The organism is Bacillus sp. NPDC057893, assembly GCF_042796455.1.
Taxonomy (GTDB): domain Bacteria; phylum Bacillota; class Bacilli; order Bacillales; family Bacillaceae_G; genus Bacillus_A.
The window spans coordinates 1,169,165-1,399,850 of record NZ_JBHVNG010000001.1; the positions used below are offsets into that span (position 1 = coordinate 1,169,165).

A 230,686-nucleotide genomic window follows, 5' to 3' on the forward strand; every position below is an offset into this window, starting at 1 on the left:
ATTGAGGTCCAGTGGCACCGGTAGCGCCTGTGTTACCCTGAGCGCCTGTATTGCCTTGAGGTCCAGTAGCGCCGGTAGCGCCCGTGTTACCTTGAGCCCCTGTATTACCTTGAGGTCCAGTAGCACCGGTAGCGCCTGTGTTACCCTGAGCGCCTGTATTGCCTTGAGGTCCAGTGGCACCGGTAGCGCCTGTGTTACCCTGAGCGCCTGTATTGCCTTGAGGTCCAGTAGCGCCGGTAGCGCCCGTGTTACCTTGAGGCCCAGTAGCGCCAGTAGCACCCGTGTTGCCTCGAGGTCCAATAGCGCCGGTAGCACCTGTATTACCCTGAGCACCTGTATTACCCTGAGCGCCCGTGTTACCTTGAGGTCCAGTAGCGCCCGTGTTGCCTCGAGGTCCAGTGGCACCAGTAGCGCCCGTGTTACCTTGAGCGCCTGTATTGCCTTGAGGTCCAGTAGCGCCTTGAGCGCCCGTGTTACCTTGAGCGCCTGTATTACCTTGAGGTCCAGTAGCACCGGTAGCGCCTGTGTTACCCTGAGCACCTGTATTGCCTTGAGGTCCAGTAGCGCCGGTAGCGCCCGTGTTACCTTGAGCGCCTGTATTGCCTTGAGGTCCAGTAGCGCCCGTGTTGCCTCGAGGTCCAATAGCGCCGGTAGCACCTGTATTACCCTGAGTGCCCGTATTACCTTGAGGTCCAGTGGCACCGGTAGCGCCCGTGTTACCTTGAGCGCCTGTATTACCTTGAGGTCCAGTGGCACCGGTAGCGCCCGTGTTACCTTGAGCGCCTGTATTACCTTGAGGTCCAGTAGCGCCCGTGTTGCCTCGAGGTCCAGTGGCACCAGTAGCACCAGTGGCCCCCGTGTTACCTTGAGCACCTGTATTACCTTGAGGTCCAGTGACCCCAGTAGCGCCCGTATTACCTCGAGGTCCAGTAGCACCGGTAGCGCCCGTGTTACCTTGAGGTCCGGTAACACCCGTATTACCTCGAGGTCCAGTAGTGCCCGTCGCACCCGTAGCTCCAGCTGGTCCAGTAGGTCCTGTAGGCCCTCTGCCGAACGAAGCTGAATTAACTAGAGTAGTTTGTAACTCTGCAATTAATTTAAGGAGTTCTTGGAGTGTACAATGATCGATTCGGAATAACTTTGTGATGTAAAGTAAATAATTAATTAAAATTTGGAGTTCAACAAATACAGCATCCGGTACGAAGGTTGGATTTTTTAATGTAGTTATTAAGTTTTTTATAATAGCTAATCCTTGCGCTTTCAGGGAGGAAGTAGCGTCTAGCGAACAGATGAATTTACTTAGTAGGTTTAAAGTATCAATTAGATCTTCGATGTTTTTAGGAGATGGATTGGCGAAAAGTTTTGGGATTATTTTAATTAAATCGTTAATAATCGCTCGAAATGTTCTAATTTGTGCTTTAGAAATTGGGATGGATGGTGTGTTTGAGATTCGTCCGGCGCTACTTGGAAAGCATGGTTTGGAGAACTTGTTTTGACTGTCGTCATAACGAGACATTAAATCTCTCCTTTCTAATGAGAATGTGAATGAAACTCATCATAGTAGATGCAAAAATTAGTTAAATGGTCATAGTAAAATTTTTTGTTTAAAGAAAAAATAGAAAAAACGCCTTACAATAAGGCGTTTTTTCTATTTTCTGCGTATTTATAATATCGTTTTAGTGAAATTTTTGATTTGAATCCAGCTAGTTTTATAATTTCTGATTCCGGCGTTTCTTTTTTTATTAAGTTTAAAATATAGGTGTTACGAAAGTGTTGTCCTGAGATTCCTTTGCGTAAATTCGCTCTTGCTACTTCAAGGCGGATCATTTTTTGGATAGCGATTTCTGTTAGTGCTTTTGGTGCGTCGTTTTCGTATACCCATCTGTATGTTCCGCGGTTAAAATCGAATGCAACAAACAATGGGTCATTACTATGGTATTTAGGACGAACTGGTTCTGGAATACTTTTATAATATGTGTACAGTTGTTTTTTGTCTTCGGTTGCTAATGTGATTGTTCTTTCTACGCCTGCGGTTGCTGGAATAGAAAGTGTATTAGTTTCGAAATGAACGTGATGCATAGCTAGTGCTGTAAGTTCCTGTAAGGATAGTCCGTAATCGATTAATAGACTTAAAATAGAAATATTACGATCCATTAATAACGGACGAACAGGACGTTGTTTTTCTGAAAGTCCTTCTAATGAAGTGACTATATGCTTTAATCTTTTTTCTTCATCGGATGAAATGAAATCTTCATTACGCAATGAACGGTTTGGTTGAATAGTAATTTCCATATTCTTTAATGGATTTGGAATGTTAAGAAAATGATGCATTCTATTTAATACAATAAATACGCGATGCATTGTTTTCTCAGAGTAGTGTCGATTCTTTTTTAAGTCTGAAAAGTAATCTTCATAGTCTTTTGTACAAAGTGTTGCCCATATATTACTGGAAGGGAGCTTTTTGTTTTTTTCTAACCAATGTCCAAAATCTTCAATGTCATAAACGTAACGTTTAATGGTTGAAGACTTTCGGCCTTTATTCAATAAAAAAATAGAAAAGGCTTGTATTGTATCATGGAATTCCGTTGTTTCCATAGTCCCACCACCTTAATTATTTCTTATATTATAGCAAACTTTTCTGAAAATAGGCATTTGCAAGAGGGACTGGAATAATAATATTTGGTGAGTGGATAAAATGAGGTGATTGTATGGAACAATCGATGCGTAAGAAAAATAACAATCAAATTAATATTGTATTAAACCATCGAAAAAAAATTTCGTTACCGGCATCAGAAAATCAAACGGTAATTTCAAGTGAAACCACTACTAAACATGAGATGTTGCAGAGAATTGAAGAAGAGATGGGAAAACTTGTTGGGATGGATGATATAAAAAAGATAATAAAAGAAATTTATGCTTGGATTTATGTAAATAAAAAAAGGCAAGAGGTGGGGTTGAAGTCTGAGAAGCAAGTGCTTCACATGTTATTTAGGGGGAATCCCGGTACTGGGAAGACAACCGTTGCTAGAATGATAGGAAAATTGTTGTTTGAGATGAATATTTTATCGAAGGGGCATTTAGTTGAAGCTGAACGTGCTGATCTTGTAGGTGAGTATATCGGTCATACAGCGCAAAAGACGAGAGATTTAATAAAGAAGGCTATGGGAGGGATTTTATTTATTGATGAAGCGTATTCATTAGCGCGGGGTGGAGAGAAGGATTTTGGGAAGGAAGCTATTGATACACTTGTGAAGCATATGGAAGATAAGCAGCACGGTTTTGTATTAATTTTAGCTGGATATTCAAGAGAGATGAATCATTTTCTTTCATTAAATCCAGGATTACAATCTCGTTTTCCATTTATTATTGAATTTGCGGATTACTCGGTAAATCAGTTGTTGGAAATTGGAAAGAGAATGTATGAAGAGCGTGAATACCAGTTATCAAAGGAAGCTGAGTGGAAATTTAGAGATCATTTACATGCTGTAAAGTATTCGTCGCAAATTACATCGTTTAGTAATGGGCGGTACGTACGGAATATTGTTGAAAAATCAATTCGCACACAGGCTATGCGGTTGTTGCAAGAAGATACGTATGATAAGTATGATTTAATTGGAATATCAAGTGTTGATTTAATGTTGGAAGAGGAGACGCACAGTACATAAACTGTGCGTCTGTTTTTTGTGCATAAGTTCGTTTATTCTTTTTTTTCTTTTTCTTGGTGAGATTTATGGAAGCGTTCCATTTTAGCGCTCTTTTCGTGTGCTGAATTAGGATCGTGTCCAAATTGGTTTACTGAGCTTTTTTGAGCGCCTTTGTTAACATGGTTTGTCATTGGTATTCACCTCGCTTTAAAAATTAGTATAAACATTATGTAAAGAAAAACTCGTTAGAAAAGAAAAACCTCTTTACGATATGTAAAGAGGTTAGAGTGTTATTTATGCATTGAACGTTCCTTTGTATCGATACGTCTATGCGGTAAATGCCATTTGTAATGAATAGAAATCATGCGGAAGCAAACAATTAAAATGAATAAGGTGTATAGAGCCCAATCGCTAACGATAATTTTAGCGCCAATTAAGAAACCTGCTAAAATCGTCCAAAACGCATATACTTCAGCTCGGAGGACAAGAGGTTTTCTGCGAGCTAAAAGGTCGCGGATAATACCGCCGCCGATGCCTGTTAAAACAGCAGCTACGATTGTAGCGCTAATTGGTAAATCTAGTTTTTGAGCATAGAGTGCTCCTTGTACAGCGAATGCTGATAAACCGATGGCGTCCGTGATGTTTTCCCATTTTTTCCACTGTCTAATTAATTTATTTGGAAAAAGAAAAATAATCGTCATTGATAATAGTGCGATTTGGAATAACATGTCTTGTTGCCAAAATGCGACGATTGGATAACCGATTAATAAATTACGAAGGGCACCTCCCCCAAATGCGGTTGCCATTCCTAAAATATATACCCCGAAAATATCATAATCTTCTTCCATTGCAACAATGGCTCCGCTTAGTGCGAAGGCGATTGTGCCTATGATGCTAAAAATCTCCCATGCCATGAATTTTCTCCCCCGCTAACTAGATGAAATATGCTTCCTCTGCTATTATATTAGAAGGTTTAAATTTCGAAAAGGATGAGTGAACATATTTGATGGAAGAAAAAGAAAAAGTCATATTAGTTGGCTGTCAATTGTCGCAAGATGATGATGAAAAATTTATGCATTCCATGAAAGAGCTTGTATCGCTAGCAAAGACTGCGCGAGCGGAAGTGTTAGTATCAACGACGCAAAAGCGCCCGAAGTTTCATCCTGCGACTTATATAGGAAAAGGTAAACTTGAAGAGCTTACGCTGTTAACTGAAGAATTAGAACCAGCTGTTATTATTTTTAACAACGAGTTAACACCAAGCCAAATTCGGAATTTATCTTCAGTATTAGATGCGAGAGTGATTGACCGAACGCAGTTAATACTAGATATCTTTGCGCAACGTGCGAAATCGAGAGAGGGTAAGCTTCAAGTAGAGCTAGCTCAGTTGCAATATACAATGCCGCGCCTTATGGGGCAAGGTTTGTCTTTATCACGTCTTGGTGGTGGAATTGGTACGAGAGGACCGGGAGAGACGAAGCTCGAAACGGACCGTCGTCATATTCGATCACGTATTGATGAAATAAAGAAGCAACTTGCGGTTGTTGTAGAACATCGAAAAAGATATCGTGAGAGAAGGAAAGATAATAAAGTGTTTCAAGTTGCGTTAATTGGGTATACAAATGCAGGGAAATCGACGCTATTTAATAGATTGACGGAAGCTGATACGTTTGAAGAAAACTTATTGTTTGCAACGCTAGATCCGACAACCAGAAAGATGCCGTTACCTTGTGGTTATACAGTATTGCTAACTGATACAGTTGGTTTTATACAAGATTTACCTACGTCATTAATTGCTGCTTTTCGTTCAACACTAGAAGAAGCTGGGGAAGCGGATGTTATTTTACATGTTGTCGATTCAGCAGATCCTAATTATGTAGGGCATGAGCAGACAGTAAAACAATTATTGTCAGACCTTGAAATTAATCATATTCCTATTATTACGTTATATAATAAAAAAGATAAATTGCATCAAAACTTCATTCCATTTCCGAAAAGTGATTTCTTAATGACTAGTGCTTTTGAAGAAAGTGATTTACTGCGTATAAAAGAAGCGATAGAAATGAAGATGAAGGAAGAAATGGATGATTATCAAGTGGAAATCCCTCCGGGTGAAGGTAGGTTGTTAACGCTTTTAAAGACGGAAACGTTATTAACTAAAATGGAGTTTCTAGAAGATAAATTTGTATATGATTGTACAGGATATATATTTGCTCATTCATCGCTTAATGGGCAATTAAAGAGATTTTTAGTGGAAGAAGGAGAAAATAATAATGTTTGATCGTTTGAAAAATGGAGAAAAAATTGCTCCAATCGTAAAAGAAGTAGAAAGTCAAATTATAGAAGTGCATAAACGTGTGGATGAAGTAATTGAGAGTAATCAATTTCGTGTGCTAGAAAGTTTTCGTAAACATAAAATTAGTGATTCGCATTTTATTCCGACGACAGGTTATGGGTATGATGATATTGGTCGTGACACGTTAGAGAAAGTGTATGCGGATGTATTTGGAGCGGAAGCGGGTCTTGTTCGTCCTCAAATTATTTCGGGTACTCATGCAATTTCAACAGCTTTATTTGGTGTTTTACGTCCGGGAGATGAGTTACTATACATAACGGGGAAACCGTATGATACGTTAGAAGAAATCGTTGGTGTGCGCGGAAAAGGTGTAGGCTCATTTAAAGAATATAATATTGGTTATAACGCAGTTCCGTTAACTGAAGAGGGATTTGTGGACTTTGAAGCTGTTGCAGCTGCGATCCGTAGTAACACGAAGATGATTGGTATTCAACGTTCAAAAGGATATGCTACTCGTCCGTCGTTTACAGTTTCACAAATTAAAGAGATGATTGCGTTTGTTAAAGAAATTAAACCTGATGTTGTTGTATTTGTAGATAACTGCTATGGCGAGTTTATTGAAGAACAAGAGCCGTGTCATGTTGGTGCGGACTTAATGGCAGGTTCTCTTATTAAGAATCCTGGCGGGGGAATTGTTAAAACGGGTGGTTACATTGTCGGTAAAGAACAGTATGTTGAAGCGTGTGCATATCGTCTAACATCTCCAGGGATTGGTGCGGAAGCAGGGGCATCTTTATACAGTCTGCAAGAAATGTATCAAGGTTTCTTCTTAGCGCCGCATGTTGCGGGTCAAGCGCTGAAAGGTGCTATTTTTACGGCGGCATTTTTAGAGAAATTAGGGATGAATACATCACCGGCATGGAATGCACCAAGAACGGATTTAATTCAATCTGTTCAATTTGACGATAAAGATCGTATGATTGCATTCTGTCAAGCGATTCAATATGCATCTCCAATTAATTCTCATTTCACTCCGTATGCAAACTATATGCCAGGTTATGAGGATGATGTAATTATGGCTGCGGGGACATTTATTCAAGGTGCAAGTATCGAATTGTCGGCTGATGGCCCAATTCGTCCGCCTTATGTTGCTTACGTACAAGGTGGGTTAACTTATTCGCATGTAAAGATTGCGATTTGTTCTGCGATTGATGCGTTAATTGAAAAAAATCTATTAACAATTTCTTAAAGGGAAGCTGTCGATTTCGGCAGCTTTTTTCGTGTGAAAGCAATGATTTGTGCCATTAGAAAAAAGAGTGGAAAAATTTATAGAAAATCATGTAAGAAAAGCTAACATCTATTGACACTAAACATAACATGGTATAAAATGAGAAACAGTTAAGGCGAAGGAGGAACTGAAGTGATGAAAGAAGATAGACGTTCTGCTCCGCTGTTTCCTATTGGTATTGTAATGGATTTAACACAATTATCTGCACGTCAAATTCGCTACTATGAAGAGCATAATCTTATTTTTCCAACTCGTACAAAAGGGAATCGTAGATTATTTTCATTTAACGATGTAGATAAATTGTTGGAAATTAAAGATTTGTTAGATCAAGGCTTAAATATGGCCGGAATTAAACAAGTATTGCAAATGAAAGAAAATCAAACAGAAGCAGTGAAAGTAAAAGAAGAAACGAAAGAAATTTCAAAATCCGAGCTTCGCAAAATTCTTCGAGATGAACTACAACATACAGGTAGATTTAATCGGACTTCATTGCGACAAGGTGACATTTCAAGGTTTTTTCACTAAAGATAGCTGATTCTGAAGGTGTTTAGAGGGACTAAGGAGGAATTTATAATGGCTAGGTACACAAAAGAAGATATTTTCCGTTTGGCGAAAGAAGAGAATGTAAAGTATATCCGTCTGCAATTTACGGACCTTTTAGGGGTAATTAAAAACGTAGAAATTCCAGTGAGCCAATTAACAAAAGCTCTTGATAACAAAATGATGTTTGATGGATCTTCTATTGAAGGTTTCGTACGTATTGAAGAATCTGATATGTATTTATATCCGGATTTAGATACTTGGGTAATTTTCCCTTGGACAGCTGAAAAAGGTAAAGTAGCTCGTTTAATCTGTGATATTTACAATGCTGATGGTACTCCATTTGATGGCGACCCACGTAACAACTTAAAGCGTGTGTTAAAAGAAATGGAAGCATTAGGATTCTCAGATTTCAATCTTGGACCAGAGCCAGAATTCTTCCTATTTAAAGTTGATGAAAAAGGAAATCCAACACTGGAATTAAACGATAACGGTGGATACTTCGACCTTGCGCCGATGGATCTAGGGGAAAACTGTCGTCGTGATATCGTTCTTGAACTTGAAGAAATGGGCTTTGAAATTGAAGCATCTCACCATGAGGTTGCGCCAGGTCAACATGAAATTGACTTTAAATATGCAAATGCAATTCGCTCATGTGATGACATTCAAACATTCAAGCTTGTTGTAAGAACGATTGCTCGTAAACATGGTTTACACGCAACATTTATGCCGAAACCATTATACGGTGTGAACGGTTCAGGTATGCACTGTAACTTATCATTATTTAAAAATGGTGAGAACGTATTCTTCGATCAAAACGGTGATTTACAATTAAGTGATGATGCTCGTCACTTCATCGCAGGTATTTTAAAACATGCGCCGGCATTTACAGCGGTAGCAAACCCAACTGTAAACTCTTACAAACGTTTAGTACCTGGATATGAAGCTCCATGTTACGTAGCATGGTCTGCACAAAATCGTAGTCCATTAGTACGTATCCCTGCATCTCGTGGTATTAGTACACGCGTAGAAGTACGTAGTGTTGACCCAGCTGCAAACCCGTATTTAGTAATGGCTACATTATTAGCAGCAGGTCTTGATGGAATTAAAAACAAATTAACTCCACCAGCTGCAGTAGACCGTAACATCTACGTAATGACGAAAGAAGAGCGCGAAGAAGCAGGTATCGTTGATTTACCAGCAACATTAGCGCAAGCGTTAGTTACGTTACAATCTAATGAAATCGTATGTGGTGCACTAGGAGAGCATTTACTTGAGCACTTCATCGAAGCAAAAGAAATTGAGTGGGATATTTTCCGCACGCAAGTTCACCAATGGGAACGCGATCAATATATGTCTCTATACTAAGAGAGAAAAAAGCCCTGATACTACGGTATCAGGGCTTTTTCGTCATTTATCTACAATAAATTATAGCGAATGCTGTCGCATTTTTAGAGGTGTCAACAAGAGGTAATTTAGTAAAAATAATTTCTGTTGACTCGTTCTATATAAAGAACTAAAATGGCATTAACTAGAAATGTTTGTATATTTAAAACAATAAAAATATTATTTTTTCTTGATGTTTTGATGTCAATTTCAAGCTCATTGGTTTTAAATGAGGAGGGAAGTTATGGATAAGGAAATAAATTTAAAAAATCTATTTACTATCATACGGAAAAGAATTTGGATACTTCTATTATTTACAACTCTCACAACAGTAGCAGGAGCGATGTATAGTATATATGTAAAAACTCCATTGTATGCCTCCTCAGCAAGAGTTATTGTCCAAGCTAATGCTGAAACGATGAATACATTGAAAGCAATGGTAAATGAGCCTGTAATATTAGAAAAAGTAGGCGCTGAATTGAATATTAATAGATCTGCAAGTGCATTAAGTGGGCAAATCAGTACAGAAAGTGTACAAGGATCTCAAATAATAAGGATTAATGTCATAGATACTGATCCTGTACTTGCACACAAAATTGCAAATACTACTGCAGCTGTATATAAGAAAGAAGTAGCTAATATATTGAATTTTAATAATGTGAGTATATTACCAGAAGATCCAGTTCAAAAACATTCGATTCCTATTAATATAAATCATATTAAGACGATAATGATTGGATTCCTTATAGGTATGGTACTAAGTATCGGTTTTATTTTTTTACTGGATTCTCTTGATGAGACAATTAAAACGGAACGACGCATTGAGCAATTATTAGATATCTCTGTTTTAGGTGGAATTTCGAAAATGAATAAGAAAAATAAGAAAGACAAATATGGTGAAAAGAATACTGTGTTATTGAGGGAGGAAACGGAGTGGATTACAAAAATAGACGAAAAACAAATAAAGTTAAAGGAGAAAGTATAATTGCTTATACCGCTCCAAGATCAAAAATTTCGGAGCAGTATCGTTCGATTCGAACAAACCTTCAATTATCTTCGTCTATTCATAAAAGTAGAACTATAGTTATTACTTCTCCAAGGTATGGTGAAGGGAAATCAACTATTACAGTTAATTTAGCAGCTTCGATAGCACAAAAAGGTGAAAAAGTATTGGTAATAGATGCAAATTTGCGAACACCAATCATTCATGAAATGTTTGGAGTGGAAAATACAATCGGATTAACTGATATATTGAACGGAAAAACAACTTTAGAGGGTGCTGTGAAAAAAACAGAGATGGAAAGCCTGGATGTATTAACTAGCGGACCGATACCATTCAATCCATCTGAAGTGCTTAGTTCGAGTGCCATGGATATGTTAGTTCAAAAGGCGATGGGACAGTACGACATCATATTATTTGATTCTTCTCCTGTATTAGAAGTAACAGATACAAGTGTCTTAGTTGATAAGTGTGAAGGAGTATTATTAGTGATTCGTTATAATCGTACTGTGAACGAAGATGCGCTTGAAACGAAAAGAGCGTTAAGTTTTACGAAAAGTAGAATATTGGGTGCAATTTTGAATGGGAAAGTATAAATGTAATTTAGAATGTTTAATGTAAGCTTTGTATATAAAAATGTTCGTTATAAAGAAAATTCAATAGAACTGTGATGTGGTGATGTCTCCTGACCACTATCAATGGAGGCACTCGATTATGCTGTGGGTTGTGAAAACAACCTTAGATGCGCGTCATCAAGAGTGTAATGTGAGGGAGGGTTAGATGCCCATTTTTATTAAAGTTTGTAGCTATGTGCTTTTCGTAAAGAGTATATAGTTAGAAACTTTAATTTTATAATAAATTTGGAAGAGTTATGTAAGGACTTAATTAAAGGAGGAAGTAATATGACGTATCGACGGAGGATATCGCTATTGCTTTTACTGGATTCACTGATTGTATTAGGTGCTATTTTTTTTAGTTATTTCTTTGTAAATGCTAGCTTCAGTGTTATCACTTTATCATCAGTTATTAGCTCTATTACTTTATTAGTAAGTCATCATATGTTTGCTTTTCTTTATAAGTTGTATAAAAAAACTTGGGAATATGCAAGTATAGGAGAGTTACTCATTATATGCAAAGTGGTTACATTTTCTATCATTACTACAGCAGTTGTGCAACAAATAATAATGCCAAAAATGTATTTTCGGTTGCTAGTTGTAACTTGGATGATTCATATTTTATTAATTGGTGGTTCGCGTTTTATATGGAGAATGTATAGAGATACTTATTATGTAAAAAAGGGTGATAAAAAAAGAACTTTAATTGTTGGTGCTGGTTCAGCAGGGACAATGGTTGCAAGACAGTTGTTAAAGAATAGTGCTGCCGAATTAATGCCAGTCGCATTTATGGATGATAATGTAAAAAAACATAATCTTGATATTTGGGGGATTCCAGTAATTGGTGGTATTAATCAAATTGAGTACGTTGTTAAAAATCTGAATATTGAAATAATAATTTTGGCAATTCCTTCATTAAACAAAAGAGAGCAAAATGTTATTTTGAAAAGATGTTTAAAAACAGAAGTGAAAACTCAAATTCTTCCGATGTTAGAAGACTTAGTAACAGGTAAAGTTTCGGTGAATGAATTTAGGGATGTTCAAGTAGAAGACTTATTAGGGCGTGATACCGTAGAACTTGATGTGGGTATTATTTCAGATTATATAACTGACAAAGTTATTTTAGTTACTGGTGCAGGAGGTTCGATTGGTTCGGAAATTTGTAGACAAATTGCAAAATTCAGGCCGAAAAAGTTGATTTTACTAGGGCATGGGGAGAACAGTATTTATTCTATAGAAATGGAATTAAACAGAAAATATGGAGATATGAAAGGCACGTTTATCCCTGAAATCGCAGATATACAAGATGAAAAGAAGATGCAATTAATTATGAGCAAACATCTTCCAAACGTTGTATATCATGCAGCTGCACATAAACATGTACCACTAATGGAGAATAATCCTGAAGAGGCTGTTAAAAATAATGTGATTGGGACTATGAATATAGCAGAGGCAGCGAGAGCACATGGAGTGGGAACGTTTGTCATGATTTCTTCGGATAAAGCAGTGAATCCGACAAGTGTTATGGGAGCAACGAAAAAATTGGCGGAGATGGTTATTCAAAATAAAGATAAATTAAGTCATACAAAATTTGTTACTGTACGCTTTGGGAATGTCCTAGGAAGTAGAGGGAGTGTAATACCTTTATTTAAGAAGCAAATTCAAAATGGTGGACCAGTTACAGTTACTCATCCTGATATGGTTCGGTATTTTATGACAATCCCGGAAGCATCAAGACTCGTAGTGCAAGCTGGTTCTTTAGCTAAAGGTGGAGAGATTTTTGTTTTAGACATGGGAGAACCAGTGAAAATTGTCGATCTTGCCAAAAATCTAATTCGATTATCAGGAAATTCTGTAGATGAAATAGGAATAGAATTTACTGGTATACGTCCAGGGGAGAAACTTTTTGAAGAATTACTAAAAGAAGATGAAATGAATGAAAAGCAAATTCACCCAAGGATTTACGTAGGACAAGAAATGAATGTTCGTATAGAAGAGGTAGAAGAATTTGTCTCTATATATGAAGATTTGAATGAAGCGGAATTGCGAGATAGATTATTATATTTAGTTAATCATCGCAAGCCATTGAAAATATTAATTCCAGTATCAGGATAATGGTGTGGGAGCTTAATAAGAATAAAATAAGATGGGTGCGTGGGAATGATGTCTAAAAAAGTTCTGTTTTGTGCAACTGTGGATTATCATTTTAAAGCTTTTCATTTACCATATTTGAAATGGTTTGCAGACCAAGGATGGGAAGTACATGTTGCAGCGAATGGGAATATACATCTTCCGTACGTAACTCAAAAATATAATATTCCTATTCAAAGATCACCTCTTAGCATACAAAACCTCCACGCATATAAAAAACTAAAATCAATTATTCATCAAAATAAATATAATATCATTCATTGTCATACGCCTATGGGAGGAGTAATTGCTCGTTTAGCTGCTCGAAAAGCCAGGCAGCAAGGAACGAAAGTCGTATATACAGCACATGGATTTCATTTTTGTAAAGGATCACCATTCATAAATTGGCTTCTATACTATCCGATTGAAAGAAGTTTAGCTACTACTACGGATTGTCTCATAACAATTAATCAAGAAGATTACAATTTAGCCGTAAGACATCGATTTCAGGTGAAAAATATTAAACTTGTTCATGGTGTAGGAGTAGATATAGAACGATATGTTCCTGTTACTGAAAATGAAAAAGAGCAATTAAGGCTTAAAAATGGTTATAAGACAAAAGATTTTTTAATGTTTTATGCTGCCGAATTTAATAAGAACAAAAACCAAAACTTCTTAATTCAATCATTGGCGCAGTTGAAAAATGAAATTCCGCATGCAAAGCTTCTACTTGCTGGCGAAGGACCGTTAAAGGAAGAGTGCAAAAAAATAGCGACTCAACTAGGCGTGAGTAATATGGTTCACTTTCTTGGTTATAGAAATGATATAGCCTCTTTGTTGCAGCTGTGTGACTTAGCTGTTGCATCGAGTTACCGGGAAGGTTTACCAGTTAATATTATGGAAGCTATGGCTTGTGGACTTCCGGTTATAGCTACTGACAATCGGGGACATAGGGAGCTAATTATTAGTAATAAAAATGGTTGGATTATAGATCGTGATGATATAAAGACGATGTCTGAAAGAATAAATTCTATTTCTAAAAATACTAAATTACAAGCTCAGTTTGGACAGTGTGGACGTACTATTATTACGAATGAATATTCAGTTAATGAAGTATTGAAAGAGAAACAAGAAATTTATACAACATATATGGATGAAATGGAGGATTTAAATTGGGCACTCCATTGAGAGTATTACATGTAGTCGTAAATATGAATAGAGGCGGAGCCGAAACTTTAATTATGAATTTGTATCGTAATATAGACCGCTCAAAAGTACAATTTGATTTTTTAACTTGTAAAGAGGGAGTATTTGATGAAGAAATAGTAAAGTTAGGCGGAAAAGTTCATAGAATTCCATATGTTACAGATGTTGGTCATAGAGGATATATACAAGCGCTGGATACTTTTTTTTCCTCTCATCAAGAATATAGAATTGTACATTCACACATGGACAAAATGAGTGGATTTGTACTTCGTTCAGCTAAGAAAGCAAGGGTGCCAGTTAGGATTGCGCATAGTCATAGTACAAGTAGTGAGGGTGGGATTATAGCAAAAATGTATAAATGGTATGCAGGAGCATTTATTGCGCCGTGTGCAACACATTTTTTTGCATGTTCAATAGCTGCAGCACAATGGTTGTTTACTAATAGAGCAAGGGCAACTGAGATTTTTAAAAATGGAATTGAATGTGATAAATTTGCATTTTCTGCAGAAATTAGAGAGCGAGTAAGAAAAGAATTGAAACTTCATGAGGATGCTTTTGTGATTGGACATGTTGGAAGATTTGCATATCCAAAAAATCATACTTTTCTAATAGATATTTTTGCTCAATTAATAGAATCTCGACCGAGATCTATTCTTTTGTTAGTGGGAGATGGACCACTTCGGGTAGAAATGGAGAAGAAAGTAGAGAAACTAAATTTAACAGATAGGGTTAAATTTTTAGGAGTACGTAGTGATATTAATTGTTTATTACAAGCATTTGATACGTTTATATTTCCATCTATTTATGAAGGTTTGCCAGTTACTCTTATTGAAGCGCAAGGGGCGGGTTTACCGTGTATTATATCAGACACTATTACGCAAGATGTAGATTTGGGTTTGAATTTAGTTGAACAGTGTTCTTTGTTAGATGTAAGAGAGTGGATAGGGAAATTACAAAGTATAGCGGATAGGAAGATATCGCGGAGCATTGCACAATTTGCGTTAGCTGAAAAAGGATACGATATAAAAAATATTACTGGGTTCACTCAAAAATTTTATGTTGCAGTATCGAGGTGAGAAATTTGAAAAAACTAACGGTTTTTACCCCTACATATAATAGAGCGTATTGTCTTCAGGGGTGTTATGAAAGCTTGAAGCAGCAAACGTGTAAAGATTTTATATGGCTTATTATAGATGATGGATCTGATGATAATACAAAGGAGTTAGTGCATTCTTGGATTTCTGAAGATTACATAGACATCCGGTATTATTGGCAACCAAATCAAGGGATGCATGGTGCCCATAATACAGCTTATGAAATGATTGATACAGAACTCAATGTATGTATTGATTCAGATGATTCAATGCCCAGTGATGCCGTAGAGAAAATCATTAATTTTTGGAATAAAAATGGAAATGAACAGGTAAGTGGGATAATCGCTCTTGATTTATATAAAGATGAGAAAGTAATTGGTTCAAAGTTACCATTACATCTTAACCGTTCTACACTTTTTAATCTCTACAATAGACATGGTGTAACTGGAGATAAGAAATTAGTATATCGTACAGAACTAACAAAGAAGTATCCATATCCGATTTTTAAAAATGAGAAGTATGTAGGTTTGGCATATAAATATTATATGTTGGATCAGAAATATGAGATGTTACTGATGAATGAAGCTCTTTGCTATGTTGAATATCTGTCTGACGGTTCTTCGATGAATATGTTAAATCAGTATCGTAAGAATCCAAAAGGTTTTGCTTTTTATCGTAAGGAACTGATGAAGCTACCATTTACAAATAGGTTATTTAAATATAGGCAAGCTGTACATTATGTATCAAGTAGCTTTATGGTAAGAAATATAAGATTTATAAAAGAGTCACCATGCAAAGTGCTTACACTTTGCGCACTGCCATTTGGAGTTATCCTTTATAGTTATATAACAGTAAAAACAAGAGTGAAAGCAAATATATAGAAATCTATTTGGTAGTTAAATGAGAGGGAATAACAATGACTATACTTTGGATGAATCTTTTTATAGTATTCATACTCGCATTTTTTGCAAGGTATTTTGCTATGCCGGTAACTACAGGAATTGTGATGTTAAAGCCGAATCGATTATTGATTTTAATGGCTACTACCTCTCTTGTATTAATATCTGGTTTTAGAAATAATATTGGTGATACGTATTTTTATATGCATGCTTTTAAAGTTACTGATTTCAATTGGGGGTATATTCAAAGTAGTAAGGATGTTGGGTTTAGTATTTTACAAATGATATTAAAAGTGTATACGGATGATCCCCAATTTCTAATTTTTATAACAGCGTTAATAACAAATATATTAATAGTAGCAGTTCTATATAAATATTCAAAAATGATTGAGTTAAGTTTATATGTATATATAGCATCGGGGATGTACTTAGTTTCAATGAATGGAGTGAGACAGTATTTAACAGCAGCTATTATTTTTGCTGCAACAAAATATATTTTAGATGGGAATTGGAAAAAATATTTTTTAATAGTTCTATTTGCATCTACTTTTCATCAAAGTGCTCTTGTATTGATTCCTATTTATTTTGTAGTCCGAAGAAAAGCTTGGTCGACAATAACATTTATACTACTATTTTTTGCGGTGCTTATTGTAATAGGATTTAATCAATTTGCAGAAGTTTTCTTTGCAACTATAGGGGATACACAATATGGTCACTATAAGGATTTTCAAGAAGGTGGGGCTAATATTCTTAGGGTTGCGGTAGATGCAACACCACTCATCCTCGCTTTTATTGGAAGGCATAGATTACGAGAGATTTTTCCGGAGAGTGATTATATCGTAAATATGGCGTTATTAGGTCTAGTTTTTATGATTATCTCAACTCAAAATTGGATTTTTGCAAGGTTCTCTATATATTTTGGATTATACCATTTGATATTGATATCGTGGGTTATAAAGTTATTTATTGAAAAAGATCAAAAGTTAATTTACTATGCAGTAATATTATGTTACTTTATTTATTTTGTATATGAACATGTTATTACTTTAGGGATAGTTTATAAGAGTAATTTTTGGGGATAAAATGTATATTTGAAAATCATTCTTAGATGGGAGTAATTTTCAATGTGTAAACTAGAACGACCTAAAAGGGTGTTGCATATCGTTAGTGCGATGGACCGAGGTGGTGCAGAGGCGTTGCTAATGAATGTATATAGGAATGTAGATAGAGAAAAGGTACAATTTGATTTTGTTTCCCATAAAAGTGAAGAATGTGATTATGATAAGGAAATAATTGCATTGGGTGGGAAAATATATCGAATATCTAGCTTAGGACAGGCAGGCCCTCTTTCGTACATTAAAGAGCTTGTTAAGGTAATGTCTAGTAATCAATATGTGGCAGCACATGCACATACTGATTACCAAGGGGGATTTGTTGCTGTTGCTGCCAAAATAGCTGGTATAAAAATAAGAGTTTGTCATTCACATAGTAATAATTGGCCGATAGGATCAGGGATGAAAGGGAAAGTTTTGTTGTTTTTTTTACGAACACTTATTGCTTATGCTGGAACAAATTATTGTGCGTGCAGTGTTGAAGCTGCACGCTTTTTATTTAATGAAAATATTGGTAATACAAAGGTAAAGATAGTGAAAAATGCAATAGATACTAATCAATTTGTTAATGTAGATATACAGGATAGTAATAAAGTAAGAGAAGAATTCAACATACCAGTTGGAGCGAAGGTGATAGGTCATATTGGTCGTTTTTCTGAATCTAAAAATCATATTTTTATGTTAAAGGTGTTCAAAGAGGTATTAAAGTCTGATTCGAAATTTATGCTTGTTTTAGTAGGAGATGGTCCGTTACAGGATTCTATTGAGTTAGAAGCAAAAAGTTTAGGTATCTATGAAAAAATTAGATTTTTGGGGGTAAGAAAAGATATTCCAAGAATTATAAGGATGTTTGATGTTTTTCTTTTTCCATCTTTATTCGAGGGATTCGGTATTGTGGCATTAGAAGCACAATGTGCGGGGGTACCATGCGTAGTAGCAAATACAATAACTAAAAATGTCGATATGGGTTTAGGAATAATATCATTTATTAGTTTAGATGAAAAACTGGAAATATGGTCTGCAGAAATTCATGGAGCTTTATTAAAAGAAAAATTGAATACACAAATAGTAGTTAATAAGATTTCGGAATTAGGTTTTGATATTAAGAATAATATTCCAGATTGGTTAGCATTATATGGAGTAGAGTATAGGGAGTCATAATTAATTGTAAGTATTTATATACGATGAAGGCAAGGCTATTATTATAAAACTTTACAATAAATTGGGTGAGGGATTAGAAAATGAAAAAGAAAAAAATTCTCATTACATCATTTGATATGGCAATTGGTGGAGTAGAAAGAAGTTTAATCGGTTTATTGAATACAATCGATTATAGCAAATATGATGTAGATTTGATGTTATTTAAACACGAAGGAGAGTTTCTTTTTTTGTTGCCTAAAATGCCTAATTTGTTAAAGGAAGTAAAACAATATACTACTTTTAGAAAATCTATCAAGCAAATATTGCAAGAAGGACAAATTACAATTGGATTGACAAGAACCTTGGGGAGAATTTTAGGTGATGCACATGGGAGATATGTAAAAAGTGAAGAAGCTGGATACCTTGTTATTCAATATGGTTGGAGAATAACGTTACCCTTTATACCGAAATTGGAAGAGGAGTATGATGTAGCAATTAGTTTTTTATGGCCACATTATTTTATTGGAGATAAAGTTCGAGCGAAAAGAAAAATTGGTTGGATCCATACGGATTATTCAAATATAAAACTTAATACAGACATGGAGTATAAAATGTGGAGCAAGATGGATAATATCGTAGCGGTTTCAGAAGGATGTAGAGATTCATTTCTTAGTAGTTTACCAAATGTGAATAAAAAGGTTGAAATTATAGAAAATATACTATCTCCTGAGTTCGTGCGTGAGCAAGCTTATCAAGAAGATATTACCGAAGAAATACAGGTGAAATCAGGAAAAGTAAAGCTTGTTACGGTAGGACGGTTATCGTATGCAAAAGGAATAGATCTTGCTATGTATGCATTAAGAGATTTAATAGATCAGGGATATGATATTGAATGGTATGTAGTTGGTTATGGAGCACAAGAAGCTGAACTTAGGAAGTTATTAGCTGAACTTAATCTGGAAAAAAGATTTTTTTTACTGGGTAAAAAAACAAATCCTTATCCATATATAAAAGCATGTGATATATATGTGCAACCGTCTAGGTATGAGGGGAAAGCTGTAACAGTTCGTGAAGCGCAAATTATTGGAAAGCCAGTACTTATTACTAATTTTTCAACTGCTAATAGTCAGGTGCGGGATGGGGTCGATGGAATAGTAACTGAGATGGGGATAAATGGGATAGCTAATGGAATAAAGAAACTTATTGGTGATAAAGAGCTGAGGGAAAAACTGGCGGAAAATACGCTTAAAGGTGAATACGGAAATCGTAATGAAATTGATAAATTATATGCATTATTTTCATAAAGCTAGAATCAATAAATGATGTTTAATATTTTGAGCGCAATAAAAACACTTTAGGGTAGTGATAGTTATGAAAAAAAAAGTTTTATTCGTCATAGATTCGTTACAAAGTGGAGGAGCAGAAAAAAGTTTAGTTTCTTTACTTTCTTTATTGGATTATGAAAAATATGAAGTGGATTTGTTAATGTTTTCTGCTAGTGGATTGTATTTGCCATTACTTCCAAAGCAGGTAAACGTATTAGATGTACCGATAGTTATTAAAAAGCAGGCGGAGAAATTTAAAAATTTAATTAAACATAAATACTTTAAAGAGTTATTTCTTAGAATTGGAGCTTCGATATCTCTTAGAAATCCATACATAAATAATAATTTACATGCAGCTCAAATAGTTTGGAGATGGGTGTCTAAAGGGATGGATAATTTAAAGGGGAAATATGATGTTGCCATAGCTTATAGTCAAGGAATGCCGACATATTTTGTGGCGAATAAGGTTTACGCAAGTAAAAAAATTGCCTGGGTGAATACAGATTATAGGTTAGCTGCATATAATAAAGATTTTGATTTGAACTATTATGAGGAATTTAATGAAATAGTAGCCGTGTCCGATGTTTGTAAGGAAGTATTGATTCAAGAAATTCCTAAAATAGAGTCAAGGATCCAGGTTGTATATGATATTATATCGCCGACTCTAATTAAATCGATGGCAAATGAGGGGCAGGGGTTTAGTGATCAGTTTGAGGGATTACGAATATTAACTATTGGTAGGTTAGTGTATGAAAAAGGGTATGAACTGGCCGTAGAAGCTTGTTATAAATTAAAGCAAAAAGGGTATAAATTTAAGTGGTATGTAATAGGAGAAGGGAATCTTCAAAATAAACTCGAGGAGATGATAAGTAAATATAATTTACACGATACTTTTATACTATTGGGTACTCACAAGAATCCATACCCTTTTATAAAACAAAGTGATATATATGTACAACCGTCAAGGTATGAAGGATATGGATTAGCGATAGCAGAGGCTAGAATATTTCAAAAACCTATAGTAGTAACTGATTTTATAACCGTTCATAACCAAATTAAAAATAGGGAAAATGGCTTAATAGTGAAGATGAATTCGGAAGAAGTGTACGAAGGGATAGAAGAAATTATAGAGGACAATTTACTGAAGAAATATTTGTGTGAGAACTTAAAGAATGAGCAGGTTGGAACGGAAGGGGAACTTAAGAAGGTGTATGCCTTATTAGAAAAATATTAACCTGAGTAAATCTAAGAATCCAAAGCTTATTAATAAGAGCGGGAAAGTGAATCTTTAATCAATGAAGATTGTATTCTATTAAATAGTAGGATAAGGTGATTCGGAGGAAATATGAAGAAGAAAATTATATTTATGGTTATAAATATGAATATAGGCGGTACGGAGAAGGCTTTGCTGAATATGGTTGCAGAAATTCCAAAAGATAAGTATGATATAACAATTTTGATGTTAGAAGAAAAAGGGGATTTTTTGGAGTTTATCCCAGATGAGATACATGTAGAATATTTAACAAATTACGGGGAAATAAAAGAGGTATTAAATAAACCACCACGAGTCGTTATAAGCAGTTTTATTAGACAAGGAAAAGTTATAAAAGCTGTTCAAACAACTTTTTTGTATTTAGTATCAAAAATTATGAAAGAAAGGAGTGTTATTTTTAGATATTGTTTGCGTAATTACACTGTTATAAACAACAACTATGATATTGCAGTTGCTTATGCCGGACCTATGGATTTTATAAGTTATTTTGTTGCAAATAAAATAGAAGCTAGACGAAAGGTTCAATGGATACATTTCGATATTGAAAAGATATATTTTAACAAATACTTTGTAAGTAAAGTATATAAAAAGTTCCAGCATATTTTTGTAGTTTCTGATTTAGGAAGGGAAAAACTTACTCAAACGATGCCAGAATTAATTAATAAGACAGAAACTTTTTTAAACATTATTTCACCTGACATGATAGTAAAGATGGCAAATGAAGGAATCGGATTTTTGGATGATTTTGATGGAGTAAGGGTTCTTACTGTTGGTAGATTGAGTGTAGAAAAAGGACAGGATTTAACAATATCGGTATTAGCTAAGCTTAAAAAAGCTGGCTATAATGTTAGATGGTATTGTATAGGAGATGGAAAGGAAAAAGGAATGTATGAAAAACTCGTAGAAAATTATGGTATTCAAAGTGACTATATATTTTTAGGGGCAATGTCAAATCCATATCCTTTTATGAAGCAATGTGATATATATGTACAACCATCTCGTTATGAGGGATACTGCATAACACTCGCAGAAGCTAGATGCTTTAACAATCCGATTATTAGTACAAATTTTACAGGAGCGAGTGAACAAATAAATCATAACCATAATGGATTAATAGTTCAATTTGACGAGCAGCAAATGTATGATTCTATTGTACAAATATTAGGTGATAAACTGTTGGAAGGACGGTTGAGAAAAAATATAGAAAAAGAAATGGTAGATACGAGGGATGAGTTGGAAAAGTTATATAGAATAGCAGATTCTAGTGTGTAACCTGTTTCATACGGTATTGTTATTATTCTTTTTATAGTATTTCAGGAATATGGAACGTTAGTCGCTATGAATTGTTTTGCGTGCGAAAACATCTTGGAGAGGATGTTTTTTATTTTGCCATAAAATATTTTGATGGTAGAAGGAGATAGTTATGAAAAGAGTGCTATTTATGATAAGTAGTATGAATATAGGCGGTGTAGAAAAATCACTTCTTTCTTTGTTATCTGTTATACCAAAAGAAAAGTATGATGTTACGGTATTGATGTTGGAGAAGAAAGGGGGATTTTTAAAACAATTACCAAGCTGGGTAAAGATAGAAGAAGCAGCTTGGTTTGAAAGTATAAAACCTAAAATTATGCAACCACCAAAGAAAACGATTAAAGAGTACTTTAAAAATAAAAGATATATTAAGGCTTTAAATTTTTTACTATCTTATGTGGTATCTAAAAAATTAAAGGATAGATATGTTTTCTATAAAGAGATTTTTAAAGACATTCCACATAATAAGAATAAATATGATATTGCAATAGCATATCAAGGACCTACAGACATAATTGATTATTATGTAGTAAATAAAGTAACTTCAGAAAAGAAGATTTCTTGGGTACATTTTGATGTTTTTCAACATCAAATTAATACCAAATTATATGAAAAATTATACGATGAGCTAGATAATATATTTGTAGTTTCTAAAGAAGCGCAAAAACATTTAATAGAGAAGTTTCCTATAGTTAAAAGTAAGACAAGTGTCTTTTTTAATATTGTACTTCCGGATTTAATAAACGAAATGGCAAAAGAAAAAATAGAATTTGATAATGGATATAAAGGTATGAAGATAGTAACAGTAGGTAGACTTTCAAAAGAAAAAGGTCAAGACCTTGCAATTAAAGTTTTATCAATGTTACGTAAAGACGGATACGATGTAAGGTGGTACTGTATCGGGGAAGGGGAAAATAGAGCGTATTATGAGACGTTAATAGGTAAGTATAATTTGAAACAGGATTTTCTATTATTAGGATCAGCAAAAAATCCGTATCCATATGTAAATCAATCAGATATATATGTTCAAACTTCTAGACATGAAGGATATTGTCTCACCTTAGCTGAGGCAAAATGTTTAAAAAAACCTATTGTAACAACTAATTTTACTGGAGCATATGAACAAATAAAAAATGGGCATAATGGTTTTATCGTCGAATGGAATGAGGAAGATTTGTATAACAAAATTAAGTATCTTTTAGATCAAAAGATAATACGTAAAAAAATAACGACGAATTTGTTGACGGAAGAATTAAATAATATAGAAAATATTGATAGAGTTTTTGGATGAATTTAAATGAAGGGAGTCAATTATGAATCCTAAAATTAGTATTATAGTACCGGTATACAAGGTTGAACGATACATTCATAAATGTATTGATTCTATATTGGCGCAAACGTTTGAAGATTTTGAATTAATACTTGTTGATGACGGTTCTCCTGATACTTGCGGAGAAATATGTGATAGATATGCAGATAAAGATATGCGGATTAAAGTAATTCATAAAGAGAACGGTGGATTATCTTCTGCGAGAAATGCCGGATTAGAAAATGCAAAGGGAGATTATATAGGGTTTGTGGATAGTGATGATTGGATAGAACCAGATATGTATGAATTATTATATGGTATGTGTGTTGAACAAGGATGTGATATAGCTATTTGTAGTAGTCAAATCCATTACAGTAATAGAATTGTAACTTCAAGTAACCATCCATTTATTATTCACGATAGAAATACTGCAATGAAGACGATGTTAGAAGGGAAATTGTATGATGAAGTCGTTTGGACTAAACTATTTAAAAGAAATTTATTGGAGGATATTAAATTTCCAGTAGGTATGTCATATGAAGATACAGCATTTACGTATAAAGTCATTCATAAGTGTAAAAAAGTATGTTTCATAGGAGAACCTAAATATCATTATATAAAGCGTGATAATAGCATGATGGATCGGGCTGTAAAAGAGCTTAAAATTGACTCAGTCTTAATTTATGATGAAATGTGTAAATTTATGGAGCGATATTATAAGGAGTTATATAGCTTAGTTATATTAAAACTAGGAAATTGTTCGATGGTAGTTTTAAATTTAATATCAATGAGCGGAAGGTTTAATGAACATAAGGTTAAATATTATAAGGTTATTGGTATATTGAATAATTATTTTTATAAAACGATGAGTTTAAAAGAGTATGGGAAAAGTGTAAAGTTCTTATTGTTTGCGACTAAGCTGCATCCATTATTGTATAAATTTTTAATAAACAATTTTGCAAAAAGGGGACAGGTATGAAGAAGTCATTGTTAAAGTTATATTATTTATATATTGGAACGAAGAATAAGGTAACCATTCAATATAACAGGATGATTACCGTGAAAAGGCAGCCTCCAACAGTGAAAACTCTTGATGAAACGCTTGACTATATTATAGGTAATAATTGTTCAGTAAGTAGATTTGGTGATGGTGAATTCGCTCTTATAAATGGAGAAAGTTTAATCTTTCAGCCGTATTCAAAAGAATTAAAGGATAGACTGGATGAAATTATTAAGAGTAATAAGGTGGGGCATTTAGTTTGTATTCCGAATATTTTTAAAGATTTAAATTGGTGCACTGAAAAATCAAGAGTATATTGGAAAAGATATTTAGAGTTAAATCGTAGCAGAATTTATAAGAGTATAAGTATGAATAAAGAATATTATGATGCATTAGTTACAAGGTTATATATAGACCATCAAGATAAGAGTATGGCTGGAATTCGCTTTGATAAAATAAAAGATGTTTGGGATGATAGAGAAGTAATTGTTATTGAAGGGGTGCAAAGTAGATTAGGGGTAGGAAACGATTTTTTTAAAAATGTTAAAACAATTGATAGGATAATATGCCCATCGAAAAATGCTTTTGCGAAGTATAGAGAAATTTTAGAGATAGCAAAGAACCAAAAAAAATCTAAATTAATATTAATTGCACTAGGTCCAACAGCTACGGTATTAGCGTATGATTTATCTTCTTATGGATATCAAACTTTAGATATTGGTCATATCGATGTTGAATATGAATGGTTTTTGAAGAAAGTAACAGAAAAACAGCCTATAAAAAATAAGTATATTGGTGAAGTAGATAATGGAACTAATGTGAATGCAATTAGTGACTTAAAGTATGAGAGTGAAATTATTGCCAGGGTAATATAATTTGATTATTTTGAATTTTTCGAAGAGATATAGTTGATGAAGGGGATTAATCATGCGAACGATGCATTCAATCAAGAACATATCAATAAGTATATTTTCTCAAATAGTTATTGTTATTCTGGGATTTATATCGAGGAAAGTTTTTTTAGATAGTTTAGGAATAGAGTATTTGGGAATAGATGGTTTATTAATTAATGTTTTATCCATGTTAGCGTTAATTGAGGCTGGTATAGGAGCAAGTATAGTATACAATTTGTACAAACCTTTGGCAGAAAATAATCAGCATAAAGTTATAGCCCTTGTTCAATTATATAAAAAAATCTATCAGATTTTGGCAATAATTATTCTAGCGATAAGTGCTATGATATATCCGTTTTTAAGCTATTTAATGAAAGATGGGGAGTCTATATCAAATGTCGCGATAATCTATTCAATATTTGTAGCAAAAAATGTAGTCACATATTTAAATGCTCATAAGAGGTCTTTAATAAATGCGGATCAAAGGGGATATATATTAGCTAGGATGGATCTCATATTCCAAGTGCTAACTACTTTGTTCAAAATATTCATACTTCTTCATACACAAAATTATATATTGTATTTAATTATAGAATTGAGCATATATACAGTTCAAAATGTGGTAAATGGTAGGATCGTGAATAAGAACTATCCTTATATAAACACAAAAAAGAAGTATTCTATAGATAAAGATACGAAAGAAAATCTAATTATAAATGTAAAGGCGATGTTTTTGCATAATATTGGAGGATATATTGTATTTGGCACGGATAATATATTGATTTCTTCTTTTTTAGGTCTTGCTACGGTCGGGATATATTCGAACTATACAATGATAATAAATCAATTATCCGCCTTAGTAAATCCTATATTAAATGGTATTGAAGCAAGTGTAGGAAATTTAATTGCAACTGAGAATAATGACAAAAATTATTCCATATTTAAAGTGACTTATCTAGTGAATTTTTGGATCTTTTCTTTTTGTACCATATTTTTATTTAATCTGTTAGAGCCATTTATAGGGTGGTGGCTTGATAAGAAGTATTTATTAAATAACATAGTTTTTGTAGTGATACTAATAAATTTTTATTTAACAGGGATGCGGACGGCGATAGCTATTTTTAAAAATAAAGCGGGATTATTTGTACAAGATAAGTATATTCCGTTAGTTGAAGCGTTAATCAATTTAAGTTTATCCATTGTATTAGTTAAAATTTTTGGATTGGTAGGTATATTCATAGGCACGGCGATAAGTACAATTGCTACTGTACTTTGGATTCAGCCTTATATTGTATATAAAAATCTTTTTAAGAAATCGGTTTTGAATTATTTTAAAACATATGTATTTTATATATTTTTAACTATAGTTACAGGTTTCATTACTACGAGTATATGTAATTATTTTATAGAAGGAGGTACTTTTATTTCGTTAGTCGGAAAGGGTGTAATTTGCTTATTAGTACCAAATGTAATATACGTTTTAGTTTTTTATAAAAGTACAGAATTTAAATATATAAGGAACATCTTTAGTATGATGTTATCAAAATTTAAAAAGGGACGGGATGTTGCTTAGGTGAAAAAATAAGTATAGATATTATATTGTTTTTAATTAGAAAACGTGAAGAATTAGCCCTAACATAATATTTATATAATGCATAGTATTCTATTAAAGGGATACGTATTTAAGCGGAATATAAAATATTTATCCCCATGTATGGATGTGAGTTGAGATTTTTTAAATAGAGGTCAACTTATATCTTAGATGGAGGTTATATATACCATGGCAAAATTTCAAGTGACATGTGTTTTGAAAGGGAATCTTCCTGTGCTAAGCGAGGGAGAATTTTGTTTTTGTATAGATACCTGTGAGTTATTTATTGGGACGAAAAAAGGAAATATTAAAGTTTCAACAGAGAATAAATTTGAGAGTTTAGTGAGGAAAATCAAAGATAATACATTAGGGGGACTCTATAACCTTAAGTCAAATAAATCACTGATTGGAGAAACAGAATCTGTTAATTTGGTTTCGGGGACTTATTTTCTTGAGTTAGAGAGATGGAATGTTAAAAATGATGGAACGGACGCTGATAATACTTCTAAAGGGATTAATAATGCATTATTATGGGCATCTCAACAAGGGTTTATAGAAGTTGTTTTACCTATGGGAATATATTTAATTGATGAGAATACACCAATTGAACCACAAAGTTTTATGACCTTAAATTTAGGTGGAGCAACTTTGAAAATAAGAGATAATGGATTAGTTAAATATGCAATCGTAAGATATCAAAGAAATCAAAAGTTTTCTCGGATTACAAATGGAAGGATTGAAGGTGATAAAGATACACATGATTATACAACGATTCCTCATACGCATGAATGGGGATATGGAATTGAAGTAGGAAATACGACTCCTATTGAGGGGAGTAATATTAGTTATATTTCGATAGATAATATGGAAATCTTAAATTGTACTGGCGACGGTATAGCGATGGAAAGTACATGGGGACAAATTGGAGAATATGATTTTGCTGGTACATTTGAAGTGGGTGGTATCAGTGATGTCGATGGTACACCAATAGTAGATACTAATAAAATTAGATCGAGCATAAAAATAGATTTGCATCATGAGAGCATTACAAAATGGGGATATTTCGGATTATATGGCGATGGGTATGGTGGAATTGGTTCGGAAATTAATACAGAATTATATGATGTGTTATTTTATAAGGCTGATAATATTTTTGTAGCTGCTACGAAAAGGATAATGTTTTTCGAAGAAGTGAATGTTCCGCAAGGCGCAGATTATGCGAAAATTGTCCTTCATCAAAGTACGATACCTTCGAAAGATGGTTGTAAAATAACCGTTAGAATTCCAGAGTTTGCTAGAAATATATTTGTTGAAAGATGTAGAATACATCATTGTAGAAGACTTGGAATAAGTGTATCTGGAGCAAAATATATTCACATTAGAGATTGTGAAATCTATCAAATGAAAGGTACGGCACCTCAAGGAGCAATAGATATTGAAGATGGATATCGGTTAAATCAATATATAAACATTGAACGTAATAATATATATGATAATCAGGGATATAACATTGTCGTAGTTGGTGGTAGATACATTAATATCATTCAAAATAAATTAATGAATAATTCATTAGTAGTAGGCCAGAATGTAGAGAAAGTTATCATAAATCATAATCACTTAAGAGAAGTAAGTTGTGTTTTAGGTGGGGAAGTAACTTTTGTGAATAATCAAGTGTATGCTACTCGAGTCATAATAGATCAAGGAGATAAAGAAGCGCTTATTGGTAACTGTATTTTCCATAATAGCGCGTTGGTAATGGGAAGAGATAAAGCATATTGCATTCAAGTCAACCAGTGTGAATTTTTTAGTGATCAAGATTTATTTCATTCATTTTCACAGTTAGGTTCAATAATTGGTTTCTCAACAGAACCACAAACTATATCGGATTGTGTTATTAAAGGAAGCGCTGTGGAGGGTACAAGTTTGACAGGTGTATCACCTGGTGTGAAAAATGGATGGAGATTAAGTAATGTTTCTTTTATAGATACGAAACATCCGCAAGGAATCATTGCAAATTTACCACCAGGAGTATATACAGGATGTAATTTTGAGAACAGCGGTACAATATCATTTGCTACAAAAACTCCTCAAGCAGAATATGAGTTTAATGGATGCTCATTTAGTTGGGATGCTTATAATCTGTTTATAGTTGAATCTTCTCAAACGGTAGCCATGCTAAAAGTAAAAAATAGTACTTTTAGAGGGGGAAGATGGGGCTCGGCATTCTTTTTCTGGGACATTGGAGGGAGAATAGAATTTATTAATAATGTATTTGAATACCCTAATTCGGAATCGACAGATAGTATAATTAACTTTTGGAATGAAACGTTTACAAGTGAGTATATGTTAATAGAAAATAATATATTTAGGTCAAATAAGAGTATGATAGGCGTAAATGTAAATCAGATTTCGTCTTCAATTACTTTAATCTTTAAAGATAATATTGTGGACACAGTAGTTATAAAGTTAAGGGATGAGCACATTAAGAAAGATAATTATATTAATGGTGTCTTTGATCCGTATTTTTATAGTGTAACTGAACCGACTGGGGGATTCTTCAGAGTCGGACAAATAATTAAAAATTCGAATCCAGTTGCTGGAGGGTATATAGGTTGGATTTGTCTAAATGAAGGGAATGCTAATAATACAATTTGGGAAAAGGATATAGTATATAAAATGAATGATGTTGTAAATGTTAACGGTAAAGTTTATAAGTGTAAAGTGATGAGCACTAATGGAGTAGCAGAACCTTCACAAGTAGACAGTAGTGCAGAATGGGAATATTTAAGTGAGTTAGCTGTGTTTAAATTATTTGGTAGGATAGCAGAATAGGGAATAATAGTAATGATGGATTGGTATAATTAAACAAAACAAGGGATAACTAAATTTAGTTACCCCTTGTTTTGTTTAATTGTATATAAAGTTTTAAGAGTTAATTAGCGTTAGGAGTATTAAATGTAAATAAATAAGTAAGTAAGGAGGATAGTACATGAAAAGAATTTTTGATGTATGTATTTCTTTATTATTATTATTTGTATGTTTGCTTCCTATTCTTGTAGTAGCAATCTTAGTTAGGCTGAAATTAGGGTCCCCTATACTATTTAGACAACAGCGTCCAGGACTACATGGAAAACCGTTTAATCTTTATAAGTTTCGAACTATGTTGGATAAGAGGGATAGTAATGGGGAATTACTTCCAGATCAAAATAGGCTGACTATTTTTGGGGAAGTCCTTAGAAAATATAGTTTTGATGAGTTACCACAGCTTATAAATGTTGTAAGGGGCGATTTAAGTTTAGTAGGACCACGACCATTATTGATGGAATACTTACCCCTATATTCTAGTAAACAGGCTAAAAGGCATAATGTAAAACCAGGAATTACGGGATGGGCACAAATAAATGGAAGGAATTCGATTACTTGGGAAGAAAAGTTTGAATTAGATGTATGGTATGTAGAGAAGCGTTCTTTTTTATTAGATTTGAAAATAATTGTACTTACAATAACAAAAGTACTTAAAACAGAGGGGATAAATCATGTTGGACATGTAACAATGGAGCCGTTTACTGGAGGGAAAATAGAAATAAAGGGGGAGGGGAAATGAAAATTTTGATAATAGGCCGTGGTGGGCATAGTAAGGTTGTGAAGGATATAATTTTATCAAATGAAGGGTATGAAATAGTCGGTTATTTAGATGATTTGTATACAGGTATAAATATTATAGATAATCTATATTTTGGAGCAATTGAAGATGCACAGGAAATTATTAAAAATTTTAATGATATAAATCTTGTTATTGCTATAGGGAATAATAAAGTGAGAAAAATAATTTTCAGAAGATTAAATCAACCGATTGACATATATGCTACATTAATTCATAAAACGGCCATTATAAGTCCTCAAGCTCGTGTAGGAAACGGAACGGTAATTATGCCGAATGTGGTTGTTAATGCTGATACTATCATCGGTAACCATACGATAATCAATACAGGTTCAATAATTGAACATGATAATATAATTGATGATTTTGTTCATATTTCACCACATGCTACACTTACAGGTTCTATCACTATAGAAGAGGGGGCTCATATAGGTGCCTCAGCTACTATAATTCCAGGTGTTAAAATTGGTAAGTGGTCTATCGTTGGAGCAGGCTCTGTTGTCATAAATGATTTTCCATCTAATTGTACTGCTGTTGGCATTCCTGCAAAAGTTATTAATGTAGTAAATTAAGAGGGGGATGAAGAATCGTGATAAAAAGTAAGGATAAAATATATCTTTCTTCACCACATATGAGTGGGAATGAACAAAAATATATTCAAAATGCGTTTGATACAAATTGGATTGCTCCTCTTGGACCAAATGTTGATGGATTTGAAAGAGAACTTGCATCTTTTGTAGGAGTTAATGGTGGAGCTGCAGTAAGTTCGGGAACGGCTGCTATTCATTTGGCGTTGCAATTATTAGATGTTCAAAAGGGAGATACTGTATTTTGTTCAAGTTTTACTTTTGTAGCGAGTGCGAATCCGATTGTTTATTTGGGAGCTACACCAGTTTTTATTGATTCAGAACGAGATACATGGAATATGTCACCGCAAGCGTTGGAGCATGCATTGCATGATGCGGATAAAGAAGGGGAATTACCAAAGGCCGTTATCGTTGTTCATTTGTATGGACAAAGTGCTAAAATTGATGAGATTCTTTTGTTATGTAATAAGTATAATGTTCCTATAATAGAAGATGCAGCAGAATCTCTAGGATCTACATATAAAGGAAAAGCAAGCGGTACATTCGGGAGGTTTGGGGTTTATTCATTTAACGGAAATAAAATCATTACAACTTCGGGTGGTGGAATGCTTGTATCTGATGATGTGGAAGCATTAGAGAAAGCGAGGTTTTTAGCGACTCAAGCAAGAGAGCCAGCACCTCATTACCAGCATAGTCAAATAGGTTACAATTATAGAATGAGTAATATATTAGCTGGCGTTGGGAGAGGGCAATTAGAAGTGTTAGAAGATAGAGTGAGGGCTAGAAGGCGTATATTTAATCGGTATTATGAAGAGTTATCTCACATACCGGGATTTTATTTTATGCCGGAATTAGAAAATACTCACTCGAATCGCTGGCTTACAACAATGATGATTGATGAAAAGGCATCTGGTATCTCTATTGAAAAATTATTGACAACCTTAGCTGAAGAGAATATTGAAGCGCGTCCTACATGGAAGCCACTGCATATGCAGCCACTTTTTAAAGAAAGTAAGTATTATTCTCATCAGAAAGATAATGATGTATCTAAAAGATTATTTGAACAGGGGGTTTGTCTTCCATCGGGTTCCAATATGATGGATGAGGATCACCGGAGAGTTATTCAGGCTATTATAAATATTATATAACATGGAATAATTCACAGAGAAACAAGTACGTTGATGTTCATTATAATGAACATCAACATTGTCTATTTGGTGTATATTTCCATTGATATATTGACGAAAAAGTAATGTGATGATAATTTTAATGTATCTATATCTATTTTGATAGGGAAGTTAGAGTGTGTGCTTGATTGGGAGTTAAAATGTATGTTTTTGTTCTTTAAAAAGAATTCGGTCAAGGGAGAAAAGTTGTATTAAATAAAAAGAACCTTTGCGGTAACTTGTTGTATAAGGGGTGGGGAAAATGAGTGCTATAACAGGTATTATTCATTTTAATGAAGAAACTATATCGATTCAGCATGGCACACAGTTAATGAGTTATTTACAAAAGTACCCTGCTGATGATATTCAAATATGGCATAAAGAAAATGTTTTTCTAGGATGTCACGCACAGTGGATCACACCAGAATCTGTTGGTGAACAATTACCCTTTTATAATTACGAAAAGCAACTGGCAATTACAGCAGATGCTATTATTGATAATCGTAATGAGTTATTTGAAAAATTACAAGTGGATTATGCAGATAGAAAAAACATGACAGATAGTGAGTTGATTTTACTCTCTTATCAGAAGTGGGGGGAAGCGGCTCCAAAATATTTGGTAGGCGATTTTGCCTTTATGATTTGGGATGAGAAAAAACAAACCCTTTTTGGAGCCAGAGATTTTTCGGGAAGCCGAACCCTTTATTTTTATCGTGGTGAGGAAAAGTTTGCTTTTTGCACTATTATAAATCCGTTATTTACTCTACCATATGTTGAGAAAAAATTGAATGAGCAGTGGATTGCTGAATTTTTAGCTATACCTGTAAATTTCGAATCAGTAGATTCACAGCAAACAGTTTATAAATATATAGAACAGGTGCCTCCATCACACACTATTTCGGTAAAGAATGGCAAAGTTAATTTTTCGCGATACTATACACCAACTACTGGGAAAATGCTTAATTTAAAATCAAATGAAGAGTATGAAGAGGCATTTCGAGATGTGTATCAAAGTGCAGTGAAGGCACGTTTAAGAACACATCACAAAGTAGGAGCTCATTTGAGCGGAGGGCTAGACTCTGGTTCTGTCGTTAGCTTTGCTGCAAAAGATTTACGTGCTGAAAATAAAAAATTACATACGTTTAGTTATGTCCCAGTAGAAGGATTTGTAGATTGGACACACAAAGGTAGGATAGCCGACGAAAGACCATTTATTCAATCAACTGTAAAGCATGTAGGGAATATACAGGATTATTATTTAGAACTGCCGGAGAGAAGCCCACTATCGGAAATTGATGATTGGCTGGAAACAATGGAGATGCCATATAAATTTTTTGAGAATACTTTTTGGTTGAGTGGAGTTTATGAAAAAGCATCTCAACATGGAATAGGGGTACTCCTTAGTGGTCAAAGAGGTAATTGGACAGTATCGTGGGGGCCTATTTTAGATTATCAGGCAATGTTGTTAAAAAAGCTACATTGGATGCGTTTTTATCGTGAACTATATTTATATAGTAGAAATCTAGGAGTGAAAAAATCACGTGTTTTTGAAGTGGTAAAAAGAAAGGCATTTCCATTTTTGCATCAGTTACTTTCTTCAGAGGAACAAGATGTTTTTCCTAGGATAATCAATCCGGAATTTGCAAAAAAAATGAATGTTTTTGATAGACTCAAAGAACAGGATATTGATATAACAGGTACCTCTATCTCAAATGCATATGACATGAAAAGAGAACAGTTTGAAAAAACATATTATTGGAGCATAAATGGAACGTATGAAACGAAACTATCGTTACGTTATGCTTTATGGGATCGTGATCCTACAAATGACTTACGGATTGTCCAATTTTGTTTATCAGTCCCGGAAGAACAGTATGTTCAAAATGGTGTAGATCGATCTCTTATCCGGAGAGCCACAAAAAATTTACTTCCTGATAAAGTACGATTAAATCAACGGGTTCGGGGTGTTCAAGGTGCAGATGGTGTTTACCGTATGGCTCCTTTTTGGAATGAATTCATTGAGGAAGTTGAAGAACTTAGTGTAGATCCAATAATCTCTGAATTTCTAAATGTAGAGGTAATTAAGAAAGCTATCTCGAAAATCTGTAAAGAACCTCGACCAGAGTATGCATTTGATCTAGATTTTAGAGTTTTAATGCGCAGCATAATCTTCTATCGATTTATAAAAAAATCAATATGAAAGGAGGTGATATGTATGAAAAAGGAATGGAAACAACCTGTATTAGAAGTACTAAATATTAATATGACTATGGCGGGGCCTGGACATAAATATCCTGACTCGATTCAACCTGATCCAGATGATCCGGTGAAGTATAGTTAAGTCACTGGAAAATAAAGCTCTTATATAACTTTGTTATATAAGAGCTTTCAAAAAATTGACAATGTGGGGTGAATAGGATGATCAATTCTATGGAGAATGTGTTATACAAAGCCTTCGGGTTAAAAATAGTAAGTGAAATCCCATTACCCGAATTGTCTCAGCTGAATGAAAAGAAAGAAATGGCGGATGTTCAAATTGAAATAACGGATTTATCTGAACGATGGGATAAATATAGCGAAGAACAGCAAAAAACAATTGTAGTGGAAGATGATGTAGTGATGTTTCATGTTCCTCAGACTGCAATATTTTCTGTCCAAGCGGGCGAGAAAATTACTTTTCTACCTATGCCAGGGGCGGAAGAAAATAAAATACGACTATATATTCTGGGGACTTGTATGGGTGCACTTTTGATGCAACGCAAAGTACTTCCGTTGCATGGAAGTGTAATGGCTATAGATGGAAAAGCATATGCTTTAATTGGTGATTCAGGGGCTGGAAAATCAACTTTAGCCTCGGCTTTTTTGAGTAAAGGATATCAACTTTTAAGTGATGATATAGTTGCTGTGTCTCTTTTATGTAAGAATACCCCGATAGTGGATCCGTCTTACCCACAACAAAAATTATGGAAAGAAAGTTTAGATGAGTTTGGAATGGAAAAAGAGCAATTTAGCTCTTTGTTCGAAAGGGAAACGAAGTATGCTGTTCCTGTTAATTCTCAATTTTTTCCCGATCCATTACCTCTTGCTGGTGTTATTGAATTAGTAAAAACGCAGGGAGAAGATATTGAGATGACCCGTATTGAAGGTCTCACACGCTTGTGTAAATTATACCAACATACTTTTAGGAATTCTTTGATTTCTAAATTAGGATTGATGGAATGGCATTTTGAAACTTCATCTAATATTGCAAGTGGAATGGAAATGTTTCAATTAAGACGCCCGGCTTCGAGATTTACAGCTCATGAGCTTGTGCAAGTTATTTTAAATACTATACAGAAAGGGAGTATGGCTGATGGTTGTTCATTCGAGAAAAATATCATTAGAACATAATGTTGTACAGAGTGAAGGTAATATAGTAAGCGATATGGATGGAGAAAAAGTTATGTTAAATGTCCAAAAAGGAAATTATTATAACTTAGGTGAAATAGGCGGAGAAATATGGGAGCTTATTGAAAAGCCGATAATAATTAATCAGCTTGTTACTATGTTAGTATCTAACTATGATATTGAACGAAAAGATTGTGAAGAGCAAGTTCTTTCCTTTTTAGAGTGTTTGTTTCAAGAAGGTTTAATTCAAATAAAAGACCACCCTAATAAGTAGATTCATAACTTTAAGAGAATTGTTAGGGAGGGATTAATGAATATTGTGAAAAGGTTAAGGATATTTTTATCATTGAACACAAAAACAAAATTTTTACTTTTTGAGGCTTTTATTTTCTTAGGGTGGGCACGTGTACTAAAAAGTAGTACATTTTCCAAAGTTGCACCTTCTTTAGGAGATTACATGAACGAAACATCATTTACTCACATTCAGCCAAACTGGGATACACTAAATAAGGTGTCCGAAGCTATTTCTGTTATGAGTCGTTATACTTTTTGGGAAAGTCAGTGCCTTGTTAAAGCTATAGCTGGGATGAAAATGCTCGAAAAACGTCATATTGATAGTACTCTTTATTTAGGAACCGCTAAGGATAATAATGGGGAATTAATTGCGCATGCATGGTTACGTAGCGGTTCTTTTTATGTTACTGGATCAGAGGGGATGGAGAAGTTTACTGTCGTTGGATCATTTGCAAAGAGGTTAAGTGAGGACACTATTAAAGGAGAATAAAATGAGGAATGATTTTGATCTTGATGTAGAGTTCATGTCTAAGGAATTGAAATTTCTTTTTGCAATTTTGAAGTTACAAGATGACGAAACACTGCAAACTTACAGTAGGGAATGGTTTGCAGATATTGATTGGGAAGTTTTTCTTGAGCAAGCTATGCATCATCGTGTTTATCCGGTGATTTATCAAAAACTTAAACAGGTAGATGAGGAACGAATTCCTTCACATGTTGTACAAACTTTAAATAGAAAATATAAAAATAATACATTTCAAATGCTTTATTTAAGTGCTGAAATGGAACGAATGAATAAACTTTTTAATGAAAATGAGATTCGTACGATGTTTCTAAAAGGGCCTGTACTATCTCAGGACTTATATGGAGATATTTCTTTGCGAACATCCTGCGATTTGGACGTTCTCATTCCTATTCAAAATTTAGAAAAAGTAGAAAAACTACTTTTAGAGCAGGGGTATGTAAAAGATGATTATATTCAAACGATATTAAGTGATTGGAAATGGAGGCATCACCATATAACATTTTTCCATCCAACAAGGCGGATCAAACTTGAAATTCATTGGAGGTTAAATCCCGGACCGGGTAAGGAACCTGGGTTTGAAGAGCTTTGGAAGCGAAAGAGAAAAAGTACACTTACGAGTAATTCGGTATATATGTTAGGAAAGGAAGACTTATTTTTATTTCTTGTATCTCATGGTGCCAGACATGGTTGGTCCAGGTTACGTTGGTTAGTAGACATAAAAAAAATTGTCAATCAAGATCTTAACTGGAATGAGATTCATAAATTAATGAGAAAATACCAAATACTTCATTTAGGAGGACAAGCATTAATTTTGGCATCACAATTGCTAGGTACACGACTAAATGAAAGAATGACGGAATTAGTAGCTAAAAAACATTCGAAGCAGCTAGCACAAGAAGCACTGTTTTATTTCGAGAAAATGATAAACTTGCATTCTGAACCTGTTCCTGAAGAAGTACTTGCTTATCATAGTAGACATTTATTTTCACTGATGTCTAATCAGCAAAAAATTATATTTATTTTGAGCCAACTTTATCCTTATCCAATTGATGCAAAAACATTACCGTTACCTAAATCTCTTCATTTTTTATATTTTCCTTTACGTCCGTTTCTATGTCTTTGGAGGAAAACAAAGGAGCTTGCTTTGTTATAGGGGGAACATCGATGAATCATATTATATATTTTATGAAGAAATTATATTCTTCTGCAGGGAAAATTCTGTATGTGAATTTGTTTGGTATGGTTTTAATAAGTTTACTTGAAGGGATAGGTATTATTTTATTAATTCCTATGATAAGTATGACTGGAATAATCAATGTAGGTGAGGAGACTGCTTTTATTGCACCTGTCTATAGATTTTTACAGGATTTCCCTAAAACAATAAGTCTAATTTCTATTTTAGGTATATATATACTAATAGTGTTAGGTCAAAATCTACTACAAAGAAACATAACGCTAAGGGATGCGAGAACGCAACAAGCTTTTGTACGAGAATTAAGAATAGAAACATATAGTATGATTCTAAAAGCGAAGTGGAGTTTTTTTTTAGAGAAAAGGAAAACAAATCTAATAAATATATTAACTACAGAATTAGCTCGCGTAAGTTATGGGGTTAATTTAATTTTACAATTGTTAGCTGCTATTCTGTTTACATTCATACAGGTGGGGATTGCGTTTTTATTATCTCCCCAAATAACTATATTTGTTTTGGTCTTTGGCTTATTATTCTTGGTAGCTTCTCGTGTTTTTATAAAAAAAGCACGAATACTAGGCGGTAAGACCTCAAAATTGGCACAAGGCTATCTTTCTGGTATAACAGATCATTTTAATGGAATTAAAGATATAAAGAGTAATACTTTGGAAGCATCACGTTTAGATTGGTTACAATCTATAACAGGAAAGATGAGTAACGAACAAATGGAGTATATGAGAATAAGATCGAACTCTCAATTGTTTTATAAAGTTTCAATGGCTATTTTAATTGCATTTTTTATATTATTATCAGTAAGTATATTTAAAGCTCAACCGGCCCAATTACTATTAATCATACTCATTTTTTCGAGACTATGGCCACGATTCATGACAATTCAGTCAAATTTAGAACAGCTTGCTGCGAGTATTCCTGCTTTTAAGTCATTATGGGAATTACAAGAGGAATGTAATGAAGCGATTGAAATGCAGGATATACATCAGCAAAAACATATAAAGCCGATTTGTATAGAACAGGGTATTGAATGTAAGGATATTTATTTTCGGTATAATAAGAAGGAGCATTTGTATGCACTTCAAAATATTAATGTGCAAATACCAATCAATAGTATGACGGCTATTGTGGGACATTCGGGAGCTGGGAAGAGTACATTAATCGATGTTTTAATGGGATTGATTCAACCAGAGAAAGGTCAAGTATTAATAGATGGAACTCCTCTTACAAGTGAAAATTTATTGTCATTGAGACGGGCTATTAGTTATGTGCCACAAGATCCTTTCTTATTTAATGCAAGCATAAGAGAAAATTTATTGATGATTGAGCCGAATGCGAGTGAAGAACAAATTTGGACTGCATTAGATTTTGCGGTGGCAGCTGAATTTGTACGAATACTTCCAAAAGGGCTTGATACTCTAATTGGAGATCGTGGAGTGAGACTTTCAGGTGGTGAACGTCAACGACTTGTACTAGCTCGAGCTATTTTAAGACAACCATCCATTTTAGTATTAGATGAAGCTACGAGTGCATTAGATACTGAAAATGAGGTAAAGATCCAATCAGCAATAGAAAGATTGAAAGGAACGATGACTATTGTTGTTATTGCGCATCGGTTATCTACGATCCGTAATGCAGATCAAGTTATTGTTTTAGGAAAAGGTGAAATTGTTCAAAAAGGTGAATTTAATCAATTGGCTAAAGAGAGAAAAGGTGTGTTTCGAAATTTATTGGGCTCACAAATGGAAGTTGGTTCTTAGAGGAGCAAGAGTGAATGAAATCGTGTATGAATGTAATTCGAATTGAATAAAAGCCCGAATAATGATCAGCTACAACAGGATCTTATTAGGGCTTTTATTTGTGCTATTTCTAAATTTTAGGAATAAATATAGTTTAGTACCTTGCAATAAATAGTACCAAGTGGTATATTGTGGATATAACAGGTACCGTGTATTGAACAGTACTGAAATAAGAAAGGGGGATTGTCCTTGAACGTTCAGTTTAAAAAAGGTGTGTTAGAACTGTGTGTATTGGCGCTTGTAAAACGTAAGGATTGTTATGGTTATGAACTTGTTCAGCAAATTTCAAATAAATTTTTAATATCGGAAGGTTCTGTATATCCGCTATTACGTCGTTTAACGAAAGAGGAATATTTTCAAACATATTTAAAAGAATCCACGGAAGGACCGCCCCGTAAATATTATCAACTAACAGAGCAAGGGGAGACGCAACTTACGTTATTAGTAACAGAGTGGCGTGATTTTTCTAAAGGTGTTCAAGAAATTATTGAAGGGGTGGAATGGGATGAGTAAAGAACAGTTTCTCAAAGAATTATCAAGTCATCTTAGAAAGTTACCAGAAGAAGAGCGACAAGATATTTTATTTGATTATGAAGAGCACTTTCAGTTTGGGATGGAAGAGGGGAAAACTGAATCAGAAATAATAAAGGGGCTTGGTTCTCCGAAAGTAATTGCGAAAGACTTGCTTGCTTTGTATCGCTTTGATGAGATGAAAAAAGATCCATCAACTTCGAATGTAACAAGAGCTGTCCTGGCAGCGGTTGGACTTAGTTTGTTTAATTTTATTATTGTGTTAGGCCCATTAATTGCAATTATAGCTTTTATATTTTCCTTTTGGGTCGGTGGTATTGCTAGTGTAGTGACACCATTTTTCGTTATTGTAAAAGTATTTATGGGTACTTTTATTTGGTTGGATCTTTTCGTTAGTATAACGTTTGTCGGAGTAGGTTTGTTGTTATGTATTGTAGCTTATTATAGTACGAAGTGGTTTAAAAGATTATGTGTACGCTATGTAGTGTGGAACTTCAAAATGATAAAAGGGGAGTAGATGATGAAAAAAATATTATTAGTAGCTATCGCTTGTATCATTATTGGAGTAATAGGGATTTCACAAACATATGAAAAAGCAGTACAAACTGCAGAAAAAGGAGATAAAGAGGACGTAATTAAAAACGAATCGCTAAAAAATGTAGAAGTTAAGTTAGATGCTGGAGATATTGTTGTCCAAAAATCTCCTGATTCCTCTTTTTATGTAAAGCAAACAGGTGACGTAAGTAAACAGGAGATTCGTATTGCTGAAGATGGTGATACATTAAAAGTCATAGGGGAAATAGAAAAAGGTGTTTCATTTGATTTTTCATTTTACAATTTCGGATTTCAAACGCCTAGATTGACTATATTAGTACCTGAACGTTCTTATCAAGAGATAAAAGTAAATTCATCCGCTGGACAAATAGAAATAAGTAATGTGAAAAGTGACCGCGTAAGTGTTGAAACACTCGCCGGAGAAGTGGATTTGAAACATGTAACAGCAAAGAGTGTGGAGGGGTCTACAAAAGCTGGTGAGGTGAATTTTAAAAAAGTAATAGGGAAAGTAACAGCAAAAACGGCTAGTGGGGATATAGATATTATTGATCATGATTCTAAATATGATTTAGAGGCAAGTTCAACTGCTGGAGATGTAGATATTACTTTATTGGAAAAACCACAAGATGCAGTTATAACTGGGCAAACCGCTGCTGGGGACGTGACAATTTTTAATGAAGAAAATAAAAATATAAAGATTGGTAATGGTAGTAAAAAGATTAGCGGTAAAACTGCTGCTGGAGATGTTACTATTGAAACGCATTCTTTTGAATGAACGGAAATCTATCAAAATATAAAAAGAAGATAATTACCTATATAAATAAGGGAATTATCTTCTTTTTATTATTTTTAATGTAAATCACGATATACGCCAATTACTTTTCCGATAACTGACACTTGTTTTAAAATAATAGGTTCTAGTGAAGAGTTTTCCGGTTGTAGACGGAAATAATCTTTTTCTTTATAGAAACGTTTAACAGTTGCTTCGTTATCTTCTGTTAAAGCAACTACAATTTCACCGTTGTTTGCAGACTGTTGTTGGCGAACAACAACTAAATCACCATCAAAGATACCAGCTTCAATCATGCTATCTCCAGAAATGCGTAACATAAACACTTGATCTGCTCCAGCAACGATACTTGCTGGAAGTGGGAAGTGATCTTCTACACTTTCGACTGCTGTAATCGGTAAACCGGCAGTAACTTTTCCGACGATTGGAACTTGAATAACTGACTGTGTTTCTATTCGGTTGTTACCTAAAATTTCAATTGCGCGTGGTTTTGTTGGGTCGCGTCGAATATATCCTTTTTCTTCTAGTCGTGATAAATGTCCGTGCACTGTAGAACTAGAAGCAAGGCCGACTGCTTGACCGATTTCACGTACGGAAGGTGGATATCCTTTTTCTTGTACTTTTAGCTTAATAAAGTCGAGAATGTCTTGCTGGCGTTTCGTTAACTTTTCCATGTTTTCTAACACCTCGTTTTCTTTCATTTTTCTTATTATTAAGTATAACATGCGAAAAAACATTCTACAAACATAAGTTCGAACGAAAGGCAAATTTATGATACACTATAAGGAAGATATAGTGAGAAAGAAGGGTTCAAAATGAATGCAATTATTTATGCACGTGTGAGCACAACAAAAGAAGAACAGGAAACATCATTATTGCGTCAAAAAGATGAATTATTGCATTTAGCTGAGCGCTATCAAATGGATGTTACAAAGGTAATTGAGGAGCAGGCTAGCGGTTATACAATTGAACGTGATGGCATATTAGAAGTGCTAGATACAATTCGAGATGAACAAGTTGATGTACTACTTATACAAGATGAAACGCGTCTTGGTAGAGGAAATGCAAAGATTGCGTTAATGCATTGTTTACATAAAGAGGGGATAAAAGTTTATACGCACACGCATAGTGGTGAATTACAGCTTTCAGATTCTGATTCGATGGTGCTAAATATAATTGGGATCGTTGAAGAGTATCAAAGAAAGATCCACAATTTAAAAATTAAACGTGGCATGCAAAGAGCAGTGGAGAAAGGATTTCGTCCAGAGAATAATTTGAAAAATCGTCATTTAAGCGTAGGACGTGAGAAAAAAGAAGTGCCAATTGAGGAAATTGTACGTTTGCGCCGGAATGAATTAACTTTTGAAGAAATTGCAGCAACACTTCGTGGTTTTGGTCATGATGTTTCAAAAGCAACTGTACATCGAAGGTATGTAGAATATACAAAGCAATTGCTTGATAAAGAGGACTAACTATTGTATGATAATAATCAGTTTTGAGTAGAAGGGGGATTCGAGATGCCAAGTCAAGAACTCATTGAACGCATTAACTTCTTAGCGAAAAAAGCAAAAGCTGAAGGCTTAACTGAAGAAGAACAACGTGAGCGCCAATCGCTACGTGAACAATATTTAAAAGGATTTCGTCAAAATATGTTAAACGAATTAAAAGGAATTAAAGTCGTTAACGAAGAAGGAACGGATGTTACACCGGCGAAATTAAAAGCTTTAAAAAAGCAAGATAATGCAAAATTAAATTAAAAGATGGGCATAGCCCATCTTTTTTTATTTGTTAAATTCGTTATTTAATAACTTTCCAGTTGTGATTGACTGTTGCTTCTATCCTTTTGTGCTTCAATATATAGTTAGCGATAAGTTCAGACATATCTGTTGGTATGTCTTTTACTACTAGATTATTTTGAAACATAAAGAAGTTCCCTCCGCCACTTGCGCGATAATTATTCATAACAACGTCATATTCTTCATTTATATTAAGGGGAGCGCCTTTATACTGTAAAGATTCTACTCTCTCGCCAATTGGTTTTGAAATGTTTAATACGTACGAAATCCCTTCCCACATATCGTAATTATAGTGTTGCGGCTTTGGTTCTATGTAGGTAGGGGTTACGATGATGGATCCATCTGCTTTTAATGTGAAATAAGAAGCAGAGAGTTCGAGAGCATCTTTTATATCCGCTCCGGTTATTCTAATTACTTTTAATGTATTTGGATAAATATAATTAGAAACGATGTCACGCATTGTTACATGTTTCGGGAAACCTGGAGATGTATTATGGAACAAACTTGTGCAAGAAATTGAAACATTAGCTATATCCATCTGTATTTTATTTATGAATTCAATAAAAGGATGGTCTTGCAAACGAGTTTGCATAGCATCTGAAATTTGCATGTCCCCATAGATTAGTCCAATAGGTTGATCAAGCCAATTTTGTGTTTTCTCTTCATAATCGGCAACCAAGGAAAGAACATCTTGGTCTGCCGCAATTCCTTGTACGGGCAATAACTCTGAATAACTCTCTTTTTTTACCCATTTTTGTTCTGTTTTTTCGAATGTTACTGTTACTTTTCCGACTGAGTGTCCATTGCATCCGGTCTGTAAAATTGTTACACCATTAATCACGGTGTGAGCGATTTCTCGGTGTTGGTGGCCTGTTAGTAAAATATCTATGCCTTCAATTTCATGGCACATTGAATATCCTTGGTTTTCACCTGTTAAAACTTCAGTCGGTACCCCAGTTTGTAAATCGCGTTCAAATCCCCCGTGATAGGCTACGACTAGTAAATCTGGTTTCTCATGTTTACGGATGTAAGAAACCCATTTTTTTGTTGTTTCAAATGCATCTTCAAATTGTAAATCTTTAATATGATGTGCTTGTTCCCAATGGGGGATGTAATGCGTTGTCACCCCTAAAATAGCAATTTTTATATTTGATTCAATATGTTTTATTATATATGGTTTCCCGAAATAAGGTTCTTTTCTGTTTTTATCTAAAATGTTTGCTGATAGATAAGGGAAATTTGCAGTAGCCACAGCATTATTTAATATATCCATTCCATAATTAAATTCATGATTTCCGATAATTGCAATGTCATACTCTAAGTAGTTGGCTAATAAGGACATTGGGTTTTCCATATCTTTTTCGTATGTAGCGTAATGATAAGTAAATGGTGTTCCTTGAATGAAGTCCCCGTTATCAATTAAAAGAACGTTTGTGTTTTGAGAACGTTCTTTTTTTATAAGAGTGGAAATCTTAGCTAAACCAATGTCTGCTTGGGAGTTATCTTGGTAGTGAATTGGATAAACAGTACCATGTATATCGCTTGTTAATAAGATGTTTAAAGTTACAATTTGATTTTGATTCAATATCATTCACCTTTTCTATTGTTATCTGCTAATTAAGCATATCAAATATATGAAGAGAATTTTAATGTGAATGTATAGAATGTGTAAAGATTCTGTAAATAGGGAATTATTCGTGAAAATGTGTGATATATTTCTTCATGTTTACGGAAGGTTATTTTATAACAACAAAAATGGAGGCATTAATATGTTGAAAAAAGTTTTTGTAATGAGTACAACAGTTGTACTAGCAGCGGGATTATTAAGTGGCTGTGGAACGAAGGAATCAAGTGCAAGTAAAAATGAAGATACGAAAAAAGGTTATGTACCGAAGACTTTAAATGTTCAATTTGTTCCTTCTCAAAATGCAGATACGTTAGAGGCGAAGGCAAAACCGTTGGAAAAGCTATTAAGTGATAAATTAAATATGCCGGTAAAAGTTAGTATTTCAACGAATTACAATACAATTGTAGAAGCGATGGCATCTAAGCAAGTAGATGTAGGCTTTTTACCTCCAACAGCGTATGTGTTAGCGCATGAGAAAAAGGCTGCAAATGTAATTTTACAGGCACAACGTTTTGGTGTAGATGATGAGACAGGAGCTCCTACAAAAGATTTAGTAGACTTTTATAAATCTGAGTTTGTTGTTAAGAAAGATTCTAATATTAACAGTGTAAAAGATTTAAAAGGTAAAAAAATTGGTTATCAAGATGTAACATCGTCAGCGGGGTATGTATGGCCTGCGGCTGTATTGTTAAAAGAGGGAATTGATCCGTTGAAAGATGTGAAACCTGTTACATTAAAAGGTCATGATCAGTCACTTATTGCTCTTTTAAATGGTGATGTAGATGCAGCTGTTGTATTCCAAGATGCTCGTAATATTGTAAAAAAAGATTATCCTAATATATTCGATCAAACGAAAATAGTGAAATTTACGGAGAAAATTCCAAACGATACGATTTCTGTACGTTCTGATTTAGATGCAGAGTGGAGCAAGAAATTACAGGATGCTTTCATTGAAATAGGAAAGAATGAGGAAGGGCACAAAATCATTAAAGAAGTATACTCACATGAAGGATACGTTAAATCTGATGATAGTAAATTTGATATCGTTCGTGAATACGGAAAGAAAGTAAAAACGCAATAATACATATGGAAATGGCAGCTAACTGGAAGGGGTGTAGTTTCAGTTAGTTTGCCGTTTTGAATACATAGAAGGTAGGTAAGATGTGTGATAGAGTTTCGAAATGTCTCCAAAGTGTATCCGAATGGTACAAAAGGATTGAATAATATAAACTTGAAAATTCGAAAAGGTGAGTTTGTTGTAATGGTAGGGTTATCCGGGGCTGGAAAGTCTACACTTCTCAGATCGGTAAATCGCCTTCATGAGATTACGGAAGGTGAAATCATAATAGAAGGTGAGTCTATTACTGCCGCAAAAGGAAAAGGGTTACGACGTATGCGCCGAGATATTGGTATGATTTTTCAAAGCTTTAACCTTGTAAAGCGGTCAACGGTATTGAAGAATGTATTAGCTGGACGTGTTGGGTATCATTCGACACTGCGTACAACGTTAGGTCTATTTCCAAAAGAGGATTTGGAGCTTGCATTTCAGGCGTTAAAAAGAGTGAATATTTTAGAGAAAGCATATGAACGAGCTGATGAATTGTCAGGAGGACAACAGCAACGTGTATCAATAGCGAGAGCATTGGCGCAAGAAGCGAAAATTATATTGGCAGATGAACCTGTTGCATCGTTAGATCCACTCACAACAAAGCAAGTGATGGATGACTTGAAAAAAATTAACGAAGATTTTGGAATTACGACAATTGTAAACTTGCATTCTATTGATTTAGCTAGGCAATATGCTACTCGTATTATTGGATTACATGCAGGTGAAATTGTCTTTGATGGATTGGTAGAAGAGGCAACGGATGAAAAATTTGCTGAAATTTATGGGGAAGTAGCTCAGAAAAGCGAATTATTAGAGGTGGCAGCCAAATGAAAGACGTGACGATATACTCGAAATCGATACCCAAGCCGCCGAGTAAATTGAAACATATGTTAACGGCTATTCTAGTTATTTTACTTTTGTGGGGAAGTAGTGTGCAGGTCGACGCATCATTTGCAAAACTAGTAGTTGGTTTTCCTAATATGATGGATTTGCTGAAAGAGATGGTGCCGCCAGATTGGAGCTATTTTCAAGTTATTACAACAGCAATGTTAGATACAATGCGCATGGCAATTATTGGGACGACTTTAGGAGCGATTTTAGCTATTCCAATTGCACTACTTGCGGCAAGTAATGTGTTTACTAGCGCATTTTTGTACAGTTCAGCTCGATTGATTTTAAATTTTATCCGGACAATACCAGATTTATTATTAGCGGCAATTTTCGTAGCTATTTTTGGAATAGGACCACTTCCAGGTATTTTGGCGCTTACTTTTTTCTCGATTGGACTCGTGGCGAAATTGTTGTATGAGTCAATTGAATCAATTGACCCAGGTCCATTAGAAGCGATGACAGCGGTAGGAGCGAATAAGGTGCAATGGATTGTTTATGGGGTAATTCCGCAAGTAAAAGCGCACTTTGTCTCCTATGTCCTTTATACATTTGAGGTGAATGTGCGTGCAGCAGCTGTTCTAGGCTTAGTAGGAGCGGGTGGTATTGGATTATATTATGATCGTACACTTGGATTTTTACAATATCAACAAACTGCTTCTATTATTATTTATACTCTTGTTGTTGTATTGCTAATTGATTATGTAAGTACATTGTTGCGGGAGAAATTATAATGAGTAAAACGACGATAATCGTACCGAAACCGAAGAAACCGAGTGTATATCGCTGGATTATTTTTATAGCACTTACAGTTATATATGTATGGGCCTTTTCAGGAGTCCCGCTAGAGGGAATAAAGGATACAGCGGGAGAAATTACAAAAGCAATTATGACAGGCGTACTGAACCCAGATTGGTCCTATGTATCTTTACCAGATGGTGAAGATTTATTACATGGTTTAATTGATACGTTGGCAATTGCGATATTAGGTACATTTATTTCTGCCTTTTTATCTGTTCCATTTGCTTTTTGGGCGGCAACGAATATGAGTAGTGGAAAATTAACTTCAGTAACTGGGAAATTTGTACTTAGTTTTGTTCGTACATTTCCTGAATTAGTTATGGCCCTTTTATTTATAAAAGCTGTCGGTCCAGGCTCTTTCGCCGGAGTTTTAGCTTTAGGATTACACTCTATCGGAATGTTAGGGAAACTATATTCGGAAGGAATTGAGAATATAGACAAGGGACCGACGGAAGCGTTAATCGCAACAGGTGCAAATCGGTTTCAAATACTTTGGTATGCAGTATTACCACAAGTGTTACCGGATTTTCTATCGTATACGTTATACAGATTCGAAATTAATGTACGATCCGCTGCGATTTTAGGTGTTATTGGAGCAGGTGGTATTGGTACTCCATTAATTTTTGCACTGAGTTCACGGAATTGGTCCCGCGTGGGAATTATTTTATTAGGCATCATTTTAATGGTAATTATAATTGATTTTATTTCAAGTTCGATTCGAAAACGGATTGTTTAACGAATTTTAAAAGCATCTAATTCAGATGCTTTTTTTGTATTTTTTTAGTGTTTATCAAAAAATTCGGTATAGAAGAAGTTCATATATTTGTATAAATATACAGATAATTCCCTTTCTTTTTAAAATAAAAATAATAAAAAAGTATGTCATATTGAATACCCATACATTCCCGTAATCACTGTTTTTTTTATGAAAAATCAAAAAAACATCAACATATTTGTCGATACATGTTGTATAATCTTGCGTGGGAAGCTATCATATAAATGTATAAAACGTTTACTAACATACGCGAAGGGAAGAATAGCATGTCACATTCAATCGAACAACTTTCTATCAACACGATTCGCACATTATCCATTGATGCGATTGAAAAAGCAAACTCTGGTCACCCAGGAATGCCAATGGGTGCAGCACCAATGGCTTATACAGTATGGACTCAATTTATGAAACACAATCCAAATAACCCAACGTGGTTTAACCGCGATCGTTTCGTATTATCTGCAGGTCATGGTTCAATGTTACTATACAGCCTACTTCATCTATCTGGTTATGACTTAACAATGGATGATTTAAAGAACTTCCGTCAATGGGGAAGCAAAACTCCAGGACATCCTGAGTATGGTCACACAGCAGGTGTAGACGCAACAACTGGTCCACTTGGACAAGGGATTGCAACAGCTGTTGGTATGGCGATGGCTGAAAGACATTTAGCAGCAAAGTATAATCGTGATGCGTACAATGTAGTAGATCATCATACATACGCTATTTGTGGTGATGGCGATTTAATGGAAGGCGTTTCTGCTGAAGCATCTTCATTAGCTGCTCATTTACAATTAGGTCGTCTTGTTGTGCTTTACGATTCAAACGATATTTCATTAGATGGCGATTTAAATCGCTCATTCTCTGAAAGTGTAGAAGATCGTTACAAAGCATACGGCTGGCAAGTAATCCGTGTTGAGGATGGAAACGATATTGAAGCAATTGCAAAAGCAATTGAAGAAGCGAAAGCTGACGAAAAACGCCCAACGCTAATTGAAGTAAGAACGACAATTGGTTTCGGTTCTCCAAACAAATCAGGAAAATCAGCTTCACACGGTTCTCCACTTGGTGTAGACGAAACAAAATTAACGAAAGAAGCATACGCTTGGACTGCTGAACAAGATTTCCATGTAGCAGAAGAAGTATATGACAACTTCCGTAAAACGGTACAAGATGCTGGTGAGACTGCACAAGCTGCATGGAACACGATGCTCGGTGAATATGCACAAGCATATCCAGAATTAGCAAACGAGCTGCAAGCAGCAATGAATGGTCTTCTTCCAGAAGGTTGGGAACAAAGCTTACCAACTTATGAATTAGGATCAAAAGCAGCAACACGTAATTCTTCAGGTGCTGTAATTAATGCTATTGCAGAGTCTGTACCATCATTCTTTGGTGGATCAGCTGACCTTGCTGGTTCTAACAAAACATACATGAATAACGAAAAAGACTTCACAAGAGCTGATTACAGCGGTAAAAACATTTGGTACGGTGTTCGTGAGTTTGCGATGGGTGCAGCAATGAACGGTATTGCACTACATGGCGGTTTAAAAACTTACGGTGGTACGTTCTTCGTATTCTCTGACTACTTACGTCCAGCAATTCGTCTTGCAGCATTAATGCAATTGCCTGTAACGTATGTATTTACACACGACAGTATCGCTGTTGGTGAAGATGGTCCAACGCATGAGCCGGTTGAACAATTAGCAGCACTTCGTGCAATGCCAAACGTTTCTGTTATTCGTCCAGCTGACGGTAACGAATCTGTTGCAGCTTGGAGATTAGCTTTAGAATCTACAAAAACACCAACTGCATTAGTGTTAACTCGTCAAGATCTTCCGACATTAGAAGGTGCAAAAGACGATACTTATGAAAAAGTAGCAAAAGGTGCATATGTAGTTTCTGCAAGCAAGAAAGAAACGGCTGATGTAATCCTACTTGCAACTGGATCTGAAGTAAGCTTAGCAATCGAAGCGCAAAAAGCTTTAGCAGCAGACGGCGTTGATGCAGCTGTTGTTAGCATGCCATCTATGGATCGCTTTGAAGCTCAAACTGCTGAGTACAAAGAATCTGTACTACCAAAAGTAGTAACGAAACGTTTCGCAATTGAAATGGGTGCTACATTCGGATGGCACCGTTACGTAGGTCTTGATGGAGATGTACTAGGTATCGACACATTCGGTGCTTCTGCTCCTGGTGAGAAGATTATGGAAGAGTATGGATTTACTGTAGAGAACGTTGTTCGCAAAGTAAAAGAAATGCTTTAATGATTTTAGAAAAATCTCTCCAGCATGGGGAGATTTTTCTATGTAATTGAGTTTTTTCGACAGGAAAAGTTTTTTCTCTCTCCGTAGTCAGACAATCATTGCAAATTTTCTCTTATATAATGTAGGGAAAAGGTTGTCCAGATCGGGAGGGAAAAAATGAAAACGTATGAATTGTATTTAATTCAAGAGGATATTGCGAAAGCTTACTTTGGTCGTGAATATTTGTTTTTTGATTTATTTGCTCGATTTTCAGAATCTGGGTCCCTTTCGGAAAAGAAAGTGTTATATAAGCAAATGATATATATTACGATGCCAATACAAGTAATGAAAATTCATCATAAATTAGAACAGGCTTTGCGTGTTCTTGGCAAATATGAAAGAACAAATCATACTCATACGCTTTATACAGGAGCCGAATACGGAGAAATAATGGTGAAACCACAATATATTCGAATGAATACTTCTGGAAATGTATCCATGGAAACAACTTTCTTTGAGGTGCTTAGAAAGTGTGAGTTAACATTTTTCGCGATGGATTATGAAAATAAAAAGTACGGTTGGTTAAATCCTCTCAAACAAGTACGAACATATGTATAAAAAATGTCGAATAGTATCTTGTCTTATTGAAAAGGTTTTAGTACACTGTAAGGTAGACAACATGAAGGAGGAAAAGATATGCCAATGTGGTTAGGTATTCTAGTGGGCGTAGTAGCACTAGTAGCAGGCGTGGCGTTAGGATTTTTCATTGCCCGCAAATATATGATGAATTACTTACAAAAAAATCCACCAATTAACGAACAAATGTTAAAAATGATGATGATGCAAATGGGACAAAAACCTTCCCAAAAGAAAATCAATCAAATGATGAGCGCGATGAACAAGCAACAAACAAAATAAGCGCAAAAGGGCACTCTTACCGAGTGTCCTTTTCTTTTGGATATAAAAGATATTCAAAACTTTTAAAAATTCTGCATTTTTGATAAACTGAAAATATCGCTCATTTTAAGGGAGGAGGATAAATATGAAAGTGTTTTTTAATTTAGCTTGGTTTTTTAAACAAGAAAAACGAGCGTACATAATCGGAATTATTATGTTATTTGGTGTCGCGCTTCTTGAACTTGTAGCGCCAAGGGTGCTAGGAATTGTAGTAGATGAAATTAATAATGGAACATTAACATCTGAAAAATTGTTGAACTGGGTTATTCTATTAGTAGTTGTAGGAATTACGATGTATATATTACGTTACTTATGGCGTATTATGATTTTTGGATCTTCTTTAAAACTAGCTCGTCAATTGCGAAAGAATTTATATGAACATTTTACAAAGATGAGCCCATCCTTTTATCAATCACGTCGTACGGGCGACTTGATGGCACATGCGACAAATGATATTCAGGCGATTCAACAAACTGCTGGGTCAGGTGTGTTAACACTCGTTGATTCATTAGCTGTTGGAGGATGTGTACTCGTAGCGATGGGGTTTACAATTAGCTGGAAGTTAACGTTATTAAGTTTAATTCCGATGCCAATTGTAGCTATTTCTACAAATTATTATGGAACTTTACTGCATAGAAGATTTCATAAAGCACAGCAATCGTTTTCTGAAATCAATGATAAAGTACAAGAAAGTATGAGTGGGATGAAGGTAATTCGCTCACTTGGACAAGAGAAAGAGGATTTACAATCGTTTCGGAAGAAATCGGAAGATGTCGTACATAAAAATATGCTAGTCGCACGTATTGACTCGTTATTCGATCCAACGATTGCCCTAATTGTCGGATTTTCATTTTTAATCGCAATTTGTTACGGATCATTATTAGTTGTACGGGGTGAATTAACTGTAGGAGAATTAGTAACATTTACAACATACTTAGGGACTCTTGTATGGCCAATGTTAGCTTTTGGATGGCTATTTAATATTATGGAGCGTGGACGTGCTTCGTATGATCGTGTGGAGAAAATACTTTCACAAACTTCGGATGTAGTGAATAAGGAAAATGCTATACATGCTATAGCAAGTGGTGATGTTTCGTTTTCAGTTGATTCGTTTTCTTATAAAAAGAATGAACTATTAAACTTAAAAGATATTTACTTTAACTTAAGAAAAGGTGAAACGTTAGGAATTGTAGGGCGTACCGGTGCAGGGAAGACGACGTTATTAAAATGTTTAATTCGCGAGTATGACCACTTTAATGGTGAATTAAAAGTTGGTGAGCGGGATATTCGAGATGTAACACTTCACGGTGTACGCTCTGCAATTTCATACGTACCGCAAGATCATTTTTTATTTTCAGCGAGTATTGGGGAGAACATTGCTTTTGGAAAGGCCGATGCTACATATAAAGAAATTAGCAGGGCTGCTGAGATTGCTTGTATTCATAATGATATTATTCAATTTTCGGAAGGATATGACACGGTAGTAGGTGAAAGAGGAGTTTCGCTATCAGGAGGCCAAAAACAGCGGATTTCAATTGCACGTGCGTTATTAACGAATGCTGAAATTTTAATTTTAGATGATTGTTTATCAGCTGTAGATGCAAAAACAGAAGAAACTATATTAACTGCATTGAAACGAGAAAGAGCAGAAAAAACGACGATTATTACTGCGCATCGTTTAAGTGCGATTCAGCATGCAAATCTTATTCTTGTTATTGATGAGGGTAAGATTATGCAACGAGGAACACATGAACAACTAATGAACGAAAATGGTTGGTATAAAGAAATGTATGAAAGCCAGCAGTTAGAGGAACTGGTAGAGAAAGGAGGCGTATGATGGCTGAGAAAAAGCAGAGTGATTTAAGGAGATTGCTTTCTTATATGAGACCATATAAAGGGTTATTAGCGTTAGCATTTTTATTTCTAGTTGGTGCAACTGTAGCTGAAATGATGGGTCCTTTTTTAATTAAACAATTTCTTGATGAACACTTAGTACCACGTAACTTTGAACAATCAGCACTTGTTACTCTATTTGTAGTGTATATTATTGCTCACTTATTAAAAGTATTATTTACGTATTTAGACTTATTGTACTTTCAAAATATCGCTTTTAAGATTGTTCAAGATATGCGAGTTGAAGTGTATGAACATGTTCAAAAGTTATCATTAAGTTTTTTTGATCGTACGCCGATTGGTACGCTCGTATCTCGTATAACGAATGATACGGAAGCGATTAAGGATTTTTATGTTAGTGTACTATCAACATTCGTGAAAAATGTAGTCTTTTTAGTGGGAATTTTAGTAGCGATGTTTTTACTAGATGTAAAATTAGCGCTATTTTCTCTCATATTAATTCCAATTATGTTTGCGATTATGGTACTGTATCGCCGGAAAAGTGCAGCTTTTTATTTAGAGGTACGTAATCAACTAAGTGTATTAAATGCAAAGTTAAATGAGTCCATTCAAGGGATGAATATTGTTCAAGTGTTCCGGCAAGAAAAGCGGATGAGAAAAGAGTTTGAAGAAGTCAACAATAAGCATTATAGTGCTGGACGTCGTACATTGAAATTAGATGCATTACTTTTACGTCCAGCAACAGATCTTGTTCATATTGTAGCAATTGCGTTAGTTCTTGGTTTATTTGGAATTGACGCTTTAAAGAGTCCTGTCGAAGTAGGGGTTTTATATGCTTTCGTTAACTATATTCACCGCTTCTTTCAGCCGGTAAACGAGATGATGATGAAACTATCTTTCTTCCAACAAGCGCTCGTTTCATCATCGCGTGTATTTTATTTAATGGATGATAAAGATTTAGCTCCTGTTCAAATGGGGAGTGAAAATCCACGAGTAGTTAACGGGGAAATTCAGTTTAAAGATGTTACTTTTTCATATGATGGAAAGCGTGACGTTTTAAAAAATGTATCTTTTCACGTAAAACCAGGGCAAACGGTTGCTTTCGTCGGACACACTGGTAGTGGTAAGAGTACAATTATGAATTTATTAATGAGATTTTACAATATTAGATCAGGTAATATTGTAATAGACGGAGTGGGTTTAGAGAAGTTTGAAGAACAAGAAATTCGAAAGAAAATTGGTCTTGTGCTGCAAGATGCATTTTTATTTGCTGGAAATGTAAAGCAAAATATTCGTATGTATAATGAAGAGATAACGGATGAAGAGATAGAAGAAGCAGCGCGATTTGTGCAAGCGAATACGTTTATTGAAAAATTATCGGAGCAGTATGATACAGAAGTTGTCGAGAGAGGAGCTGCGTTTTCTAGTGGTCAAAGGCAATTAATTGCTTTTGCTAGAACGATAGCAACTAATCCGAAAGTATTAGTGTTAGATGAAGCGACGGCAAATATTGATACAGAAACAGAGGAGGCTATCCAAACGGCATTGCAGCAAATGCGAAAAGGTAGAACAACGATAGCGATTGCACACAGATTGTCTACAATCCAAGATGCGGACCAAATATTTGTTATGCATGAAGGGGAAATCAGAGAAAGAGGAACACATCAAGAGTTACTTAGTGAACAAGGACTTTACTACAATATGTACTTACTACAAAATAAAGGGAGTTTGCAAAAGGCCTTGTAATTACAAGGCCTTTTTTGAGGTGTTAAAAGTGTATTAATGGAGTTTCTGGTGGACGGTGTAGTTTCAATTCCACTTTCTTCTTAAACATTTCAACAAAATAAATATAGTAGAACTTTATTACTATAGTATAAACGTCGTGTCCGCTAACTGAAGTTATACATATTGTATACGGAATAAAAAAATTGATAGGAGCTTTTATATGCAAAATAGATCCAGTTCAAATGTTACGTTTATCGATGTGTCTCATTGGGAAGGAAACATTGATTGGAATGCTGTGAAGTCATCTGGCATTCCAGCGGCGTATGCAAAAGCGACGGAAGGTGTGAACTATATTGACCCTACTTTCGTTCAAAATGTACAAGCTGCGAGAAATGCGAATGTATTAATCGGTGCATATCATTTTGCGCACCCAGAACAAAATGATGCAATTTCAGAAGCGAAATGTTTTGTGAATATATTACAGAGTAATCAGACGGACTTAATTCCTGTTTTAGATTTAGAATCGCCAACGGATAGTAGCAATAGTAGTTTAACGGGTGCGACTATATCAAATTGGGCAAGAAGTTTCGTAAATTATGTGAAACAAGCTACTGGGAAAAGTGTAATGTTATATACAGGAGTTTGGTATATTAATGAATTTGGAATTAACGGGTTAAGTGACATTCCACTATGGATTTCCAGATATTCTAGTATACCACCTGCTGATGCTGGTGGATGGACAGAGTGGACGGCATGGCAGTACACAGATTCTGGTCAAATTTCAGGTGTAGGAAATTGTGATGTATCAGCAGCTGTTTCATTAGAAGCTTTACAAGGAAATGGAGCAAGTGGTGGAGGTAATGTTCCCACGCCTAATAATGCGACTCCAGTATACGGAGTTGCTGTAATTAATGGAGATAATGTGAATTTACGAAGTGGACCATCTTTACAGTCTAGTGTAATTCGCCAATTGAATCGTGGCGAATCATATGAAGTTTGGGGAGAACAAGATGGATGGCTCTGTTTAGGGACAAATCAGTGGGTATATAATGATTCAAGTTATATTCAGTATAAACATTATGTGGCAACTATTACTGGCGATAATGTGAATCTGCGAGACGCTCCATCATTAAACGGGAATGTTATAAGACAGTTACATCATGGTGAATCATATCGAGTATGGAGTAAGCAAGATGGATGGCTTTGCTTAGGGACAAATCAATGGGTATATAATGATTCAAGTTATATTCAATATGGTGTGCAATAAAGTGAAAATTTAATTGATGGGGATTGTCCACACTGATTATTGGACAATTGGCCAGTACCAAGTGTTTTTTACCAGCAGTCTAACTATAAAAAGGTATCTTACTTGAGGTGCCTTTTTATAAAAAATATATAATTTTTACAAAGTGTATATTAAAAGCATAGTATAATATAATCGATATATTTATAAAAAAAATCGGAAATGAAATAAAGGAGTAATAATATGGAGTATGTGCTAATAGGTGGGATTTTAATATTATTAGCTGTAGTGTTTGTACTGTTTTATAAAAATAAACAGTTAGAATCAGAGAGTCAGCAAGTAGAGTTTGAAAAGAAACAAGCGATTGAAACGTATGAAGATGAGATTGCAGCTACGATTACAGAGCATAAAGAACAACAGGATACTTTAAAGAATATGGAACAGAAAAAATATAATGATTTACAAGTGAATACAGCTAGAGAACTTGAAAATATGCGTATGATGAAAAATCAATTGGCTGTTCAACATAGTAAAGAACGTAGTGAAATGCAAGATAAACATAGTAACGAAATACATATGTTTCAAAATTTAATTGCGGATTTACGAGAATATACCAAAAATGGTGCTGAAGTGAATGCGCATGAAACATTACATTATATGAAGCGAGGTTTCGTTGAGCAAGGAATCATACTAGAAGAAGAGTTTCATATTATACCGAACGTTTTTATGATACGCAATAAATATAGAGATAAACGTGACATAAACGATAATCGAATCCATCACCTCATCTTATGTAAAGCTGGCATGTATTTACTTGAGACGAAAGAATGGACAGGGAAATTAATCCATGGCCTAACGAGAGAAAATGCGGGTGTATATTCATTTATGATTGATGAAATCGGCAAGTATCAACATGAAATTGAAAAAGAAGAGACATTTGAATTTATTACGGATGGAACTTCATTAACTTTGCAAGTAAGAAATGAAGGGAATCCAGCATATAAAGCGAAAAAATTAGCTCAAACTGTGTATGATTATTTGGAAGAAATACAAGTAGATATTGTAAAGGGAAAAGTAAAACCGGTTGTATATTTTGAAAATGAGAGTGGCAAAGAAGTTATTGATCTTTCTAATGAAAAATTGCCGAGATTAAAAGATAGAGAGCAAATTGTAACGTTTTTCAGAAATGAAATTTTAACAGGTAAAGTAATATATACAGCACAAGAACTACAAAAGATTAGAGATATAATTGGCCAGATGAATTATGTTACGAAGTGAAAAATAAAGTAAAACTTTAATCAGCAGGGCTTTATGGGCAAACGGACTCCTACCCTGTACAGCCGAATTTTGAGGTGGGGTCTAACTGCCCGCAAATAGTGGGATAAAGTAGGTGCTATTTGGATGGAGAAAGGTAAAAGCGCTATATTGTGGGGAATGTTGTACGCTTATTTTTGTTTGTATATATTAATGTACATTGCGTTTATTTTCGTTATTGATATGGTTCATGTGTCATTGAGTGTAATGAGTATTTTTGTGGTAGTAATGCCGTTTATTTTATTAGTTATTATTCAAAAGTCTATCCTACATGTTTCTGCAAGACGTAATAAAGATAAGAAACAACTGTTCACTGTAATAATGGTGGGTCTCATTCCATTGGTAGTATGCACAATACAATTAAGTGCAAATAAATACATTTCAAACTTTAATCAGGAACGATGGTTAAAGTTTGAAGATAAACGGGTACATATGGTAGATGACCTAATGCAAGAACATAAATTAATAGGGAAATCAAACGAGGAAATTACAAAATTATTAGGGGCTCCTACAGAAACAAGAAGTTTGGAAGAGGGAATTACCACTTTGTACTATCTTGGGAATGAACGTGGTTTCATTTCTATAGATAGTGAATGTCTTGTTTTGCAATTTGATAGAGATGGTAGGGTTATAGAATATAAGGTGCAACGAGATTGAAATAGTGAGAGGAAGAAGCTATACCTTTTATAGCTTCTTTTCCATATTCCAATATAGAAAAAGTAGGCAAATAGTAGTCATTCCTATCCATACGAATGGGGTAGAGTTTGTTATATTGTAAAGGGTTATTTAGTTTAGAGGTTTGCTAAACAGGCGGTTCAACGTGTTTATGGGTTAGGTATTGTAAAAGGGAATGAGAATAATGAGTTTATGCCAAAAGGTTTTGCAACACGTGGGGAATCGGCAGCATTTATTAATAGAATGTTAAAAGTAATAGAGAGTAAATAATGGAAAGGCATTCGCTTTGGCGAGTGCTTTTTTATTTTTCAATATGTTATAGAAAGGGGATGTGAATTTTGACTGGAATAAGGAATGAAAGCGGAGGTGATGCATATATTTAGATGCATTGGGTAGTTTTTTATAATTTTGTATAAAATGAAAAGGAGGTAAGACGGTGAAAGCGATACCGACTGATGTCCTGAGTAAGGAATTGATGGAAAGAGAAGGGGTTATATCTATTACAGTGAAGGAATTTGAAAAGATAGAAGTGGCCGGGGTTGTTGTCTCTGGACCAGCTGTAATTTTGATTAATCAAGATTAAGTACATATTATCAATATAGAAAAATAGTAAAAGCATCCGTTTAGGGTGCTTTTTGTTTGTATAGAAGTGTGCATATGATAGATAATTGGGGTATTGGAGGGGAGTATGTGGCAATTATTATAACAATGTTATTAATGGGAGTTTTATTAGGATTTGTCGGAGCAGGAGGAGCAGGATTTATCATCGGGATACTCACCCTGGTATTCCATATCCCTATTCATGTTGCGCTTGCAACATCTTTAACTGCTATGGCATTTACAACATTATCTGGAGTAGTAAGTCATTACCGAGAAGGGAATGTTGTGTTTGTAATAGGTGGGATTGTTGGGGGATTTGGAGCAATTGGTTCCTTTATTGGTTCAAAGTTTGGTTCGCTAATACCAGCGCATCTTCTGCACTGGTTTACAGCGGGTATGTTATTTTTATCTGCAATTTTTATGTTTATTCGATTGATTATGTTCCAAAACAGGGAGCAGCCGTCTTTAAAAGAGGAAAAAGAACTTACGAAAGATAACTTGATTAAATGTATATGTCTCGGATTGGTTACTGGAATTTTAGCTGGTTCGTTTGGGATTGGTTCAGCACCCTTTATCCAACTCGGGTTAATGGTTCTATTAGGTTTAACGATCCGTCAATCTGTAGGGACGACAATGCTCGTTATATTACCAATCGCAATTGGAGGTGGGCTTGGATATAGTTCGGAAGGGTATTTAGATTATGTATTATTAGTACAAGTTTTAATCGGGACAATGTTAGGCGCATATATAGGAGCTAAGTTTACAAATTATGCACCTCGCATGCTTCTAAGGTTTTCGATGATTATGACACCAATATTAGCTGGATGTATGTTGTTAGTAGATTAAAGAGAATATATAGAAGCATATTAATATATTTTACGAATGAATTATGTAAGTAATTCATATTTCTCATATAAAAAGATTTGCTTTAATATAATGAGTGTAAAGTTCGAGTATTCGAAGTATTACTTGAATTATATCCCTATCCCTTTTCTAAAAAATGCGAACAAGTTTTGCCCTATTCTATTCAATAGTTTATTGTATAGAAATATATTGTTCGATGACCATTATGGAACGCACATAATGGGTAAATCCCGATCCTTAAAGAGGATGCCCCTAATCTTCATGTGAAAATATGATCGGATAAGAAAGCTGGCCAATTTATGGTCAGCTTTCTTTTTGTTCAAAGAGTAATTCTTCTTTAATTTCTGTTTGCAATAATAAAGTTTTTCCGAAACGACGTTTACATTCAGCCCGTACTTTTTGAATGGCTAGTAGCTGAGAAGTAGCGGGCACTGTGACAATTGCTTGTCGAGGTTTCCGATTTTCTTCACAAAAAATACATTCCACAACATATTTAGAAATCATAATTTCATCCTTTCGGTTTGAATTTCTAAGAAGGGACTGCTCATGAAGTTGATGTAATCTTTCGTCATCGTTTTACTTTTCTCCTCTTTTTTCAAGGATAAATATAAAGAAAGATAGAAAGTTAGTATGGGGGAGATAGGATGAAAAGATGGATTGGTACGGCAGCTATATGTATGAATGAAAAGAATGAGTTTCTAATGGTATTACAAGGAAAAGTAAATGAAGAGAAGCGATGGTCTGTGCCGAGCGGAGGACAAGAAGAGGGAGAAGAGCTTGAAGAGTGTTGTGTTCGTGAAGTATGGGAAGAAACGGGTTATGAAGTAGAAGTTATAGACAAGCTATGTGAAAAAAAGGGGATAACATATGGGGTACCAGTTCATGTGTATTACTATGTTGTGAAGTTAATAGGTGGTAACATGGAAATACAAGACCCTGATGAGTTAATACATGAAATAGATTGGAAAGGAATAGATGAAGTGAAAAAATTATCTTTATCGTTTTTGGAAGATTATGAGCTATTATATAAATATGCAAATAAAAAAGAAAGTGTTTAAACACTTTCTTTTTTATTGTATCCAAGATAAGAAAAGCGGAACGATAACTAAACTAGCTCCAGCTGTTAAAAGCATTGATAAACTTGCAATTGTACCTTCTACAGGACCGATTTCAAATGCTTTTGATGTTCCGGTTCCATTCGCGCTAGTACCTAGCATTATACCTTTTGCGAGCGCTGTTTTAATACGGCATATGCGTATGAGCGTAGGACCGAGTAATGCTCCAGTTAAGGCAGTTAATACGACGAAAACGGCTGTTAATTGTGACATGCCGCCAATCATTTCTGAAATAGCCATTGCAATAGGTGTTGTTACAATGTGCGGTGCTAAGCTTTGTTCTATTGTAGAGTCAATTTGAAAAAAATCAGCTAATAGTGCGGAAGTAATAACCGATAGAAATGAACCAACAATGACATTAATTAAAATGGCCGTTCCATGTTTTTTTAATAAATTAAAGTGTTTATAGATTGGCCATGCGAAAGCAACTGTAGCAGGTTTTAATAATTCTGTTAGCCAATGACTACCAGATTCGTAGGTTTCGTATGGTGTATCTAATCCAAGTAATAAAGCAATTAAAATGATTGGGCATACAAGAAGGGGAGAAAGCAAACTCCAATTCCAGCGTTGATACATTTTTTTAGATACCCAATATGTGAATAGTGTTAATAGTAAACAAAGAAAGTCGATCATTGTGATGATCCTTTCCGCTTTAATAGCAATTCTGTTAAAAGTCCTGTTACGAGAGTGACACAAAGTGTACTAATCACGATAATTAAAATGAGATCGATTCCATATTGTGATAATGTATCTTTGTAACGAATGACAGCGACTGCAGAAGGGATGAAAAATAAAATAAGTTCTTTTAATAAAAAGTCTGCACCGTCTTGTATCCATTCTTTTTTCACTATGTTAAATTTTAATGAGATTAATAATAAAAAAATACCGATTATACTTCCTGGAACTGGGAGGTGTGCCTGTTTTGCAATCCATTCACCTGTCCAAGCGAAACAAAATAATAATAAAATTTGTCCGCTTAACTTCCACCATTTCATACAGTAACCACCTCTTTGTTTTTTACATAAAAATTGTAAAAAATAATTCGCAATTTCTACTATACGTTCATTCGAAATATTTGTCTAATATATAAATTATATGTTATTAATATATTAGATGTATTAATCGAAAATGAAAAGGGTGTCCAAAATGGAATTACGGCATTTGCAATATTTTGTTGTAGTGGCAGAGGAATTGCACTTTGGACGAGCAGCTGCTCGTTTACAAATGACACAACCCCCGCTTAGTCAACAAATTCAGCAATTAGAAAAAGAAATGGAAGTTATGTTATTTTCAAGAACGAAGAGAAAGGTTGAATTAACAGAAGCTGGAGAAATGTTTTTAAAAGAAGTAAAAAAAGCGTTTGAACAAATTGAAAAAGCAGTAGAAGTCGCACAAAGTGCTCAAAGGGGAGAAGTGGGATCACTTTCAATTGGTTTTGTAGGTGCGGCGATATATGATATTTTACCGTCAATCGTCAGGGAGTATAGAAAGAAATTTCCAAGAGTGTCTGTTGCATTACATGAATTGTCAACACCGGATCAGGTGCATGCACTTCATGATAATCGAATTGATATTGGATTTTTACGTCCGCCAATTCCAACGCAATTACTTGAGTTAGAACCAATTCAAAAACTTTCGTGTACGTTATGCTTACCGAAGGCGCATCCACTTGCTGAAAAGGACGAAATACATATCGAAGATTTAAGGGATGAACCGTTCGTATTTATTACGAGACCAGTATGGCCAGCGTTATACGATACAATTTTATCGCTTTGCCGCGATGTTGGTTTTAGTCCGCACATTGTACAAGAAGCAACGGAGTATCAAACTGTCATGGGGCTTGTAGCAGCAGGTATTGGAATTACAGTAATACCTGTATCCGCAAATAAATTGTATAAAACAGAAGTTGTATATAAAGAGTTATGTGATTCTAATTTTGTTGCAGAAATGTCAGTGGCTTATAAAAAAATGAATAACAATCCAGAATTGTTAGAGTTTTTGAAAATTGCAAGAGAGAAAAAAAGGATTGAAGTGGAAGATGCGAAGGCTGAATAGTTGATGAAGTTACAAGGCAGTCATGATAATTAAGTTATATAAAGATTCACCTCATTAAAAAAAAAACGGAAATGCAACTAAAGTGCATTTCCGTTTTTTTTATGCTAAAGAGGTAAATGTGCTTGGTTTCTAGGACTAAAGGCTTAGAAAAGATTCCGATTGAAGTGCGATGTTTAAAATGTCATATTTTTATACACTAGTAGTATAGAATACGTATGTTATGAAGTAAGGTAGGGGAAGGGATCTATGTCTTTATGTCGGTTAGCGAGAAAAAATATACAAACATTTGCTACCAAAAGGTTAAAACAATTTACGTGGATTGCTATGAATACAATGATTTGTTTTTTTATGATATCATTCCGATTCAATGAAGCTGTAATAAGTAAAGCGGGATATACACTTATATTTGTAAAGTGGTTTTATGCTATGTTTCTATTTGGAGTTTTTGTATGTATTTTCATTACTTATAAAATGACATCCTCTTTTTTACAGGTAAGAAGAGAGGAGTTTAAATCGTATGAAGTAGTGAATATGACGAGAAAAGGAATGTTATGTTTATTGTGTTATGAGCAATTATTAATTTACGGAGGAGCTTTCGTTTTCGGATTAATTCATGGTATGTTATTTTTGAAATTATTTATTATTATTTTTATGAAAACAGTAGGAATCCAAGGAGTAACAAATGCACCGATTACGACGTATGCGATAATGGTAACAGCAGTTGTTATGATAACCGTCATTATAATATCAATGTGGCAATGTTGTAGGTTTATACAAAGGTTAAAGGGTGAAAGGTCATATGAAACAAGGAGAAAGGCATGAGAAATCATGTCTTTTTCTTCGTTTTACACATATTATTAATCATGATACAGTGGGAAGAACTGAAAAAAAGAGTTAAGAAGAAAGGTTGTATGGAATGATAAATGAGCAAGCGATCGTAAAAGTTGATCGATTAACAAAGCGAATTGGTTCAAAGACGTTAGTAGAAAATATTAGTTTTGAAGTGGAAAAAGGTGAAGTAGTTGGCTTATTAGGACCAAATGGTGCTGGAAAAACGACATTAATGCGAATGATGGTCGGAATGATTCGTATGACAGAAGGAGAAGTATGGATTGATGGTCAATCTGTAAAACAGCAATTTGAAAAAACTGCTGCGAAAATTGGCGCTGTAATTGAGACACCAGAATTTTATCCTTTCTTAAGCGGCTATGAAAATTTAACATATTTCGGACGAATGAATGGCAATGTGACTGAAGAGCGTATCGATGAAGTTGTGCAACTATTAGGAATGGGACAAGTGATTGACCGTAAAGTAAAAGCATATTCACTCGGTATGAGACAACGTTTAGGAATTGCTCAAGCACTTATACATAATCCAGATGTATTAATACTAGACGAACCAACGAACGGATTAGATCCTAGTGGTATACATGAAATGCGGATGTACATAAAGAAAATTGCACATGAACAAGGAAAAGCTGTTCTTGTCTCTAGTCACTTACTCTCAGAAGTTGAATTAATGTGTGACAGGGTTATTATTATTCAGCATGGAGAATATGTCGCAACACAAAATATTCAAAGTGATAAAAAGGAAGAAACAGAAGAAATACATATACGTGTAGATGATGCGAATAAAGCGGCAGAGGTTTTAGAATACGATGTTTTAGTAAAAGAAAATGAATTAATTATAAACGTGAAAGATAAAGAAATTCCGAATATTCTGCGTATATTGATGGAGAAAAATATTCAAGTTTATCGTGTTTATGAGGAAAGAAAAACGCTAGAAGAGCAGTTTTTAGAATTAACAGGGGGAAAAGATATTGTTTAATTTAGTTTATAACGAGCTGTATAAAATATTTAAGCGAAAGCGAACGATTATTCCTTTTGCAGTTATTGCGGTATTAATTATTGGATTAGGATGGGTTACGGTAAAGTATTTAGAGCCAGAAACAAAAGGGTGGAAAGCGGATTATACAGAACGAACTGTAGAAATTGAGAAAAAGCTCGGCATGAAAAAAGAGGATATTTTAACAGAAAAGTCAGGAGACGAGCTTGTAAAGGAATACCAGCTTAAAATGAAGCATTTAGATACGAATACAGCGCCAGCAAGTAGTTCTCCACTTTCTTTCATGAGAGATACTGGTTTTATTGTTTTTCCTATTTTACTTCCATTTATTCTCGTATATGCGAGTACAATTTTTGCGAATGAATATAGCTGGGGAACATATAAATTTTTAACGATTCGTCCAGCGAGTCGATTTAAAATATTAACAGCAAAATTTTTAGCAATCGTTATATTTGCAGCGTTATTGTTTATATTTAATATGATTTTTTCCGTATTATGTGGGCTGATTATTTATAAATTCCAACAACCAGCTTGGACTGAATTTGTCGTTCAAAATGGAAATATAATAAAACAAAATATTTTCGTAGAAGCAAGTAAATATTATATTTTATCTTGGTTACCAACTCTTGTGTATGCTGCATTTGCCTTTATGATTTCCATCTTAACTAGATCGAGCGGAGGTGCAATCGGGATTTCTCTATTTCTCGCTTTATCAGGGGGAATAGCGCTAATTCCGGCATCAAGATATGAATGGGCGAAATATTTATTACCAGCGAATACAGATTTATATGGGCTGTTAAAGGGTGGAAGCTTTATTGATGGAGTAACATTCCCATTTGCTTCTTGTATGCTTCTTTTATACTTAGCTGTATTTTTAGGGGTTTCCTATACTGTATTTATAAAACGAGATTTAACAGCATAAGCAAAAGCCGTTAAGGGTAACTTAACGGCTTTTTGCTTGTAATAGTTGATGAATAGTTTCTTCGGCTAATAAGGCGAAATAAGCCGCGCTAATAGGCAATGCTTTTTCATCTACTGTAAAAGCTGGATGATGCCATTCATGTGTACCACTTGTTCCCATAAAGACGAATGAACCTGGTATTTCTTGTTGGTAAAAAGAAAAATCTTCTCCTGCCATTGATGGTGTAGGAGAGATAACGTTTAGATTCATTTTCTCTGCAATCTGAATAGAAAGATCAGTGAGTACTTTATCGTTTTGAACAGCAGGAGGACCTGGGTAAAATCGAAATTCTGTTTTTACACCTAGTGCATCAGAAACGCCTTTAATGATACGTTCCATTAATGCCGGAATCTTTTCACGTGTTTCAGCTTGGAATGTACGAACAGTTCCTTCTAATGTAGCTTTTTCAGGAATAACGTTCCATGTATTCCCTGAATGAATGTTTGTTACACTTACGACAGCGTTATGAGAAGAACTAATATTTCGGCTTACAATTGTTTGAAGTGCCATAACGATTTGAGATGATGCAACGATAGGGTCGACGCCGGCATCAGGCACAGCTGCATGTGTCCCAACACCATGAATTTCAATTTCAAATCGATCTACTCCAGCCATTAGTGGACCGTCTTTAATACCGATTGTACCTACTGGTAAATCGGGCTTATTATGCATACCAAACACGGCTTGTACATTCTTTAAATGCCCAGCTTCAACAACTTTACATGCTCCGTTTCCACTTTCTTCAGCAGCTTGGAATATAAAGCGAACAGTTCCGTTAAGTGAAGCTTCTTTTTCTTTTAATAAGTAAGCCGCACCCAACATAGCAGCTGTATGAAAATCATGCCCACAAGCATGCATTTTACCTTGTATTTTTGAAGTGTATGGAAGGTCTGTTTCTTCCTGTATAGGAAGGGCATCGATATCAGCACGAAGCGCTACAATCGGTCCGTTGTTATTACCAGAAATTTCAGCGATAATTCCTGTTTCTAAATTAGAATCAATAATAGTAATGTTAGCTTCTTCTAACCAATTTTTTATCGCTTTTGTCGTTTCAAATTCTTCGTATGATAGTTCTGGGTATTCGTGTAAATGTCGACGAATAGAAATAAGTTTTTCTGTTAATTGATTTGGAATGGATGCCACTTATTATGCCCTCTTTCTTAAGTGAAGTATTTATATTAATTATACAATAATAAAAGAGAGGATTCTCAAATGAAAATCCTCTCTCGTTTATGCTGCCACTTTTTTATGAGTATGTTGTTTTTTATAACGTCCACGCATTGCGTATGCAATTTGCGGGATTGCGATACCGATTAAAATAAGTGATACACCGAACCATTGTGAAGATAGTACAGCTTCTTTTAAAACGAATACAGACATAATTGTTGTAACTGGTAGTTCGGCTGCACCAAGAATAGTCGCTAATCCAGACCCGATTTTTGGAATGCCAATTGTAAAGGCAATAGACGGAATAACGATACTAAATATTCCTAATCCTAAGCCATATTTCCAAAGCCCTTGAGAAATGGCACCGTTCATAATAAATGTTGGCGGGAATACGAGCATTACTAAAGTTAAAGCACCAGCCATTAAAAGAACACCGCGCGGTAATGAAGGCACTTCAACAGCAACTTTTCCGCTCACGAAAATGTATGTTGCGAATGTAACGGCAGATAATAAACCTAAAATGATTCCAGTCGTATCGAAATCACCTGCTGATTTTTCTATTAAACCACTTGATAAAAATGTACCTACAAGTAAGAAAATAACCGAAATAACTTTTTCTCTTGAAGGTAATGTTTTCGTTGCGACTGCTTCAATGATAATCCCAACCCAAACGAACTGGAATAAAAGTATAATTGCAATAGAAGCTGGTACAGTTTTTAATGAAGCGTAATAAAAAATTCCAGTGAAGCTTGCCGATGTTCCTGCAACGAATAAAATTAAGGCTTGTTTTAATGGAACACGGTGTCTAGAAAATAGAAGTGTAATAGTAAGCAAAATAATCCAACCGAACAAATATTGGCTACCAATTACCTCTCCAAGTGAAAATCCTTCTGCATAAGCAAGTTTAACGAAAATAGCTAAAATCCCATAACTACACGCTCCTAATAAAACTAAAAGAGAATAACGAAGCATGAAAAATTCCTCCCATCTATATGAAATTGTTCCGTAACGGACATATATAACTAGAGGGAAGTATACAAAATTAAAAATAAAGGGTCAACTGAAAGAAAAGTGCGACATTTTATAGAATAATAATAAAAGTATGATATTTATGCATAATCTTGAAATTAATAATAATTAAAGTATTGTAAAATCAGCGTTGCATTGTATAAAGACAGCATTTGAAAAAAATATTTTTTCAGGTCGATATGTGTGAAGTTAATTGTAATGTGCTAAGTATTTGAGAAACTGTGAAACCTTTGTTATGTTAGTAACAACTAGAAAGAGCTTCATAATTCAATTGAGATTGTTCTATATAATAGAAGGAAATAAAAACGTTGTATTAGAAACTGTTTGAAAGGGTAGTTTTTCTTATTATCACGTTGTTAAAGTGAGTTCACGAATTGTTCATAGTATTTTTATGTGTTTTTGCTACAATATGTAAGGAGAGGAGTGGAATTATGCAAGATATTAGTATTTTTTTAGCGTTTGGCGCCGGGTTTTTATCATTTATTTCCCCATGTTGCTTACCGCTTTATCCGGCATTTTTATCGTACATAACAGGTATGTCGGTTTCTGAATTGAAAGAAGAAAATGCAATGCTTCGCAAAAGAAGTATGATACATACAGCGTTTTTCTTACTTGGATTTTCAATTATATTTATTGCAATTGGATTTGGTACTAGTTTTATCGGAGGAATCTTTACAGATTATAAAGATTTAATTAGACAGTTAGGTGGTATATTTATCATCGTGTTCGGTCTTATTATTGTCGGTGTATTTAAGCCGAAGTTTCTAATGCAAGATCGTAAATTTACTTTCAAAAACCGTCCGAGTGGTTATTTTGGTTCAGTTTTAATTGGATTGGCATTTGCTGCAGGGTGGACACCATGTACTGGACCTATTTTAGTGTCTGTAATTGGATTAGCTGCAACAAATCCAGAATCGGCAATGATTTATATGATTGCTTACATACTTGGATTTGCGATTCCCTTTTTCGTACTTTCATTCTTTATTACGAAAATGTCTTGGATTAAAAGAAATAGTATGGCGTTCATGAAAGTCGGAGGATACATTATGATTGTTATGGGTATCTTCTTATACTTTAATTGGATGACGAAAATTATCGTATATTTCTCAAGTTTATTTGGTGGTTTTACCGGTTTTTAGTATTATTCTGTGAAAATGTTGGAAATACTAACGGAAAAGCATATAATGAAAGTATATTTTGCATATAGCCACAAAAAAGGATGAGAAAATATGAACATAGTTCTTTTATCAAGTATCGTTGCTGTTTGTATGGCTGTCGGTGCGATGTTTATTCGTTTAAAAGCAGCTAAGAAACCCGCAACATTGAAAAAAATTATACTTCCACCATTTTTTATGAGCACGGGAGCATTGATGTATGTTTTTCCTGAATTCCGATTAACTCCAGCAGAAATGTTAGAAGCTATTGGCGTTGGTTTGTTTTTCTCTATTTTTCTTATTAAAACATCTAAATTTGAAATTAGAGGGCAAGAAATTTATTTGAAGCGTTCAAAAGCATTTGTTTTTATATTAATTGGATTACTTGTAGTGCGAATTGTATTTAAAACATACTTAAGCCAATCTCTTGATTTAGGACAACTTAGTGGCATGTTCTTCTTACTTGCGTTTGCGATGATTGTGTCATGGAGAATTGCGATGTACCGTTCCTTTACGAAATTACAGAAGGAAATGGAAAAAGAAGACGGTTTTTATAATGAAAAAGATATGAAACTAACTTAAAACTGTATATGTATAAAATAAAAAGACAGCGTCAAAGACGCTGTCTTTTTATTGGTATTGTTAACATCTTCTGTCCCAACCACGACGTATAAAACGTTTACCATTGATGTTAACTTGTTGAAAATAGGGGAAAAAATGAAGATTATTTTGCAAGTAAAGTTTTATAATTCGAATAATCAATTTCTTTTTCTTGCAATTTTTTAACTAAAAATTTATGATCGCGCTTCGGTGTGGCAACGATATATCCTTGTATAATTAAATCTTGTGTAATTTTTGAAGCGTTTTCCTTTATTGCAAGTTCCCCAATTTTACCAGCAATTTTTGATTTAGCAACATCACGAAATAGTTCAGGAACAGGGCTTACGAGTTCTTCTAATAATTGTTTCTGCTCGTTATCCCATAAGTGTCGTGTTTGATCAATGTAGTGTGCTTCCCAATCTAAAATAGACATACCGTCTTCTTTTGGTAATCGTTTTAAAAATTTTCTGAACATAAAGTATCCACCGATAGACATAAGCCCTAATAAAATGACAGTCCATAATACAATGAACCAACTGAACCATCCTTCGAGCAAGCGTACCCCCCCTTAATGATTGTGGTTTTCTTTTATTCATATTATAAACAGTGAGATTCATAGAAAGCAAGAACGCTTGGTCAATTTGACCAAGCGTTGTAGTTTAAACGAAGTATAGTTGTTCAACACGTAAAATATCATTTTCATCTTCTACATATTCAATGATAAGAGTGCCAACTTTACGATCTTTATCTTCAGTTGTGAAAATAGAGTAAGAAGTAAAACGTTTTGTTGATAGGCCGCTTATATGTGTAGGTAAAGAAATGTAGTCGTTATCGCGGAAGAATTCCATCAGTTCAATATCTTCAAATTCTTTTCGGTCAACTTGTTTATTTGTATAGCGGCGTTGAAGTTGTTTTAACGATGCATTCCAAGAAATTGCTTTTGTGTCGTATACCATTGTTCTATCCCCTTACTGTATGTAATTATTAAGAACATACGTTCCGTGTTAGTATACTCTTTTTATAAGAAAAGTGGAAGCAAAAAATAATGTAAGCTTGGAAACCCAAGCTTACATAAAAAATGCGTTCATAATCATCTCTATTTTTCATTATAAGTCAGATGGGAATAGGAAACAAGATGGTAAGTATTTCGTTGATAGTTTTAAAAATTCTGTATATTATAAAAGTAACTTACAATAGTGAAAAGGAATGATCGGTATGACTTACATAGTTTCACTTCAAGGACCGATGGCAAGTGGGAAAACGACATTAGCAAAAAGATTAGAGAAGAGAGGACATTCGATTATATATGAAAACCCTTATCCAATTGTAGAAAAGCGGAAAGAATTACATTTGGATATTTACACAAAAGACGGGTTTATTACAAATCAAAAAATGTTTATTGAAGCAAAAATAAAAGAGTTTCAAAATGTAAAGGAATCGATTGTTATTTTTGATCGTGGACCAGAAGATATTGAATTTTATACAATTTTTTATCCGAAACTTATTGGGGAAGATTGGGATATAGAAATAGGATTGAAAGAAGAACTATATAAATTAAGAGAGTGCCGTTCGGATGCAATTTTTTATTTAGATGTTTCGAAAGAGAGTTTGTATGATAGAAAAAATAATGATAGGGCAAGAAATCGTAGTACATTTGAGGAACAATTTAAATTAGTAGAAACTGAAAAAGAATGGTATAAACAATTTCCTGTAGCTTATGTGGACACAAATACATTATCAGTGAACGAATTAGAAATATATTTTATGGAATGGTTAAGGGGGAAAGGAATATGAAAAAAATACTTTTATTCGTATACCCAACATTTGCAGAGTTTGAAATTACGGTAGCAACGGCAATGTTGAAAAATGAATATGAAATCATTACAGCGGGAGTGACGAAGGAAACTGTTATAAGTGAAACTGGCTTGCGAGTACAGCCGCACATAGAATTAAATGAAACTTGTGTAGAAGAATATGAAGGAATTATTATTCCGGGTGGAGATGCAATACATATGAAAGAGGCAGAATTGCTCTTCTCAGTTATTCGTCAATTTTCTGAGAAAGAAAAATTAGTGGCAGCGATTTGTGCCGGACCGTATGCGTTAGCAAGAGCAGGTTTATTAAAAGAAATTTCTTATACAGCGACCATAGATTATCAAAAATTAGATTGTTTCACAGTAGAAAATTTTGTGTATACAGAAGTTGTACAACACTCAAATATTATTACGGCACAAGGACATGCATTTGTGCCATTTGGAATAGCAATTGCTTCTTATTTTGGAGTAGCGAACGAACATAATATAAATTTTTATAGTGGTAAGGGTAATGTGGTAATGGAGAAGCTTTTACCTGAAAACGTGTAAAAGCTAGCATTTGCTAGCTTTTTTCTTTTTTACATCGATAAATCGCTAACGTTTTCGGATCGCGCCATATACCGTTGTGAAGTGATAATTCACTTTCTATCTCTTCTTTTAGCCATTCCTTCATTTCGGTGTGAAGATATATATTATCAGGTATATTTAGTGACGGAAACATGCTAGAAATATAGTTTACAATCGGAGTAGCATGATGGAAAACGAGTGCATTATGAATAATTGTTTCTTCAACAGTTGGAAAAACAGATTGTAATAGTTCTTTTCCATTTTCTAAACAAAATGGAGAAGCTGCCGGTGATGTTTTTGGTAAATCAAATGCGACTAACATTTTGTTACACATTTCATCCATACGAGGTAATGAAACTTTAGAATTTGTTGTAGCTAAAAGGGCGCCGCCAGGACGAATTATCTTATGGAATCCTTGAATAGTTTTTTCGACATCTTTCATGTGGTATAACATATGCCTTGCGATTACCCAATCATAACAATTAGCTTCGAAAGGAAGTTTACTAGCATCACCGAGTTTCCATTCAATCATATTATTCGTTATAGCAGCTTCAGAAAGCATAGTTTCCGATTGATCAAAACCGGTTAGATATCCTTTATGACCATTAGTTTGCAAAAGGGAAAGAAATTTTCCGTTAGCACACCCGACCTCTAATATTTTTTCTTCTCCTTGAAGTTGTAAATGTTCAATGACGACTTCATCTATATTCACTTGTTTTTCTTCGTAATGTTTATGCGTATCGATACGTGTTTGTAAATGGTCACTAACGTTGTATTGGCGTTTTACATCATTCATTTTTTCACATTCCACCTTTATGCAAAATTGCTGAATCGCATGTGTTAATACGTCTGTTTTATTTAAACCTTCGTAATGGAGTGCTGATTCAAATCTTTCAAGAAATTTTTCTTCAATTCGAAAATGAATATCTTTTCGCTTCGCCACTGAAATCTCGCCCCTTTGCATCTGTTAGTGAGACTATAGCACGTCTGAAAAAAATCTGTAAATAAATTGTGTACACAAGTATGAGAGGGATAAAAAATTACTTGAATAATATTTTAAACTATTGACGATTTAACCGTTTTCATATATTCTTAAATTAAGTAATATTCAAATAATTCAAAAGAAATGAGAGAGTCACATGCTTCTTCAAGGAACACATCGAATTGGTCGTATGGCCATGCTGTTGGCACTTGCGGATGAGAATGAAAGTCCCGTATTATCTATTCCAAAAGGTTGGAAATATTGTACTGGGAAAGTTGGTTCTATGAATTCGCAAAAAGTAGTAGCAGCAATGGAAACAGCGGCTAAGAGCAACCGAGTTATTGAAACAGATGTTTACAGAGAAACACATGCACTTTATCATGCAATTATGGAAGCTTTGTACGGAGTGACGAGAGGTCAAATTCAGTTAGCAGACGTTCTTCGTACAGTAGGACTTCGCTTTGCGATTGTGCGCGGTACACCATACGACGGAAAAAAAGAAGGCGAATGGGTTGCTGTTGCACTTTATGGAACGATTGGTGCACCTGTAAAAGGATCTGAGCATGAGGCGATTGGTTTAGGAATTAATCACATATGATTTGCCCATAGTCTATTAGTTAGAAGGGGGCCTTATTTTTTAGGACAGAAGTCTGTCTTAAAAAGATAAGGTCCCCTTTTGCCTTTATAAGGAGGAAAAAGAATGATTACGTTAACAGGACACACATTGACAGTTGAAGAAATGAAGAGGTTGTTACTTGAAGGTGAAGGTGTAACAGCTTGTCCAACTAGTATGCAAAAGGTAGCAGAATGCCGCGAAGTAGTTGAAAAAATCGTAGAAGACGGAAAAGTTGTTTACGGTATTACAACTGGATTTGGAAAGTTTAGTGATGTGCTTATTCAAAAAGATGATGTAAAGGCACTTCAGCATAATCTAATTCAGTCACATGCGTGCGGAATAGGCGATCCATTCCCGGAAGAGGTATCACGCGGTATGTTAATTTTACGAGCTAACACGATGTTAAAAGGAGTATCGGGTGTTAGACCGCTTGTTGTAAATATGCTTCTTGAGTTTGTAAATCGTAAAATTCATCCAGTCGTTCCGCAACAAGGATCACTAGGAGCGAGCGGTGATTTAGCACCTTTATCTCATCTTGCTCTCGTTTTATTAGGGGAAGGTGAAGTGTTCTACAAAGGAAAACGAGTTCACGCGATGGTCGCTCTTACAGAAGAAGGACTTGAACCTATTGAACTTGAAGCAAAAGAAGGTCTTGCGTTAATCAATGGTACACAGGCGATGACAGCGCAAGGAGTTCTTTCTTATATAGAAGCTGAAGCAACGGCTTATCAATCTGAATTAATCGCTTCTATGACAATTGAGGGATTGCGCGGCATTATTGATGCATTTGATGAAAATGTTCATAAAGCGCGTGGTTATAAAGAGCAAGTCGAAGTGGCAAGCAGAATTCGTGATATTCTTCATGATAGTAAACTTGTGACAAAACAAGGAGAACTTCGTGTACAAGATGCATATTCACTTCGTTGTATCCCGCAAGTTCACGGTGCTTCTTGGCAAGTTTTAAATTATGTGAAAGAAAAATTAGAAATTGAAATGAATGCAGCAACAGATAATCCACTTATTTTTGATGGCGGGGAAAAAGTAATTTCTGGTGGTAATTTCCACGGACAACCAATTGCATTTGCAATGGACTTCTTAAAAGTAGGAATGGCGGAGCTTGCAAATATTTCAGAGCGCCGTATTGAACGCCTAGTAAATCCGCAATTAAATGATTTACCACCATTTTTAAGTCCAGAACCAGGACTTCAGTCAGGTGCAATGATTATGCAATATGCAGCGGCATCACTTGTTTCTGAAAATAAAACGTTAGCACATCCGGCGAGTGTAGATTCAATTCCATCGTCAGCTAACCAAGAAGATCACGTAAGTATGGGAACAATCGCTTCACGTCATGCGCATCAAATTATTCAAAATGCAAGACGCGTTCTTGCAATTGAGATGATTTGTGCGATGCAAGCAGCAGAATATCGCGGGATTGAAAACATGAGTACAGTTACGAAGGGCTTCTATCATCAAGGTCGTCAGCAAGTGCCTTCTATTACAAATGACCGTATATTCTCAACGGATATCGAAAATATCACGCATTGGTTAAAAACGAACTATTCAATAAAGGAAAGATTGGATGTAAATGCAGCACTATAAAACGAGAAAAGGGAGAGATTGAAATGGAAAAAGTACAACAAACAATTCGTGCGGCAAGAGGTACTGAGTTACAAACGAAAGGATGGGTTCAAGAAGCTGCACTTCGAATGTTAATGAACAATTTAGACCCTGAAGTAGCTGAAAAACCAGAAGAATTAGTTGTATACGGAGGAATTGGCCGTGCAGCTCGTAATTGGGAAAGCTACCATGCGATTGTTGATTCATTAAAAACGTTAGAAAGCGATGAAACGTTACTTGTTCAATCAGGAAAACCAGTTGCAATTTTTAAATCACATGAAGATGCACCTCGCGTTCTTTTAGCAAACTCAAACTTAGTACCAAAATGGGCGAACTGGGATCACTTCCGTGAACTAGAGAAAAAAGGTCTTATGATGTACGGACAAATGACAGCTGGTAGCTGGATTTATATTGGAACACAAGGGATTTTACAAGGAACATATGAAACATTTGGTGAAGCGGCACGCCAGCATTTCGATGGTTCATTAAAGGGCACAGTAACACTTACTGCTGGTTTAGGTGGCATGGGTGGCGCACAACCTCTTGCTGTAACGATGAACGGCGGTGTTGTAATTGCTATTGATGTAGATAAGCGTAGTATCGATCGTCGTATTGAAAAGAGATATTGTGATAAGTATACAGAATCATTAGAAGAAGCACTGGCTATTGCAAACGAGTATAAAGAGAAGAAAGAGCCTATTTCAATTGGATTATTAGGTAATGCAGCAGAAATTTTACCTGAGTTAGTAAACCGTAATATTATCCCTGACTTAGTTACGGATCAAACTTCTGCACATGATCCATTAAACGGCTATATTCCAGTAGGTTACACAGTAGAAGAAGCATCGAAGCTTCGTGAAGAAGATCCAGAACGTTACGTACAATTATCAAAAGAAAGTATGAAAAAACATGTAGAAGCAATGCTTGCAATGCAAGAAAAAGGTGCGATTACATTTGATTATGGAAATAACATTCGCCAAGTTGCTTTCGATGAAGGATTAAAAAATGCTTTCGATTTCCCAGGATTCGTTCCAGCATTTATCCGTCCATTATTCTGTGAAGGAAAAGGACCATTCCGCTGGGTAGCACTTTCTGGTGATCCAGAAGATATTTATAAAACAGACGAAGTTATTTTACGCGAGTTTGCGGATAATGAGCATTTATGTAATTGGATTCGTATGGCACGTCAGCAAGTTGAGTTCCAAGGTCTTCCATCACGCATTTGTTGGCTTGGTTATGGCGAGCGTGCAAAATTTGGCCGCATTATTAATGAAATGGTGGCTAATGGTGAATTATCAGCACCGATCGTTATCGGCCGTGACCATTTAGATTGCGGATCAGTAGCATCTCCAAACCGTGAAACAGAATCTATGAAAGACGGCAGTGATGCAGTAGCAGACTGGCCAATTTTAAATGCATTAATCAACAGTGTAAACGGTGCAAGCTGGGTGTCTGTTCACCACGGTGGTGGCGTTGGTATGGGTTATTCACTTCACGCTGGAATGGTTATCGTTGCAGATGGAACAGAAGCAGCGGCAAAACGTATTGAACGCGTATTAACTTCTGACCCTGGTATGGGTGTTGTTCGTCACGTTGATGCAGGCTATGACTTAGCGGTTCAAACTGCGAAAGAAAAAGGCGTTAACATTCCAATGATGAAATAAGGAGGAAGAAACATGCTGGACACTTTACTAATAAATATTGGTCAATTACTAACAATGGATCAAGAAGATGGCTTGTTAAGACGGGAAGCGATGAACACGCTTCCTGTTATTGAAAACGGTGCGGTTGGAATCGAAAACGGCGTAATTACTTTCGTTGGAACAGCGGAAGAAGCAAAAGGATTACAATCGAAAGAGGTTATTGATTGCGGCGGGAAAATGGTGTCTCCTGGTCTTGTTGATCCGCATACTCATCTTGTATTTGGTGGATCTCGTGAAAATGAAATCGCGCTGAAGTTACAGGGAGTGCCGTACTTGGAAATTTTAGAACAAGGCGGAGGTATTCTTTCAACTGTAAATGCAACGAAACAAGCATCGAAAGAAGAACTTGTTCAAAAAGCGAAATTTCATTTAGACCGTATGCTATCTTTCGGTGTAACAACCGTAGAAGCGAAGAGTGGTTACGGATTAGATGATGAGACAGAATGGAAACAATTAGAGGCAACTGCACAATTACAAAAAGAGCATCCAATTGATTTAGTTTCAACATTTTTAGGTGCTCATGCAGTTCCGAAAGAGTATAAAGGAAGATCGAAAGAATTTTTACAATGGATGCTAGATCTATTACCAGAGATGAAAGAGAAGCAATTGGCTGAGTTCGTTGATATTTTCTGTGAAACAGGTGTGTTCTCTGTAGAAGAATCAAAAGAATTTTTATTAAAAGCGAAAGAGCTTGGCTTTGATGTGAAAATTCATGCAGATGAAATCGACTCTCTTGGTGGTGCGGAAGCAGCGGCTGAAATCGGTGCGGCGTCAGCGGACCATTTAGTTGGCGCTTCTGATAAAGGAATTGAAATGCTTGCGAATTCTAATACAGTAGCGACTTTATTACCAGGAACAACTTTCTATTTAAATAAAGAAAGTTTCGCACGCGGCCGCAAAATGATCGATGAAGGTGTTGCTGTTGCTTTAGCTACAGACTTTAACCCAGGAAGCTGTCCAACTGAAAACATTCAGCTCATTATGAGTATTGCAATGCTGAAACTAAAAATGACACCAGAAGAAGTCTGGAATGCGGTAACAGTTAACTCATCTTATGCCATTAATCGAGGCGATGTAGCTGGGAAAATTAGAGTTGGTCGTAAGGCGGATTTAGTTTTATGGGATGCTTATAATTACGCTTACGTACCGTACCATTACGGCGTAAGTCATGTAAATACAGTATGGAAGAATGGTAATATCGCATATACAAGAGGTGAACAATCGTGGAGCACGGCCACTATTTAAAGAAAAATGAAAAGTTTATCGATCGCGAAGTAACGAAATGGAGCGAAATGATTAAAGATTGGGAGGAAGGGGAGGAAATATTCGGTGCTGCCTTAATTGGAGCACCCCTTTCTAAACCATCTATTAGTCATTCAGGAGCATGTTTTGCACCAAAAACAATTCGTTCAATGTTAGATGCATATAGCACGTACGCAATTACAGAAGAACATGATATGAAAGAAAGTGTTATTCATGATTGCGGTGATATTACGATGCATGTGACAGATATAAAAGAGAGTCATAACCGAATTGCGAAAACAGTTGGTCACTTGACGAAAGTAAATCCGAAAATGATACCAATCGTTCTTGGTGGTGACCACTCGATTAGTTTTCCGAGTGTAACTGGTTTTGCAAATAGTAAAGGGAAGGTCGGTATTATTCAATTTGATGCCCATCATGATTTACGTAATTTAGATGATGGTGGTCCATCAAATGGTACACCGTTCCGTAGTTTACTAGAAAATGATGTGATTACAGGAAAACAACTCGTTCAAATTGGGATTCGTAATTTTTCAAATGCACGAGCGTACCATGAATATGCAAAAGAGCATGGCGTGACAGTGTATACAATGAAAGATGTAAGAGAGCGAGAAATAAAAGATCTTATTTCAGAAAGTATTGAAGTATTAAGAAAACAAGGTGTGACTTCTATTTATATTTCTCTTGATATGGACGTATTAGACCAAGCGTTTGCGCCAGGCTGTCCAGCAATCGGTCCTGGTGGAATGGATAGTACAACTTTACTTGATGCAATTGAATTCCTTGGTAAAGAGCCACTCGTTCAAGGGATGGATATAGTAGAAATTGATCCAACTCTTGATTTTAGGGATATGACGAGTAGAGTAGCTGCGCAAGTGATTATGAGTTTTCTTTTAGCGCGAGAAACGATTAGTAAGCAGGTTAGTATATAAGCGAAGAATCGCGCGTGTGAAGTTTTGAAGTAACCGTTTTTGTCTTTCATGTTACACATTATATAAAAACACATCGCTACTTATATGTAGTGATGTGTTTTTTTTGTTTTACAAGGTATATAAAATTGGAGAAAATGGGTGTAGAAATGTAACAAAATCGCGGGTTTTTTAGTGTTTCTGTACAGCTTGAATTTTTATGTGTAAATAAATTGACATAGAAAATAATTTTGTGATATTATAAAAATTTTGCTAAAAAAATAAATGTGTGTTAAGATTGAGAAGGTTACCATATATGGAGGTGGATTATTTGTTTCAAATTGGCGATAACATCGTTTATCCAATGCACGGAGCAGGTATAATTAAAGCCATAGAAGAAAAGGAAATCTCAGGAGAAAAAAGACAGTATTATGTTATAAAAATGTCGGCTAGTAATATGGAAGTAATGATTCCTATGGGGAAAATATTGAGTTCAAATATACGACCAGTCACAGATATAAAGGCATTAACAAACATAATAGATATTTTTCAGCACGGGGAATCAGATAGATTACTGACGTGGAAACAAAGGTATAAATTGAATACAGATAAAATAAAAACGGGTAAAATACAAGAAGGTGCTGAAGTTGTACGTGATTTATTACGTATGCAGAAAGAAAAAGCACTTAATGCAAGCGAAAAGAAAATGTTAGATAATGCACATGAATTTTTGATTAGTGAACTGGGATTAATTGAAGGTATCACAGAAAATCAAATAAAAAGCTTTTGTTAAGATTCATTGTAGATAATGTATTACATCCCAAAAAAGATCTTGAATTTTTTGGGAATATAATTATAGAAAATCAATCATTTCAAAAACATTCAACTCTTTCAAACCACTTTTAAAGCATTAACCCCTTTTGTTATTACTACAATTTAATCCATTTTTATTTTTTAATTTCTTTTACGAATGTTCGAAGTTTAATTCAATACTTCGATAAAATAGTTACTTGATTTTTGCAATCCTGATTCACACTGGCACGGACAAGGAGCCGTAAGGATGAAAGAGAGGTAGGGCTTTCATTGTTTTAGGTATATAAGTTTTTATTTTTAGAAGAATACTGAGCCACTCTCATTTCTATTGTTAAGAGATTTTCCATATGTGAGGAGATAATAATTGTTTATTTTCTTTATGTAAAAGAGATAAACGAATTGTTAGCCTTATATGGTCAACTAAAAAAGGTTTCCTAATTAGGAAACCTTTTTAATTTTTGTTTTTATCATTCTGTTTGTTTAATATTCGAATGTTTAATGGTAAAGACGTATAAATTGACGTTACTATTTAAAAGTAAGTATGATGCGATTATAGTAAGTTTTTTATAAGGGGGAAGAAAAATGACAAGTTCAAACGATAAAGCAGCAAATATTTATGCAGGAACAAATATAAATAATTGGGGATCTTTTGAAAACACCGATGAAACGAAGCTGTTTGATCCGATTCAAATTGGATCTTGGTCTCTTCACAATCGCATAGCGATGGCACCGATGACGAGATGTTTTGCAAATAATGAGACTGGGGTAGTTGGTACTGATGTAGTAGAGTATTACCGAAAGCGTGCTGCTGATGGGATTGGATTAATTATTACAGAAGGAATTGTCATTAGCCCGAGAGCAAAAGGGAATCCGGGAGTGCCAGGTATTTATACACAAGCACAAATTGATTCTTGGAAACCTGTTACAGAGGCAGTACATAAAGAAGGCGGAACGATTATTGCTCAAATATGGCATGTTGGACGTATGAGTCATCACGAAATAATTGGTGGTCAAATGCCACAAGCGCCGTCTGCTATTGCTGCGGAGGGTAATGTTCCGCGTTTTCGTAAACCATTTGATACTCCAGAAGCAATGACGTTAGAAGAAATAAAAGAAGTTATCGGTCAATATGCACAAGCTGCAAAAAACGCAATCGAAGCTGGATTTGATGGAGTAGAAATTCATGGTGCACACGGGTATTTAATTGATCAATTTACCTATGAATTTGCAAATAAGCGAACAGATAAATATGGCGGGGACTTAAAGCAAAGATTAACATTTATGAAAGAAGTAACCGAGGCTGTAATAGAGGCAGTTGGAGCTAATAAAACACTTCTTCGTTTCTCTGTCTTTAAAGGTGATAATCCTGCTTATATGTGGGAAAATCCAGAACTTGCGATTGAAACGTTCGTAAATATGTTTAAAGAAGTTGGATTAACGATGATCCATCCGTCAACGATGAATTATACGCAAGTTATTGCTGACGGAAAGAATTTTCATCAATTAGTAAGAAAATATTGGGATGGTACTATTGTTGGGGTGGGTAATTTGAATCCGAAAGAGGCAGAAGAAGCATTGCAAGAAGGAACAATTGATGTAGCGGCGTTCGGAAGACCATTAATCGCTAATCCAGATTTTGTTCATCGAATTAAAAATGCTGAAAGTTTAGTTGAATATGACGCGAAAGAGCATCTTGCTACGTTAGTGTGAATAAGGATAAAAAGAGAACACATCGAGTGTTCTCTTTTTATTATGGAATTTCATATATAGGGGGAAGCGGAATGAGTGAAGCGCTACTCGTTATTATTAGTATATTGCTCTTTTTGATGCTACTTTTAATTGTCTTTTTTATCATTACATTTTTTATTAAAAAACGGACGCATCATTCTATATTAAAACTGCATCCATACTTAGGTAGAATGCGCTATTTACTCGAAAAAATAGGCCCAGAATTTCGGCAATATTGGTTTGATCATGATACTGACGGAAAGCCTTTTTCGCGCTACGATTTTCAAAGTGTTATGTTTCTAGCAAAATACCGTTCTGAAATACTTGGTTTTGGATCGAAACGGAATTTTGAGGAATCTGGCTATTATATTGCTAATACATTATTCCCCACATTAACAGATGAATTAAGTGTGAATCTCACGCAAGAACGTGAGGGGAAAAAATATATGATTCATAAAGAAGGATTATTTTCAAGAAGAGAAAAATTGACAGCGGATACAACAAACCTTTGGTTGTATGAAGAAGATGATGCCATTATCGTCGGTGAAAATCGGAAATATCCATGGAAACTGTATGGTATGTTTGGAGCGTCAGCAACTTCTTACGGTGCGATTGGAGAAAATTATATTTTATCAGCTGGGTTTGGTGCAAAAATGGCAGGTGGTTCGTGGATTAATACTGGGGAAGGGGGCGTAATTCCAGAACATTTACACACGGGTGCGAATATCGTTGCGCAAATTGGTCCGGGATTATTCGGATACCGTGACGAGGACGGGAATTTTTCGATGAAGGAATTTATGGAGAAGGCGAAAGAAAGTAATATTAAAGCATTTGAATTGAAATTTGGGCAAGGAGCAAAAATACGTGGTGGTCATTTAGAAGGACAGAAGGTAAATGAGAAAATCGCTTCCGTTCGGAAAGTACGAGAAGGTGAAACGATTAATTCGCCAAATCGATTTTCATTTATTAATAGTGCAGCAGAGGCTTTATATTTTATTCAAGATTTGCAAGAAAACGGTGGTAAACCAGTAGGCATGAAAATTGTAATTGGTCAACAGAAACCTTTGGAAGATTTATTAAAAACAATGAAAGAATTAAACATCTATCCAGATTTTATTACAATCGACGGTTCAGAAGGTGGATCAGGTGCAACGTATAAATCGATGGCAGATAGTATGGGGCTACCGCTTATACCGGCATTACTTACATTTATTGATACGGCGAATCATTACGGTGTTCGGGATAAATTAAAGGTGTTTGCCTCAGGGAAATTAATCACACCAGATAAAGTAGCAATTGCTTTAGCTATCGGTGCAGATGCCGTAAATTCAGCACGCGGCTTCATGATGGCAAGTGGCTGTATTATGGCGCTTCAATGTAATTCAGGGCAATGCCCATCGGGTGTTGCAACTACGAATCCGCACTACCAAAAAGCGTTAGATCCGTATGAGAAGAAATGGAGGGTAATGAACTATATTATTAGTATGAGATATAGTTTGTTTTCATTAGCGGCAGCGGCGGGAGAAAAGAGCCCGCGCCATTTAACGAGAGAGCATATTGTGTTTAAAGATGAAAGGGGAAAAATTGTTCCGCTATCGGAGCTGTTCCCTAAAGTAAATCAAAAATAAAATATATGTGTTAAAAGTCATACGTTGGTATGACTTTTTTATTCGATAATAAAGTTAATCAAGAGAACAATAATTTAAATAAGTAACTTATTGACAATGAAAAATAAGTTACTTATAATAAATCTTGAGTTCGAGATAAATCGTATTCTAAATAAAGATTTATTATGATTATAAATCGAACAAATATTTTTTTGTAAATTATCTTGAATTCGAGATAAAATTATAATGGCGGATTTTACTTTGTAGTATGGACAAAATGAATAATGAATTGTAGTGTATAAACAGTTTTTTATAACGAAATAAAAAAGGAGTGGGTGAAATGGAAAAGAAAACAATGGGGATACATCATATTACAGCAATTGTAGGGCATCCACAAGAAAATGTAGACTTTTATGCTGGTGTATTAGGGTTACGTTTAGTGAAACAAACAGTGAATTTTGATGATCCAGGTACGTACCATCTTTATTTTGGTAATGAAGGAGGAAAACCTGGAACAATTATTACGTTTTTCCCATGGGCAGGTGCTCGCCAAGGAATTATTGGAGATGGTCAAGTAGGAATTACTTCATATGTCGTACCAAAAGGTGCAATGGAGTTTTGGGAAAATAGACTAGAAAAGTTTGATGTTTCATATACAAAGATGACTCGATTTGGGGAGCAGTATTTAGAATTTGATGATCCACATGGTTTGCATATAGAATTAGTTGAAAGAGAAGAAGGCGAATTAAATAATTGGAATTTTGGAGAAGTTACGCCAGAAGTAGCAATTAAAGGATTTGGCGGTGCTGTTCTTTTATCGGCACAACCTCAAAAAACTGCTGAATTGTTAGAACACGTTATGGGTCTTGAGAAAATTGGAGAAGAGGGTGAATTTGTTCGATTCCGTTCTTCTGCTGATATTGGAAATATTATTGATTTAAAATTATCAACAATCGGACGCGGTCAGATGGGCGTTGGTACAGTTCATCATATTGCTTGGAGAGCGAGCGACGATGCTGATCAACTAGATTGGAGAGAACATATATCTCGCTTTGGGTACGGTGTAACTCCTGTGCAAGATCGAAATTATTTTAATGCGATTTATTTTAGAGAACACGGGGAAATTTTATTTGAAATTGCGACAGATCCTCCTGGCTTTGCTCATGACGAATCTGTAGAGACGATGGGTGAAGATTTAAAGTTACCGGAGCAATATGAACCAAATAGAAAACAGATTGAACAAACGCTCTTACCATTTGAAGTGAGAAATTTAGACTAAAGTGATTGAAAGGGGAAGAGGATTATGATGAAACATGTTTTTCAAAAAGGAAAAGATACATCAAAACCAGTGTTGTTATTACTTCATGGTACAGGTGGTAATGAATTAGATTTATTACCACTTGCAGAAAGAATTGATCCAGAAGCTTCTGTATTAAGTGTTAGGGGAAATGTATTAGAAAATGGCATGCCACGTTTCTTCCGTAGATTAGCAGAAGGTATTTTTGATGAAGAAGATTTAATTTTCCGTACGAATGAATTAAATGAATTTTTAAATGAAGCGGCAAAAACATATGAATTTGATAGGAACAACATTGTAGCTATCGGTTATTCAAATGGAGCGAACATTGCAGCGAGCTTATTATTCCATTATGAAGATGCATTAAAAGCTGCTGTTCTTCATCATCCAATGGTGCCTAGAAGAGGAATACAATTGCCTAATTTAGCAGAAACAGCGGTATTTATCGCAGCTGGGACAAATGATCCAATTTGTGCGCCTTCTGAGTCAGAAGAATTGAAGACGTTATTAGAAAGTGCCAATGCCAATGTAACAATGCATTGGGAAAATAGAGGACATCAATTAACGATGAATGAAGTAGAGAAGGCAACAGAATGGTATGAAAGAGTGTTTTCACATGCATAAATAGTAGACTAAATCGAGTATAAAATCACAAAGATTTTATACTCGATTTTTTTGTTGCAATTTAAGGAATTAAAAGAGAATAGGAAAGTTATGTTAAAATATAAAGAAAAGCAAAGGGGTTCCAGTTTTGTTAATGAGCAGGGGTGTAAAATAATTGGCACTTTGTTTTAAGCGTGTCGATTTTTCTAATAATGAGGGGGAACTATTAGATGTCAAACTACGAAAATGAAGAAATGCTAACGGGAGGGAATGTCTCAAACGTATATCGTTCGGAAGATACTGTTCGACGAGAATTAAAGCAAGGCAGTACCAAAATTCATAAGCTATTAAATCATTTGGAAAACAAAGGTTTTAGTTATGCACCAAAGTTTTTAGGTATTGATGATAAAGATAGAGAGATATTATCATTTATTGCAGGAGAAGCTGGTAATTATCCTTTAAAAGAGTACATGTGGTCTGATGATGTTTTAAAAGAAATAGCGAAGATGCTCCGTCTTTATCATGATGCTGTGAGTGATTTCACGTTATCAGATGATTGGAAACCGATGGATAATACTCCAAATAAAATAGAGGTTGTATGCCATAATGATTTTGCAATATACAACATTATTTTTAATAACGAAAAACCAGTAGGTATTATTGATTTTGATGTTGCTGGTCCTGGACCAAGACTTTGGGATATAGCCTATACTCTTTACACTTGTGTCCCATTAAGTAGAGTTTATTATAAGGAAACAGGTGAGGCAGTTTATTATAGTTCATTACAGCATGCGGATCGTATAAAGCAAAGGGTTAAATTGTTTTTTGAATCTTACGGTGGGGGTATGGAAGAAGATTATCTGGAGATGGTATTGCTACGATTAGAGGGGTTATGTAAATATATGAAAAGAAAAGCTAAAGAAGGCGATATGAACTTCAAAAAAATGATAGATGAAGGACACCTTGACCATTATGAAAACGAAATTAAATTCATTCGTGAACATGGAAGAGAATGGATGTAATGAAATACGTTTTATACAAAAATAAAGCTCAGAGTCATATAGGGACTTCGAGCTTTTTAGTGTAGATGTATAGTTACGAGTTTGTTACAGGCTGAGATGTTGCAATTGGTAATTGGATATCGACAGTTGTTCCTATGTTTAATTCACTTGAAATGAATAATTTTCCGTGATGCTCTTGAATGATTTTATAGCACATCATTAAGCCCAGACCAGTTCCTTTTTCTTTCAAGCTATAAAAAGGTTCGCCAAGACGAGCCATGCGCTCTTCAGGAATCCCACAACCTTCATCGATAATACGTATTGAAACAAAATCATTTTCTAACGAAGTTGTTTGAATGAATATGTTACCACCATCAGGCATCGCCTCAATCGCATTTTTTACTATGTTAATAAAAACTTGTTTTAATTGATTACTGTCACATTGAATGTCAGAAATATAATCGAAATGGTCCATGATGATATGAACGCTATGCATAATTGCTGTTGGTAAAATAAAAGTTACAACTTCTTCAATTAATGTTTGTACGTTGCATGTATGAATAGATAACACTTGTGGTTTAGACATCGCCATAAATTGGCTTGTTATAGATTCCATTTGTGAAATCTCACTCAACATAACGTCCATATACCATTTATTTTCCTCATTTATTTCTGGATGTAATAACGTTAAAAATCCTTTTAATGAAGTGAGCGGGTTTCTAATTTCATGGGCAATTCCAGCTGTCAGTTGTCCTACTACTGCAAGCTTTTCGGATTTTCGTAATAACTTTTCAGTTTCTTTTAGTTCGGTAACGTCCCTTCCCATCACTATAAGACCTTTGCGTGAGCCATCAGGGTGGAAGAGTGGGACTTTTGAAATACTTAAAACTAGGTCGAAATCATCTCTATGTATAATAAATTCCTCTCCGTGAAGAATTTGTCCCTTTTGCCATGTTAGTTCATCGACTTCTTCACAATGCAAAAAAGATTCACGGTACGCTTCGTTATATTGAATGAGTTCATTATCTCTTTTTCCATGATAAGGTACGTTATGGAAATTGAAACAAGAAAGCGCATAGTCATTTGCTTCAAGCCAGCGTCCTTCATGATCCTTAAAAATAACAAATGCAGGCATTGAATTCATTAATGTGCGTAATCGTTTCTCACTCTCTTGTAATACTTTCTCAATTCTTTTTGATTTTTCAAGGGGTTTCATAATGGCGTATACACCTGTTAAACGATTTTTAGCAAAAATAGGAACTAATTTTGTTACGACATCTAGTAAATATCCGTCTTTATGATAAATAGAGACGATATACTCTTTTTGATTGTCAGCTGCAGTATTTTTTATGTATTGTAGCACTTGATCAGAAATATGTGCTTCTAAAATAGAGGTGATTGTTTTTCGCTCTAATTCGTTAGAAGTATAACCTAATATTCTTTCAGCAGAGGGATTAATATGTAAAATAACTCCTTCTAAATTCAATGAAATAATACTATCAGGGTTATGTTCGAAAAGAGATGCGTACATTTCTGCTAAAGAACGATTTTGTATATGGTTTCGCAGGCGTCCAGATACGTTCGGATGACGCTTTTTTTGAGTAGATGAATATTTTTTACGACTCATAATATTTCCTCCGTACAATTAGCATCTAAAAAAGATGGATCTATTAATAACTATAATATAGGTGTGACGTTTATTTCTATAAAAAATGGAAATTACAGAATAAATTTTCTTTTTTTATTATTAGTGGAAGGTATAAAAGGTAGTAATAAGAGAATCTTATATTGCTTAATTAATTTTCTGTAAGTTACATGAATGTGTTTTCGTTATACGATTAGACTAGAAGAGGGGGAAGGAATATGAAAAATTATATTCAAGGAATTGATCATGTACAAGTAGCTGCGCCCGTAGGATGTGAAGAAGAAGCGCGAGAATTTTATGGTAATAAAATTGGAATGGAGGAAATTCCAAAGCCGGAGGAATTAAAGAAGCGTGGTGGGTGTTGGTTTAAGTGTGGAAATCAAGAGATTCATATCGGAGTTGAGCAAAACTTTAATCCAGCTAAAAAAGCGCATCCAGCTTTTTATGTTTTAAAAATTGATGAATTTAAACAAGAGTTAATAAAGCAAGATGTTGAAGTAATAGATGATAATGCACGACCAGATGTAATTAGATTTTACGTATCAGATCCGTTTGGAAATCGAATTGAATTTATGCAAAATAAAAACTAGGTGAAGGTTCACCTAGTTTTTTATGCTTTTCTAAACAATCCTAATACTTCAACAGTTTCTGTAATATTAACGAATGCATGAGGATCAATTTCGGAAATCGTTAGTTTCATACTTGCTAACTCTTCAAGAGAAACGACTGTCATAAGTACACGTTTTTTTTCGTTTGAATAAGCACCTTCACCATCAAGTAACGTAATTCCGCGTACTACAGTTGAAAGAAGCTTTTTTTTCATTTCTTCCGCTTGATTTGTTACAATCATAAGTGTAACTTTACGATGTTTTGTATGAACGGCATCAATTACTTTACCAGTTACATAAATTGAAAGTAAGCTTGTAAGGGCAACATCCCAAGTGAAGAAAAATCCTGCAATGACAACAACAACAGTATTTAATGCAATAAGGAATCCACCAAGTTTAATATCTCGCTTGCGAGATAACAACATACCGATAATATCAAAACCACCAGTTGAACCATGGCAGTTAAAGACAAGACCAATACCAGCTCCGGCGATAACCCCTCCAAATACAGATGATAAAAGTGGATCTGTTGCTACGACTTTTACAGGAATATAGTATAGTGCAACAGATAATACAATTACAGAGACAACTGTGTTAAAAATTACTTTTTTTCCAAGACCTATGTATCCTAAAATAAGGATAGGTAAGTTCAATACAAAGTTAATAATGCCTGTGTTTACAGGGGTTGCAATCCCTAAAATAATAGCAATTCCGCCAATTCCACTACTTAAAATTTTATGGGGGATAAGGAAAAGATTAAAGGCAATCGCAATAATAATAGAACCAAAAATAACACCAAGAAATCTGACCATCTTTTTCCCGTCCTTCACTAAATAATCATATTATTTCAAGATTATATATGAAATTGAAAGTTTTAGGTGAAAACAGTTTATTTCGGAAAATTAGATTAATCTAAACAGTTTGAGTATTTGATAATTTGAAAGGGGATACAGATATGAAGATAACGACGTATCAACAGAAAAGTCCTTTAAAACAAGAATGTGAGGATTCATTTTTTTGTAATGAACATAACATGATGTACGGTGTATGTGATGGCGCAACGCCACTTGTCCCGTTTTGTGATGAAGAAGGACATAATGGAGCATACATCGCTTCGCATTTATTTGCAAGTCATTTTACTTCGTTACGGGAGATTAATAGTTTACAAGGTGAAGTTGCAAAGGCGAGTGAATTATTGCAAAACAAGATGCTAGAGTACAAGGTTGATATGAGAAAAAAAGACCATCTGTGGTGTACATGTATTGCAGCAGTTCAAATAGAAGGCGAAAAACTTGAATATGCACAGTTAGGTGATTGTATGGTCGTTGCAATACTTCAAAATGGAGCGATGAGAGTATTAACGAAAGATACGGTTCAAGGAATTAGTAAACGTGCAAAAAAGAAGAGAGAGGAAGATAGAGAAAAGGGATTACCTGTACCTGAAGAACACGTTTTTCAAGATGTTCGGGAGCAGTTAAAATACAATCGCTATCTTGCAAATATGCCAAACGGCTACTCAGTTGCAAATGGGATGAAAGAAGCTATGGATTATTTACAATATGGTGAATTACAGGTAGCTGAAGTAAGTGGGATTTTTATTTGTTCAGACGGATTGTTTCACCCAGAGTGGTCGTTAGAACAAACTGTAGCATATATAAGAAAGAATAGTATAAAAGAATATGTAGCAATCATTGAAAGGTTAGAAGGAGAAAATAGAATAAGACCAGATGATAAAACAGTTATTATGATCGATTTGTAAGAGGAGGATGTTCATATGGAAATTAAATGTGCAAATTTAACGTTTCAAAATGAGTTAGTTCCTTTAGAAAAAGTAAATAAACTGATTATCCACCATACGTCAGAAGATGGCTGGGATGTGTATAAAACTCACGAATTTCATCAAAAGGTAAGAGGATGGAGCGGGATTGGTTACAATTATTTTATTGAAGAAGATGGAACTGTAGTCGAAGGACGAGGTTTACATATTGGAGCACATGCGAAAGATAATAATAGTAATACAATTGGAATATGTATGACGGGAAATTTTGATAAATATGATCCAACTACTGCACAAATGAATTCATTATATTCTTTATGTAAAATGTTTATGAAGCAGTTTGCCATAGAGAAAGGGAATATACTCGGCCATAGGGAGTTAGAAGGGGTTACAAAAACTTGTCCAGGAAATCGCTTTTCTATGGTAGAGTTAAGAAAAGTATTATCTTAAATATAGAGGAGTAACTCATGATGATGAACATAAAAATACCGACTGATAAAAAAGAAGAGCTTGTAGCACAAATTCAGCAATTTTTCGTTGAAGAAGATTTAGATGAGATTGGACGTTTTCAAGCAGAGCGTTTAATAGAGGAAATGATTAAATTAGTAGGACCATTTGCATACAATCAAGCAATTGGAGATGCAAGAAAACTTGTAACTGAAAAGTTATCAAATATTGAAGAAGATTTATATGTGTTAGAGAAGAATGAAGGGAAATAAAAAAAGACTAGAAATTCTTAAAGATATATTAGATATAGGAGTAAGGATAGTAAGGAATGATATTCCTACTGTCCTTTTTTTATTTGATTGGCAGCAAAAAAAACATGGAGAAAACACGGAAAGGACATTGGAAGTACATCTTTTATTTTTAGAATATTCTTAGTTTTAAAATACTTCAGAAAGGAAGAGTGCAATGAGATTAACGCCAAGAGAAATTGATAAAATGCTGGTAGTTGTTGCGGCTGATTTAGCTTATCGACGAAAGGAGAGAGGGCTTAAGTTAAACTATCCAGAAAGTATCGCTATTATTACGTATGAAATTTTGGAAGGAGCAAGAGATGGTAAAAATGTAGCGGAATTAATGGAACTTGGAAAAAATATTTTAAGTGCTGAAGATGTTATGGATGGTATTGCAGACATGATATCAGATATTCAAGTTGAGGCAACTTTTCCTGATGGAACAAAATTAGTAACTATTCATCAACCAATTCATTAAAGGAAGTGAATGAGATGATTCCAGGGCAATATATCCTTGCGAAAGAAGACATAGTATGTAATGAAAATAAAAAAGCAACGAAAGTTAAGGTGTTAAATCAGGGAGATAGACCGATTCAAATTGGATCTCATTACCACTTTTATGAAGTGAATGAGGCGTTAAAGTTCAATCGTAGTGTAGCAATTGGACAACATTTAAATATTCCAGCGGGTACAGCGGTAAGATTCGAGCCTGGGGATGAAAAAACGATTGAATTAGTTCCATACTCAGGGAAGCAAGAAGTATATGGATTTAAAAATAAAGTGGATGGCGATATTGAATCTTATAAAAAAAGAGGGAGATAGCATGAGTTTTAAGATGTCACGTAAACAATATACTGATTTATATGGTCCAACTACAGGAGATTCTATTCGTTTAGCGGATACACAATTATTCGCACATATTGCTCGGAATTACACCGTATATGGTGATGAAGCTGTCTTTGGTGGAGGAAAATCAATTAGGGATGGTATGGGACAAAATTCGCAACTTACAAGGGAACAGGGTGTTGTGGATGTTGTTATTACCAATGCAATTATTATTGATTATACAGGAGTATATAAAGCGGATATTGGTATAAAAGATGGAAAGATTTCAGCAATTGGTAAGAGTGGTAATCCTTCAATTATGGATAATATTGATATCATCATTGGAACATCAACGGAAGTAATTTCTGGTGAGCGGAAAATCGTTACAGCTGGAGGTATTGATACACACGTGCATTTCATATCCCCACAACAAATTGATACAGCATTAGCTTCAGGTATAACAACTTTAATTGGTGGAGGAACAGGACCGGCAGAGGGTACTAAGGCAACTACGATAACACCTGGATCTTGGAATTTAAGAAAAATGCTAGAAGCAGCAGAAGCTTTTCCTATAAATCTTGGGTTTTTAGGGAAAGGAAATAGTTCAAGTTTACCTGCCCTGGAAGAACAAATATTTGCAGGGGCTATTGGATTAAAAATTCATGAAGATTGGGGAGCGACTTCTTCAGCAATTAATCACTCGTTACAGATCGCTGATAAATATGATATTCAAGTTGCTATTCATACTGATACGTTAAATGAATGTGGTTTTGTGGAAGAAACGATAAAGGCTATTGATAATCGTGTTATTCATACGTACCACACTGAAGGGGCTGGTGGTGGGCATGCACCAGATATTATAAAGATTGCTGCACTGAATAATATTTTACCTTCTTCAACGAACCCGACCTTGCCATATACAGTGAATACGCTGGATGAACATTTAGATATGCTCATGGTATGTCATCATTTAAAAGCAAATATTCCAGAAGATGTAATGTTTGCGGATTCAAGGATTCGAAAAGAAACAATTGCAGCAGAGGATATTTTGCAAGATTTAGGGGTTTTCAGCATGATTAGCTCTGACTCACAGGCGATGGGAAGGGTTGGAGAGGTTATTATTCGCAATTGGCAAACCGCCGATAAAATGAAAAAGCAGATTGGTAGTTTAGAGGGAGATAAAGAATATAACGATAATAATAGAATTCAACGTTATATAGCTAAGTATACGATTAATCCAGCTATTACACATGGGATTTCAGAATATGTCGGCTCTATTGAAGTAGGAAAGTATGCAGACCTTGTAATATGGGATCCCCAATTTTTCGGTGTTAAGCCAGATATGGTTTTGAAAAACGGGATGGTAGTGATGGCATTAATGGGAGACGAGAATGCTTCGATCCCTACACCACAACCATATTATGAAAAAAAGATGTTTGGTGCATATGGAAAAGCAGTACAGTCAAGTTCGATTACATTTGTATCCAAAGCAGCTTACGAGAATAATATTAAAGAAAAATTAGGTTTAAATAAAGTTGTATTACCTGTTAAAAATACGAGAGAGATTTCTAAGCAAGATATGAAGCTGAATAATGCAACACCAGAAATTGAAGTAGATCCGCAGACATATGAAGTTAAAGTTGATGGACAAGTTATTACGTGTGAAGCAGTAGATGTATTACCTATGGCTCAAAGATATTTTTTATTTTGATATAACGGGGGAGAAAAAATGATTATTGAAAAAATTAATAACAACGTATGCAATATGAATGATTTTGCAAATACAAAAAAGCATCTTGATAGAATATTGATTTCTAGTGAGCTTTTACTAAAGAGGGTTCAGAAATTATATTCAGAATCTGGTTTTGAAATTGGGGTGTCTTTAGATAATGGAGAAACATTAAAGAACGGTGATATTTTATATGAAGATGAACATCGTATTGTATATATTGAAGTGTTACCAGAAGAGGTAATTGTAATTACTCCAACGTCAATAAAAGAAATGGGAATTATTGCGCATAACTTAGGAAATAGACATTTGCCAGCACAATTCGATGAAGGGTGTATGATTTTGGCGAACGACTACTTAGTAGAAGATTTACTCAAAAAGGAAGGTGTTCCTTATCAAAAAGAAAATAGAGTATTACCCAAACCGTTCAAGCATGCTTCACACAAACATATTTAACCTACTTAACCTACTCCAAATTAGTGATTCGAACTTCCCAACAGGAAGTTTTAGTCACTCTTTTGGATTAGAAACATTTATTCAAGAGGGACAAGTTACAAATAAAGGCGAATTTTTCAAATGGATTAATCGATATGTAAAAGTGCAATTAACACACACGGACGGCTTAATTTGCAAATATACTTACGAAGCCACTAAGAATAATGATGGAAAACAAATTACATTTTTAGATGATTTAATAACAGCACAAACATTGCCTTTTGAATGTAGAAGAGCAAATAGAATGATTAGTAAAAGTACTTCTAAACTATTGTGTGAACTGTTCTCATTTGCAAATTTAAATATATACAAAGAAGATGTTATGGGTAATAAATTACAAGGTCATCCGAGTATCGTATACGGAATATTAGGGGCGGAATTGAAGATGACAATAGAAGAAACGCTCTTAGTTTTCTTATATTCAAGTGTTGGAAGCATAATTCAAAATGGTGTGAGAGCCATTCCTCTTGGACAAACAGATGGTCAAAAACTATTACAAGAATGCCATGAATTGATCTGTGAATCTATTGATAGAATTCAAATACTTTCATTAGAGAATTTTGGATTGAATGATCCTGAATTCGAAATAAATCAAATGCAACATGAAGATGTAAATGTAAGAGTCTTCATGTCATAGGGAGGAAAAATAAAATGATAAAACCTATTAAAATTGGTATTGGTGGCCCGGTAGGTGCTGGGAAAACAATGTTAGTTGAAAAGTTAACGAAATATTTAAATACAGATTATGAAATTGCAGCAATTACAAACGATATTTATACGAAAGAAGATGCAAAGATTTTATTGAAAACGGGTGTTTTACCAGAAGATAGAATTATTGGTGTAGAGACAGGAGGGTGTCCACATACAGCAATTCGAGAGGATGCTTCTATGAATTTTGAAGCAATTGAAGAGCTCATGATTAGACATAGTAATTTAGATATTATTTTTATTGAAAGTGGGGGTGATAATTTAGCTGCCACATTTAGTCCAGAGCTAGTGGATTTTTCAATTTATATTATTGATGTAGCACAAGGAGAAAAGATTCCTCGTAAAGGTGGACAAGGAATGATCAAATCTGATGTATTTGTGATTAATAAAACGGATTTGGCACCTTATGTAGGGGCTGATCTTGGAGTTATGGAGCAGGATACGAAAAATTACCGACATAATAAACCATATTTTTTTACAAATTTGAAGGATGAGGAAGGCTTACAGGGATTAATAAATTGGATGCGACAAAACATCATGTTAGAAGGATTGAAGAAATGAAAGCCCCTACAGGTGTCTTAAACATTGATGTGATGGAAAAGAGACATAAAACGGTACCTATTAAGGTTTATCATAAAGATGCCTTAAAAGTAACGCAGCCAATGTATTTGGACGATTATGGTAGAGCATATTACTATATCATGAATTCTGGTGGAGGTTATTTAAAAGGAGACTTCTATTCTATAAATATAAATGTTCATGAAGATGCGAAAACATATATAACAAGCCAATCAGCAACGAAAGTTTACAAGACTCCAAATAGTTATGCTTTGCAAGAATTGAATGTTTATATTGGTGAAAATGCTGTTATGGAGTATTTACCAGATCCGTTGATTATGTACAAGGATGCAGCATATAAGCAAAAAACAAATATATATATGCAAAATAATTCTACATTGATTTTATGCGATTCAGTTACGCCTGGTTGGTCTCCAAATATGGAGAAGTTCACATACCAGTATTTTGATTCGCTAACAAAAATATATATGGAAAACAAACTTGTAGTTTACGATCATCTATTGTTAAACCCTTTCAAAGAGTCGTTAGATCAAATGGGAATATTAAATCAATATTCCCATTATGGTACTTTCATGGTTATTAATGAGAACATTACAAATGATTTAATTGCAGCATTGAAAACTTCGCTTTCTAACACTAACAATATGAAGATTGGAATATCTTCTATGCCATGTAAAGGCTTTGTCATACGCATACTTAGTCATAATACAGAGGATATGGAGTCTATATTTTTTCAGTGTCATCGTTTTGTTAGAGAGAATTGTCTGCATGAAGAATTAACATCCTATCGAAAATATTAAGTAGGAGAAGGGGATACTATGACTAATGTGGGATTATTATTTGTCGGTGCAGTTCTATTTATGAATGCACTAGCAGCTTTTAAACTCATTGATAGCAAAAGTGTAGGGTACTTCAATTTATTTGTAGGGGCATTACAAACTTTGACACCATTATATTTATTATTTACAGGAAGTCAATCTAATGAGTGGACTATCCTATCTAATGGAACTATTTTTTTATTTGGTTTTACTTATTTATATGTTGGCCTTACGAATATATTAGAACTTGATTCTTCAGGTGTAGGTTACTATTCTCTTTGGGTTGCTATTATTGCAACGGTTATGGGAATAGCGAATCAATTACATGAGAGTGGAAGTCTACAAAGTACAATAATTTGGTTCTTTTGGGCGTTCCTTTGGTTTTTATTTTTCCTGCAAGATGGGTTGAAAAAGAAGATTCATATTTATGTAGGGATTGTTTGCTTCATTGAATCTTGGATTACTGCAACGATACCAGCCCTGTTAACACTTACAAATCATACAGGCATGTTAAATGATTTTGTAATTATTGTAGTGACTATTATAACGATTGTAGTTTTTATTATGGCACTTTTCTTTTTCAAGAGTATTCAATCTAAAGTAGAAAGGGTTAGTAACTATGTGGAAAAGTGAACTGAAAAAAGCAACTAATTTTTTTGTTATTATTATATTTCTTCATGTGCTTGGAATTCTCTTATTATTACCTGCACTGTATAAAGGCAATAGCATAATTGGAATGGCTATTATTGCATATTCTTTAGGATTGCGTCATGCGTTTGATAGTGATCATATTGTCGCAATTGATAATACTGTTCGGAAATTAATTGAAAAAGGTAAAAACTCACAGGGGGTGGGGTTTTACTTCTCATTAGGACACTCTACTGTAGTATTTGTGATGATCGTATTAATTGCTTTAATTGGAAAAACAGCAAAACATGGAATGGAGAGTTTTTCTACTATAGGCGGTATTATCGGCACAATTGTTTCTAGTACATTTCTTATTATTATCGGTCTTACCAATCTGATGTATCTTATTAAAGTGTTACGAAGCGAAGAGGATAAGCAACCAGAAAACTTAGGATTTATATACCGTTTCACGCAACGCTTATTTACGTTTATTGATAGTCAAAAGCAATTGTATATAATCGGTTTTTTATTTGGTCTTGGTTTTGATACAGCAAGTGAAATCGGATTAATTGCTCTTTCTACAGTAACTGCAACAAGTCAATCTATCCCGCTTGTAAGTATATTTGCTTTTCCCATTTTGTTTGCTGCAGGAATGTCGTTGATGGATACATTAGATAGTACATTCATGAATACGAATTATAAGTGGGCAATGGAAAATAGTCGAATTAGAAATTCATATAACGTATTAATTACCTCAATATCTGTTATAACGGCTTTTTTAATAGGGGGTTATCAACTATTATCTTTACTTATTGAAAGCTATAATTTACAGGGGCCGTTTTGGAATCTCATACAGGTAGTTAATTTTGATTATTTGGGTATATGTCTTGTTGTATTCTTTATTATTTCTCTTATTGTTTTTGCTGTATGGAATAGAAATGCATTTAAAGAACCACTTACAAAGAGTATAGAGAAATAAAAATATACCGTGTGATATTTGGTTAATTATGTATATAAACTGAAATAAAAAACACGTTAGATGAAAATACATCTAACGTGTTTTTTATTATTTATGTTCCTTATATTCATGTGCTTTTTCTTTTATATTACCAACCGTATCTTTAGCAGTGCCTTTCATTTTATCCCATTTTCCCTCGGCTTGTAATTTTTTGTTGTCCGTTACTTTCCCAACAACTTCTTTTACTTCGCCTTTTACCTTATCAATGGCACCTTCTACTCTTTCTTTTAAACCATGATCATGCATTGTCATACATTTCTCCTCCTTGTATTTTGATTAGAATTCTCTTTTCATATTGCAAGTTGAATGATGTATCTAGTAACAGCGTAACAAATCTAGTTTGAATATTCAAATGATTAATAGGATAGAAAAGGAATTGTCATAAAGTGAAACTTTAATTAGTGGGGGTTTTATTCATCCCCCACTGATTATTAGCCTTCACCAATCGGGCTTTTACGGGCAGTTGATCCCCCACCTAACTTCTTTGCTTTCGCTGAATTTTGGGGTGGGGGTCATACTGCCCGTTAATGCGGGATAAAATGTTTAAGATTGTAATGGAAAGAGAAAGAATGTTAATTACATGTCTTTTGCAGTCCATATTGATTTTGTATAAGCGATTTTCAAATGAGCGCGTTCCATATTATTTTGACTACTACTACCAAATCGAGCTTGTCCAACTATTAAATGACAGTCTGTTGCTATAGCTGTTTCTATTCGTTTTTGAATTAATGCAGTATGACAACCTTTACGCTGAAATTCCGGTAAAGTAGCGGAAGCGGCTAATGAGGCAATACCTTTATTTACATACAGTACACCAATGCCTGCAGGAATATTTTGAACTTCAGCTATGAAAAAATACCAGCCTGGTTTATTGTAAAGAACTTCGTTATTTTGACGTACACCATCCTTTGTAAAGGAGGGCATATTAAATCCGCGTACATATATGTCTGCAAAAATATCAAATTCATTTTCTTTTAGTTGGCGTACTGAAATGTTAGAAGGAATAAGGGATCGATCTTCTCTCGGTATACTATATAAAGCGGTATGGAAGCTAGAGTGATAAAAACCTTTTTTAGATAAGTATTGAAATAGTTCATCTGTACCTTGCGCTAGTGTAATTTCAAAACGACAAGGGATTTGTAGCGATTCATAATAAGAGATGATTTCATCTATCGCATCTGTATTTGTATATGTAATACCTTTTACCGTATTAAAAGCAGGACCAGCAATTACTTTTGATGAAAAGGCAGTAGCACTCCCGAATTTTTTCATTTGTATTTGCATTGGATTTCCGCTCATCGCTTGTAGTAGCGCTAATCTAGAAGAGAGCATATCTATTTCTGCGTTTTCAATTTCTTGTGCTGCATTGAATGTCATAATAGTACTCATAAGATTCCTCCGTCAATTAATATAGTTCATAGTACATATACGATTTTTGTTCTGAGATTCCTGTTGAAATGTAAGAGAATAAGAGGTTTTTTGGAAGGGAAATGGAAGTGAACTGTCGAAGGGAGTGGAAACAGATTAAAGGTGGTGCTCTCATGAAACAGAAAGACGTGCAGACATGCTCTCATTGCGGTTCTCATAACATAGGAGAAGGTGAGTTTATCGGTTATGCACAAATACGGAAAAAGGAAACGATGTTCACATCTTCACCAGTAGATGCTTATATTTGTACAGATTGCGGGAATATCCTTTCATTAAAGGTACGGAATTATGAAAAGTTTAAGCAGAAGCCGTTATGATTGTTGAGAAGTGGCTATATCCAACTCTGCATACAAGTCGTCTTCTATTAAGGAAGATTGATATGAGTGATATTTTACATATAGTTGAGTATGCTTCGGATCTTAAGTTAACAACTTATATTGTGTAGGCTGCTCATCGAGTGTTAGATGATGCGAAAAGATATTATATATCGCCAGAACAATATATAAATAACTAGAAGGTTTTATATGAGAATCTCCTTTAAATTGTTTAGAGGGGATTTTTTTATTTATTATAACAATAATTACCTTTAATTGTTATAATTGGTTATTGTGGAGGCTGATTTTTAGTGAGGCTGTAAACATACAAGATAGACAGCTAAATCGTATATAAACACCATATATAACATAATCGCAACTGTAAGTTGACAAAATGCAACCGTAGGAAGATAGAGATAGTGGGAATGTTTGTTTACAATTTAGTTAAGAAAACAAAGGGGGACACACATATGGGATTTGGTGAGAAACTATTTAAATTAAGAAAGGAAAATGGTCTTTCTCAAGAAGCATTAGCTGAGAAATTAAACACGACAAGGCAAGCGGTTAGTAAATGGGAGAATGGTCAAGGGTTTCCTGAAACTGAAAAACTAATAATGATTGGAAATGTATTTGAAGTATCTCTTGATTACTTATTAAAAGAAACTGCTGAGCAAAGTAATGAAAAGGAAAATGGTTATTATGTAAGTAAGGAAATGGCGGAAGGGTATGTAGTGTATGGACAAAAAATTTCTAAATATATCGCATTAGGATTTAGCTTGCTTATTTTATCTACAATACCGTATTTATTATTTAAAGAAAATGCAACAATGTCTACATTCCTTGTCATTATCATTGCTGTCCTTGGAATTGGAGCAATGATGGTACCTGTAACGATAGAAGAGAGTCGATACAATGTATTAAAAAAGGAAGAACTACTGTTTGATCAAAACTTTCTAAAAGAATTGACAAAAAGATATGCGACTATTAAGAAGAAGTATGCGGCAGTAGTGATCGTTGGATTTTGTTTTATCGCGGCAGGGGCAATTCCGTTTTTGTTTGAGAAAAAGCGTATCACTTCAGGAGAGTTAGTACAGTATTATCCTTACTGTGTTGTTCTTATTGCGATCGGTTTCTATCTTTTTGTTAGTGTTTTAGGCGTGTTAGAAACGTACAGAATTTTAGTGGAAAATAAAGAATATAGCAATCGATTCATTTTTAAACTAAAAAAGAAAGTGAGAGAAAAGGTGGATAATTTTTAATAGAGGAAAACATATTTTCAGTAATATATTTTTATTAAAAATTAAGAAATGAGCTGCAACTATTCAGATAGGAGTGAAATGATGTCAAACCTTTTAGAGATTAAAAATATTAGTAAATCATTTGGTGACAAGATTGTTTTAAAAGATGTTTCCTTCAATGTGCCGCCTGGATCAATTGTTGGATTCATTGGTGATAATGGGGCTGGGAAATCAACAACTTTTAAAGCAGTACTAGAATTAATTTCTAAAGATAGCGGTACAGTAAAAATATTTGGTGAAGTAAATATAAGTAAATATGCCAAGATTAAGGAAAAGATAGGAGTCGTATTTGACGCAATGAATCTACCAGCTCATCTTACAATAAAACAACTAAATAAGGTTTTTGCAAAGATGTTTGAATCTTGGGATAGGGAAAATTTTTATCGATTAGTTAATTCTTTCTCTTTACCTACCAATGAAAAAGTAGGTGGATTCTCACGTGGGATGTCAATGAAACTATCTATAGCTATTGCGCTGTCGCATAATGCAAAATTATTAATCCTAGATGAAGCGACGGGAGGTCTTGATCCTTCAGCTAGGGAGGGCGTGTTAGAGGAATTAAAAAGTTTTGTGAGTAAAAGTAATGGTGGTATATTACTTTCTTCTCATATTATGAGTGATGTAGAAAAAATAGCTAGCCACCTTATCATTATAAAAGATGGAGAAATTTTACTGAATGAAGAAAAAGATAAGGTTTTGGACAGTTACGCCATTGTAGATGTTGACGTGGAACAACTAACTTTAATCAACAAAGATATAGTTGTGGCAAAGAGGAACCATGGTTCTTATTTCAATGTACTCGTATCAGATGTACATAAATTACCAAGTGGGATTGCTCATAGAACCATCTCGATAGAAGAAATGAGTGTTTTATTAACGAGGAGTGAAAAATAAATGAGAGGTTTATTATTGACAAACTATTACCTAGTGTATCGAACTTTCTTTATGTTCATGGGAATAGCGATATTGGGAGCGGGATTCGTGTTTTATTTTGGTGATGCTTCAATGTACCGTTTAATTGCTACGTTCATTATCTTATTTGCTGCGATTCCTGCACTTGAAGTTATTAAATATGAGAGTAAGTCGGGTTATGAAAAGTATGTGCTTACTTTACCGGTTACTAGAAGTAATATTGTACAAAGCCACTACTTTTTCTATTTTTCAGTTGTAATTATTGGTACTGTATTATCATATGGCATATTTTATGTATATGGTTTAGTTTCAGATACACCAATCGATGATGGGATATTTAAGAGTGTTTCTTTAGGGACGTTCATAATTCTTAATGCCGGAGCAATAGCCTATCCACTCCTCTATGTTTTTGGAGCAGAAAAATCTGATGCTATTACAATTGGAGGCGCATGTGGGGGACTTGTTATTTATTTTGGATTACAAAGTGTAATTGGCTATCTAATAGAACAATTTCCAATAGCAAATTTAAATTCATCTGTATACGTTTCAATTCTATATACAATATTTGGCGTTATCATATATATATTTTCTTTTTTTATTTCGGTATTTATATATTGTAAGAAGGAATTTTAGTAGATTTTCTCCTAGTATTTTCTGAATTATTTCTTTGGAAATAATTCAGAAAATACAGAAAAATATCGTAATTTTTTGTAGAAGTCTGTTATAATGAACGAAATGAAAACGCTTTAAAGGGAGGATGTAAACAATATGATGATGAATGTACCTCTAACAATTAGTTCTATGATGGAAAGGGCAGAAAAACTATTCCCAAAGAAAGAAATCATTTCACGGACGCATGATACAGTTACGACCTTAACGTATAAGCAGCTAGGAGAAAGGACAAGAAGGCTTTCCAGTGCGTTAAAAAAGCTTGGGATTAAAGAAGGCGAGCGCATAGGAACGTTAGCGTGGAATCATCATCGACATGTAGAAGCATATTTTGCTATTCCAGGTATTGCTTCCGTTTTACACACAATTAATATTCGTTTATCTCCTCAACATATTTCATACATTATTCAACATGCAGAAGATCGAATTCTACTTATTGATGAAGATCTCGTACCACTTGTTGAAAATATTCAATCACAATTATCAACCGTACAAGCCTACATTATTATGACTGATAAAGACGAACTTCCAAAAACTACACTTCAGCCTGTATATCATTATGAAAAGCTATTAGAAGAAGGCGATCCCAATTTCCAATTTGTAAAAGATATTGATGAAAATACACCTGCCGGTATGTGTTATACGTCAGCGACTACAGGGAATCCAAAAGGTGTTGTTTATACACATCGTAGTACAGTGCTGCACTGTATGGCGCTCGGGTTAGCAGATACGACAGCTTTATCGGAAAGTGATGCGGCGATGGCAATCGTACCAATGTTTCATGTGAATGCTTGGGGACTTCCTTTTGCAGCTACTTGGTTTGGAACAAAACAAGTTCTGCCGGGACCAATGTTTACTCCGAAAATTTTATTAGAAATGATTCAAACTGAAAAAGTAACGATAGCTGCGGGTGTGCCGACAATTTGGCTTGGTGTTTTACAAGAGTTAGAAAATAATAGTTACGATTTATCTAGTGTTACGAGAATATTATGCGGTGGTGCGGCTGCACCGAAAAGTGTTATTAAAGCATTTGAGCAAAAATATAATGTTCCTTTCGTACATGCATATGGTATGACTGAAACAAGCCCACTCGTAACACTTGCACGTTTAAAAAGTTATGAAACAGAATTATCGTATGAAGAGCAATTGGAAATCCGTTCCAAACAAGGATATCTTGTCCCTGGTGTAGAGATGAAAGTAGTCGGTACAAACGGTGAAGTGAAGTGGGATGGTACTGCGATGGGAGAGTTATGTTTACGAGCACCTTGGATCGCTGAAAGCTATTATAACGATGATCGTACTGTCGAAGGATTCCGAGACGGTTGGTTATATACTGGTGATGTCGTTACAGTTGATGAGGAAGGCTGCGTGAAAATTGTTGATCGTACGAAAGATGTTATTAAAAGCGGAGGAGAATGGATTTCCTCAGTGGATCTTGAAAATGCTTTAATGGCACATGATGCTATATTTGAAGCGGCTGTCGTTGCAGTTCCTCATCCGCAGTGGCAAGAGCGCCCAATTGCCTGCGTTGTTCAAAAGAAAAATAGTACGGTTACAAAAGAAGAGATATATGAGTTTTTAAAACCGCAGTTTGCGAAGTGGTGGTTACCAGATGATATTGTATTTATGGAAGAAATACCGAAAACATCTGTTGGAAAGTTTTTAAAACAGGCACTTCGAAAAGAACTTGAGTATTTGCATAAAGAGAAATAATTGAATTTATAATTGTAAACCATGACGAAAATTAAGTTGACAAAAGGTAGATAGAAAGATAATATAACTCCTATAATATGTTATCTAAAAAAAAATTTAAGTTTACAAATAGGAGAAGCAAACATGAATACAAAAAACTTAGTTTTCGTCGCTTTATTTAGTTCTATTATGGGAGTGCTAGGGTTAATACCTCCAATTGCTCTTTCTATTACACCTGTTCCTATTACATTACAATCGCTTGGAGTTATGCTTGCGGGTGGATTGTTAGGATCTCGTCTTGGTGCACTCAGTCAGCTCATATTTTTACTTATTGTTGGAGTTGGAGCACCATTACTTGCGGGTGGACGCGGGGGTCCAGGCGTATTTGTTGGGCCAAGTGCAGGATATTTACTTGGTTATATCGTTGGAGCATTTGTAATTGGATATTTAATTGAACGTTTACGTGAAGTTTCTATTATAAAAGTATTATGCATTAATATAATTGGTGGTATTTTCGTAGTTTATGTATTTGGTATCATTGTCCAAGCTTTCGTAATGGATATTTCCGTATGGGAAACGATGAAAGTAAGTGTCGTATTTTTACCAGGTGATTGCATAAAGGCGACTATAGCAGCGATTCTTGTGACAAGATTACATCGCTCATTGAAACATATTATTACGCCTGCTTTGAAGAATAAAAAATTTACAAATGTAGGATAAGAAAAAGGAGAAACACGTTACGTGCGTGTTTCTTTTTATTATTTTGTAAAGAAAGGACGTCTCATATGGGGATTACAAAAGAATACAAAAAATATGCCTCTTTACAACCGAATAAAATAGCGATTAAAGAAAATGATAGAGTGTTAACCTATAAAGATTGGTACGATTCAGTTTGTAAAGTAGCAAACTGTTTGAATGAAAATGAATCGAAGAATAAAACAGTAGCAATTGTATTAGAAAATTGTACTGAGTTTTTACAAATATTTGCGGGTTCCGCAATGGCTGGATGGGTTTGTGTGCCGCTAGATATAAAATGGAAACGAGATGAACTTCAAGACAGACTAGCGATTAGTAAACCGGATATTATTGTGGCGGAGCAGTATAGGCTTAGTGATATATCCTGCGAAGAAGGAAGGGTTATTGAGATTGAAGAATGGAAAGAAATGATTGAGAACTATCTTCCTACATATCATCCTGTAGAAAATGTACAAAACGCTCCTTTTTATATGGGATTTACATCAGGATCGACTGGAAAAGCAAAAGCGTTTTTACGTGCTCAACAGTCATGGGTACATAGTTTCGATTGTAATGTACATGATTTTTATATAAAAAATACAGATTCTATTTTAATAGCTGGGACGCTTGTTCATTCTTTATTCTTATATGGAGCAATAAGTGCATTATTTTTAGGGCAAACGGTACACATAATGAGAAAGTTTGTACCAGTTCAAGTGCTAGCTAGTATAAAGATAGAGAATATTGCTGTAATGTATACAGTCCCGACAATGCTTGAGTCTTTATATAAAGAAAATAGAGTAATAGAAAATGAAATGAAAATTATTTCGTCAGGAGCGAAATGGGAAGCTGAAGCGAAAGAAAAGATGAAGAATATGTTTCCTTATGCAAAAAGATATGAATTTTATGGTGCATCTGAGCTAAGCTTTGTAACGGCATTGGTCGATGAAGAGAGTGAAAGAAAGCCGAATTCAGTAGGGAAACCTTGTCATAATGTACAAGTTCGAATATGTAATGAAGTAGGAGAAGAAGTACAGGCAGGCGAGGTAGGAACCGTTTATGTGAAAAGTGATCAGTTTTTTATGGGCTATGTATCGGATGGAGCTATAATCCCGCAATTGTCTAAGGATGGTTGGATGACAGTAGAAGATGTGGGCTACCAAGATGAAGAAGGCTTTATATATATTGTTGGTAGAGAGAAGAATATGATTTTATTTGGAGGAATCAATATCTACCCAGAAGAGATAGAAAGTTTGCTATATACGCATCCAGCTGTTGAAGAAATTGTTGTTGTCGGTATAAAAGATAGTTATTGGGGGAAAAGCCTGTCGCTATCGTAAAAGGAAGTGCTACAAAGCAACAATTAAAGAGCTTTTGCCTACAAAGATTATCATCTTTTAAAATACCGAAAGAATGGCATTTTGTAGATGACATCCCTTATACAAGTAGCGGAAAAATAGCTCGCAATGCAGCAAAAAGTATCATTGAAAATCAGGAGAAGATATATGAATAGAGCGGTTATTGTAGAAGCGAAAAGGACGCCCATTGGTAAACAAAACGGGATGTTGAAAGATTATGAAGTTCAGCAATTACTAGCGCCGCTTCTTACGTTTCTAAGTAAAGGAATTGAGAGAGAAATAGATGATGTCATATTAGGAAATGTCGTTGGACCAGGAGGGAATATCGCAAGGTTGTCTGCTTTAGAAGCGGGGCTCGGTTATCATATTCCTGGTGTAACGATTGATCGGCAATGCGGCGCTGGCTTAGAAGCAATTCGTACTGCGTGTCATTTTATTCAAGGGGGTGCAGGTAATTGCTATATCGCTGGGGGAGTGGAGAGTACAAGTACGTCACCTTTTCAAAATAGAGCACGGTTTTCGCCTGAAACAATTGGGGATCCAGATATGGGATTAGCGGCTGAGTATGTTGCAGAGCAATATAACATAACAAAAGAGATGCAAGATGAATATGCTTGTCTTAGCTATAAAAGAACGCTGCAAGCATTAGAAAAAGGATATAAACAAGAAGAGATATTACCTCATTATTTTAATGGATTATTAGATGAATCTATAAAGCGAGAAATGAATTATGAAAGAATGATTAAGAGAACGAAACCTGGATTTTTACAAAATGGAACAGTAACGGCAGGGAATTCGTGTGGTGTAAATGACGGGGCATGTGCTGTTCTTGTAATGGAAGAGGGGCAAGCTCGGGAATTAGGATATAAGCCAGTTCTTCGTTTCGTTCATAGTGCTGTAGTTGGAGTTGACCCGAATCTTCCAGGAACTGGTCCGATATTTGCCGTACAAAAACTACTTAGAGAAATGAATTTAGTAATAGAAGATATTGATTGTATTGAGATGAATGAAGCGTTCGCCGCTAAAGTTGTTGCATGTGCGCAAACGTTACAAATTCCGTATGAAAAGTTAAATGTAACTGGTGGTGCAATAGCACTTGGTCATCCGTACGGTGCGTCTGGAGCTATGCTTGTAACACGCTTGTTTTATCAGGCTAAAAGAGAGTATATGAAATATGGAATTGCTACATTAGGAATTGGGGGAGGGATAGGGCTTGCTCTATTATTTGAGAAAGTAGAAAACTAGCAAGATAACTAGTTTTCTATTTTTTCAGGAATATAGGCGTTGTTACCAGGTTTTGCTTTTATTTTGTTCCAAGCAGCGATAGCATCTGTTTTTGATTTTCCTTTGTTGTATGGGTCTTCGAAAAAAGCGCGAGTAAAACGATTGTATTCAAACTGTGTACCGATAGTTGTTTTATAGGATGGTTCTTTTTTACGTTCGTTTTCTTCGTACCAAAACGTTATCGCGTCTTCATACGTTTTTCCGGTATTCTTTTTAAAAAACTTTTGAAGGGCTACTGTAAAGCGGAAGTTTGCTCCAATTTTTTCTTTGAAAAAAGCACGCACATCTTCACTACAGCGGTGATTTTCAGTAATAATTGTTTGAAGAGAAAGATCTTTATAAGAGAGGGAAGTTTTACTTACCTTTTGATGAGAACAGTTTTTTAATATTTTACCTGTAGTTAAATAGTGTGAGATACGCTCGGTTATTTCGATTTTAGAGCCACTAGCTGGTAAATCATGCTCACGACAAAATGTTTGCAGTTCTGTTTTTAACCAATAATAGTTTTGGAAATCTTCAAGAGATATAGACTTTGTTAAAGGTGGGCGCATGCATATAACAACTTCTTTCTTCCATAATTTCCTTTAATTATAAAACATACGTTCTTTTTGTGGAAGGATTAATTTATAAATTTAATAGGAAGAGGAGATTACATATGGAAAATGTAATGCAAGTTCGTGTTACTGGGATTTTAATTGAAGGTGAAAAGGTATTGCTAGTAAAACAAAAAGTTGCGAATCGGAATTGGTCTTTACCTGGGGGAAGAGTAGAGAACGGTGAAACGTTAGAAGAAGCGATGATTCGAGAAATGAGAGAAGAAACCGGATTAGAAGTTAAGATTAAGAGACTACTCTATGTTTGTGATAAACCAGATGCTATCCCATCTTTATTGCATATTACATTTCTGCTTGAAAGGATTGCAGGTGAAATCAAGCTTCCGTCTAATGAATTTGATCTTAATCCAATTCATGATGTACAAATGGTAGCGATAGAAGAATTGAGTAGATATGGTTTTTCTGAGAAGTTCATTAAACTTGCATCTGAAAAGTTCTTGAACGCAGGAAGTTATCAAGGATTAAAACAAAATATTGGTTTGTAAACATAAGAGGAGGCTGTTATTTTAGAACAGCCTCCTCTTACTCTATAAGTTGTGTTTATTGTCGTATTTTGTTGGAAAATCGATATTTCTTATAGAATCGTTGATATATTTTGATTTATGATAGATATATTTGAAAAATCGTTAATAATAATTTCATTTACTGTATTACTATGTATGAAGCAAAGCAGCAAAGAGGATATCATCCAGTTCAATGACATCCCATTCATAAAATAATCTACACTGCTGACTGTAAAGAAGAAACAAGTTGATTTAAAAACTCATCCCCACTCATAATCACTTTCCCACCACCACGAGCACTCTTTTTATTTCCTCCGCCTTTTCCTTCAATAGAAGGGAGGGCATCTTTTAAAAGTGTATTCATATCGAGTGTCACTGCTTTACCACAAGCAAGAATACATTGTAATTTGTCCTCATTTTCAATAACAAAATATGTAATTGCGTGTTCTTGTTGTTCTGTAATAATAGCGGATAGTTTTGCGATTTCTTGCATGGAACGATTTGTAAATACTTTAGAAATAAGTATTCCAGCGTATATTTCTGCAGGTTGTTGCAATAGTTCATTTGCTTCTACAAATAATAGTTTTTCATTCATTGCTTGTACTGCCTTTTCGTTTTCTTTTTGAGAGGTAAGAAGTTGTGCCACTTTTACTGGAATATCAGTTTCGCTACTGTTCAATTGCTTAGAAACATCTGTTAATATTTGTTGATGTTGTCCCATTAATTTAAGAGAGCGCCAACCAGCGATAAATGTTAAGCGTATACCACCTTTATTGCGCTCCCATCCTAGTACTTGAATAGGGCCTACTTCACCTGTATGTTTCGGGTGTGTTCCACCACAACCGTTGTAGTCATAGTTTTCGATGATAACAACCCGTATATTTTCTGTCATAGTTGGTTCTTTGCGAAGGGGTAATGCTTTGGCCTCTTCTAAGTTCATCCATTTAATACGAATAGGGTGGTTTTCAAAAACAATTTGATTAGCAATTTGTGCGGCCTTCTCAACAGTTTCTGTAGAAAGATTGGCAGTTTCTAAATCAATGGTTATAGTTTCTTTTCCAAGATGGAACCCGATCGTCGGTATGTTAAAGTGATCCCAAAAAGCAGCGGATAAAATGTGCTGAGCCGTATGTTGTTGCATATGGTCAAAACGACGTTGCCAATCTATTTTCCCGTCTACTTCTTCTGTATGTAGTTGTTCTGCAATGAAGTGACGAATTTCTCCATCTATTTCTTCAACATTAATTACCGGAATGCCATTTAAAGTTCCAGTGTCATGTGGTTGCCCGCCGCCTGTTGGATAAAATGTAGTTTCATTTAAGACAACATATAAGTTTCCTTCTGTATCATGCTCTTGTTTTATAACTTTAGTTGTAAAGGTTTGCTGATAAGCATCGTTGTAATATAATTTTTGCTCCAATTTTCTTTCCCCTTTCGTGTTAGCTAGTTTCATTGTAAAGCAATTGAAATTAGTTTCCTAATATTTCAGAAGAAAGAAACTATTTTTAGAATTTTCTTGCTATAATAAGAAAAAGAAAATGCGGGGGTGGAATGAAAATGCCATATGAAAACGGCGTGGATAAGTTGCTTAGTTTAAGCAGAAATATTTCCGAATTATATCGAGAACTAAATGAAATGACCCGGATTTTAACGGAATGTAACCGAGAAAGTGTGAAATTTGATCGGTTATATGTAAAGGAGTTACTTTGGAAAAAAGAAGATGTGATAGAGAAGTATGAACAATTACTCGTCCAGCTTTGTATTAATGAATGCTTTGATTTAAAAAGTGTAATTACTGGCGAATATAAGTATACATATGAAGAAGTAGAAAGCATTGTTTTAGAATTTAATGAAAAATATAATGTAGCTATTTTGATTAAAGATGTTTGTAAGGAATTACAGTTTACATACGGAATTGATATGGAAATAACGAGAACAGCTCGGGTATAAACATCTCAAGTGTAGAGAAAGGAAAAAGAAAGCAGATCCTTTGCTTTCTTTTTTTATGTAGGAAAAGGGAGAGTAGGTTTAAAGATGAAGGGGAAGTTACAAAATATTCATCCACTTGGAATGAGTATCATTATAGGGACATTATTTGCTAGGTTTGCAACTTCAATGAGCATTCCTTTTTTAGCGATTTATTTAACGACTGTTAAAGACGTATCGGCTGGAATGACCGGTGCTATCATTGGAACGAGTGCGCTTGTTGGAGTGTTTGCTAGTTTTATTGGGGGCAATTTATCGGATCGAGTTGGTCGAAAGATGATTATAATATGGTCCATGATTGTTTGGGTGTTTGTATTTATAGGATTTTCAGTTGCAGAGCATGTTTTGAGTTTCTTTCTATTAAACGCTTTGAATGGATTATGTCGTTCTTTTTTTGAACCGACATCAAGAGCTTTATTATCAGATTTAACGAAACCAGAGTATCGTTTACTCGTATATAATTTGCGTTACGGTGCAATAAATGTTGGAGTAGCGATGGGTCCACTTGTTGGATTACAGATTGGAAGTGCAAAATCAACGATTCCTTTTTTGGTAGCCGCTGGAGTGTACATTTTATATACAGTTATATTAGCGTTTCAATTTAAGAAATATCCACTTGATAAAAAGAAAGTAACTACAGAAAATCCGGTCACAATGTTAAGTGCGGTTCGGATTTTGCGAAAAGACATAGTATTTTTAGTTGCTTTAGTCGGAATCATTTTGAGTAATAGTGGTTTTTCACATTTAACGACAACACTATCTCAATATTTTGCAAACGCACATATATTTCAAGATGGAGTAAAGTTGTTCTCATATATGCTAACTTTAAATGCGATTACAGTAGTAGTTATTCAATACCCTGTTATTCAAATGTGTAAAAAGTATACGCCGTTAGCATCTATTATGGTTGGAACGTTATTTGTGAGCGGGGGATTGTTTGGATTTGGACTAGTAGAATCTATGTTAGGGGCTGCTATATGTACAATTATTTTTACATTCGGAGAAGTATTAATGTTTTCAATGACAGATGTATTTATTGATGAGATAGCTGTTTCACATTTGAAAGGGACATATTTTGGAGCTATGGGCTTTTCAGGAATTGGAGTAGTAATTGGTCCTTGGTTTGGCGGGATACTTCTCGATCAGTATGGATATCAAAATGGCTTTATAGTATTTTTAATATTAGCTATATTTTCAAGCATAGCGTTCCCAGTTCTTTTAGTGACAAAAGGTTTAATGAAAAAAAGATATATTAGAAATTCTAAAATAGAAATACATGCGAAATAACATGAGCCCGAGCAAACTAAAAGGTTGCTCGGGCTCATGTTTGTGTTTATAGTAATCCTTAATTTGAAAAAAGAACTTTCTTTTCATGTTTATTGGCAACTTCGTTTTTGGAAATATGAATGGCTAAACATCCATTCTCTAAACAGGCTAGCATCTTGTTATAAATGATATTAGTAGGTAAAGGAACAATCCGCTGTAAAGAAGTGTTTTTATAAAGTATACAAATGTTTAGGCCTGTCTCCATCTTTTTAATGAGTACATTTTGTGCAGTTGCATTTGGTACATCTGTTTCCAAAATGTATTCTTGTTCTGTTTCACAAAGGTCAATATGAATTTGATTTGGAAAACTAAAGTTGCTACAAGAATCAGAACAAAATTGATCCATCCATTCTTCGAAACCATCAACATGAAAAAGACAATCCTTCTTTTTCTTGCCCATGAAAGACACCCTCCGTAAAATCTCAATTCATACTATGTTATGCATGAATGAAATAGAGGTGAAGAACAAATAGAAAAATATAAACATTTTATGTGAAAGATACAGTGTGTGTGAATGCTTTTGCTTTACATATCATGATGTGCATGATTTTTTTGACGTGAATGATTACGATTTTTAACTTTGTGAGATCCACTTAAAGGTTCGGGCTGTCCAGAAGATTGCCCTTTTTTCTCGTTTTGACGATTAGATTGATTATTGTTTTTACCCATTGTATTTTACACCTCCTCTCCCTATTTAGAATGAGAGAAGTTTGCAAATTTATACGAGAATGTTTTTTGAGAAACAGGTAAAGATAAGTAGGACTAACTCATATAGGAAGGGGAAAGTGTTATGCCATATCATAAAGATAAGCAACAGGCTTTTCAGGCCGCGCAGCAAGGGGTTGTTCAAGCGGAAAATATATTCAATAATATTGTGAAAAATGACCCGAATTACGGCCATGATTTAAAAGAGTTACGCCAAGAAGTGCAAGAGGCGTACGAACAGATTCAAAATGCACTTGAAGTAGCATCAGAAACGCAGCGTCCACAACTTGAGCAATATGAAAGTAATCTCCAAAATATTATGCGAAATGTAGATCAATTAGAAAGGTGAAAGAAGGTTGTTGTAAATTCAACAACCTCAAAACTTTTAGAGCTAATATGCAGAAACAAAAAATTATTCTATTAATTTTTTCTTTAATTTGTGCAGTACATATATTTCAAGTGGACAAAGTGGAAGCTAAAATGTTGTTAAGAAAAGAGCTAGAGCCAACTGGCTATGTAACATGGGAAGTGCCAAATAATGAAAAAATTATCGCAATTACATTTGATGATGGACCGGACCCAACTTATACACCGCAAGTATTAGAGTTATTACGTCAATATAAAGCGGAAGCGACTTTTTTTATGATTGGCTTTCGAGTTCAGCGTAATCCGTACTTAGTAAAGCAAGTGTTGAAAGAAGGGCATGAAATCGGAAATCATACGATGAATCATTTGTATGCGAGTAATTCATCAGATGAAAAATTAGAACATGATATTTTAAATGGAAAGAAATATTTTGAAAAATGGGTGAAAGAACCTTTATTGTTCCGTCCACCAGGTGGATATATTAATGATGCTGTATTTACTACGGCAAAAAGAGCTGGGTATCAAATTGTTCTATGGTCATGGCATCAAGATCCTCGTGATTGGGCGAATCCAGGTACTGAATCCATAGTAAATCATGTTGTGAAAAATGCTAAAAGTGGAGATATTGTACTGTTGCACGATGGAGGAAGTGATCGTAGTCAAACAGTGGCGGCATTAGCAAAAATTTTACCTGAGCTGAAAAAGCAGGGGTATCGATTTGTAACAGTTTCGGAGTTGTTACGTTATAAACATTAGAGAAAATCCCAAAAGGTATACCTTTTGGGATTTTTCGTTACTGATTCTTTTTTCGTTTCTTATTATTTTGTCGCTCTGCTGGTGTTAAAGGTTCGTTTGCGAACTCTTCGTTATAACCAGTTCCTTGTCCTTGTGCGGATGCAGTATTCATTCCTGAAATAGTATGATTTGTTTTTCGTTTACCCATTTTTCTCACCTCTATAATGTTTTTTAAAGATGAATCATGAATTGTTCATAACATATATGAACGTAAAGTAAAGTACTTTACTTTACAATAATAGTATTTATAAGGAGCATGGACACTATTCAAATTTAGAAAGATAAAGAAAACTTATTATAATCCATAAGTTTCTTATTATTTACTTATTTAGAAAGTTGTAATAAGATATTATCGTAAGGTATTGAAAAGTTTGTCTACATTTTATATTCAGACAACTTAGTCACGTTTAACAGGGGGGAAACATAATGGTCAAACATAATCCATTTCAATCACGTGCAACTTTTGAATTAGATGGAAAGACGTATCATTATTATCAATTGAAAGCGCTTGAAAACGCAGGGGTTGGCAACGTATCTCAATTACCATATTCCGTGAAAGTTTTACTTGAATCTGTACTTCGTCAAGTAGACGGACGCGTAATTACAGAAGAACATGTTACAAATTTAGCGAAATGGGGAACGAAAGATGTTCAAGATATCGATGTTCCATTTAAACCATCTCGTGTAATCTTACAAGACTTCACAGGTGTTCCAGCTGTTGTAGATTTGGCTTCGCTTCGTAAAGCAATGGCAGATATGGGCGGAGATCCTGATAAAATTAATCCTGAAATTACTGTAGACCTTGTAATTGATCACTCTGTACAGGTTGATAGAGCGGGTACGGCAGACTCGCTTGCATTCAACATGGACTTAGAGTTTAAACGTAATGAAGAACGTTATAAATTTTTAAGCTGGGCACAGAAATCATTTGATAACTACCGTGCAGTTCCACCAGCAACAGGTATTGTACACCAAGTAAATCTTGAATATTTAGCACCGGTTGTTCATGCGGTGAAAAATGCTGAAGGTGACTTAGTTGCATACCCAGATTCATTAGTTGGAACTGACTCACATACAACAATGATTAATGGTATTGGTGTTCTTGGATGGGGCGTTGGTGGTATTGAAGCAGAAGCAGGAATGCTTGGACAGCCTTCATATTTCCCAGTACCTGAAGTAATTGGTGTGAAATTAACTGGTACACTTCCAAGTGGTACAACAGCAACTGACGTTGCATTAAAAGTAACACAAGTGTTACGTCAAAAAGGTGTAGTTGGTAAATTTGTTGAGTTCTTCGGTAATGGACTAAAGAGCATGCCTTTAGCTGACCGTGCAACAATTTCAAATATGGCACCAGAATACGGTGCAACTTGTGGATTCTTCCCAATCGACGATATTTCATTAGAATACTTACGTTTAACAGGTAGAGATGAAGAGCAAATTCGCGTTGTTGAAGAATATTGTAAAGCAAATGGATTATTCTATACAGCAGACAGTAAAGATCCAATCTATACTGATCTTGTTGAAATTGATTTAAATGCAATCGAATCTAACCTTTCTGGACCGAAACGTCCGCAAGATTTAATTCCGCTTTCAAATATGAAAGAAGAGTTCCATAAAGCTGTTGTAGCACCAGTTGGAACACAAGGACTTGGATTCAATGAGCAAGAGTTTGATAAAGAAGTGAAAGTTACATTAAAAGATCAAGAAGTAACGATGAAAACAGGCGGAATTGCAATCGCTGCGATTACAAGCTGTACAAATACGTCAAATCCATACGTATTAATTGGAGCAGGTTTAGTTGCGAAGAAAGCAATTGAAAAAGGACTTAAAGTACCTGGTTACGTAAAAACATCATTAGCACCAGGATCTAAAGTTGTTACAGAGTACTTAGATAAGTCTGGTTTAACAACGTATTTAGATCAATTAGGTTTCCAAACAGTTGGTTACGGCTGTACGACTTGTATCGGTAACTCTGGTCCATTAGCAGAGGAATTAGAAGAAGCAATCGCAGCAAACGATTTATTAGTAACATCTGTTTTATCTGGTAACCGTAACTTTGAAGGTCGTATTCATCCACTTGTAAAAGCAAATTACTTAGCATCACCACCACTTGTTGTGGCATATGCACTTGCAGGTACTGTTGATATTGACCTGAAAAATGATGAAATCGGTAAAGATGTAAATGGTAATGCTGTTTACTTTAATGATATTTGGCCATCAGCTAAAGAAATTGAAGATGTAGTTCAAAGTGTTGTTACATCTGAATTGTTCAAAAAAGAATATGCACAAGTATTTAACAGCAATGAGCGCTGGAATGAAATCCAAACTTCAAATGAAGCTTTATATACTTGGGATAATGATTCAACATACATTCAAAACCCACCATTCTTTGAAGGATTATCTAAAGAGCCAGGTGAAGTTGAAACATTATCAGGTTTACGCATCGTTGGTAAATTTGGTGATTCTGTAACGACAGACCATATTTCACCAGCAGGTTCAATTGGTAAACATACACCAGCTGGACGTTATTTACTAGAAAACGGCGTACAACCAGTTGACTTTAACTCTTACGGTTCTCGTCGTGGTAACCATGAAGTTATGATGCGTGGTACATTCGCAAATATCCGTATTAAAAACCAAATCGCACCAGGAACAGAAGGCGGATATACAACATATTGGCCAACTGGTGAAGTAACATCTATCTATGATGCTGCTATGAAGTATAAAGAAGATGGCACAGGCCTTCTAGTTGTTGCTGGTAAAGACTACGGTATGGGAAGTTCTCGTGACTGGGCTGCGAAAGGTACAAACTTATTAGGTATTAAAGCAGTAATCGCAGAGAGCTTCGAGCGTATTCACCGCAGTAACTTAGTATTAATGGGCGTATTACCATTACAATTTAAAGATGGAGACAGTGCTGAAACGTTAGGTCTTGTTGGTGACGAGTCATTTGAAATTCAAATTGACAAAACGGTTAGACCACGCGATCTTGTAAAAGTAGTTGCAATCGATTCAGAAGGAAAAGAGAAGCAATTTGAAGTAGTAGCTCGTTTCGATAGTGAAGTTGAAATTGACTACTACCGTCACGGTGGTATCTTGCAAATGGTTCTTCGTTCGAAAATCGAAGAGTCTAAAGTGTCAAACTAAAAGGATTCAACAATATTTGTTGAATGTATATTTTAAAGAGGGATGAGATTTTCTCATCCCTCTTTAGTATGAAAAATATCGGCAGATTTAAAGGCCTCTAAGTGGAAAACTTATTGACAGTTAATGTGGGATAGAAGAGATTCTAACAAAAAAAATCATTCTTGATACGTTACGAAAACGAACAAATGTCTACATTGCTTGCTTAATTACGTCCCTTGTATTTGCATTACTTCATATGGAGCTAGCAAGTGTTATTCCCTATACTTTAGCAGGATTGGTATATGCATTTTTATATGTAAAAACGGATAGATTAATTGTTCCTATTGTTGTTCATATGACAATGAATACACTTGCAATTTTAATGAAAATTATTTAATAAAAGAACTAAATATCGGCATTTAATAGGTCATTGGCAGAAGAGTTAGATCCTGATAAATTAGCAACTTTTATTTTGTGCTTTAAAACTTAAGTTTTTAAATTAATATGAGTAAACAAAAAGGAAAGGGATGAAACCATATGGTTTCATCCCTTTCCTTTTATTATGCAAAAATTGGAGGAATAACAATGAATGAGTATAGAAAAATAATGTTGCCGCTATTACAAGAAAAGCTATTGCTAATTAGTGCGATTTGTAGCGGGTTAGTAGCTGCCATTTTAAATTTATCTAGACCAATTTTCATGGGGCTAATTTTAGATAACCTTATTCAACAGGAATTAAAAGGTGCATATTTGTACATTGCATTGTTTGCCGGTAGCCGCTTTATGCTGTGGATGAATAATCTTTTATTTGATTATGTAAGCTCAAAAGCGAGTCAACGTATATTACAAAAGAAGCGTATAGATGTATTGCGTCATTTTTTCTCATTACCGTTTGAAGAGAGTGAGAAGATCCAGCAAGGTGAGTTAGAAACTTTAGTCGTTTCTGATATCCCGAACTGGATCAGGTTATATGGATCTATATTAATAGAATATATACATGCTATCGCGCAATTTATCGGTGCGATTATAGCACTACAGCATATAGATATGCAGTTCATATTGTGGGTAACTCCGTTTTTATTTTTAAGTGCAATTGTTCCAGTACTTATGGGAGAAAAGGTAAGGAATATTGCAAGCATTGCTCAAAAGAATCAATCAAGTGTAGTAGAGATGATGTCACAGTTTGTAAAAGGTATACAAGATTTACGGAGTTTACAAAAAGAAAAATGGGCCATCGGCTTATTTAAAGGAGTAACGGCACAATCTTATAAATCGGAAATAAAGAAGACAATGATGCAACACTGCATGGGAGTAGTTGGAACAGTGATTGAAACAGGAGCATATGTCATTGCTCTCATTATAGGTGCGCAAAAAATAATGAAAGGGGAAATGGAAGTTGGTTCACTTGTTGCAGTGTTAGCTACAATTGAAATGCTCTTTTTTCCAGTCCGTTACGTGGGGGAGTTACTAATGATGACACAAGTTGCAGTCGCTTCGGCAGATCGAGTTTTTTGTTTTTTAGATAAACGAGTGGCAGACAGTGAGGTGGAACAAGCTATGGGAATGAAGATAACAAATGTTTCATTTCAAGAGAATGATGAAGCGAAGTGTAGAATTAAAAATATTCATTTGGAGATTAATCCTGGGGAATTCGTGATCATTGTGGGAGAAAGTGGTGCAGGGAAAACGACGCTTTTAAAACTAATAACGGGTTTATATAAACCATCTAACGGTAGCGTTGTTTATTATGGTAATGAGGCTCGGATGACTACAGTATGGCAAGAACCACGTTTTTTTCGGACGACAATAAAAGAGAATATATATTTCGGGGAAGAGGGCTTAGAAAACCAGTTAGAAAAAAATGCTGAACTTGTAAATGTAACGCCGATTATTAGGGGGTTACCTGAAGGGAGTCAAACTGTACTACATAAAAGTGGTGAAGAGTTTTCTGGAGGGGAAAGAAAACGTCTTGCACTATTGCGAGCGATTGTATCAAATCCGAATCTCATTATTTTAGATGAACCGACTGCGGGGTTAGATCCGGGCAATCAAGAAGTGGTTTGGAATATGATTGAAGGGCTAGGAAGAGATGTAACGAGAATTGTGGCAACACATGACGTAGAGAGGGCAATACTAGCAGATCGCGTTATTGTAATGAGAGAAGGCAGTATTGTTGAATGTGGAAATCCTAGAGAGTTATTAAATCGTAATTCATTGCTTAAAGAAATGCTAATAAAAAGATAAGAGCTATGTAGCGCTCTTATCTTTATTCAGTATTATTAAGTTGGTACGTATATGATTCAGTATCGCTAGTACTAAACTCTTTGACTAGAGTAAGTTGATTTGTATCCGGATTATATTTGGAAATTTTGACCGTATGTTCGCTACTTAGTGATGGATTATATTGCTTGAATAGCAAACGTATTTTCAGCAATCTGAGTCATATTACTGGTGGAAACATTTTCTATGGAATCATGATTTGTAGAAATTTCAACGACTCTTCCACCGTTGAAAAATAAAAGAACGATTACTAAAATAACTAAACATATTCGTATATAGCGAAGTTCTTTGCTAATAGGGTGTTCTCCCAAAACAATCATCCTTTCTATAACTATTCTATAGTAGTAATGGTAGTCATCGTGAAGAAACTAAGAATACCGAGACCTGCCAAAAGGATAAATGAGATTAAAGCGATATAGAGACAAATACGCCCAACTTGTTTTTTTTCAGGATTTTTACTGAATAGTGAGATGATCCATGTGATAATCCCGATTGGGGAAAATATAAAACTAAGAATATATAATAGTATTTTTTCAAATAAATTCATAAAAATATCCCCTTTTTTGAAAGTTCTACATGTGTAGTCTTCTTCGTATTAGCGCTGCCGTTATGTAGGAAAGTACAGAATAAACAGCACTATAAACAATCCAAGCGTCTAAGTTTTGTAAAGCTAGATGTATATCAAATTCAGAGACGATAATGAAAAATATAAGTGGAACAGTAAAAGAAATAATAATAGCAGCCCATTTGAATTTGTATAGCCAGCCGCTAAAACAAATACATAGTAATGGTAAAGTGAAGAAAACAAAAGAAAAAGGGTTGATAAGTAATTGTAAAATACATATCACCTCTCAGTTTTTATATATTTTTCTAATTATATGATAAAAAGGAAAATATTTCATCTTAGTTAAAAATATTCCGACTATTTCGAATGTGAATATTTCCAAGCTTGTCCGTATAAGCTAAAATAAGGTATATAGTATTTTGATGATTATGTTATAAGAAGATAAACACGTTAGGGTGATATAAAATGTGGCGGAAGCTTACGATTATTGTAGTGTTAGTTTGTTTAGCGGGATATGCAGCTTATGAACAGTTCGGTAATAAAGATCAGGCGGTACAAGGGAAGCAAGAAAAAAGTGAAGCTGTTATGAAAGAGATGATTGCAAGGAATGGTATTGAAGTAGGGAAGAGTGCACCTGATTTTGAATTAACTAAGTTAGATGGAACAAATGTAAAGTTATCAGATTTAAAAGGAAAGAAAGTGATTTTAAACTTTTGGGCAACGTGGTGTGGCCCATGTCAGCAAGAAATGCCCGATATGGAGGCCTTTTATAAAGAGCATAAAGAAAATGTAGAAATTTTAGCTATAAACTATACTCCTTCAGAAAAAGGGGGGGGAGAAGAAAAAGTAAGAAATTTCGCTAAAGAAAAAGGGATTACTTTTCCTATTCTATTGGACAAGAACATTGATGTGACAACAGCTTATAAAGTAATAACCATTCCAACTTCGTATTTTATAGATACAAAAGGTGTCATTCAAGATAAGTTCATTGGACCGATGACACAAAAAGAGATGGAGAAACGGATTGAGAAATTAAAATAATAAGTGAGGAGGCAGAGATGGGAAGTGGCCATTTCTGCCTTTTCTTTTTCAAGTAGTGAAAGCTTCGTGATATGATAAAAGAAATATAAACGTTTAGAGATAAAGGAGTGTATTTGGAGTGGGGAATATATCCTTACCGTTAGATTATGTTGTAATTGATTTTGAAACAACAGGATTTAACCCTTATAATGATAAAATTATTCAAGTAGCAGCAGTGAAATATCGTAATCATGAACTAGTAGATCAGTTTGTTTCCTATGTGAATCCGGAGCGTTCAATTCCGGACCGAATAACGAGTTTAACAGGTATTACAAATTATCGTGTTTCAGATGCACCGACGATTGAAGAAGTATTACCTTTATTTTTAGCATTTTTACATACAAATGTAATTGTCGCTCATAATGCATCTTTTGATATGCGTTTTTTGAAAAGTAATGTAAATATGCTTGGGCTACCGGATCCTAAAAATAAAGTGATTGACACTGTGTTTTTAGCAAAGAAATATATGAAGCACGCGCCTAATCATAAACTTGAAACGTTAAAGCGAATGCTTGGAATTCGCTTAAGTTCTCATAATGCATTTGATGATTGTATTACGTGTGCGGCAGTTTATCAAAGATGTGCATCTATGGAGGAAGAAGGAAAAAGAAAAGTGCAGAAAGAAGTGCTTGATGAAACGGTAGCATACGAAGCAGTAAAAGAAATTCTTATGCGAAATAAACGTGATATCGAATGGATTCGCTGTATGAATGTCGGGAGCTATTTAGATATAAAAGCTTTTTACCCAATTATTAGGATGAAGGTAAACGGGCGAAAGAAATATGTGTTAACAGAAAAAATGGAAGACGATGTAATTGGTATTTGTACGAGCTTAACGTGTGAGGCAGCATTGAAAAGTGAGATTGGCAACACGAGAATTATGATTGACAGTGTAGAGGACATTTTCAAGCTAGAGAGCTACATTTTAGAAGAATACGATTCTGTATTGCGAGCACTGCATGAATATAGAGTGAATGAAGAAGATGCTGATGAAGAAATTAAAAAATATTTAAATATAATGATGTGAAAAAATCCCATGCGTAATATTTGCGTATGGTTTTTTTTGTTAAAACATAAAATTTTCTTGCAAATCTGATTAAAGAGTTTTTCATTTGCTCATACTATGTAATAAGAAAACGTAGAAGAAAGGGTGAGCAGCATGAGAAGAAGTCGCCGTAGATCGTTTGAAGAACTTGTAAATGAAAATAAACAACAATTATTAAGTGATCGTGATGCAATGGATCGAATTGAAAAACGTATTGAAAAACGTTATGAAATGAAACTTTTTAAGCAGGCTGAATAATTCTTAACACTAGTACGATACTAGTGTTAAGGAGGCGATAGTAATGGGTAATCCGAAAAAGAATTCAAAAGACTTTGCACCAAATCAAATTGGAACACAATCGAAAAAAGCTGGTGGCAATAAAGGAAAGCAAATGCAAGACCAAACTGGTAAGCAACCGATTGTTGATAACGGTTAAAAAAGGAGAGTGTTATCATTCTTCTTTTTTGTGAGGGAATTAAAGATATATTTTTAACAGGAATATGAAAAAAGGGCTGACTTTCGTCAGCCTTTTTTCGTGATTGTAAAGTTTTCCACGAGTAAACGCCAATTTTGTGGGAATGGTAGACCAATTTTCCAATAGCTAATGCCACCTATTCCTTGTTCTTTCATTAAATTAAATTTACTTTGCACGGACCGTGAATCTTCAAACCAAACTTCATGTTGTACGCCGTTTTCGTCAAAGTAATTAAAATGTGGAGCTTGAGCCGTGAAATCATAGCGGATAGGAACATTGTATTTACGAGCTAGTGCAACAGCTGCAACAGAGCTAATTGCTTTTGCAGGTGGATTTCCTTGTTTGAACGGCAGTTTCCAATCGAAACCGTATAAATTTTGACCCATCATAATTTTTTGTGGTGGCATTTGAGATTTTGCATATTGAAGTACCTCTTTCACAGGACCAATAGGAGAAATCGCCATCGGTGGCCCGCCTTGCCAACCCCAGTCGTATGTCATAATGACGACGAAATCAACAATTTGTCCTTGTGCTTTATAATCATGAGCTTCAAAAAATTTCCCTTTTTGATTGGAACTTGTTTTCGGTACAAGCGTTGTACTTAATGTGTACCCGCTAGGTAAGCGCGTTTTTACATTTCGTAAAAAACGATTATATGCTTCGCGATCTTCAGGTGCTACATTCTCGAAATCAAAATGAATATCTCGCATGCCGTATTTTTCAGCTGTTTGCAAAATGTTCGTAATAAATTTGTTTTGAATCGTTGCGTCGCGTAAAAAAACAGATGCCAGTTCGGTACTGAAATTTCCATTTTCAATATTTGTAATAACGAGCATAGGGATGGTTTTACCTTGCGTTGCAATATTAGCGATTTTAGCTGTTTCTGTTGGTTCTTTTAAAGTGCCGTCTCGTTTTGCTTCAAAGCTGAAGTAGGCTAAATATGTTAAAAATGGATTAATAGCACGTGTAGCATTTACTAAACTTTCTTTGATCGGTATTGTTGAAGGTTGTAAATAAGCGATGGATTCTACTGCTCGTTTTGTTCCTTTCGGTATATATAATTGTTGTCCGACATGAAGAATAGATTTTAATGAAAGGTTATTAACTTTAGCTAAACTGGCGAGAGGAACGCTATATGTTTGAGAAATTCGATAAAGGCTGTCACCAGGCTGTACATAATAGTTATTGCCTTTTGTATTAACGATAAGTGCCTGACCAACAACGAGTGTTTCGGCTGGGTTTAGTCCATTGTCTTTTACAATTTCTTCAGGTGTAGATCCATATTTTGATGCTAAACTATAAACACTATCACCGCTACGAACAGTTACAATTTGAATCATGTGTTTGCCCCTTTCGGTAAAAGATTCACTGTTTTTATTTTATTTTTGATTCCACTGTATTATGATTAAATGTATGCAAGGTAGCAGAAGTGAAAGAAGGCGAATAGAAATGTTTGTAGCAGAACATGAAGTTGAAATCCGCTATGCGGAAACAGACCAGATGGGTGTTGTTTACCATTCAAACTATTTAGTGTGGCTGGAACTTGGGCGCACGAAACTTATACAAGAATTAGGATTTTCGTATGTTGAAATGGAGAAAGAGGGAATTATCTCTCCTGTATTAGACTTGCAAATCTCGTACCGTAAAGCGATGCGTTACGGTGAAAAGGCCATTGTGAAAACATGGATTGATACTGTGAGCCCGCTTCGTGTTGTATATGGTTATGAAATTTATAACGGTGATGGCGAGCTTTGTATTACTGCAAGTACAACGAATATTTGTGCGAAAAAAGAAGGGTTCCGCCCTGTATCATTTAAAAAATTATATCCTGAGTGGTATGCGAAATATGAGGAAATTAAAAAAAAATAAAAAAAGCGTGGCAGAAGCCACGTTTTTTTTATTTTTCATAATTAAATTGAGGGAAATCATCACCGTCGTTAAGTGTCACTAATAAATTATGTCCATCGAAGAACCACTCATCATCGCCTTCAATAAAGAAGTTAATACCTTCTTCTTGCATTTGAACAGCAGGATGCGCAGGATCATCTTTACGAATACCTAAAGAAAGTCCTTTTTGCACAGTACTGCAACCACCGTATTGTACGAAAAAGCGTATTGTTTCACCTGATTGTAAGTGTAATTCGTTTTTATACCATTGTGCTGCTTCTTTTGTTACGGAAAGATTCATGTATAGTTCCTCCAAATTATGTTGCTTTTTCTTAAGTATAAAAAATAACGCAAAAAGACGCTATTAATATGCTTCACGTTTTCTTTTTGCGTTATGTGGGTTACGATCTTATTTTTGCTTTTTTGAAAAGTTTGCTTTCGGTTCAGTTTTATTTATAATTCGTCCGATATTTGCACGGTGTTTATAAATAACCATACCAGCTAATAAACACATCGCAATAATGAAGATTTTATCCCCGCTAACAATTGATGCAATAACAGCAACGACAGCTGTTACCATAGAAGAAAGTGATACGTATCTTGTTGTAAATAAAAGGGTGAAAAATACAACAGCTAATATTGCAAATACAACTGGTGAGTAGCATAATAATACCCCGGCAGAAGTTGCAACTGCTTTCCCCCCGCGGAATTTTGCGAAGATCGGATAGACATGTCCAAGAACAGCGGCTAATCCAAACCATAGTGGGTGAATATCTGACCCGAAAATAATCGGTAGACCTGTTGCTAATGTACCTTTTAAAATGTCAGCAATTGTTACGATAAAACCTGCTTTTTTCCCTAACGTACGGAATGTATTAGTTCCGCCTAGATTACCGCTTCCATGCTCACGAATGTCGATTCCATAACCGATTTTTCCAACGACTAATGCAAATGGAATCGAACCGAGCAAGTAGGCAACGATAAATAAAAGATATGTAATAATCATGAGTTCAGTCTCCTTTATACAAATGTGTTGATAAAGGGTAAAAAGAGTTTTTCCCGTATATTGTACCATACATTTGTAAAGAGCACATTTCTTTTTTGTAAATGAAAAATTCATTATTTCGTGAAAAAAAATTCACAGGAATGTTACATTTCTCACAGAAACAACAAGACTATATGTTGTAACATTTTAATCAAAAGACAACAACATATTGATGGAGGGTTATAAATGTTACAACGAAATACACGTGGAGAAGAATTAATGAAAGTATTTGAGACAATTATTCACGGTAATGAACAAGATTTAATGCAGGAAAATGCAAATGTAGATGGCCGATCTCCAATGGGAGTAATGGGAACGTTCGCATCTGAGAGCGCAAAGTATTATGCAGTAGAAAAATTATTATCAGATCAAGTGAAAAAAGCGATAGATCAAAATATATTATATCCACATGATTTAGATTTTTATGCAACAGGAACGACGACTTGTTCGCAAATTCCGTTATCGCAAATGCTTGCTAACGGTTTTCATACTGGACATGGACATATGAGACAACCGCAAGACATTAAAAGTGCGTTGGCGCTTTCTTCAATTATTTTTCAGGCGAATCAAAATATGCAACACGGTGGTCAATCGTTTGCGCTCTTTGATATTGATTTAGCTCCATATGTGAGAAAAACAGTAGAGAGACATAAAAAACGATTGCAATCATATCCGCTTACGAAAGAACAAATAGAGGAATTTGCATGGAAAGAAACAGAAAATGATACGTATCAGGCGTGTGAGGCTTTCGTTCATAATTCAAATAGTATGCATAGTAGGGGCGGGGGACAAGTACCGTTTATTTCTATTAACTACGGAACAGATACATCGAAAGAGGGACGGCTTTTAATTAAGCAACTTTTAAAAGCGACGCAAGCTGGACTTGGTAAAGGGGAAACACCGATTTTTCCTATTCAAATTTTCAAAATGAAAAAAGGCTTGAACTTTGAAGAGTGTGATCCGAACTATGATTTATTTGAATTAGCGTTAGAAACGACAGCTGAGCGATTATTCCCTAACTTTTCGTTTTTAGATGCTCCGTTTAATGCAGTGTACTATGATGGTCGACCTGAAAGTGAAGTATGTTATATGGGGTGTCGTACTCGTGTTATGTCTAATATACATGGGGAAGAAACAGCAATTGGAAGAGGGAATTTATCGTTTACTTCTATTAATTTAGTGAAATTAGCGCTAATTAGTGGTTCAACAGAAGCGTTTTTTGAAGCGCTAAGTTATTACTTAGATTTAGGCGTTAAGCAATTATTAGAGAGATTTGCTTATCAATGTACAAAGAGAGCAAGAGATTTTCAGTTCTTATATTCACAAGGTGTATGGCGTGGTGGAGAAACGTTACAACCTGAAGATGCTGTGGCGCCGATTTTAAAACAAGGGACGTTAAGTCTTGGCTTTATCGGTCTTGCAGAATGTTTAGTAGCGTTAACAGGAAAGCACCACGGAGAAAATGAGGAATCGTGGAAGCTTGGATATGAAATCATTTCCTTTATGAGGAAGAGGATGGATAAGGCTACGGAAAAACATCAACTCAATTTCTCTGTAATTGCAACGCCAGCAGAAGGGTTATCAGGAAAGTTTGTGAAGAAAGATAGAGAAGAATTTGGTGAAATTAGCGGTGTGACAAATCATAATTATTATACAAATTCGTTCCATGTACCGGTGTATTACAATATTCAAGCGATAGATAAAATTCGATTAGAAGGACCGTTCCACGCTCTTTGTAATGGCGGACATATTACGTACATTGAACTAGATGGTGCAGCTGTGCATAATCAAAAGGCGTTAAAGCAAATTGTACAAACGATGGCGCAGTACGGAGTAGGGTACGGTTCAATTAACCATCCTGTCGATCGTTGTCAGTGCTGTAGTTATCATGGCATTATCGGGAATGAATGTCCGAGCTGCGGAAATGAAGATGAGAATGAAATAGAAAGAATTCGCCGCATAACAGGATATCTTGTAGGAGATATGTCAAAGTGGAATAGCGCGAAACGTAGTGAAGAGATGGATCGGGTGAAGCATAAATGAAAGTTATGAACATCATTCATGATAGTGTAGTAGATGGAGAAGGGTTGCGGACAGTCGTGTTTTTTGCGGGCTGTCCGCATCGTTGTTTTGGTTGCCATAATCCGAAGTCGTGGAATATTTGCAACGGAACTGACATGACGTCAGAAGAAATTGTGAAAGAGATTGCAAGTAATCCATTAACTGATGTAACATTTTCAGGCGGAGATCCATTTTTTCAAGCTGCTGAAGTGAAAAAAGTAGCAAAAGCTGTGAAAGATTTGAAAAAAAATCTATGGATGTATACAGGTTATACGTTAGAAGAGATACAGAGTTCTCAAAATAATGATATGATAGAGTTGTTACATTATGGGGATGTTTTAGTCGATGGAAGATTTGAAATCGAGAAAAAAGATTTAACCCTTCCATTTCGCGGAAGCTCCAATCAACGTATTATTCGATTGAAAGAGTAAAAAGGCGGGATAGATTATATGAATAAAACAGTATTGCTTGTTGAAGATGAAAGAAGATTACGTGAAATTGTTAGCGATTATTTTCGTAATGAAGGCTTTGAAGTAATCGAAGCAGAAGACGGAAAAAAAGCGTTAGAATTATTTGCAGAGCATGAAATTGATTTAATTATGTTAGATATTATGTTACCAGAAATAGATGGATGGTCTGTTTGTAGACGAATTAGAAAAGAATCAGCAGTACCAATTATTATGTTGACAGCACGTTCTGATGAGGATGATACATTATTAGGATTTGAACTAGGTGCAGATGAGTATGTAACAAAACCTTTTAGTCCGAAAGTATTAGTAGCTCGTGCAAAGACGTTATTGAAACGTGCGGATGGAGCGGTAGGAGTATCAGAAGAAAATACTATGTCTTTAGCCGGAATAGAAGTGAATCGGCTATCTAGAACAGTTTTAGTAGATGGAGAAGAAATTATATTGACACATAAGGAGTTTGAGCTTCTTGTTTATTTAATGGAGAACAAAGGAATTGTGTTGTCACGTCAACATTTATTAGATCAGTTATGGGGATATGATTACTACGGTGATGACCGAACGGTTGATACACATATTAAAAAACTGCGAAATAAGCTAGGAGATAAGGCGAAGCATATCGGCACTGTTATTCGAGTAGGTTACAAATTTGAAGAATAACCTTTAAGTTACTATGCATCCCGGCTTTTGGATATAGCAAATTTACACTCTCCTTTGTAGGTGAAATGTACAAAAAATACTTTTCTTGTCTACAATGATAGATAGGAGTATTTTTTTAATTGGATTTCACGATGAGTTCACAAGAAGGACACAAAATGTGACTATACTGAAAGTACGAATTCACCAGAGGGGGAAATAAAACATGGGATATTACGACGGACCGAATTTAAATGAAGAGCATAGTGAAACGAGAGAAATGAAAAAATCAGGTAGTAAAAAAGGATATTTTTTCACAGGTTTAGTTGGAGCTGTAGTCGGGGCTGTCACAATTAGTTTTGCAGCACCTTATATGCCATGGGTGCAAAATAATGGAGCAGCAGTTTCATCATTCAATTCTAATAAACAAGTAGAAGGAACTGTAGTTCCAGTTGTAAATAAAGCGAAAAATGAAACTGATTTACCGGGAATGATCGAAGGTGCGAAGGATGTTGTTGTTGGTGTGATTAATATGCAACAAAGTGTTGATCCATTCGCAATGCAACCGGCAGGTCAAGAACAAACAGCTGGTACAGGATCAGGTGTAATATATAAAAAAGCAGGAAATAAAGCATATATTGTAACGAATAACCACGTAGTAGATGGTGCAAATAAACTTGCTGTTAAATTGAGCGATGGAAAGCAAGTCGATGCAAAATTAGTTGGTAAGGACCCTTGGTTGGACTTAGCTGTTGTAGAGATTGATGGATCTAATGTGAATAAAGTTGCAAGTTTAGGTGATTCCAGTAAAATCCGTGCAGGTGAGAAAGCAATTGCAATCGGTAACCCATTAGGATTTGATGGAAGTGTAACGGAAGGTATCATCAGTAGTAAAGAGCGTGAAATTCCAGTTGATATTGATGGTGACAAACGTCCGGATTGGCAAGCACAGGTTATTCAAACAGATGCAGCGATTAACCCTGGTAACAGTGGTGGTGCTCTATTTAATCAAAACGGTGAGGTAATCGGTATTAACTCAAGTAAAATAGCTCAGCAATCAGTAGAGGGTATTGGTTTTGCAATCCCAATTAACATCGCAAAACCAGTTATTGAATCACTTGAAAAAGATGGAGTAGTGAAACGTCCAGCACTTGGAGTAGGTGTCGTTTCATTAGAAGATGTGCAAGCTTATGCAGTAAATCAATTAAAAGTGCCAAAAGAAGTAACAAATGGAGTTGTATTAGGTAAAATTTATCCAATATCTCCGGCAGAAAAAGCTGGTTTAGAGCAATATGATATAGTAGTAGCATTAGATGATCAAAAAGTAGAAAATTCACTTCAATTCCGTAAATATTTATATGAAAAGAAAAAAGTAGGCGAGAAAGTAGAAGTTACATTCTATCGCAATGGCCAAAAAATGACGAAATCAGCTACGTTAGCAGATAATTCAGCTACTAAGAATCAATAATCGGAATAAAAGAAAGTCTCTTTCATGTTGAAAGAGACTTTCTTTATCGGATATAATAAAGGTATAGGAGGGATTAATTATGATAATTGAAAACCCAACTCGTACGGAAATTGGTGAAGTATTGAAGAAAAGTAAAACGATTGCAGTTGTTGGACTATCAGATAAGCCAGAACGCACATCATATATGGTTTCAAAAGCAATGCAAGATGCTGGGTATCGCATTATTCCAGTAAATCCAACAGTAGATGAAGTACTCGGAGAAAAGGCGGTTTCTTCACTGAAGGATATTAAAGAACATGTTGATATCGTAAATGTATTCCGTCGCTCAGAATTTTTAAAGGATGTTGCGAAAGAGTTTGTAGAGATTGATGCAGATGTTTTCTGGGCACAATTAGGAGTACAAGATGAAGATACATATAAACTTTTACAAGAAAAAGGCTATACAGTAATAATGGATCGTTGTATTAAAGTAGAGCATGTAATGACAAAATAGTATAGACTTTAAAGGTAGAAAGATTGATTCAGCCCTCGCTTTTTACATAAGTAGGGCGGATGAACGAGGTGTTCATCATGAGATTTTTTAAAGGCTGTTTTTGGGGATTGTTACTTGTTATCCCGTTTTGGATATTGATCATTTGGATCATGATAAAGGTCTGGAATGTATAATGTTGGAATACATATCCATTTCTCGTTGACAAACGATTATTTTTCTGAAATAGTAGCCTAGAGGAATCCTTGTGAAAAAACAAGGATTTTTCTATTGAAAATAGTATATAAAAGAGATAAGATAACTTGCCAAAACTATAGTCGAGGCGTTATTCTATAATAGAAACATATGTTCTTATTTAATTTGGAAAGGGGCAAGGAGTTTGGTGAAGCATCAGTTCCAATATAATGAAGATGCAATTCAAGTGTTAGAAGGACTTGAAGCCGTTCGAAAACGCCCGGGAATGTATATCGGGAGTACGGATAGCCGTGGATTGCATCATTTAGTATATGAAATAGTAGATAACTCCGTTGATGAAGCGTTAGCGGGATTTGGCGACGAAATTTCTGTCGTAATACATAAAGATAATAGTATTAGCGTTATTGATAAAGGGCGAGGAATGCCTACGGGAATGCATAAACTTGGAAAACCGACACCTGAAGTTATTTTAACTGTACTTCATGCGGGGGGTAAGTTTGGCCAAGGAGGCTATAAAACGAGTGGTGGTTTACACGGTGTTGGGGCATCAGTTGTAAACGCCTTGTCAGAATGGCTAGTAGTAACGATTAAGCGTGATGGTAGCATTTATGAACAACGCTTTGAAAATGGTGGTACTCCTGCAACGACGTTAGAGAAAATCGGGAAAACGAAAGAGTCTGGTACAACGATGCACTTCAAACCAGATACAACTATTTTCAGCACAACAAATTATAATTATGAAACATTATGTGAGAGATTACGTGAATCTGCATTCTTATTAAAAGGAATGAAAATCTCGATAAAAGATGAACGTAATGATTTAGAAGATGTGTTTCATTATGAAACAGGAATTGAGGCTTTCGTTTCATACTTAAACGAAGAGAAAGATTCGATTCATCCAGTTGTATATTTCTTGGGTGAGCAAAATGGAATTGAAGCAGAGTTAGCGTTTCAGTTTAATGATGGTTACTCAGAAAACATTCTTTCGTTTGTAAATAATGTACGTACAAAAGACGGTGGTACACACGAAGCTGGATTTAAAACAGCAATGACACGTGTGTTCAATGAGTATGCTCGTAAAGTTTCTTTATTAAAAGAAAAAGACAAAAATTTAGAGGGTACAGATATTCGTGAAGGATTAGCTTCGATTGTTTCTGTACGTGTACCAGAAGACGTACTCCAGTTTGAAGGGCAAACGAAAGGGAAACTAGGTACAAGTGAAGCTCGTTCTTCAATTGATGCAATTGTATCTGAGCATTTAGCTTACTTTTTAGAAGAAAATCCGGATGTAGCTACACTTCTTGTGAGAAAGGCAATTAAAGCAGCGCAAGCACGTGAGGCTGCTCGTAAAGCGAGAGAAGAAGCGCGTACTGGTAAGAAGAAGAAAAAATCAGAAGGTACTTTAAGCGGGAAGTTAACACCTGCACAATCACGTAATCCTCAGAAAAACGAATTGTATTTAGTAGAGGGTGACTCGGCTGGTGGTTCAGCAAAGCAAGGACGAGATCGTCGTTTCCAAGCGGTGCTACCATTACGTGGTAAAGTAATCAACACGGAAAAAGCAAAGCTTGCTGATATTTTTAAGAATGAAGAGATCAATACGATTATTTACGCAATTGGCGGCGGCGTAGGGAATGAGTTCGCTGTTGAAGATATTAACTACGATAAAGTTGTTATTATGACCGATGCAGATACGGATGGGGCGCATATTCAAGTGTTACTACTGACGTTCTTCTACCGTTATATGAAACCACTTATTGAAGCTGGTAAAGTATTTATCGCACTTCCACCTTTATATAAAGTAAGTAAAGGAAAAGGGAAAAGTGAAGTAATTGAATATGCATGGTCTGATGAAGAATTAGGTGGTGTAACGAAAAAGGTCGGTAAAGGCTATATGTTGCAGCGCTATAAAGGACTTGGCGAAATGAATGCCGATCAATTATGGGAAACAACGATGAACCCTGAAACACGTACATTAATTCGTGTGAAAATTGACGATGCATCAAGAGCTGAGCGCCGAGTTACGACATTGATGGGTGATAAGGTAGAACCTCGTCGTAAATGGATTGAGCGTAATGTACAATTTGGTATGCAAGAAGAAGGAAATATTTTAGAAAATGAAATGATTATGGAGACGGAGGTGGAATAACATGCAGGCAGAGAAGTTTCATGACCTCCCGCTTGAAGACGTGTTAGGTGACCGCTTTGCACGTTATAGTAAATATATTATTCAAGACCGCGCGCTTCCAGATGCGCGTGACGGTTTAAAACCGGTACAAAGACGTATTTTATATTCTATGTATGTAGAAGGAAATGTACATGATAAAGCGTTTCGTAAATCAGCTAAAACAGTAGGTAATGTTATCGGTAATTATCATCCACATGGTGATTCCTCTGTATATGAGGCGATGGTCCGTTTAAGTCAAACTTGGAAAGTACGTAATGTTTTAGTTGAAATGCACGGAAATAACGGTAGTGTTGATGGGGATCCAGCAGCGGCAATGCGTTATACGGAAGCACGTTTATCACCAATCGCATCTGAGTTATTACGTGATCTTGATAAAGAAACAGTAGAATTCGTGTCAAACTTTGATGATACGAGTGAAGAACCTGTTGTATTACCGGCAATGTTCCCGAACTTATTAGTGAACGGATCTACAGGGATTTCCGCTGGTTATGCAACAGAAATTCCACCGCATCATCTTGGAGAAGTAATTGATGCTACAATGATGCGTATCGATCAACCGAATAGTTCTGTGGATGACTTGTTAACAGTTATTAAAGGACCAGATTTCCCTACAGGTGGTATTATACAAGGGATAGATGGCATTAAAAAAGCGTATGAAACAGGTAAAGGTAAAATTATTATTCGCGGAAAAGCAGAGGTTGAAACGATTCGTGGCGGGAAGCAACAAATCGTTATTACAGAAATTCCGTATGAAGTAAATAAAGCGAATCTTGTTAAGAAAATGGATGAATTACGTATAGATAAAAAGCTAGATGGAATTGCTGAAGTACGTGATGAGACAGATCGTACAGGTCTTCGTATCGTTGTAGAATTAAAAAAAGAAGCGAATGCTGAAGGTATTTTAAATTATTTATATAAAAATACAGATTTACAAATTCCATACAACTTTAATATGGTAGCGATAAATAATCGTCGTCCGACACTTATGACATTACCTAAGATCTTGGATGCATATATTGGGCATCAGAAAGAAGTTGTTACAAGACGCTCACAATATGAATTAAGAAAAGCAGAAAATCGTCAGCATATTGTAGAAGGTTTAAAGAAAGCATTATCAATTTTAGATGAAGTGATTGAAACGATCCGTGGGTCTAAAGATAAGCGTAATGCGAAAGATAATTTAAGTGCGAAATTTGGATTTACAGAGGCTCAGTCAGAAGCAATTGTTTCACTGCAATTATATCGTTTAACAAATACAGATATTACAGCGCTAGAGCAAGAAGCAGCGGAACTTAGTAAGAAAATTATAGAGTTACAGACGATTCTACAAAGTGAAAAAAGACTTTTTCAAGTTATTAAAACAGATTTGAAGAGAGTAAAGAAAACATATAGTGATAATCGCCGTGCGATAATTGAAGAGGAAATTGAAGAAATTAAAATTGATGTGGAAGTTATGATTCCGCAAGAAGATGTCATCGTTACTGTAACGAAAGAAGGCTATGTGAAACGAACAGGTTGGCGTTCGCATAATGCATCGAACGGGAAATACTTCGGTATGAAAGAGGGTGACATCTTACTTGAGCGTTTCGATACAAACACGACAGAAACCGTTCTTTTATTTACGAACAAAGGAAATTATATTTATCTTCCTGTGTATGAAATGCCAGAAATTCGTTGGAAAGATTTGGGTCAACACGTTGCGAATCTTGTTTCACTCGAGCGAGATGAATCGTTAATTTGGGCAACAGTCGTACCGAATTTTGAAGAAGAAAAACGATTTATCGTATTTGTTACACGAAACGGTATGATTAAGAAAACAGAATTAAACCAATATAAAGTGCAGCGTTATTCACGGGCGTTCGTTGCTGTAAACTTGAAAAAAGATGATGAAGTTGTTGATATATTTGCGACAGATGGGACAAGTGATATTGTTCTTGCAACACATGGTGCATATGCACTTGTATTCAATGAAGAAGAAGTAAGTCCAGTTGGTGTAAGAGCAGCTGGTGTGAAAGCAATTAACTTAAAAGAAGATGACTACGTTGCTTCTGGTAAACCGTTAAATGGCGAAAAAGATCAACTTATTCTCGTTACGCAGCGAGGTGCTGTGAAACGTATAAAGGCATCGGAAATTGAGAAATCAACGAGGGCGAAGCGAGGACTTGTAATTTTTAAAGAGTTAAAACGTAATCCGTACCGCATTGTCGGTATTGAAATTGTTCGAGATGACGAATTAGTTTACATGAAGACAGAGAAACACATTGTAGAAGAAATTGATCCGAAAGCGTTTCGAAATAAAGACCGGTATAGTAACGGTAGTTTAGTACTTGATGTTAATGATACTGGTGAAGTAATTGAAACGTGGACGAAGAAAAGAACGGAATAAAGTGAGCATCTTGCTATGAATGATAGCAAGATGCTTTTTTCTAAGCAAATCATTATGTATATAAAAATAATCTTGTTATAATAATGAAATGAAATCGTTCTCATAAAGTGAAACTTTAATCAGTGGGGGTTTTCTTCATTCCCCACTGATTATTAGTTGAACCAATCGGGCTTTTACGGGCAGCCCAACCCTCACCTAACTTCTTTGCATTCGTTGAATTTTGAGGTAGGGATCTTACTGCCCGCAAGTAGCGGGATAAATGGAGGGGCAGCATGAAAAAAATAGGTGTAGGGATTGTAGGATTTGGATTTTCTAGTACAACATTTCACATCCCGTTATTACAAACGATAGAAGAGTATGATATTCGTGCTATTTTATCATCAAAAGAAGAAGTAGTGAAACAAACATTACCAAATGCTGAAGTTGTTGGTACAATTGATGAATTAGTAAACCGAGCTGATATTGACTTAGTGGTTATTACTTCACCGAATACAACTCATTTTCCATATGTAAAAGAAGCGATTGTACACGGTAAGCATGTTGTTGTGGAGAAACCATTCGTTGTTTCAATTGAAGAGGGAGAAGAGCTTATTTCATTAGCGAAGCAACATAATGTCGTTTTAAGTGTGTATCACAACCGTCGTCTTGATAATGATTTCTTAACGATAAAGAAATTATTACAAGAAAAAAGAATAGGAAATGTATACGCATATGAAGCGCATTTCGATCGTTTCCGCCCACATGTACGCGATCGTTGGAGAGAAAAGAACTTACCAGGATCAGGTATATTATATGATTTAGGATCGCATTTAATTGACCAAGCATTATCATTATTTGGGAAACCAGATGCGATAAGCGCAGATGTAATAAAACAACGACCAGGTGCAGAAGTTGATGATTACTTCCATGTTGTACTTCACTACGGAGTAAAGCGCGTTATTTTACATAGTAGCAGCTACGTAAAGCAAGCTGGACCGCATTTTACACTGCATGGAGATAAAGGTTCTATTGTGAAATACGGCATGGATTCACAGGAAGAACAATTAAAGACTGGAATGAAGCCAGGGGATAATGGTTATGGAACAGACCCTGAAGAGAATTTTGCTACTTTAGAAACAGAAGAAGAGTTAGTACGTATTCCAACAGAAGTCGGCTGTTATGACATGTATTATAAAGGTGTAAGAGATAGTATTGTAAATGGTGAGAAACCACCTGTAACAGCAGAAGAAGGCTTGGAAGTTATTAGACTTATTCAATTGGCAATTGAAAGTAGTGAAACTGGTAGAGTCATTTCGATAAAATAAAAAAGACACGATTCTGTGTCTTTTTTATTTTTGCGGAACAGAAAGTCCATAAAAGAACATCGTAACTATATCTTGTATATGTTTTTCTCGATCTCCTTCAAGAAGCTGTGCCCCGAAATCATCACCTAATTTAGTGAACATTTGAATGTACAGTAACATCATTCCTTTTGAAAGATGAGGGTTAATTTCATTTTTGCGCTGTGCTTGTTCTAATATTTCTAAATACCAAGGCAGGATTTTTTCGTTTTGATAACTATAAATAAATTCTCGGAGCTCTTCGTCTTTTTGCATCATTTGTAGTAGCATATCAGGCTGAAATAACCCGCCCGTATTCATTTTTCTTACAATCATTTTTTGCATCATATCATGAAAAGGTAATTTTTCTTCCGCAAGCTCTTTATAATATTGAAATTCAGATATTATAAATTCTTGTATAAGTTCCCTAAATAACGCATCTTTACTTCCAAAATGATTATAAATTGTAACTTGAGAAACGTTTGCTTTTTTTGCAATATGTTCTATTTTTACTTCATTAAATCCGCGTTCTGAAAATAATACGAAGGCTGCCTCTTTAATGGCACGTTTTTTCTTTTCTTTCACTTTTTCAAAGCCGTTCAATACAATCACCTCATTTAAAATATACAAGAAAAAATAATTGAAAACAATATTTTTGAAATATGGACATATAAATATTTCAAAAAGTTGTTGCGAATATGAAAGATGAAGAGTACAATAATTTTGAAATATCATACTTAAAATATTTCAAAAAATGAGGTGGGCTTATGATTTCAGTTCAAAATATCACAAAACAGTTTTCAAATGGGAAAGGCTTGTTTGATATTACATTTGAAGTGAAAGAAGGGGAAATTTTTGGCTACTTAGGACCAAATGGTGCTGGGAAATCAACAACGATTCGTAATTTAATGGGATTTATAAAACCGACGGCTGGTAAAGCGACAATTTTCGGGTTAGATTGTTGGGAAGATGCTGCGAAAATTCAAAGAGAAGTTGGCTATTTACCAGGAGAAATTTCTTTTATTGAAGGAATGAATGGATTAGAGTTTTTAAATTTGATGCAAGGAATGCGTGGGTTAAAAGATATAAAAAGACGAGATGAATTAATAGAACGTTTGCAATTCGATGTGAAAACACCAATTCGAAAAATGTCTAAAGGAATGAAACAAAAAGTAGGGATAGTTGCGGCATTTATGCATAATCCAGAAGTACTAATTTTAGATGAACCAACATCAGGACTCGATCCACTTATGCAACAAGTATTTATAGATTTAATATTAGAGGAAAAGCAAAGAGGGAAAACAATCCTTATGTCATCACATATTTTCACTGAAATTGAGAGAACTTGTGATAGAGTAGCTATTATTAAAGATGGACGTCTTGTAACGGTAGAAGATATTCATGATTTACAAGGAATGCGAAGACAAGTAATAGATGTAACAGTATCATCAGAGGAAGAAATCGAGTCGCTTAAACAATGTGATTTGCAATTTGAAGGGGTGAAAGGTAGAGAGGCGTCAATTATTGTGCAAGGAAACTATCAAACTGTTTTACAAATACTTTCAAACTATAATGTAACGGCACTTCAAACGAGAGCGACGGATTTAGAACATTTATTTATGCATTATTACGAGAAGAAAGAAGGGATAAAGCATGAATAAACAACTATTTTTAGCTAGTTTGAAAGAAACTCAAAAAAGTATATTGAGCTATGCTACTGGTGCAGCTCTTTATTTATGGTTATTAATTTGGATATTCCCATCGATGGTTTCAGCGAAGGGGTTAAATGAATTAATAAGTGCCATGCCTGATAGTGTAAAAAAAATCGTTGGAATGGAAAGCCCAATTCAAAATGTAATGGATTTTTTAGCTGGTGAATATTATAGCCTATTGTTTATTATCATTTTAACAATTTTTTGCGTCACGGTTGCAACGCATTTAATTGCTCGTCATGTAGATAAAGGGGCGATGGCATATTTATTAGCAACACCTGTATCAAGGGTGAAAATTGCAATTACACAAGCTGCTGTTCTCATATTGGGACTACTAATTATTGTAATTGTTACTTATGTAGCTGGTATATTAGGTGCAGAATGGTTTTTAAAAGATAATAATTTAAATAAAGAATTATTTTTGAAGATAAATGTAGTCGGGGGGCTAATATTTTTAGTAGTTAGTGCCTATTCATTTTTCTTTTCCTGTATATGTAATGATGAAAGGAAGGCACTTAGCTATTCAGCAAGTTTAACAATCCTATTTTTCGTATTAGATATGGTAGGGAAATTAAGCGATAAGTTAGAGTGGATGAGAAATATATCCTTGTTTACATTGTTTCGTCCGAAAGAAATTGCTGAAGGAACATATAATATATGGCCGGTAAGTATAGGTTTAACTGCTGGAGCACTTTGTATCTTCATAGTAGCAATTGTAGTATTTAGGAAGAGGGATTTACCGTTGTAAATTAGAAAGTCCACTGAGAAAGTGGGCTTTTTTCGTTTTTGTAGGAAAAAGATTTCTAAAATATACATTATTTATTAACGATAATCTACAGTCTGTTTATTAGAAAATATAATTAACACTATTAAATTAGTGTATATGTAACGATAAAAAACGATGTTAAAAAACTATATGGAATTTTTATGAATATTACTGTAAGAAAATAATTTTTTAAAAATTTTTAATAATAATACTTTACAAATTTTAAAAAATTAGTAGAATAAGAAGTAGTAAGAATCGTCTGATAAGTATATAAAGAAAAAGAGAATTATCAGAAAATTCTTAAATAGATATCGTTTAGAATTAGGGAGGGTACAGAAAATGAAAAAGAAAAAAATGAAAAAACTAACAGCAGTTGTAGTACCGGTTTTAGCAATGAGCATGGCACTAACAGCATGTTCTACATCAGGCGGAGATAAAAAGACAAGCACAAACTCAAGTGGAGATAGCAAGTCAGAGGGGAAATTAGCGGCAAAACAAGTTTTAAATCGAACAGAAACAAATGAAATTCCAACGATGGATACTTCGAAAAATACGGATACACTTGGTTCGCAAATTTTAGGAAATACAATGGAAGGTTTGTATCGCCTAGATAAAGATAATAAGCCAACTCCAGCTGCCGCGGAATCTAGTACGAAAAGTGAAGATGGTAAAAAATATACATTTAAACTACGTAAAGATGCAAAATGGTCAAATGGTGATCCAGTAACTGCGAAAGATTTCGTATATGCATGGCAACGTCTATTAGATCCGAAAACAGCTGCTGAGTATGCGTTTATCGCATTCCCACTAAAAAATGCAGAAGCGGTTAATAAAGGAGAAAAACCTGTAACTGAATTAGGAGCGAAAGCGTTGGATGATTATACGCTTGAAGTTGAATTAGAGCAAGCGGTACCGTACTTCTTAAACTTAGTAGCATTTCCATCGTATTATCCACTAAATGAAAAATTTGTAAAAGAAAAAGGGGATAAATACGGTTTAGAATCTGATACAGTAGTTTATAATGGACCGTTCGTTCTTACTGACTGGAAACATGAGCAAGGTTGGAAGTTGAAGAAAAATGATCAATATTGGGATAAAAAGACTGTAAAATTAGATGAAATTAACTATAGCGTTGTAAAAGAGCAAGCAACTCGTGTGAATTTATATGATAGCGGTCAAGTTGACTTTGCTTTATTAAATGGTGAGTTTGTCGATAAATATAGAAATAAGAAAGATGAGTTTGGAACATATTCACAAGTGAGTACGTATTTCATCCGTCTGAATCAAAAACGTGGTGGACAAGATACACCGTTAAAGAGCAAAAAATTACGTGAAGCAATTGCGTTATCAATTGATAAAAAGAATTTAGCAACTGTTATTTTAAATGATGGCTCACAACCTGCTGATTTCTTAGTACCAAAAGGTTTAGCAACTGGACCAGACGGTAAAGACTTCCAAGAGACATTTAAAAATGGTCTGAAACAAGACTCCAAAAAGGCAGCTGCAGCATGGGAAGAAGCGAAAAAAGAGCTTGGCAAAGATCAAGTTACGATTGAATTTTTAAACTACGATACTGGTAATGCGAAAAAAGTTGGAGAATATATAAAAGATCAAATTGAGAAAAATTTAAAAGGTGTAACAGTAAATATTAAACTTCAGCCATTCAAGCAAAAACTAAAATTAGAAACTGAGCAAGAGTATGATATTTCGTTTGCTGGCTGGGGACCTGACTATGCAGATCCAATGACATTCTTAGATATGTTTGATTCTAAGCATTCTCATAACCAAATGAGCTTCTCTGATCCGAAATATGATGAAATGATCAAAAAAGCGGGCGGTGAATTAACGAATGAAGCGAAAAAACGTTGGGAAGAACTAGGAAAAGCAGAGAAATTATTACTTGAAGAGGATGTAGCGCTTGTACCTATATACCAACGTGGAGATGCTTACGTTTTACAACCAAATATAAAAGGCATTGTTCACCATAATATTAGTCCAGAGTATAGCTTTAAATGGGCTTATGTAACCGAGAAAGACGGGAAATAATAGAATTTAAAAAAGCATTCCAAAAGTAGCTAATCTACTTTTGGAATGCTTTTTTTAGTGTAATTAAATAGAGAAGAATAAGGGGTATAGTATGTAAATACAGTAGATGAGGGATAAATCATACTAAATTACGAAGAAAAAATCTGAATATTTAAAATAAAACTATTTACAAACACGGAAAATAGAGTAGAATAATATTAGTTATAATTTTCTGAAAAGTAAATCCTTAGCAAGGGGTCTCTCAAGGGTTGGTATTGTACATATAATTGGGGAGGGTATAAAAATGAAGAGAAAAAAGATGAAAAAGATGAAAAAGTTAACAGCAGTTGTAGTACCAGTTTTAGCGATGAGCGTTGCATTGACAGCGTGCTCTGGGTCAGGTGGAGAGAAGAAAACGACTACTACATCTAATAGTGGGGAAGAAAAAAAATCTGATATTAAATATGCAGCGAAGCAAGTATTGAATCGTACGGAAAATCAAGAAATTCCGACGATGGACACTTCTAAATCTACTGATACGTTAGGGGCACAAATTTTAGGGAACACGATGGAAGGATTATATCGTCTTGATAAAGATAATAAGCCTATTCCAGCTGCTGCAGAATCAAGTACGAAAAGCGAAGATGGTAAAAAATATACGTTTAAACTGCGTAAAGATGCGAAATGGTCCAATGGAGACCCTGTAACAGCGAAAGATTTCGTATATGGATGGCAGCGCTTACTTGATAAAAATACAGCTGCAGAATATGCGTTTATTGCCTACTATATTAAAAATGCAGAGGCAATTAATAAAGGTGAAAAACCTGCAACGGAATTAGGTGCAAAAGCGGTAGATGATTATACACTTGAAGTAGAATTAGAAAAACCAGTACCATATTTCTTAAACTTATTAGCATTCCCGTCATACTATCCATTAAATGAAAAGTTTGTAAAAGAAAAAGGAGATAAGTTTGGTTTAGAAGCAGATACAACGGTGTATAACGGACCATTCGTTATGTCTTCATGGAAACATGAACAAGGATGGCAGCTGAAGAAAAATGATAAATATTGGGATAATAAGACTGTGAAATTAGAAGAAATTAATTACAGCGTTGTAAAAGAAGTGGCTACAAAAGTAAATTTATATGATACAGGATCAATTGATTTCACACTACTATCAGGAGAGTTTGTAGATAAATATAAATCGAATAAAGATGAGTACGGTGAGTATGCAGAATCAAGTACATTCTTCTTACGTTTAAATCAAAAGCGTAACGGACAGGATACACCGTTAAAGAGCAAAAAACTGCGTGAAGCAATTGCTTTATCAGTTGATAAAAAGGGCTTAGCAAACGTTATTTTAAATAATGGATCAAAAGCAACAGATCAATTGGTTCCAAAAGGGCTTGCGACAGGACCTGACGGTAAAGATTACCAAGATACGTTTAAAAATGGTCTGAAACAAGATACGAAAAAAGCAGCAGCTGCATGGGAAGAAGCGAAAAAGGAACTTGGAAAAGATCAAGTTACAATTGAATTACTAAGCTATGATGATGGAACTGCGAAAAAGATTGCTGATTATGTTAAAGATCAAATTGAGAAAAATTTAAAAGGTGTAACGATTAATACGAAAATTCAGCCGTTCAAACAAAAATTAAAATTAGAGTCAGCGCAAGATTATGAAATCTCTTATGCAGGCTGGAGCCCAGATTATGCGGATCCAATGACATTTATTGATATGTTTGAATCGAAGAGCCCATATAACCAAATGAGTTATTCGAATCCGAAATACGATGAAATGGTGCAAAAAGCAGGTAATGAATTATTATCTGATCCGAAGAAGCGTTGGGAAGCGTTAGGAAAAGCAGAAAAATTATTCCTTGAAGAAGATGCAGGATTAGTTCCTTTATATCAAACAGGAAGATCATATGTAATGAAACCGAATGTAAAAGGCGTCGTTAAACATAACATCAGTCCAGAATATAGCTTTAAGTGGGCGTATGTAACTGAGGATGGCGGAAAGAAATAATATGAAAGCATTTCAAAAGTGTTTAATATGCTTTTGAAATGCTTTTTTTTGTATGAATAGGAGAATAAGGCACATGGAAATTTTGAGGTTACTTTTAAAATTCTACTGTAGGAAATTAGAAAAGAGTTCAACAATTGGATAGATAAATGATAGCAGAGATTTCATATTGATGAGAAAAATATAGAATTTAGTAATAGAGAAGAATAAGAGGAGGTATGTTTACATATAGTAGATGGGGGATAATTCATATAATAGTAAAATAACAAGTTACTATCATAAAAAAATAAACTTTTAGAAAATTCTTAAAAATACTTTACAAAACTGAAAAAAATAGTAGAATATTAATTAATAAGAATTTTCTGATAAATAAAGTTGGTAGAAATCTCTAAAAGTTAGTAGCGTACATATAATTGGGGAGGGTACAAGAATGAAGAAAAAGATGAAAAAGTTCACGGCGGTTGTAGCGCCAGTATTAGCAATGAGCATGGCGTTAACAGCATGTTCAGGATCTGGTGGGGAGAAGAAGACGACTACTACAACGTCTAATAGTGGGGAAGGGAAAAACTCTGATATTAAATACGCAGCAAAGCAAGTATTAAATCGTACAGAAACGAATGAAATTCCGACGATGGATACTTCAAAAAATACAGATACATTAGGATCTCAAATTTTAGGGAACACGATGGAAGGATTATATCGTCTTGATAAGGATAATAAGCCAATCCCAGCTGTAGCAGAATCTAGTACAAAAAGCGAGGATGGTAAAAAATATACATTCAAATTACGTAAAGATGCAAAATGGTCAAACGGTGATCCTGTAACTGCGAAAGATTTCGTATTTGCATGGCAACGTCTAGTAGATCCACAAACAGCTGCTGAGTATGCATTTATTGCTTACTATCTTAAAAATGCAGAAGCAATTAATCAAGGGAAAGCAGAAGTTTCTACGTTAGGTGTAAAAGCAGTTGATGATTATACGCTTGAAGTTGAATTAGACAGACCGGTACCATATTTCTTGAACTTAATGGCATTTGCATCATACTATCCGTTAAATGAAAAGTTTGTAAAAGAACAAGGGAAGAAATACGGTTTAGAGTCCGATACAACAGTTTATAACGGTCCATTTGTGCTTACTGATTGGAAACATGAGCAAGGTTGGAAGTTGAAGAAAAATGATCATTATTGGGATAAAAAGACAGTGAAATTAGATGAAATTAATTATAGTGTGGTAAAAGAAGCAGCTACTAGGGTGAATTTATATGATACAGGCGCAATTGATTTTGCACTTTTATCTGGAGAATTCGTTGATAAGTATAGAAATAAAAAAGATGAGTTTGGAGCATATTCGGAAACAAGTACGTTTTACTTACGTCTAAATCAAAAACGTGGTGGGCAAGATACACCGTTAAAGAGCAAAAAATTACGTGAAGCAATTGCATTATCGGTTGATAAGAAGGGTTTAACTAATGTAATTTTAAATGATGGTTCAAAACCAGTTGATTACTTAGTAGCAAAAGGTTTAGCAAGTGGACCAGACGGTAAAGATTTCGCAGAAACATTCAAGAATGGTTTAAAACAAGATTCCAAAAAGGCAGCAGCAGCTTGGGAAGAAGCGAAAAAAGAACTTGGAAAAGATCAAGTGACAATTGAATTATTAAATTATGATACTGGTAATGCGAAAAAAGTTGGGGAGTACGTAAAAGATCAAATTGAAAAGAATTTAAAAGGTGTAACAGTAAATATTAAACTTCAACCATTTAAGCAAAAACTAAAATTAGAATCAGATCAAGATTATGATTTCTCATATGGTGGCTGGAATCCAGATTATGCGGATCCGATGACGTACCTTGATATGTTTGAAACAAAAAATTCTCAGAACCAAATGAGCTACTCAAATTCAAAATATGATGAAATTATTGATAAAAGTAAGACGGAATGGATGGCTGATGCAAAAAAACGCTGGGCAGAGTTAGGGAAGGCAGAGAAATTGTTACTTGAAGAAGATGTAGCGCTTGTACCTTTATATCAAAGTGCTAAGGCATATGTTATGCAACCAAATGTAAAGGGAATTGTGAAACATAATATTAGTCCGGAATATAGTTTCAAATGGGCGTATGTAGAAGAGAAATAATAAAAGAAAAAAGCATTTTCAAGTTGCGGTATTATAGCACTTGAAAATGCTTTTTTTTCTGTGCACTATTTTTTTATGGATGAATATATGTATTATAGAAAACTAAAAGGAGAATCTCATGAAACGAAACACATACATTGATTTTCTAGCTTATTACGGAATAGGGAGTGCTCATCCTGGTGGTTTTACATTAACAAAACAATTATTAGCGCAATTGCCACTTAGACATGGAGCTAGTGTCCTTGAGATAGGTTGCGGCACGGGGAAAACAGCGGCGTATATGACAAAAGAATTGGGTTATAAAGTGACAGCGGTTGAAAAGAATGAAATTATGATTCAAAAAGCGAAAGATAGATGGTTGTTTGATGGTTTAAATATACAATTGATTCAAGGAGATGTAGAAGGATTACCGTGTTTAAATGATTCATTTGAGCTTGTACTTGGAGAATCTATACTCGCTTTTACAAATAAAGAAAAGGTTATTTCGGAATGTTATCGTGTATTACAGGAGGATGGAAAGCTTGTTGTCATTGAAATGATTACCGAAAAACATATTGAGACGAAAGAGGAAGAAAAGATTGGACAGTTATATGGTATGAAAGAATTATTAACTGAGAATGAGTGGATTCATTTATTTAAAGCAGCAAATTTTAAAAGAATTACAATTGTGGGTGGCGGAACTATTGCAGAAACAGTTGCAGGACATATGGAAGAGCCAGAGTGGAATGTATCACCGTTTATTCCGGAAAAATTGTATGAGGCGTGGGTGCAACACGAACAAGTACTGCTTATGTATCAACATATTTTAGGGCATCGCATTTTTATATGTGAAAAATAGAGAAAAAGAGTTGGCTAAAGATAGTCAACTCTTTACTATGTTAGATGAAAAATAATGCAGCCAAAGTAATTCCAAAAATAAAGCCAAATCCGAGTTCAAATCCCCAGCCGCCACCAAAGCCACCGCCACCAAAGCCACCGCCACCAAAGCCACCGCCACCAAAGCCACCGCCACCAAAGCCACCGCCGCCACAACCACCGCAACCACGACCGCTGCATCCACCGCCGCTAAATCCACCACTGAATCCACCACCACATCCAAATCCACAGTTATCACATCTGCTAAGACCGCCGCAAATATCACATCCGCCGTTTGAATATGCGCCATGGTATCCAAATCCTGTATCAAAAGATGAACGCTGCTGTACTGGCTCAATCCAAACAGAATCATTTGTCACGTCTATTATTTTTCCTAAATGGATATGACCATCACGATCTTCAATTCGAACAACTTTTCCGAAATAACGTTGGCATGTATTATAACATTTTTGTCTATGCATGTTCTTTCCTCCTTCCCCCATTACAGTAATACGATATGTAAGGGGGACAAGTGCGGCTTGTACGAATGACCTATCTATCATAATTGTTATAGGAAAGGGGAAATATACGAACAGGATACATAATGAGGAGGAAAGGAAATGAAATCTACAGACCAATTTCAGACGTATGAAGTTCCTTGGGAAGAATTTATAGAAGCATTGCGGGGGGAAATAAAGAAACAAGTAGGAGCAGATATTATTGATACGGTCGTATGTAATTTAAAAGATGGTTTTGAAGTGTATACATATGTGCAGGGTGATTTGGATTTCGAGTATACAGAAGCTCTTGAACGAAAATATGGGAGTGATGCGAAAATACCTAATTTGTTAACAGTTATGCTGGTAGCTAGCATTTATAATACGGGTGAAGAGAATATACGTTTACATGCAGATAATAAAGATAATCCAATTGTTGAGGTATATGTGAAGCAATGAAACACGCTGTGAAAGGCGTGTTTTTTATTTATATGATAAAATGTTAGAAAATTAAGAAAGAAGGTGAGTGAATTGAAAATTAATCATCTTAATTTAACAGTTACAGATGTAACAGCTGCTAGAGAATTTTTAGAAAAGTATTTTGGTTTAACTTGTGGTGGAACAAGGGGGAATGCCTTTGCGGTTTTGCGGGATAATGATGGGTTTATATTAACTTTAATGAAAGGGAAAGAAGTTCATTATCCGAAAACATTTCATGTAGGATTTCCACAAAAAAATGAAGAACAAGTTAATAAAATTAATCAAAGATTGAAGAAAGACGGATTTTCAGTCGAACCGCCTAAACATGCACATGCGTATACATTTTATGTTGAAGCACCTGGAGGATATACAATTGAAGTGATGTGCTAATTAATAATCAAACTTTTTGTTAAGAGTTTTCAGTTTTAAAAGTAGGAAAAGTCTGTTTTGAGGATGGAGCTTAAACAGGCTTTTTTACCTATATAATTGGATAGAAAATGCTAGAAGGAATATTACCAAGTTATATATCTATTTACATAATAAAGTTATGGTGCGTTCGTTGTCCTAAAATACAAGTCATATATCTTGTTTCCTCTCATAAATTTAAACATAGGAATTTGTCTACAAAGGTGGCGAAGCCTCATCATGAAAATTCGAATTTGTGCCACGTTCATGTTGTTTCTATTTATATGTTTACCTTTTTCAGCTTTTGCAAAAGGAGAGGAGGCAAAGGAAAGGGTCGTTTCACTTGTATATGATGATTCGGGCAGCATGAGAAATAACGATCGTTGGAAGTATGCCAATTACGCCTTGCAAAGTTTAGTTGCGCTATTAGATGAGAAAGATAAATTTTCTTACGTTCCAATGAGTAAGCCAAATGATCCGTTAAACATTTCGTTAACAAAGGATCAAAGGCAAACAGAAATTAATGGAATCGGCGCGTGGAAAACATATTTAAATACTCCATTTAGCGCAGTAGAAACGGCGATGCAATCTATAAAGAAGGAAGCAGATATAGGTGGGAAACGTGAATTTTGGCTTATTGTATTAACTGACGGGGCATTTAATGATTTGGAGAAAGATAAGGTTGGCGGAAAAGAACAAATTACACAGAAGTTAGCACAGTTTAAGAAAGAAATGGATTCTAAAAAGATCTCTTTGCACCCAGTCTTAATCACGATGGAAGAGGATTTAGGGCAGCAAGAAAAAGAGCAGTTAAATACGTTTAAGGAAATTTGGAAAAAAGAAATGAATGGAGTTGTCATGCCGTCTAGCGGTGAGGATGGTATTGTACAAAGTGTGAATCAAGTAGCAGCATTAGTTGCAAATCGTGATCCATTTTCTTCTGTTGAATCGATTGTCAAAACGAAAATAGTAGGGAAAAAAGTAGAGATTACAACACCGTTTCCATTAAAGCGTATGACGCTTGTACGACAATCACCTTCTTTGTCTAATTATAAAGTTATGCAACTTTCCAAACCGTTACAATTGCAGTCTTCTTTTTCCATACATGCACCAGGAGAAGCTAAATTATTCGGAAATATAGTGCATGTAAGTACAGCGAATCAGGAAGTGATTAAGCCAGGGACATATACGATAGAAGTCGATCAGGACATTGAGAAAGAGGGATTACAAGTACTTGTTGAACCAGCGCTTAACTATACTGTTTCTACGTATGACAAAGATGATAAAGATAGAAAAAATGTTGAGAAAATGTATGAAGGTGTGACAGCTGTTATTGAAGCGAAACCTACTGAATTACCAATTCAAACTTCTTATTTCGAAGCAGAAGTAGAAATAGACGGAAAGCAGTATCCGATGAAGTGGGATGATAAAAGACATGTGTTTTATTACGAGACAAAGGTTGGTAAAGAGTTAGTACGCGGGAAAGTCCATATGAATATAAAGGGATTTTATAGACAGACGAAAGAATTCAAGATTGAACCAGCTGAAAAACCAAAATTAACACTTCAAGCTGTTACGAAAGATTATGAAGAAAAGGTAACAAATTTAGAAAATAGTAAACCGTTCATTTTACAGCCACAGTTAAATGGTAAACCGATGACAGAAGAGGCTGTAAAGAAACTATTAAAATCTACTGGTGTCACATCGAATCAATCGATCAACTATGAATTAAAACAGCATGGTAGTCAAGTTTATGTTTATCCTCGACCTTATTACTCCGACACATTCAATTTTACAGATACCGGCACCGTAGAGGCTACCATCACGATCAATGATTCAAAATTACAAGAAGTAAAGGAAAAGATTGCAATGCACATTGAAAATGCGCCGTTTTTTGAGAAGTATGCGCTCGTTTTTAAATTTGTAATTCCTATCACTTTATTACTTTTAATAGTAGGAATTATTATTTTAGGATGGATTGTTCGTCCGAGATTTCATCGGAAAGCATTACTATATTACGAATGGGATCAAGAAGTAGCGAAAGATTGGCTTTATCAATCTGAACCAGAGTTACTTAAAAATAAATGGTGGAATCACTATTTTGGCATTCCATTCCGAGCAGAAAGAAAGACGGTGCAATCTGTAACATTAATAGCGAAAAAAGGATCGAAATCTATATTTGTAGCGAAAGAATCGCAAGTGGTTGGGATGATTATTGATGGAATGTTTATTACAGAGGAAGAAGTGGGAATGGAGCATAAGACGTTGTATCCAAATGAACTTTTAGTAATTGATAGAGGATATGGTAAGGAGATTTACCGGTACGAATGTGAATAGTAGATAGGGGGTAAGAGGGGCGGAGGAGGCCCGGCTCTCTTTATTCTTCTTTTCAAACAAGCAAGAATAGGAAGGTGGTTCACATGACATTACAAGTTCCAACAATTTTAATTGGCTTAGGTGGAATCGGTAGCACTGTCACACATCAAATATATGAAAGATTATCTGAGGAGCGTCGTAAAAAGGTAGCGATGCATGTATTTGATACAGATGTGAATACATTGAGTAAATTTGATCATATTCGGAAGTTTAAGACGCAAACGAGCTCGAGTAAAACGCCGAGAGAGTATATTGCGGGAGATCCAACGATTCCAGAGTGGTTCCCGATGGACCCGACTATACTTGATAAACCGTTAACGGAAGGAGCGGGACAGTTACGTGTCATTTCTCGTTTAGCGCTACGTGCTGCGATGAAAGAAGATAAACTGACATCGTTTTGGCAAGAAATCGAGAAGATTTTTCCAGTTACAAGTGATCAGACGGAATATGGTGTACGTGTCATTATTGTAACATCACTAGCTGGCGGAACAGGCTCAGGGATGTTTTTACAAATCGCATTATATTTGCGTGAAATGCTTCGGAAAAAATTGCAGCATCACAACATTTTAATTCGCGGTGCGTTTTTAATGCCCGATGTTTTAGTTAAGACGAGAACGGTTAGTGCGAAAGAGTTTGAAACTGTGCAAGCGAATGGTTATGCATCATTAAAAGAGTTGCACGCTATTACGCTCGGGTCGACTGGTGAATTATCAAAACGAGGCGGCGTAACGATTGAATTAGAATATCGTCCTGATCAAGTGGATGAAGATGGAAGAACAAATCATACGATAAAGCAGCATCATTTACCGTACAATTATTGTTTCTTATATGATTATGAAAATTTACATGGGCACCATTTGCACAATTTATCGGATTATATGGAGCAAATGGCAAATACGATTTATTTACAGTTATTCAGTCCAATGTCTGCAAATCATTTTGCGCAAGAAGATAATCAAATTCAGCAATTGGCAGAATCGAGTGGGAAAGGGAGATATTGCGGAGCAGGAACGGCGAAGCTCATTTATCCGTATGAGCACGTTTTGAAATACTGTGCTTTAAAATGGGCGGTGCAGGGTTTAGATGAATCTTGGCTTCATTTAGATCAACTATTTCAAGAGAAGAAGCAAAGATATGATCAAGATGTAAAGCGCGGTATGCAGCGTGAAAAGCCAGAGCGCGGGAAAAGTTATTTAGAAGATTTAGAGCATCTTGCTACTCGTCCAGAGCAGGCCCATATTTTTTATAGACAAATGTTCAATGAGACGCGCGAAGGGGCAGAGGGCGGTAAGGTTGGTGTTGCGAAGTCTAAGTTGTTTTTAGAGGCTGTCGAAAGCTATGTACACCGTACAGTGCAAAAAGATGAAGAATTAAACCGCCTGCAGCATGAGTGTAAAATATCGGCTGCGAAACTGAAAATGATGGAACAAATGAAAGGTGAAGTAGCGAGAGTTGATCATGCGGTTCGTTTATATGCTTATGCGATTCCGAGCCGTGTACATGAGCATGTGACTACACTTTTATATGACATGGTCGAATCAGACCGCTTTATACCGAGTGGATCAGAAGGACAGTCTTATCAATTAAATACATGGTTTTTAAAGAAAACGGATCCGGTTCATCCTGTCGCAGCACGTTTTATGCTGTATGAAATTCGTAAGCAGTTAGTAGAGAAGATGAATCGACTGCATGAAAATAATGAACAAAAGCGTAATTTAATTCAAAACTACGATAAGAAATTTAATGTGAGTAATATTGATGGAACGGTAACGGCTGTTCGCCGCGTTGAAATTGCTCAGCGACAAGGCTGGGTCGGGAAAATGTTTTATAATCAGCAACGTTTGTTCAAAAAAGAATTTGAAGATATCGTAACGCAATATGTCCACAAATTAAGTGAGTATCGTAAAGAAATGTTATTAGAACTCGTGTATCAATCGCTATACCAAGCAGTTGATAAAATGATCCAATATTGGGAAAGATTCTTTGATAATTTACACGAAACACGTGAAAATTTATTGTTTGAAATCCAAAAGCGAAGCAAGGAATTTGAGGGGAAAACGAACCCGACGAATGTATACGTATTAGCTGAAGAGAAATTGCAAGAAAAGATTTGGCAAGATATGCAGCAACATTTAAATTTAGGTGTATTACCGAAAGATATATCGTCCGAAATTTATATGAGCTTGTACGGGGAATATTGTCGTGATGCGAAAGCCGAAGAAATTCAGTCGAAAAAGGTGGAAGACTTCTATCGTGAACATATATTGAGTTATTGTTATGACGAACTTCAAGTGCGCTATCGTGACAAACTAGAGCTTAATATCGTTGAAGCATTGCGAAAAGAAGCAGATTTCAAGAAACGTGATCGTGATGAATACGTTCGTGAAAAAATTGAAGATCTTTTCCATTTAGCAAGTCCGTTCGTTCCGAAAGTTTCTCATCATAGAGAGTTACAATATTGGGGCGTACATCCATCTTTAAAACAAGAATTGCAAGAAGAGTTATTGCAAGAAATGTTTAAAGAAAAAGATACGGTAAACGAGGCGTTTTCACCATTTGAAGTGATTTGTTATCGTGCTCATTACGGATTATCGCTACAAGATTTTCCTAAGCTTTCATCTGGACATATTGCAAATGGCTTTATGAACGATAAAGGTGACTACTTTCAATCGTATTATCGCCGCGTGAACAAATTAAATAGTAAAAAATCTAGTTTGACGCCGCATTTAGATAAATATTGGCACTTACCAGCCTTTATGCCAGACTTGAATGCAACGCAAACGAAGTTAGATTACGATAAATGTAATCGTGCTCTTCTATACGCGTATATGTATCGCTGGATTAGCTTAGTTGCTGTTGATGGACAATTCGTGTATCAATATAATGGTGTCGGCCGTAGCTTTTTAATCCAGTCGATGGGGAAAAATATTTCAAGCGAAAGTTATAAGTTGCACAGAGCATTGCTTCATAATCCGTTTATTTATGAAAACATCTTGTCCCGGTTTGAAGAAGAACAAGAAAAGGCAATGATACAAGGTGGGCATTTATATACACATGCATTTGTATTAGGGGCTCAAGATATTAGATGGCTTCGTAAAGAGCATGTCCATAATATTTTAGATATGATTTTAATGTATGATCGTGAGGCAAAATATGACCCGACGTTAGAAGAAACATCTGATGATTTGTTAAGGCTATTCCTTGATGAAATTGAGCTGTATTTCCAAAACTATTACGGAACAGGTGCAGATATGGTTGCAAAGAAAGAGAAAGAGATGTTTATGAAACAATTGTGGGATCGTTCGTATGCGAAAGGGTATGTGGATCCAAATAGTGCGCCTTATAAAAAATGGCAAAATGTATTACATGTTCCCGATGAAGAAGAAGTGCCAAAAACGAATGTATAATGAGTGAAAAGGGAATCCTTAAGAATGGCAATACAACTTTAGAAATGAGGGATTCCGATGCCGTTTTTAGGAAGTGTATATCAAATATTTGGATTATATCCAGAAATTTATTATGGAATGATTTCAGCAGAGCTGCAAGAAGAAGCTCGAAAGGAACATATCGATAATAGTAGTACAGAAATTGAAGCGGAAGAATAAAGCGCAGATGAACATCTGCGCTTTTTTTATTGTCCTAAGTGAAAATACTGTTTGTAATTTGTAGGGAAGTTAATCGGTCTAACAAGATGAATAGTTATTTCTATATAACGAATCGACTGGTTTTATTGTGTTTGCATACGGGGATTACATTGAATTTAATGTATAAAAATGAATTTTGAAATAATGAAAAGTGTATTAAAATGGGAATTGATAGTGTTTGTTAGTGGTATCGTATATTTTGGAATGCTATTTTGTTTATAATTATTCAATTCGGGTGAATTAATTATATTGTTGACAATATAATTAATCGTGTGATAAATTCAATCAATCTTCTAAAAATATGCCTGTTAATAAGCGTATTTTCAGGAGATTGATTTTTCTGATTTTTAGGTGTGTAATTTGTGGAGTTTATATAGGGAGTGGAAGTAAAGCATGAATATTATTAATGTGTAATAGCAAAAGTAATAAAGATTGTAATGAGTAAGGGATAATTTTGAAAAAGAGGTTTCTACGAATGAGTTTATTTATAAAGAAAGCAATGAATGAAGAAAAGAAAAAAGTGTTACAGCAAACTTTAGGAGCAATTGATTTAACGCTTTTAGGAATTGGAGCAATTATTGGTACAGGCATTTTCGTATTAACAGGTATTGTAGCAGCGAAACATGCTGGTCCAGCAATTGTATTATCTTTCATGTTAGCTGCAATTGTATGTGCTTGTGTAGCCTTTTGTTATGCTGAATTTGCATCTACAGTCCCGGTCTCAGGAAGTGTGTATTCGTATACGTATATGACATTAGGTGAGATTTTTGCTTTTATAGTTGGCTGGTGTGTCATGTTAGAGTACTTATTAGCTACTTCTGCGGTGGCGGCGGGATGGTCAGCCTATTTTCAGTCATTGCTACTAGGGTTTAATATTCATATTCCGGCAATCATTGCTTCTGCACCAGGGATGGGGAATGGCGGAATTATTGACTTGCCAGCGGTTATTATTATTTTAGTTGTTACATTTTTACTAAGTCGTGGCGTGAAAGAAAGCGCACGTATAAATAATATAATGGTTATTATTAAACTGGCTGTTATTTTAGTATTTATTATTGTAGGAGCGAAATATGTAAAGCCAGAGAATTGGCAGCCGTTTCTTCCTTTTGGATACCATGGTGTTATTGGAGGAGCTGCTACTGTATTTTTTGCCTTTTTAGGTTTCGATGCAGTTGCAACAGCAGCAGAGGAAGTGAAACGCCCACAACGTAACGTTCCAATCGGATTACTGGTCTCTTTATGCATTTGTACAATTCTTTATGTTGGTGTTTCATTTGTGTTAACAGGAATGGTTCCATTTACGGATCTGAATGTAGCTGATCCAGTTGCGTATGCACTGCGTATTGTAGGAGAGGATAGAATTGCTGGTCTATTATCAGTTGGAGCGATAGCTGGTTTAACAACAGTTCTGTTAGTTGCTATATTTGCATTTGTTCGAGTATCATACTCGATGAGCCGAGATGGCTTGTTACCAAAAAGATTTTCGAGTGTTCATAAACGTTATCAAACACCATTTTTTAATACATGGATTACGGGTATTCTTGCGGCTGTATTAGCAGGTTTATTGGACTTGAATTTGTTGGCGAATTTAGTGAATGTGGGAACGATAACAGCGTTTATATTTGTGTCTATTGCTGTAATTGTATTAAGGAAGACACATCCTAATTTGGAAAGACCGTTCCGAGCTCCGTTAGTTCCATTCTTACCTATACTTGCGATAGTAAGTTGTTTATATTTAGCATTAAATCTTTCTAAAACTACTTTAATCAGTTTTGCAATTTGGGTTATTGTAGGTATTTTTATTTATTTCATATACGCGAAAAAGCATAGTAATATTAGAAATAGAGTGTAAGGTATTACAATTATGGTTATAGGTTAAAAAAATTTATTTTTTACCTATAGCCATTTTTATTTGTGTGCACCTTGTTTTCGTGTTAACATAAAGCGAATTTTTTAAGGGAGAGAAAGAGATGAAATGGATTTATTTTATTATCATCAACGTTATAGCATTTAGTATGATGGGGCTTGATAAGCGAAAAGCAAAGAAAAAGCAGTGGAGAACGCCAGAAAGTACGTTATTTTTATCAGCTGCAGCTGGAGGAGCGGTTGGAGCTTGGATTGGTATGTATATGTTTCATCATAAGACACATAAAAATAAATTTGTCTTCGGTATGCCAGTGCTCGTTATTATAACAGTAGGAGTGTTTTTATACATATAACGGATTTGTAAGAGGAATGTCGAAAGAAATGCAGATTGAATATTGGTAAAGTAAGCATGTGAGACTTTATAATGAAGAAAAAAAGAGAAGAGGAGAAAAAGAAAGATGGGGAGTCAAACAGCACAGCAAAAGCAGGGGATTATATATGCAGCAGGTGCGTATACGATGTGGGGAGTTCTTCCGATTTATTGGAAATGGGTGGAGGAAGTTCCGGCAGATGAAATATTAGCACATCGCATCGTTTGGGCATTTGTTTTTATGTTGTTAGTTTTAGGAGTAACGAAGAGGTTTCGTCAGTTTGGTGGGGAGTTAGTGACCCTTTTTAAACGACCTAAATTATTAATCTCATTAACAATTGCTTCGGTACTTATTAGTGGAAACTGGTTTGTATACATATGGGCCGTAAATCATAACCATGTAATCGAGGCAAGTCTTGGGTATTATATTAATCCACTTATAAGTATTTTACTTGGTACAGTTGTTCTAAAAGAGAAGCTTAATTTTTGGCAATATGTTGCGGTTGGTTTAGCTGGATTAGGTGTTGTTATTTTAACGATACGTTTCGGATCAATTCCATGGGTTTCTCTTTCGCTTGCTTTTTCATTTGGATTATATGGATTAACGAAAAAATTATTAAATTACGACGCAACAATTGGGCTTACGATGGAAACGATGTTAGTGACGCCATTTGCACTTATATATTTGTTTATGACAGGAGTGCATGGCTTTGGTTCGTTCGGTTCTATTTCGGCAATATCAACGTTTCTTTTAATAGGGGCGGGTATTGTTACAGCATTACCACTCTTTTATTTTGCTAAAGGAGCACAACTTATTCCACTCTATATGATAGGATTTTTACAATACATCGCGCCGACTATTAGTTTAATTTTAGGTGTGTTCGTTTTTGGTGAACATTTCACATCTACTCATATGATTGCGTTTTTCTGTATATGGATTGCTTTATTTGTCTTTTCAATGGCGAAAACAAAGTTTCTACTACAGAAACAACCAAAATTTATTAAAAATAAATCAGCAAAAGTATCATAATGCGTAGTATTTTCTACGCATTTTTCTTTATACTTATATTATATAGAAATTCCATTATAGTCAGTGAGGAGCTGAAAAACATGGAAACAATTTTACATAATGACCCACTTATAGCAGCTGTAATTTCTTGGTTTTTAGCACAGTTAACGAAAGTCGTTTTTAAATTAATAAAAACAGGCGAGTTTGATTTTGCTAAGTTCTTTGCTTCAGGTGGAATGCCAAGTTCGCATGCTTCGACTGTTACTGCACTTGCTACAGGTGTCGGGGTGGTGGAAGGTGTGGAGAGTCCAATATTTGCGGTTGCCGCTATTTTTGCCATTATTGTTATGTACGATGCTTCAGGAGTAAGGCTTGCGGTTAGTAAGCAAGCGAAAATATTGAATGATTTTTTTCATGGTAGACAAACAGAATATAAAAAGTTAAATGAGCTCGTTGGACATACACCCTATCAAGTTGTTGTTGGTGCACTATTAGGAATTGTTGTCGGGGTTGGGTATTGCTTGTAAGCAGAATGTGTGTAATACACGTTCTGCTTTTCTTTGTTTTCATACATATTTAGCTAAGTTTTCGAATATCGTATACGGACTTAGAAAGGGTGGGTGAGCGGTGTGCTACTATATGACAAAGTGCGTGAGGAGATAGAGCGGAGAACGACTGCACTTCAAACGATGCAAAGGCAAGACGGAACGTGGTCATTTTGTTTTGAAGGAGCTTTGCTAACGGATTGTCATATGATTTTTTTACTCAAATTATTAGGGCGAAATGACGAAATAGAACCGTTTGTGGAAAGGTTAGCATCTCTTCAAACAAATGAAGGGATTTGGAAATTATATGAAGATGAAAAGGAAGGGAATTTATCCGCGACGATTCAAGCATATGCTGCTTTACTTGCTTCGGAAAAATATTCGAAAGAAGATATGAATATGAGGCGAGCTGAAATGTTTATTAAGGAACATGGGGGAGTTTCTCGTGCTCATTTTATGACGAAATTTTTATTAGCGATTCATGGAGAATATGAATTTCCCGCGCTTTTTCACTTTCCAACGCCAATCTTATTTTTACAAGATGACTCACCTCTCAGTATATTTGGGCTAAGCAGCTCAGCGCGTATACATTTAATTCCGATGATGATTTGTATGAATAAGAGATTCCGTGTAGAGAAAAAGTTATTGCCAAATTTAAATCATATTGCAGGCGGGGGTGGGCAATGGTTTCGAGAGGAGCGGTCTCCGCTGTTTCAATCGTTTTTAGGTGATGTGAAAAAGGTAATATCTTATCCATTATCGTTACATCATAAAGGATACGAAGAAGTAGAGCGCTTTATGAAGGAGCGTATAGATGAAAATGGAACATTATATAGTTACGCGAGTGCTACGTTTTATATGATTTATGCTTTGCTTGCATTAGGGCACTCTATTCAGTCTCCAATTATTGAGAAAGCTGTGACAGGATTAAAATCTTATATATGGAAGATGGACAGAGGAAGTCATTTGCAAAATTCTCCTTCTACCGTATGGGATACCGCTTTACTTAGCTATTCATTGCAAGAAGCTAAAGTTACAAATGAAAATAAGATGATTCAAAGGGCGACAGAGTATTTATTGCAAAAACAACAAACTAAAAAGGTAGATTGGAGCGTACATGCATCATCACTTGTAGCTGGCGGTTGGGGATTTTCAGATGTTAATACGACGATCCCTGATATAGACGATACTACAGCTGCCCTTAGAGCGTTAGCGCGAAGTAGAGGGAGTGATAGAGTAGATGATGCGTGGGGAAGAGGTGTGGAATGGGTAAAAGGATTGCAAAACAATGATGGAGGCTGGGGAGCTTTTGAACGAGGGGTAACGAGCAAGTTACTATCGAATTTGCCGATTGAAAATGCGAGTGATATGATAACCGATCCGTCCACACCAGATATTACAGGTAGGGTGTTAGAATTATTCGGAACGTATGCACCGAATGAATTGCTTGAAGAGCAAAAAAAGAAAGCTATCAAATGGTTAATGGATGTACAGGAACAGAATGGATCATGGTATGGAAAATGGGGGATATGTTATATATATGGGACATGGGCAACGATGACAGGCTTACGTGCATTAGGAGTGCCTTCTACTCATCCATCGTTGAAAAAAGCAACTTCATGGCTCGAACATTTGCAGCATGAAGACGGAGGGTGGGGAGAATCCTGTCAAAGTAGTGTAGAGAAAAAATTTATTTCTTTATCCTTTAGCACGCCGTCACAAACAGCGTGGGCACTTGATGCACTCATTTCTTACTACGATCAAGAAACACCGATTATTCGAAAAGGAATTTCATATTTGCTCGCGCAGTCTACTATGAATGAAAAATATCCTACTGGTACAGGGTTACCGGGGGGCTTTTATATTCGCTATCATAGTTATGGGCATATATATCCGTTACTTGCTTTAGCGCACTACGTAAAGAAATATAGAAAATAAACCGAGAGATACTCTCGGTTTATTTTGATGGGTAGTAGGTCCCTGTTGAAAAGAATAAGGAACGTTGTAGTGCCTTATTTTTCTGTTGATTGGCGTTTTTGACGTGCATCAGCGGCATTTGCACGTGCGTTTGCTTCTAAGTCATTGTGGTCAGCGAGTTCGCGAGCGAACTCAACATCAATGCCATCGGCAGCTTTGTTTCGATTTACATTCTTTTTTTTCATTCGACACAATCTCCTTGTGTTTTATCCCGCATAAACGGTTAGTAAAACTCCCACCTCAAAATTCAGATGGAACAAAGAAGCTAGGTGGGAGATTAACTGCCCGTAAATGCCCGATTGGTGAGGGCTAATAATCAGTAGGGGATGAACAAAATCCCCACTGATTAAAGTTTCACTTTATGCGGCGTTGCAAAGTTAGTTTGACACAAATAGACTTTTTTATACAAAGAGGATTTGGAAAGCATAGAGCCGAAATATACAATATAAGTAATAGAAATGGGGGATAGAGATGGAATTGTTGAATGGGAAAACAGCTGTTGTAACGGGTGCTGCGCAGGGGATTGGAAAAGAAATCGCACGAGTTTTTGCAAAACTAGGGGCCAAAGTATTAATTAGTGATGTAAATGAAGAGAAGCTACAAGAAACGACACGTGAATTATCAGATGAAGGGTATGATGTGAGTTTATATCGATGTGATGTGAGTAATCAAAATGAAGCGAAGTCGTTAATTGAATATGCGGTGCAAAAATTTGGTACATTACATATTTTAGTGAATAACGCTGGGATTACAAAAGATGCAATGTTACATAAGATGGAGAAGTCTGCTTGGGAACAAGTATTACAAGTGAACTTGACTGGCGTTTTTTATTGTATGCAGCCAGCACTTCTTTATATGAGACAACAACAGTATGGACGGATTATTAACATTTCTTCTATTAGTAGGGAAGGAAATATTGGACAAGCAAATTATGCGGCTACAAAGGCAGGGGTTGTAGGCTTAACAAAAACAGCAGCGAAAGAAGTTGGAAGTTTTGGTATTACGTGTAATGCGATTTGTCCAGGGTTTATGGATACTGATATGACAAAAACAATACCGGATAAAGTAAAAGAAAAAATGGTTGGAGCGATTCCAGTTGGGAGAATCGGAACACCAGAAGATATTGCAAACGCAGCTGCCTTTTTAGCATCAGAGTATGCGTCTTACATTACAGGAGAGGTATTAAATGTGAGCGGCGGGTTGCAAGTGTAAGTGAATACATAATGAAAAGAACCTGACCGAGTAGGTCAGGTTCTTTTCATTAATTTAAGTTAATCCAAACGCTCTTCACTTCTGTATAGTTGTTCAGCGCGTAAGATCCCATTTCGCGGCCAAGACCAGATTGTTTAAACCCTCCAAATGGAGATGCTGCATCAAAGACGTTATAACAGTTTACCCATACTGTACCTGCACGTACTTTGCTTGCAATATAATGTGCGGTTTTTACGTTTTCTGTCCATACACCAGCCGCTAAGCCGAATTGTGATTTATTCGCACGATCAATTACTTCATCAATATCGTTAAACGGTAATGCGGAAATAACTGGACCGAAAATTTCTTCTTTAGCGATTGTCATCTCATCATTTACATCAGCGAATACTGTAGGAGAAACGAAGTAACCTTGGTCGAATGGTTTGTTTCCTCCGCAAAGTACTTCAGCACCTTCTGCAATTCCTTTTTCAATATAACCCATTACACGTTTTTGTTGTTCTTCGGAAACGAGAGGTCCGATTGTAGTTTCTGGATTTAGACCAGCGCCTTGAGTTAATTTTTTTGAATATAGAACGAGATCAGCCATGACATTATCGTACATTTTCTTCGGAATAAATAAGCGTGACCCAGCACAGCACACTTGTCCTTGGTTAAACATAACACCAGAAAGCGCAGCTGGAATCGCTCGAGATAAGTCAGCGTCTGGTAAAATAATGTTTGGCGACTTACCACCAAGTTCTAATGTAACGCGTTTTAACGATTCAGATGCTTGTCTCATAATTTGTTTGCCGACTGGAGTAGAACCTGTAAATGCAATTTTATCTACGAGTGGATGATTAACGAGAGCTTGTCCAGCTGTTTCACCGAATCCAGGAACGATGTTAACAACGCCTTTCGGGAATCCAGCTTCTTCAATTAATTCAGCTAAGTATAGAGCGGATAGTGGAGTTTGTTCTGCAGGTTTTAAAACGATTGTACATCCTGTTGCAAGGGCTGCTCCCATTTTCCACATTGCCATAAGAAGTGGGAAGTTCCATGGGATAATTTGACCGACAACACCAACAGCTTCATGACGTGTATAGTTAAAATATTCACCAGAAACAGGGATTGTTTGTCCAACGATTTTTGTAGCCCATCCAGCATAATAGCGCATATGTTCAATTGCAAGAGGAACGTCTGCTGCTAAAGTTTCGCGGATTGGTTTTCCATTATCTAAAGTTTCGAGCTGTGCCAGCTCTTCTTTATGCTCTTCCATTAAATCAGCGAGCTTGTACATAAGACGGCTGCGTTCAGCAGTGCTCATGCGTGACCAAGGACCTTCATCGAAAGCCATTCGAGCAGCTACAACAGCTTTATGAATGTCTTCGCGACCAGCTTCAGCAACGATAGCGAGTGTTTCACCGGTTGCCGGGTTAGGAGTTTTGAATGTTTTTCCGGAAGCGCTTTCGATGAACGCTCCGTTCACATATAGTTTCTTTGTGCCTTGAAGAAATTTCTCTACTTTTTCATGAAGATTTACAGCTAGTTGACTCATTGTATAACCCCCTTGAAAATATAATTTAAACGCAGTACGAGACGGCGTTTATTCCGAAATCAAGGATGTGGGAACTAGATGAAAAGCCTCTACTTAAAATCATAAATAACAAATGCTGAAAATTCAAATTTCATTTTCATTACAATTGTAAAAAATATGTAATGAAACATTGTATTCTATATAATTACAAAAAATCCTGCGCGTTTTTGTTTTCTAGTAGGAAAAACTAGAAAAACAGTGGTACAATTATACATCGTGAGAGGAGGGAGAGAATGAAGAATTATCATGATGATCCGCGCTTTCGAGTTGCCCATAGAGAAGCGTTAATTGGTCTTGGATTAGCTATTATTAATTTTATAATATGGTATGGATTTGCTTATGGGCTTGGAAGTAAGGATCCGAGTGAATATACATATGTATTAGGTTTTCCAGCATGGTTTTTTTATAGCTGTATCGTTGGATTTATCGTAATGGTTATTTTGCTTATTTTAGTTGTTCGTTTTTTATTTCAAGATATTTCACTCGAAGAGGAAGAAAAAAGTGAGGAATGATAGATGAATTGGTATGTAATAATCCCAATGATAATTTCTTTTATCATTGTGTTTTTAATTGGTGTATATGCATCAAGACGTGTACAAGCAACCGCTAATAATAAATTTTTACAAGAATATTTTCTTGGTGGGCGTGAACTAGGTGGCTTATTATTAGCTATGACGATGATTGCTACGTACGGTAGTGCAAGTAGCTTTATCGGCGGGCCTGGTATTGCTTACAATATGGGTCTTGGATGGGTGCTGTTATCAGCGATTCAAGTTGTCACAGGATATATCGTTTTAACGGTTATCGGTAAAAAGTTTGCTATTATCGCTAGGAAAATGGAAGCAATTACGCTTATTGATTATTTAAAGGGTAGATACAATAATAAAGCGGTAGTTGTTCTTTCTGCGTTATGTATTATAATCTTTTTGTTCTCAGCAACAGTAGCCCAGTGGGTTGGCGGTGGACGATTAATTGAGTCGCTAACAGGACTTTCCTACACAACGGCACTATTTTTATTTACATTTTCTGTACTTGTGTATGTGTTAATTGGTGGATTTCGTGCAGTCGCTTTATCAGATACGTTATTAGGAATCATTATGTTAGTCGGCACAACAATCATTTTAATTGCTACTGTCATTGCTGGTGGCGGAGTTGAAAAGATTATGCAGGAACTTATTCAAATTAATCCGAATTTAATAACACCGTTCGGAGCGGATGGAAGTTTAACGAAATCATATGTCACATCATTTTGGATTTTAATTGGAATTGGTGTCGTTGGATTACCGCAAATTAGTGTGCGTGCTATGTCTTATAAAAATTCAAAAGCTATGCACCAAGCATTAATCATTGGAACGGTTGTCGTCGGTACAATTATGATTGGTATGCATTTAACAGGTGTGTTTGCAAGAGTAGTCCTTCCAGGCATAACGGTACCAGATAAAGTAATGCCGCTACTCGCGATGGAAGTGTTGCCACCTTGGTTAGCTGGAGTTTTCTTAGCTGCACCAATGGCAGCGATAATGTCTACTGTGAACTCATTATTATTACTTGTAAGTTCGTCAATTATTAAAGATATATATGTGAACTACATAAATAAAGATGCCGCGGATAGTACGATAAAGAAAGGTAGCCTATGGATTACTGGTATCGTAGGATTACTCGTATATGCTGCCGCTATTAAGCCACCAGACTTTTTAATTTGGTTAAATTTATTTTCTTTCGGTGGTTTAGAAGCAGCGTTCATTTGGCCGATTGTACTAGGTTTATATTGGAGAAAGGGAAATGCAACTGGAGCTCTTGCATCTATTCTAGTTGGAGTAGGCTCCTATATGTTAATTCATCTTTGCTTCCCTAATCCATTTGGTATACATACAGTTGTTTTCCCGATTTGCTTGGCGTTTATCGCTTACATCATTGGAAGTATGAGTGTTGTGAAAAAAACAGTATAAGTTAGAAGAAAAACGTAGTCCATATAGGACTACGTTTTTCGTATGAATTTGTTCTTTTCTATTCTGTATATCCATGGCTATTCATAAATTAATAACAACTGAGGGGATGGAGTTGAGGTCGATGAAAAAAGTGTTGTTTTTGGGAGACCCGGGAATTGATGACTCTTTAGCAATAATGTATGGATTGTTGCATCCTGATATTGATATCGTTGGAGTCGTAACTGGATATGGGAATGTAACGCAGGAAAAGGCGACAAGTAACGCAGCGTATTTGCTGCAACTGGCAGGACGGGAAGATATACCTGTTATTAATGGGGCCAAAATACCTTTTTCTGGGGAATTTGTGACGTATTATCCAGAGATTCACGGCGCAGATGGCTTAGGACCTATTAAACCCCCAAAAGCTTTTTCACCAAATATAAAACCCTTTTGTGCATTTTTCGATATTCTTGAAAAATATAAAGGAGAATTAATTATTGTTGATGCCGGCAGATCAACAACATTAGCGACGGCATTTATTTTAGAAAAACCGATGATGAAGTATGTGAAAGAATATTATATAATGGGCGGTGCATTTTTAATGCCAGGCAATGTTACACCAGTCGCAGAGGCGAATTTTCATGGTGATCCTATTGCGTCACATTTAGTTATGCAAAATGCTAAAAATGTGACATTAGTGCCGCTTAACGTTACATCTGAAGCTCTTATTACGCCAGAGATGGTAAAATATATTACGAAACATTCTAAAACGAGTTTTAATAAATTAATTGAACCAATTTTCACGTATTATTATAAAGCTTATAAAAAGTTAAATCCGAAAATAACAGGAAGTCCAGTACATGACGTTGTAACAATGATGGTCGCGGCGAATCCATCTCTTTTAGATTACGTGTATCGTCGTGTGGATGTAGATACGCTTGGAATTGCAAAAGGAGAAAGTATTGCTGATTTTCGTCCTCAGCCTGATTCGAAGGCATTGAAAAATTGGGTGAGAATCGGTTGGTCATTACATTATAAAAAATTTCTTGAGGATTTTGTGAAAATTATGACGTAGACATAATAGGAGCATACAAGTTAAAATAATGGAGATGGTTATGTAAATAACCATCTCCATTATTTTATTTTTTAAAAGATAAAGAGAGAAGAGTTACACAATAGGAGAGGAATTTTACTTGAAAAAAACTATAGTATGCGCAGTGATTGTGGGTATTTTTGTTTTACTAATATCGGGTAACTTTTTAGTGAAAAAGGTGTGGAGTTCAAATAATGATGATGCGCAGTATATAGCATCTTTTATTGAAGAACATAAAGATGAAAAAAATAGTGCGCTTCTAGTAAAAAGAAATGATAAAGTTGTGTATTCTGTAAATCCAAATGTTGTATTGCCAGTTGCTAGTACGATGAAGTTAATTGTGGCGCTTGAATATACGAAACAAGTTACAGAGGGGAAAATTGATCCGTCTAGTTTCGTTTCAATTAATGATGTGAATCGTTATTATGTACCGAATACAGATGGTGGCGCACAAGATAGATGGCAAAATTATTTACAGAAAACCGGGAAGTTAACTGAAGGAGCAGTTTCTTTAGAAGAAGTTGCAAAAGGGATGGTTAAGTTCAGTTCAAATGCAAATACTGAATATTTAATGGAAGTATTAGGGCTAGATAACATTAATCGAAATTTACAAAGCTTAGCACTACCTGCACACCAACCACTATTTCCGATTGTTTCATCTTTATATATTCCAGGATATTTGCATAAAGAATTACATGTTCCAAAATATAAAATAGAGAAAAAGTTAAAAGAAATGTCTCAAGAGCAATATCGTGAATATGCTATGATTATTCATGAACGCTTGAAAAAGAAGGGGCCATTATTACAGAAGGAAATTCCTCTTTATTTAGAGGAACGATACGATAAAATTTGGTCGGATAGATTGCCTGCTGCTTCCGCAAACGATTATATGGTACTGCTTCAAAAGGCAAATCATAAAGGTGGCCTTACAGAAGCTGAAGAAAAAGTGTGGGCGAATATCGTTGAAACAGATATGACTGCAAAGAAATATCGTAAAACATTCAGACATGCTGGACAAAAGAATGGCTATACACAATGGACGGTAACTAAAGCAGTTTATGCAATGGATAAACGCGGAAACTGTACGGAAATTGTTTTCTTAGCAAATAATTTAAATGAAGATGACAGTGCTGAAATACGTAAACATTTAGCAAATTTACACTTCCAAGTATTGCAAAGTGATAAGTATGATGCGACTTTTATTAAATAAACTCGGTGCTATGAGCGCCGAGTTTATTTTTATGTACAAGCACTTTTTCACCATCCCTGGGTATGATGGGTAGTAACACTTAGGCGAAAGGGGAAAAGGTGATGAAACAGAGTAAAGAAGAGTTTATTAAGAATGAAGGCGCTGATTTCCCTGGGAAAACATATGTAGATTGTGTATTACAGCATGTATTTGATTTTCAGCGTAATTATTTATTAAAAGATATGTTTCAAGTGCATAGGGCACATATTACTATGTTAACTGAAGAAAAGTTAATGAAAAGAGAAGAAGCGAAAGTTATATTAACCGCACTTAAAAAAGTAGAGGGGATTCCAAAGGAGAAGTTGCTATATACAGAGCAACATGAAGATCTTTTTTTCTTAGTTGAACATTTGCTTTCTCAAGAAGCAAAGTGTGAATTTGTAAGTAATATGCATATCGGTAGAAGTAGAAATGATATGGGTGTAACGATGTATCGCATGAGTTTACGGCAATTTGTATTGCGGTTAATGGAACATCATTTATTGCTGCAAGAAAGTATGCTGGAGCTCGCCGGTGAACATATGGAAACAATTATGCCCGCGTATACACATACACAACCGGCGCAGCCGACAACATTTGGTCATTATGTTTTGGCAATTTACGATACGATGCAACGAGATTTAGAAAGAATGAAAAAAGCGTATCATCTTTTAAATCATTCTCCAATGGGGGCAGCTGCCCTTTCTACAACAAGCTTCCCAATTAAGAGAAAACGAGTTGCGCAGTTACTTGGGTTTACAAATGTAATTGAGAACTCATATGATGCTGTCGCTGGGGCGGATTATTTATTAGAAGTTAGTTCGTTGCTAATGGTTATTATGACGAACACGAGTAGATGGATTCATGATTTTTTACTATTAGCGACGAAAGAATATGATGGGATTACTGTAGCGAAGCCATATGTGCAAATAAGTAGCATTATGCCACAAAAACGAAATCCTGTTTCAATTGAACATGCCCGCGCTATTACGAGTAGTGCTTTAGGGGAAGCCTTTACTGTATTTCAAATGATTCATAATACACCATTTGGCGATATTGTCGATACGGAGGATGACTTGCAGCCGTATTTATATAAAGGAATTGAAAAGGCGATTCGTGTTTTTTCTATTATGAACGCGGTCATTCGAACGATGAAAGTAGAAGAAGAAACGTTAAAAAGTCGTTCCTACAAACATGCAATAACGATAACTGATTTTGCAGATGTTTTAACAAAAAACTATGAAATTCCATTTCGGCATGCACATCATGCAGCAAGTACGATTGCGAATATGTCATTGGAGCAGAAAAAGGAGTTACATGAATTAAATTTCAAAGACATAAATGTATACTTACAAGAAAATTTGAAAGTAAATTTATTAGAAGAAGAGTGGAAAGAAATTATATCACCAGAAGCTTTTATTCAAAAAAGAAATGTATACGGCGGACCGAGTAAAAAAGAGATGGAGCGTATGATTAATAAACGTAAAGAATCGTTTCGAAAAGAAGAAGAGCTATTTGAGAAGGAAAAGAAGAGAGTTTTGCATGCTGAAAATGATTTGAACACATTAGTTTCAAATATTATTGAATCGTAAAAGAAGGATTTAATGAATTAATCGCCAATACTTAATTAAAATATAAATCGAGGGAAGAGATTGTCGATGATTCAATTACACGTATATGAAGAGATTCTTCATTTTAAAGAAGATGTTACACCATTTTTAGAAAAGAACGAGCAGGAAAATAATCTATTATTAGGTGTATTACAAGTGGCTCAAGAACCGATATTTATGGGTGTAGCGAAACGAGGAGAAGAAATTACAGTTGTATTTCTTCAAACAGAAGAGAAGATACAAATGATTGTTGCAAATTCTGAAATTTCGGAAGTAGATATAGTGAAACTTGCAAAAGAGTTAACGAAAGTATATCCAGATATTCCTGGATTAATCGGTAATAAGAAAAATGTACAGAAATTAGCGGAAGAGGTTGCGGTGTTAGAAAATAAGAAAACTAATGTTGTAATGGAACAAGGTGTGTATGCATTACAACAAGTTAAGAAAAAGTGGAACGAGGAGGGGATTTTTCGAGAAATAAATAGTGATGAGCTACCATTAATAGAAAAATGGATATATCAATTTTGCGAAGACGTGAAGCTCCCAACTACGAAAGAAGAAGCGAAACAAACCGCACATACATTAATCACTAATAATCGTCTGTTTGGTCTAGAAGTGGATGGTAAGCTCGTTTCTGTAGCTGCAAAAACGAGACCGACTACAAATAATATAACAGTCAATTTTGTATATACACCGAAAGAAGCACGAAAAAAAGGGTACGCATCTAATTGTGTGGCGGCACTCAGTCAACGTATGTTAGATGAAGGCTACAAAACAACTACACTATATACTGATCTAGCAAATCCAACATCTAATAAAATTTATCAAGAAATTGGTTATGAACAAATTGCGGAGTCTGTCCTCATATTTTTAGAGAAGTAGAATAAAAAGGCGTGCTATTTTAGCACACCTTTTTATTATTCATCAATTCTAATAACCTCGCCTTGCGGAAAGTCTGCAGTTTCTAGTAAGTTACGAATAGCTTTCGCAACATATTCAGGTGACAGTAGTTTTCCTTCTTCTTTTAATGCGGTGAATCGTTCTAAGTTAATAAAGTCTTCCTTATTTGTTTCACGAATTTGTGCTTGCATATTTGTATCAACAACACCTGGCGCAAAAGCGACGATTTTTACAGGGTGTTCTTTTTCCGCTTCTTCAGTAGCGACGCACTGGGTAAACATATTTACACCGGCTTTCGTTGTACAATAAGCACCCCAGCCAAAGTAAGGATTTTTTCCTGCACCAGATGAAATGTTTATAACACGTTTATCTACTTTCCAGCCTTTCGTATGTTTCATGAAAGTGGATGTAAGAATCATAGGTGCGATTAAATTAATTTGAACGTTCGTAATCAATAGTTCGCTTTCTGACTTTTCAATGGGCTTTATTGGTGCAACTGTGCCCGCATTATTAATTAAATGAATAGATGAGACAGTGCCTTCGTCAATAGAAGAAAGAATGTCATTAAAATGAATTTCTAAATTATGTACATCTTTAAGGTCTACGGAATGGAAAATACAATTGCTGCTGTTTTGCTCTGCGAGTTTTGTAAGCTCTTTATTTTCTCTTCTAGAAATAGAGATGACCGTTGTGTTTTCTTCTAACAATTGCGTGGCAATTGCCTCACCTAAACCTTGTGAAGTTCCTGTTACGATAACGTAGCGCATAGTTTTATAAACCCCTCTCGTATGTGCGGAATTTTGTTGGACAACGTACACTCTATAGTTTGTCTACATTTTATAGTATAGAGCACTTTTTACTATAAATGAAATGAGATGATTATGTGCCTTTTATGAATCGCTTTACAACGACAGTAACTGGTGCCGTCACGTTCACTGGGAACACGTTGGGACTCAGTCCTACATCTCCTGCACCAGGCAATAACTTCGGTACGATTGATGTATTTACTACAGTAAATACATCGCTTCAAGTGCCAGGGTTCCCAGCAGGAACGACAAATGATTGGCCATTAAATTCTTCAAGTGCAATTTTAAACCTTCCAGCAGGGAGTAGTGTTTTATACGCAGAACTAGTGTGGGCTGGCACATACAGGACTGATACTGAGGATGTTACTGCATTTTTAAATGATAATATTTCGTTTACAACACCAGCAGGAACATTTTCAGTTGCACCAGATCCTGCAACTGCTCAACAAGGATCAGTTGGGAATCAGTTTTATTACGTTAGATCTGCCAATGTAACAAACTTTGTTAATGGAGGAGGAGCGGGGACATATACAACTGGGAGTGTTCCTGCTGCGAGAACTGCTGCCAATTCAACTATTAGTCGATCGGTAGGCTGGACACTTGAGGTAGTTTATCAAAATGCGAGTTTACCACTTCGAAATTTATCAGTGTATGCAGGTCAAGAAATCATCGATGCTTCATCGCCACCAGTTGATGCTATTATTTCAGGTTTTGCAACGCCGTCTACGGGGACAGTTACAGGAAGAGTACTTGTAACTGCTCAAGAAGGTGATTCTAACATTGTTGGAGATCAACTTCGTTTTGGGCCGAACGCGAATGCTACAGTTGCATTATTCGGGCCGAGAAATCCCGCAAATAATTTCTTTCAATCACAAATTTGTAATGACAATGGGAATTTAGATACGAGCGGCACGTTTGGGAATTTGAATCAGCCGTTAGGGGCAGCCTTGGCTGTCAGAAGACAAGGGTGGGATATTACGAATGTAGATGCTTCATCATCATTAGTAAATAATCAAACGTCAGCGACAGTTCGCTTCATTACAAATGGAGATGGGTATGCAGCGGCTGGTTTTGGTGTTCAAATAGATGCGACGGGGCCAATTATAAATCCTGTTAAATCGGTTGATAAAACAGTTGCAGCGGTTGGAGATATTCTCACCTATACGATTACCGTTCCGAATACAGGGACGGGAAGTGCAGATAACGTTGTATTACAAGACAGTATTCCGAATGGAACGACATTTATAGCCGGCAGTGTGACAGTAGGAGGAGTAACGCAGCCGAGTGCGAATCCAGCTAGTGGAATAAATTTAGGTACAATCCCAAATAACGCTCAAAGAATTGTTACATTTCAAGTGAGAGTTACGTCATTCCCAAATCCAAATCCAATTTCCAACCGTGCAATGGTATCTTACCAATTCCGTCCTTTCGTCGGAAGTCCTCCTATCACAAGTACAGCTTCTTCAAATACAGTACAGACGACGGTAAACCGTGCAAATCTAAGTTTGCAAAAATCTGTAGATCTACAGACGGCAACACTTAATGACGTACTAACCTACACAGTGAATGTCACGAACAATGGGAATGTCGCTGCAAATAATGTTATTTTTGTTGATAGTATACCTGCTGGAACAACGTTTGTAACAAATAGTGTTACGGTAAATGGAGTGGCGCGTCCAGGAGCGAATCCAGCAAGTAGTATTAATCTTGGAAGCATTAATGCTTCGCAAACGACTGTAGTGCGCTTTCAAGTTCGAGTGACATCTAATCCTCTTGTAAATCCAATTCCGAACCGTGCAAGTGCAACGTTTAACTTTATTCCGGTTCCTGGTCAACAACCAGTTTCAGGCCAAGCGACGAGTAATACAGTATTTACTACAATAAATATAGCTGATATAAGAACGAGAAAAACAGTAGATAGAGCTTTTGCGACAGTTAATGACGTTCTTACGTATACCGTTACAATTGAAAATACAGGAAATGTACTGGCGATGAACGTTATTTTTCAAGATCCAATCCCAATTGGAACGACTTTTATACCAAATAGTGTAACTGTTGATGGAGTTTCGCAACCTGGGGCAAATCCAGCGACTGGGTTTACAGTAGCGAATATATCTCCAGGTGGAAGTAGAACGGTGACTTTTCAAGTACGAGTTACATCTACCCCATCAGGAGGTACGATTGCGAATCGCGGTAATGTATCTGCTAATTTCGTCGTTATTCCGAATCAACCGCCAGTAACGATTAATAGGCAAACGAATACCGTTGTAACACAAGTTAATACAGGTGGTTTAAATGTAATAAAAGAAGTAAATACAGCTCAAGCGGCAGTAGGTGATACTTTAACATACACGATTGCCGTCCAAAATACAGGTAACGTTCCGTTAACAAACGTATTTTTCCAAGACACTACTTCTTCAGCGGTTTCTTTCGTTGCAAACTCTGTAACAATTAATGGAACACCACAAAGTGGACTAAATCCAAATTCAGGATTTACTCTTCCGAATATCCCTGCGGCTCAGACAGTTGTAGTTACATTTGAAGTATTAATTGAGCAGGATCCGCCAAATGAAGATATTTTAAATAGTGCAACTGTATCCGCAAGTTTTCAAGTGAATCCGAGTGAACCACCAGTTACGATTACTGTTCCGAGTAACGTCGTGAATACGACAGTACAAACAGGGAGCTTTGAAGTTATAAAATCTGTGAATACGAGTGTTGCAACTGTAGGAGATATTTTAATATATACAATCGAAATAATAAATGCAGGTAGTGTACCAGCTACAAATGTATTTTTCCAAGATTCAATTCCACAAGGGACGTTATTTATTGAAAATAGTGTATTGGTTAATGGTGTTTTACAGGAAGGGGCAGATCCAGAACTTGGATTTACATTAAATAATTTACCTACTGGTGCGAGTGTAATTGTTACGTTTGAAGTATTAATTGATTCAATTCCACAAGGAAATAATGTTGTAAATAATGCGAATGTCACTGGAGATTTTCTTGTAAATCCAACAGAACCACCAATTACTGTGACGGTACCAAGTAATACCGTAATGACAGTCGTAAATTCTGCAGGATTAAATGTGATGAAAATTGTAAATGCAAGTGAAGCAGGTGTAGGAGATACGTTAACGTATACAGTTACTATACAAAATAGCGGCACGGTAGTAGCGACAAATGTATCATTTCTCGATCCGATACCAGCTGGTACAACATTCGTAGCAAATAGTGTAACGATTAACGGAACCCCGCAACCAGGATCAGATCCGACTATTGGTTTTCCGCTTGCTAATATTCCGGTTGGATCGATGGTAACAGTCATTTTTCAAGTGTTGGTAACAAGTGTACCGACGAATAGAGTACTTCCGAATAATGCAAATGTCACTGCTGATTTTCAAGTAAGCCCTCTGCAGCCACCGATTACAATTGTAACGATTAGTAATATCGTTGTGACACGAGTAAATGTAGGAGCAATTAATGTAATAAAAAGTGTAAATACGCCGCAAGCAGGTGTAGGAGACACGTTAACGTATACGATTCTTATTCAAAATACAGGAACTGTTCCTGCAACAAATATCATTTTTCAAGATCCAATCCCATCTGGAGCTACATTTGTAGCGAATAGTGTAACGATAAATGGAGTTGTTCAGCAAGGTGCAGACCCTATAGCAGGTTTTCCGGTTACAAATATTCCAGTCGGGCAAACCGCTACGATTACGTTTCAAGTTACAGTGACGAGTGTTCCAAGTGGAGGGAATATAAGAAATCAATCGAACGTTACTGCAAGTTTCCTTATAAATCCGGCAGGACCTCCTATAACGACTGTTACGAATAGTAATTTTGTAGTGACACAAGTAAATACAGCGCAGTTAAATATACAAAAATCTTCATCTGTACAACAAGCAGCACTTGGAGAAACTTACACGTATTCTGTTGTCATTCGAAATAACGGAACAGTTACAGCAACGAATGTTTCCTTCATTGATACAGTTGCTCCAGAAACAACATTTGTCGCAAATAGTGTAACGATAAATGGAACTTCTCAACCTGGATTTGATCCAAATGTAGGTTTTGCGCTTCCTAATATTGCAGCTGGGGCACCATTGACAGTAACGTTCCAAGTTACAGTTGTTGCACCGTCTACACGCGGAGCTGTTTTGAATACAGCATCTGCTACAGCCACTTTCTTATTAAATCCTTTACAACCACCTGTAACAACGACAAATTCAAGTAATACGACGGTAGTTACAATACCATTACCACCTCCTGGTGAGGTGACAGCAACAAAAACAGTAAATGTTGCCGCTGGAGCTGTTGGCGATGTATTAACGTATACAGTGCTAATAACGAATGTAGGAATTATTCCTGTTACAGATGTGTTCTTCCAAGATGTAATTCCAGAAGGAACGACATTTGTTGCAAATAGTGTAACGATAGGTGGAATACAGCAACCAGGTGTAAATCCAGAAATAGGATTTACAGTTACGCCGTTATTAATTGCTGGTGGAAGTATTACGGTAACGTTCCAAGTGACGATTACAGAGATTCCAGATAATGAAGTCATACTAAACGATGCTGACGTTACATTTACTTCACAACCAAATCCGCAGGAACCACCTATTACGCAAACGATATTAACGAATTTAGTCGTTACGACGATTAATATAGCGTCTATTTTTCCGTTAAAACTAGTAGATAAAGGGTCAGCAACGGTTGGGGAAATATTAACCTACGATGTACTAATTTTTAACTTTGGAACAGTGCCGGCAACGAATGTTCAATTTCTTGATTCTAGTACGAGTGGTGTAGCATTTGTTCCAGGAAGTGTGAGTATAAACGGAATACCAGAACCTGGATTCAATCCGTTCCTAGGCTTTACAGTTCCAGATATACCTGTAGGTGATTTTGTACTTGTCACATATCAAGAGATGGTAACGAGCATACCCCAAGGTGGAACAGTTGTTAATTTTGTGGATGTTACGGCTACATTTGCTGTAAGTGAAACAGAGCTGCCTATTACTGAAACGACGACAAGTAACACGACATTAACTGAAATAAATGAATCTGGTTTGAATGTTTTAAAATCAGTAAGTCAGCCGGTTGTTGCAGTAGGCGATACAATCACATATACAACAGTAGTTCAAAATACAGGGACAGTGATAGCGACGAATGTTCAATATAGTGATGTATTACCTTCCTCTATAACATTCGTACCAAACAGTGTAACGATAGACGGTGTGTTACAACCTGGGTTCAATCCTAATAATGGATTCCCACTTCCAGATATAAATCCAGGGGGAAGTGTAGAAGTCACATTCCAAGTAACTGTTGTCAGCGTTCCATCAAATGGAACGATTGCCAATACGGCAAATGTTACTGGAAGCTTTATATTAGTACCAGGAGAACCACCGGTTATAGTAAATCAGCCAAGTAATACAACACTCACAACTGTAAATAGAGGGCGCTTTAATGTTATTAAACAAGTAAATAGAGCTGCTACCCTAGTTGGAGATGTATTAACGTATACAGTGCAAATAACGAATACAGGAACAGTAACAGCTAACAATGTTCAGTTTATTGATACGATTTCAGCAGGAGCATCATTTGTACTAAATAGTGTCACGGTAAATGGAGCCCCGCAACCAAACTTAAATCCGATTACTGGATTTGGAGTTGGAGATATACTCGTTGGCGAAACTGTTATAGTGACGTTTCAAGCGACAGTTACAACCATCCCTTCATCAGGAACAATTACGAACGTTGCAAATATAACGGGAAGCTTTATTTTAGTGCCAGGAGAACCACCAGTTATAGTAAATCAGCCAAGTAATACGACAATAACGAGGGTAAATAGAGGGCGCTTCAATATAATAAAAACAGTAAATAAACAAGCAACGCGATTAGGAGATACGTTAACGTATAGTGTGCAGGTTACAAATACGGGAACGGTAACTGCGACAAATGTTCAGTTTATTGACGTTCCATCGCCTAGTTTAGAATTCGTTCCAGGAAGTGTACAAATAAATGGGATCCCGCAAGTAGGTTTAGATCCTTTTGTAGGTTTTTCATTACCGGATTTTGCAGTAGGTAATAGCGTATTAATTACATTTGAAGTAAATGTAATCGCAATACCACCTTCTAATAGTATTATGAATTCGGCGAGTGTAACTGGTGATTTTGTATTGATTCCAGGAGAACCTCCGTTTACAATTACGAATTCAAGTAATACGACAGTCACACCAGTAAATAGAGGCAGTTTAGATATGCTGAAAGAAGTAGATCATTCAATTGTTGGAGTAGGAGAAACGGTAACGTACCGTGTTCGCATATTAAATACTGGTACGGCTGATGCGATGAATGTTCAATTTATTGATGTGCTATCTCCGGAAGCTGCTTTTGTACCAAATAGTGTAACAATTAATGGAGTTCCGCAGCCGGGGTTAAATCCACAGGCCGGATTTACGATACCAGATATCCCAGTCGGTGAAACGGTGATTGTAACATATGAAGCTACGATTACAAGTTTTCCAGATGGTGGTACAGTAGTGAACGTTGCTGGGGCTTTAGCAGAATATATTTTAGTACCAGGAGAGCCGCCGATTACAGTGATGGACACGAGTAATACAGTTATTGTGACAGTAAATACTGCAATCTTATTTGTTGCAAAAGGAGCGAATTTTGAAGTAGCAATGGTAGGAGATGTTGTCACTTACGGAATTGCCGTTATAAATGATAGTACAGTTCCTGTGACGAATATTGTTTTAACAGATATCATTGATCCAAATACGTTATTTATAAATGGCACGGTAACGGTAAATGATGTACCTCTTCCATTTGCCAATCCAAATATTGGTATCCCGCTAGGTGATTTTCAGCCAAATGATGCGGCAATTATTAATTTCCAAGTTGTAATAACAGGAGGACAAATAAATAATTTAGTTACAAATACTGCTACAGCGACTGGACTCGCAACTGTAAATCCGAATGAGCCGCCTGTAGTAGTTGAAGGCGATAGCAATACAGTTGTTATCCCGTTTATCCCTCAAAATGTTTCAACGACAGTTGTAAAAACGGCAGATCTTCAAACAGCAACAATTGGAGATGTCATTACGTTTACGACAGTCATTACAAATACAGGTGATACTGTCATGCAAAATATTCGTTTTCAAGACATGTTAGATAGTAGTGTTCGATTTATCGCTGGAAGCGTAATAGTCGATAGTGTTCCATTACGAAATGTAAGTCCAGTATCGGGGTTTCTTATAGGGAGTTTAAATCCGGGTGAAGCGCGGACAGTTTCGTTTCAAGTAGCAGTTCAGAGCGCACCAAGTGGTTCAGGGAATTATATTAATCAAGCGAGTATCCGCTTCGAACATCAAGTAGGTACAGTATTGCCACCTGTTACACAAATAATAGATAGTAACATAGTTGTCATTCCATTTGTTCCAACGATAGAACAAATTTGCGAAACGAACTTTAATTGCTTAGATAAAATTCCATTTCAATGTTCTCCATGTAATCACTTGCAAATAAATAAAAAATAAATACAAAAAGAGCATCTTGTAAGAATAGGATGCTCTTTTTTATGTGTATCAATCATGTAGATTCTTTTTCGGGTGAGGTGAAAAATTCGTTGGTTTTGTTGGAGAGTAGAAATGGAATAGCTCCTTTTATGACAGAAATATCCCAGTCCCACCATGCAAGTTTTTCTAGTTTTTCAATGGTTTCTTGTGGGAAACGATATCGAACTAGTTTGGCAGGGTTCCCAGCCACAATTGCATATGGAGGTACGTCTTTTGTAACAACACTCTTCGCACCAATAATGGCCCCGTTACCAATTGTAACTCCAGATAAAATACAGGATTGATAACCAATCCATACATCGTTATCGACTACGATATCACCTTTTGACGAAGGGTGACCAGTAATATGTGCTCCTTCATCGAAAAGAGCATTAAATGGGTAAGTCGTTATCCAATCAGCGCGATGTTCACCGCCAAGTATGAAAACGATTTCTTCTGCTAATGAACAAAACTTGCCTATTTTTAATTTTGTTTCATCATTCCACGAAAAAATAGTAGGGCCTACTTTGCTATAGGTATAATCACCAATATCATATTGGGCGTATTCAGGTTTTTGATTTAAATATAACATGATTAATTTAGCATCCTTTCTGTAGCAAGTAATGGATATGGAACAGTATATGCAAGTTGGAAGGAAGGTGGATATTCTTGCAAGAGAAAAAACATGCAAGTTCTCGTACAATATAGGCTGTATGTTAAACTAATTATAAGGAGGGGGAAAATATGAGACACCAAATGGGGCTATATAACGGACCTTTTCAATCAATTTGTTCGGGTAAAAAAGTATATGAAGTTAGATTGTATGATAAAAAGCGTCAACAAATAAAACAAGGTGATGAAATTGTATTTACTAACCTTGTGACGGCAGAAATAATTGTTGTAAAGGTAACAGAGGTAAGGCGATACGAGAGCTTTAAAGAAATGTATGAACAAATTGATGGGAAATTGTTTGATTGTGAAAATGTTAGTTTAGAGGAAAAGTTAGAAAGTACATACAAAATATATACGAAAGAACAAGAGCAAGAGTGGGGAACAGTTGCAATTGGCATTAAGGTAAAATAATATGAGAAGAAATCGCGGTGCAGCCATAATTATACAGGATGGTAAAATCGCTCTTATAAAACGTGTTCGAGAAGGTGAGGTATATTTTGTTTTTCCGGGCGGGGGAATTGGAGAAGGAGAAACACCTGAAGAAGCAACGAAGCGAGAGGTTTACGAAGAATTAGGGGTACATATACAAATGGGGCACCTTATTGCAACGGTGGAGTATAACGGTACCGAGTATTATTATGATGCCCATATTATAGATGGAATTTTTGGAAGTGGTAAAGGTGAGGAATTCAAACGGAAAGATAGAGGCAGCTATATTCCTTTATGGATGCCGGTAAATGAATTGGAAAATGTAAATATAAAACCTTATGAAGTGGTTGGAAGTATCTTCGATTATTATATAAGATAAGGTCTGACAACATACAAAAAAAACCATTGACATAGCCTTCTGATTTAAGTATTGTATTCGAGTATGTTTATAATCAGGAGGTTTATATGAGCAATCAAACTACTACACATCATGTGAAAATGACAACAGCAGATCCATCTGGAATCGGTCTATTTGGATTAGCGATGGTAACACTTGTAGCATCATCTCAAAAGTTAGGCTTAACAGATGGCGTTTCACTTGTATTACCATGGGCAATCTTTTTAGGAGGATTTGCACAAATCTTTGCATGCATTCACGATGCAAAGCATAACAATACGTTCGGTACAACAGCATTTGGTGCGTACGGCCTATTTTGGTTAGGTGTTGGAATGACTTGGTTAATTCAACTTGGAGTATTTGGCGAAAAATTAGCCCAAACTGCAGATTCAAAACAGCTTGGTGTAGCCTTTATCGGATACTTGATTTTCACGATCTTTATGACAATTGGTGCAATGGAAACACATAAAGTATTATTTATGATTTTCGTCCTTATTGATTTCTTATTTATCGGTCTTTCATTAAGTACTTTAGGTGTTATGCCGCACGCAATGCATAATTTAGCAGCGTATTCTGAACTATGTATTTCATTATTATCTTTCTATGGTTCAGCAGCAGCCGTGTTAAATACACACTTCGGAAAAGTTGTATTACCAGTTGGAAAACCATTTGGTATTTTTAAAAAGTAATAAAAAAGAACGGATGATTGTATAGTCATCTGTTCTTTTTTATTTATTTATTTATTTATTTATTTATTTATTTATTTATTGATAGCTACAGCAGTAGATCCTGTCATTTCGGAAATCTTTTGAGAGCTTGCGGGGTTGCCGTCTATTGTTACATGAACTTGTTGCTTAGGGTTCGCGGTAACAACCCAGGCGTTTGGTAAATAGCGTGATTTATGAGATAAGGTTGAAGGGATGTTTAAAATGTCTCCCATTGCGTACAATGTCGCTGACGAGCCCCCGTCCATTGCCATTGCATTTATGGCCCCTTTTTCATAAAGAATATCTTGGCAGTCTCTTAAAGAAGCTCCGATACTATGAGGCTGTCTTCCATCAATGATGAAAAACATAATTGATCCATCTTTTTTCTGAGCCATAATACTTCGGGGACCATAGCCCCATCCGCCATCATTTGTAATCATTTTTTCGCCATTTACAATTAGTTGAGGCATAAAGCCAGCAGCGGAAACGACATTCTTATTTAACAGTTGATTAGCAGAAAACTCTCCTGAAACCATTTGTCCGTATTTTGTAAGTCCACTGACGAGAGTAGGGGTATTAATGTCTTGCGGTGTGTTTATGACCTTCCCGTTTTCCATAACAATACCGATGCCTGTTTTACCACCACCATGCCCCGTTTCATCCCAGAACCCACTAGCATTTACAGCAGCAAGTGCATGGTTTCGTTTTGCCATGACATATATTTTTTCCCCAACGTCTTTTCCTTGTGAACCTTGTTGTGTAACGAGCTTTACATTTAATGGATTACTAATAGTCATTAATTTACCTTCGAAAAAATGGTCGTTATATTTTTTCTTAACTGTTTCAATTGAAACAGTTAGTGGTAAATTTTTCTTTCGCTCTAATTCTTGTTTTGAAAGTTTTGTATTGGCAAACTCGCTATTTTTCCACTTTGGATTTGTAATGGATTGAGAAATATCATTTAACTCGTTATCAGACAGTAATGTAATTTTTGCGTATTGCGGATGTTGAGACGTTAAAATACTTTCCGCTGCGATGACACGTAAATTATGGCCGTATGAAGTGCCAAATAGAATAATGGCACCCACTGTTAATAATAGTGCTGTCAAAAGGGATGATATTTTTAAAAGTCTAATAAAAATTTTTTTCATTATAAAGACTCCTCTTTTTGTAAAATCGAAATTGTTTGTTACCTGAAAAAAATGAAATGTGTAAATGGCCTTTCGCATTATATATGCAACATATTAAATGTGAAAGGATGTATATACAATAAGTTGAGAAACTAGATTTGGCAATAGATGAATATGAATGTTAATACTCAAAATGAAAAAGTAATAGTCAGATGTACGATTTCTTTTAACATAAATGAAAAGGATATAAATCGGATGAAAATAATAATTGAAATTGATTCTCATTATTAATATAATGAGAATGAGAATCATTTATTGTAAGAGGGGGATGCCAAAGTGGCGAAAATTTTAATAGCGTATGCAAGTATGTCAGGGAATACAGAGAGTATTGCTGATTTAATTAAAGTAAGTTTAGATGCCTTTGATCATGAAGTAGTATTGCAAGAGATGGAAGGTATGGATGCTGAAGAATTATTAGCTTATGATGGAATCATTTTAGGATCTTATACGTGGGGTGATGGTGAATTACCATTTGAAGCGGAAGATTTCCATGATGAGTTAGAAAATATAGATTTAACGGGTAAAAAAGTGGCTGTTTTTGGATCAGGTGATACGGCGTATGAACTGTTTTGTGAAGCGGTAACGATATTTGAAGAACGTCTTGTAAAATGCGGGGCAGAACTCGTACAAGAAGGATTGAAAATTGAATTAGCTCCAGAAGATAAAGAAGACGTTGAAAAATGCAGTGATTTTGCAATTGCTTTTGCCGAGAAGTTCTAGGAATGGGAGTGTCAACGTGGAAACAATGTTAAGTGCAACTGCTATTACAAAGTTAAGAGATGGAAAGCTTTTGTTAGCTACTACATATAATGGTTTATTCATTGAAAAAGATGGAGAATGGAAACAGGTTTTAACTGGTTTCCAAAAACGAATTCGAGATTTACATAGTGAAGGTAACGTAGTTTACGGAGTAGGAGACGAAGGAGTTTTTATTCGTAGTATGAATGGTGGAGAAACGTGGACGATCCAGCGCTTTCCAACGAAAGCAACGAGCTGGAATGTATGTAGTAATGAGAATGGAACAGTAATTGCTCATGGAGATAAAACACTGTATCATTCTAATAATTTTGGTGCCACATGGGAGACTATTCAGCCATTTCTTAATTACGGTAGTGAGGCACCATCTATTCGATCATTATTTTTATATAAACATTACTTATTTATCGGTACGAAAATACATACTAAATATGGTGGTGTTTGGCTTTTTGATTTAGAGAAACGTAAATTAAAAAGAATTAAAATAGCGATGAATCAGATGATTTCTGCGTTGACTATACATAATTCCTATTTAGTAGCGGCAAGTGGATCTTGCAGGGGAATTAGCGGGAATATTGCTTTTTGTAGAATAGATGAGAGTGTCGAAAGTGATAAAATATGTTGGCATACATGTCAAAGTGAACAAAAAGCTAGTAGCTATTTAGACTTAAGTGTAGATCAACATGTGTTATATACAACGTCAGCGCAAAATAAGGCGGGGATTAGCAATGTTTGCCGTGTGCTTCTTGAAGAAGGAATTGTTACAGTATGTGATTCGGTTAAAGGGCATGGTTGGCGCATTGTTAATGAAAAAGAAGGCTATGTTGTAGCTGGATCGGGTGAATTAAAAGCGATGCAGTGGAAGAAAAAAGCTGTATAGCTTTAAAAAAACTTTGCTTTTATTATATTGATATGATATAGTTACTTTAAACCATTTTACTTTTAATAATATAGAGATTTAAATGAGCTGTAACTTCCGAGGAGGATAGCAATGTTAAATCTCCTTCGGGGGGTTGCAGTTTTTTAAATTATAGAGTATTATTGTAAAGTGGTTGAAAATGAATATGTACATATAGGTACATTGTAGGAGGATTTTTTAAATGCAAAACGGTAAAGTAAAATGGTTTAACGCAGAAAAAGGTTTCGGTTTCATCGAGGTTGAAGGCGGAGAAGACGTATTCGTTCATTTCTCAGCTATCCAAGGCGACGGCTTCAAATCTTTAGAAGAAGGTCAAGAAGTTACTTTCGAAGTAGAACAAGGTAACCGTGGACCTCAAGCAACAAACGTAAACAAGAAGTAATTATGAAAAAAAGAAGGGCTTGCCCTTCTTTTTTTTTGCGTTCTTATTGAATATCCTCCAATGTACATATGATAATAAGACTGAATTTTTGTTTTTTTACGAGGTATTTCATGCATAAAGTGCATGAATAAATAAATACTGAAAATAAAGTATGTGTATGAAAAGGCATTTAGAAAGAGGTAAATAAATTGAAAAGCGCTACACAGTTCATTGTGTTTGATATCGAGAGGAATTTTAGACCGTATAAATCAGAAGATCCGTCAGAAATAGTTGATATTGGAGCTATAAAAATAGATGTGAGTACAATGAAGGTTATTGGAGAATTTTCAGAGTTAGTAAAACCAAGTGCCCCATTAACTCGTCATACAACAAAATTAACTGGAATTACAAAGAAAGATTTAATTGGTGTAGAGAAATTCCCTCAAATTATAGAGGAATTTATTCAGTTCATCGGAGAAGATTCTATATTTATTTCATGGGGAAAAGAAGATTATCGTTTTCTATCTCACGATTGTACATTACACGGTGTAGAATGCCCATGTATGGAAAAAGAGAGCAGGTTTGATTTGCAAAAGTTCGTTTTCCAAGCGTATGAAGAATTGTTTGAACATACGCCAAGTTTACAGTTCGCAGTAGAACAGATCGGTTTAACATGGCAAGGGAAGCAACACCGAGCTTTAGCAGATGCTGAGAATACAGCAAATATATTTCTTAAAGTATATGGCGAGAGAGATATTAACAAACGATATAAAAGACATGGTGAGCTTGAACTTGTAAAGAACGGGAAACTAACAGAAAAAGCGAAAAAAAAGATGCGGAAATGGGTATTTAAAGAAATGAGAAAAAATACAGAGCATCCTTTTGTATGGAGTGCATTCGAAAGCAGTGACACGTGGGAAAGTATAACGGAAAGATATTATATAAGTGAATCTGCAGTAGAACTTCTAAAAAAACACTTTCCTACGGCGGTGAGAAAAGCGGAGCGGCAGCTTAGGTATTTGGCTGAGATGGAGAAAGTGCAGGAAGAGGGAAAGGTAACGTAAATGTATTAAGGTAGCTAAGGCTAGTCCTTGTTATGAGGAGAATTTATTAGTGAGCAATGTAAAAACTCCTATTCCATTTATAGATATAGGAGTTTTTTAGTATTTATTTTTTAAGTCAATTGATCGTTCAGAGTTCTATTCAATCCCACCCGGATCATATCCAAACTGCAGTTTCTTCTCAATCCGCTCAATTACATCCTGCAATTCATCCGGCTTTAGAAATTCAATCGGAGGGAACCCTTTCTCAAACGTAAGCGAATCCGCCAGCAAGTCCCTATAATACTGTATTAATCTTTTAACAACTTGTCTCCAAAATAGCAGCATGTACATAAAATACTGTATATATGATTTTAAAGGAGATGTTTTCTTGACGAAAAGAAATTGTAGAAGTCACAATCAGTCGTTTGCTCCCTTTATCAGCCCCAATCCTATTACCTCATTTAATCCGATTAAACGTTATCCAAAAATTGATAAAACAGCTTTTATAAGTCCGTTTTCTAGTGTGATAGGCGATGTGAGAATTAAAGATAATGTATATGTAGCTCCTAATGTAAGCGTTCGTGCGGATGAAGGAACTCCATTTTATATTAGTTCAAACACAAATCTGCAAGACGGAGTTATCTTACATGGTTTATTGAATAAATTTGTTTCTGTTGATGATAAAAAGTATTCCATCTATATTGGAAAAAAAGTAAGTATTGCGCATGGCGCTCTCATTCACGGTCCTTGTTATATAGGGAATAAGGTGTTCGTCGGTTTTAAAGCAATTGTGTATAATGCGATTATTGGAGAAGGAACGTTTATTTCATATAATGCAGTAGTAACAAACGGTGTGCGTGTTGCGACGAACAGGTTTGTGCCGCCTGGAGCCAATATAGATACACAAGAAAAAGCAGATGCACTTTTTCGAGTACCAAAAGACGAAGAAGAATTTGCACGAGAAGTACAACGTGTAAATCAAGAATTTCCTGCGTCTTACAACTTATTATTCGGTTCGCATCGTTGTTCGTGCGGAATGCCGTACAATCATTAAAAATCGGCAGTTTTTGAGAGGAAGAAGCTGTATAAAGAGCATGTACAGCTTCTTTAACATTATAAAAATATATTAACTCTTATTTTGGATTTTTTGCATAACTATTCGTAATTCATTTGGCTTTAGAAATTCGATGGGAGAGAGCCTCTTCTCAAACGTAAGCGTAACAGCCTCGATCATAAGTACATTAGAAGAAAATGGTCAGACTTTCGATTGGTTAGTAAGGTGGAATTTTATAAAAAAAGTGGTTTTAGTATTCATATACCTATAGTGACCACAAAATAGATATGAAAATGTGACCAAAATAAAAGAGCGCTTGTTAACAGCGCTCAGTAAAAATAGTTATATGGAAGCATTTATTCAATTCCATTTGGATCATAAGAATACTGCTGCTTATTCTCAATCCGCTCAATCACATCTTGCAATTCATCTGGCTTCAGAAACTCAATCGGAGAGAAGCCTTTCTCAAACGTAAGTGTATCAGCCTCAATCATTAATACGTATCGGTCATTTACCTTTGCGATATGTATTAGGTCTCCGAAATCAGCAAGCAGGGCCTTCACAGAGATATGATCTGCTTTTAGCTTTAATTCTACTTCAGGAGCGTGCTCGACAATTTGAGCAGTTGCTTCCATTACTTCCTCTGTTGAAAACTGTTCCATAATTTCGCGTTTTGGACTGGCAGCCCATACTTCCATCGCTTGGTCAAATTGTTCGCGTTCTTCAGTACCTTCTTCAAATACATCTTCAATTTGGTCATATACCATGTCCATTACTTGTGTTTTCATAATTTCAGGCATAGAGCGTTCGTACTCGACGAATTTTAAGAAGTCTTCAAAGTAGCGGGCGTGTGATGCCTGATGTATTTTTAGTTCGCCAGGCTCGACCATACCTTCTTCAGGCATGTATGGATATTGGATAGATTTCATATTCTTTGTTGTGATGGCCATTTCAACGTTACGAATAAGTGTTGATTCATCAGAAATGGAAGCAACCTTTGGTTCGAAGTCACATTTCATTACGAATACGAATGGATCATCAAAGTATTTGCGTAGTTTTGCTTGAGCGATTAAAAATATACCACCACGTACAGCGCTTGTGTCAAGGTATGTATAAACGAGAGGTTCGCTCATATCTTTGAAGTTTTCTTTTGTTTCTGCAAAGCGAATACGATTAAATAAGTTGTAATGAGGGTTTGAATCAAATTCGTGCCCTTCTTCTACAATAAAGCGACCAATCTTTGTTGGGGCTTGTTCTGTTTTTGCGTGACGTTCTACTTTTCGCTTTGAAATTTTTAATAATTCACCATTCAAAAATTCTTTTAAAGAGCTATCTTCATACTCTTCAGCGTCTAATGTTTGAAAATGTTTATAGCGTTTATCAACTGCTTCACCTTTTCCTTCAACTTGTACTACATAAAAGGAAAGAAAATTTATTTCAAAATCCATATTTATCACCTTGTTTCATTTCATTAACTCTTATCAGTATAGAGATGGAAAAAACTTTCGTCAATTTATATAAGGAAGGGGGAGTCCCTTCCTTATATATTTGTTATTTTTCGAAATTAAAAACCATCTTCTAATGCTGAAAATGGAATGTTTAGTCTATTTTCTACTGTACGTAAACGCTGATTTAAGCGGTTTAATCTACGTGTATGACGCTCAACTGTGTTTTCTAGTTGACGTACTCTTTGCTCAAGCTCATTTACTCGTCGTTCTAGTTGACGGTTTCCAGTGCCAGGAAAAGAGATTGGAAGTTGAAATTGTCGATTTTGATCATATGGATTAACTTCTTCTGTTTGGTCAATATATTGTTCGTATTGTGCTTGTAAATCATACTGAGGTTGGTAACCATATTGGTTATATGGATCATAAGGATTGTAGGGATACATAAAAACATCCTCCATTTCTTTATAATAGGTTAAATTCATCATAATGTATGAGCAAAAGCGGAGTAGTGGCACGGCAAATACCTATATACGCTGAAGGGATTAATTGTTTTTACCTATAAAAACTCGGTTTAAGTTGTTTAATAATGATCACATATGAGAAATCGGTATTACGGTTTTTGAAGCATGCAGGTGAATAGAGAGGTGAAATGAAAGAGTTTTACATTTGTATTTCATCTGTTGAATGGTATATACTGGATATAAATAGGTTGCATAAAAGTTACAATCTTATCAAACTCGAAAATTTATATAAATATGTATAGACATTTACAAAAGAAAAGAGTAATTTTAATAGAGTAAAAAACAACTTGTAACATTTTCTAAATATATTGTAAAATGATTGTAACAAAAGATACATAAAATGAAATAATACATAAGAAATGATGTTGGGGAAAAGGAGAGAGTATATTGTTCCGTAAAGTAAAGGGTATATTAGTAGGGGTGCTATGCGTAGCTGTAGTAAGTGGTTGTGGTACAAAAGTAAGTGATGTGGCATTAGTAAGTGATATCGGTGGGAACGTTGTGGAAGCTAAGGCTGAAGTGCAGGATAACATTAGCTTAGTGGATGGTCGTACTGGTACTGAAGTGAAGAAACTAGATTTATCGAGTTTAGGCTATTTTGAAGATGAAGCGAAATTCAAAAAATCGGTAACGAAGGTTGCTGGTGAAGTTGGGAAAAGCGTCGATAAAAAGATGGTTCCTTCACGTTTAGCACCTGATGGAAGTTGGCAAGAGGGAAAACCTGCGTATGAATTAATGGAAAAAGAGTTAGTAGACAAATTATTAAATGTAGGTATGTGGGATTCTACTTATCAGTTACCAATTGTGGAGAAAAAACCTACTGCAACATTAAGTGATGCGCAAGGCAGTGGTACTGTAATTGGTAGATATGAAACGAATTTAGGTGGTTCAACAGGTGGTCGAATTGAAAATATTCGTTTATCTGCTCAGAGCGTAAGTGGAGTTGTTTTAGCGAAAGGAGACCGTTTCTCTTTTAATGCACTAATTGGAGATACAACACCAGATAAAGGGTACCAATTAGGAAAAGAAATTGTAGATGGTAAATTAGTAGATGGATATGGTGGTGGTGTTTGTCAAACATCATCAACGTTATATAATGCGGCAGATCAAGCCGGTTTGAAAATGGTAGAGAGAACGACACACTCTAAAACAGTAGGTTATGTCCCGCAGGGAAGAGATGCTACAATTGCATATCCATATTTAGACTTAGTATTTGAAAACACGAATGATGCTCCTGTTAAGCTTTATATGGGCATTCAGGGCGGAAAGTTAGTTGCTGAAGTACATAAAATGAGATAAATATCATAAGCTATAAGAATAAAAGATTTGAAGCCGGTATTTCTAAGTTTGTTAGAAGTACCGGCTTTTTGTGTACAGTTTATTAAGAATAGTAATTTTGATGGTGTATTGTTTGTATGTTCGAAAAAAGTGTGGCTTTAATTCTTAGTTTTCCTATTGACATTGTTTTGATTTACCTGTATTCTTCATAATAACAAATTAATAAATGGAAAAATTTATTAGTTTTTTATCAAGAGAGATGGAGGGACTGGCCCGATGAAATCTCAGCAACAGGCTATAAAAGTACTGTGCTAATTCCAGCAAACGTATGAGGCGTTTGGGAGATGGGGGAAATGGATTAACATTCAACTCTTCTTATATGTGTAAGAAGAGTTTTTTGTCTAGAAAGGGGGAGCAAAGTGAAATTTGATGTGGCGTATTTTTTAGAAAGTTTTCCGCAATTATTTAAGTATGTATACATAACTTTAGGGATTACTGTTGTTTCAATGATTATTTCTTTCGTTATAGGGATTGGCCTGGCGATCATTACAAAAAACAAAACGAAATTTTTATATCCAATTGCAAGGGTGTATATCTCTTTCTTTAGAGGAACACCGTTATTAGTTCAATTGTTTGTGTTGTATTTCGGATTGCCACAAATATCTCCGGCTTTTACAGTACTTACAGCTATGCAAGCAACTTTAATTGGTCTCAGTTTAAATAATGCTGCTTATTTGTCAGAGATAATTCGAGGTTCATTAAATGCTGTAGAATCAGGACAAATGGATGCTTGTTTATCAGCAGGAATGACAAAAGCACAAGCGATGCGACAAATCATCTTTCCGCAGGCTATTCGTGTAGCTGTGCCGTCACTTGGAAATAATTTTGTTGGATTGTTAAAAGAATCTTCGTTATCTTTTGCACTTGGGGTGGCTGAAATTTTAGCGCAAGCGAAAATGCTAGCGGCGCAATCGTATCGTTATATGGAAAGTTATTTAGCGGTAGCGATTGTGTATTGGATTATTACAATCGTAATTAGCTGGGGGCAGAAAAAGTTAGAAAAGAAACTTGATGCACCGTATTTATAACAGAAATGAGGTGAAATATGTGATTGAGATAAGTGATTTGTATAAATCCTACAAACATAATGAAGTGTTAAAGGGAATTTCACTTACTGTGAAAAAAGGGGAAGTAGTAGTAATTATTGGACCTTCTGGTTCAGGAAAATCGACACTACTGAGATGTTTAAATTTATTAGAACAACCGAATGACGGAAGTATTAGAATTGAAGATTTAGAGATTCATGCGAAGAAACTTTATAAAAAAGAAATAATACAATTACGGCAAAAAACAGCTATGGTTTTTCAAAACTATAATTTATTTAAAAATAAAACAGCATTGCAAAATATTACAACACCATTAACGGTTGTACAGAAAAAAAGTGAAGAAGAGGCAAAGGGAATAGCGAGAGGAATATTAAAACAAGTAGGCTTAGCTGATAAAGAAGATTTTTATCCGGCAATGTTATCCGGCGGGCAACAGCAAAGGATTGGGATTGCTAGAGCAATGGCTTTAAATCCAGCTGTACTTTTGTTTGATGAACCGACTTCAGCACTTGATCCAGAATTAGTTAATGAGGTATTGCAAGTTATTAAAGAATTGGCAAGACAGCATATAACGATGGTTATTGTTACACATGAAATGAATTTTGCAAAAGAGGTGGCGGATCGCATTATATTTATGGCTGATGGAATTATCGTAGAGCAGGGAACGCCAGAAGAGATTTTCCGAAACCCACAAAATGAGCGTACGAAAAAGTTTTTACGGCAATTAAATGCTTCTGAAGAAGGCAATCATTTCGTTATTTAGGAGGAAGAGTTATGAAAAAATCGTCATTATTACTAACATTAGCATTAACGGTGTCGGTAGGGATTTTGTCTGCTTGTGGTTCTAATGCAGCAAGTGAAAAAACAAATGAAAAAGTAGTGAAAGTTGGGACTTCTGCAGGTCGTAGCCCATTTATTTTTAAAGAAGGTGAAAAAGTAACAGGTTTTGATGCTGAAATTATTGAAGCGGCTGCTAAAAAGGCTGGATATAAAGTAGAATGGAATGTTTCTGATTTTGAAGGATTATTTGGTTTATTAGATTCAGGTCGTATTGATACGATTGCAAATGAATTATCCGTTTCTCCGGAAAGAAAAAAGAAATATGATTTTTCGATCCCGTATGTGTATTCAGGTTCTGTTTTTGCGGTGAAGAAAGATAATAATACAATTAAATCGATAGAGGATCTAAAAGGAAAAACTGTAGGTGTTGGACTTGGTACAGCAGGCGAGCAAGAGTTAAAAGCTTTAAATAAAAATAATGCTTTTACGATTAAAACGTACTCAGAGGATCCAACGGCGGAATTGAACGAAGTAGGATTTGGACGCGTCGATGCTTATTATAATGATAAAGTTCAAGTGGAAACAACAATAACAAAGGCGAAACTAGATAATGTCAAAGTTGGATTTGGTCCACTTGAATGGGGAGAGATTGCATTTCCATTTGCAAAAAAGAGTGAAAAGTTAGAAGATATAAATAAGGCGCTAAAAGAATTAGAACAAGATGGAACATTAAGCGAAATATCGGAAAAATGGCTAAAAGTTGATGCTACAAAAAAACAAAATTAAGGTGTATTCGTTGAATAGAGTTATTGCCTATCAACTTATATAAAAAACTAAAGGAAACTGGAGAGGAAGTTATTCATGGTACAAATTCATCCAAAAACACGTATTGGTCATGTGGAATTTAAAGTGAAAGATTTAGAGAGTCAAATTGCTTTTTATGAGAATGTAGTAGGGTTAGAAGTAATTAAGCAAGAGGGGAATAAAGCATATTTAGCTGGAAAAGGTGGTAAGAATGCTTTACTCGTTCTTGAGCAGGTGGAAGATGCAGCGCTTCAAGAACCACGTACGACGGGTATATATCATGTCGCTTTTTTAGTTCCAACTCGTGAAGCTTTTGCCTCGGCACTATTTGGTGTTATTCGTAATAAAAAGGTAATTGATAGTCCGATTGAGCAAGAAGGACGTTATACATATTCAAATGAAATTTTACCAATTTCAAGGTTTAATAGCGCAAGTGATCATACGTATAGTGAGGCGTTTTATTTACAAGACTTAGAGGGTAATGGTATCGAAATATATGCAGACCGTCCGCGTGATCGATGGGGAGAGGGACCAGGAGGGAGTACGCCACTTGATTTAAAAGAACTAGCAAAGCTCGTTGATTATGAGTTTGATGGATTACCTGCTGACACTGTCGTTGGGCACGTGCATTTACGAATAGCTGATGTCGAGAAGTCACATGAGTTTTATGTAGATACAGTAGGTTTTGAAGTACAACAGCGTGAAGATGATTGCTTATTTATTTCGGCAGGAGGTTATCATCACCATATCGGTGCAAATACGTGGAATGGGGTAAATAACCCGCATCCACCAGTACATGCAACGGGACTAAAAGTGTATACGATTGTACTGCCTCATAAAGAAGCGTTAGATGAAGTAAAAGAAAGATTAATAGAAAAACAACATGAAATAAATGAAACAACAAATGGATTTACAGTAGTAGATCCGAGTGGTATTACAGTGCAGTTTGAAATAGAAGCAGTATAAAAGGAGCCAGAAAGTGTGTAATCACTTTCTGGCTTTTTTTGATTATTTAGAGTTCAATCCAATACCTTCTCACAACATTACCATCTTCTTCAGTGAAATCTTCATCACGGAGACCGCCGTTATGTAAAATCGTTTTCTCTGAAGCTGTATTCACTTCATCGCAAACGACAAGTGCTTTCGTGATGTTTAATTCTTTCGTTTTTTCTAATGATAACTCTAGTAACTTTGTAGCATATCCTTTTCTTCTTTCAGAAGGGCGAATGCCATAACCGATATGGCCGCCAGCATTAAATAAATGCTTCGTCAAACTATGACGAATATTAACTGCTCCCAAAATTTTATTTTCATTTGTAACGAGCCAATACGTAGAATCTGGTACCCATGTTTTAGGTATATTTATTCCGTTATGTGCCTCGTGTAATTCTTGAATCATTGCCGTGAAATTAGAAGGATCTTTTGAAATAACCCACGGAATCATCGTTTCATCGCTAGCTTTCCATTCGTTATAAAAATCTAAGTATTCTTCTTGTAAATCGGTAGTAGGTGTAATTAAAGAGACGTTCATTGTTTATAGGCTCCTTTGATTGACGTTTTATTTCATAAAATTGTGGCGTTAAATGAAAGTGTTTTCTTATTTTCTCAACCTCATTTTATGCAATCCACATTCCTTTTTTAAATAAAAATTAGTTTCGGTTTGAAATTTACAGTTTTTCATATGAAAAGTGGTTTGGTTTTTATTTATGTTAATATTTAAAATATTAACATAAATCGGTTGGTATATTAAGTATATTTTAATGAAATGCTTTTATATCGATAAACGGATGTCTGTGATAATTTTTATTTTATCTATCTATAATGAATGAAAGGGGGAAGTGCCCGTGAGCTTACATATTGATTTTATTATACGAATCGGTGTTGCCGGTTTATTAGGAGCAATAATTGGTATTGAAAGGGAAATTCGATCAAAAGAAGCTGGATTAAAGACTCATTTCCTCGTAGCGGTAGGAAGTGCTTTAATAATGGTTGTTTCGAAATATGCCTTTTCAGATATTGTATTTAAAGATCATATGTCTCTTGACCCAAGTCGTATTGCAGCGCAAGTTGTTAGTGGAGTAGGGTTTTTAGGTGCAGGTACAATTATTATTCAAAAGCAGGCGGTGAAAGGGTTAACGACAGCGGCTGGTTTATGGGCTACAGCAGGAATTGGATTAGCAATTGGAGCAGGTATGTATGTAGTGGGCGTTGGAGCGACGATTCTCGTTTTAATTGGTTTAGAGATTGTAAGTCGTATTTTTAAGGTGCAATTTTTATTTCCGCAAAATATAACATTGCAAATTTGTATGAATAAACATGAAGCGGTACAACAAATATTAGAGACGCTACAAGTGAAAGGTATTCCAATACTTTCATATGAAGTGGAATCTTTACAGCGAGATACAGGTGTAGTTTATAAGGTAGGAATGCAACTGAAAAATATATCACCTGAAGAAAAGAATGCATTAATTCAGTATATGCAAACATTACCGGAAATCACGTTTATCAAGTTAAAATCATAGCGTTGAAAAAGGGGTTAGATGTAGCAGGAATTTCGCTATTATCTATCCTTTTTTGACACAAATGGCATGGAGAATCAAGCGTTAATTTTGCTTTAAATGGATACGTGTGTGAACGTTACCTTATTTTTTCTCAATACATAATAAATAGTCAGAATAGTAAAATAATGAAGTGGGACACTAAAAAATGTAAGGTAGGGGAGAGCATGAAAGGCTATTCAAAAAAAGTGTTAGTAGGGGTAAGTTTTGCTAGTTTAATGTTAGGTAGTTTTCAAGGGAACATATTGGCGGAAGATACTAAGGGAGAGCAAGTTTCTTATCGCAATGTGCTCAAAATGGAGCCGGTTGGTGTACAACTGCCAGTGCAAGAATTAGCTCATTCATCGAAAGTATTAGAAAGCAAGTCTTTTGAGAAAAGGCTACAATTTGCTGATTTATCGCAAAGACCACCTGAAGTAAAAAAGGAAAGTAAGCAATTAGCTGTAGCCAAAACATATACAATTGCTGAATTAAATCAATTAAGCAATCAGCAGTTAGTAGATTTACTTGTAACAATCGATTGGGAGCAAATTACGGGGCTATTTCAGTTTAATAAGGACAGCCTTGCATTCTATCAAAATGATAGTAGGATGCAGGCGATTATTGATAAATTGAAGCAGCAAGGACAAGCTTACACGAAGGATGATTCAAAAGGGATTGAGACATTAGTAGAAGTATTGCGCTCTGGATTTTATTTAGGGTTTTATAATACGGAATTAAGTAAACTAAATGAGCGGAGCTATCATGACAAGTGCTTGCCGGCGTTAAAAACGATTGCGAACAATCCAAATTTCAAGCTCGGTACATTGGAACAAAATAGAGTTGTATCATCATACGGAAAATTAATAGGAAATGCTTCGAGTGATGTGGAAACGGTAACATCGGCTGCAAAGATTTTTAAGCAATATAATGATAATTTTTCTACATTGGTAGATAATCTTTCAGCTGGAAATGCGATTTACGATATTATGCAAGGTGTTGATTACGATATTCAATCGTATTTGTACGATACGAGAAAAGCACCGAAAGATACAGTATGGTATCAGAAAATAGATAGTTATATTAATGAGTTAAGTAGATTTGCGTTAATGGGAACGATTACAGAGAAAAACGGATGGCTTATTAATAATGGCATTTATTATACAGGTAGACTCGGTACATTCCATAGTACAGGGACAAAAGGATTACAAGTTGTAACAGATGCGATGAAAATCTATCCTTATTTAGGTGAGCAATATTTCGTAGCAGCTGAGCAAATTACGACGAATTATGGCGGGAAAGATGCAAATGGTAAATTGGTTGATTTAGATCAAATACGAGAAGATGGTAAGAAAAAATATTTACCAAAAACGTATACGTTTGATGATGGGGCAATTGTTTTAAAAGCCGGAGATAAAGTGACTGAAGAGAAAGTGAAACGTTTATATTGGGCAGCAAAAGAAGTGAAGGCACAATTCCATCGTACGGTTGAAAGTGACCAACCTTTAGAAAAAGGAAATCCAGATGATGTATTAACGATGGTTATTTATAATAGCCCAGCTGAGTATCAATTTAATCGTCAATTATACGGATATGAAACAAATAATGGTGGTATGTATATAGAAGGAACAGGAACGTTCTTTACTTATGAACGTACACCAGAAGAAAGTATATATAGTTTAGAAGAGTTATTCCGACATGAGTTCACGCATTATTTACAAGGTAGATATGAAGTGCCAGGACTTTGGGGACAAGGTAAGTTTTATGAAAATGAGAGATTATCTTGGTTTGAAGAAGGGAATGCTGAGTTCTTTGCAGGTGCAACGAGAACGGACAATGTCGTTCCAAGAAAGAGCATTATAGGAGGACTATCTTCGAATCCAGCAGAACGTTATACGGCAGAGCGAACGTTAAATGCAAAGTATGGAACGTGGGATTTCTATAATTATTCCTTTGCTTTACAATCGTATATGTACAATAAGAGATACGATATGTTTGATAAAGTTCATGATCTTATTAGGAAAAATGATGTAACAGCATATGATGTATATCGCTCTGCTTTAAGTAAAGATGCCAATTTAAACAAAGAGTATCAAGACTATATGCAAATGCTTGTTGATAACCGTGAGAAATATAATGTCCCATTAGTATCAGATGATTATTTAGCAACTCATGCACCGAAACCAGTTTCGGATATTGCGGCAGAAATTACAGCGGAAGCGAAATTAAATAATGTATCGGTAAAGAAAAATAAATCACAGTTCTTTAATACATTTACACTGCAAGGAACGTATACAGGTACTGCTGCAAAAGGAGAATATGAAGACTGGAAAACAATTACGCAAAACGTTAATGATACGTTAAAACGTTTAAGTGCAAAAGAATGGACAGGCTATAAAACTGTAACAGCTTACTTTGTGAATTATCGTGTGAATGCATCAGGGCAATTTGAATATGATGTTGTGTTCCACGGTATTAATACAGAAGAAGGTGCTGTGAATAAAGCGCCAATAGCGGTTATTAATGGTCCGTATAGCGGAAATGTGAATGAAGCAATCTCGTTTAAAAGTGATGGATCAAAAGATGAAGATGGGAAAATTGCTTCTTATAACTGGGAGTTCGGTGATGGTGCGGTAAGTAATGAGCAAAATCCAACTCACGTATATACAAAAGAAGGAACGTATACGGCGAAATTAACAGTAACAGACGATAAAGGATTAACTAATACTGCTACAACAAGTGTAACGGTTCAAAAGAAAGAAGATAACAGTGTAGAAAAAGAGCCAAATAATTCATTCCAAACGGCAAATAAACTGCAGTTAAATCAAGTTTTACGTGCTAGTTTAGGAAACGGTGATACGAGTGATTACTTTGAAATAAATATAGAAACTGCGAAAAACCTTCAAATTAATGTAACGAAGGAAAATAATATCGGAGTAAACTGGGTTCTTTATTCAGAAGCAGATTTAAATAATTATGTTACGTATGCACAGCAACAAGGAAATAAATTAGTAGGTAGTTACTATACGTATCCAGGGAAGTACTATTTACATGTATACCAGTATGGTGGTGGAACAGGGAATTATACGGTAGAAGTGAAGTGAAAAAAAGGGCCGCCATTCATGGCGACCCTTTTTTGTTATGCGTTATACCCGAATAATTTTAGATCTTCTCCTGAGTCTGAAATTATTTTTTCGAATCGCAATCCTACTTTTTCTAACAGCGTACCTGAAGCAACATTATCTATAGAAGTAATTGCTACAATTCGTTTCATTCCTAGCTTCTGTACACCGTATTCCATTACCGCAGAAGCTGACTCGTAGCCGTATCCTTTCGAACGGAATTTTTCTAAAAAGGCAAAGCCGATATCGACATCTTCTAATGAATCTCTTTTAATAAGGCCGCACATGCCAAGTGGAGTGAAATCTTCTTTTCGTTCAACTAAGTACAGACCAAAGCCCATTTTATTATACATATCGACGGGTCCGTTTAAGATGTAATTTTTTGCATCTTCTAAGTTTTTAACCCCTTTATTACCAATAAACTGAATCCATGCAGGATCGTTTACTAACTCGAGAATGAACGGAGCATCTTTTACATCGAGCCAGCGAAGAGTGAGTCTTTCAGTTTCAAGAACTATCAATCTATCGCACCCCCTTTAAAAGTTATAACAATTAGTATGGATTGTGCGAAATAAAAGTGCAAGTTATTTTAATTGAGAGTTACTGTTCACATAAAGTTCGATTGTTTTGTATAAAAGGATATTTTATAATTAGGATTGATTGTAAAGAGTGAGATACTTATACAATGACTCCTAGGAAACTAGGAGTTTTTACTATATAACTATCATTATTACTAAATATGACACACTACACATTCTACTTAAGGAGGTACATAATGAAGAAATTATATAATGCATCGTTTACTTATTTGATTATCGGTTTATTGTCAGGAATATTTGCTAGGGAGTATGGGAAATATAAAGGGATTTTAGGCTCTACTTTATTAAATCTTTTGCATACGCATACGTTAGTACTTGGCTTTTTCTTCTTTTTAATTGCTTTAGGATTAGCAAAAGTATTCGCGTTTCATGAAGTGAAAGGATTTAATAACTGGTTTATTTTACATAATATCGCATTAACTTTAATGCTAGGTTCGTTGGCAGCGAGAGGGCTTCTTCAACTAAATGGAGCGGACTTTAAAGGGTTAACTTATATTGTAGGATTCTCTCATTCTATGATGGCATTTACTTTAGTTTGGTTTATGATTTTATTGAAGAAATCGTCTAAGATGTAATTTTAAAAAAGAACTTGTAGGGAATACTGCAAGTTCTTTTTTATATATAAAATTATATAAATTTCACTATTCTGATTATTTTGTATAAAAATGGTATAATTAATGTGGAGTAAATAATATAAAAGGAGAGTACGTAATGGAAATAACAATTGAACGTTTAGTAAATGAATTAAAGGATGTACTTCCTGAAGATCAAGTAGTGGTTAATAAGACGGTAAGAGAGTTACATAGTAAAGATGAATCTTACCATAATAGTAGTTTACCTGATGTAGTTGTTTTTCCAAAAACGATGGAAGAGGTTAGAGCAATAATGAAAGTAGCGAGTGAGCATAAAAAACCTGTCATTCCATTTGGAGTAGGTTCTAGTTTAGAAGGTCATATAATTCCTTATGAAAAGGGGATTACAGTTGATTTTTCATTAATGAACAAAATACTTGAAATAAGAGAGAAAGATTTTCTTGTGAAAGTACAACCAGGAGTTACTCGTTCTCAGCTCAATAAAGAATTGAAAAAGTACGGTTTGTTTTTTAGTGTAGATCCAGGTGCAGATGCAACGTTAGGAGGCATGGCTGCTACGAATGCGAGCGGAACGACAGCGGTTAAGTATGGCGTAATGCGTGATCAAGTTCGTGATTTAGAAGTGGTGCTTGCTGATGGGCAAGTGATACATACTGGCAATTTAGCGGCGAAGTCATCATCAGGTTATCATTTAAATGGTATTTTCGTAGGATCAGAGGGTACGCTCGGATGCTTTACAGAGCTAACTTTAAAAGTATACGGCATACCAGAACATATTATGGCTGCGAGAGCATCGTTTCCAACTATAAATGATGCAGTAGAAGCTGTTATTACTATACTGCAAGCTGGCATTCCAATTGCGAGAATAGAACTTGTTGATGAACTCTCTATGAAACAAGTAAATCATTATAATGAAACAAATTATAGAGAAGAACCAACACTGTTTTTAGAGTTTCACGGAAATGAAGCAGGTCTAACGCAAGATATCGAGTTTACGAAGGAAATTGTTTTTGATCATAAATGTAAAGAAGTTGCTTTTGAAACTGAAACTGCGGCGAGAAATAAATTATGGGATGCAAGACATAACTTAGCATACTCTTACGTTCATAGTTACCCTGGTAAAAAGCTAATGAGTACGGATGTTTGTTTACCAATTTCGGAATTAGCTGGCGCAATACAACATGCGAAAGAGACATTAGATAAAGTTGGTCTTGTTGGTGGTATTCTTGGTCATGTAGGAGACGGGAATTTTCACGTGCTCTTAATGATTGATCCAAATGATAAAGATGAAGTGAAAAAGGCAGATGAAATAAACGAAAGTATCGTACTGTATGCTCTTAAGCGTGGCGGAACGTGCACAGGAGAGCACGGCGTTGGAATAGGGAAGCAGAAGTATCAAGAAGAAGAGCATGGGGCTGCGCTTTTAGTAATGGAAAAAATAAAGAAAGCTCTTGATCCGCAAAATATTTTAAATCCGAATAAAATTTTTAAGTTAAAAGATAAGGAATGATGAAGTTTGGAGAAACGAATTATACATTTTGAAGGATTGGTCGTCTTATTAGCTGCGATTTATATATATGCATTATGTGGATTTAGTTGGTTATTATTTATCGTATTACTTTTTGCACCTGATTTAGCAATGGTGGCGTACGCTATCAACAAACGTGTCGGTGCACAAATTTATAATCTATTTCACACATATATCATATCAATATTACTTGTTTTAATAGGGGTCTATTTAAAGATGGATACGATTTTAATGATTGGTTTAATATGGACAGCACATATTGGCATGGATCGAATGATTGGGTATGGATTGAAGTATGAGACGGATTTTAAGGATACGCATATTCAGAGGTTATAAAAGTGATTTGAGAAGGATGGATCAATTGAAACGATTTATTACTATTGAGAAATATAATACACAATGGGAAAGTGAATTTTGTAAATTACAGACATTTATTAGTAACGTAATGGGAGAACTCATTCTTTCTATAGAGCACGTTGGGAGTACATCTGTTAAAGGTCTTGCTTCTAAACCGATATTAGATGTCGATGTTGTAATAGAAGATTATGATGTTTTTTCTAAAGTAATAAAGAGACTTGAACAGATAGGTTATTTTCATCAAGAAGAGTCGAGTTTTAAGGGGAGAGAGGCTTTTGGGAGAAAGGGTCAATATGTTCCGAGGGACGGGAAGAATACAATTTGGATGGAACATCATTTATATGTATGCGATAAGAATAGTGAAGAGTTAAGAAGACATGTAGCGTTTCGTGAGTATCTTCGTGGAAATCCAAACGTTGTTATTGAATATGGGAAGTTAAAGAAAGAGTTAGCAGAAACGGCGGGAAATCGCTTAAATTATAGCTTAGGTAAAACGGAATTTATTGAATATGTATTAGAAAAAGCTATGAAGGATCGTTGAATAAGGGAATTTGTATAAATAAAAAAATTGACTAAGGTGGCAGAAATCATATAATGCCACCTATTATTTTTGAAACAAAGGTTTTACTATATGCACTGACCTTATAAAACAATTATCATCTGTCCCTGCCCAATAATAAAGTTCATAAATATAATAAGAAGATAAGAAAAGAGGGCGTTTATGTACATACCAAAACATTTCACTATACAAGATGAAGAGAAGAAGTACGAAATTATTGAACAAAATAGCTTTGCAACTTTATTTTCTCAACATAACGGAAATCCATACGCAACGCATTTGCCGTTATTGTTAAATAGGGAAGTACTTACTTTATACGGGCATTTTGCACGTCCGAATGAGCAGTGGAAAGATAGTGGAAATCAACAAGTGTTAGCTGTTTTTCAAGGGCCACATAGTTACATCTCTCCGTCATGGTATGAAACAAATAAAGCAGTACCAACATGGAACTATGTTGCGGTGCATGTATATGGTGAGTTAGAAATTGTTGAAGATGAACAGGAATTAATAGATTCTCTTCAAGATTTAGTACATAAATATGAAAATCCAAAGAGCACCTACTCACTGAATGATGTAGATCCGAATTATATGGAAGGATTAAGTAGGGGAATAGTTGGGTTTAAAATAAAGATAAATAAAATAGAAGGAAAAGCGAAGTTAAGTCAAAATCATTCTGTGGAGAGACGGAAATTAGTTGTAGAAGAACTTGAGAAAGTTGGTAGTGAGGGGAGTAAAGGGATTGCAGGGTTGATGAAGAAGGGTGTTTAAAATAATGGTGGAGTGTGAATACACATTTATAAAGTGTTAATATATTGTTTTTATAGTGATTTAGACGCTGTATTTATGAGGGGCAATTTTCTTTAGTGTTTTAAAAAAATTACAGCATGTGATTAATTTAATGGATTTAATGTTAAATAAATGTTGAGAAATATTAATGAGGTATTTATATCTTAATATCTATTTGTTATTATTTGTGTGAGAATATTCAAAAAAAGGGGGATCTTATGAACATTCCAGTGAAGGGAAGCGAACAGGTTACAAAGCAACTTAATGAATGGTATCAAGCAATATTACAACAACAATTGTCAAAAGCAACTAATTTAAAACAAGAAATTGATAAAAATATTGATGTTTTGAAACAAGAATCAAATAAAATGTTGCAAGAACAAAATTTATTATATTATTTCTTACTAGATTTTCGTTATAAAACGCTTGTTGATAGATTTAGTATCACAAAGAGAAGCTTTGACGAAATAGATTCTTTTAAAATTCCGACAGATGGTTTCTTATCTTATTATTACCATTTTTGTAAAGCGGTATATGCTACTATATTTAAAGATTATAAAGAAGCGAAAAAATATTATGAAAAAGCAGAGTTTTTTTTGAAAGACGTTCCAGAAGAAATCGAACACGCTGAATTTCAATCTAAGTTAGCCTTATTCTATCATAATAATAATGAACCACTTTTAGCTATTCACTATGCAACTATTTCAAAAGATATCTTCTCTAAACACCAAGGTTATGAAAGTAATACTGCTTCTTGCGAAAATACTATTGGAATGAGTTGTGTATCTCTAAAACAGTTTGAACAGGCCGAGGAACATTTAAATTCTGCATTAAATTTATTACAAAAAAATAATGAAGAAAGATTAATTTCATTCGTGCGGCACAACTTAGGGTGGCTATATGCAAATCAAAACCTTTCTGAATTAGCTATCCGTCACTTATCAGAAGTAACAGAGAAAATACCTAATCATCTCAAAGCTGTTTTTTTACAAGCAAGGGAATATTCTAAGTTAGGTGAAACAAATATATCTTCTACTCTTATTGAAAAAGGATTGGAACTTTGTTCAGAAGTAGAGAATGAAGAATATACACATCATTTCAATATTTTAAAAACATTAAATAGTAGTATGACTATCGAGGAATTAAAAAGGGTAATTGTTGCGGGGATTTCTTATTTCAAAGAAGAGGATCTTTCTTATTATGTAGAAGAATATGCTGAGGTGATGGCAGCTAGATTATATGAGGTGTGTGATTATAAAACGTCTAGTGAATATTTTTGTTTAAGTCTTGAAGCAAGAAAAACAAATTTAGCTAAAGGGGCGTTAAAATAATGAAGAAACTGAGTTTAATGGTAATGAGTTTAGCTGTTACAGGTATTACAGTTTTTACGATAAATACTACTCCAAAGATTCAACAAACAGCAACCGCAAATAATGTCGTCAATAAGTTACAATCGACTCACGGAGAAGGGTGGTCTCCAACGAGACCTGAGTTAGTATACTTAGAGGGAAGACAACTCTAAAGTATTATTTTAAGAGTGCTAGCTTAAGTTGATATTATTTACTGGCTTGTAAACATTAAAAGTTTACAAGCCAGTTTTTTGTTGTTAGAGCTACCTTCAAATTATGTTGAAAGCAATCCATCATAATCTGAAAAATATTGTAATGAATTTTAATAAAAGATTGTGGAGGAATATAGTGAAAATACTGGAGCATGCAAATTCTCATTAGTAATATTAAAATGGATTCATTCTCTTCTCCTTTATTTTTATCAACATTTGTACAATAGCTGGATTTTTATATTCGGGAATAGTTGTTCCTTATCGATGTACCTGGATATAATAAGAAAAACTGAAGATTGAATAGAAGAATTTTAATAGAACAGTTACCAAGTTAACGCATTAGAAGGTAAAGGATTTGGAAAGAAATAGGTAGGAAGTAAAGAGCTCTCTTTTGTTCGTGACAGCTTGTTTGGTGTATGTACCTTTTTCGCATGGGAGGAAATTGATAGAGGTGATAATATACAACTGTAATCACATAGAATATGCTATCGATATGTAATACATAAAAGAAACGCAAACTAGAGTATTAAATTACATTTTTTTCACAAGATGGAGAAAAAATAGAAAAGGTGTTTTTTATACGAAAACACCTTTTCTATTTATAATGTTCCTTTATGGCAAATAACGAATCGTGTACTTGAATTTAGTGGGAATTACACTAATAAATAATACAATTAGGAGCAGAAAAACAGTCTTAGTGCTCTAAATCACGTCCCGCAAAAAGTCCTATAAGGACGATTTGTCGGCGCTGGAAGCGTGCAGTAATCCGCTTGTTCTTGAGAATATTCATAAGGATTTGCTAACGCTTGAAGAAGTTTCTCCATTACGCTATAGTCTCCATCTTTAACAGCTGCTTCTAGTGCTTCTTCTACTCTGTGGTTTCGAGGGATGATTACTGGGTTGTTATTTTTCATTAATTTGTATGCATCATCTCTCGATTCTTTTTGTCTTTCTAACCGAGGTTGCCATAGCTCGTACCATTCTTTAAATTCAGGACTTTCAAATAAAGGTGCATTTTCTAATGTAGTGTCAGTTAATGCACGGAATGTATTTGTATAATCTGCTTTATATTTTTCCATTGCTTTTAAAAGTTTCTCAATAAGTGATTGATCTTGCTCTTCATTGCTAAATAGTCCTAATTTCTTCTTCATTCCGAGGAACCAATTGTTTTCGTACTGCACGCTAAACTTTGAAATTTCATCTTGTGCAATCTTTAGCGCTTCTTCTTCATCTTCGTGTAGAATCGGCATTAAAGATTCAGCTAATCGTGCAAGGTCCCATGCAGCCATATAAGGCTGATTTCCATATGCGTAGCGGCCTTTTACATCAATAGAGCTAAATACTGTTCCTTGGTCATAACTATCCATAAAGGCACAAGGACCGTAATCAATCGTTTCACCGCTAATCGTTATATTGTCAGTATTCATTACGCCGTGAATGAAGCCGACGAGTTGCCATTTGGCGATGAGGCTGGCTTGTTTCTTAATAACTTCTTGTAGTAATGAAACGTATGGATTTTCAGTAGATTCAATTTCTGGATAATGTCTTTTTATCGTATAGTCAGCTAACGCTTTGAGATCCTCGATTGAGCCGCGAGCTGCAGCGTATTGGAATGTTCCAACGCGTATATGACTGCTTGCAATCCTTGTCAAAATAGCTCCAGGTAGCTTTGTTTCGCGATAGATTGGTTCGCCCGTTAAGACTACTGCTAAACTGCGAGTAGTTGGAATATCAAGCGCGTACATCGCTTCGCTAATAATATATTCACGTAGCATCGGACCGAGTGCAGCACGGCCATCACCGCGGCGCGAATATGGAGTTGGGCCGGAACCTTTCAATTGAATATCAAACCGTTCGCCTGAAGGGGTGATTTGTTCTCCAATTAAAAGGGCGCGACCATCTCCTAACATGTTGAAATGACCAAATTGGTGTCCAGCATATGCCTGAGCTAGTGGATGAGCTCCTTCTGGAATAGTATTTCCAGCTAAAATGGCAATTTCAGCGTCCTTTTTTAGTTCCTCAGGATTAAAGCCAAGAGATATTGCTAAAGAATTATTTAGTTTAATTAACTCCGGTGAGTGTACAGGAGTTGGGGGGATTTCGGTGAAAAATGATTTGGGCAGGTCAGTATAACTACTCTCTAAATTCCAACCAGTTTCGTTTTTATTAGTCATCGTATCTCCTCCTTTGTGTGTGTGTTTGAAATTTGAATTGTAATTGGTTTTTAATTATTTTCTTGTACTTATATGTATTCTGTGTGAGGTAAACTAAAAATATTATACGTTTATTGTAAATGATCCCCTTGAAATCTATTGTAAGGACTTCATTACATTGTGTCCATTTAACTGTCAAAAAAACAAAAAGAGCCTTCGTTATATAACGAAGGCTCTTTTTGTTTTTTTCCTTTTATTCATACACAGTCTTCATAGTTGTAGATGTATAAAAGGAAAAAAGAAATTTGGGGCGTAATCTATCTATATGATAATTCAAAATGAAATATAAGTCTATATTTTCGTTGATTTTTTGATTATATTTATGTCGCTGAGCTCAGAAGAATATATGTGGAGGGAAAATATATGAAATCAAAACATGTACCAGTTTTAATTGTTGGAGGGGGATTATCAGGATTAGCGTCTGCGTTATTTCTTGGAAAACAGAACATTGAGTACTTACTTATTGAAAGGCATCCGTCTACTGCAATTCATCCGAAAGCAGGCGGGATTACTTTTCGTACGATGGAGTTATTTCGAGAATTAGGTCTAGAAAAAAGAATTCGATTAGCTGGTAAAGCATTAGAGAATTGTCGCGGGAGAATCGCGGTTCAAACAATAGCTGAGGTTAAGAATGAAGAGTTGGAACAAATAAGGGCGGCTCAGTACGAAAATAACGAAAAGTTAGTTCGTAAAGTGAAAAAGATTAGCCCATCAAAACAAACTGCTTGTTATCAAATTACTTTAGAGGAGATGATGTTACAAGAAGCACAGAGATTAGGCGGGAAGCTATCTTTTTATCATGAACTAGTTTCTTATGAGCAAAATGGAAACGGAGTAATCGCAACGATTCGAAATCGTGAAACGAAAGAAGAGAGCATGATTCATTGTGATTATGTAATTGCAACGGATGGAGCGAAAAGTAAAATACGTGAACAGTTAGGTATTTTAACCGAGGGCCGTGGTACAATCGGTGGTTATTATATGAACATATATTTTGAAGCAGATTTAAGTGAATGTATTAAAGGAGACGCATTCGGTTTTACTATGATACTAAATCCAGAAGTAATTGGTGCGCTTATTCCAGTCGATAACGAAAGTAAATGGATTTATCATGTAGCTTATGATCCAGTAAAAGGGGAGCGACCAGAGGATTTCTCTATAGAACGCTGTAAACAAATTATTCAAACTGCAATTGGAAGTACGGATATTAAGCCAGAAATATTAAGTGTTTTGCCGTGGGAAGCGAGTGAAAGTACAGCGGTGAAATTTCAGGACAATCGCATTTTTTTAGTTGGTGACGCGGCACATATTATGCCGCCAACAGGAGGATTCGGTTCAAATACAGGGATACAAGATGCACATAATTTAGCTTGGAAATTAGCGGCTGTTATAAAAGGGAAAGCAAATCCCAAATTATTAGAAACGTATCATGAAGAGAGATATCCTGTTGCGAAATTAACGACGGACCATGCGAGTAGTATATTATTTCGTGCAGCGAATAGAGAGGAAGGTAATTTGAGTAATATGGATAGTTTAGCTGTCACTGCTGGTTATCAGTATTGCTCAGAAGCAATTATAGACGAATGTAACACTTCGCATAGAATGGATATAGTGGATTTGAACGGACGCCCTGGAACGCGTGCACCACATTTTTTTGGAACTTATGGAGGAAAAGAAGTTTCGATACTTGATTTATTTGGTAGCAACTTTGTATTACTTACTGAGGCAGGGCATAGTGCTTGGACTGAAGCGGCACGTGACGTTTCATCTGAATTAGGAGTAAGTATAAAAGTATATCGGGTTGGTTTAAGTGGTGATTTCATCGATCAAGGTAACTCTTTTAGAAAATTATACGGGATAGAAAATGGAGGAGCGGTAGTAATAAGACCAGATGGATTTATAGGGTGGCGTACGGAAAACGAGGTCTTAAAGCCGAACGAATTACTTGAAGACGTAATGAAGCATTTATTGTGTAATTAAATAAGAAGCACTGCTTGTATTTCAGCGGTAAGTTTATGTAAAAAGGAAAAGAGCGTTAAAAATGTAAATCTTTTATGAAGAAAATCTAAAGAAATGTCGTAGGAGTGACATTTCTTTTTTAATATGTTGTATAATCAAGTTAAAAATGAGATTCGTTTTCATTAACGTTCATTTCCTCTTTTGAAGTTACCTGTAATTTTAGCCATAATAAGTTGTTTTTCTTTTTCATTATTTGCCCGAGTTATTTTGTTTAAAAATTTTTCAGCGTCATTTCCTTTTAAAAATATAATCTATTTTACGTAATATTCAATTATAACCATTTTATTTTTTGTTACCTGATAATGAAATATCAAATCATCTAAACGATTGCGTTTATCAGTCTTTTTCAAATTAACAGCTCCATTCTTGTTAATGTGTAGCGAATGTTACATAAGAAATTGAAATTCAAGTTGGATGCATCCGATTGTAAGGTGGAAATTTTACAAAAAAGAAATACAATAGAGAGTAGTCAAAATTTGAGTGTAAGAAAAAGGAATCTAGTGTAATATGATGAATGATAGATAGATTATAAAATGTTTGAAAATTAATAGATATAGCATAAGAATAGAATGGAATAGAATAGTATAAAGTGAAATTGGATAAAAGAGGGTTCCTATATGTTTAAGAAATGGTTAATCGTTTTCTTTGTTTTTGCTATTTTTTGTGGGAGTGTCGCTGCACTCATACATGCAAATAAAGAAAAGAAATACAGTTTGAAGGCATTTTCGAATTTTGAGGATAAGGTTGGAAATGATAAACCGAAAGTTGATGCAAATCAGCAAAAACGTTATGATATTGCAGCAACGAAACTCGATCAATATTTAAAAGATAAAGGATTTAACGGAACGGTTCTCGTAACAGATAAAAATAATGTAGTTTTACGAAAAGGCTACGGGTATGCGAATGTGAAAGATCAAGTATTAACAACGCCAAGAACGAAATATCGAATTGGTTCTATTACGAAAACAGTCGTTGCAATATCTATCATGCAACTAAGAGAAAAAGGGAAATTGAATATTGAAGACAATGTAAATAAGTATATTCCATCGTTTCCGGCAGATAAAAATATTACGTTACGAAATTTGTTAACACATACGTCCGGGTTACCAGATCAGGGACAAGGTAGTGTTGATGCGGCGTCACGTTTAAAGTTAGTAACATGGATTGGAGCGCAAAAGTTGCAATTTCCTGCAGGAACAGGATGGAAATATACAGATTATAATTATATGGTACTTGCGTATATTGTAGAAAAGTTATCGAATAAAACGCTGGCTGAATATGTGAAAGAAAATATTTTTACTCCTGTTGGAATGCATGAATCTGGGATGGGGGCAACTTTTCCTGGAGATATGTTTTTAGCAGAAGGATATACGAAAAAAGATAATGAGTTAGTAGTTACGCCTCGTTTAAGAATGAATTGGCTATATGGTTGTGGTGAAATGTACACTACAGTTGATGATATGAGAAGGTTAGATGAGGCAATTATGGATGGGAAGCTGCTTTCTAAACAAAGTTTATCAGATATGTTTACTGTATCACCCGCTAGAAAGTATGGATTTAGTTTCTATATTTACCCAGATTATTATCATAATCATGGTGTATTAGCTGGTTGGAACACATTTAATAATTTTAATTGGGATAAACGAACTTTTGTAATTCTTTTCTCCAACGTGCAAAATGGAATGAATGATGCATTTAATCAAGAGTTTAGAAAGATGGCGAAAGATTTAATAGAAGGAAAATAATTATTTGAAAATCGGTATTGATATAAAATTATCAATACCGATTTTTTTATTTAGTGAACAAGCAGGTATGAGAGGGGATTAATAATAGAATAAATTTATGAAGGAAGTTAAATGATAGTAGTGTTAAATATAGGAAATTTACTTTGTGAATGTCATCTATTTGTATTGAAATTATGTGATTATCATGCGGAAGAATAATTGGTAATTTTTACATTGATGAAAAAGCTTGAGCTTCACACTATGTTAAGCCTTACATTATTGGAGACATGAACAGGAGGTTGAAAAATGAAAAAAATAGTAAAGTTTTGTTTAATAGCTACATTATCTACAATGATTATTAGTGGGTGTTCTTTTGAAGGAGGTAATGAAAATGCAAAAGGGAAAGAGAGTGAAAAGGTAGAGGCACAGAAAAAAGTTGGAAAATATACGATGCCGGATGAAAAAGATAAACATGAAGGTACATGGCTACAATGGCCACATGAATACACATATGGTCAAGAGTATAAGCAGGAAGTTGAACCTATTTGGATTAAGATGGCAAGTGCTTTAACTGAGGGTGAAAAAGTCCACATTGTTGCATACGATGAGGAGGAGAAAGAGCGAATCAATAAGCTTTTAATAGATAAAGGGCTAAATATGGAGAAAATTGATTTCTTTATCGCTCCTACTGATGATGTATGGGCAAGAGATAGTGGACCAATTTTTGTTTATGACAATAATAAAAATCTAAAAATATTAGATCCAGCATTTAATGGTTGGGGGAAGAAAACTCCTTATAAAAATGATGCCCGTGTACGTGAGAATGTTAGTAAACAATTAGGGATTGAAAGAATTGATTGGGGGAAATTCGTCCTTGAAGGTGGCGCAATTGAATTAGACAGCAATGGGACTGCTTTATTAACTCGAAGTGCAGTAACGAATAAAAATAGAAATCCTGATTTAACAGAAAAGGAAATTGAAAAATATATAAGTGACCTTGGGGTGACAAACTTTATTTGGTTAGACGGAGTGCCTAATTTAGATATTACGGATTTTCATATTGATGGATTTGCTAAATTCCATGATAAATCTACCATTGTAACGATGAAAGAAGATGACTTGGCGGAATGGGGCTTGTCAAACAAAGATATGGATAAATTGTTAGATGCAAAAAATGCTTCAGGAAAGAAATATAAGTATGAATACTTACCGCTTAGTAAAGATAAAGTTACTTTAGAAGGTGGAAAAACTCTCGATTATAAGGGATCGTATATCAATTATTATATTGGGAATAAAGTGGTATTGGTTCCTAATTATAATGATCCAAATGATAAAATTGCAAACGATACGATTCAGAAGTTATACCCAGATCGCAAAGTAGTGGGAATTGACGTGAGAGAACTTTATAAAAATGGCGGAATGATTCATTGTGTTACACAGCAACAACCCATTCAATTGAAGTAATCGATTATAGTTTCGCTATTTTGTCTTGTTTTAACATCTGTAATAAGAGTTAAATGTATAATTATTATGTAATGATAATTAAATATAAATATATTGTCAGTATTGTTTTATATGGAAAAGGAGAAAAATGTTTGTGTTAAAGAATATAAAAAGAGTTTTTTCGTTGTTCCCTATCGTTCTACAGTACATTTTAAATGTTGCTTTGATCTGTTTGGGAATTGTTTTAAGTGTGTTTCTGATGAAAGAAGTTATTCAATTTATACAAGAACTTAAATTCAATAGTGAGGAATCTAGTTATCATTTGATTGATAGTATCGTCGTATTCTTTTTATATTTTGAATTCATCGTAATGATTATAAAGTATTTTCAAATGAACTTTCATTTTCCATTACGTTATTTTATATATATAGGTATTACGGCTATTGTTCGTCTAATTATTATAGACCATGATAGTCCAATGGATTCATTGTTATATGCTTGCGCGATTCTTGTATTAATTAGTGCTTTATTCATTGCAAATTCTAGAATAATGCGTCGTGATTTAGAAGAGTGAATATTTGTTGTTTAAATCAAAAAAGATGTTTTATCTTTTGGTAAAAAGGAGTAACGGTATTGAAAGAAATAATCTTAACCAGTTTCATAATAATAGGGTTTATGATTCTACTATTTAATTGTATCCTTTCATAATTTTTAAGATGAAAGAAAGTGTACAATAGTAGTCAAGAAAGAGGTTTTGGTAAATATGGTTCATTACAATAATCAAAATAGTTTACATCAAATATTTACATTAAAGGGAACAGTTGTAAGAGGTATTTTTCCGCAAATTTTATTATATATATGCGTTTCAACGGTAGTAACTGTGATTAATTATTATTATGTAGCAATAAAAATGAATCAAACTCCTTGGGTAATTGTTGGAGGGGCTTTAGGTCTACTGTTAGTTTTTCGTACTAACACTGCTTATGATAGGTATTGGGAAGGTAGAAAGTTATTTGGTACGATTGGTGCTTGTACTAGAAATTTAGCAGTTAGTTTTTTATGTTATTGGGAGCCCGAAGGGAAAAAGACGGATCAGGAAAAACTAAAATTTTTACATCTATTAATTGCTTTTCCAAAGATAGCGAAAGGACATTTGAGAGATGAAAAAGATTTATCTGAAATAAAAGCATTGTTTGATATTTGTTCTGAGAAGGAAAGAGAAATGTTGACGGAGTCTATTCATTTACCGATTAGTATAGTTTTTATGTTAAAAACTATACTATCAAAAGGTTTGAAAACGGGTCAAATTCATCCAAATGCAATAATTAATATGGAAGCTGATTTGAATACCCTGCTTACGGCTGTGGGTGGATGTGATCGGATCAAAACAACGCCTATTCCTTTTGCATATTTTGCTCATATTAAAATTTTACTGCTCATATTTTGCGGGACTTTATCGATTGGTCTTGTTGATAGCCTTGGATGGTTTACGGTACTTGCAACTACGTTTATAAGTTTTGCATTTATAGGAATTGAAGCAATAGGGGTTGAAATTGAGGATCCATTTGGTCAGGATCCAAACGATCTTCCGCTTGAAGCAATTTGTATAGGGGTAGAAACGCATTTAGTAAATTTATATAATCAAAACGCCCTATTAGAAGTCATGGATTTGAATCTTGATAAAAAAATCATCTAATCCTTCATTGTGTACGACGATTGAAATTTTAAAATCTTGTCAAGAGTCAGTTTACGGCTTAGCGACGGCTTTATATTTTTTATATAAATATATAATATTTCTCCGTGCTATAATCCGTTCATGAAATGTGCACGTTTCAAAAATTGTAATGAAAAGAGAAATGAATTGGGGAATAGTTGGCTTATTGAAAACAGTTATTCAATCATTATTAAAAAGTGAGGTAAATAATATGGAACAACAACATAATGGAATTATTTTTACTGCAATACCAGACGAATCGAATGAATATTATCAACCATTTTATGAAGACATTATTTATTTTAATGAATACTTAAATGAAAATAAAGCATTTACCGATCAACTTATATCTTTATCTGTTGAAGAGCAAGACTTTCATACAAGCTTTTTTGAGTATGATGATATTTGGCTAAGAGATGTTGCACCAGTTGTAACAAATCATCTAGTTAAATTTAAATATCAACCAAATTACTTACCGAAAGATCAAGGACGATATTTAGATCAACAATTTAATAAATGGTTGAAAAAGAACGACTTTGAATATGTGACATCTCCATTGATATTAGACGGTGGAAATCTTATTTGGAATAAAAAAGATACCGTTATATTAACGGAACGCATATTTGATGATAATTATGATTGGACGGAAGAAGAAATTATAGAGCAACTGGAATGGGATTTAGATGTGAGTCGGGTTATTATTATTCCTGCTGAAGAAGGAGATGTACTTGCACACGCAGATGGAATGGTTAAATTTATTGATGAACATACAATGTTTATTAGTGATTTTTTAGGAGATCATGAATTTAGATATAATGTTCAAGAAATTATTCAAGAGCAAATGCCAGAAGCTGAATTTATAGTTGTTCCTTCTTCATATACAGAGAAAGGACAATATGATCAAGAAATAGCATCGGCAAAAGGGTTATATATAAATATGTTAGAAACATGTGATACGATTTACATTCCTAAGTTTGGATTAGCTAAAGATGGGGAAGTTTTACGATATATTCAACAACATACTAAGAAACAAGCTATTCAAATTCATGTAGGAGAAATATCGACAATGGGAGGCGCGATGAATTGTTTAACGTGGTATTGTCCTAGTCATTTGTTACCTTCAAAAATGAAAAAGCTGAACGATCAGAATGAAGGTTCTTCAATCAGAAAAATATTTGATTGGTTTTAATAAATAAGTTTATATAAGAAAATATATTCAAGGGGTATTTATATGTATACAATTACTGAATTTTCACGGATTTGTAAAATGAGTACACGAATGCTAAGGCATTATGATAAAGAGGAGATATTAAAACCAGCATATGTGAATCCGGTAAATGGATATAGATATTATGAGCAAGGGCAGTTAGAAATAGCATTGAAAATTAAAAAGCTGAGAGAGTACAAGTTTCCTTTACCGAAAATTAAAGTCATTCTCCAGTCAGCAGATCAAAATTCATTTATTAAACATATGCAAGCGCAAATTATAGAGTTGTCTCATGAGGTGAAACAAAATTTACAGGTTATTTCTGAAATGAATGAAATGGTAAGTATGAACAATGGTCTTAATATTGCTCGTCATAGAAGTTACGATATATTAATTGGAATGAGAAATGAAATAACGGTAATTGCTCAAAGATTACAAATAGATATAGATGATATGGATGATTATTTTTATGACTTATATGAAAATGTACAAAAAAATAGCTTTCAAATAGTCGGTTCTCCATCCGTAGTTTTTTATGATAAAGAGTATATTCCAAATCACAGTGATATTGAATTAAGAATTCCGATTATGGATGATGACAATAAAGGTGTATTACAAGAGTGCGAAATAAAAAAGCTAAATCAGCATCAAATTGTTACTACTATGCATTATGGCAGCTATGACTATATAGGTTATGCTTATATGGCATTAGAAGAGTGGGTGGAAAGTAATGGCTATATAATAGATAGTCACCCATATGAAGTTTATATAAAGGGACCTGAATGTGATTGTTTAGTAGAGGAGTATGTGACACAAATTTGTTTTTTAGTTACGAAAATAGGATGAGGATAAGGATTGACATTAACATTATGTCAATCCTTATTCTATATACGAGAGCGATTTATCATAATAAAAAGGAGAAAGAATATGAAAAGAAAAATCTTACTTATTTGTCTGGTTCTTAGTATGGTATGGATTTCAGCATGTACGCCTGAAGTAGGAGAAGGTGAGAATGGTAGCTCTGCTCTACCTAGTCAGTTGCCTAAAAATGTAGTGTTTAAAAATGGTACAATCTATACTTCTAATGAAAAGCAAGAAATGGCAGAAGCTGTAGAGCTTAAAGATGGGAAAATCACTTTTGTCGGTTCAAATAAGGATGTAGAAGAGTTGATTAATAAAGATACGAAAGTGATAGATTTACAAGGACGTCAAATCCTTCCTGGTTTTGTGGACAATCATAATCATATTTTTGAAGCGAAATCACCAGCAGCGGGGAATTGTAATGTCTCACCAGATGCTGGGCTGCAAGAACAACGCTCATATTTAAAGGCTTGTAAAAAAGATGTGAAAGATGGGGAATGGATAAGTGGAACGGGATTTAGTTTGGAAGAGCTGTTAAAAGATATGGACGAAAAGTCAGAACAACAAACTCCATTACAAGTTCTTGATGAGTTATTTCCTAATAACCCAGTATTAATTATGGAAAGAACCTCTCATTCTGTATGGGTTAACTCGAAAGCATTGGAGCTTTCTGGTATAAATCAAGATACGAAAGATCCGCAAGGCGGAAGAATTATTCGGGATCCAGAAACAGGAGAACCGTTTGGTATTCTTTATGATACAGCTGGGGATATCGTGATGGAGAAAGCATGGAATTCTCAATCAAATCTTTTTGAAAAAAACTATGACGGTTTGCTGGACGGCTTAGATGAAGTTGCGAAGAATGGTATTACTACAGTCGGTGATGGACGTCTCTATTGGAAACGAGGCTGGTTAGATGTTTGGAATAAAGTAAATGATGAGAAAAAGCTAACGTCGCGAGTAGTAATTCGTCCGTGGGTGTATCCGAATTTAAATGAAGCAGAACAAATGGAGTATTTCAAAAAAATTAAGCGTGATGATGTATCATCTCGAATGCTTATTAATCAAGTGAAAATGTATAGTGATGGAATTAGTATTAACAGCACAGCTAAAATACTAGAAAAATATAAATTTGAGTGGTTTAAAGGGACTCCATATGGTTTGAACTATATTCCAGAAGAAAAGATGAAGTGGTGGTTGACTGAACTTAATAAAATTGGTTATGGTGCATTGATTCACGCGATTGGAGACGGCGGGGTAAGAGAGAGTTTAAATGCAATTGAAGCAGCGAAAAAAGAAGGGGCGAATCAGCCTTATACGCTTACGCATGTGGAAATGGTAGAAGATAGTGATATAAAACGTTTTGCTGAGTTAGGTATTAGCGCTGATTTTCAAGTAGGTCATGATTTTGCAGAAGATCCTAAACAAAGCTGGGCAAGTACGTATTTTTCAGATCAACAGATGAAACGAATTATGCCGTTAGGGAAAATTTGGGGAACGGGCGCGAATGTATCACTTAGTAGTGATTGGGATGTAAACGAACTGAATCCACTTGTGACAATTTCGAATGCATTAAGTATTGATGAGAAAGGCTTGTCTGATGTACATGCAGCTATCGATGCTTATACAATTAAGCCAGCTAAAGCATTAGGTCTTGATAATATTACTGGCTCGATTGAAGTAGGGAAATCAGCGGATATCGTAGTACTAAATGAGGATATTACTAAAATGAGTGTCGATAAGATTCCAAATGCGAAAGTTTTAATGACTGTTTTACAAGGGGAAGTAGTTTATCATAAGGAGAAATAGCGAGTGATCTTATAAAGTTTCCGCAAGTAAAATAAAGATATTTCTGTTGACCTTAACACGATGTCAAAGTTTAAACTGAACTTACATTCAAAGAAGGGGTGAACATGTATGATGAATATACAGAATAGTTTGTTTCATATGCCTGCTGAGTGGGAAAATCATGAGGGGACATGGCTTCAATGGCCTCATGATAGAACTCATAGAGGTGAAGGTTATAGAGCTAAGTTAGATGGTATTTGGGTAGCGATGGCTAAGGAGCTTCATTACGGAGAAAATGTGCATATAGTTGTATTTGATGAGGAAGAAAAAGTACATGTCCAATCGAAGTTAATGGAAGCGAAAGTGAATATGGATAAAATTGATTTCTTAATTCAAGAAACTGATGATATTTGGATAAGAGATAATGGGCCTATTTTTGTGAAAAATAAGGAAGGGAATTTTTCATTAACACATTGGATTTTCAATGGTTGGGGAAATAAATACCCGTATGAAAAAGACGCTGATATTCCAGAGAAAATAAGTGAAATGTATAGCATTCCAAAAGTTGAAGCAAGTGTTTGTCTAGAAGGTGGAGGAATAGAGATAAACGGAAACGGGACCTTAATGGCGGCAAAAACTTCTATTATAAATGAAAATCGAAATCCTACACTAAGTCAGGAAGAGATTGAAATGGAGTTAACGAAGTATTTAGGGGTAACGAATTTTATATGGATAACTGGTATTCGCGGTGAAGATAATTATGATGAAGATACGGATTATCATATTGATGGGGCAGCACGTTTTGTAAATGAAAATACGATTCTTTATGAATATGATCCTTTCGGGGAAGGAGAGGCGTACCTTTTGGATGCGCAAGAAAAGCATTATCAAGAATTGCGACAAGCGAGAAATATAGATGGAAGTCCATTTCAACTCATCCCAGTACCGGTAACAAGAAAAGTGGTAAAAGAGGCAGACTGTAAAGGTTCGTATTTGAATTTCTATATTGGCAATGAAGTTGTATTGGTTCCTATATACGGTGATGAACATGATAAGTTAGGACTGCAAATCATTGAAGGGCAGTTTCCAGGCAGAAGAATCGTTGGTATTCATGTAAATGCACTGTATGCGTATGGTGGTATGATTCATTGTGTGACGCAGCAACATTTAGCATAAAGTAACCGAAATGAAAAAAGCATGCAGAGTATACACTCTGCATGCTTTTTATAATGCTGAAAACTCTTCAACGAGTTGGGTGAATCGATTTAATGCACTTTCAATCGGTTCTGGTGTAGTTAAATCAACACCAGCCTTTTTCAGTAGGTTTAATGGATAATCAGAGCTGCCACCTTTAAGGAATTCGATATAGTTTTTCTGAACATTTGGATCACCGCTTAAAAGTTTATCAGCAATTTGGATTGCAGAAGCGAAGCCAGTTGCGTATTTGTACACGTAAAATGGACGATAGAAATGCGGTATTCTAGACCATCCATATTTTACTTCTTCATCAAATACAAGTGAATCACCGTTATATTCTCTAAATAGCTTTTCATAAATTTCGCTAAAGACTTGGGCGTTTAATGGTTTACCTTGCTGAGCCATTTCATGTGTGATTTTTTCAAACTCAGCAAACATGATTTGTGTAAAGAAAGTACCTTTAAAGCTCTCGATAAAGTGGTTAATTAAATGATTACGCACGTTCGTTTCTTTTGCTTCTTTTAATAAATAGTGAATTAATAACACTTCATTTACCGTAGAAGCGACTTCTGCAACAAAGATAGTATAGTGTGCAGAAATTCTTGGTTGGTATCCGTGTGAGTAATGCGTATGCATACCGTGACCGCATTCATGAGTAAGAGTGAAAAGGCTATTTAAATCATCATGATGATTTAAAAGAATGAAAGGATGAACACCGTATACACCAAAGTTATAAGCGCCAGAACGTTTTCCAGGTGTTTCTCTCACGTCTATATAGCGTTTATCTTTAAAGCTTTTTAATGTTTCGATATATTCTTCACCTAAAGGAGCTAGTGACGCGATCATTATATCAAATGCTTCGTCGTATGGAATGTCTTGTTTTACACCTTTTACTAAATCAACACTCAAGTCGTATTGTCGTAGTTCATCTACATTTAATTTTTCTTTTCTAAGCTCATTATATGTATGTAATGATTGAATGTTTTTTTTCGTCGTATCGATTAAATTTTCATATACTTCTTTCGGAACCATATCGCCAAATAATGATTTTTCTAAAGCTGATGGATATTTTCGTAGCTTTGAAACAGTAACATTATTTTTAATAGCTGCAGATAAAGTAGAAGCAATGGAGTTTTTCAACTGAACATACGGTTTGTAATAAGCTTTATAAGCTTCTTTACGTTTCTCACGATTCTCATCTTCTATTAACTTTGCATACATTCCGCGTGTTAAGTTTACTTTCTCTCCATCATCAGTAGTCACTTCACCAAAAATCATATCTGCATTATTTAACATGCCAAATGTATGCTGCGGGGAGGAGAGTGCTTCACCCATTTGAGATAAAATCTCTTCCTGGTCTTTATTCAAAACGTGTTTTTTATAACGGTATAACTCAAATAAGTCTTCTTTATAATAGTGTAAGCCTTCTGTTTCTTCTATGTAAGAATGTAATGTGTTTTCATCTACACTAAGCAAGAATGGTGAAAAGAAAGATTTAGCCGCACTTACTTTCACATGTAACTGCGATACTTTATCGACAAGAGCTTGGTTTGAAGTATCACGTGTATCAAGGTCAGAATGTAGTCTTGCATAAGCGAACATTATTGATAATATGCTAGATATCTCTTCACTCTTTGTTAAGTAAGCTAGCAGACTCTTCCCATCATGAATATTTCCATTAAACTCGTTCAATTCATTCGTTAATACTTCAATTTTATTAAAATCGTTTTCCCAGTCTTCAATTGTATGGTAAATGTCCGTTAAATCCCATTTTTCTTTATCAGCGACTTGTAGTCGATCTTTAAGTTCTGTCATAATCATTTCCTTTCTAAACATGTGGTTATATTCCTATATAACTATGAAATACAACAAATTGCAAAAAATCCCTGCTGGAAAATAAAAATCCTTGCTGTAAATAGCAAGGATTAAACAGTTATAGTGTAATTCCGAACTTTGAATGTAAAAGATTTGTATATTGCTCGTCTGTAACTTCTTCTTTAGATTTTTTACCGTCTTTTGTTATTGTAAGACTATCTTTTGTTAAAGAAGCGTGTCCGTCATGTGTAAGTTTTACAATAAGAGGTACTTTGTTAAATGGTGAGTCCTCATGTTCAACGATGATTTTTTGTGCTGCATTCGCTTTCGCTTTCGTTTCATCCACTTCTTCTATATAAAATGCATAGCCTAACGTCCAATCATCAGCAGAAGATTGATCCAGAAACTCATTGTTTTTACGCATTTCTAAAATGTAATTTCCTTTTTCAGTTGTTTCTTTGCGAATACGATAATCTCCTGTTACTGAGTGAACGACTTCACCTGAGAAAGGAACAGGTGCAAGAGGTAAGTATGATCCGAATCCCACTTCAATTAAATAAAGTGCATGATGAAGTTTTAAAACAGTTGCGATATGTCCGGAATCGACAGCCCATATAGAGTTTGCAGCATTATAAACTGTCCCTGAAACTAAATAAACATCCAATCCAAAGTCTTTAAGAAAGTAATACATAGTAGGATTTAGTTCATAACAAAGACCGCCACGGTTGTTTACTAAAATTTTTTCTTTTAAATTCTCTTTTGATATTTCTTTAAAGTTATTTTCGAGAACATTTAAGTTTTCAAATGGAACAGTTTGCGCCATTCTATACATAATTTGAGATAAATCTTCAAATGATACGGTTTCTTTTTCTTCTATATGTAAACGTGCGAAAAATTGTTTTTGAAAGTCTGTCATAGAAATCCCTCCATCATACTTTTATAGATAAATTGTATACAATTTTGAATACGATGTGAATTTTAAACTATGTGGGGGTACTTGTGGAATAGTTGAATTCATATTTTGAAAAATAATGCGAGAGATTAAAAGATTGTTACTTTACTAACTGTAGAACGAATATTATAATAATTTTAACGAATTATGCAAACGTTTTCTTGAAGGGGATGGTGTAAATATGTTGAAAAGGATTACGGTAGTCTGTTTATTGTTTATTTTGCTTTTTCCTAATATATATGGGGGGAATAAGGCAGAAGCAGCAACGATAAATAATGGAACATTAATGCAGTATTTTGAGTGGTACGCTCCGAATGATGGGAATCATTGGAATCGTTTGCGTTCTGATGCTGAAAGTTTAGCTCATAAAGGAATCACATCTGTATGGATACCACCAGCATATAAAGGGACTTCGCAAAATGATGTAGGGTATGGGGCCTATGATTTATATGATTTGGGGGAGTTCAATCAAAAAGGAACGGTGCGGACGAAATATGGGACAAAAGCACAGTTGAAATCTGCAATTGACGCTTTACATAAGCAAAACATCGACGTATACGGTGATGTAGTTATGAATCATAAAGGTGGGGCTGATTATACTGAAACCGTAACAGCTGTTGAGGTAGACCGTAACAATCGAAATATTGAAGTATCAGGTGATTATGAAATTAGTGCATGGACGGGTTTTAATTTTCCAGGGCGCGGAGATGCTTATTCTAATTTCAAATGGAAATGGTATCATTTTGACGGAACGGATTGGGATGAAGGAAGGAAATTAAATCGAATTTATAAATTTAGGGGTATAGGTAAAACGTGGGACTGGGAAGTGTCTAGCGAAAATGGAAATTATGATTATTTGATGTATGCAGATCTTGATTTTGACCATCCAGATGTTGCGAATGAGATGAAAAATTGGGGAACATGGTATGCGAATGAATTAAATTTAGATGGCTTTCGTTTAGATGCTGTTAAACATATTAATCATGAATATTTACGCGATTGGGTAAATCATGTCAGACAGCAAACGGGGAAAGAAATGTTTACGGTGGCTGAATATTGGCAAAATGATATCCAGACTTTAAACAATTATTTGGCGAAAGTCAATTATAATCAATCTGTATTTGATGCACCGCTTCATTACAATTTTCATTATGCTTCAACAGGAAATGGGAATTATGATATGAGAAATATTTTAAATGGAACAGTAATGAAAAATCATCCTGCACTCGCAGTTACTCTCGTTGAGAATCATGATTCTCAACCTGGGCAGTCATTGGAATCTGTAGTAAGTCCGTGGTTTAAGCCGCTGGCATATGCATTTATTTTAACTCGTGCAGAGGGCTATCCTTCAGTTTTCTATGGTGATTACTATGGGACAAGCGGAAATAGTAGTTATGAAATTCCAGCGTTAAAAGATAAAATTGATCCAATTTTGACGGCACGAAAAAACTTTGCATATGGTACGCAGCGTGATTATTTAGACCATCCAGATGTGATTGGCTGGACAAGAGAAGGTGATGGTGTACATGCTAATTCTGGTTTAGCGACATTACTCTCAGACGGACCAGGAGGATCAAAGTGGATGGATGTTGGAAAGAATAACGCTGGGGAAGTATGGTACGATATTACGGGTAATCAAACAAATACTGTAACAATCAATAAGGATGGATGGGGGCAATTCCATGTAAGTGGAGGCTCAGTTTCAATATATATTCAGCAGTAAATTTGTGATGAAAAAGAAGGGGCAGACTGAAATATAAGTTTTCCTCTTCTTTTTTACATTCTGCATAGTTATTAAAGTATGACACCTTTACTTCTTATACAACATATAGTATGATGATTTCAATAAATTAGATTTCAATGAACATAAAATATAAATTAATGAGAGGTGCTTTTTGTGAGTGCGGTAGGTACTAAATAGGAAAAATTTAATGAAATAAATCGGATAAGAACAGGGGATTTTTATGTACATCATACCCCTAAATTTGTCATGGATTTATTTCGATACCTATGAAGATACCTACAATACTTTATAAAGCGTGTAATAAGGGGATTGCCATCTGTTTTTATGGCTTATTTACTCATATGTTATTACACATGCCTTGTAAATGTAAAAGCTGCGGTATCCCCGCAGCTTTTTTGTATATATTTATGATGTATAAAAATGGTAATTGAATAATGTAGAACTCATTGGAATCTAATGAGTAGGTATCTTCATTAATGATGAAAACCAATCATAGTGAGGAGAAACAAAATGAATACGATGACTTTTGAAAAGTTACAATATAACGAATTAATGGAAATAGTGAAATCATATTGTGTAAGTGGATTAGGAAAAGAATTAATAAATAAATTAGAGCCTAGTACGAGTATAAAAGTAGTGAGAAATCGTTTAAATGAAACGACAGAAGCACGAGCTATATTAGATGCGGAAGGGCATGTGCCTTTTTTCGGAATTTCTAATATCGCGAGTACAATTCAAAAATTAGAAAAAGGGATGATTTTAGATCCAGAAGAGTTAGTGAGTGTTTCAGACTTTTTACGTGGATGTAGAAAGATTAAAAAATTTATGTTAGATAAAGAATTCTTTGCGCCAGTATTATCTTCGTATGCAAATTCAATGTCTGAATTTAAAAGTATCGAAGAAGAAATCAACTTTTCGATTAAAGGAAATAGCATTGATGCAGCGGCTAGTAAAGAGTTAAAACGAATTCGAAATAACATTGATTCTGTAGATGGAAAAATAAAAGAACGTTTAACGAAGTTTTTAAATAGTAGTGCAAATAAGAAGTATATTCAGGAATTCTTTATTAGTAAAAAGGATGATCGCTATACGATTCCGATTAAATCTTCCTATAAAAATCAAGTTGCTGGAAGCATTGTTGAAGCTTCTGCAAAAGGTTCTACTGTATTTATAGAACCGAATACGGTTACAAAGTTAAATGCGGAACTAGCAAGTTGGAAAGCAGAAGAAGCGATGGAAGAATATCAAATTTTAGCGACTTTATCAGGAATGGTATTAGAAAACATTTATCATATAAAAATTAATATGGAGTTGATTAGCCAATATGATATGGTATTTGCGAAAGCGAAGTTTAGTAAATCAATCGATGGAATAGAGCCGAAATTAAATGATCATGGCTACATTCATTTAGTGAATTGTAAGCATCCGCTTTTAAGTGGGAAAGTAGTACCGTTAAACTTTGAAATCGGTCAAAACTACCGAAGTTTAATTATTACAGGACCAAATGCGGGCGGGAAAACAATTGTGCTAAAAACAATCGGATTGTTAACATTAGCGACAATGTCAGGCCTTCATATCGCTGGAGATAAAGAAACGGAAATTGCTATTTTCGAAAATGTATTTGTAGACATTGGTGATAATCAAAGTATCGAAAATGCACTAAGCACATTTTCATCTCATATGAAAAATCTTTCTGAAATTATGAGGATGTCAAATAATAATACGTTACTACTATTTGACGAAATAGGAAGCGGTACAGAACCGAATGAAGGTGCGGCGCTTGCGATATCTATTTTAGAAGAGTTTTATCTATCGGGATGTATTACAATTGCGAGTACACATTACGGTGAAATTAAACGATTTTCAGAAATGCACGGTGATTTTATGAACGCAGCAATGCAATTTAATAGTGAAACACTAGAGCCACTTTATAAATTAGTTATCGGAAAATCAGGTGAAAGTAATGCACTTTGGATTGCAAATAAAATGAATGTAAAAGAACATGTACTGCAAAGAGCGAAAGCGTATATGGGAAATAAAGAATACGCTATAGAAAAAGTGAATGAAAGCAAAATTAGAAAACCGAAATTCGTGCAAGAAAAAAGAGAAAATGACTATGAATATAAAATCGGCGACCGTGTGAATTTATTGGATCATGATGATTTCGGAATTGTATATAAGGAAAAAGATAATTTCTATAATGTCGTTGTATATTATAACGGTGAATTTATTGAAGTGAATGTAAAACGTATTACTTTAGAGGTAGCGGCGAAAGAATTATACCCAGAAGGATATGATTTAAATACACTATTTGTGGATTATAAAGAAAGAAAAATGCAACGTGATATAGAGCGCGGATCGAAAAAAGCGCTTCGTAAAATTGAAAAAGAAATAAGAAAGAATAGAGGATAAGTTAAAATGGTAACAATTAGACAAGAACAAAAAAACGATTATAGAAAAACAGAAGAAGTTGTACAACAAGCATTTTTAAATGAAGAATTTAGCGATAAAAAGGAACATGAACTTGTAAAACGTATTAGAGAATGTGACGCATTTATTCCAGAGTTATCAATTGTTGCGGTAGATGAGGAAATCGTTGGTCACATTATGTTATCGAAAATTACAATAGAACAAGATGGGGCTTCTGTAGATTCATTAGCGCTTGCGCCAGTATCAGTAGCACCAAGCCATCAGAAGAAAGGAATTGGTGGAAAGCTTATCACGGCTGCTTTAGAAAAAGCGAAAGAATTAGGATACGGGTCAGTTGTAGTATTAGGGCATCCAGAGTACTATCCGAAATTCGGATTTAAAAAAGCAAGTGAGTGGAATATAAAAGCACCATTTGAAGTGCCTGAAGAAGTGTTTATGGTAATGGAATTAACAGAAAATGCTCTTGAAGGTGTAGAAGGAATTGTACAATATTCGAGTGCTTTTGCTGAGTAGGAGTATCGGTTAAGAAATGTAATCATAAAAGATGCTATCTTTTTGTAGGGATATACAGAAAGATAGCTTTTTTTATTAAGCAAATCTACTGACGTATATTTTGCTCAATGAATAATTGAAGTGGTAAAATTGATATAGAAATGTAAAGGGAGAGAATAGAATGAAGAATCGAGAAACAGATAGCAATGAGAATGTAGTTACGTTATATGTTACAAGACACGGTAAAACAATATTAAATACGAACCATCGCGCGCAAGGTTGGGCAGACTCTCCATTAGTAGAAAAAGGTGTGGAAGTAGCCACAAATTTAGGAACGGGATTAAAAGATATTCATTTTACGAATGCGTACAGTAGTGATAGCGGCCGCGCGATTGAAACTGCTAATTTAGTATTAAAATATAGTGAGCAATCAAAATTGAAACTTGAGAAAAGAAAAGATTTGCGAGAATTAAATTTCGGTATTTTTGAAGGTGAAAAACTTGAAAATATGTGGGATGTGGTTGGAAAAGCTGCAGGCGTTGCATCACCAGAAGAACTTATGAAGTTTTCTATTCAAGAAGTTATTGATCTTATTAGAGCAGCAGATCCTACGAAACAGGCGGAAGATTGGGAATTATTTTCTACTCGTATAAAAGCAGAGATTGATAAAATTAGTGAAGAAGCTGCTACAAATGGAGGCGGCAACGTTTTAGTTGTCGTTCATGGGCTTTTGATAACTGCATTAATAGAAATGATAGATCGTAGTAAAACAAAGCTTGGAGTGGAGAATGCAAGTGTAACGAAAATTTTATATAAAGACGGGGAATATGTCGTCGAGTCGGTTGGAGATATGAGTTATGTTGCAAAAGGAACAGAAAGTGTGGAAATATAATCCTATCTCAAATAGATATAAGAAAAGGAAGTTAGTAAAATCTAGCTTCCTTCTTTATTTTGTGAATTATGGGATTAATAAAATCTTCCCTGTGCTTTTTCGGCTTTCTAATAATTCATGTGCAAGAGCACCATCTTGTAAAGAGAATGTAGTAGGGCTCGCAATGTTTAATTTTCCAGTAGCGATCCAATCAAATAATTGAGTAGAGCGCTGCTTGCGTTCTTCAGAAGTAGTAAGCACGTTCCAAAGGTCTCCGCCAGTTAAAGTTTTTGAAGTATCCATAAGCATACGTGGATCAACTGGTGCAGGATTACCACCGGCCATTCCATAAAATACGACAGTACCACCAGTTTTAGTTGCGTTAAAACTTTCCTCTAATGTAGAACCTACTGATTCATATACAACATTTACTCCATCACCGTTTGTTATTTCGACTACCTTTGTATGCCATGCTTCAGTATATAAAAATACGTGATCAGCACCAGCTAACGTGGCTATCTTTGCTTTTTCATTTGATGACGTGAGGCCGATTACTTTTCCGCCCTGTAGTTTAATCATTTGGATGAGAAGCTGACCAACACCACCAGCTGCGGCATGTACTAAAGCTATATCACCCTGTTTTATTTGATAGCTATCTTTCGTTAAATAATGTGCTGTTAATCCTTGTAATAAGACAGAAGCGGCTGTTTCAAAAGAAATAGAATCTGGAAGTGTAATTGCTTTTTCAGATGGAACGGCAACTAATTCTGCATTTGAGAATGGAACGTCAGCAAATGCAATGCGGTCTCCAGGATGGATATTCGTAACGTCAACTCCTACTTTTTCAACAATACCAGCCCCTTCATAACCTAATATATAAGGCGGATTGCCAGCGAGATGATAATCACCGCGGCGTCTATAAATATCAGCGAAATTTAAACCGATTGCTTGCATGCGAACAAGAATTTCATTTGGATGTATGATTGGATCAGGTATTTCTTTATATTTTAGTACATCAGTATTTCCGAACTGTTCGAAATAAAGTGCTTTCATATGGAATACCTCCATTTATATTGTTTGTCGATGCTCTTTATCATACAATACAAATATCAATAGACAAAGAGAATTATTTCGATGGAATCAATCGGAAATATCGATTGAAAAGAGGGATGATAAATGGAGATAAAACAATTAATTACATTTAAAGTAGCGGCAGAGACTTTGAACTTTACACAAACTGCGAAGAAATTAAGCTTTGCCCAATCGAGCGTAACGGCGCAAATTAAAACATTAGAGGCTGAGCTCGGTACGCCATTATTTGAGAGATTAGGAAAACGCCTTTTCTTAACTGAAGCAGGAAGGAAGTTTCAATTATATGCTGATAAGATGATCGCACTTAGTGATGAAGCGAAAATGGCTGTGAAAGATGATGAGGAACTAGCAGGTACGTTAATAATTGGTGCACAAGAAAGTCAATGTACATACAGGCTTCCTTCTATATTAAAGAGGTTTAAGGCACAATTTCCTCAAATTAAACTTATATTTAAACCTGCGCATTCCAATAAAGATGCGAAAGAGCAATTGATGGAGGGGAAAGTAGACCTTGTATTTATTTTAGACGAATGTAAAACAGAAGATGTTTTACATGTGGAGCCACTTATGAAAGAAGAATTAAAAGTAGTAGCGGCGCCAGGGCATCGTTTACTTGAACAACCTTCAGTTTCTACAAAAGATTTAGAGAGTGAAACACTTTTACTCACAGAACTAGGTTGCTCGTATCGGACGTTATTTGAAGAGTTATTTCGTGCGGAAGACGTATATCCGGCAAATAAGATTGAGTTTGTTAGCGTAGAGGCAATTAAGCAATGTGTTATTGCAGATTTAGGTGTAGCGGTTTTGCCAGCAATAGTAGTAGAAAAAGATATACGAGAGGGGACGATAAAAGAGTTACAGCTAGAAAATACAATCTCTCCAATTTTTACGCAAATTGCTTGGCATAAAGATAAATGGATGACAGCGCCGTTACAGCAATTTATTGAGGTAACGCGGGAGTTTTTTGCAAGGGATTAAGTGGAGAAATATTTGCTTCAAATGAAAGGGAATTAGCATTTTTGTATAGAGAGAACCGATGCTTGAATGAAACAAGCATCGGTTCTTTATAGCATATTTTTATAATCACTTTTAAGTATTGCCATAATAATTTCATCCGAGTACGTATCGTTATAAAATAAGGATTGACGTAAGGTTCCTTCTTTTACAAACCCAACCTTTTCATAAGCTCTAATTCCGCGTAAATTATGGCTAAATACTTCTAACTGTAAACGATTTAATGATAGTTGTTCAAAAACAAATCTTAAAACAATTTTAATAGCTTCAGTTCCATAGCCTTGCCCTGTTAATGCTATGGAAAGCATTGATATTCTGAATCCTGCTCTTTTGTTCTCCTCATCCATATCTAAAATCGACAACTCTCCAATCATTTCGTCAGTGCTTTGTAAACAAATGGCGAAATCATAGCGACTTGAATCATTATTTATATGATCTATATGTGTCTTAATTTGCTCCAATGAAAAAGTGGGCTTAGTTCCAGTCATAAAACGTATCTCTGTATCCATCGTACTTTCTAATATAATGGATGCATCTAGTTCGCAAAGAGGCCTTAAATAAATTCTTTCACTCTCTAATCTCATTATAAATTTCTCCTTAAGGTTGGTGATAGAGTATATAAATATTTTTGATCTACATTGAAGAAGAGTTTTATTTTTTGTATTGTTTGAAAAGAATGTGTCTTACTTTGATATTACATGAATTTTATAATGGCATGGTATACCTAAAACAAATAATAAAAGTTTTATACACAACAAAATACATCATTAAACTTTTTGCTAATATCATTATTATTGTTTTTCATTCCGCTTTTAAATGAACATGAGTTTTTATAGATATTTTTAGTGGGAGATAAGCATGTACCACTAATTTGCACCGTAGTTAAACAAGAATTAAATAACGTTATTGTCACTTTACAAGAGCATGTTTTGATTGGTTCTCAAAACATGCTTTTTCTTTTTGTTTGTTTATCCCGTATTAACGGATAGTGAGACTCCAACTTCGAACCTTGACCGAAGCAAAGTAGGTAGGAGTCGGCCTATCCAGAAAAGCCTGATAGAGTAGGGAGGTTCCTTTAATGTTTTGGAATAATTTATCATAAGTGATTTTCATATCTCTAAATTTATGCTCTAATTAAAATAAAGGGGGGAAGTAAATGGGGAATGAGATTAAACGATATGTAATACGCACTTTTATATTTACATGGATACTTTGGGGGCTATTAATTAGCTTAATAAAATTAAACATTACGACATTTGGTACACCGTTAGCGATGATATTATTTGTTTTCGGAGGGATCATGCCATCAATCATTGCAATTAGTTTAAAGAAAAAATATGGATCAAAAGAAGAGTTCAGAGTGTTTATTAAAAATATTGTTAATCCTAGGCATTACTTTGTATGGTATGTTCTAATCGTTGTTCTAGCTTTTATTAGCTGTTATCTTCCAACGATATTTGGTGGAGCAACGATGCAAAAACCATTATACGTGGCATTACTTAGTTTTCCAATAATGATTATTGGTGGCGGTCTTGAAGAAATCGGATGGAGAGGGTTCTTACAACCTGCCCTTCAGAAAAGGTTTTCGGCATTTTTTAGTACGGTTATTGTGAGCGTTATATGGGCTATTTGGCACTGGCCGTTATGGTTTATTCCAGGTACGAATCAAACTCAAAGGGATTTTATAGCCTTTATAATTACGACAATTGCCGTATCTTTCTTATTAACTACAATTATTAACGCAACTAAAAGTATTTTTATGTGTCTAATTTTTCATGCGCTTCTTAATTCTTTTTGGAGTGTGTACGTGCCAAATGATAAAGTGTTACCAGTATTTTCAACTTTTATTTTCGGAATTTTCGTATTTATCGTGTATAAAGTCATAATAAAAAGAAAGAACCTCTTATTGATTAGGTAACTGAAATAATAAAAGGAAACATATTAATATATTTTTTATGGATATGAAACTAATTAATAAGAACACGACACAAACATAATTAAAATATAATACAAGTTTGTGCCGCAAAAAAATTTGCAAAACTATAAACAACATCAAAAAGAATGAAGAGCCTTTCCGTATACATAAACAATGCTAACGACAGTTATAGTAATTCATTTGTTAGAACAATTGAATTAACTAAGGTCTGTGTCAGGAGGAGTGTATCCGAGGTGACGAGCCATAGATACAATTTGGCCTTTATGATGAAATTCATGTGTCTCCGTATGAGTTAAAAGCCATAGCGGAGTTGTACTCCAAGGTTCTTTTTGCCATTTCACTTCATTTGCTATATTTTCGAGCCAGCGGTCATTGTATTCATCTAAAAAGCGTTGTACAGTTTCATCTACTAACTTAAACCTGGCACGGACTTTTGCGACATCTGCATGTTCAATTTCATAATCGCTAGCAAATGAAAAATCTGCTCGTTTTTGGTTAAATGCGAATGATCCGAGCCAGTATCGATAGCAATCGGCTACATGAATATGGGTTTTTATAATGCTACCGCTTCCGAAGTTAGGAACTGTGCTGTGTAATTTTTCTAATGGGATTTCCTCTAAAAATGTAAATAGAGTTTCTCTTGTAGAACTAATAAGATTATATTGTTGTTTTAAAATATCTAACACGTAATTACACTCCTTTTTTGTTTACTAAAATATTTGCGCTGTAAGTAATTCTATATTTACGAGGGTTGTACCTTTTTAAAAAGACATATTGCCGAAGTACGTTAAGCATATTAGATGTTTTTCTTAATTGTTTCTGATAGATTAAACAAGGTGAAACTTTAATAAGTTTAACATTCTTAGTTCATAATAAATTGTACATAAAAAAGGGGACGATAAAATGAATAGAATAGTTGGTTTAAAACAATTTGAAATAACGCGTGGAGCATTACTTAAATTTATGGAAACGTTAGATGACAAAACTGCCGATAAGCAGCCGGATGGCTTTAATAACACAATCCGCTGGCATATCGGTCACGTGTTATCTGCAGCAGAGACTTTCATGTTTGGAAGAGAATTTAAACATTTACCAAGTGAATATCCAGGTATGTTTGGATATGGATCAAGACCATCTAAATGGGAAACAGAAGGACCATCATTAGAAGTGTTAAAGTCTCAGTTACAAGAACAAGCACAGCGTATTAATGAAATTCCAGCAGAAGCATTTGAAAACAAACTTCCAGAGCCATTCTTAGGATTGGAAACAGTAGGGGAGCTTTACGGTATGATGCTTTATCATGAAGCGGATCATATTGGTCAAATGAAGGCGATGGAACGTCTTGTGAAATCTCTATAGTTTTGAATTTAATTGCTTAAAAAAACGAAATCCCAGATGGATTTCGTTTTTTTATTGAGCAAGTAGAGAAAATTAATTAATTTTAATATTTCTAACGTAATCAGCATTATCCTTTCGACTGCTTCAAATGTTTGAGTTGTGTAACAATCATAATGCTAATAACAACGAGTAAAAACCATGAGCTAATTTTGCTAAGATGAACGAGGTTCCATGCTTCGCGTTGATTTGGATATTGCCATGCTCCGAAAAATGTTGCGATGTTTTCCGCAATCCAAATAAAGAATCCGATAAGGAAAAAGGAGAGTACGAGTGGCATTTTATATGTAACGCCTTGTAATGAAAACTCCACGAAAGTTCGAAAGA

Annotated in this window: 218 protein-coding genes, 8 pseudogenes and 1 riboswitch (1 of these 227 only partly in view); of the genes and pseudogenes, 177 read left to right on the forward strand and 49 right to left on the reverse strand. The window is 35.1% G+C overall.

Going from position 1 to position 230,686, the window contains the following annotated elements:
• Together ACFVQC_RS06345 and ACFVQC_RS06350 are read right to left on the reverse strand one after the other, a co-directional pair.
• Window positions 1-1,516 (reverse strand): collagen-like repeat preface domain-containing protein (locus tag ACFVQC_RS06345; RefSeq protein ID WP_377898136.1); only part of this gene is annotated, 1,516 nt, incomplete at its 3' end.
• 113 nt (window positions 1,517-1,629) lie between these two features.
• Window positions 1,630-2,595 carry a tyrosine-type recombinase/integrase gene (locus ACFVQC_RS06350; protein ID WP_002146205.1) on the reverse strand — a complete coding sequence of 322 codons (966 nt, stop codon included), beginning with the start codon at window positions 2,593-2,595 and terminating at the stop codon, window positions 1,630-1,632.
• 113 nt (window positions 2,596-2,708) lie between these two features.
• Between ACFVQC_RS06350 and spoVK the strand changes: the two genes are divergently transcribed.
• Complete coding sequence (gene spoVK / locus ACFVQC_RS06355) at window positions 2,709-3,665, forward strand: stage V sporulation protein K (protein ID WP_002146206.1); 957 nt, start codon at window positions 2,709-2,711, stop codon at window positions 3,663-3,665.
• 32 nt (window positions 3,666-3,697) lie between these two features.
• Here spoVK and ACFVQC_RS06360 read toward each other — a convergent pair whose 3' ends face one another.
• Complete coding sequence (locus ACFVQC_RS06360; RefSeq protein ID WP_000181506.1) at window positions 3,698-3,835, reverse strand: hypothetical protein; 138 nt, start codon at window positions 3,833-3,835, stop codon at window positions 3,698-3,700.
• Window positions 3,836-3,934: 99 nt separating this feature from the next.
• On the reverse strand, window positions 3,935-4,558 hold the full coding sequence (locus tag ACFVQC_RS06365) for a trimeric intracellular cation channel family protein (protein WP_002146207.1): 624 nt from the start codon (window positions 4,556-4,558) through the stop codon (window positions 3,935-3,937).
• A 92-nt stretch (window positions 4,559-4,650) separates the two neighbouring features.
• Between ACFVQC_RS06365 and hflX the strand changes: the two genes are divergently transcribed.
• The 33 genes from hflX to ACFVQC_RS06530 all read left to right on the forward strand — a co-directional run bounded on the left by hflX (window position 4,651) and on the right by ACFVQC_RS06530 (window position 41,536).
• Window positions 4,651-5,925 carry a GTPase HflX gene (hflX, locus tag ACFVQC_RS06370; protein ID WP_377897720.1) on the forward strand — a complete coding sequence of 425 codons (1,275 nt, stop codon included), beginning with the start codon at window positions 4,651-4,653 and terminating at the stop codon, window positions 5,923-5,925.
• The gene (locus ACFVQC_RS06375; protein WP_377892235.1) at window positions 5,918-7,189 is read left to right on the forward strand and encodes a methionine gamma-lyase family protein; all 1,272 of its coding nucleotides are present in this window, start codon (window positions 5,918-5,920) and stop codon (window positions 7,187-7,189) included. Before hflX ends, ACFVQC_RS06375 begins: the two co-directional genes overlap by 8 nt.
• Before the next feature lie 174 nt (window positions 7,190-7,363).
• Window positions 7,364-7,753: a transcriptional repressor GlnR gene (gene glnR / locus ACFVQC_RS06380; RefSeq protein WP_002014475.1), complete on the forward strand. Its 390-nt coding sequence runs from the start codon at window positions 7,364-7,366 to the stop codon at window positions 7,751-7,753.
• A gap of 48 nt (window positions 7,754-7,801) precedes the next feature.
• On the forward strand, window positions 7,802-9,136 hold the full coding sequence (gene glnA, locus ACFVQC_RS06385; RefSeq protein ID WP_002146212.1) for a type I glutamate--ammonia ligase: 1,335 nt from the start codon (window positions 7,802-7,804) through the stop codon (window positions 9,134-9,136).
• 262 nt (window positions 9,137-9,398) lie between these two features.
• Window positions 9,399-10,139: a YveK family protein gene (locus ACFVQC_RS06390; protein ID WP_377897722.1), complete on the forward strand. Its 741-nt coding sequence runs from the start codon at window positions 9,399-9,401 to the stop codon at window positions 10,137-10,139.
• Entirely contained in the window at window positions 10,088-10,750 is a 663-nt protein-coding gene (locus ACFVQC_RS06395; protein WP_377897723.1) for a CpsD/CapB family tyrosine-protein kinase, read from the forward strand. The genes ACFVQC_RS06390 and ACFVQC_RS06395 overlap by 52 nt, the downstream gene beginning before the upstream one ends.
• Before the next feature lie 306 nt (window positions 10,751-11,056).
• The gene (locus ACFVQC_RS06400) at window positions 11,057-12,883 is read left to right on the forward strand and encodes a polysaccharide biosynthesis protein (RefSeq protein ID WP_377892241.1); all 1,827 of its coding nucleotides are present in this window, start codon (window positions 11,057-11,059) and stop codon (window positions 12,881-12,883) included.
• Between the two features lie 45 nt (window positions 12,884-12,928).
• A complete protein-coding gene (locus ACFVQC_RS06405; protein ID WP_377897724.1) occupies window positions 12,929-14,086 on the forward strand; it encodes a glycosyltransferase family 4 protein in 1,158 nt (385 codons plus the stop codon).
• Complete coding sequence (locus ACFVQC_RS06410) at window positions 14,071-15,180, forward strand: glycosyltransferase family 1 protein (protein WP_377897725.1); 1,110 nt, start codon at window positions 14,071-14,073, stop codon at window positions 15,178-15,180. Before ACFVQC_RS06405 ends, ACFVQC_RS06410 begins: the two co-directional genes overlap by 16 nt.
• 5 nt (window positions 15,181-15,185) lie before the next feature.
• A complete protein-coding gene (locus tag ACFVQC_RS06415) occupies window positions 15,186-16,079 on the forward strand; it encodes a glycosyltransferase family 2 protein (protein WP_377892248.1) in 894 nt (297 codons plus the stop codon).
• Window positions 16,080-16,114: 35 nt separating this feature from the next.
• Window positions 16,115-17,179, forward strand: a complete 1,065-nt coding sequence (locus tag ACFVQC_RS06420; protein WP_377892250.1) for an EpsG family protein — start codon at window positions 16,115-16,117, stop codon at window positions 17,177-17,179.
• A gap of 42 nt (window positions 17,180-17,221) precedes the next feature.
• On the forward strand, window positions 17,222-18,370 hold the full coding sequence (locus ACFVQC_RS06425) for a glycosyltransferase family 1 protein (RefSeq protein WP_377897727.1): 1,149 nt from the start codon (window positions 17,222-17,224) through the stop codon (window positions 18,368-18,370).
• 80 nt (window positions 18,371-18,450) lie between these two features.
• Window positions 18,451-19,653: a glycosyltransferase gene (locus ACFVQC_RS06430; RefSeq protein WP_377892254.1), complete on the forward strand. Its 1,203-nt coding sequence runs from the start codon at window positions 18,451-18,453 to the stop codon at window positions 19,651-19,653.
• 67 nt (window positions 19,654-19,720) lie between these two features.
• Window positions 19,721-20,908: a glycosyltransferase gene (locus tag ACFVQC_RS06435; RefSeq protein WP_377892257.1), complete on the forward strand. Its 1,188-nt coding sequence runs from the start codon at window positions 19,721-19,723 to the stop codon at window positions 20,906-20,908.
• A 111-nt stretch (window positions 20,909-21,019) separates the two neighbouring features.
• Window positions 21,020-22,219, forward strand: a complete 1,200-nt coding sequence (locus tag ACFVQC_RS06440; RefSeq protein ID WP_377897729.1) for a glycosyltransferase — start codon at window positions 21,020-21,022, stop codon at window positions 22,217-22,219.
• 151 nt (window positions 22,220-22,370) lie between these two features.
• Window positions 22,371-23,549 (forward strand): glycosyltransferase, encoded by a 1,179-nt coding sequence (locus ACFVQC_RS06445; RefSeq protein WP_377897731.1) that lies wholly within the window; start codon window positions 22,371-22,373, stop codon window positions 23,547-23,549.
• 22 nt (window positions 23,550-23,571) lie between these two features.
• A complete protein-coding gene (locus tag ACFVQC_RS06450) occupies window positions 23,572-24,546 on the forward strand; it encodes a glycosyltransferase family 2 protein (RefSeq protein ID WP_377894577.1) in 975 nt (324 codons plus the stop codon).
• The gene (locus ACFVQC_RS06455; RefSeq protein WP_377897734.1) at window positions 24,543-25,442 is read left to right on the forward strand and encodes an SP_1767 family glycosyltransferase; all 900 of its coding nucleotides are present in this window, start codon (window positions 24,543-24,545) and stop codon (window positions 25,440-25,442) included. The genes ACFVQC_RS06450 and ACFVQC_RS06455 overlap by 4 nt, the downstream gene beginning before the upstream one ends.
• Window positions 25,443-25,494: 52 nt before the next feature.
• Window positions 25,495-27,033 carry a lipopolysaccharide biosynthesis protein gene (locus tag ACFVQC_RS06460; protein WP_377894581.1) on the forward strand — a complete coding sequence of 513 codons (1,539 nt, stop codon included), beginning with the start codon at window positions 25,495-25,497 and terminating at the stop codon, window positions 27,031-27,033.
• Window positions 27,034-27,240: 207 nt separating this feature from the next.
• On the forward strand, window positions 27,241-29,883 hold the full coding sequence (locus ACFVQC_RS06465; RefSeq protein ID WP_377897736.1) for a right-handed parallel beta-helix repeat-containing protein: 2,643 nt from the start codon (window positions 27,241-27,243) through the stop codon (window positions 29,881-29,883).
• 157 nt (window positions 29,884-30,040) lie between these two features.
• On the forward strand, window positions 30,041-30,655 hold the full coding sequence (locus ACFVQC_RS06470) for a sugar transferase (RefSeq protein ID WP_377894584.1): 615 nt from the start codon (window positions 30,041-30,043) through the stop codon (window positions 30,653-30,655).
• Window positions 30,652-31,284: an acetyltransferase gene (locus ACFVQC_RS06475; protein WP_377894585.1), complete on the forward strand. Its 633-nt coding sequence runs from the start codon at window positions 30,652-30,654 to the stop codon at window positions 31,282-31,284. Before ACFVQC_RS06470 ends, ACFVQC_RS06475 begins: the two co-directional genes overlap by 4 nt.
• Before the next feature lie 59 nt (window positions 31,285-31,343).
• Complete coding sequence (locus tag ACFVQC_RS06480; protein WP_377894617.1) at window positions 31,344-32,447, forward strand: aminotransferase class I/II-fold pyridoxal phosphate-dependent enzyme; 1,104 nt, start codon at window positions 31,344-31,346, stop codon at window positions 32,445-32,447.
• Window positions 32,448-32,727: 280 nt separating this feature from the next.
• On the forward strand, window positions 32,728-34,665 hold the full coding sequence (locus ACFVQC_RS06485; protein ID WP_377897738.1) for a lasso peptide isopeptide bond-forming cyclase: 1,938 nt from the start codon (window positions 32,728-32,730) through the stop codon (window positions 34,663-34,665).
• 15 nt (window positions 34,666-34,680) lie between these two features.
• A complete protein-coding gene (locus ACFVQC_RS06490; RefSeq protein ID WP_002087908.1) occupies window positions 34,681-34,806 on the forward strand; it encodes a paeninodin family lasso peptide in 126 nt (41 codons plus the stop codon).
• A 77-nt stretch (window positions 34,807-34,883) separates the two neighbouring features.
• Entirely contained in the window at window positions 34,884-35,855 is a 972-nt protein-coding gene (locus ACFVQC_RS06495; protein WP_377897741.1) for an aldolase, read from the forward strand.
• Window positions 35,818-36,126: a lasso peptide biosynthesis PqqD family chaperone gene (locus ACFVQC_RS06500; RefSeq protein WP_002111222.1), complete on the forward strand. Its 309-nt coding sequence runs from the start codon at window positions 35,818-35,820 to the stop codon at window positions 36,124-36,126. Before ACFVQC_RS06495 ends, ACFVQC_RS06500 begins: the two co-directional genes overlap by 38 nt.
• Before the next feature lie 36 nt (window positions 36,127-36,162).
• Window positions 36,163-36,636: a lasso peptide biosynthesis B2 protein gene (locus ACFVQC_RS06505; RefSeq protein ID WP_070144437.1), complete on the forward strand. Its 474-nt coding sequence runs from the start codon at window positions 36,163-36,165 to the stop codon at window positions 36,634-36,636.
• Between the two features lies 1 nt (window position 36,637).
• Complete coding sequence (locus ACFVQC_RS06510) at window positions 36,638-37,825, forward strand: nucleotidyltransferase domain-containing protein (RefSeq protein WP_377897743.1); 1,188 nt, start codon at window positions 36,638-36,640, stop codon at window positions 37,823-37,825.
• Between the two features lie 11 nt (window positions 37,826-37,836).
• Window positions 37,837-39,636 carry an ABC transporter ATP-binding protein gene (locus tag ACFVQC_RS06515; RefSeq protein ID WP_377897745.1) on the forward strand — a complete coding sequence of 600 codons (1,800 nt, stop codon included), beginning with the start codon at window positions 37,837-37,839 and terminating at the stop codon, window positions 39,634-39,636.
• Window positions 39,637-39,864: 228 nt separating this feature from the next.
• On the forward strand, window positions 39,865-40,188 hold the full coding sequence (locus ACFVQC_RS06520; protein WP_283751018.1) for a PadR family transcriptional regulator: 324 nt from the start codon (window positions 39,865-39,867) through the stop codon (window positions 40,186-40,188).
• Window positions 40,181-40,723 carry a DUF1700 domain-containing protein gene (locus tag ACFVQC_RS06525; protein ID WP_002111217.1) on the forward strand — a complete coding sequence of 181 codons (543 nt, stop codon included), beginning with the start codon at window positions 40,181-40,183 and terminating at the stop codon, window positions 40,721-40,723. The genes ACFVQC_RS06520 and ACFVQC_RS06525 overlap by 8 nt, the downstream gene beginning before the upstream one ends.
• Entirely contained in the window at window positions 40,724-41,536 is an 813-nt protein-coding gene (locus tag ACFVQC_RS06530) for a DUF4097 family beta strand repeat-containing protein (RefSeq protein WP_377897747.1), read from the forward strand.
• Between the two features lie 74 nt (window positions 41,537-41,610).
• Here ACFVQC_RS06530 and lexA read toward each other — a convergent pair whose 3' ends face one another.
• Window positions 41,611-42,225, reverse strand: a complete 615-nt coding sequence (gene lexA / locus ACFVQC_RS06535; RefSeq protein ID WP_377897749.1) for a transcriptional repressor LexA — start codon at window positions 42,223-42,225, stop codon at window positions 41,611-41,613.
• A 141-nt stretch (window positions 42,226-42,366) separates the two neighbouring features.
• On the opposite strand from lexA, the gene ACFVQC_RS06540 reads away from it, so the two are divergent.
• Together ACFVQC_RS06540 and ACFVQC_RS06545 are read left to right on the forward strand one after the other, a co-directional pair.
• The gene (locus ACFVQC_RS06540) at window positions 42,367-43,023 is read left to right on the forward strand and encodes a YneB family resolvase-like protein (RefSeq protein ID WP_002128580.1); all 657 of its coding nucleotides are present in this window, start codon (window positions 42,367-42,369) and stop codon (window positions 43,021-43,023) included.
• Window positions 43,024-43,068: 45 nt separating this feature from the next.
• The gene (locus ACFVQC_RS06545; RefSeq protein ID WP_002014431.1) at window positions 43,069-43,308 is read left to right on the forward strand and encodes a DUF896 domain-containing protein; all 240 of its coding nucleotides are present in this window, start codon (window positions 43,069-43,071) and stop codon (window positions 43,306-43,308) included.
• Between the two features lie 40 nt (window positions 43,309-43,348).
• Here ACFVQC_RS06545 and ACFVQC_RS06550 read toward each other — a convergent pair whose 3' ends face one another.
• Window positions 43,349-44,932, reverse strand: a complete 1,584-nt coding sequence (locus ACFVQC_RS06550; protein ID WP_377897752.1) for a bifunctional metallophosphatase/5'-nucleotidase — start codon at window positions 44,930-44,932, stop codon at window positions 43,349-43,351.
• Between the two features lie 184 nt (window positions 44,933-45,116).
• Between ACFVQC_RS06550 and ACFVQC_RS06555 the strand changes: the two genes are divergently transcribed.
• From ACFVQC_RS06555 to ACFVQC_RS06625, 15 genes and pseudogenes are all read left to right on the forward strand, one after another.
• Complete coding sequence (locus ACFVQC_RS06555; protein WP_002146246.1) at window positions 45,117-46,055, forward strand: phosphate/phosphite/phosphonate ABC transporter substrate-binding protein; 939 nt, start codon at window positions 45,117-45,119, stop codon at window positions 46,053-46,055.
• Window positions 46,056-46,139: 84 nt separating this feature from the next.
• On the forward strand, window positions 46,140-46,913 hold the full coding sequence (gene phnC, locus ACFVQC_RS06560; protein ID WP_002146247.1) for a phosphonate ABC transporter ATP-binding protein: 774 nt from the start codon (window positions 46,140-46,142) through the stop codon (window positions 46,911-46,913).
• Window positions 46,910-47,704: a phosphonate ABC transporter, permease protein PhnE gene (gene phnE, locus ACFVQC_RS06565; protein WP_377897754.1), complete on the forward strand. Its 795-nt coding sequence runs from the start codon at window positions 46,910-46,912 to the stop codon at window positions 47,702-47,704. The genes phnC and phnE (ACFVQC_RS06565) overlap by 4 nt, the downstream gene beginning before the upstream one ends.
• Complete coding sequence (gene phnE, locus ACFVQC_RS06570; protein WP_098775464.1) at window positions 47,704-48,507, forward strand: phosphonate ABC transporter, permease protein PhnE; 804 nt, start codon at window positions 47,704-47,706, stop codon at window positions 48,505-48,507. Before phnE (ACFVQC_RS06565) ends, phnE (ACFVQC_RS06570) begins: the two co-directional genes overlap by 1 nt.
• Window positions 48,508-48,812: 305 nt before the next feature.
• Window positions 48,813-50,813: a transketolase gene (gene tkt, locus ACFVQC_RS06575; protein WP_377897755.1), complete on the forward strand. Its 2,001-nt coding sequence runs from the start codon at window positions 48,813-48,815 to the stop codon at window positions 50,811-50,813.
• A 156-nt stretch (window positions 50,814-50,969) separates the two neighbouring features.
• Entirely contained in the window at window positions 50,970-51,410 is a 441-nt protein-coding gene (gene sirA / locus ACFVQC_RS06580) for a sporulation inhibitor of replication protein SirA (protein WP_002146251.1), read from the forward strand.
• Window positions 51,411-51,488: 78 nt separating this feature from the next.
• The gene (locus tag ACFVQC_RS06585) at window positions 51,489-51,710 is read left to right on the forward strand and encodes a YneF family protein (protein ID WP_001132292.1); all 222 of its coding nucleotides are present in this window, start codon (window positions 51,489-51,491) and stop codon (window positions 51,708-51,710) included.
• A gap of 124 nt (window positions 51,711-51,834) precedes the next feature.
• Entirely contained in the window at window positions 51,835-53,586 is a 1,752-nt protein-coding gene (locus ACFVQC_RS06590; RefSeq protein WP_377894604.1) for an ABC transporter ATP-binding protein, read from the forward strand.
• Window positions 53,586-55,349, forward strand: a complete 1,764-nt coding sequence (locus ACFVQC_RS06595; RefSeq protein ID WP_377897757.1) for an ABC transporter ATP-binding protein — start codon at window positions 53,586-53,588, stop codon at window positions 55,347-55,349. The genes ACFVQC_RS06590 and ACFVQC_RS06595 overlap by 1 nt, the downstream gene beginning before the upstream one ends.
• A gap of 199 nt (window positions 55,350-55,548) precedes the next feature.
• Window positions 55,549-56,595: a GH25 family lysozyme gene (locus tag ACFVQC_RS06600; RefSeq protein ID WP_377897760.1), complete on the forward strand. Its 1,047-nt coding sequence runs from the start codon at window positions 55,549-55,551 to the stop codon at window positions 56,593-56,595.
• Between the two features lie 219 nt (window positions 56,596-56,814).
• Complete coding sequence (locus ACFVQC_RS06605; protein ID WP_377897762.1) at window positions 56,815-57,849, forward strand: nuclease-related domain-containing protein; 1,035 nt, start codon at window positions 56,815-56,817, stop codon at window positions 57,847-57,849.
• A 123-nt stretch (window positions 57,850-57,972) separates the two neighbouring features.
• Window positions 57,973-58,542: a G protein-coupled receptor family protein gene (locus ACFVQC_RS06610; RefSeq protein WP_377897764.1), complete on the forward strand. Its 570-nt coding sequence runs from the start codon at window positions 57,973-57,975 to the stop codon at window positions 58,540-58,542.
• A gap of 141 nt (window positions 58,543-58,683) precedes the next feature.
• Window positions 58,684-58,830, forward strand: a pseudogene (locus ACFVQC_RS06615) (S-layer homology domain-containing protein); the annotation flags it as partial.
• A 166-nt stretch (window positions 58,831-58,996) separates the two neighbouring features.
• Entirely contained in the window at window positions 58,997-59,143 is a 147-nt protein-coding gene (locus tag ACFVQC_RS06620) for a BC1881 family protein (protein WP_002146257.1), read from the forward strand.
• A gap of 107 nt (window positions 59,144-59,250) precedes the next feature.
• Window positions 59,251-60,006: a sulfite exporter TauE/SafE family protein gene (locus tag ACFVQC_RS06625; RefSeq protein WP_377894613.1), complete on the forward strand. Its 756-nt coding sequence runs from the start codon at window positions 59,251-59,253 to the stop codon at window positions 60,004-60,006.
• A gap of 321 nt (window positions 60,007-60,327) precedes the next feature.
• Here ACFVQC_RS06625 and ACFVQC_RS06630 read toward each other — a convergent pair whose 3' ends face one another.
• Window positions 60,328-60,528 (reverse strand): DUF3903 domain-containing protein, encoded by a 201-nt coding sequence (locus tag ACFVQC_RS06630; RefSeq protein ID WP_002111199.1) that lies wholly within the window; start codon window positions 60,526-60,528, stop codon window positions 60,328-60,330.
• Window positions 60,529-60,668: 140 nt separating this feature from the next.
• Between ACFVQC_RS06630 and ACFVQC_RS06635 the strand changes: the two genes are divergently transcribed.
• A complete protein-coding gene (locus ACFVQC_RS06635; RefSeq protein ID WP_377897767.1) occupies window positions 60,669-61,082 on the forward strand; it encodes an NUDIX hydrolase in 414 nt (137 codons plus the stop codon).
• Window positions 61,083-61,094: 12 nt separating this feature from the next.
• Here the strand turns inward: ACFVQC_RS06635 and ACFVQC_RS06640 are convergent, their stop codons facing one another.
• Window positions 61,095-61,772, reverse strand: a complete 678-nt coding sequence (locus tag ACFVQC_RS06640; RefSeq protein ID WP_377897769.1) for an LrgB family protein — start codon at window positions 61,770-61,772, stop codon at window positions 61,095-61,097.
• The gene (locus tag ACFVQC_RS06645; protein ID WP_377897772.1) at window positions 61,769-62,134 is read right to left on the reverse strand and encodes a CidA/LrgA family holin-like protein; all 366 of its coding nucleotides are present in this window, start codon (window positions 62,132-62,134) and stop codon (window positions 61,769-61,771) included. The genes ACFVQC_RS06640 and ACFVQC_RS06645 overlap by 4 nt, the downstream gene beginning before the upstream one ends.
• A 151-nt stretch (window positions 62,135-62,285) precedes the next feature.
• Between ACFVQC_RS06645 and alsR the strand changes: the two genes are divergently transcribed.
• The 4 genes from alsR to ACFVQC_RS06665 all read left to right on the forward strand — a co-directional run bounded on the left by alsR (window position 62,286) and on the right by ACFVQC_RS06665 (window position 65,962).
• Entirely contained in the window at window positions 62,286-63,194 is a 909-nt protein-coding gene (gene alsR, locus ACFVQC_RS06650) for an acetoin biosynthesis transcriptional regulator AlsR (protein ID WP_002146263.1), read from the forward strand.
• Window positions 63,195-63,440: 246 nt separating this feature from the next.
• A complete protein-coding gene (locus ACFVQC_RS06655; RefSeq protein WP_377892393.1) occupies window positions 63,441-64,016 on the forward strand; it encodes an FtsX-like permease family protein in 576 nt (191 codons plus the stop codon).
• A 94-nt stretch (window positions 64,017-64,110) separates the two neighbouring features.
• Window positions 64,111-65,022 carry an ABC transporter ATP-binding protein gene (locus ACFVQC_RS06660; protein WP_377897774.1) on the forward strand — a complete coding sequence of 304 codons (912 nt, stop codon included), beginning with the start codon at window positions 64,111-64,113 and terminating at the stop codon, window positions 65,020-65,022.
• A complete protein-coding gene (locus tag ACFVQC_RS06665; protein ID WP_377897776.1) occupies window positions 65,015-65,962 on the forward strand; it encodes an ABC transporter permease in 948 nt (315 codons plus the stop codon). Before ACFVQC_RS06660 ends, ACFVQC_RS06665 begins: the two co-directional genes overlap by 8 nt.
• 21 nt (window positions 65,963-65,983) lie before the next feature.
• Here the strand turns inward: ACFVQC_RS06665 and ACFVQC_RS06670 are convergent, their stop codons facing one another.
• Both ACFVQC_RS06670 and ACFVQC_RS06675 read right to left on the reverse strand, forming a co-directional pair.
• Entirely contained in the window at window positions 65,984-67,144 is a 1,161-nt protein-coding gene (locus ACFVQC_RS06670) for a M20 peptidase aminoacylase family protein (protein ID WP_377892390.1), read from the reverse strand.
• Between the two features lie 87 nt (window positions 67,145-67,231).
• The gene (locus ACFVQC_RS06675; protein ID WP_377892389.1) at window positions 67,232-68,140 is read right to left on the reverse strand and encodes an EamA family transporter; all 909 of its coding nucleotides are present in this window, start codon (window positions 68,138-68,140) and stop codon (window positions 67,232-67,234) included.
• Window positions 68,141-68,462: 322 nt separating this feature from the next.
• Between ACFVQC_RS06675 and ACFVQC_RS06680 the strand changes: the two are divergent.
• From ACFVQC_RS06680 to ACFVQC_RS06690, 3 genes and pseudogenes are all read left to right on the forward strand, one after another.
• A pseudogene (locus ACFVQC_RS06680) lies at window positions 68,463-68,612 on the forward strand (peptidase T).
• Window positions 68,613-68,628: 16 nt separating this feature from the next.
• Window positions 68,629-69,336 (forward strand): cytochrome c-type biogenesis protein CcdA, encoded by a 708-nt coding sequence (gene ccdA, locus ACFVQC_RS06685; protein ID WP_001152675.1) that lies wholly within the window; start codon window positions 68,629-68,631, stop codon window positions 69,334-69,336.
• 90 nt (window positions 69,337-69,426) lie between these two features.
• A complete protein-coding gene (locus ACFVQC_RS06690; protein WP_001028439.1) occupies window positions 69,427-69,933 on the forward strand; it encodes a CcdC family protein in 507 nt (168 codons plus the stop codon).
• 142 nt (window positions 69,934-70,075) lie between these two features.
• Here the strand turns inward: ACFVQC_RS06690 and ACFVQC_RS06695 are convergent, their stop codons facing one another.
• Window positions 70,076-70,507 carry a DUF2621 domain-containing protein gene (locus ACFVQC_RS06695; protein WP_377892387.1) on the reverse strand — a complete coding sequence of 144 codons (432 nt, stop codon included), beginning with the start codon at window positions 70,505-70,507 and terminating at the stop codon, window positions 70,076-70,078.
• 103 nt (window positions 70,508-70,610) lie between these two features.
• On the reverse strand, window positions 70,611-70,907 hold the full coding sequence (locus ACFVQC_RS06700; RefSeq protein ID WP_002121472.1) for a hypothetical protein: 297 nt from the start codon (window positions 70,905-70,907) through the stop codon (window positions 70,611-70,613).
• A 259-nt stretch (window positions 70,908-71,166) separates the two neighbouring features.
• Between ACFVQC_RS06700 and ACFVQC_RS06705 the strand changes: the two genes are divergently transcribed.
• Together ACFVQC_RS06705 and ACFVQC_RS06710 are read left to right on the forward strand one after the other, a co-directional pair.
• Window positions 71,167-71,745, forward strand: a complete 579-nt coding sequence (locus tag ACFVQC_RS06705; protein WP_377897778.1) for an AAA family ATPase — start codon at window positions 71,167-71,169, stop codon at window positions 71,743-71,745.
• Complete coding sequence (locus ACFVQC_RS06710) at window positions 71,742-72,314, forward strand: DJ-1/PfpI family protein (RefSeq protein ID WP_377897780.1); 573 nt, start codon at window positions 71,742-71,744, stop codon at window positions 72,312-72,314. Before ACFVQC_RS06705 ends, ACFVQC_RS06710 begins: the two co-directional genes overlap by 4 nt.
• Before the next feature lie 13 nt (window positions 72,315-72,327).
• Here the strand turns inward: ACFVQC_RS06710 and ACFVQC_RS06715 are convergent, their stop codons facing one another.
• Window positions 72,328-73,275: a class I SAM-dependent methyltransferase gene (locus ACFVQC_RS06715; protein WP_377897782.1), complete on the reverse strand. Its 948-nt coding sequence runs from the start codon at window positions 73,273-73,275 to the stop codon at window positions 72,328-72,330.
• Window positions 73,276-73,471: 196 nt separating this feature from the next.
• Here ACFVQC_RS06715 and hutP point away from each other — a divergent pair, with 196 nt between their 5' ends.
• The 11 genes from hutP to ACFVQC_RS06770 all read left to right on the forward strand — a co-directional run bounded on the left by hutP (window position 73,472) and on the right by ACFVQC_RS06770 (window position 86,494).
• Window positions 73,472-73,912: a histidine utilization transcription antiterminator HutP gene (hutP, locus tag ACFVQC_RS06720; protein WP_000926519.1), complete on the forward strand. Its 441-nt coding sequence runs from the start codon at window positions 73,472-73,474 to the stop codon at window positions 73,910-73,912.
• Between the two features lie 102 nt (window positions 73,913-74,014).
• A complete protein-coding gene (gene hutH, locus ACFVQC_RS06725) occupies window positions 74,015-75,532 on the forward strand; it encodes a histidine ammonia-lyase (RefSeq protein ID WP_377892380.1) in 1,518 nt (505 codons plus the stop codon).
• A 23-nt stretch (window positions 75,533-75,555) separates the two neighbouring features.
• A complete protein-coding gene (gene hutU, locus ACFVQC_RS06730; protein WP_377892378.1) occupies window positions 75,556-77,214 on the forward strand; it encodes a urocanate hydratase in 1,659 nt (552 codons plus the stop codon).
• A gap of 12 nt (window positions 77,215-77,226) precedes the next feature.
• Window positions 77,227-78,498: an imidazolonepropionase gene (gene hutI / locus ACFVQC_RS06735; protein WP_377897785.1), complete on the forward strand. Its 1,272-nt coding sequence runs from the start codon at window positions 77,227-77,229 to the stop codon at window positions 78,496-78,498.
• The gene (gene hutG / locus ACFVQC_RS06740) at window positions 78,477-79,448 is read left to right on the forward strand and encodes a formimidoylglutamase (protein ID WP_377897788.1); all 972 of its coding nucleotides are present in this window, start codon (window positions 78,477-78,479) and stop codon (window positions 79,446-79,448) included. Before hutI ends, hutG begins: the two co-directional genes overlap by 22 nt.
• A gap of 307 nt (window positions 79,449-79,755) precedes the next feature.
• Window positions 79,756-80,217, forward strand: coding sequence for a CarD family transcriptional regulator (locus ACFVQC_RS06745; protein ID WP_170935206.1), 462 nt, complete (start codon window positions 79,756-79,758; stop codon window positions 80,215-80,217).
• A gap of 602 nt (window positions 80,218-80,819) precedes the next feature.
• Window positions 80,820-81,947 carry an alkene reductase gene (locus ACFVQC_RS06750; RefSeq protein WP_377897790.1) on the forward strand — a complete coding sequence of 376 codons (1,128 nt, stop codon included), beginning with the start codon at window positions 80,820-80,822 and terminating at the stop codon, window positions 81,945-81,947.
• A gap of 71 nt (window positions 81,948-82,018) precedes the next feature.
• On the forward strand, window positions 82,019-83,593 hold the full coding sequence (locus ACFVQC_RS06755; protein WP_377897792.1) for a glutamate synthase-related protein: 1,575 nt from the start codon (window positions 82,019-82,021) through the stop codon (window positions 83,591-83,593).
• Between the two features lie 319 nt (window positions 83,594-83,912).
• Entirely contained in the window at window positions 83,913-84,851 is a 939-nt protein-coding gene (locus ACFVQC_RS06760) for a ring-cleaving dioxygenase (RefSeq protein WP_377897793.1), read from the forward strand.
• 27 nt (window positions 84,852-84,878) lie between these two features.
• Entirely contained in the window at window positions 84,879-85,493 is a 615-nt protein-coding gene (locus ACFVQC_RS06765) for an alpha/beta hydrolase (RefSeq protein WP_377898138.1), read from the forward strand.
• Between the two features lie 209 nt (window positions 85,494-85,702).
• Window positions 85,703-86,494, forward strand: coding sequence for a phosphotransferase (locus tag ACFVQC_RS06770; RefSeq protein ID WP_377897795.1), 792 nt, complete (start codon window positions 85,703-85,705; stop codon window positions 86,492-86,494).
• Between the two features lie 73 nt (window positions 86,495-86,567).
• Here the strand turns inward: ACFVQC_RS06770 and ACFVQC_RS06775 are convergent, their stop codons facing one another.
• Window positions 86,568-88,100 (reverse strand): BA3702 family sensor histidine kinase, encoded by a 1,533-nt coding sequence (locus tag ACFVQC_RS06775; protein WP_377897797.1) that lies wholly within the window; start codon window positions 88,098-88,100, stop codon window positions 86,568-86,570.
• A gap of 236 nt (window positions 88,101-88,336) precedes the next feature.
• Between ACFVQC_RS06775 and ACFVQC_RS06780 the strand changes: the two genes are divergently transcribed.
• Entirely contained in the window at window positions 88,337-88,708 is a 372-nt protein-coding gene (locus ACFVQC_RS06780) for a VOC family protein (protein ID WP_377892367.1), read from the forward strand.
• 20 nt (window positions 88,709-88,728) lie between these two features.
• On the opposite strand, the gene ACFVQC_RS06785 is transcribed toward ACFVQC_RS06780, so the two are convergent.
• Window positions 88,729-89,538, reverse strand: a complete 810-nt coding sequence (locus ACFVQC_RS06785) for a YitT family protein (protein WP_377892365.1) — start codon at window positions 89,536-89,538, stop codon at window positions 88,729-88,731.
• Between the two features lie 143 nt (window positions 89,539-89,681).
• Here ACFVQC_RS06785 and ACFVQC_RS06790 point away from each other — a divergent pair, with 143 nt between their 5' ends.
• The 12 genes from ACFVQC_RS06790 (at window position 89,682) to ACFVQC_RS06845 (ending at window position 98,000) form a co-directional block, all read left to right on the forward strand.
• The gene (locus ACFVQC_RS06790) at window positions 89,682-90,485 is read left to right on the forward strand and encodes a protein phosphatase 2C domain-containing protein (protein WP_377897798.1); all 804 of its coding nucleotides are present in this window, start codon (window positions 89,682-89,684) and stop codon (window positions 90,483-90,485) included.
• Between the two features lie 15 nt (window positions 90,486-90,500).
• Complete coding sequence (locus ACFVQC_RS06795) at window positions 90,501-90,953, forward strand: peptidoglycan recognition protein family protein (RefSeq protein WP_002146292.1); 453 nt, start codon at window positions 90,501-90,503, stop codon at window positions 90,951-90,953.
• 17 nt (window positions 90,954-90,970) lie between these two features.
• Window positions 90,971-91,222 carry a DUF2164 domain-containing protein gene (locus ACFVQC_RS06800; RefSeq protein ID WP_002111161.1) on the forward strand — a complete coding sequence of 84 codons (252 nt, stop codon included), beginning with the start codon at window positions 90,971-90,973 and terminating at the stop codon, window positions 91,220-91,222.
• 193 nt (window positions 91,223-91,415) lie between these two features.
• On the forward strand, window positions 91,416-91,718 hold the full coding sequence (locus tag ACFVQC_RS06805) for an urease subunit gamma (RefSeq protein ID WP_002066603.1): 303 nt from the start codon (window positions 91,416-91,418) through the stop codon (window positions 91,716-91,718).
• A 14-nt stretch (window positions 91,719-91,732) separates the two neighbouring features.
• Window positions 91,733-92,062 (forward strand): urease subunit beta, encoded by a 330-nt coding sequence (locus ACFVQC_RS06810; protein WP_242248002.1) that lies wholly within the window; start codon window positions 91,733-91,735, stop codon window positions 92,060-92,062.
• Window position 92,063: 1 nt separating this feature from the next.
• Window positions 92,064-93,776, forward strand: a complete 1,713-nt coding sequence (ureC, locus tag ACFVQC_RS06815; protein ID WP_215573686.1) for an urease subunit alpha — start codon at window positions 92,064-92,066, stop codon at window positions 93,774-93,776.
• 18 nt (window positions 93,777-93,794) lie between these two features.
• Window positions 93,795-94,250 carry an urease accessory protein UreE gene (locus ACFVQC_RS06820; protein WP_000582803.1) on the forward strand — a complete coding sequence of 152 codons (456 nt, stop codon included), beginning with the start codon at window positions 93,795-93,797 and terminating at the stop codon, window positions 94,248-94,250.
• Window positions 94,228-94,926, forward strand: coding sequence for an urease accessory protein UreF (locus ACFVQC_RS06825; protein ID WP_002128524.1), 699 nt, complete (start codon window positions 94,228-94,230; stop codon window positions 94,924-94,926). The genes ACFVQC_RS06820 and ACFVQC_RS06825 overlap by 23 nt, the downstream gene beginning before the upstream one ends.
• A 14-nt stretch (window positions 94,927-94,940) precedes the next feature.
• Entirely contained in the window at window positions 94,941-95,558 is a 618-nt protein-coding gene (ureG, locus tag ACFVQC_RS06830) for an urease accessory protein UreG (protein WP_000594929.1), read from the forward strand.
• Window positions 95,555-96,376, forward strand: a complete 822-nt coding sequence (locus ACFVQC_RS06835) for an urease accessory protein UreD (protein WP_377897802.1) — start codon at window positions 95,555-95,557, stop codon at window positions 96,374-96,376. The genes ureG and ACFVQC_RS06835 overlap by 4 nt, the downstream gene beginning before the upstream one ends.
• A gap of 18 nt (window positions 96,377-96,394) precedes the next feature.
• Complete coding sequence (locus ACFVQC_RS06840) at window positions 96,395-97,027, forward strand: AmiS/UreI family transporter (RefSeq protein ID WP_377897804.1); 633 nt, start codon at window positions 96,395-96,397, stop codon at window positions 97,025-97,027.
• A complete protein-coding gene (locus tag ACFVQC_RS06845) occupies window positions 97,014-98,000 on the forward strand; it encodes a HoxN/HupN/NixA family nickel/cobalt transporter (RefSeq protein ID WP_002146299.1) in 987 nt (328 codons plus the stop codon). Before ACFVQC_RS06840 ends, ACFVQC_RS06845 begins: the two co-directional genes overlap by 14 nt.
• A gap of 87 nt (window positions 98,001-98,087) precedes the next feature.
• Here the strand turns inward: ACFVQC_RS06845 and ACFVQC_RS06850 are convergent, their stop codons facing one another.
• Window positions 98,088-98,291 carry a CsbD family protein gene (locus ACFVQC_RS06850; RefSeq protein WP_377897806.1) on the reverse strand — a complete coding sequence of 68 codons (204 nt, stop codon included), beginning with the start codon at window positions 98,289-98,291 and terminating at the stop codon, window positions 98,088-98,090.
• Between the two features lie 324 nt (window positions 98,292-98,615).
• Complete coding sequence (locus ACFVQC_RS06855) at window positions 98,616-99,428, reverse strand: GNAT family N-acetyltransferase (RefSeq protein ID WP_377897808.1); 813 nt, start codon at window positions 99,426-99,428, stop codon at window positions 98,616-98,618.
• 152 nt (window positions 99,429-99,580) lie between these two features.
• On the opposite strand from ACFVQC_RS06855, the gene ACFVQC_RS06860 reads away from it, so the two are divergent.
• The 9 genes and pseudogenes from ACFVQC_RS06860 (at window position 99,581) to ACFVQC_RS06900 (ending at window position 107,690) form a co-directional block, all read left to right on the forward strand.
• Complete coding sequence (locus tag ACFVQC_RS06860; protein WP_377892346.1) at window positions 99,581-99,784, forward strand: hypothetical protein; 204 nt, start codon at window positions 99,581-99,583, stop codon at window positions 99,782-99,784.
• Window positions 99,781-99,909, forward strand: a pseudogene (locus tag ACFVQC_RS06865) (GNAT family N-acetyltransferase); the annotation flags it as partial. The gene ACFVQC_RS06860 and the pseudogene ACFVQC_RS06865, both read left to right, overlap by 4 nt.
• A 342-nt stretch (window positions 99,910-100,251) precedes the next feature.
• Window positions 100,252-101,040, forward strand: coding sequence for a helix-turn-helix domain-containing protein (locus tag ACFVQC_RS06870; protein WP_377897811.1), 789 nt, complete (start codon window positions 100,252-100,254; stop codon window positions 101,038-101,040).
• Between the two features lie 81 nt (window positions 101,041-101,121).
• Window positions 101,122-101,973: an ABC transporter ATP-binding protein gene (locus ACFVQC_RS06875; protein ID WP_377897813.1), complete on the forward strand. Its 852-nt coding sequence runs from the start codon at window positions 101,122-101,124 to the stop codon at window positions 101,971-101,973.
• Window positions 101,974-102,624 (forward strand): ABC-2 transporter permease, encoded by a 651-nt coding sequence (locus ACFVQC_RS06880; RefSeq protein ID WP_377897815.1) that lies wholly within the window; start codon window positions 101,974-101,976, stop codon window positions 102,622-102,624. It abuts the gene before it with no gap.
• Between the two features lie 135 nt (window positions 102,625-102,759).
• Window positions 102,760-104,373 carry a long-chain fatty acid--CoA ligase gene (locus ACFVQC_RS06885; protein ID WP_377897817.1) on the forward strand — a complete coding sequence of 538 codons (1,614 nt, stop codon included), beginning with the start codon at window positions 102,760-102,762 and terminating at the stop codon, window positions 104,371-104,373.
• A 123-nt stretch (window positions 104,374-104,496) separates the two neighbouring features.
• Window positions 104,497-105,072 carry a biotin transporter BioY gene (locus ACFVQC_RS06890; protein WP_377897819.1) on the forward strand — a complete coding sequence of 192 codons (576 nt, stop codon included), beginning with the start codon at window positions 104,497-104,499 and terminating at the stop codon, window positions 105,070-105,072.
• A gap of 65 nt (window positions 105,073-105,137) precedes the next feature.
• A pseudogene (locus ACFVQC_RS06895) lies at window positions 105,138-106,600 on the forward strand (acyl-CoA synthetase).
• Window positions 106,593-107,690, forward strand: coding sequence for an acetyl-CoA C-acyltransferase (locus tag ACFVQC_RS06900; protein WP_377897821.1), 1,098 nt, complete (start codon window positions 106,593-106,595; stop codon window positions 107,688-107,690). Before ACFVQC_RS06895 ends, ACFVQC_RS06900 begins: the two are co-directional and overlap by 8 nt.
• An 8-nt stretch (window positions 107,691-107,698) precedes the next feature.
• Here the strand turns inward: ACFVQC_RS06900 and ACFVQC_RS06905 are convergent, their stop codons facing one another.
• On the reverse strand, window positions 107,699-108,280 hold the full coding sequence (locus ACFVQC_RS06905; RefSeq protein WP_377897823.1) for a DUF6434 domain-containing protein: 582 nt from the start codon (window positions 108,278-108,280) through the stop codon (window positions 107,699-107,701).
• A 104-nt stretch (window positions 108,281-108,384) separates the two neighbouring features.
• Between ACFVQC_RS06905 and ACFVQC_RS06910 the strand changes: the two genes are divergently transcribed.
• A complete protein-coding gene (locus ACFVQC_RS06910; RefSeq protein ID WP_377897824.1) occupies window positions 108,385-108,828 on the forward strand; it encodes an NUDIX hydrolase in 444 nt (147 codons plus the stop codon).
• 235 nt (window positions 108,829-109,063) lie between these two features.
• On the opposite strand, the gene ACFVQC_RS06915 is transcribed toward ACFVQC_RS06910, so the two are convergent.
• Window positions 109,064-110,266 (reverse strand): alanyl-tRNA editing protein, encoded by a 1,203-nt coding sequence (locus ACFVQC_RS06915; protein ID WP_377892320.1) that lies wholly within the window; start codon window positions 110,264-110,266, stop codon window positions 109,064-109,066.
• Window positions 110,267-110,403: 137 nt separating this feature from the next.
• Between ACFVQC_RS06915 and ACFVQC_RS06920 the strand changes: the two genes are divergently transcribed.
• Window positions 110,404-110,796 (forward strand): hypothetical protein, encoded by a 393-nt coding sequence (locus ACFVQC_RS06920; RefSeq protein WP_002087793.1) that lies wholly within the window; start codon window positions 110,404-110,406, stop codon window positions 110,794-110,796.
• 84 nt (window positions 110,797-110,880) lie between these two features.
• On the forward strand, window positions 110,881-112,119 hold the full coding sequence (locus ACFVQC_RS06925; protein WP_377892316.1) for an MDR family MFS transporter: 1,239 nt from the start codon (window positions 110,881-110,883) through the stop codon (window positions 112,117-112,119).
• Window positions 112,120-112,177: 58 nt separating this feature from the next.
• On the opposite strand, the gene ACFVQC_RS06930 is transcribed toward ACFVQC_RS06925, so the two are convergent.
• Complete coding sequence (locus tag ACFVQC_RS06930) at window positions 112,178-112,558, reverse strand: Hsp20/alpha crystallin family protein (protein ID WP_002014278.1); 381 nt, start codon at window positions 112,556-112,558, stop codon at window positions 112,178-112,180.
• 125 nt (window positions 112,559-112,683) lie between these two features.
• Window positions 112,684-112,827, reverse strand: coding sequence for a small acid-soluble spore protein P (locus ACFVQC_RS06935; protein ID WP_002014281.1), 144 nt, complete (start codon window positions 112,825-112,827; stop codon window positions 112,684-112,686).
• Window positions 112,828-112,948: 121 nt separating this feature from the next.
• On the opposite strand from ACFVQC_RS06935, the gene ACFVQC_RS06940 reads away from it, so the two are divergent.
• Both ACFVQC_RS06940 and pdaB read left to right on the forward strand, forming a co-directional pair.
• Window positions 112,949-113,212, forward strand: a complete 264-nt coding sequence (locus tag ACFVQC_RS06940) for a hypothetical protein (RefSeq protein ID WP_377897826.1) — start codon at window positions 112,949-112,951, stop codon at window positions 113,210-113,212.
• 47 nt (window positions 113,213-113,259) lie between these two features.
• The gene (gene pdaB, locus ACFVQC_RS06945) at window positions 113,260-113,985 is read left to right on the forward strand and encodes a polysaccharide deacetylase family sporulation protein PdaB (RefSeq protein ID WP_377897828.1); all 726 of its coding nucleotides are present in this window, start codon (window positions 113,260-113,262) and stop codon (window positions 113,983-113,985) included.
• A 37-nt stretch (window positions 113,986-114,022) separates the two neighbouring features.
• Here the strand turns inward: pdaB and sspO are convergent, their stop codons facing one another.
• Window positions 114,023-114,172: a small acid-soluble spore protein O gene (sspO, locus tag ACFVQC_RS06950; RefSeq protein ID WP_377897830.1), complete on the reverse strand. Its 150-nt coding sequence runs from the start codon at window positions 114,170-114,172 to the stop codon at window positions 114,023-114,025.
• Between the two features lie 278 nt (window positions 114,173-114,450).
• Between sspO and acnA the strand changes: the two genes are divergently transcribed.
• The 3 genes from acnA (at window position 114,451) to ACFVQC_RS06965 (ending at window position 119,397) form a co-directional block, all read left to right on the forward strand.
• Window positions 114,451-117,174, forward strand: a complete 2,724-nt coding sequence (gene acnA / locus ACFVQC_RS06955; RefSeq protein ID WP_377897832.1) for an aconitate hydratase AcnA — start codon at window positions 114,451-114,453, stop codon at window positions 117,172-117,174.
• 139 nt (window positions 117,175-117,313) lie between these two features.
• Window positions 117,314-117,550, forward strand: coding sequence for a CPBP family intramembrane glutamic endopeptidase (locus ACFVQC_RS06960; RefSeq protein ID WP_377898139.1), 237 nt, complete (start codon window positions 117,314-117,316; stop codon window positions 117,548-117,550).
• Window positions 117,551-117,738: 188 nt separating this feature from the next.
• Window positions 117,739-119,397, forward strand: coding sequence for an ABC transporter ATP-binding protein (locus ACFVQC_RS06965; RefSeq protein ID WP_377892304.1), 1,659 nt, complete (start codon window positions 117,739-117,741; stop codon window positions 119,395-119,397).
• 22 nt (window positions 119,398-119,419) lie between these two features.
• On the opposite strand, the pseudogene ACFVQC_RS06970 reads toward ACFVQC_RS06965, so the two are convergent.
• Together ACFVQC_RS06970 and ACFVQC_RS06975 are read right to left on the reverse strand one after the other, a co-directional pair.
• Window positions 119,420-119,744 (reverse strand): annotated as a pseudogene (locus ACFVQC_RS06970) (YmzC family protein).
• 20 nt (window positions 119,745-119,764) lie between these two features.
• Window positions 119,765-119,980: a hypothetical protein gene (locus ACFVQC_RS06975; RefSeq protein ID WP_377897834.1), complete on the reverse strand. Its 216-nt coding sequence runs from the start codon at window positions 119,978-119,980 to the stop codon at window positions 119,765-119,767.
• Window positions 119,981-120,463: 483 nt separating this feature from the next.
• Between ACFVQC_RS06975 and ACFVQC_RS06980 the strand changes: the two genes are divergently transcribed.
• From ACFVQC_RS06980 to sspN, 4 genes are all read left to right on the forward strand, one after another.
• A complete protein-coding gene (locus ACFVQC_RS06980; RefSeq protein WP_377892297.1) occupies window positions 120,464-121,039 on the forward strand; it encodes a TlpA family protein disulfide reductase in 576 nt (191 codons plus the stop codon).
• Between the two features lie 118 nt (window positions 121,040-121,157).
• Complete coding sequence (locus tag ACFVQC_RS06985; protein ID WP_377897836.1) at window positions 121,158-122,105, forward strand: 3'-5' exonuclease; 948 nt, start codon at window positions 121,158-121,160, stop codon at window positions 122,103-122,105.
• Window positions 122,106-122,237: 132 nt separating this feature from the next.
• Window positions 122,238-122,381 carry an FbpB family small basic protein gene (locus tag ACFVQC_RS06990; RefSeq protein ID WP_002014298.1) on the forward strand — a complete coding sequence of 48 codons (144 nt, stop codon included), beginning with the start codon at window positions 122,238-122,240 and terminating at the stop codon, window positions 122,379-122,381.
• Between the two features lie 43 nt (window positions 122,382-122,424).
• Entirely contained in the window at window positions 122,425-122,559 is a 135-nt protein-coding gene (gene sspN / locus ACFVQC_RS06995) for an acid-soluble spore protein SspN (protein ID WP_000527988.1), read from the forward strand.
• An 86-nt stretch (window positions 122,560-122,645) separates the two neighbouring features.
• Here the strand turns inward: sspN and ACFVQC_RS07000 are convergent, their stop codons facing one another.
• On the reverse strand, window positions 122,646-123,938 hold the full coding sequence (locus tag ACFVQC_RS07000; protein ID WP_002111131.1) for a glycoside hydrolase family 18 protein: 1,293 nt from the start codon (window positions 123,936-123,938) through the stop codon (window positions 122,646-122,648).
• A 109-nt stretch (window positions 123,939-124,047) separates the two neighbouring features.
• On the opposite strand from ACFVQC_RS07000, the gene ACFVQC_RS07005 reads away from it, so the two are divergent.
• Entirely contained in the window at window positions 124,048-124,467 is a 420-nt protein-coding gene (locus tag ACFVQC_RS07005; protein WP_000495819.1) for an acyl-CoA thioesterase, read from the forward strand.
• A gap of 28 nt (window positions 124,468-124,495) precedes the next feature.
• Here the strand turns inward: ACFVQC_RS07005 and ACFVQC_RS07010 are convergent, their stop codons facing one another.
• Together ACFVQC_RS07010 and plsY are read right to left on the reverse strand one after the other, a co-directional pair.
• Window positions 124,496-124,786 carry a HesB/YadR/YfhF family protein gene (locus tag ACFVQC_RS07010; RefSeq protein WP_002146331.1) on the reverse strand — a complete coding sequence of 97 codons (291 nt, stop codon included), beginning with the start codon at window positions 124,784-124,786 and terminating at the stop codon, window positions 124,496-124,498.
• A 108-nt stretch (window positions 124,787-124,894) separates the two neighbouring features.
• Complete coding sequence (gene plsY / locus ACFVQC_RS07015; RefSeq protein WP_002066645.1) at window positions 124,895-125,491, reverse strand: glycerol-3-phosphate 1-O-acyltransferase PlsY; 597 nt, start codon at window positions 125,489-125,491, stop codon at window positions 124,895-124,897.
• Between the two features lie 225 nt (window positions 125,492-125,716).
• Between plsY and ACFVQC_RS07020 the strand changes: the two genes are divergently transcribed.
• The 8 genes from ACFVQC_RS07020 to ACFVQC_RS07055 all read left to right on the forward strand — a co-directional run bounded on the left by ACFVQC_RS07020 (window position 125,717) and on the right by ACFVQC_RS07055 (window position 136,725).
• Entirely contained in the window at window positions 125,717-127,573 is a 1,857-nt protein-coding gene (locus ACFVQC_RS07020) for an anaerobic ribonucleoside triphosphate reductase (RefSeq protein ID WP_377897838.1), read from the forward strand.
• The gene (gene nrdG / locus ACFVQC_RS07025; RefSeq protein ID WP_377897840.1) at window positions 127,570-128,022 is read left to right on the forward strand and encodes an anaerobic ribonucleoside-triphosphate reductase activating protein; all 453 of its coding nucleotides are present in this window, start codon (window positions 127,570-127,572) and stop codon (window positions 128,020-128,022) included. The genes ACFVQC_RS07020 and nrdG overlap by 4 nt, the downstream gene beginning before the upstream one ends.
• Window positions 128,023-128,040: 18 nt before the next feature.
• A complete protein-coding gene (locus ACFVQC_RS07030) occupies window positions 128,041-128,718 on the forward strand; it encodes a response regulator transcription factor (RefSeq protein WP_002014310.1) in 678 nt (225 codons plus the stop codon).
• A 202-nt stretch (window positions 128,719-128,920) separates the two neighbouring features.
• Window positions 128,921-130,162 carry a S1C family serine protease gene (locus ACFVQC_RS07035; RefSeq protein WP_002146335.1) on the forward strand — a complete coding sequence of 414 codons (1,242 nt, stop codon included), beginning with the start codon at window positions 128,921-128,923 and terminating at the stop codon, window positions 130,160-130,162.
• Window positions 130,163-130,241: 79 nt separating this feature from the next.
• Window positions 130,242-130,655: a CoA-binding protein gene (locus ACFVQC_RS07040; RefSeq protein ID WP_002066654.1), complete on the forward strand. Its 414-nt coding sequence runs from the start codon at window positions 130,242-130,244 to the stop codon at window positions 130,653-130,655.
• 376 nt (window positions 130,656-131,031) lie between these two features.
• Entirely contained in the window at window positions 131,032-132,996 is a 1,965-nt protein-coding gene (gene parE / locus ACFVQC_RS07045) for a DNA topoisomerase IV subunit B (RefSeq protein ID WP_377892281.1), read from the forward strand.
• Window position 132,997: 1 nt separating this feature from the next.
• Window positions 132,998-135,421 carry a DNA topoisomerase IV subunit A gene (gene parC, locus ACFVQC_RS07050; protein WP_204208660.1) on the forward strand — a complete coding sequence of 808 codons (2,424 nt, stop codon included), beginning with the start codon at window positions 132,998-133,000 and terminating at the stop codon, window positions 135,419-135,421.
• A 272-nt stretch (window positions 135,422-135,693) separates the two neighbouring features.
• Entirely contained in the window at window positions 135,694-136,725 is a 1,032-nt protein-coding gene (locus tag ACFVQC_RS07055; RefSeq protein WP_377897844.1) for an oxidoreductase, read from the forward strand.
• Between the two features lie 24 nt (window positions 136,726-136,749).
• On the opposite strand, the gene ACFVQC_RS07060 is transcribed toward ACFVQC_RS07055, so the two are convergent.
• A complete protein-coding gene (locus ACFVQC_RS07060; protein ID WP_377892273.1) occupies window positions 136,750-137,343 on the reverse strand; it encodes a TetR/AcrR family transcriptional regulator in 594 nt (197 codons plus the stop codon).
• Window positions 137,344-137,507: 164 nt separating this feature from the next.
• Here ACFVQC_RS07060 and ACFVQC_RS07065 point away from each other — a divergent pair, with 164 nt between their 5' ends.
• From ACFVQC_RS07065 to ACFVQC_RS07090, 6 genes are all read left to right on the forward strand, one after another.
• The gene (locus tag ACFVQC_RS07065) at window positions 137,508-138,401 is read left to right on the forward strand and encodes an ABC transporter ATP-binding protein (RefSeq protein ID WP_377897845.1); all 894 of its coding nucleotides are present in this window, start codon (window positions 137,508-137,510) and stop codon (window positions 138,399-138,401) included.
• Window positions 138,394-139,200, forward strand: coding sequence for an ABC transporter permease subunit (locus ACFVQC_RS07070; RefSeq protein ID WP_002199699.1), 807 nt, complete (start codon window positions 138,394-138,396; stop codon window positions 139,198-139,200). Before ACFVQC_RS07065 ends, ACFVQC_RS07070 begins: the two co-directional genes overlap by 8 nt.
• A gap of 357 nt (window positions 139,201-139,557) precedes the next feature.
• Window positions 139,558-141,264, forward strand: a complete 1,707-nt coding sequence (locus ACFVQC_RS07075; protein WP_002146345.1) for a peptide ABC transporter substrate-binding protein — start codon at window positions 139,558-139,560, stop codon at window positions 141,262-141,264.
• Window positions 141,265-141,547: 283 nt separating this feature from the next.
• Entirely contained in the window at window positions 141,548-143,272 is a 1,725-nt protein-coding gene (locus ACFVQC_RS07080; protein ID WP_377897847.1) for a peptide ABC transporter substrate-binding protein, read from the forward strand.
• 427 nt (window positions 143,273-143,699) lie between these two features.
• Complete coding sequence (locus ACFVQC_RS07085; RefSeq protein ID WP_377893713.1) at window positions 143,700-145,403, forward strand: peptide ABC transporter substrate-binding protein; 1,704 nt, start codon at window positions 143,700-143,702, stop codon at window positions 145,401-145,403.
• 118 nt (window positions 145,404-145,521) lie between these two features.
• Complete coding sequence (locus tag ACFVQC_RS07090) at window positions 145,522-146,241, forward strand: class I SAM-dependent methyltransferase (protein WP_377897849.1); 720 nt, start codon at window positions 145,522-145,524, stop codon at window positions 146,239-146,241.
• A gap of 40 nt (window positions 146,242-146,281) precedes the next feature.
• Here ACFVQC_RS07090 and ACFVQC_RS07095 read toward each other — a convergent pair whose 3' ends face one another.
• Complete coding sequence (locus ACFVQC_RS07095) at window positions 146,282-146,740, reverse strand: hypothetical protein (RefSeq protein ID WP_377897851.1); 459 nt, start codon at window positions 146,738-146,740, stop codon at window positions 146,282-146,284.
• 138 nt (window positions 146,741-146,878) lie between these two features.
• Here ACFVQC_RS07095 and ACFVQC_RS07100 point away from each other — a divergent pair, with 138 nt between their 5' ends.
• The 10 genes from ACFVQC_RS07100 to ACFVQC_RS07145 all read left to right on the forward strand — a co-directional run bounded on the left by ACFVQC_RS07100 (window position 146,879) and on the right by ACFVQC_RS07145 (window position 159,388).
• Window positions 146,879-147,214, forward strand: a complete 336-nt coding sequence (locus ACFVQC_RS07100) for a hypothetical protein (protein WP_002066455.1) — start codon at window positions 146,879-146,881, stop codon at window positions 147,212-147,214.
• Between the two features lie 72 nt (window positions 147,215-147,286).
• A complete protein-coding gene (locus ACFVQC_RS07105; protein ID WP_377897853.1) occupies window positions 147,287-147,625 on the forward strand; it encodes a VOC family protein in 339 nt (112 codons plus the stop codon).
• A 255-nt stretch (window positions 147,626-147,880) separates the two neighbouring features.
• Window positions 147,881-149,977: a vWA domain-containing protein gene (locus ACFVQC_RS07110; RefSeq protein ID WP_377897855.1), complete on the forward strand. Its 2,097-nt coding sequence runs from the start codon at window positions 147,881-147,883 to the stop codon at window positions 149,975-149,977.
• Between the two features lie 83 nt (window positions 149,978-150,060).
• Entirely contained in the window at window positions 150,061-153,423 is a 3,363-nt protein-coding gene (locus tag ACFVQC_RS07115; protein WP_377897857.1) for a tubulin-like doman-containing protein, read from the forward strand.
• 57 nt (window positions 153,424-153,480) lie between these two features.
• Window positions 153,481-153,621, forward strand: coding sequence for a hypothetical protein (locus tag ACFVQC_RS07120; protein ID WP_002066460.1), 141 nt, complete (start codon window positions 153,481-153,483; stop codon window positions 153,619-153,621).
• Window positions 153,622-154,135: 514 nt separating this feature from the next.
• A complete protein-coding gene (bcaP, locus tag ACFVQC_RS07125; protein ID WP_377897858.1) occupies window positions 154,136-155,512 on the forward strand; it encodes a branched-chain amino acid transporter BcaP in 1,377 nt (458 codons plus the stop codon).
• Window positions 155,513-155,630: 118 nt separating this feature from the next.
• Window positions 155,631-155,879 (forward strand): DUF1294 domain-containing protein, encoded by a 249-nt coding sequence (locus ACFVQC_RS07130; RefSeq protein WP_002121300.1) that lies wholly within the window; start codon window positions 155,631-155,633, stop codon window positions 155,877-155,879.
• Between the two features lie 105 nt (window positions 155,880-155,984).
• Window positions 155,985-156,926: an EamA family transporter RarD gene (rarD, locus tag ACFVQC_RS07135; RefSeq protein ID WP_105585238.1), complete on the forward strand. Its 942-nt coding sequence runs from the start codon at window positions 155,985-155,987 to the stop codon at window positions 156,924-156,926.
• An 80-nt stretch (window positions 156,927-157,006) separates the two neighbouring features.
• Window positions 157,007-157,432 carry a divergent PAP2 family protein gene (locus ACFVQC_RS07140; RefSeq protein ID WP_002111092.1) on the forward strand — a complete coding sequence of 142 codons (426 nt, stop codon included), beginning with the start codon at window positions 157,007-157,009 and terminating at the stop codon, window positions 157,430-157,432.
• 102 nt (window positions 157,433-157,534) lie between these two features.
• Window positions 157,535-159,388 carry a terpene cyclase/mutase family protein gene (locus ACFVQC_RS07145; protein WP_377897860.1) on the forward strand — a complete coding sequence of 618 codons (1,854 nt, stop codon included), beginning with the start codon at window positions 157,535-157,537 and terminating at the stop codon, window positions 159,386-159,388.
• A 74-nt stretch (window positions 159,389-159,462) separates the two neighbouring features.
• Here the strand turns inward: ACFVQC_RS07145 and ACFVQC_RS07150 are convergent, their stop codons facing one another.
• Entirely contained in the window at window positions 159,463-159,612 is a 150-nt protein-coding gene (locus ACFVQC_RS07150) for a YfhD family protein (RefSeq protein ID WP_002066466.1), read from the reverse strand.
• Window positions 159,613-159,898: 286 nt separating this feature from the next.
• Here ACFVQC_RS07150 and fabG point away from each other — a divergent pair, with 286 nt between their 5' ends.
• The gene (fabG, locus tag ACFVQC_RS07155; protein WP_002014354.1) at window positions 159,899-160,639 is read left to right on the forward strand and encodes a 3-oxoacyl-ACP reductase FabG; all 741 of its coding nucleotides are present in this window, start codon (window positions 159,899-159,901) and stop codon (window positions 160,637-160,639) included.
• A 49-nt stretch (window positions 160,640-160,688) separates the two neighbouring features.
• Here the strand turns inward: fabG and dhaS are convergent, their stop codons facing one another.
• Complete coding sequence (dhaS, locus tag ACFVQC_RS07160) at window positions 160,689-162,173, reverse strand: aldehyde dehydrogenase DhaS (RefSeq protein ID WP_377893701.1); 1,485 nt, start codon at window positions 162,171-162,173, stop codon at window positions 160,689-160,691.
• Window positions 162,174-162,445: 272 nt separating this feature from the next.
• On the opposite strand from dhaS, the gene ACFVQC_RS07165 reads away from it, so the two are divergent.
• The 6 genes from ACFVQC_RS07165 (at window position 162,446) to ACFVQC_RS07190 (ending at window position 168,953) form a co-directional block, all read left to right on the forward strand.
• Entirely contained in the window at window positions 162,446-162,724 is a 279-nt protein-coding gene (locus tag ACFVQC_RS07165; protein ID WP_002146375.1) for a YhdT family protein, read from the forward strand.
• Between the two features lie 3 nt (window positions 162,725-162,727).
• Window positions 162,728-164,161, forward strand: coding sequence for a sodium/pantothenate symporter (gene panF / locus ACFVQC_RS07170; RefSeq protein WP_377897861.1), 1,434 nt, complete (start codon window positions 162,728-162,730; stop codon window positions 164,159-164,161).
• A 121-nt stretch (window positions 164,162-164,282) separates the two neighbouring features.
• The gene (locus ACFVQC_RS07175) at window positions 164,283-165,215 is read left to right on the forward strand and encodes a nucleoside hydrolase (protein WP_377893697.1); all 933 of its coding nucleotides are present in this window, start codon (window positions 164,283-164,285) and stop codon (window positions 165,213-165,215) included.
• 118 nt (window positions 165,216-165,333) lie between these two features.
• A complete protein-coding gene (locus ACFVQC_RS07180) occupies window positions 165,334-166,443 on the forward strand; it encodes a serine hydrolase (protein ID WP_264538891.1) in 1,110 nt (369 codons plus the stop codon).
• Window positions 166,444-166,544: 101 nt separating this feature from the next.
• Complete coding sequence (gene argH, locus ACFVQC_RS07185) at window positions 166,545-168,053, forward strand: argininosuccinate lyase (protein ID WP_377897863.1); 1,509 nt, start codon at window positions 166,545-166,547, stop codon at window positions 168,051-168,053.
• A 66-nt stretch (window positions 168,054-168,119) separates the two neighbouring features.
• The gene (locus tag ACFVQC_RS07190) at window positions 168,120-168,953 is read left to right on the forward strand and encodes a GNAT family N-acetyltransferase (RefSeq protein ID WP_377893694.1); all 834 of its coding nucleotides are present in this window, start codon (window positions 168,120-168,122) and stop codon (window positions 168,951-168,953) included.
• A gap of 35 nt (window positions 168,954-168,988) precedes the next feature.
• Here ACFVQC_RS07190 and ACFVQC_RS07195 read toward each other — a convergent pair whose 3' ends face one another.
• On the reverse strand, window positions 168,989-169,738 hold the full coding sequence (locus ACFVQC_RS07195) for a (S)-benzoin forming benzil reductase (RefSeq protein WP_377893692.1): 750 nt from the start codon (window positions 169,736-169,738) through the stop codon (window positions 168,989-168,991).
• A gap of 116 nt (window positions 169,739-169,854) precedes the next feature.
• On the opposite strand from ACFVQC_RS07195, the gene ACFVQC_RS07200 reads away from it, so the two are divergent.
• A complete protein-coding gene (locus ACFVQC_RS07200) occupies window positions 169,855-177,327 on the forward strand; it encodes a DUF7507 domain-containing protein (protein WP_377897865.1) in 7,473 nt (2,490 codons plus the stop codon).
• A gap of 52 nt (window positions 177,328-177,379) precedes the next feature.
• Here the strand turns inward: ACFVQC_RS07200 and ACFVQC_RS07205 are convergent, their stop codons facing one another.
• Window positions 177,380-177,937: a CatB-related O-acetyltransferase gene (locus ACFVQC_RS07205; protein WP_377897867.1), complete on the reverse strand. Its 558-nt coding sequence runs from the start codon at window positions 177,935-177,937 to the stop codon at window positions 177,380-177,382.
• Window positions 177,938-178,089: 152 nt separating this feature from the next.
• Here ACFVQC_RS07205 and ACFVQC_RS07210 point away from each other — a divergent pair, with 152 nt between their 5' ends.
• From ACFVQC_RS07210 to ACFVQC_RS07220, 3 genes are all read left to right on the forward strand, one after another.
• Window positions 178,090-178,428, forward strand: a complete 339-nt coding sequence (locus ACFVQC_RS07210) for an ASCH domain-containing protein (RefSeq protein WP_377893688.1) — start codon at window positions 178,090-178,092, stop codon at window positions 178,426-178,428.
• 1 nt (window position 178,429) lies between these two features.
• Complete coding sequence (locus tag ACFVQC_RS07215) at window positions 178,430-178,825, forward strand: NUDIX hydrolase (protein WP_002146385.1); 396 nt, start codon at window positions 178,430-178,432, stop codon at window positions 178,823-178,825.
• 86 nt (window positions 178,826-178,911) lie between these two features.
• Window positions 178,912-179,532, forward strand: coding sequence for an acetate uptake transporter (locus tag ACFVQC_RS07220; protein WP_000070943.1), 621 nt, complete (start codon window positions 178,912-178,914; stop codon window positions 179,530-179,532).
• Between the two features lie 71 nt (window positions 179,533-179,603).
• Here ACFVQC_RS07220 and ACFVQC_RS07225 read toward each other — a convergent pair whose 3' ends face one another.
• Window positions 179,604-180,701, reverse strand: a complete 1,098-nt coding sequence (locus ACFVQC_RS07225) for a phosphodiester glycosidase family protein (protein WP_377893685.1) — start codon at window positions 180,699-180,701, stop codon at window positions 179,604-179,606.
• Between the two features lie 315 nt (window positions 180,702-181,016).
• Between ACFVQC_RS07225 and ACFVQC_RS07230 the strand changes: the two genes are divergently transcribed.
• The 4 genes from ACFVQC_RS07230 to ACFVQC_RS07245 all read left to right on the forward strand — a co-directional run bounded on the left by ACFVQC_RS07230 (window position 181,017) and on the right by ACFVQC_RS07245 (window position 183,840).
• Complete coding sequence (locus ACFVQC_RS07230; protein ID WP_001062757.1) at window positions 181,017-181,460, forward strand: flavodoxin; 444 nt, start codon at window positions 181,017-181,019, stop codon at window positions 181,458-181,460.
• A 16-nt stretch (window positions 181,461-181,476) separates the two neighbouring features.
• On the forward strand, window positions 181,477-182,376 hold the full coding sequence (locus tag ACFVQC_RS07235) for a WD40/YVTN/BNR-like repeat-containing protein (protein WP_377893684.1): 900 nt from the start codon (window positions 181,477-181,479) through the stop codon (window positions 182,374-182,376).
• Window positions 182,377-182,596: 220 nt separating this feature from the next.
• Window positions 182,597-182,797, forward strand: a complete 201-nt coding sequence (cspB, locus tag ACFVQC_RS07240) for a cold shock-like protein CspB (protein ID WP_001179147.1) — start codon at window positions 182,597-182,599, stop codon at window positions 182,795-182,797.
• A gap of 188 nt (window positions 182,798-182,985) precedes the next feature.
• Complete coding sequence (locus tag ACFVQC_RS07245) at window positions 182,986-183,840, forward strand: exonuclease (protein WP_377893683.1); 855 nt, start codon at window positions 182,986-182,988, stop codon at window positions 183,838-183,840.
• Between the two features lie 135 nt (window positions 183,841-183,975).
• Here the strand turns inward: ACFVQC_RS07245 and ACFVQC_RS07250 are convergent.
• Window positions 183,976-184,104: pseudogene (locus ACFVQC_RS07250) on the reverse strand (DUF3898 domain-containing protein); the annotation flags it as partial.
• Between the two features lie 103 nt (window positions 184,105-184,207).
• On the opposite strand from ACFVQC_RS07250, the gene ACFVQC_RS07255 reads away from it, so the two are divergent.
• Window positions 184,208-184,873, forward strand: a complete 666-nt coding sequence (locus ACFVQC_RS07255) for an LbetaH domain-containing protein (RefSeq protein WP_377893680.1) — start codon at window positions 184,208-184,210, stop codon at window positions 184,871-184,873.
• Window positions 184,874-184,945: 72 nt separating this feature from the next.
• Here the strand turns inward: ACFVQC_RS07255 and ACFVQC_RS07260 are convergent.
• The 3 genes and pseudogenes from ACFVQC_RS07260 to ACFVQC_RS07270 form a co-directional block, all read right to left on the reverse strand.
• Window positions 184,946-185,059 (reverse strand): annotated as a pseudogene (locus ACFVQC_RS07260) (DUF3898 domain-containing protein); the annotation flags it as partial.
• A 170-nt stretch (window positions 185,060-185,229) separates the two neighbouring features.
• A complete protein-coding gene (locus ACFVQC_RS07265; protein ID WP_377897868.1) occupies window positions 185,230-186,321 on the reverse strand; it encodes a DUF3900 domain-containing protein in 1,092 nt (363 codons plus the stop codon).
• Window positions 186,322-186,437: 116 nt separating this feature from the next.
• Entirely contained in the window at window positions 186,438-186,764 is a 327-nt protein-coding gene (locus tag ACFVQC_RS07270; protein WP_002146390.1) for a hypothetical protein, read from the reverse strand.
• Between the two features lie 465 nt (window positions 186,765-187,229).
• Between ACFVQC_RS07270 and ACFVQC_RS07275 the strand changes: the two genes are divergently transcribed.
• The 5 genes from ACFVQC_RS07275 (at window position 187,230) to ACFVQC_RS07295 (ending at window position 191,776) form a co-directional block, all read left to right on the forward strand.
• Window positions 187,230-188,141 (forward strand): VanW family protein, encoded by a 912-nt coding sequence (locus ACFVQC_RS07275; protein ID WP_002146391.1) that lies wholly within the window; start codon window positions 187,230-187,232, stop codon window positions 188,139-188,141.
• Window positions 188,142-188,364: 223 nt separating this feature from the next.
• Window positions 188,365-188,471, forward strand: a riboswitch (SAM riboswitch).
• 68 nt (window positions 188,472-188,539) lie between these two features.
• Window positions 188,540-189,208, forward strand: coding sequence for an amino acid ABC transporter permease (locus ACFVQC_RS07280; RefSeq protein WP_377893676.1), 669 nt, complete (start codon window positions 188,540-188,542; stop codon window positions 189,206-189,208).
• A 19-nt stretch (window positions 189,209-189,227) separates the two neighbouring features.
• Complete coding sequence (locus tag ACFVQC_RS07285) at window positions 189,228-189,989, forward strand: amino acid ABC transporter ATP-binding protein (protein ID WP_377893674.1); 762 nt, start codon at window positions 189,228-189,230, stop codon at window positions 189,987-189,989.
• Between the two features lie 11 nt (window positions 189,990-190,000).
• Window positions 190,001-190,792, forward strand: a complete 792-nt coding sequence (locus tag ACFVQC_RS07290) for an amino acid ABC transporter substrate-binding protein (RefSeq protein ID WP_377897869.1) — start codon at window positions 190,001-190,003, stop codon at window positions 190,790-190,792.
• 75 nt (window positions 190,793-190,867) lie between these two features.
• Window positions 190,868-191,776 carry a VOC family protein gene (locus tag ACFVQC_RS07295; protein ID WP_377897871.1) on the forward strand — a complete coding sequence of 303 codons (909 nt, stop codon included), beginning with the start codon at window positions 190,868-190,870 and terminating at the stop codon, window positions 191,774-191,776.
• 46 nt (window positions 191,777-191,822) lie between these two features.
• Here ACFVQC_RS07295 and ACFVQC_RS07300 read toward each other — a convergent pair whose 3' ends face one another.
• Window positions 191,823-192,341 (reverse strand): GNAT family N-acetyltransferase, encoded by a 519-nt coding sequence (locus ACFVQC_RS07300; protein ID WP_377893668.1) that lies wholly within the window; start codon window positions 192,339-192,341, stop codon window positions 191,823-191,825.
• Between the two features lie 313 nt (window positions 192,342-192,654).
• Here ACFVQC_RS07300 and ACFVQC_RS07305 point away from each other — a divergent pair, with 313 nt between their 5' ends.
• Together ACFVQC_RS07305 and colA are read left to right on the forward strand one after the other, a co-directional pair.
• A complete protein-coding gene (locus ACFVQC_RS07305) occupies window positions 192,655-193,332 on the forward strand; it encodes an MgtC/SapB family protein (protein WP_215571894.1) in 678 nt (225 codons plus the stop codon).
• A gap of 203 nt (window positions 193,333-193,535) precedes the next feature.
• A complete protein-coding gene (gene colA, locus ACFVQC_RS07310) occupies window positions 193,536-196,451 on the forward strand; it encodes a collagenase ColA (protein WP_377897873.1) in 2,916 nt (971 codons plus the stop codon).
• Window positions 196,452-196,486: 35 nt separating this feature from the next.
• On the opposite strand, the gene ACFVQC_RS07315 is transcribed toward colA, so the two are convergent.
• Window positions 196,487-196,990 (reverse strand): GNAT family N-acetyltransferase, encoded by a 504-nt coding sequence (locus tag ACFVQC_RS07315; protein WP_377896310.1) that lies wholly within the window; start codon window positions 196,988-196,990, stop codon window positions 196,487-196,489.
• A gap of 254 nt (window positions 196,991-197,244) precedes the next feature.
• On the opposite strand from ACFVQC_RS07315, the gene ACFVQC_RS07320 reads away from it, so the two are divergent.
• From ACFVQC_RS07320 to ACFVQC_RS07350, 7 genes are all read left to right on the forward strand, one after another.
• Window positions 197,245-197,643 carry a DUF2871 family protein gene (locus ACFVQC_RS07320; RefSeq protein WP_002199739.1) on the forward strand — a complete coding sequence of 133 codons (399 nt, stop codon included), beginning with the start codon at window positions 197,245-197,247 and terminating at the stop codon, window positions 197,641-197,643.
• Between the two features lie 136 nt (window positions 197,644-197,779).
• On the forward strand, window positions 197,780-199,171 hold the full coding sequence (locus tag ACFVQC_RS07325) for an FAD-binding oxidoreductase (protein WP_377897875.1): 1,392 nt from the start codon (window positions 197,780-197,782) through the stop codon (window positions 199,169-199,171).
• 6 nt (window positions 199,172-199,177) lie between these two features.
• On the forward strand, window positions 199,178-199,525 hold the full coding sequence (locus ACFVQC_RS07330; RefSeq protein ID WP_016096389.1) for a DUF4260 domain-containing protein: 348 nt from the start codon (window positions 199,178-199,180) through the stop codon (window positions 199,523-199,525).
• A gap of 25 nt (window positions 199,526-199,550) precedes the next feature.
• Entirely contained in the window at window positions 199,551-200,087 is a 537-nt protein-coding gene (locus ACFVQC_RS07335) for a GrpB family protein (RefSeq protein WP_377897876.1), read from the forward strand.
• Window positions 200,088-200,267: 180 nt separating this feature from the next.
• Complete coding sequence (locus ACFVQC_RS07340) at window positions 200,268-200,873, forward strand: FMN-binding negative transcriptional regulator (protein ID WP_377897878.1); 606 nt, start codon at window positions 200,268-200,270, stop codon at window positions 200,871-200,873.
• 236 nt (window positions 200,874-201,109) lie between these two features.
• A complete protein-coding gene (locus ACFVQC_RS07345; protein ID WP_377895998.1) occupies window positions 201,110-202,222 on the forward strand; it encodes a response regulator aspartate phosphatase in 1,113 nt (370 codons plus the stop codon).
• On the forward strand, window positions 202,222-202,413 hold the full coding sequence (locus tag ACFVQC_RS07350; RefSeq protein ID WP_002146407.1) for a Phr family secreted Rap phosphatase inhibitor: 192 nt from the start codon (window positions 202,222-202,224) through the stop codon (window positions 202,411-202,413). Before ACFVQC_RS07345 ends, ACFVQC_RS07350 begins: the two co-directional genes overlap by 1 nt.
• Window positions 202,414-203,159: 746 nt before the next feature.
• Here the strand turns inward: ACFVQC_RS07350 and ACFVQC_RS07355 are convergent.
• On the reverse strand, window positions 203,160-204,626 hold the full coding sequence (locus ACFVQC_RS07355; RefSeq protein ID WP_377897880.1) for a protein adenylyltransferase SelO: 1,467 nt from the start codon (window positions 204,624-204,626) through the stop codon (window positions 203,160-203,162).
• Between the two features lie 402 nt (window positions 204,627-205,028).
• Here ACFVQC_RS07355 and ACFVQC_RS07360 point away from each other — a divergent pair, with 402 nt between their 5' ends.
• Complete coding sequence (locus tag ACFVQC_RS07360; RefSeq protein WP_377897881.1) at window positions 205,029-206,645, forward strand: FAD-dependent oxidoreductase; 1,617 nt, start codon at window positions 205,029-205,031, stop codon at window positions 206,643-206,645.
• 161 nt (window positions 206,646-206,806) lie between these two features.
• Here ACFVQC_RS07360 and ACFVQC_RS07365 read toward each other — a convergent pair.
• Window positions 206,807-207,034: pseudogene (locus ACFVQC_RS07365) on the reverse strand (hypothetical protein).
• Between the two features lie 267 nt (window positions 207,035-207,301).
• On the opposite strand from ACFVQC_RS07365, the gene ACFVQC_RS07370 reads away from it, so the two are divergent.
• The 8 genes from ACFVQC_RS07370 to ACFVQC_RS07405 all read left to right on the forward strand — a co-directional run bounded on the left by ACFVQC_RS07370 (window position 207,302) and on the right by ACFVQC_RS07405 (window position 216,597).
• Complete coding sequence (locus tag ACFVQC_RS07370; protein ID WP_377897883.1) at window positions 207,302-208,429, forward strand: serine hydrolase domain-containing protein; 1,128 nt, start codon at window positions 207,302-207,304, stop codon at window positions 208,427-208,429.
• 285 nt (window positions 208,430-208,714) lie between these two features.
• On the forward strand, window positions 208,715-209,872 hold the full coding sequence (locus ACFVQC_RS07375) for an agmatine deiminase family protein (RefSeq protein WP_377897885.1): 1,158 nt from the start codon (window positions 208,715-208,717) through the stop codon (window positions 209,870-209,872).
• A gap of 133 nt (window positions 209,873-210,005) precedes the next feature.
• Window positions 210,006-210,425, forward strand: a complete 420-nt coding sequence (gene psiE, locus ACFVQC_RS07380) for a phosphate-starvation-inducible protein PsiE (protein WP_377898141.1) — start codon at window positions 210,006-210,008, stop codon at window positions 210,423-210,425.
• 189 nt (window positions 210,426-210,614) lie between these two features.
• The gene (locus tag ACFVQC_RS07385) at window positions 210,615-211,547 is read left to right on the forward strand and encodes a bestrophin family protein (RefSeq protein ID WP_377897887.1); all 933 of its coding nucleotides are present in this window, start codon (window positions 210,615-210,617) and stop codon (window positions 211,545-211,547) included.
• Between the two features lie 229 nt (window positions 211,548-211,776).
• Complete coding sequence (locus ACFVQC_RS07390; protein WP_219919478.1) at window positions 211,777-212,754, forward strand: agmatine deiminase family protein; 978 nt, start codon at window positions 211,777-211,779, stop codon at window positions 212,752-212,754.
• Window positions 212,755-212,796: 42 nt separating this feature from the next.
• Window positions 212,797-213,618 (forward strand): MerR family transcriptional regulator, encoded by an 822-nt coding sequence (locus ACFVQC_RS07395; protein WP_377897889.1) that lies wholly within the window; start codon window positions 212,797-212,799, stop codon window positions 213,616-213,618.
• Window positions 213,619-213,699: 81 nt separating this feature from the next.
• The gene (locus tag ACFVQC_RS07400) at window positions 213,700-215,442 is read left to right on the forward strand and encodes an amidohydrolase (RefSeq protein WP_377897891.1); all 1,743 of its coding nucleotides are present in this window, start codon (window positions 213,700-213,702) and stop codon (window positions 215,440-215,442) included.
• Window positions 215,443-215,550: 108 nt separating this feature from the next.
• Window positions 215,551-216,597: an agmatine deiminase family protein gene (locus tag ACFVQC_RS07405; protein WP_377897893.1), complete on the forward strand. Its 1,047-nt coding sequence runs from the start codon at window positions 215,551-215,553 to the stop codon at window positions 216,595-216,597.
• Window positions 216,598-216,645: 48 nt separating this feature from the next.
• Here the strand turns inward: ACFVQC_RS07405 and pepF are convergent, their stop codons facing one another.
• The gene (gene pepF, locus ACFVQC_RS07410; protein ID WP_377898143.1) at window positions 216,646-218,433 is read right to left on the reverse strand and encodes an oligoendopeptidase F; all 1,788 of its coding nucleotides are present in this window, start codon (window positions 218,431-218,433) and stop codon (window positions 216,646-216,648) included.
• 118 nt (window positions 218,434-218,551) lie between these two features.
• The gene (locus ACFVQC_RS07415) at window positions 218,552-219,349 is read right to left on the reverse strand and encodes an arylamine N-acetyltransferase family protein (RefSeq protein ID WP_377897895.1); all 798 of its coding nucleotides are present in this window, start codon (window positions 219,347-219,349) and stop codon (window positions 218,552-218,554) included.
• Window positions 219,350-219,566: 217 nt separating this feature from the next.
• Between ACFVQC_RS07415 and amyS the strand changes: the two genes are divergently transcribed.
• From amyS to ACFVQC_RS07435, 4 genes are all read left to right on the forward strand, one after another.
• Window positions 219,567-221,108, forward strand: a complete 1,542-nt coding sequence (amyS, locus tag ACFVQC_RS07420; protein ID WP_377897896.1) for an alpha-amylase — start codon at window positions 219,567-219,569, stop codon at window positions 221,106-221,108.
• Window positions 221,109-221,639: 531 nt separating this feature from the next.
• Window positions 221,640-223,541, forward strand: a complete 1,902-nt coding sequence (locus tag ACFVQC_RS07425) for an endonuclease MutS2 (protein WP_377897898.1) — start codon at window positions 221,640-221,642, stop codon at window positions 223,539-223,541.
• Window positions 223,542-223,547: 6 nt separating this feature from the next.
• Entirely contained in the window at window positions 223,548-224,072 is a 525-nt protein-coding gene (locus ACFVQC_RS07430; RefSeq protein WP_377897900.1) for a GNAT family N-acetyltransferase, read from the forward strand.
• Between the two features lie 160 nt (window positions 224,073-224,232).
• Window positions 224,233-224,943 carry a histidine phosphatase family protein gene (locus tag ACFVQC_RS07435; RefSeq protein ID WP_002066534.1) on the forward strand — a complete coding sequence of 237 codons (711 nt, stop codon included), beginning with the start codon at window positions 224,233-224,235 and terminating at the stop codon, window positions 224,941-224,943.
• Window positions 224,944-225,009: 66 nt separating this feature from the next.
• Here the strand turns inward: ACFVQC_RS07435 and ACFVQC_RS07440 are convergent, their stop codons facing one another.
• Entirely contained in the window at window positions 225,010-225,975 is a 966-nt protein-coding gene (locus ACFVQC_RS07440) for a quinone oxidoreductase family protein (RefSeq protein WP_377897905.1), read from the reverse strand.
• 123 nt (window positions 225,976-226,098) lie between these two features.
• Between ACFVQC_RS07440 and ACFVQC_RS07445 the strand changes: the two genes are divergently transcribed.
• Entirely contained in the window at window positions 226,099-226,992 is an 894-nt protein-coding gene (locus ACFVQC_RS07445; protein ID WP_377897907.1) for a LysR family transcriptional regulator, read from the forward strand.
• 86 nt (window positions 226,993-227,078) lie between these two features.
• Here the strand turns inward: ACFVQC_RS07445 and ACFVQC_RS07450 are convergent, their stop codons facing one another.
• The gene (locus tag ACFVQC_RS07450) at window positions 227,079-227,612 is read right to left on the reverse strand and encodes a GNAT family N-acetyltransferase (protein ID WP_377897909.1); all 534 of its coding nucleotides are present in this window, start codon (window positions 227,610-227,612) and stop codon (window positions 227,079-227,081) included.
• 572 nt (window positions 227,613-228,184) lie between these two features.
• Here ACFVQC_RS07450 and ACFVQC_RS07455 point away from each other — a divergent pair.
• The gene (locus tag ACFVQC_RS07455; protein ID WP_377897911.1) at window positions 228,185-228,946 is read left to right on the forward strand and encodes a CPBP family intramembrane glutamic endopeptidase; all 762 of its coding nucleotides are present in this window, start codon (window positions 228,185-228,187) and stop codon (window positions 228,944-228,946) included.
• Between the two features lie 215 nt (window positions 228,947-229,161).
• Here ACFVQC_RS07455 and ACFVQC_RS07460 read toward each other — a convergent pair whose 3' ends face one another.
• Window positions 229,162-229,650: a DinB family protein gene (locus tag ACFVQC_RS07460; RefSeq protein ID WP_377897913.1), complete on the reverse strand. Its 489-nt coding sequence runs from the start codon at window positions 229,648-229,650 to the stop codon at window positions 229,162-229,164.
• A 217-nt stretch (window positions 229,651-229,867) separates the two neighbouring features.
• Here ACFVQC_RS07460 and ACFVQC_RS07465 point away from each other — a divergent pair, with 217 nt between their 5' ends.
• Window positions 229,868-230,323: a DinB family protein gene (locus ACFVQC_RS07465; protein ID WP_377897915.1), complete on the forward strand. Its 456-nt coding sequence runs from the start codon at window positions 229,868-229,870 to the stop codon at window positions 230,321-230,323.
• 106 nt (window positions 230,324-230,429) lie between these two features.
• Here the strand turns inward: ACFVQC_RS07465 and ACFVQC_RS07470 are convergent, their stop codons facing one another.
• Window positions 230,430-230,686, reverse strand: partial view of a DUF817 domain-containing protein gene (locus ACFVQC_RS07470; protein ID WP_377897916.1) — the 3' portion only. It continues 508 nt past the right edge of the window; the window shows 257 of its 765 coding nt (coding positions 509-765); its start codon lies beyond the right edge, outside the window; its stop codon occupies window positions 230,430-230,432.

Bases quoted from the DNA above. Each gene is read 5' to 3' on its own strand.
- ACFVQC_RS06485 (WP_377897738.1), top strand. From the start codon at position 32,728: ATGAGTGCTATAACAGGTATTATTCATTTTAATGAAGAAACTATATCG.
- ACFVQC_RS06890 (WP_377897819.1), top strand. From the start codon at position 104,497: ATGAATACAAAAAACTTAGTTTTCGTCGCTTTATTTAGTTCTATTATG.
- ACFVQC_RS06925 (WP_377892316.1), top strand. From the start codon at position 110,881: ATGAAGGGGAAGTTACAAAATATTCATCCACTTGGAATGAGTATCATT.
- ACFVQC_RS06675 (WP_377892389.1), bottom strand. From the start codon at position 68,140: ATGCTTCGTTATTCTCTTTTAGTTTTATTAGGAGCGTGTAGTTATGGG.
- glnR (WP_002014475.1), top strand. From the start codon at position 7,364: ATGAAAGAAGATAGACGTTCTGCTCCGCTGTTTCCTATTGGTATTGTA.
- ACFVQC_RS07300 (WP_377893668.1), bottom strand. From the start codon at position 192,341: ATGAACGTCTCTTTAATTACACCTACTACCGATTTACAAGAAGAATAC.
- ACFVQC_RS07295 (WP_377897871.1), top strand. From the start codon at position 190,868: ATGGTACAAATTCATCCAAAAACACGTATTGGTCATGTGGAATTTAAA.
- ACFVQC_RS07415 (WP_377897895.1), bottom strand. From the start codon at position 219,349: ATGACAGACTTTCAAAAACAATTTTTCGCACGTTTACATATAGAAGAA.
- ACFVQC_RS06850 (WP_377897806.1), bottom strand. From the start codon at position 98,291: ATGACAATGCATGATCATGGTTTAAAAGAAAGAGTAGAAGGTGCCATT.
- ACFVQC_RS06440 (WP_377897729.1), top strand. From the start codon at position 21,020: ATGAAGAAGAAAATTATATTTATGGTTATAAATATGAATATAGGCGGT.
- ACFVQC_RS06940 (WP_377897826.1), top strand. From the start codon at position 112,949: ATGCCATATCATAAAGATAAGCAACAGGCTTTTCAGGCCGCGCAGCAA.
- ACFVQC_RS07290 (WP_377897869.1), top strand. From the start codon at position 190,001: ATGAAAAAATCGTCATTATTACTAACATTAGCATTAACGGTGTCGGTA.
- ACFVQC_RS06430 (WP_377892254.1), top strand. From the start codon at position 18,451: ATGAAAAAGAAAAAAATTCTCATTACATCATTTGATATGGCAATTGGT.
- ACFVQC_RS06840 (WP_377897804.1), top strand. From the start codon at position 96,395: ATGACTAATGTGGGATTATTATTTGTCGGTGCAGTTCTATTTATGAAT.
- ACFVQC_RS07095 (WP_377897851.1), bottom strand. From the start codon at position 146,740: ATGCATAGACAAAAATGTTATAATACATGCCAACGTTATTTCGGAAAA.
- ACFVQC_RS07120 (WP_002066460.1), top strand. From the start codon at position 153,481: ATGCCGTTTTTAGGAAGTGTATATCAAATATTTGGATTATATCCAGAA.
- ACFVQC_RS06710 (WP_377897780.1), top strand. From the start codon at position 71,742: ATGAAAAAAATACTTTTATTCGTATACCCAACATTTGCAGAGTTTGAA.
- ACFVQC_RS06495 (WP_377897741.1), top strand. From the start codon at position 34,884: ATGATCAATTCTATGGAGAATGTGTTATACAAAGCCTTCGGGTTAAAA.
- ACFVQC_RS06700 (WP_002121472.1), bottom strand. From the start codon at position 70,907: ATGGTATACGACACAAAAGCAATTTCTTGGAATGCATCGTTAAAACAA.
- ACFVQC_RS06540 (WP_002128580.1), top strand. From the start codon at position 42,367: ATGAATGCAATTATTTATGCACGTGTGAGCACAACAAAAGAAGAACAG.
- ACFVQC_RS07445 (WP_377897907.1), top strand. From the start codon at position 226,099: ATGGAGATAAAACAATTAATTACATTTAAAGTAGCGGCAGAGACTTTG.
- ACFVQC_RS06455 (WP_377897734.1), top strand. From the start codon at position 24,543: ATGAAGAAGTCATTGTTAAAGTTATATTATTTATATATTGGAACGAAG.
- hutU (WP_377892378.1), top strand. From the start codon at position 75,556: ATGGAAAAAGTACAACAAACAATTCGTGCGGCAAGAGGTACTGAGTTA.
- fabG (WP_002014354.1), top strand. From the start codon at position 159,899: ATGGAATTGTTGAATGGGAAAACAGCTGTTGTAACGGGTGCTGCGCAG.
- ACFVQC_RS06460 (WP_377894581.1), top strand. From the start codon at position 25,495: ATGCGAACGATGCATTCAATCAAGAACATATCAATAAGTATATTTTCT.
- ACFVQC_RS07450 (WP_377897909.1), bottom strand. From the start codon at position 227,612: ATGAGATTAGAGAGTGAAAGAATTTATTTAAGGCCTCTTTGCGAACTA.
- ACFVQC_RS06515 (WP_377897745.1), top strand. From the start codon at position 37,837: ATGAATCATATTATATATTTTATGAAGAAATTATATTCTTCTGCAGGG.
- pdaB (WP_377897828.1), top strand. From the start codon at position 113,260: ATGCAGAAACAAAAAATTATTCTATTAATTTTTTCTTTAATTTGTGCA.
- ACFVQC_RS06375 (WP_377892235.1), top strand. From the start codon at position 5,918: ATGTTTGATCGTTTGAAAAATGGAGAAAAAATTGCTCCAATCGTAAAA.
- ACFVQC_RS07030 (WP_002014310.1), top strand. From the start codon at position 128,041: ATGAATAAAACAGTATTGCTTGTTGAAGATGAAAGAAGATTACGTGAA.
- ACFVQC_RS07035 (WP_002146335.1), top strand. From the start codon at position 128,921: ATGGGATATTACGACGGACCGAATTTAAATGAAGAGCATAGTGAAACG.
- ACFVQC_RS06490 (WP_002087908.1), top strand. From the start codon at position 34,681: ATGAAAAAGGAATGGAAACAACCTGTATTAGAAGTACTAAATATTAAT.
- ACFVQC_RS06660 (WP_377897774.1), top strand. From the start codon at position 64,111: ATGATAAATGAGCAAGCGATCGTAAAAGTTGATCGATTAACAAAGCGA.
- ccdA (WP_001152675.1), top strand. From the start codon at position 68,629: ATGCAAGATATTAGTATTTTTTTAGCGTTTGGCGCCGGGTTTTTATCA.
- ACFVQC_RS06610 (WP_377897764.1), top strand. From the start codon at position 57,973: ATGGAGAAAGGTAAAAGCGCTATATTGTGGGGAATGTTGTACGCTTAT.
- ACFVQC_RS06595 (WP_377897757.1), top strand. From the start codon at position 53,586: ATGGCTGAGAAAAAGCAGAGTGATTTAAGGAGATTGCTTTCTTATATG.
- sspO (WP_377897830.1), bottom strand. From the start codon at position 114,172: ATGGGTAAACGAAAAACAAATCATACTATTTCAGGAATGAATACTGCA.
- sspN (WP_000527988.1), top strand. From the start codon at position 122,425: ATGGGTAATCCGAAAAAGAATTCAAAAGACTTTGCACCAAATCAAATT.
- ACFVQC_RS06965 (WP_377892304.1), top strand. From the start codon at position 117,739: ATGAATGAGTATAGAAAAATAATGTTGCCGCTATTACAAGAAAAGCTA.
- lexA (WP_377897749.1), bottom strand. From the start codon at position 42,225: ATGGAAAAGTTAACGAAACGCCAGCAAGACATTCTCGACTTTATTAAG.
- ACFVQC_RS07010 (WP_002146331.1), bottom strand. From the start codon at position 124,786: ATGAATCTTTCCGTAACAAAAGAAGCAGCACAATGGTATAAAAACGAA.
- ACFVQC_RS07130 (WP_002121300.1), top strand. From the start codon at position 155,631: ATGAAATGGATTTATTTTATTATCATCAACGTTATAGCATTTAGTATG.
- ACFVQC_RS07075 (WP_002146345.1), top strand. From the start codon at position 139,558: ATGAAAAAGAAAAAAATGAAAAAACTAACAGCAGTTGTAGTACCGGTT.
- ACFVQC_RS06780 (WP_377892367.1), top strand. From the start codon at position 88,337: ATGAAAAATTATATTCAAGGAATTGATCATGTACAAGTAGCTGCGCCC.
- ACFVQC_RS07375 (WP_377897885.1), top strand. From the start codon at position 208,715: ATGAAAAAAATAGTAAAGTTTTGTTTAATAGCTACATTATCTACAATG.
- ACFVQC_RS06920 (WP_002087793.1), top strand. From the start codon at position 110,404: ATGCCATATGAAAACGGCGTGGATAAGTTGCTTAGTTTAAGCAGAAAT.
- ACFVQC_RS06875 (WP_377897813.1), top strand. From the start codon at position 101,122: ATGTCAAACCTTTTAGAGATTAAAAATATTAGTAAATCATTTGGTGAC.
- ACFVQC_RS06990 (WP_002014298.1), top strand. From the start codon at position 122,238: ATGAGAAGAAGTCGCCGTAGATCGTTTGAAGAACTTGTAAATGAAAAT.
- ACFVQC_RS07070 (WP_002199699.1), top strand. From the start codon at position 138,394: ATGAATAAACAACTATTTTTAGCTAGTTTGAAAGAAACTCAAAAAAGT.
- rarD (WP_105585238.1), top strand. From the start codon at position 155,985: ATGGGGAGTCAAACAGCACAGCAAAAGCAGGGGATTATATATGCAGCA.
- ACFVQC_RS06635 (WP_377897767.1), top strand. From the start codon at position 60,669: ATGAAAAGATGGATTGGTACGGCAGCTATATGTATGAATGAAAAGAAT.
- ACFVQC_RS07225 (WP_377893685.1), bottom strand. From the start codon at position 180,701: ATGAAAAAAATTTTTATTAGACTTTTAAAAATATCATCCCTTTTGACA.
- ACFVQC_RS07265 (WP_377897868.1), bottom strand. From the start codon at position 186,321: ATGGATTTTGAAATAAATTTTCTTTCCTTTTATGTAGTACAAGTTGAA.
- ACFVQC_RS06390 (WP_377897722.1), top strand. From the start codon at position 9,399: ATGGATAAGGAAATAAATTTAAAAAATCTATTTACTATCATACGGAAA.
- ACFVQC_RS07345 (WP_377895998.1), top strand. From the start codon at position 201,110: ATGAACATTCCAGTGAAGGGAAGCGAACAGGTTACAAAGCAACTTAAT.
- alsR (WP_002146263.1), top strand. From the start codon at position 62,286: ATGGAATTACGGCATTTGCAATATTTTGTTGTAGTGGCAGAGGAATTG.
- ACFVQC_RS06425 (WP_377897727.1), top strand. From the start codon at position 17,222: ATGTGTAAACTAGAACGACCTAAAAGGGTGTTGCATATCGTTAGTGCG.
- ACFVQC_RS06870 (WP_377897811.1), top strand. From the start codon at position 100,252: ATGGGATTTGGTGAGAAACTATTTAAATTAAGAAAGGAAAATGGTCTT.
- ACFVQC_RS06980 (WP_377892297.1), top strand. From the start codon at position 120,464: ATGTGGCGGAAGCTTACGATTATTGTAGTGTTAGTTTGTTTAGCGGGA.
- ACFVQC_RS07210 (WP_377893688.1), top strand. From the start codon at position 178,090: ATGAGACACCAAATGGGGCTATATAACGGACCTTTTCAATCAATTTGT.
- ACFVQC_RS06655 (WP_377892393.1), top strand. From the start codon at position 63,441: ATGTCTTTATGTCGGTTAGCGAGAAAAAATATACAAACATTTGCTACC.
- ACFVQC_RS07390 (WP_219919478.1), top strand. From the start codon at position 211,777: ATGGAACAACAACATAATGGAATTATTTTTACTGCAATACCAGACGAA.
- ACFVQC_RS06760 (WP_377897793.1), top strand. From the start codon at position 83,913: ATGGAAAAGAAAACAATGGGGATACATCATATTACAGCAATTGTAGGG.
- ACFVQC_RS06350 (WP_002146205.1), bottom strand. From the start codon at position 2,595: ATGGAAACAACGGAATTCCATGATACAATACAAGCCTTTTCTATTTTT.
- ACFVQC_RS07205 (WP_377897867.1), bottom strand. From the start codon at position 177,937: ATGTTATATTTAAATCAAAAACCTGAATACGCCCAATATGATATTGGT.
- ACFVQC_RS07085 (WP_377893713.1), top strand. From the start codon at position 143,700: ATGAAGAAAAAGATGAAAAAGTTCACGGCGGTTGTAGCGCCAGTATTA.
- ACFVQC_RS06585 (WP_001132292.1), top strand. From the start codon at position 51,489: ATGCCAATGTGGTTAGGTATTCTAGTGGGCGTAGTAGCACTAGTAGCA.
- ACFVQC_RS06645 (WP_377897772.1), bottom strand. From the start codon at position 62,134: ATGAAATGGTGGAAGTTAAGCGGACAAATTTTATTATTATTTTGTTTC.
- ACFVQC_RS06530 (WP_377897747.1), top strand. From the start codon at position 40,724: ATGATGAAAAAAATATTATTAGTAGCTATCGCTTGTATCATTATTGGA.
- ACFVQC_RS06905 (WP_377897823.1), bottom strand. From the start codon at position 108,280: ATGCGCCCACCTTTAACAAAGTCTATATCTCTTGAAGATTTCCAAAAC.
- ACFVQC_RS07440 (WP_377897905.1), bottom strand. From the start codon at position 225,975: ATGAAAGCACTTTATTTCGAACAGTTCGGAAATACTGATGTACTAAAA.
- ACFVQC_RS06775 (WP_377897797.1), bottom strand. From the start codon at position 88,100: ATGAGTCGTAAAAAATATTCATCTACTCAAAAAAAGCGTCATCCGAAC.
- amyS (WP_377897896.1), top strand. From the start codon at position 219,567: ATGTTGAAAAGGATTACGGTAGTCTGTTTATTGTTTATTTTGCTTTTT.
- ACFVQC_RS06525 (WP_002111217.1), top strand. From the start codon at position 40,181: ATGAGTAAAGAACAGTTTCTCAAAGAATTATCAAGTCATCTTAGAAAG.
- ACFVQC_RS06690 (WP_001028439.1), top strand. From the start codon at position 69,427: ATGAACATAGTTCTTTTATCAAGTATCGTTGCTGTTTGTATGGCTGTC.
- ACFVQC_RS06450 (WP_377894577.1), top strand. From the start codon at position 23,572: ATGAATCCTAAAATTAGTATTATAGTACCGGTATACAAGGTTGAACGA.
- ACFVQC_RS06605 (WP_377897762.1), top strand. From the start codon at position 56,815: ATGGAGTATGTGCTAATAGGTGGGATTTTAATATTATTAGCTGTAGTG.
- ACFVQC_RS07430 (WP_377897900.1), top strand. From the start codon at position 223,548: ATGGTAACAATTAGACAAGAACAAAAAAACGATTATAGAAAAACAGAA.
- colA (WP_377897873.1), top strand. From the start codon at position 193,536: ATGAAAGGCTATTCAAAAAAAGTGTTAGTAGGGGTAAGTTTTGCTAGT.
- ACFVQC_RS07385 (WP_377897887.1), top strand. From the start codon at position 210,615: ATGGTTCATTACAATAATCAAAATAGTTTACATCAAATATTTACATTA.
- ACFVQC_RS06765 (WP_377898138.1), top strand. From the start codon at position 84,879: ATGAAACATGTTTTTCAAAAAGGAAAAGATACATCAAAACCAGTGTTG.
- ACFVQC_RS06705 (WP_377897778.1), top strand. From the start codon at position 71,167: ATGACTTACATAGTTTCACTTCAAGGACCGATGGCAAGTGGGAAAACG.
- ACFVQC_RS07465 (WP_377897915.1), top strand. From the start codon at position 229,868: ATGAATAGAATAGTTGGTTTAAAACAATTTGAAATAACGCGTGGAGCA.
- ACFVQC_RS06770 (WP_377897795.1), top strand. From the start codon at position 85,703: ATGTCAAACTACGAAAATGAAGAAATGCTAACGGGAGGGAATGTCTCA.
- ACFVQC_RS07400 (WP_377897891.1), top strand. From the start codon at position 213,700: ATGAAAAGAAAAATCTTACTTATTTGTCTGGTTCTTAGTATGGTATGG.
- ACFVQC_RS06420 (WP_377892250.1), top strand. From the start codon at position 16,115: ATGACTATACTTTGGATGAATCTTTTTATAGTATTCATACTCGCATTT.
- ACFVQC_RS07020 (WP_377897838.1), top strand. From the start codon at position 125,717: ATGTTACAACGAAATACACGTGGAGAAGAATTAATGAAAGTATTTGAG.
- ACFVQC_RS07425 (WP_377897898.1), top strand. From the start codon at position 221,640: ATGAATACGATGACTTTTGAAAAGTTACAATATAACGAATTAATGGAA.
- ACFVQC_RS06795 (WP_002146292.1), top strand. From the start codon at position 90,501: ATGGAAATTAAATGTGCAAATTTAACGTTTCAAAATGAGTTAGTTCCT.
- bcaP (WP_377897858.1), top strand. From the start codon at position 154,136: ATGAGTTTATTTATAAAGAAAGCAATGAATGAAGAAAAGAAAAAAGTG.
- ACFVQC_RS07340 (WP_377897878.1), top strand. From the start codon at position 200,268: ATGTACATACCAAAACATTTCACTATACAAGATGAAGAGAAGAAGTAC.
- ACFVQC_RS06845 (WP_002146299.1), top strand. From the start codon at position 97,014: ATGTGGAAAAGTGAACTGAAAAAAGCAACTAATTTTTTTGTTATTATT.
- ACFVQC_RS06935 (WP_002014281.1), bottom strand. From the start codon at position 112,827: ATGGGTAAAAACAATAATCAATCTAATCGTCAAAACGAGAAAAAAGGG.
- ACFVQC_RS06880 (WP_377897815.1), top strand. From the start codon at position 101,974: ATGAGAGGTTTATTATTGACAAACTATTACCTAGTGTATCGAACTTTC.
- ACFVQC_RS06900 (WP_377897821.1), top strand. From the start codon at position 106,593: ATGAATAGAGCGGTTATTGTAGAAGCGAAAAGGACGCCCATTGGTAAA.
- ACFVQC_RS06750 (WP_377897790.1), top strand. From the start codon at position 80,820: ATGACAAGTTCAAACGATAAAGCAGCAAATATTTATGCAGGAACAAAT.
- ACFVQC_RS06360 (WP_000181506.1), bottom strand. From the start codon at position 3,835: ATGACAAACCATGTTAACAAAGGCGCTCAAAAAAGCTCAGTAAACCAA.
- argH (WP_377897863.1), top strand. From the start codon at position 166,545: ATGAAACAGAGTAAAGAAGAGTTTATTAAGAATGAAGGCGCTGATTTC.
- ACFVQC_RS06500 (WP_002111222.1), top strand. From the start codon at position 35,818: ATGGTTGTTCATTCGAGAAAAATATCATTAGAACATAATGTTGTACAG.
- ACFVQC_RS06505 (WP_070144437.1), top strand. From the start codon at position 36,163: ATGAATATTGTGAAAAGGTTAAGGATATTTTTATCATTGAACACAAAA.
- glnA (WP_002146212.1), top strand. From the start codon at position 7,802: ATGGCTAGGTACACAAAAGAAGATATTTTCCGTTTGGCGAAAGAAGAG.
- ACFVQC_RS06860 (WP_377892346.1), top strand. From the start codon at position 99,581: ATGAAACAGAAAGACGTGCAGACATGCTCTCATTGCGGTTCTCATAAC.
- ACFVQC_RS06400 (WP_377892241.1), top strand. From the start codon at position 11,057: ATGACGTATCGACGGAGGATATCGCTATTGCTTTTACTGGATTCACTG.
- ACFVQC_RS07270 (WP_002146390.1), bottom strand. From the start codon at position 186,764: ATGTATCCCTACAATCCTTATGATCCATATAACCAATATGGTTACCAA.
- ACFVQC_RS07405 (WP_377897893.1), top strand. From the start codon at position 215,551: ATGATGAATATACAGAATAGTTTGTTTCATATGCCTGCTGAGTGGGAA.
- acnA (WP_377897832.1), top strand. From the start codon at position 114,451: ATGGTCAAACATAATCCATTTCAATCACGTGCAACTTTTGAATTAGAT.
- hutP (WP_000926519.1), top strand. From the start codon at position 73,472: ATGCTTCTTCAAGGAACACATCGAATTGGTCGTATGGCCATGCTGTTG.
- ACFVQC_RS07090 (WP_377897849.1), top strand. From the start codon at position 145,522: ATGAAACGAAACACATACATTGATTTTCTAGCTTATTACGGAATAGGG.
- sirA (WP_002146251.1), top strand. From the start codon at position 50,970: ATGAAAACGTATGAATTGTATTTAATTCAAGAGGATATTGCGAAAGCT.
- ACFVQC_RS06470 (WP_377894584.1), top strand. From the start codon at position 30,041: ATGAAAAGAATTTTTGATGTATGTATTTCTTTATTATTATTATTTGTA.
- ACFVQC_RS06475 (WP_377894585.1), top strand. From the start codon at position 30,652: ATGAAAATTTTGATAATAGGCCGTGGTGGGCATAGTAAGGTTGTGAAG.
- ACFVQC_RS06825 (WP_002128524.1), top strand. From the start codon at position 94,228: ATGCTTCACACAAACATATTTAACCTACTTAACCTACTCCAAATTAGT.
- ACFVQC_RS07005 (WP_000495819.1), top strand. From the start codon at position 124,048: ATGTTTGTAGCAGAACATGAAGTTGAAATCCGCTATGCGGAAACAGAC.
- ACFVQC_RS06835 (WP_377897802.1), top strand. From the start codon at position 95,555: ATGAAAGCCCCTACAGGTGTCTTAAACATTGATGTGATGGAAAAGAGA.
- ACFVQC_RS06435 (WP_377892257.1), top strand. From the start codon at position 19,721: ATGAAAAAAAAAGTTTTATTCGTCATAGATTCGTTACAAAGTGGAGGA.
- ACFVQC_RS06855 (WP_377897808.1), bottom strand. From the start codon at position 99,428: ATGAGTACTATTATGACATTCAATGCAGCACAAGAAATTGAAAACGCA.
- ACFVQC_RS07215 (WP_002146385.1), top strand. From the start codon at position 178,430: ATGAGAAGAAATCGCGGTGCAGCCATAATTATACAGGATGGTAAAATC.
- ACFVQC_RS07435 (WP_002066534.1), top strand. From the start codon at position 224,233: ATGAAGAATCGAGAAACAGATAGCAATGAGAATGTAGTTACGTTATAT.
- ACFVQC_RS06790 (WP_377897798.1), top strand. From the start codon at position 89,682: ATGAAGATAACGACGTATCAACAGAAAAGTCCTTTAAAACAAGAATGT.
- ACFVQC_RS06810 (WP_242248002.1), top strand. From the start codon at position 91,733: ATGATTCCAGGGCAATATATCCTTGCGAAAGAAGACATAGTATGTAAT.
- nrdG (WP_377897840.1), top strand. From the start codon at position 127,570: ATGAAAGTTATGAACATCATTCATGATAGTGTAGTAGATGGAGAAGGG.
- ACFVQC_RS07350 (WP_002146407.1), top strand. From the start codon at position 202,222: ATGAAGAAACTGAGTTTAATGGTAATGAGTTTAGCTGTTACAGGTATT.
- ACFVQC_RS06555 (WP_002146246.1), top strand. From the start codon at position 45,117: ATGTTGAAAAAAGTTTTTGTAATGAGTACAACAGTTGTACTAGCAGCG.
- parC (WP_204208660.1), top strand. From the start codon at position 132,998: ATGCAGGCAGAGAAGTTTCATGACCTCCCGCTTGAAGACGTGTTAGGT.
- ACFVQC_RS06820 (WP_000582803.1), top strand. From the start codon at position 93,795: ATGATTATTGAAAAAATTAATAACAACGTATGCAATATGAATGATTTT.
- ACFVQC_RS07190 (WP_377893694.1), top strand. From the start codon at position 168,120: ATGATTCAATTACACGTATATGAAGAGATTCTTCATTTTAAAGAAGAT.
- ureC (WP_215573686.1), top strand. From the start codon at position 92,064: ATGAGTTTTAAGATGTCACGTAAACAATATACTGATTTATATGGTCCA.
- ACFVQC_RS06405 (WP_377897724.1), top strand. From the start codon at position 12,929: ATGATGTCTAAAAAAGTTCTGTTTTGTGCAACTGTGGATTATCATTTT.
- ACFVQC_RS07395 (WP_377897889.1), top strand. From the start codon at position 212,797: ATGTATACAATTACTGAATTTTCACGGATTTGTAAAATGAGTACACGA.
- ACFVQC_RS06445 (WP_377897731.1), top strand. From the start codon at position 22,371: ATGAAAAGAGTGCTATTTATGATAAGTAGTATGAATATAGGCGGTGTA.
- ACFVQC_RS07325 (WP_377897875.1), top strand. From the start codon at position 197,780: ATGGAAATAACAATTGAACGTTTAGTAAATGAATTAAAGGATGTACTT.
- ACFVQC_RS06630 (WP_002111199.1), bottom strand. From the start codon at position 60,528: ATGATTTCTAAATATGTTGTGGAATGTATTTTTTGTGAAGAAAATCGG.
- ACFVQC_RS06755 (WP_377897792.1), top strand. From the start codon at position 82,019: ATGAGTGAAGCGCTACTCGTTATTATTAGTATATTGCTCTTTTTGATG.
- ACFVQC_RS07165 (WP_002146375.1), top strand. From the start codon at position 162,446: ATGAAGAATTATCATGATGATCCGCGCTTTCGAGTTGCCCATAGAGAA.
- ACFVQC_RS07040 (WP_002066654.1), top strand. From the start codon at position 130,242: ATGATAATTGAAAACCCAACTCGTACGGAAATTGGTGAAGTATTGAAG.
- ACFVQC_RS07175 (WP_377893697.1), top strand. From the start codon at position 164,283: ATGAAAAAAGTGTTGTTTTTGGGAGACCCGGGAATTGATGACTCTTTA.
- ACFVQC_RS06510 (WP_377897743.1), top strand. From the start codon at position 36,638: ATGAGGAATGATTTTGATCTTGATGTAGAGTTCATGTCTAAGGAATTG.
- spoVK (WP_002146206.1), top strand. From the start codon at position 2,709: ATGGAACAATCGATGCGTAAGAAAAATAACAATCAAATTAATATTGTA.
- ACFVQC_RS06545 (WP_002014431.1), top strand. From the start codon at position 43,069: ATGCCAAGTCAAGAACTCATTGAACGCATTAACTTCTTAGCGAAAAAA.
- phnE (WP_377897754.1), top strand. From the start codon at position 46,910: ATGAAAGACGTGACGATATACTCGAAATCGATACCCAAGCCGCCGAGT.
- dhaS (WP_377893701.1), bottom strand. From the start codon at position 162,173: ATGAGTCAACTAGCTGTAAATCTTCATGAAAAAGTAGAGAAATTTCTT.
- ACFVQC_RS07080 (WP_377897847.1), top strand. From the start codon at position 141,548: ATGAAGAGAAAAAAGATGAAAAAGATGAAAAAGTTAACAGCAGTTGTA.
- ACFVQC_RS07360 (WP_377897881.1), top strand. From the start codon at position 205,029: ATGAAATCAAAACATGTACCAGTTTTAATTGTTGGAGGGGGATTATCA.
- ACFVQC_RS07000 (WP_002111131.1), bottom strand. From the start codon at position 123,938: ATGATTCAAATTGTAACTGTTCGTAGCGGTGATAGTGTTTATAGTTTA.
- ACFVQC_RS06480 (WP_377894617.1), top strand. From the start codon at position 31,344: ATGAGTGGGAATGAACAAAAATATATTCAAAATGCGTTTGATACAAAT.
- tkt (WP_377897755.1), top strand. From the start codon at position 48,813: ATGTCACATTCAATCGAACAACTTTCTATCAACACGATTCGCACATTA.
- ACFVQC_RS06800 (WP_002111161.1), top strand. From the start codon at position 90,971: ATGATGATGAACATAAAAATACCGACTGATAAAAAAGAAGAGCTTGTA.
- pepF (WP_377898143.1), bottom strand. From the start codon at position 218,433: ATGACAGAACTTAAAGATCGACTACAAGTCGCTGATAAAGAAAAATGG.
- ACFVQC_RS07195 (WP_377893692.1), bottom strand. From the start codon at position 169,738: ATGCGCTACGTTATCGTAACAGGAACTTCACAAGGTTTAGGTGAGGCA.
- ACFVQC_RS06600 (WP_377897760.1), top strand. From the start codon at position 55,549: ATGCAAAATAGATCCAGTTCAAATGTTACGTTTATCGATGTGTCTCAT.
- ACFVQC_RS06910 (WP_377897824.1), top strand. From the start codon at position 108,385: ATGGAAAATGTAATGCAAGTTCGTGTTACTGGGATTTTAATTGAAGGT.
- cspB (WP_001179147.1), top strand. From the start codon at position 182,597: ATGCAAAACGGTAAAGTAAAATGGTTTAACGCAGAAAAAGGTTTCGGT.
- ACFVQC_RS07355 (WP_377897880.1), bottom strand. From the start codon at position 204,626: ATGACTAATAAAAACGAAACTGGTTGGAATTTAGAGAGTAGTTATACT.
- ACFVQC_RS06590 (WP_377894604.1), top strand. From the start codon at position 51,835: ATGAAAGTGTTTTTTAATTTAGCTTGGTTTTTTAAACAAGAAAAACGA.
- panF (WP_377897861.1), top strand. From the start codon at position 162,728: ATGAATTGGTATGTAATAATCCCAATGATAATTTCTTTTATCATTGTG.
- ACFVQC_RS07220 (WP_000070943.1), top strand. From the start codon at position 178,912: ATGAGCAATCAAACTACTACACATCATGTGAAAATGACAACAGCAGAT.
- ACFVQC_RS06805 (WP_002066603.1), top strand. From the start codon at position 91,416: ATGAGATTAACGCCAAGAGAAATTGATAAAATGCTGGTAGTTGTTGCG.
- ureG (WP_000594929.1), top strand. From the start codon at position 94,941: ATGATAAAACCTATTAAAATTGGTATTGGTGGCCCGGTAGGTGCTGGG.
- ACFVQC_RS06640 (WP_377897769.1), bottom strand. From the start codon at position 61,772: ATGATCGACTTTCTTTGTTTACTATTAACACTATTCACATATTGGGTA.
- ACFVQC_RS06465 (WP_377897736.1), top strand. From the start codon at position 27,241: ATGGCAAAATTTCAAGTGACATGTGTTTTGAAAGGGAATCTTCCTGTG.
- ACFVQC_RS06885 (WP_377897817.1), top strand. From the start codon at position 102,760: ATGATGATGAATGTACCTCTAACAATTAGTTCTATGATGGAAAGGGCA.
- ACFVQC_RS06365 (WP_002146207.1), bottom strand. From the start codon at position 4,558: ATGGCATGGGAGATTTTTAGCATCATAGGCACAATCGCCTTCGCACTA.
- ACFVQC_RS07110 (WP_377897855.1), top strand. From the start codon at position 147,881: ATGAAAATTCGAATTTGTGCCACGTTCATGTTGTTTCTATTTATATGT.
- ACFVQC_RS06785 (WP_377892365.1), bottom strand. From the start codon at position 89,538: ATGGTCAGATTTCTTGGTGTTATTTTTGGTTCTATTATTATTGCGATT.
- ACFVQC_RS07370 (WP_377897883.1), top strand. From the start codon at position 207,302: ATGTTTAAGAAATGGTTAATCGTTTTCTTTGTTTTTGCTATTTTTTGT.
- ACFVQC_RS07455 (WP_377897911.1), top strand. From the start codon at position 228,185: ATGGGGAATGAGATTAAACGATATGTAATACGCACTTTTATATTTACA.
- plsY (WP_002066645.1), bottom strand. From the start codon at position 125,491: ATGATTATTACATATCTTTTATTTATCGTTGCCTACTTGCTCGGTTCG.
- ACFVQC_RS06975 (WP_377897834.1), bottom strand. From the start codon at position 119,980: ATGAATTTATTTGAAAAAATACTATTATATATTCTTAGTTTTATATTT.
- hflX (WP_377897720.1), top strand. From the start codon at position 4,651: ATGGAAGAAAAAGAAAAAGTCATATTAGTTGGCTGTCAATTGTCGCAA.
- hutH (WP_377892380.1), top strand. From the start codon at position 74,015: ATGATTACGTTAACAGGACACACATTGACAGTTGAAGAAATGAAGAGG.
- ACFVQC_RS07055 (WP_377897844.1), top strand. From the start codon at position 135,694: ATGAAAAAAATAGGTGTAGGGATTGTAGGATTTGGATTTTCTAGTACA.
- hutI (WP_377897785.1), top strand. From the start codon at position 77,227: ATGCTGGACACTTTACTAATAAATATTGGTCAATTACTAACAATGGAT.
- ACFVQC_RS07115 (WP_377897857.1), top strand. From the start codon at position 150,061: ATGACATTACAAGTTCCAACAATTTTAATTGGCTTAGGTGGAATCGGT.
- phnE (WP_098775464.1), top strand. From the start codon at position 47,704: ATGAGTAAAACGACGATAATCGTACCGAAACCGAAGAAACCGAGTGTA.
- ACFVQC_RS07320 (WP_002199739.1), top strand. From the start codon at position 197,245: ATGAAGAAATTATATAATGCATCGTTTACTTATTTGATTATCGGTTTA.
- ACFVQC_RS07100 (WP_002066455.1), top strand. From the start codon at position 146,879: ATGAAATCTACAGACCAATTTCAGACGTATGAAGTTCCTTGGGAAGAA.
- ACFVQC_RS07140 (WP_002111092.1), top strand. From the start codon at position 157,007: ATGGAAACAATTTTACATAATGACCCACTTATAGCAGCTGTAATTTCT.
- ACFVQC_RS07150 (WP_002066466.1), bottom strand. From the start codon at position 159,612: ATGAAAAAAAAGAATGTAAATCGAAACAAAGCTGCCGATGGCATTGAT.
- ACFVQC_RS06930 (WP_002014278.1), bottom strand. From the start codon at position 112,558: ATGGGCAAGAAAAAGAAGGATTGTCTTTTTCATGTTGATGGTTTCGAA.
- ACFVQC_RS07065 (WP_377897845.1), top strand. From the start codon at position 137,508: ATGATTTCAGTTCAAAATATCACAAAACAGTTTTCAAATGGGAAAGGC.